Below are 230,686 nucleotides of genomic sequence, written 5' to 3'. Positions count from 1 at the left end.
CATACTTAACCAGGGTACCGCAGGAACCGCAACAGATACTAAGTTTATTGAATCTTTTAAAGGTTTGTATGCCCAGGTTAATAAATCATCTTCTACGGGTGTTGGCGGGATTGCATTCTTTAACTTTTCTGGAACTGATTCTTACCTGCAATTGGTTTGGAAAAAAACAAATACTTCCAATGGCGTGGATACAGCAACTGTAAATTTCCCAATCGGAAAGCTAGTTTCAAATGGTACTAGTTCTGCAATTACGGGAGTAGCTGCGAATATTAAACATGATTACTCCGGCACAGAAATACAAAAACAAATTGTTGTTCCTGTTCCGACAGACCCTGCTCAACAATATAGTGTAACTTATTTACAAGGTTTAGCTGGTGTAAAAACAAAATTAAAGTTTCCTGAATTGACAAACTTTATCAGCACCTACGGAAAAGCAGTTATCAATAAGGCAGAATTAGTTGTAGAGATCGGTGAAACCGCGCCAGCATATCCTTTCAATGCTGCCCAACGGCTTTCTTTATATCGTTGGGACATTGCACAGCAACCCGCAAACATACCTGATTACACAACATTTTCAAGTAGTACTTCTGGCGGTGCAGCACTTTTTGGCGGCTATTTCGATTCCTTAAAGAAACGTTACATCTTTATCATAACCAGCTATGTACAAAGTTTAATTGATAAGAACATGGAAGATTACGGCACATTCCTGGCACCAACGTCCTACACAGACTTTCAGATAGCCCCTAGCGCTACATCCGCCGAAAGATCGGTTATAGGTGCCGGTAGCACAACTGCAAGTAAGATAAAACTAAATATTTATTATACTAAGATTAATTAATGATTTAGTGAAAACAAAAAACTCCTGCCAGTAAACTGGCAGGAGTTTTTTGTTTTCAGTTCGAAAAACGAGCGCATAAAAAAAGCTACCTCTCGTCAGGTAGCTTTTTTTTTAAATTACGTTAAAAAATTAATTAAAACGGAAGATCACCATTTTCATCTGAAGGACCAATGGTAAATTCATCATCAATTTTAGTTTCCGTGTTTTGATGCGTAGGTGCTGCTGGACTTTGTTCAAAATCGCTTTTTCTGCCTAACATGGTAAAGTTTTCGGCAACAATTTCGGTTACATATTTTTTTACCTTTTCTTTATCTTCAAACGATCTTGTTCTCAGCTTACCCTCTATATAAACCAGTTTGCCTTTTTGCAGGTACTTTGAAGCAACTTCGGCCAATCCACGCCATAATACAATATTGTGCCATTCTGTTTGCTCTACTCTCTTGCCGTCTTTGTTGTATGTTTCCGATGTAGCTAATGGAAAGCTGGCTACTGTTACGCCACCGTCTAAATGCCGCACCTCAGGGTCTTTGCCTAAGTGGCCTACTAAAATAACTTTGTTAATCCCAGACATAAATATTTTTGGTTAGTTTTTTCTTTTTTAAATGCGCCAGATAAGAAGGGTTAGTTATTCCATTTTGTCCTTATAAAAATATTCCTGGACAAAGTCATGGATTACTTTTGGCTGCGGCAACTCATCTAATTTACTTAAAGAAACCCAATCAAGTTCCTTTTGTTTATTAAAGTTAAATATATAATTTTTTAATGCAAAAAATTGCACATGGATTATTTGGTGTGTCAAAACGTGTTTTTTAGCACTTATAAGATTAAATTGGGCATGATTTCCAAATACAGATCGCACCTGATCGATAAATAATGAATCGCTTAATTCATACTTTTCAGTCGTTTCTATACTCGGAAAATCATATAAATGCTGCCATACATCTCCTGCCTGCCTCTCCCTGACCAAAACTTTCTCATCTTCGAAACAAATAAAATAATTGATATATCGATGTTTCTGTGCGGCTTTACGGATTTTAATAGGCAATGCATTTACCTGATCGTGATTGAAAGCATAACAATCCTGATTGAGCGGACAAATGCCGCAATTGGGCGATTTTGGTTTACATTGTATGGCCCCAAACTCCATAATAGCCTGGTTGTACAGCGCAGGGTCTTCTTTATATAGCAAATCATTGGCTAAAGCATAAAACTCTTTTTTACCTGCTAGGCTATTTATTGGGGTGGCTAAACCATAAAACCTGGAGAGCACCCTAAACACATTTCCATCTACTACAGCCCGTGCTTCTCCTGATGAAAATGAAGAGATTGCCGCAGCAGTATACTCACCTATTCCTTTCAATTTGATGAGCTCATCATGCAGATTTGGGAAAATTCCATTATAATCTTGCATTACAATCCGGGCCGTTGCATGCATATTTCTTCCTCTGGAATAATATCCCAGCCCCTGCCAAAGCTTTAAAACCTTTGCTTCGGCAGCATTGGCAAAATCGCTAACTGTGGGGAAATTTTCCAGAAACCGATTAAAGTACGGAAGTCCTTGCTCTACTCTTGTTTGTTGTAATATAACCTCTGATAACCAGATGGTATAAGCATCATTGGTGTGTCTCCATGGTAAATCTCTTTTATGGATTAAGTACCAATTGATGAGTTCATTTTGAAATGTCATTACTGCAAATTACGATCTATTTATCCAATTAAAAAAAAACTTGCAATAGCCTGATAAGTCCACCGATAAAAAAATCATCTTTTATTTCCCTATCTCATTAAAAAGCAATACTTTTGCAACCCCAAAACAGTAGTAATATTAAAACATAATATATAATAAATAATAAAATATGACTAAGGCAGATATTATTTCAGAAATATCAACAAAAACCGGAATTGAGAAGGTTGATGTACAGGAAACAGTTGAGGCATTTTTCAAGGTTATCAAAACCAGCATGATTGGCGGTGAAAATGTATACGTTAGAGGCTTCGGGAGCTTTGTTGTTAAAAAGAGAGCGCAAAAAACTGCGAGAAATATCTCCAAAAACACTGCAATAATCATCCCTGAACACTTTGTTCCTAGCTTTAAACCAGCAAAAGTATTTGTTGATAAAGTAAAAAGTAACTCAAAAAAAATTAAAGTAGAAGCCTAAGTCTTAGTTTATGAATAGCAACATCAGATCAAAACAAACCATTGTTATTGGAGCGATTGTATTGCTTGTTGCATTTCTATTTACAAGAGACATTAAAGGCTTAGTTAAACCAACGGAAGAAAATGGAAAAATGCCTTCGAGTGGCCAAATGGCCGGAGCATCTTCTCCATCATCGGTACTAAACCTTGAAACTTCATCCACAGCTGCAAAGAATGTAATCAATAAGAATTTGGCTACAGATATTACAGCGCTAGAGAACAGCTACAAAGGCGCGAATGGTGCAGAAAAGGTTCAACTGGCCAAGCAACTGGCCCAGAAATGGGACGACGTTGAACAGATTACCCCATCTGCCCTTTATTTAGAAGTTGTAGCCGAAGGCGAACCATCAACAAAATCATGGTTAGCTGCCGGAAATCAATTTATAAAAGCTTTTGAAAGCACACAAGACAGCTTAGCGCAGCCTGCTTTATTGCAGAAAGCCAATATGTCTTACAAAAAAGCATTAGAGAAAGACTCTACAAACATTGAGGCTAAAACAGGCTTAGGTGTAACAATAGTAAATGGCTTAGGTGCACCAATGCAAGGTATTGCAATGTTGTTGGAAGTTGTGGCTAAAGAACCTAAAAATGTAAAGGCAAATATGAATTTGGGGTTATTCTCGATAAAATCAGGTCAGTTTGACAAAGCAATTCCCCGTTTTAATACGGTAATTGCTACAGCTCCAACTCCTGAAGCCTATTTTTATTTAGGAACAGCTTTAGAAAATTTAGGCAGAAATAAAGAAGCAGTAGATGCTTACCTATCAAGCAAAAAATTAGCGGCTAACCCAACCTTATCTTCTTTCATTGATAAGAAGGTGGCTGAACTAAAGAATAAAAATTAATTAACAGATTAATAAAAACATTTAAAACTTAAAACTATGCCAAGCGGTAAAAAAAGAAAAAGACATAAAATGGCTACCCACAAACGTAAAAAACGTTTAAGAAAAAACAGACACAAGAAAAAATAGTTTCTTATTTTGATTAAGCCAATTAAACCTCATAGTAAACACTATGAGGTTTAAACAATTATATGATTTTTTAATTGTATATGTTTTCTGGCTATATCACTGTTTTTATTTACTATCCATTTGTTAATAGGCGAAAGCCTTAAATCTGTAGCTGTTGGTAAAAGAATTAATTATCAATTCGACTCCTGCCGGAGTTACCATAGCGTTGATTGAAGACAAACAACTTGTTGAGCTTCACAAAGAACAAATCAATACTAATTATGCCGTAGGCGATATTTATTTAGGCCGCATTAAAAAAATTATGCCTGGTCTGAATGCTGCTTTCGTGGATGTTGGTTATGAAAAAGATGCATTTTTGCATTACTTTGATTTGGGCCCTCAGGTGCAATCTTTAATTAAGCTAACGAAGATCAAGCGTAATGGCTCGGTTACAGGCACATTATTAGATAATTTAAAGCTAGAAGCCGATATTAATAAGGCGGGCAAAATTTCTGATGTGCTCAATAAAAACATGCTCCTACCTGTACAAATTGCCAAAGAGCCAATTTCTACAAAAGGTCCACGTTTAAGTTCCGACATTTCGATCGCCGGCAGGTATGTGGTACTGGTGCCATTCTCCAATACCATATCTGTATCAAAAAAAATTAAAAGTAATACCGAGCGTAATCGTTTAAAAAAGATTATTGAAAGTATTAAACCTCAAAATTTTGGGGTTATTATCAGAACCGTTTCTGAAGGCAGAGGAGTTGCCGAAATGCAAAAGGATCTTTTGGATTTGATTGCTAAATGGGAGAACTTCATAAAAAAAATGCCATCTACCGAACCATCAAAAAGAGTTTGGGGAGAAATGGACAGATCATCAACGTTAATCCGTGATATTCTGAACCCTGATTTTACAAACGTTTATGTTAGTACTCCAGATCTGTACGATGATATCCGTTCTTACGTTCACGATATTTCTCCTGAAATGGAAAAAATCGTTAAACTTTACAAACAAAAAGAACCGATCTTCGACCATTTTGGTATAGAAAAGCAAATTAAAAATGCTTTCGGAAAAACAGTAAACTTACCAGGTGGTGCTTACTTAGTTGTCGAGCACACTGAAGCACTCCACGTAATAGACGTGAACAGTGGAAACCGTACTGCCAGTAAAGAAAATCAAGAAGAAAATGCTTTACAGGTAAATAAAGAGGCGGCTAAAGAAATTGCCCGTCAATTGCGCTTGCGCGATATGGGCGGTATTGTGGTAATCGATTTTATCGATATGCACAAACCAACAAACCGTAAAATACTATTCGATTATTTGCGTGAGCTGATGTTATTGGATAGAGCCAAACACACGATTTTGCCCCCAAGCAAATTTGGTTTGGTACAAATTACCAGACAACGTGTTCGTCCGGAAATGAATATTGTTACGGTAGAAAAATGCCCTACCTGCGATGGGACCGGGGAAATTAAAGCGAGTATCGTTTTAATGGATGATATTGAAAACAACCTTAATTATATTTTGAAAGAGCAGAATGAAAAAGGCGTAACACTCTGTGTACACCCTTACATCGAAGCTTATATTACAAAAGGCATTTTCAACCTTCAACGCCGCTGGTTCTTTAAATACGGCCAGTGGATTAAAGTTAAAGCGCAATCATCGTATCATTTAACTGAGTTTCACTTTATCTCTGCTAAAGACGAAGAGATTAAATTGTAACTTAAAAATTAACTGAGAGCCTGGATCAAATCCAGGCTTTTTGCTTTTTAGGTGTCTGGATTTTTGCTAGTCGGGATTTGTAATCCCGACTTCAGAAAGAATTACTTGTGTGGATTGCAAATCCACAATTCATACGGTCGAGATTACAAATCTCGACCGTATGAAAAACCTTCGGGGTTTATCAGTGAGAAAGGTTAAATTCGTAATCTAAATTTTAATCAATTGGCAAAATCAAAAACCGCATATTTCTGTCAGAGCTGTGGCTACGAATCGGCAAAATGGCTAGGCAAATGTCCTTCCTGTAACCAATGGAATACCTTTGTAGAAGAAATTGTAGAGAAAAGCCCTGCATCAGTTCCTACCTGGAAAAGCGACACTTCCAGCCGCAAACTAAGCAAACCAAGCAAGGTTAATGAAATACAGTCATCAACCGAGCGTAGGATATTAACCGGCGATAAAGAATTGGATCGCGTATTGGGCGGAGGCTTGGTAGAAGGATCATTGGTATTAATCGGTGGTGAACCAGGCATTGGCAAATCGACCCTGATGCTGCAATTGGCATTAAATTTAAAAGGTAAAAAACTACTGTATATTTCTGGTGAAGAAAGCGAACAGCAGATAAAAATGAGGGCAGAGCGGATTCAGGAAAATCCATCTTCTAACTGTTACATTTTGACCGAGACATCGACGCAAAATATCTTTAAACAGATCGAAACTTTAGAACCGGAGATTTTGGTGATTGATTCTATTCAAACACTTCATTCTACTCATATCGATTCTACTCCAGGCAGTGTATCTCAGGTAAGAGAATGTACAGCAGAATTATTGCGCTTTGCAAAAGAAACTGGTGTACCCGTTTTTCTTATCGGCCACATTACGAAAGATGGTGCTATTGCAGGGCCTAAAATACTTGAGCACATGGTTGATACCGTTTTACAATTCGAAGGCGACAGGCACCATGTTTATCGAATTCTGAGGTCGATCAAAAACCGATTTGGTGCAGCTGCAGAATTAGGCATCTATGAAATGCAAGGGAGTGGTTTAAGGGAGGTTTCCAATCCTTCCGAGATTTTGTTATCACAGCGTGATGAAGAGCTAAGCGGAATAGCCATAGCAGCGACATTAGAAGGTGCCAGACCGATGTTAATTGAAACACAAGCTTTAGTAAGTTCGGCAGCATATGGAACTCCGCAACGCTCCGCAACAGGTTTTGATACCAAAAGAATGAATATGCTCTTAGCTGTTTTAGAAAAACGCTGTGGCTTCAGGTTAAGCACACAAGATGTTTTCTTAAATATTGCGGGTGGAATTAGAGTTGAAGATCCGGCAATTGACCTGGCAGTACTGATTGCCATCATCTCTTCTCATCAGGATATTTCCATTTCTTCAAAAAACTGTTTTGCTGCCGAGGTAGGTCTATCGGGAGAAATTAGAGCGGTAACCAGGATCGAACAGCGTATTGCCGAAGCAGATAAATTGGGCTTCGAAATCATTTATATCTCCAAATACAATTTGAAAGGGATTTCAACAGAGAAATATAACCTGGAGATTAAGGCTGTTTCTAAAATAGAAGAGGTATTCAGTTTGGCTTTTGGATAAAATAAACAGCAGTGTGGAAATAACTCAACAACATTCCTCATAAAGGAGATAATTTTCCACATTCTATTACTATGCTAATGAGTGACAAGCACAGATAAAAATCAAATAACTATCTGAATATTAGAATACTATCAAAATTTAAAACAAAAAATGAACTTTTGGTTTTTGGTTTGCCTTAGAAAAATAGATAAGTAAATCATTGCGTTTGATTTACATAATATTAGGGATGATTTTCCTCGCTAACGGATGTTAGCGGGGCTTTTTTTGTTCAACATTTAGAAAAAATTTAGATAACTTTGATTAGGCCATAACCGAAATCAATTATAAAATCATGAAAAAAATTATTCTAAGCTTAAGTTTTTGCTTATTTACAGCGCTGTCATTTGCTCAAACAACATATAACGGTCAAAAATTTGGAGAAGAAGTTAAACCAGGAAATGTAAAACCAGCCGCCAAGATGGAGGCAGCAATGGGCGACAAAAAAGTTGCTGACATGAAAATAGAAGGTAAAGTAGTTGATGTGTGTAAGAAAAAGGGCTGCTGGATAACATTAGAAATGCCAAATGGAGATCCTATGCGGGTAACCTTTAAAGATTACGCTTTCTTTATGCCAATGGACATTGTAGGCAAAAAAGTAGTTTTGGATGGCTTAGCGAAAAAGCAAACGATTTCAGTAGAAACCTTAAGGCATTACGCAGAAGATGCTAAAAAATCTCCTGAAGAAGTAGCTAAAATTACAGATCCTAAAAAAGAACTTGCTTTTGAAGCCAAAGGTGTGGTAATTTTGGATAAGTAATTCCCAGGATTAAACATGATAGTATTCGTCACCCTGAATTTATTTCAGGGTCTTAAAGATGCTGACCACGCAGTAGCTATAAGACAATTGAAAACGCTACTTCTACTTGTAAAATAAATTCAGCATGACGAAACAGGAAAACGAGACAAAAAATAACCCCGGTGCAGAATCTGCATCGGGGTTTTATGTTTAACAGGATTTCAGATTATAAAACCCAGTTCCAGCCAAATTCATCAGGTGCTAAACCGTAGCGGATATCGTTCAGTTTTTTAGCGATGCCATTTGAAATATGTCTTGTAGCAGGATCGGTTAATTTATAGATTTGTCCATTATAACCCATTTCACCTACATGTGTTACGGTAGCTGCAGTTCCGGCAGCAAAAGCTTCGGTTAAGCTTCCGTTCTCTATCCCTTCAATAACCTCTTTAACAGAAACCCTACGTTCTTCAACTTCTACTCCAGCCTCTCTAGCCAACTTAATAATCGTATCACGCGTTACACCATCCAAAACAGTACTGCGCACTGATGGGGTAACCAATTTGCCATTAATTACAAAAAGCAAATTGGCTGTTCCAGCCTCTTCAATAAACTCATGCGTTACCGAGTCGGTCCAGATCAATTGATCGTAACCTTCTTTTTTAGCTTGCTCAAAAGGATATAACGACCGGGCATAATTTCCTGCTGTTTTGGCAAAGCCAACACCCCCTTCGTCTGCGCGTGTAAATTCAGTCTCAACTTTAACTTTTAATGCATTGCTGTAATATGGACCTGTTGGTGTGGTTAACAAAACAAATTTATAGGTATCTGATGCTTTAACACCCAAAAAAGGATCCATCGCAAACATTACCGGACGGATGTATAAAGCGTAATCTTCCTGATTTGGTACCCACTTCTCATCAACATTGATCAGCGCAGCTAAACCCTGCATAAAAATTTCTTCAGGCACGCCTGGCATCGACATTCTTGCTGCCGATTTGTTAAAGCGTTCGAAGTTTTTATCAGCACGAAACACACTAATTTTTCCATTAGGTTGGCGATAAGCCTTCAATCCTTCAAATATTGCCTGTCCGTAATGAAGTGCAGAAATTGCAGGACTCATTGGAATTGGCCCATAAGGGAGAATCTGTAGATTTTTCCATTCGCCATCCTCATAATCGGCAGTAAACATATGATCGGTAAAAACCTTACCGAAAGGTAATTGAGAAAAATCAGTAACCGTTAATCTTGTCTGATCTGTTTTGGTGATTTTTATATCTAATGTCTCAGTCATATTATTGAATTTTGAATGAGTGATTTTTGAATAAGTGAATGATCCGCATTACGCAATCAATCATTCTGTCATTCTCTAATTCAATCATTAATTATTTCGCGCAAATTAAGAAAAAACAGGCTTTTTTAATAGCTTTTTGCAATATTAATCTTTGTTTTTGAGTGTCTTAAGTACACTAAGCACCCAGCTTTTACCCCACTCTTCCATTTGCATATCAGTCCATAAAAACGGATAAAAGATTCGCTTCTGAAAACGTGGAGGCAGATACTTTTGCCAGTTAGTTCCACCAGTTGCCGCAATATCAACCGGGTCCTTTTCCAGGTAACGTACAGCCGATTTATAATGAGATAAAGGCCATTCTATATTGACGTAAAGATCAAGTTTACGTAATTCATCAGCAAGTGAGGAAACATCGGCTCCATTGGCTTGCAGTTTATGGTAAAGTGCTGAAAAATTAGTTGAAGTTCGTTTTTTGGCCAATTGTAAAAATTGGGCTGCATACTTGTTGATAAACTGCTTTAAAGTCAAAGTTTGCTTACCTGAAGCTAATTCGGTTGCCCCGAATTTCCAATAAATATTTTCAAACTGTTCTTCTATTGTTGCGGCGCTTAGTTCCTCCCGTTTGGATTTGTCTACCAATCGGATAAAATCCGTAGCGCAAATTTCGATCATTCTGTACTGACCCGATTGGAATCCACTGGCGGGCAGTAATGACATCCGGAATTTCAGGAACTGTTCTTTTTCCATACCATCTACCATCACCTCAAAAGAAGACGTTAAGGCATTAAAATAAGCATTGATCCGTTTTACCCTGGCTGTAAAAAATTCTACAGTTAAATTTTCATGCTCTGCAATCTGCCGGCACTCGTGTAATGCAAGCTTAAAATAAAGTTCGGTAATCTGGTGGTACATGATGAAAATCTCTTCATCAGGGATTGGTGTTTTTGGGTTTTGCAGACTCAACAAGGTATCCAAATGGATGTAATCCCAATAGGTCAAGAAATCAGCATATAGAAGACCATCAAGATATGAGGCCATATCCTGACCCATTGCCGTATACTTTTCCTGAAGCCGGTGTAGTTTGTCTTTTATTTCGGGTGTAAAATCCATGAATTTAAGTTAGCTTCTACAAAGGTGATAAAGATTTTGCAACAAATTACTAAATTTTATACATTTGAAACAACGGCGATGGGGTACCGCCCAAACAGGCTGATGACTCCTACGATTTTTATTTAAAATTGAATACAAATGCCTGTTAAAAAATTAACAGAAGGATTTCTTCTGTCTATCAAACGTTTTATTAAACTCGACTTCGGATTACTCTTAACAAGTACGATAAAGGGGCTGTTTATTTCTTCTATACTCGGTGTAACTATCGGTTCTGCCTCTGCCCTGTTTTTAGCGACTTTAAACTGGGCAACCAATTATCGTGAGCAACACCTTTGGATGATTGCTTTTTTACCCATCGCCGGCTTGATTATTGGCTTGGCTTACCATTATTGGGGTATGAAGGTTATTAAGGGAAACAATCTTTTGATTGAGGAATTACACTCACCAAAAAATGTAATTCCAATAATTATGGCGCCACTCATTTTTGCGGGTACAATTATCACCCATTTATTTGGCGGATCGGCCGGAAGAGAGGGTACAGCGGTCCAAATTGGAGGAGCCTTTGCCGACCAGTTTACAAAACTGTTTAAACTTAAAACCAGAGACCGCAAAATGATCCTCATCTGCGGGATTAGTGCGGGTTTTGCCTCTGTTTTTGGAACACCACTGGCGGGTGCCGTATTTGGATTGGAGGTTTTTGTGATTGGAACTTTAACCTACAGTTCAATTCTTCCAACATTTGTCACGGCAATTATTGCCGATTATGCCTGCAAAGCCTGGGGTGTTGGACATACCCATTACTCCATAACTGCTGTGCCAGAAATAGATTCGATAAATCTATTGTTATCCTTAGCGGCAGGCATATTATTTGGCCTTACAGCGAGAAGTTTTTCTGCATTAAATCATGTATTATCTCGTCTTTTTGCCAAAATTAAATACCCACCATTACGCCCGTTTATTGGCGGAATGATTTTAGTTGGAATTATTTACCTCATCGGAAATACTCGATATATTGGTTTGGGTATTCCGGTCATTTCAGAAGCCTTTATCAAACAAGAAAGTTATTATACCTTTGCAATTAAGTTATTTTTAACTGCATTTACTTTAAGCGCAGGGTTTAAGGGTGGTGAAGTCACTCCGCTTTTTTTTATAGGGGCCACATTGGGCAGCTTTTTGAGTTTTTTTATTCCCCTACCGCTTAGTCTGCTAGCAGGAATGGGTTTCGTGGCTGTTTTCGCTGGTGCAGCGAATACCCCTTTAGCCTGTATTTTTATGGGAATAGAGTTATTTGGTATATCATCAGGAATTTATATTGCCCTGGCCTGCATTACGGCTTACCTGTTTTCTGGCCATACCGGAATTTATAAATCGCAGGCTATCGGGGCACCAAAGCATTTGTTGCTGAGGAGGAGGTAGCGATAGGCGATTAGCGTAAAGCGTTTTGCATGGTGCATCTGCGGTATTTTCTTAAATCAGCGGGAAACTAAAGTTTAAATGTTTCCTGCTGATTTTGCTGATCAATTATCTATTTCTTTAACTATAATTGCAAAAGCTTCATCATTATCAGTTGTTTTTGCAATAAGTCCTGCTCGAAGAATAAAATTGTCTACTTTCTCATGATCGTACCATTCCTATCAATATTTAATAAATATAGTTAACTTATCTAATACAACACCCTAAACTTTATCGTTTGCTCGATCTTTTTAAGCGATTTAAATAGTTGTTTGTCATATTCTGTATTAATATCGGTAATGGCATAACCGATTTCAGGATTGGTCATTAAAAATTGGCTCACAATATTAATATTGTGTTTGGCAAAAACGGTATTAATTTTTGCCATAATACCCGGAACATTTTTGTGAATATGAATTAAACGGTGTGATTTATCAATTTTCGGCAATTGCAGATTTGGAAAATTAGCACTTAAATAAGTTGCGCCGGTGTTCATAAAATCCGCCACTCTTTTCGGGATAAAACTGCTATTACGAGGGTTATTTTTTGGATCATCAAAAACTACAATACCTTGTTTGGTACACCAATCTAGATCTAATTTGTTTTTTGCATTTCCTAAATACCCAATAGTTTTTAGCTTCGCTGCGTTTTTTAATTGCTCTTTACTTATTTTTTCACCATCCGCTAACACGATAATCCCCACATCTTTTACATATTTATCTTCAAATGAAGCTTTATGCCTAATGGAGAGGCCATCATTTTTAAGAATAGAAATTGTTACGGAATCAACCTCACCAATTACCAGGCAAAGGATTCTATTTTTAGGATAAGAAATGGCACGCGGCAGATCATTTACGTACAGAAACTCGTCGAAACTTGGTGTTACGTGGTCTGCTTTGGAAACAATGCTTTCGCGGGCAATATTTTCGGTAAAAGCAAAAAACTTATTAATGATACCGCTTTCGCGCAATTGAAAATCGGAATAACCATCACCTATACCAAATAATTCGCCTTCTAGTTTTAAATGCTGAAGTAACTTTACCTTACCTCCCTCTTCACTTAGGGGATTGGCATGATCATAATCTATAATTTTGCCATCTCCGGTGGTAACAAAAGTATTGGCGTAAATATTTTCCTTTTTAATGTGGTACTGGCTTACCACAGGGGTAATAAATTCCTTAAAACCTCCGGAAACAATCAGTACGTCATCTGCATGTTTTTTAAAAAATTCGGCATTACGCGAAAAAGAAGTAGATACCTTCTTTTTTAGATGTTTAATGAGCTGTTTTAAATGATCCTCATTGGCTTCAAGCAGTTTAACACGTTGTGCCAAACTTTCGGAAAATGAAAGTTTCCCTTCCATCGCAAAATTGGTATAATCTTCAATTTTTTGAAAAATAGCCTCTTTATCGGGGTGGTTTTTTAGCGAAATTCGGGCAAGTTCGTCAAGGGCTTCTACCTGTGTAAAGGTACTGTCAAAATCAATGATGTAATAAGCTTTTTGTTTGGGCATTATCTTAAATGTTGGGTAATTTCTTTTATGCTTTGGGCAACTGGCTTAAAGGTAATACCTGTTGCTGTTTTCACTTTATGATTATTGTAATAACTCAATGTTAAACTACTTTTTGCAGCATCCTTAGTAATAGACGGCTGCTTACCCGTAAATATGGATACAAATTTTAGCGCCCTCCAGGCTACTCCGAGCATCCATGGCTTTGCTTCTTTGGTTGGTGCTTTCACACCGAATCCTTCAGCAATTTCTTTAAACAGTTTTTTATAATGATAATCATCGGAAGAAATGATATACCGTTCTCCTGAAACTTCTGCCTTCATTAACAGGATCATCGCTTTAGCCACATCTTCAACATCAACAAAACCCGAAGCACCATCAGTGTAAAATGGAAAACCGCCTTTCACCAATTTAAAAATTGCACCACTTCCTTCAAAACCCGCATTTTTACCAATGATTACCGATGGATTAACAATGATGGCATCTAATCCTTCGGTAATGCCCCGCCAAACCTCCATTTCTCCTTCGTATTTAGACAAACCGTAAGCGTGTGCTTTTGCGTCATATTCCCAAAAATCTGTTTCGGTAATTTTATGATCTTTTTTTGCATTGCCCAGGGCGGCAACCGAACTTACATGCAACAGCCTGCAATTATTTTCGGCACAAAGGTTAACCATGTTCGATGTACCTTCAATATTTACGTGGAAAAGCTGTTTTTTATCTTTCGGATTAAAGGATACAAATGCAGCACAATGGTAGACATTGGTAATCCCGATAAATGCATCTTCTAAAGCAGCAGGTTCATTAATATCGGCTTCAAACCACTCAATCAAAGGAATGTTTTCAAGCAACACCGGAATTTTAGATTTCTTCCGCTTAAGCGCCCGAACAGATAAACCACTATCGGTTAACTGCTTAATTAATTCAGATCCTAAAAATCCAGTTCCTCCGGTTACCAGTATCATTTTATTTTTTTCGGGCTACATGTGGAAATACGCATTCAAAAATAGATATTTGAGCCGAGAGTTTTAAATATATGTCACTAACGGATTTCTTTTCCCCCATAAACCCAGATAGTTTTACGCCCAAGCAAGGTTTTTTTACAAGTCAGTTAGGGCTAAAAGCGCAGATTTATACTGAATCGTTTCCCGATTTTGAAGAACAAACCTACGATCTGGCTATTTTTGGGGTACTTGATGGAAGAGGTGCTGTTAACAACGAAGGTTGTGCCCTGGCCCCTGATTATTTCAGAGAGAAATTTTATAAACTAAATGAAGGTGCATTTAGTAGCCGGATTGTTGATTTGGGTAACATTAAACATGGAGCAACCATTGCCGATACGTACATCGCCATCAAGATGGTGGTTTCGGAACTCATTAAAAAAGACATTATCCCCATTATTATTGGCGGTGGACAAGACTTAACCTATGGCCAATACCTGGGTTATGAAGATTTAGAGCAAAAAGTAGATCTGGTGATTGTCGATAACCAATTTGATATTGGCGATGATGAGCATGAAGGGATTGCAACCCGGTCTGACTGTTACCTCAATAAAATTTTCTTACATCAACCTAATTACCTTTTTAATTTCAGCAATTTGGGTTATCAAACTTATTTTGTGAATCAGGAAAGTTTGAGCGTAATGGATAAATTATACTTTGATGTACACCGATTGGGTGAATTTGCCCAGGACATTACCTTAACAGAGCCCATCATCCGCAATGCCAGCATGATCAGTTTCGATATTGGCGCTATCCGTTCTGCTGACGCCGCAGCAAATGCCAATACTACTCCAAACGGTTTTGATGGTGAAGAAGCCTGTCGTATTGCTCGTTATGCTGGTATGAATGACAAGTTAACGTCAATAGGATTTTACGAATTTAATCCTGCTTATGACAATAACGGACAAACAGCTTTCCTACTCGCCCAGATGGTATGGTACTTTATAGATGGGTATTACGCTCGTAAAAAGGATTTCCCGCTTACACCGAAATCGCAGTATATCATCTATCGAACCAGTTTGAAAGACGGTTCAGGAGAAATGACTTTTGTAAAAAGTAAAAAATCAGACCGTTGGTGGATGCAGGTTCCCTATCCATCTGGCCAATCCAAAAACGAGCGTTACCATTTGGTACCCTGCAGATATGATGATTATCAGATTGCGGTTAATGGTGAGATGCCCGATTTGTGGTGGAGAACCTATCAAAAATTAAATTAAAAAATTGTGCAATTTCAAAGTTAAAGTCGTGTAATTTCAAAATGAAACCTGTGTAATTTCAAAGTTAATATTTTTGGCAAGATGGCCATGCTAATGAAGTAGATCTGCGTCAACCAACAGATGAGGGCTTTAGTGTATTTGAAATTAAGGCTACGCAAACCGTTACTCCTAATCTTTTTAGAAATATGAATAAGTTTGAGGTTACTGCAAGCCCTAAAAAAGTGGGAAAAACTTTAATCTATGGAGGATGTGAAAACCAAAACGCAGTCAGTATAGAATATTAAGCTCGCAATCGATAAAGTGAAGTCTTAAGCTATTATAAACAGGCTATCATAATTTTACACAGCTATTTACGTTTTTAATGCATCGATATCCTATATTTGGATTCAATTAGGAAGAACCAATTAACTTATTCATGAAAAAAATATTATTATCAGCAATGGCTTTGTTGCCCATTGTAGCATTGGCGCAGAAGCCATTTACAGTTAACGGCGACATAAAAGGATTAAAAACCGGGGATAAAGTTTACCTTATTTATCAAACAGATGGTAAAAGCATTACCGATTCAGCAATGGTAACAAACGGTGCATTTGCATTTAAAGGGACACTATCCAGCCCTGCGCAAGGAAGTCTGTTTTTAAACAAAAACCCTTATGTAACCCGTCCGGCACAAGGTGAAAAACTAGACGGTTTATCACTTTATGTAGAACCGGGAAATATAAAACTGGCCGCGGCAGATTCTTTAAAGAAAGCGACAATTACAGGATCTCCGGTTAATGATGACGCAAAAAAGTTAAGAACACTAACTCAACCGGTTGCAGATAAACTTGCTGCGATTAATGCTGAATATGCAGGTTATACACCAGAGCAAAAACAAGATAAGGCTGTTATGGAAGCTTTAAGTGCACGTTATGAAAAAGAAGCCGCAGCAATGCCCCCATTATTATTACAGTTTGCCAGTAGCAATCCAAAATCATTTGTAAGCTTAAGTTCAATAAACCAGTTGGCTTCAGACCCTGATCAGGCTCCAGCAGCACAGAAAGCTTTTGAAACACTGTCACCTGAACTTAAGGCAACATTTACTGGCAAAAAAATAGCTCAGATTTTTGAAGCTGAAAAGAAAACAGCGATAGGTGCAATGGCCATGGACTTTACACAGGCCGATACAGCAGGAAAGCCGGTTAAATTATCTGACTTTAAAGGTAAATACGTTTTGGTTGATTTTTGGGCATCATGGTGTGGTCCATGCCGCCAGGAAAACCCAAATGTAGTAACTGCTTACAATAAATTTAAGGATAAGGGTTTTACGGTTTTAGGTGTTTCTTTAGACCGTCCGGGTAAAAAAGATGCCTGGTTAAAAGCAATCGCTGATGACAAATTAACATGGACACATGTTTCTGATTTAAAATTTTGGGATAATGAAGTTGCGCAACTATATGGTATCCGCTCCATTCCAGCCAATTTCTTAATTGACCCAACAGGTAAAATTATCGCTAAGGGCTTAAGAGAACAAGCTTTACAAGATAAACTTCAGGAATTACTAGGAAGTAAATCAAAATAAGGAATATTTGTAAAAGGAGAAAGTCCCAATTAAAAATTGGGACTTTCTCCTTTATATAAAAATATTAACCAATTTGATTAGATTTTTTTAAACATATCTTTTTCATATCAAATCGAATCCGATATCTTCCCTAAAATATTTTCCGTCGAAGTAAATCCTGCCGGCATCGGCAGTCGCCGATTGTAGAGCGGTAAACAAATCCTTTTGTAAACTGGTAATCGCAATTACTCTACCTCCATTTGTTTTTACTACATCATTTTCCAATAGCGTACCTGCATGAAATGCATGAGAATGACGCAGATTTTCGATGCCTGTAATGGTTTTACCTTTCAGGTAATCGCCTGGATAACCCCCGGCAACAATCATCACAGTAGCGGCTGTTTGTTTGGAAATAACCAAATTAACCTGATTTAATTGTTTGCGAGCTGTGGCTAAAAACAGCTCTACTAAATCATTTTCCACTCTAGGAATTACGCTCTCCGTTTCAGGATCGCCCATACGTGCATTGTATTCGATTACAAATGGTTCTTCGCCTACTTTAATCAGTCCGAAAAAGATGAAACCTGTATAATCGATATGATCTTTCTTTAAACCATCAACCGTTGGTTTAATAATGCGTTCTTCTACTTTAGCTAAAAACTCTGGTGTAGCAAAAGGAACGGGGGAAACCGAACCCATACCTCCAGTGTTTAGACCGGTATCGCCCTGCCCAATCCTTTTATAATCTTTAGCTGAAGGTAGCGTAATATAATGTTCACCATCAGTTAAAATAAAAACCGAAAGTTCTATTCCGCTTAAAAACTCTTCAATTACTACCGTTGCACCGGCTGTACCAAATTTACCGCCAAGCATTTGTTTTAATTCTTCCTGGGCTTCGATAGTTTCGGTACAGATTAATACCCCTTTACCTGCTGCTAAGCCATCGGCCTTTAAAACAACCGGCAACGCATGGTTTTGAAGATAAGCTAACCCATCTTCCAAAGTTTCGGATGTGAAAGATTTTGAAGCCGCAGTAGGAATACCGTGGCGCTCCATAAACTGTTTAGAAAAATCTTTACTTCCCTCTAAAATAGCACCTTCTTTTTTAGGTCCTATAACCGGAATGTGTGCAATGGCCTGATCGGCAAGGAAAAAATCATGAATACCATTTACTAAAGGTTCTTCAGGGCCTACAACAACGAGTCCGATATTTTCGGTAAGCACTACTTTTTTGATGGCATCAAAATCATTTACATTGATGTTGATATTTGTACCATAAGCCCCTGTACCACCGTTACCTGGAGCAATAATTAGTTTATCGCAGTGCGAAGACTGGCTCATTTTCCAAGCGAATGCGCTTTCTCTGCCGCCTGAACCTAAAAGTAAGATATTCATACCGGCAAAGATAAATAAAAATGTAAGATGGAAAAGGTAAGATGAATGATGCAATAAGCGATCGCTCTATTCTCCGTTTCACATTATCTACTACACATCTTACCTCACTTCGCGCTTCGCGTCATCTGCTCCAGCATATCCCACATTTCATTCGGAATGGCTTCCAAACCATTCATCTGGCCTGCACCCTGCAACCACTCACCGCCATCAATGGTAATTACTTCACCATTAATATAGCCCGAAAAATCGCTCACCAGAAATGCAGCTAAGTTGGCCAACTCCTGATGATCGCCAACTCTTTTTAGGGGAACACGGTTTTTAAAATCAAATTTTTTGGCTAAATCACCAGGTAACAGACGCTCCCATGCACCTTTAGTAGGAAATGGCCCCGGAGCAATGGCATTGGTACGGATACCATATTTACCCCATTCTACCGCCAAAGATCTTGTTAATGCTAACACACCACCTTTTGCACAGGCTGATGGCACAACATAGGCGGAGCCCGTAAAAGCGTAAGTAGTAACAATATTTAAAACTGTTGCGGCCTGTTTTTCCTTAATCCAATGTTTACCAAAAGTAAGTGTACAGTTAACCGTTCCTTTTAAAACGATATCAATAATGGATGAAAAGGCATTGGCTGATAAGCGTTCTGTAGGAGAAATAAAATTTCCTGCGGCATTGTTCAACAATACATCAACAGCGCCAAACCGCTCTAACGTTTTTGCCAATACATTTTCTACCTGCTCAATTTCTCTTACATCGCAAGCTACCGCCAACACTTTGCCACCTGTTTTTTCCTCCATTTCATCGGCAGTTTTTTGCAGTACATCCTGCTTGCGACTGGTAATGACTAAATTAGCGCCTAACTTCAAAAAATAAACGCCCATTGCTTTCCCAAGTCCTGTTCCGCCACCTGTAATAACGATGGTTTTTCCTTTTAAAGCATCTTCTCTGAGCATTGGTGAATTATAATTGAACATAATTAATTTGGTAATGGGTTAACTGTTTAAATCGGTTAATTACTAAACGGATTAATTTGTTGAAAATGGTAACTGTATTTAGCAGATTCCCAACTGGAAACTGACAATTGTAAACTGAAACTATTTCCGCTGCAGATTAGCTAAAATGGTTTTTAAAATATGGCGTGTTGCAGGCGACCACCATTGTGCCAACATTTTTTCTAAAGTAGCAGATTGATCGGCAGATACCGCAGCAATTAGCTCTTCGCGAATATTGACTTTACTTTGCGCCCAGGTATTGCTTTCGAGTTCCATGTATTTTTTAATCTTGCGCTCGGCTGCTGTTGATAAACTCTCATTTTTAACCAATTCATCTACCAGGCCAACCTTTAATGCTTCTTCAGGATTATACAGCTTGCCAGAGAGTAAACTGCGGGTAGCTTCTGCTTTACCAATCCAAAATGCATATAACTGGAAAATACTATGCGGTACGATAATACCCACCGGAACTTCGTTTAAGCCAATAATATATTGTCCCTCTGCCATTACCCGGTAATCGCATGCTAATGCCATAACGCAACCACCTGCCGGGCTATGTCCACTAATTGCAGCAACCATTGGCTTTTTAAACGAAACCATATTGGCCGTAAAATTCAAAAACAATTGCCAGAAAGATTTAGCCTCGTTTTCATTATAGTTATAAAGTTCTACCAGATCCAATCCAGCAGAAAAGAAAGGTGCTGTCCCGGTTAATATCACACCGCCAATGTTATCATCGGCAGCAATATTTTGAAGCATATCATTTAGCTCTGTAATCAACTCACGGTTTAATGCATTTGATTTCCCTCTGTCTAATGTGATGGTTGCCAGGCGATCTTTTACGCTTACTTTTATTGTATTCATATTTAAATAGTATCAAGATTTAAGAATCCAGTATCAAGACAAATATACCACAGCATAAACTATGCATGCATACTAATTCAAATTTATCTATTTTTCTCTATTTAACATCATAAGTATAAACTTTTCTGGCTAAATGCCCTGCAGCGTCTATTCCTTCTATAACCATTCGATAGGTGCCGGGCTCATCTGCATTATAAAAATCAAATTGTGCTTTTCCATCTTTATCTGTAACCACCTGTGGGTTCCAATAAATAGTTGTTCTTAAATCGGGCTTATTGTCAGGGCTTGCATTATCGTATTTTGGCGAATAAAATTCTCTTGAAACCGTAAATCCTTTAGGATTAAATGTCACAATTCCCGGCGCATATCTATCTACACTTCTACCACCATCACCACGTTTAGTGGTAATAATGATTAAACCTCCACCACCTCGTGAACCATAGATGGCCGTATTACCAATACTTTTTAGCAACTCTATAGATTCTACATCCATAGGTGTAACGTTATCCAGAAAATCGGCCTCCATTTGCATACCATCTACAATAATACCCATCGGTGTATCTTGACTGCGCATCAGGTATGGTATATTTCCCCTAAATATTACTCCAGGTAAACGACCCTGCAAACATTGAGATAGGGTAACGCAAGTAGACAACTGGTCGGCGGTCATTACAAAGTCGGCCCTACCGGCTCCGTTTAGGTTTGATGAATTTTTGGCCGGATTTTTCTTTTCTGTAATGGTCACCTCATCGAGTTTAATGGTTCGCTCCAGCAATCCCAAACGGGTCATCTCATTAAAATAGTTATCACTTTCTTTAATGTACTTCATTAACGTATTGTTTACATTGACATCAACATCGGCTCCATTTTTATTCTTCGTTACAATCTGCCCAGGAACAATATCAAGATTAATGTCTACAAATTTCCGCTCTGTTTTAGTTCTTGCCTGAACTACAAACTTTGTACTGTCGCCAAAACTTAAATTATCGAACACAAATTTACCTTCGGCGTTGGTTACCGTATCTAAAATGTACATGGTTCCTTTTGTGGCCATAAGCATGACTTTGCCACCAGGTACAGGCTTATTGCCTTTCATCACTGTTCCGCTAATGGTAATGGACTCTTCAGGCTTATAGGTTATATTCGGACCAACATTATTGATGATGTTTTTCCAAAGAAACCTTCTCCAGCCCTGGGTAAGCATCAGGTTATCGAGTTCTTTTTGTGTTTGAAGATCATCTTTAAGAAAATAGTGGTTGGGCTGCTCTACATATCCGGTCAGATCGGAAGTGAGTAATAGTGAAGTTAAAATATTCGATTCATTGTTTTCATCAGGAGCAACTTTTGTGGCATTGGTAACGGCTACCGAAAAACTCCCCAAAACAGGTTTATTATCATTATTTGCGTTGAAAGTAAAAGCTGCTTTTCCTCTTTTTGAGCTCGATACGCTAGATGAATTAAGCGATACGTCGATTAACTCTGACCGGTTATTTATAAATACCAAACGTTCTGCTAAAGGCTGATTGCTGTCCGAAAACAAAGTAAACTGAACAATACCTGCTGGCAGGTTCTTTTTTGGAATATTGGCCATCAGCACTTGTTTATCCATTTTGGCTTTAGAGCCATAATATACATTGCCACCTTGCTGGGCAACAACTTTCAATTCAGCCCCATTCGTAAGATCGGCACTGGCCATAATTTTAACTACTACCTTACCCGTATCCAAAGCATTTACTGAAAGTGCATATCCACTCTTAACCGCCACCGGAAGTTTTATCGTCTTTTCGGAACCATCTTTAAACTTAACCTTTGCAGAATATGATCTGCCTGACTGACTATTAAAAACGAAATTTCCCATGCCCAGAAAATCGGTAGAAAAAGTGGTCACTTCATTTCCCGTTTCATCTATAATACTGCCTTTCACATCCTCACCACGGCCATTGGAACCTACGGCTTTAATGGCTACTTTTTGTGGAAGTTCTTCAACAAACGTCCCACCCTCCGGCATAAACTGTACATCCACATCGTTAGAGGTCGAAGTAATCGGTATAGATTTGATCACTTTTTGTTTATTATCAAGCGTTATCGTCGCGATAATTTTTCCGGATTTATTTTGAAAGGGCTGGTTATTGGTAAAATTAATCACGGCATCGCCCGTTAAACTGGTTTTAACTTTGCCTTTGCTAACCGAGCGGTAATCTAATTGAACATCATAACTTACTTCGTTCTGGCTATATGCAATCCCATTTTTATCTTCAAAATGAATGGTAGCAGTAACCTGATCTACATTGTTCTCTTTGGCAAAATTGTAGGCGGTTTTCGTAAAAACCTTATTCGCCCAGCTATTTCCGATCTTAATGGTCTTATCATAAAAGAAATCTGTACCAAAATTACGCATGTAGTTGGTATAAGCCCTAATCCGGTAATTACCCTCAGCAAGTGAATCGGTTAGTTTAAAGTCGCCCCAGGTAATACCACCCATGATGGGCAATTTAACCTGCTTTTTTAGCGAATCTTTTTCATTGATCAGTTCTACATACAGAATTTTGCTGATATCAGAAGGCGCCGAAGTTTTGGTATTTACCACATAGGCTTTGAACCAGATATCATCTCCGATGGCATAATAAGGCTTATCTAAATGAAGGTGGACTTTTTCCTGAGGATATTTACTGGTGTAATCATCCAGTTTCTTTAAAAGCTGACTAAATGGATCATCATCCATTTTAAATGCGCCAAAAACAATAAGCAGAGATAGAAAACTAATGGCGAGAGTAATTTTGAGTTTCATGTGGTTAGGGTACAAATAAATACGTGTCAAGGTACAAAACCTAAGGCATACTTTTATGAAGTAAGCATGAAATTTAGTTAACCTGCTAAATTTTTAGTTAGCCGCGACAGATCTGCTTTATTTATTAAGTGGCAGGGTTATGACTCATACTATAATCTGCACTTCATTTCCATGAAAAGACTATTGCGCGTTCAGTGATTTGGAAATGAGCATACAGTGATTCTCTATCCTCGGTTTGTGTCCTCACAGAACGAAAGAGGAATATTCAAAAGTGGTTAGTGGACATACAGTCCACGGGAAGCTGTATCTTATCGGTTGGTATCTCAATGATAGAAATAGAATTAGGAAAATGATTGGTTTGTGGTTCTTGGCAGCTTTAGCCCCGCTTTCGCTATAGTCCTCGCTACACTCCGGGCTATTCCGCTCTATCGGGTTTAGGAACAGAGGTCTGCGCACCCTGCAACCACACGAATGAAATGTTACATTGTCCATTTAGCCTCCTAGGTGCAGCGATAATCTGCAGCAAGGAGGTACGAGACAGCGAAGCGTATAAACGGAAAACGGAAAGTTAAGAACCTGAAAACAGACTGCGAATCATAAACCCGACAGCAGCGGCGGCTCCCGATTCTTCTATCGGGACCACAGCGAATGGCGGGGCTACAGACCGCCATAGTGCACCGACTTTCATTTCCAAAAAAAAACGAAAACGTATTTGTCGGCGACCAATAGCTTAAACAAATTGTTAAAACTTATTCTTCCACATCATGCTTTCCACCGGCCTGGTGGTTTTATTATTGTACTTTGCATTACCTTTTGCATTGTACATGGTTTCAATCTTACCTTCAACAACAAAATAAATCAATTGCCCGATAGGCATTCCGGCATAAACCTTTACTGGTTGCGCTACAGATATTTCCAATGTCCAGGTATTGCAAAAACCAACATCGCCTTTACCGGCTGTGGCATGAATATCGATACCCAGTCGCCCGGTGCTGCTTTTCCCTTCTAAAAAAGGTACGTGTCCGTGTGTTTCAGTATATTCTACAGTAACACCAAGATATAAGGTACCCGGGTAAAGTACGTAACCATCTTTAGGAATTTCGAAATGTTCGATTTCGTTATGCGCCTTCGCATCGAGTACGCGGCTTTTATAAGTAGCCAGATATTTCCCTAAATGAACATCATATGAGTTGGTTCCTAAACATTCACGTTTAAAAGGCTCAATGATGATTGTTCCCTTCTCCATTTCTTCTAATATCCTGCTATCAGATAATATCATTTTTATACGTATTTTTGGCCTAAATTATCATTTATTTAAGATAATTTTGCATGTAATCTCCAATTTAATCAATGCCAATCATTTACCACAAAAATATTGATCAGCATTCTGTTTTAGCCATTTGGAAAATTGAGGAAACGGAAGCAGAGTTGTTGGCCGGACTGCAGCTTAAGCAGCACGAACATGATATTATTTCATCATTAAACAGTGGCAAAAGGCTATTGCACTGGTTAAGTACGAGGTTGCTTTTACGAACCATGCTCAATACAACCGAGTATATCGATTGCCAGTTTGATGAGCACGGCAAACCTTATCTGGTTAATTTCAATTATCATATTTCGTTAAGCCATTCTTATGATTATGCTGCCGTAATGATTAGCCAAGACCACCCCGTTGGTATTGATATCGAACTCATTAAACACAAAATAAAAAGCATTAAACACAAGTTTTTAAGCGATTTGGAGCTCGCCCAAAAACAGATTGGCGATAATACGGATGGCTTATATGTAGCCTGGTGTGCCAAAGAGGCTGTTTATAAATGGCACGGCAAAAAAGGATTGGAATTTAAGCAGCATATCCATATTAAACCTTTTAAGCTAAAAAACGAAGGCTCATTAAATGCATTGGTAGAACTACCTTCAGGTACGCGTGAGCTAACTATTAATTACTTTAAAACAAAAGATGGATATATGTTGGGCTATGTAGCCGGCAATTCTTAATTTATATGGAGATGAACGAGATAGCGAATAAAGCAATTGTCACAGGCTTAAAACCAACCATTTTCTCAGACTGGGGACTGACAGACTACCAGGAAGCTTGGGATAAACAGGAAGATCTGCTCAATAAAACAGTGGCTATTAAAACTGAAAACCGGGTGAATAACACGAATAAGCCTACACCAAATCACCTTATATTTTGCGAGCATCCACATGTTTATACTTTAGGTAAAAGCGGTCACCCTGAAAATTTATTGTTGGATGAACAAGGTTTAAAAGATAAACAGGCAACCTATTATAAAATAAACCGCGGTGGTGATATTACTTATCACGGGCCAGGACAGATTGTAGGCTATCCAATTCTTGATCTCGATAACTTTTTTACTGATATCCATTTATACCTACGTACCCTGGAGGAGGCAGTTATCCTTACTTTAAAAGACTATGAGATAGAAGCAGGCCGTTATCCCGGTTTTACTGGCGTTTGGTTAGATGCCGAAAATGAAAAGGCACGTAAGATATGTGCAATGGGCGTACGCTGCAGTCGCTGGGTGACCATGCATGGCTTCGCCTTTAATGTAAATGTAGATTTAGATTATTTCAAAAATATTGTTCCCTGCGGTATTGATGATAAAGCGGTAACCTCATTAGCACAGGAATTGGGCTATCAAATGAATATGGAAGAAGTGAAAGGCAAATTGAAAAATTATATTGCCGAACTGTTTAAGATGAAGCTGGTTTAGTAAGCGATAAAACCAAGTTTGAGGTTACTTCGTAAGTCAGGTTATGAAGATTTTATTAAGCGCTGTTTTATTTTGTTTCTTAACTTCGGGCTGTACTAAAAAAGCCCCCATGATTAACGAGCCAACAACCAATCAAGCTACAAATCCTTCAAAAGGAACAGGAAATTTTACTTATTTAGCCCTTGGCGATTCTTATACAATCGGCGAATCAGTCAAACAGGCAGAATCTTTTCCATATCAGCTTCAAGGTCTATTAAAGGCCCAAAACATCACTTTAGCAAATCCCAAAATTATTGCGGTTACAGGCTGGACCACCAACGAGCTTCAGGCGGCCATTAAGAGTGAAAATGTAAATGGCACTTTCAGTTTTGTGACGCTTTTAATTGGCGTAAACAACCAATACAGGGGCTATCCCTTAAGCACCTATAAAAAGGAGTTTTCAGAACTGTTGCAAACGGCAATTACTTATGCGGGCGGTGATAAAACCAGGATTTTTGTGGTTTCCATACCCGATTGGGGCGTTACTCCTTTTGGCAAAAATTCTGGAAGAAGCATGCAAACTATAGCCAATGAGATTGATAGTTTTAACGCCGCAAACCAGGAAATAACGCTAGCTGCAGGCGTAAGTTATACCAACATCACACCTGCATCAAGAAATGCAGCAACCGACCTATCGTTAGTAGCAGATGATGGATTACACCCAAGTGCTAAAATGTACGCCGAATGGGCTACTGCTTTATTAACGAAAGTATCAGCGGTGTTGAAATAATTAAATACTCATTTATTCCATTTTTGAATTAAAAAAATTACTTTAGTTTAACTATTTAAATTAAATAATCATAAAGTTTATACTATGGAAGATCAAAAACCTCAAGAACAAGCTCCTTTCGGGCAACCACCGTTTGGACAACAACCTTTCGGGCAACAACCATTCGGAAATCCTGTCCCAAAAAATTGGCTTGTAGAATCAATCCTTGTTACCTTATTCTGCTGCTTGCCATTCGGAATAGCTGGTATTGTAAATGCTGCAAATGTGAATAGTAAATATGCTGCTGGCGATTACGCCGGGGCTCAAGCTGCATCTGCCGCTGCCGGAAAATGGACAAAAATTGGCTTTTTTGTTGGTATCGGTGTTTATGTTTTGTACATCTTATTTTTCGTAGTACTTGGCTTTGGCGGCGCCATGATGAGCAATTACAGATAGATGAAGTTTCTGTACATCTTAGGCTTGATTGTATTGTTATCTTTCGTGATAATTTATTATCAGTTCAATCCTGAGGTGTATAGTTTCTTTCCAGAATGCCCTTTTCACAAATACCTGCACTTGGATTGCCCTGGTTGTGGCTCTCAGCGGGCAATACATGCCTTGCTTCATCTAAACCTACAGAAAGCAATGGGATATAATCTGCTACTGGTGTTTAGCTTACCCATCCTTGCTTTACAACTATTCTGCAAAATTTACTCTTATTTCACTAAGAAAACCCTACTATTACATTTTTGGTACAGTCCAAATACGCCGAAAATAATCTTTGTTATTGTAATGATATTCTGGATTGCCAGAAATTTGCCGTACCCCCCATTTAATTATCTTGCTGCTTAAACGCCCATATTAGCCGTAAGATGATTGTAATCCTTTAGTACTGTTTCCAGAAACTGTAATTCATTCATTCCGGCGGGAATATTTACCAAAATATGGGCGTTGGTTTTGGCCGCCATGGCATAAATTAAATCGGCATTTCCTGTTTGATAATAACTGGTCAACACTTCATGAATAAGTTCTATATCCCGATCATTTAAATGCAGTACTTCTTTAAATAGCGGTTCATATTCTTCAGGCAGATTAAAACTGAATGCTACATTGGCCAATTCAGTACGGGCTTTGGTTTTAATCAATGTTGTTTTGGCCAGTAAGTCCCCTAATCGCTGGTGGTTTTCAGTGACCGCTACCGAAACCAGCGCAACAACGCCCCAGCCAAAAGGAAAACCAAAATCAACCATCCGGAATAACCACCTAAAAATATACTGCCCGAAAGTTGGCTGTGTACCATCTATGCTGATTACCTTAATTTTTAATACCTTTTTTCCAAAAGTCTGCCCGTCCATAGTGATTTCGCAAACCAGATCGTAAAAAACAAAAACTGCCAGGAAAATAAATAAAATAACCATTGCTGCAATACCAGACATCGCCATTTGAGCTGCTCCCATAACTACCAGGGTAATTATAGCAAGCACTGCAAATCCGGCAAGGTCGATACATCGTGCGGCTATCCGTTCTCCAAGGCCGGCAATTTCGTAATCAATATCAATATTCTGAGCCGTGCTAATTCTGATGCTATCCATATTCAAACATAATTTTTTTTGAGATAATAGGTGCAGGGAAATCTTTATTTTTTAAAACTAATGTTTTATTATATTTTCAACTGAACTATTCAGCTATGTAGATTTGTTTTGAAAGGTTAAAACATCTGAGAATAATTCGGGTTTTATTTCCATAAAATTTAGCTATTTTACCCCAAGATTTGGTAACGCCTATAAATGAGAGAAGCACTATTTGTTAAACAGAATTCGAAGAAGTGGCAGTATTATGATTCGATGCAGCAGCCTAGTCCTGATGAAGTGGCCAATCAGTTTATCGAGATTACCAACGATCTGGCATACTCAAAAACATTTTATCCAAATTCGAAAACTACGGCCTATCTTAACGGCTTAGCTTCCAAATTACACCAATCTGTTTACAAAAACAAAAAGGAAAAATCGAACCGCTTTATTCATTTCTGGAAAACTGAACTTCCCTTAATATTTTTGCAACATCGAAAACAGGTACTCTATGCCCTGGCATTCTTCTTGGTTTCCTGTGCCATTGGCGCTCTATCGGCCAAATACGATGATACTTTTGTTCGTTTGATTATGGGCGACGCTTATGTGAATATGACGAACGAAAATATTGCTAAAGGTGATCCTTTTGGGGTTTATAAGCAAAGTAATGAATTGATGATGTTTATGCAAATTGGGTTTAACAATATTTTTGTTGCACTGTACACCTTTGTTTTAGGCATTATATTTTCTTTCGGGTCCATCGTCTCGTTATTCAGAAACGGTATCATGCTAGGCTCGTTCCAATATTTCTTTTTTAGCAAAGGCCTGGGCTTTCAATCGGTTCTGGTAATCTGGATTCATGGAACATTGGAAATATCGGCAATTGTTTTGGCGGGTGCGGCTGGTTTAGTTTTGGGTAATAGTCTTTTATTCCCTAAAACCTATACCCGAATGGCCTCTGTATTAAGAGGCGCAAAAGATGGATTAAAAATGGTAATAGGCCTGATTCCTATATTTATTGTAGCCGCATTTTTTGAAAGCTTCGTTACCCGACATACTGAAATGCCTTTGTGGTTAAGTGTACTGATTTTGCTGTCTTCTGCAGCTTTTATCATCTGGTATATATTTATTTACCCCATTAAAATCTATCATAACAAGCAACACCAACATGCTAGGGAAAATTGAATTTAAGAAAAGAAGAGATTTCGGACAGGTGATCAATGATACCTTTACCTTCATGCGCCAAAATTTTAAGCCGCTAATCAAAATATACTTTACTTTTTGCGGTTTATTTGTACTGGCCAGCATGTTAACCATGTTAATGCAACAATACAAAATGGTTAACATTATCAATACCATCGGTAACGGTAGAAACAGCAATGGCTTAGGTTTCTCATCATTGCATGGAATAGAATATTTTCTTTCAGTTTTGTTCTCTTTGGCTTCGTATGCCAGCATGACTGTTGCCATACTTTCTTATATAGCCATTTATGTAAAAAAAGGAAATCAAACACCTACTACGGATGAGGTTTGGGGATACTTTAAATATTACTTCTTCAGGATTTTTGGAAGTTCTATTTTACTACTCATTATGTTGGTCATTGCTTTTATGTTTTGCCTTGTGCCAGGCTTTTGGTTATTCCCATACGTAGCGATGATGTTTCCCATAATGGTGATTGAAAATGGTTCGCTGGGCTATTCTTTTGGTAGAAGTTTCAATGTTATTAAAGATAATTTCTGGGTTACCTTTGGTACGCTGATCGTAGTATGGATTATTGTTTATGCCTGTATGAGCATGATTATTCTACCTACGAGCCTGTTTAATATGATTGGGATGTTTACGCATAAAAGCCCCCACATGTCATTAACACTGACCATGATTACAACAGTTCTGCAGTCATTGTGCCAGGTGTTTACCATCATCCCCATTATTACCATTTCACTAGCCTATTTTAGTTTGGTTGAACAAAAAGAAAACACTGGCTTAATGGAAAGGATTTCTAATTTTGGCGATACCGGAAAACCTATTGATACCAGACCTGAAGAATATTAAAATGCAACGCGCACTATTCCGATATCTTCTTGTTTCACTGTTGTTTTTTATCCCGGTAATCAGCAAAGCACAAGCTGTCAAGCCTAAATCTGCTACTAGCGAGATCAGGGTGGATAGTGCTCAAATTACTCCTTTAAAATTCGATAAAGATTCCATCAATAGTTATAAAAAGCAAAAGGAATTTCAATATGATGAAATTGGCGAGCAGCAATTGTCGTGGTGGGATAAATTCTGGATGTGGTTTTGGCGGTTAATCGGTTCCTTAATTCAGGATGCAAGCACTAATTTAATTTCGAGGTATATTTTTATTGGACTAGGCATAGCACTTATTTTGTTTATTGTGATTAAAACCATCGGGGCCGAGAACATATTCAGAAAAAAACCGAAAGCAACAATCCTTCCGTACGATGTAATTACCGAAAATATTCATGAAATTGATTATGAACAGGAGCTGCAAAGGTTGGTTGCCGAAAGAAAATTCCGTCTGGCGGTTAGGCTTTTATATTTAAGGGCATTAAAAAAACTAAGCGATGCAGAAATCATTAATTGGCAGCCCGATAAAACCAATTATAATTATTTAATGGAAATTGATAAACCGGAACTAAGAAATGATTTTAGTAAGCTTACCCTACAGTTTGATTATATCTGGTATGGCGATTTCCCTATTGACGAAGTAAAATTTGAGCCTATCAACCAATTGTTTAACCAGTTTAACAGCCAGATTAAATGAAAGGTTATAAAATATATCTGATCATTGGCGCTATACTAATTATTCTTTATTTAGTTGCCCAGTACAACAAACCCACGCCAACAAACTGGGCACCTACCTATGCGGTAAAAGATAAAATTCCATATGGAACATATATTTTGTACCATCGGATAAAGGATATTTTACCAAAGACAACAATTAAACAATCTAAAACTGCAATCTACAATACATTAAAGGATAAAAACTTAAACAAGACAGCTTATTTAATCATTGCCCAACAAGTAGAAATCAGTAAGACAGATTTCGATCAGCTGATTAAATACATGCAGGTCGGTAATGACGTTTTTATTGCCAGTTACGATCTGGGAAAAATAGAAAAAAGCCTCAAACTACAAGCGCTTATCGCCATGTCGGCAGAAGGCCGCACATTGAACTTCACCAATCCAAACCTAAAAACTGAGGCAAACTACGGTTTTGAAAGAGGAATTGGCAGTCAATATTATTATAAAATCGATACCAATAAGGCTACTGTACTCGGTGTGAACGGAGATGGAAAACCCAACTTTGTGCGTTACAGCTATGGTAAGGGAAATCTATATCTGATTGCTGAACCAGGTTTTTACACTAATTTTAATCTGCTGGATAAATACGGCGCAGAATACGCCGCTAAAACTTTAAGTTATCTACAAGGAACTCAGCAGCTTATTTTTGATGAGTATTTTTCTGCACAAAAAGCCACCACAACCGATATACTCCGGGTATTTTTTAAACACCCTGAACTCAAATACGCTTACTACCTGGCCATATTCAGCTTGATCGTTTTTGTGCTTTACGATATGAAGCGCAGACAAAGAATTATTCCAATTGCTGATCCGCTTACCAATTCTTCATTAGCGTTTGTTCATGTCGTAGGTAGCGTTTATTACCACGAACGCAACAACCTCGATATCGCCTTAAAAAAGATCAACTATTTTTTGGAATATTTGAGAACGAGATATTATTTAAAAACCAATGAAATTGATGGCAACTTTGCCCAGGTACTCATGGAGAAAACTGGCATTAACGAAGCATTGGCCAAAACCATTACCAATCATATTACACAAACACCAACAATGGGCACCTTAAATGATACCCAATTAATTTATTTAAACGAAAGTATAGAACAGTTTTATAAAAATACGCAAAGCAATGGAACAAGAACAGTTTAACCCACGTACCGATTTAAGCGCTTTAAATGAGGCGGTAAATCAGATCAGAAATGTGCTTGGAAATATCATTATCGGACAAAAACAGGTGATTGATTTCTTAATTGTTGGTTTGCTTGCTGATGGCCACATCTTAATTGAGGGCGTACCCGGAGTAGCGAAAACACTTAGTGCAAAATTGCTTGCCAAATCCATAGAAGCGCAATTTTCGAGGGTGCAGTTTACCCCCGATTTAATGCCCTCTGATGTTTTGGGAACCCCAATATTTAATACCAAAACAGGAGATTTTGAATTTAGAAGAGGTCCTATTTTCGGTAATATTATTTTGGTTGATGAGATTAACCGTGCACCGGCCAAAACCCAATCAGCACTTTTCGAAGTGATGGAAGAACGCCAGGTGACTATTGATGGAGAAACCTATATCATGGACGAACCGTTTATGGTGCTGGCCACCCAAAACCCTATTGAGCAAGAAGGTACTTACCGTTTACCTGAAGCGCAATTAGACCGGTTTTTATTTAAAATTGAAGTTAAATATCCTTCGCTAGAGGAAGAAACTGCGATCTTAATGGCGCAACATGGTCTGATTAATAAAACATTGCTGAATGAAGTAAAACCCGTATTGTCCATCCAACAGATACTGGAAGCCAGGAGTGTAATCCGCAGTTTATTTGTAGAACCGAAGTTATTGGAGTTTATCGCCAAAATTGTAAACGAAACCCGCAACAATCCATCGCTATACTTGGGCGCGTCGCCCAGGGCATCATTAGCCATCGTACATAGTGCAAAAGCTTTTGCCGCTATGCAAGGCCGCGATTTTATTACACCAGATGACATTATTGCTGTAGCTATCCCTGTATTGGCACACAGGGTTTTATTGTCGCCTGAAAAGGAAATGGAAGGATTAACCACAAGCGACATCATCCATCAGATTATTAAAAAAATAGAAATACCGAGGTAAGTCGGTTTGCAGTTGCCAGTTTGTAGTTAACCGATTTAAATAATTAAGCAATTAAACAACATTGAAAAAATTCTTTCAGCAATATTACAGCAACCTATTCCTGACCGACCGTTTATTCGCGGCCCTAGGATGCTGCATTCTACTTTTTTTGTTGAAGTTCTTTTTTCCCTGGCTTGGCGATATCCCCGAAATTGCTACAGGTGCGGTCATCTTATTATTTTTTATCGATATTTTTATTCTATACCGTAATCATAATGGGATTGAAGCCAGAAGATTAACTGCTAAACGTTTGAGCAATGGTGATGAAAACCCGATACAGATCGAGATAAAAAATCATTATGGCTTTGGGGTAAATGCAAGGGTAATTGACGAAATACCTTTTCAGTTCCAGATTCGTGATAAAGATTTTAAGCTCCATATAAAACCCGCAGAAATAAAATCAATCCACTATAATTTACGTCCAACCAAACGTGGTGAATATGATTTCGGATTCATTAGAGCTTATATCAGTTCGCCATTAAGTTTAGTTAGTAGGCGTTACAATTTTGATGGCGCCAGGATTTTACCTGTTTTTCCATCGTTCATCAATCTTGGTCAGTACGAACTCATGGCAGCATCGCGCTATTTAACTGAATTTGGGATTAAAAAGATCAGAAAGATCGGACAAAGCAGTGAATTTGACCAGATTAAAAATTATGTTGGCGGCGACGATATTCGTACCATCAACTGGAAAGCCACTGCAAGAAAAGGCAGTTTAATGGTGAACACCTATATAGATGAAAAATCACAGCATATCTATTGTATTATTGATAAATCGCGGGTAATGCGCATGCCTTTTGAAGGATTGAGCTTACTTGATTATGCTATAAATGCAACCGTTGCACTTTCGAAAGTCGCCATGCTTAAAGAAGATAAAGCCGGATTGATTACCTTATCAGAAACGATTGGATCGATAGTACCTGCAGACCGTAAAGCTTCACAGTTGGGCAGCATTATGAATGTGCTTTACAAAGAAAAAACAAGGTATTTGGAAAGTAATCTTGAAGCCCTGTACACTACCGTTCGTACTGTTGTAAAACAACGCGGTCTTTTGGTTTTCTTTACCAATTTTGAGAGTTTATCAGCGCTCCAGCGCCAGTTACCCTTTTTAAAAAGAATTGCCAAATACCATTTACTGTTGGTTGTGTTTTTCGAAAATACCGAGCTAAAAGAATTAAGTACAGAACCTGCTAAAGATGTGGAGGGGATTTATCATAAAACCATTGCAGAGAAATTTATCTACGAGAAAAAATTAATGGTTAAAGAATTAAACAAACATGGTATTTTGGCTATTCTTACACCACCGCAAAAGCTTACGGTAAATGTGATCAATCAGTATTTGGCCTTGAAGGCACACCAAAGAATTTAGTTTGGAGTTAACAGTGGTGAGTTTGGAGGTATTGTTACAACAATATGCCTGGCAACTCTAAGCCCCAAACGCCCAACTCAAAACTCCCTATTCTTCTTCCACCATCCTCGGTCTGTGTCCCCACAGACCGAAACATTACAAAAGATCCCTATAATCGGTTAAAAATCCAAAATTATCTATTCCGGTTTCATAAAATCTGGCAGATGACCAATCATAATCTTCAGGTTTTTCGCATAATTGCCATCTTTCTTGTAAAGGGTTGAGATGGATATAATCGATTTTCTGTTCTAGTTTATTTTGCGAATCCATTAAAACGGCTAAAGGATCCCGCTGCCATAAACGAAAATTTCTTTCTGCATCGGTTACTTTAAAATCTGATAGTCGCTCTGAATGTTGAAGTTTTATATCCTGAAAAATCTGATGAGAGGTAAATTTGTTAAAGCTTGCATGAGGCATTTCTTTCCCATTTAGCTCAATCATTTTCCATACCAAATGCAAGTGATTTGGCATAATTACAAAAGCATAAACAACAATCTTTTTTCTATTAACTAATTCCTTAAGTATCAATTACAACTATTTTATATTTATCGATAGAAAATATCTTCTTCCAATCTTTAACCGTATCCGTCCAAAAGTACACTTCATCCAAAAGCATCTTTGAATTATGATGTTGTATGAAGATTTCATTTTCCATAAATAAAAATAGAAAATTAACCTCAATCTCATTTAATCGAATATAAATTTATTTTGGTTCATGCCCCCTATAGAACCGATAATCGTAAAAATAAGATTGATATCTTTAAAATTGAATGTTTGTTTCGGTCTGTGAGGACACAGACCGAGGAATTAGTATTCTGGCTATTCTTACACTTCCGCAAAAGCTTACCGTTAACGTAATTAATCAATATTTAGCGCTGAAAGCACGGCAGCGGATTTAGTTGGGAGTTAACAGTGATGAGTTTAGAGGTATTGTTACAACAACATGCCTGGCAACTCTAAGCCCCAAACGCCCAACTCAAAACTCCCTACTCTTCTTCCCTAAAATACACTTTATAAAAATTCATCGATTTATCATCGTCATAACCTTTCTCAATCATGTCTTTATTGCCATGGATATAGATGTGGAAATTCTTATCCAATTTTAACACGCTTTTATAAGCCCTGGCCTGTTTTTTAACCGCAGATTCGGCAATTTCAAAATGATCGGCTATCGGACTTTCAAACTCTTCTTCGTAATTTTTCTTATAGTTTTTGAAAGATTCAATCCCGTCGGCATTGCCAATCACCTCATTTCCAAACTCCTCCATATCAAAGGTCTCTTTTTCTTTGAAATACTTCATTGAACGGTTTAAGAGATCAATTTTATCTGCTTTGCTGATTTCATAATCGTCATCAAGCTTCTGCGTGACAAAGTTTTTATAAACGCCTAGAACATTATGGGTCTGGTTATAACTATCATTCCTGATTTTGAGTTTTAAGAATTCATCTTTCCAATAAACGGCAGAGTCGTTACTACTCTTCGATTGATCCAATACCACGACTTTATAACCTTCTTCTCTATCTACATTAAAAATCAGGCAGCCTTTATCTAACTTATTAATGTTAATGGCTTCCTGTTCATAACTTACATTAAAACCATCCTGTTCCGGATAAACTTTTAAATAGGTATCTTTTGTTTCAGATTTAAAAATTCCAACTACATCCAATTGTTCACCTTCTATCTGCACCTTTTCAAAATAGGCAATATACAATTCACCCGATTTAATTTTTGGATGGTTGGCTACATCGTATAGATGTTTGGCCAGTTGTTGCGAATCTTCGTGAAACAGTTCATTATTTTCAAAAATTTCATGAACGAAATGGAATACTTCGTTCAATTCCAAATTATCATTAGGGTGATAAAACCGATAGACTTCATTTACTTTTTCAAAAGGCTTTAAGAAATATTGCAACAGCAGGTTCCCCAACATTTCGTCATCGATTTTTAAAGGCGCATCAGATAATTTGTAGTACTCTTCAAGTAATTTATTGCCAGTATGGTGGATGGAAAGTTGCTTCAGGGAAGCCTCGAAAAATGAAATCATAAGCGCAAAAATAGTAAAATCATTGGTTAACCCTCTAGTCAAAGTTTGCTCATTAACTGTTGCGCTCCCTTCAATTTATATACCACTGAGATGAGCATATGGATTGGTTTTGACGTTGAGTTATTTTACGCTTTTTAACTGATTTAAGAAATCAACAATCTTTTGATCTGCATAATTGGCCACACCCTCATGTTTGAAAGATAATCGCCCCTGCTTATCGAAAATAACAGTTGTGGGTAATGCACCTGTAAATAGCTGCTCGGGGATATTACTTTCTATCTTATAAACTGGCAAGTGATATTCCCGGTCGGACATAAATTGGGCCGATTTGGCAAGGTCGCCGTCAGCATCGGCAAAAATGAAAACTATATTTTGATCATTTTTAAATTGATCGTATAACTTGTTGATCGAAGGTAGCTCGGCTCTGCATGGCGGGCACCAGGTTGCCCAAAAGTTGAGAAAAATAACTTTGCCTTTTAAATCGCCAAGATCAACCAGATTGCCATTGACATCTTTAAACCTGATTCCGTTGAGACCAGCAATATTTTCTTTAGTTGTTTCCACATTGGGTTTATAGAAACCGATCTCCATTAAGCCCCTAATAAAAAATGCTTTTGCACCAGGTACAAAAGCCATTACCAAAAAGATAGCGATCAGTAATGCGTTAAATAGGTTTTTCCTGATAATTTTCATTTAACTATCTATTATCTTTATTGCAAATCATAATGGATTGGATTTGCAATCTACATTTCGGCACTTTATAGCAGATTTATGCAATCCCAGGTTAAACTACCGGTTAAATCTAAAGTCGAAACCACTATAAAAACAAAGTTACTTTGTAAATATATTATAATTGCTGAGGAATTGTTATTTTTGCCCGGTTGAAAAAGCATAGACAAAATATTCATAAATATTTATCAGTATTCCTGCTGATCGTATTTGCTATTGCTTTAACGCCATGGAGTGTACTTCACCACCATAATCCACTTCCGGTTGTTGAAAAGGAAGTTAATTGTAAACATGTTAGTCACGTACAGGCACATGGCGATACCTGTTTGATCTGTAACGCAAGTTTTGAAAAAAACTATGTGCAAATCCACCACATTTACAGAATCTTTTTATCAGCCAGAATTTTTAAGCGCATCGCACCAACATTAAAGAATGCCTTTACCGAGGTAAAACGCACTTGTTTACGTGGTCCCCCTTTGGCCTAATTTCTTCTTTCTCATCGCGCATCTGCGCTAATCAAATTATTTATCCGATAAACTAAAACCAGCTTCTTTTGAGCTATAGTTTTGGTATTTCGTTCATTTTATTTACACACATACATGAAAAAATTACAGCTTATTGGCTTGGTAATTCTATATACATTATTAAGCAATACTGCTTTCGCCGCCATATTAAAGGATATAAAAGGTAAGGTTATTGATGCCAGTACAAAACAGACATTACCAGGTGCTACCATTTTTATTCCTGATTTAAAAGTTTCATCCGTAACCAATAATGATGGAGAATTTACATTAAATAACCTTCCTGCTAAAGGAAGTTACCTAATCGAGGTACATTACGTCGGCTACAAAACCGCTGCGCAAGTAGTCAATTTTGCCAACGCAGCCGGATTGGAATTTGCCTTACAGCCTACTGCCATAGAAACAAAGGAAATTGTAATCACGGGAAGTTTAATCAGTAGCACGAGTAAACGAAATAGTGCCTCATCAGCTATAGTGGGCAAGGATCAGTTATTGCAGCCTTCCACTAACTTAATTGATGCGCTGGCTAAAGTACCTGGTGTATCGCAGATTACTACCGGCCCATCAATTTCTAAACCGGTAATCAGGGGTTTAGGTTATAATAGAATTGTAACCTTAGATGATGGTATTAAACAACAAGGCCAGCAATGGGGTGATGAACACGGCATCGAAATCGACCAATTTAAATCAGATCGTGTAGAGATTTTACGTGGCGCAGCATCGCTAATGTACGGTTCTGATGCACTTGGAGGAGTAATTAATCTATTAGAGCCGAGTACAGCACCTGAAGGACAGGTAAAAGGAGAATTCATTACCAATTACGCTACCAACAACGGACTTACCGCCAACTCATTAATGTTAAATGGTAACGAAAATGGCTTTGTTTGGAGGGCGCGTGGAACCTATAAAAATGCTTATTCTTTTAAAACACCTACCGGTTATTTCCCGAATTCAGGCTTTAACGAAACTGATTTGAGCGGAATGATTGGTTTAAATAAAAGCTGGGGTTATACGCACTTAAATGTGTCTAACTTTCACAATAATATCGGCTTTTACGATCCGCATTTAGATGACAACGGGAATTTTGTAAGAGAAGATGGTAGTGCGTTCACTAACAACGACTTTAAGAGTCGTACCTTAGAATATCCACGTCAGGACATCAGGCACTTTAAAATCGCCTTAAACAACAACTTCATCATCGGTAATGGTAATCTGAAGGCTGATTTTGGTTATCAACAGAATCAGCGCCGCGAACTGGAAGAGGGTCCAGATCCATCATTGTTTTTTGATCTTAAAACTTATAATGCCGATTTAAAATACTACATCCACGAAACAAACGGATGGCAACCTGTATTTGGTGTAAGTGCTGATGCCGGCCAAAGTGAAAACAAAGCAAACGATGAATTTTTGATACCAGATTATGATACCTATGGTATTGGTGTTTTTGCTTATGCCAAGAAAAACTGGGAGAACAGTACCTTTAGTATTGGCGCGCGTTACGATTATAGAAAGAATAACGGAAAACAATTATTTGTGGATAATGAAGAGCAGTTTGCACCTTTTCAGAATAAATTTTCGAACGTTAGCGGGGCATTAGGTTTTACCCATCAATTTAATGAAGCATTAAACTTTAAAGCCAACGCAGGTTCTGCTTTCCGTGCCCCTAACCCGGCAGAGTTAGCTTCAAATGGGGTTCATGAAGGAACTTTCCGCTATGAAATCGGTAATTCCAATTTAAGTCCGGAACGCAGTTACCAGGTAGATGCCGCTTTGGAATACGAAGGCAAAATTGTGAGTGCCAGCGCAAGTGTTTACAATAATTACGTTCACAACTTTATTTACGCTTCAACTAATGGAGAAAGAATAGATGCCGAAGATAGTAATTATCCGGTTTACCGTTATGGCCAGGTAAATGCTAATCTTTATGGTGCTGAAGCCAGTTTAACCATTCATCCGGTTCCGTTTATTCATTTCGAAAATACTTTTGGCTATGTTCATGCACAAAATAATACTTTGGATAGGCCATTAGCTTTCATACCTGCCGGGACATTGAGAAATGAGCTGCGTTTTGAACCCAAACTTAAAGGTGTAAATGATGCATACTTTTCTGTAGGAATTAATTCAGCATTTAAACAAACCCGTGTAGATGAGGTTTTTGAAACGCCAACCAGCGGTTATACCTTATTAAATGCAGGCATAGGGGCAACCTTTAATTTGGGCAAACAACCAGTTAAACTTTCGGTGTCCGCAAATAACTTGTTAGACCATAGGTATTACGATGCATTGAGCAGATTAAAACCTGGCCGTTTAGATTCAGAAAACCTTAATTTAGGTGTTTATAACCCCGGTAGAAACATTACATTCGGATTGTACATTCCTTTTACAGTAGCGAAATAACAACCGAAACCACTGAAAACAAAAAGCGGAGCTGATCGATAAGATTACTCCGCTTTCTGTTTAAGTCTGATCGTCATTGCGAGGAGAAACGACGAAGCCTGCCGGCAACAGGCAGGCTTCGTCGGCTGAAAAGCCTTCTTGCAATGACGATTTAATGAGGAACTCAACAACTGAATTTATCTGTCAATCAAGCTGATTATTATAATAATTACTCCTTACAATAACATTGGCTTGACGATGCATGATTGCACCTCCCACCTACTTCTTAAACTTTTCCCTTTTTGCCCTCACATATTGATTTGGCCATTCCACATCATCGCCAAGCACCTGTGCCGCATGTGTCGGAAAATAAGGATCACGTAATGATTCACGCGCAATAAAAATCAAATCGGCTTTTTCCTGCTCCAAAATTTCTTCAGCCTGGCGGGCTTCAACAATCACACCTACTGCGCCGGTATAAATGCCGATCTCATTCCTGATCTTATCCGCAAAAGGGACCTGGTAATTTGGTCCGGCAGGGATGACAACATCAGGTACATTTCCACCAGATGAGGTATCAATTAAATCCACTCCCCTATCTTTTAATACTGCAGCCAATTGCAAGGAATCATTTTCGTTCCATCCACCTTCCGTCCAGTCGGTTGCCGAAATACGGACGAACAATGGCAGATTATCTGGCCATACCGATTGTACAGCTTCAACTACATCAATGACCAAACGGATTCGGTTTTCGAAACTTCCGCCGTAAACATCTGTACGTTTATTACTCAAAGGACTGAAAAACTGATGCAGTAAATAACCATGCGCAGCATGTATTTCTACTACTTTATAACCTGCATCAAGTGCCCGTTTTGCAGCTGCCCTGAATGCAAAAACAATATCCTGAATTTCTGAAATCGAAAGTTCGTGCGGTTCTACCTGTCCAGGTTTGAAAGAAATTGGCGATGGACCGACCGGTTTCCAGCTATTTTCACCGGATGCAATCTGCTCGCCACCGTCCCATGGTACTTCACAACTGGCTTTTCGGCCGGCATGCGACAATTGAATGCCTGCAATAGCGCCATGATCATGGATAAAAGAAACAATTTGTTTCAGTTTTTCTACATGTTCATCTTTCCAGATGCCTAAATCGGCATATGTTATTCTTCCATCGGCAGTAACTGCTGAAGCTTCCTGGATAATTAAACCTGCACCACCAACGGCACGGCTCCCTAAATGAACCAAATGCCAATCGTTGGCAAAGCCATCAACAGCCGAATATTGGCACATCGGCGAAATCACAATTCTATTTTTTAAGGTTACATCCTTTATCGTAAAAGGAGAAAATAATTTAGACATATCTTTTCAATATTTAAACCACGGAGAGCACACAGAAATACACGGAGTACAACCAATGTTCCTCTCTGTGAAAAACTCCGTGTACGCTATGCTTAATATTACAATTAAAAACCAGCTTTCTTTAATTCTGTATTGATGAACTGAATATCTTCAGCACTTAATGTTACATTTACAGCTTTTGCATTTTGTATAGCTTGTTTTTCATTCCTTGCACCAACCAAAGCGATGGTGATACCTGGACGTTCAATCGTCCAACGTAAAACCAGTTGGGATAAGGTCGCATTTTGCTCATCTGCCAACGGTTTTATTTTAGCTAAAAATGCATTTGTTTTTTCGATACTTTCCGGTGAGAAAAATTTATTTCCCTTTCGGTGGTCGCCCTCTTCAAACTGGTAGTCAGTAGTCATTTTTCCGGTTAATAAACCGCGCTCCATCGGACTATAAGCCAAAACAGATTTATTATTCTCGATGCAGTATGGAACTATTTCTTCCTCAACACCGCGGTTTACCATGCTAAATGGAATCTGGTTGGAAATAATCTCTAAAGTCTGACCGGCCTCTTTTAATTGTGCTACATCATAATTACATACACCTGCATAACGCACCTTACCCTGTTCAATCAACCTGCTCACGGCTTCGAAAGTTTCACTGATCGGCGTAGTGGAGTCTGGCCAATGGATCTGGTAAAGGTCTATATAATCAGTACCCAAGCGTTTTAAAGATTGTTCGCATTCGTAAATTACACTTTCTTTTCCGGCGTATTTATAAATATCAATCTCTTTTCCTTCATTGTTTTTACTCTTAAAGCCAAAATCGCCTTTGGCCAAATCCCAACGCATCCCAAATTTGGTTACCAGTTGTAATTTATCGCGAGAAATGCCTTTTATGGCTTCGCCAACAATTTCTTCACTATCTCCCTGACCGTAAATGGGTGCGGTATCAATCGAAGTAACCCCTAAATCGTAACTGGCTTTTATGGCATTAATGGCATCGTTTCTATCTGTACTGCCCCACATCCAGCCACCAGCGGCCCAGGCGCCAAACGTAATTACTGACAATTCTAAATCTGAATTTCCAATTTTTCTGTATTCCATAATTATTTTTTAATGATTTGATCAACCGCATAACTGTTATACGGTAAGTAAACAAGTAGTACCGATAAAAATGCCACATGAATGAGTTGCGAAGGTAAGGCCTCCCAATTTTCAATGAGTGTGGTTCCGAAGATCAGCATCAATGAAATCGCTCCGGCAAATAATAACCCTTGCCTGGTAAACAAACCCAATATAATCATAAGCCCTGCTATCAATTCTGCAAACGGCAAAACATAACTAAATGGAACAACCAATTCATCAGGCAAATACGATTTCGAAAATTGCCCAACCATCCAATGGCTAAAACCAGTAAGTTTTGGCAAACGAACCAAACCATGTCCGAAAAAACTTAAACCAATTGCTAAGCGGCTAAGCAGATATGCCCATTTTGTATCCATACTACATAGATGTATTACAAACATACAATCTGGGTATGAAGGAAGTTTTATTGAAACAATGATTAAACTGATATTTTACGTTTCCGTGGCCTTTAGCAGAAAGCGAAGAGCGGAAAGCGTTAAGTGTAGGGCGAATAGTGTTGAGATTAAATCCAAATTAATCTCATAGGTACAAAGAAGATAACAAGAGTCTTAACACACATAGCGTTAGAATATAAATCAATTCCATCATCCCTTTTACATATTTCCATATAACAACGCCATCCGCCACACGCTCCACGTCAAACTTTTTCACCAAAAATTTGGAAACAACAAAATAAGATTATACTTTAGTGTATTATTTAACTAATACAGTAGATATGATCAATATTAACAATCTTAATTTTGGCTACAGCAAGCATAAGCCATTATTTAAAAATATGAGCATGCGGTTAAGCAATGGCCATATTTACGGTTTGCTTGGTAAAAACGGCGCCGGCAAATCAACTTTATTAAAAAACCTTGCAGGTTTGGTATATGCTCAGAGTGGTACATTGGAGGTAATGGGTTATGATCCTGCGAAAAGGCAGCCTGCGCTTTTAGAGCAGATCTGTTTTATTCCTGAAGAATTTTATCTGCCTTCGGTAAAAATTGGCACATACCTAAAAGCCAATGCTCCCTTTTATAAAAACTTCGATCATCAATATTTTAATGATTTGATCAAAGAATTTGATATTCCGGTTGAACAGAAACTCATTAACATGAGTTATGGCCAGAAGAAAAAAGTAATTATCGCTTTTGGATTGGCTACGCAGGCCAAATTGATAATTATGGATGAGCCTACTAATGGGTTGGATATCCCATCGAAGGCGCAGTTCAGGAAAATTATGGCTTCGGCCATGACAGATGAGCGTTGCATCATCATTTCTACCCACCAAGTTAGAGACCTGGATAATCTGATTGATACGGTGATCATGTTGGATGAAAATGACATTGCCCTTAAAGCCACAGTACAAGAAATTACTGAAAAACTGACCTTTAAAAAAGTAAAAAAGGTTGACGACAGCATATTTTACGCGGAGCCTTCGCTCTCTGGTTATAATGCCGTCATGCCAAATTACCACCAGGAAGAAAGCAAATTAGATATGGAGTTACTTTTTAATGCCATCCTAGCCGAAAAAATCAAATTTAAACCTTTATTCAGCTAAACCATGAACAACACATTTAACATAAACAGATTTGGATTATTGCTCAAAAGACAATGGCTGGAATTTGGAAAAATTTATTTAATGAGCCTGGTGGTATTAGCGTGCATTTTAATTGCCTTTTATTTTTTTAACACCCCGGATATCAACCGCTCATTTTATAAATGGGATGATCATGGCCGTGTTCAATTGGGTTTCCGGCTACCTACTTTTATTGCTATAGGCTTCCTGTTCCTGACCATTCAAGCCAGCGCTTATTTTAGCGCATTTGGTCAAAAGCCAAAGGCCATTATGGAGTTAATGACACCCGCCTCCGTTGCCGAAAAGTTTATTTGTGCCATTCTTTTTTCTACCATCCTCAGTATCATTAGCTACCTGCTTATTTTTTACGTAGTTGATGCGATTTTTTTAAACTATTTCAATGAGTTATGGCAAGATAGCAAAGCTACAAACTATAATACAGGTAAGCTGACCGTAGTTTCATTTAGCACATTGTTTGATGATCTAACTTCAGAAAAAGAGTTCAAGTTTTTATTTGCAATGCCTTTTTTCTTCTCGGGCATTTTTCTGCTAGGCTCTATCTATTTTAACCGATTTCATTACATCAAAACTGCTTTATCCGTAACAGCATTATTTTCATTCATCATTTTCTTCACCATTAAGTTTGGAAATTGGATAACAGCAGGTAAAAGCCGCATATACACTGTAGATCATGTAGAAAAAGATTTTGTACTTGCCATCTTTTTTTGGTCGTCAGTTGCACTCAGTTTAATTATTTGGCTGATCACTTATGTTCGCCTTAAAGAAAAAGAAGTTTAATTAAAAGGTATAGATATGGAATTTAGAGATAACAAGGCAATATACCTTCAGATAGCAGAATACGTTTGTGAGCACATTTTGCTAGGAAAATGGAAGGCTGATGAGAAGGTTCCTTCGGTAAGGGAATTAGCTGTAGAAATGGAAGTAAACCCCAATACCGTTATGCGTACCTACGAGTTGCTGCAAAATAAAAACATCATCAAAAATAAAAGGGGAATAGGCTTTTTTGTAGATGAAGCTGCAACTGAACACGTAAAAAGCTACCGGAAACAACAGTTCATGGCAGACGAGCTACCTGTAGTGTTCAGGAATATTTACCTGCTTAACATCGGTTTTGATGAGCTGGAAAACCAATACAAAACGTTTGTAAAAGAAAACTTTAACGCTTAAGAGAATGAAAACAAGTAATAAATTATTAATCGCACTTGCAGCACTACTGATTATTATCCCAATCATTGTTGTGGCAGTGAATGTTAAAATAAATTATCGTACGAGAACTGGCCATAATTTTGTAGAAGAGCAAGAGATAAATGAAGAACCTTTTGACAGGATGAGTAAAGACAGGGTTTCCATCCCCATTAAAACACCTTTTTCACTGGTTAATATTCCAGATGCAAAAAGGATATACTTAGAATTACACTTTATAAAAAGTACACAATCAGGTGTAAAAATACCTTACGATGTGAAAAATGACATCGTTTTTAATGTCAATAGGGCCGGAGTATTACAAATTAAGTTTAGTGATAAGCTTAATAGGTCTGGTAACCATTTTGATGGTATTGTGATATTGGTATATGGTCCAAATATTGATAAATTAGACGTTGGTAATGCTTCAAGCATTGTTTTAACAGCTAAAACCGACACTTTAGGTATTAACGTGAAAAATTCGGACCAACTCATGTTCAGTTCACCAGTTACATTTAGTACAGACGGAAAAATTACCAGGGTAATCAACCAAACTGAAATTAAAAATTTGACCATCAATCTGGATAGTACGGCATTCAGCTCAGGAAATAATAATTACAAGAACTTAAATATTATCTGCAAAAATTCATCTGCAAGTATTGAGGGTGAGGAGGGAGAAGAAAATAAAAATATTGAAAACTTAAACGTTAAAACTTTTGAAAAATCGGAAATTAAAATAGACAAATTTAATATCAATAAAATTTCAGGAAGTTTATCAGATGAAACCAAAGTTCAGATGCCTGTAAAATACTTGAAACAGATGTTTAAAGATTAATTCAAATTCATCACGCTTACAAAGCCAGTTATTGATCATGTAAAAAAGGGCATGATTTTTAAGCTAACTAATTGGCAAAAGTATAACTTAGGCCAATTAGTTTAGTTTTTTAGATCACTACCCAATACATGAAGAAGTTTTTCCTATTATTTGCCCTTTTATTCTTCTTTTTCCATCAGCTCAAAGCGCAGCACACAGACACGCTATCAATTACACTTGATAATGTTAAATATCCCTATCCGGTTAAATATTTCCCGATTAATACGGAAGGACAGGATATTAAAATGGCTTATATGGATGTTCAGCCAACAAAAGCTGTCAATGGCAAAACGGCTATCCTTTTTCATGGAAAAAACTTCGGCGGTTACTACTGGACCAACGTAATCAAGGCCCTCACCAATATTGGTTACCGCGTAATTGTTCCCGATCAGATCGGTTTCGGTAAATCATCAAAAGCATTTATCCATTATAGTTTCCACCAAATGGCTACCTGGAATAAAAAGCTTTTAGATACGCTGGGGATTCAAAAAACCGTTGTTTTAGGTCATAGCATGGGCGGCATGTTAGCCACCCGTTTCGCTTTGATGTATCCTGATAAAACAGAAAAGCTCTTACTTGAAAACCCAATCGGATTAGAGGATTATAAAACGTTCATCCCATATATTACTACAGCACAGCAGTACCAAACGGAACTTAAAACCACGCCCGAGAGCGTACGAAAATATTATCAGGGTTCTTATTTTACTTATTGGAAACCCGAATATGAATATTTGGTAGACATTGCGGGAGGCGTTACCAATAGTTCAGATTACCCACGCTGGGCTAAAGTTGCCGCGCTCACTTATACGATGACTTATGAGCAACCTGTAGTATACGAATTTCAAAATTTAAAAGTACCCACTGTTTTATTCATCGGTAAGGAAGATAAAACCATCGTTGGCAAGGCATTGCTTACACCAGATCAACAGGCTTTACATGGGCAATATAAATTTTTAGGGAAACAGACCGCAGCGAAAATTATTGGCGCTAAACTTATCGAATTTGACGCCTGTGGGCATATTCCTCATATCGAGATCCCGACGGAGTTTTTGGTGGCACTAACGGGCAGTTTATAGTTTTTGAAACACCTCACCGGTTTTCGAAACCTGTGAGGTTCAATAAATTAATTAATCTCTTTCCCTGTAATTTTATTAATACCCTGCATTTCGAAATCGATATCCTGCCCCATCGATTTCATTTTTCCGTATAACTCTACACGTAGGTGACTGTTCAGCACAATACCGGTTTTTATATCAATAGACGTTTCACCAGAATTGGTTCCATGTAAATCTGTTTCCATTTTGTTGCCCATTGCTTCAAAATCTCCTTTTGAAACCAATGTCCCTTTTACACTCAATATAGCAATGCCATCCTCTACTTCTTTCAAAGTATATCGCGTAATGGTTTCAATCGGCATACTCATTTGCATTTTGGTATCAACTGTCCAGCTGTCGCCTATTTTAACCGCTTTATCTGGATAAATTTTAAATGACGATTCCATTGTTTGCTTCACAATTTCATTGTTAAATTGTCTACTTAAGGCATTTTTAAGCTGTTTAGCCTGACTGGTATCTTTAGTCATCCTTGTTGCCATTTTATCCAACATCTGATCTATACCAGCAACAGTTTTTATGGCACCGCTTGGGCTGATCGTCATGTAAAAAGATGCACCTTTTAAGCCGCTGAAAGGATTCTTTTTGGTGCTATCCTGATCATCGGAGCTCAATGTCATGGCATTTCCCATTGCATTCGATTTAATAAACAACCTATTGTAAGTTACCTTTAAATCTTTATCGCCATTGTGTCCTTCAGTAATATCAAAAATGTAATCTGTCCCTATGGTTTGCGTGGAGTTTATGCTTCTGCCAGCAATTTTCTGATTGATGATCTGATCGGAAACAAATGAAAAATCATACTTATTCCCTGTCGGATAATTCTGCTTAAGCGAATATGTTTTTTGTGCCCATACACCAAGTGAGGCCAAACTGCAAAGCAATGTGATTATTATTTTCATCTTTTTTGATTAATCAAACTATCCGGCAGGTTGCTGGGCAAAAATGCGACTTAACTGAAAATACAGTTCAGGGTGTTTGTCTTTTAACAGCTCAGGTTTTTCAAAGAAATATTCAGAAACCACGGCAAAAAACTCAGCCTGATTAGTGATGGCATAAGGATTAATATCCGACTTATTCTCTTCAATTTTTTCCATTTCCTCATGCATCATCTTAATCCACGGTAAAGTGTACTCATGTGCCAACAAATTTTCCGGAACACCATCGGTTGCCCCATCAGATTTATCTAAAAGATGTACAAATTCGTGTATGGCTGTATTCTCTTTGCCTGCGCTTTTAGAGAAACCATAGCGCAATGCCGAACGCGATAAAATCATTTGTCCGTTCATATACCCAGTGCCCACCATCCCCATGATATTTCTTTCACCACTATCAAACTGAAAATCCTTATTAAAAGTATCCGGATATAATAAAACGCTGGTGAGGTTCTTGTACTGCCAATCGTCAAAACCAAAAATGGGGATTACCGCACTTGCCGCAATTAGCAATTCATCCAATGTGGTCATTTCCAAACCAACCGGTTCGATTTTAACCGTACTGAAAAATGTAGCCACCTTTTCTTCAAACCTCAATTTATCTGTCGAATCAAGATTGTGGTAATAACTCACATAATCATCGAGTATTTTTTTGTCTACGTCGGTTAAAGGCGTTACTGCCACTTTCTTTTTCTTTAGGATTAAATATAGGGCAATCAAAAAAATTGGAATCAGGTATATAAACGGGAGAGAATTCATGAGATTATGTTGTTACCGGGCTTTCTATAATTTCAATTTGTGTTAAAACGTCTTCTCTTGTTACAGGATAGGGTTTATTATCGATTATCCCCTGATAAACGGCTTCAAAAAGGGGCAAATAACTTCCTACTTCCGACGGAACTTTCTCTTCGGTTTTCTTTCCATCAGCATCAATGGTCGTTAACAAACCATCTTTATTTTCAGGTTCAATGCCATAACTGGGGTCGGTTAATTTCATGCCAGCCAATAACTGTTCTTCCTGAATATCGGTTCTTTGTTTAATAAAGCTGCCGTTTACGCCATGTAAAACAAATCCTGGCTGTGGGTTCACGACTAACATACTCGAAGTAACGAAAACGTGCAGACTATCAGGGTAAGTCAATTGGATGGAAAAGTAATCATCTACCAAAGTACCTTCCCTATTTTTACCCAAAATTTTATGGTAATTTAAGGGCTTGCCAAACAGGCTGATTACCTGATCTAAAAGATGTGGCCCTAAATCATATAGGAGTCCACTGGCTTCTACAGGTGTTTCTTTAAATACTTTTGGTCCAATTACATTGCGGTAACGGTCGTAACGCAAATGAACCTCAACCAATTTACCCAGTCTACCGCTTTCAATAACATTTCGTACAGATGTAAAATCGCTGTCCCAGCGACGGTTCTGGTAAAAGAAAATCTGTTTGCCTACACTATCGGCCAGTTCGAACAGTTCTTTTGCCTTTGCCGTTGTTGCAGTAAAGGGCTTTTCTACCAAAATATGCTTGTGTTTATTTAAAGCTGCTTTGGCATGTTCGTAATGGAGATTGTTTGGGGTATTAATTACGATTAGCTCTATTTCCTCATCATTTAATAACTCATCAACACTATTGTAGCTGATAATATCTGGATAATCATTCACTGCATTCTTATGGTTGCGTTCTACCACAGCCTGTAAATTGAATCCGCTGTGGGCCTGCAAAAAAGGAGCATGAAAAACTTTCCCCGACATGCCGTAGGCTAATAAACCCGCATTAATTTTTTTATTACTATTTGTATCCATAGGTTATAAATGTAACCAAAAATACCGTTACCATTCAAGCGTGGGTGTTAAAAGCCTAAACGTTTTACTTAATGCTTACACGTTTTTGCACTATCTTTGCATTTATGAAGCCGTCGGAGATTAATGCCAAGTGGAAAGTTTTACAGGAAAGGATTTCAACTGAATTTGAATCAGATTTTCCTGATTTAAAGGTCATGCTTTTTTTAATAGGCGTTCAGGAACTGGGCAAAGGCCCGAAAAAATATAGTAAGCGCCAGAAAGAAGAGCTGATGCATATTGCTACCTGCCGTTTATTGAGCGAAATGGGATTTTATGAACTGGAAGGCTTAGACCAGGATGGATGGCCCCATTGGAAATTGATCAAAGCCATTCCACCCTATACCATGTTAGAGCAGGAAATGCTGATGAAATCGCTGGTGGTGAGTTATTTTGAGGATATTTATTCGTAGTGAGCGATGTTAGTCTCTTCCTAACGCGATCGTCATACTGAACTTCCGGCCGGTCGGATGAGTGATACAGCATCTTCCTGCTAGATAGACCCTGAAATCATTTGTGGTGTCGGATGTTCCCATCCGACAATCTATATTTATTTCATAGGGTTTGGAAAGCAAGGCCATTTACATTATTTAACGTCAGTTGGGCTTTTTGCTAAATCTCCGATTCTGATGAAAAATCAGATCGGAGGATGCCGCTTCAATCCCGTTTAAGAACCTTATTCCGGTACAACGATTTAAGTTGCAGAGTAGTTTAGCTTCCGGGCACAACCTAGGTTATCTAAACCCGACAGTAGCGGGCATCCCGACATAAAGTCCTACCGTGTGGACACATCTTTTTATGAATTGTTTAGGCGTTTTGCTAGCCAACTTTAATAATGCACTGATTTTAGCGAAGAACACTGTCAATCCCAAGAGCCAGGGAAATCAAAAAACAGTTGCAGTTAAGTTAAATTAGCACTAACAAACCTGAAACGCAGTGGTTTTGTGTTCATTACAATGATTTGATTTCAAAAGAATATTGAACACAAAACGAAGTGCCACTGTTTTTTTGATGCGTATGGGGTTGTGCAAAAGGCTCATTGCTGGATTGACGAAGCGCTTTGGGTACTTTGGCGCTCCAAAGTACCATGCCTCCGCGGCATAGAGCGGGAGAAAAATATTATAATTAATTGTGTCCACACGGTAGGACATAAAGTCGGAATAAAGCGGATGGCGGGATTACCGGAACCGATAAACACAGGAACCTGCTTTCCAAAAAAGGCGATAAATTTTCACCTTATCACTCAATTAAATTAATGTAGTAGTTTCCTGTTGTTTTGTGGGTAACCAAACCAGCGATAGGCTGACAAAGAGTTGCCAACCTGGATAGCGCGTTGGCAAGAAAGTTAAATAACTCGTAAACGAAAAAAACCCCAGTGCGTGTACACTGGGGTGAGTATATATTGACCTCATAGGTAGAGGGAATTCTTGATATTAACCTTGTTTTTGTGCGGTAGATTTTAAGGCATCATTTGCAACAATTACAATTTCTACACGACGATTTGCCGCACGGCCTGCGTCAGTGCTGTTATCTGCAATTGGCTCAGCAAAACCTTTACCAATGGTAACTAATCTTGAAGATGGAACACCTTGAGAAACGGCATAAGCTTTAACCGCAGCCGCTCTTCTTTCTGAAAGGCCCATATTGTATTGTTCGGTACCACGGCTATCAGTATGGCCAATAATTTTGATATCTGTATCAGGATATTGGTTTAACGAAGAAGCTAAACTCTGAATATTGGTTTTAGCTGCATCTTTCAAAGCAGTTTTATCAAAATCAAATAAAATACCACTATCAAATTTTACAATAATACCTTCACCTTCACGGATTACCTCTGCATTAGGAATAGCCTTTTGAATTTCAGCGGCCTGTCTGTCCATTCTACGGCCAATAAAAGCTCCGGCTGTACCACCTATTGCACCACCAATTAAAGCGCCAACTGCTGTATTACCTGCTTTTTTACCGATTAATGCACCAACTACACCACCAGCTGCTGCGCCAATACCAGCACCTTTTTGTGTTTTTGTTAAACTATCGCAACTTTGGAATGCCATTGATCCTACAGCCAATCCTATGCTTAATGTTGCTATTCTTACTTTTGAAATACTCATGATATGCTAGATTTATAATTACCGAGCAACATATTCAAACACAATGCCAAAAAGCAAGAGCGCTATGTTTTCGCTCTATTTTTATTATAATCCCCAATAAACTGGAATTCTTTTTTCAAAAAAAGAGTCCCGATCAATCAGGACTCTTTGCATAAATTGTATCAATCTTAGTACAAAAAACTAAGCAGAAAAATAACTTTCCAACTCTTTTAAGGTATTTTCGTCTGTTTTAAAATCTTTAATAACCTGTCCCTTTTCAACCAGCACGATCCGGTTACAAACATCGGTAACATGGTTTAAATCGTGACTAGAGATGAAAGTAGTCATGTTGCCTGCCTGTGCCTTTAACAAGTTCTTTAAACGGATTTGCGTGGTTGGATCAAGGTTGGCAAAAGGTTCATCCAAAATCAATATTTCTGGTTTTTGCATTAAAGCAGCAGCAATACCGACCTTTACCTGATTTCCTTTACTAAAATCGCGTATGTACTTCCCACTGTTCAGGATTTCGCCATTAAAAAACTCACCATATTGGTTAAGGTAGACGGAAACATCGGCAACACTTAAATTGTGTAAACTGCCAATAAAAATAAAATACTCTTCCGGTGTTAAATAATCGATCAGGAAACCCTCATCCAAAAAAGATGCGGTATAATTTTTCCAGTTATCGTTTTGCATTACATTTTCCCCTTTGGATAAAACCTCGCCTGAAGTTGGGCGGATCAGATCTAAAAGCATCCTAAAGAAAGTCGTTTTACCTGCACCATTATTTCCTACTAAACCAACGGTTTCACCGGAAGCGATCTGTAGGTCTTCGATATTTACGACGGTTTTATCGCCATAAACTTTTTGTAATTTCTTAACTTCTAAAATCATAATTATTCTCTAAAGCCTTCGGCTATTTTATATCGTTGTTTTTCAAGTCGTTTTGCGATGTAGTTTACCCAAAAGCCTCTTAATAACAGCATGGCTAAACCGAATACACCGACTACTGCCAAACCCCAGTAAGGTTTATTTAATATGCCAAATGGCACATACATGATAATGGGAGTAAGTGCATAAGGAAACATTAAAAGCCATTGGGTAGCACCCGTTCCCTGGTAATTAAAGCTTGCGGCTTTGGTAATGTCCAATCTTTTATAATTTAAAGTAGCCAGGTAAAGTACCACCACAGTTCCAAACCCGATGTTATAGAAATAAGCCGCCAGGTGCAGCAGCAACAATTTTGGACTTAAAAATCCATAAAAACTTGCCAATACGGTAATAACGGTACAACCGATAGTAAAAAGTAAAAATTTAGCCTTGATATAATCTTTAAAATTGATTTTATTGGCCAATATGCCATCAAAGTGGGCACTTTGCCAGGCAAACATAAATTGTCCATAAATAATGATCGAAATACCCGTCATAAATATGGCGCCGAACATCATCTGTCCAAAGGCATCGCTATTAATTGCTTTTTCTTTATAAAAAATAAACCCGTAAAAAAGAAAAAAGAAGCCCATAATTACCGCAGAGCGTGGACGTTTATGGCGGAGGATTAATTTTAATTCCAAAGCAGCCAGTTCGCCAACTTTCCCAAAACGGTTAAGGAAAGCATAATCGGTGCTGCCCTTTTTCTCCTGTTTACTACTTAACTCCTCCACGTAAAGATTTTTACGCAAGAAACCAGAATTGAAATAAAATATAGCAACAGCTGCGAGCGTAAATGCAAAGCCATAGGCAGGTTGTGCGACAATGGCCCTGAATACGAAATCAGAAGCGGCCATAATGGAAATAACCTTATAATATTCTAAAGCAGCAAAAGCAGCAATTACAACCAGTCCGAAAAAAGTGTAAAGGGTATTGGTGATGGATTTACGTTTAATATACAACACCAGGTAATTGTTAAAAACCATCATCGAAAGTATCGAAACGATATACATGATGGTGGTAACCACACCTAAGTTTGGCGCAATTTTAGTAAAGCAGAAAGGCAGAAAAATAAAAAACGGCCAAAGGTTAAAGGCAGAAAATAGCGCTTTAACATTTAAAAAACTGATGATTTTGCTTCTCGAAATCCTTAAATGCAGATAGGGAATGATACTCAGCGTAGGCAGTTCCTGAAACTGTAAACGCATAATAAAATCAAATGCAAAATAATAAAGGATAATGCCATTGAAACTGGAGATTACATCTTTGTTTGGGAAAATTTGTGGCAGAAAATGCGACATTCCAAAACCGATGCCAACAGCAATGGCAAAAAAGTAAAGCATAAAGAAACCCAAAACAATCTGGCCAGCAATACTACTGCCCCGGTTCCGCGAACGCCAGAAAGATTTTCTTTGATGGCTTAAAAAAGTACTCAGCATATTTAGTTTAGTGTTTGATTTTAGTCAGTTTATCTATTAGTAAACTTTCAGTAGAAAATGTTACACTAATATTTGTATTTGTCTTTCCAGTTCTGCCTAAGTTTTTCGCGTAATTTCTCTTCTGCAGGATTTTTACCCGGATCGTAGAGTTTTGTGCCACTTAATTCTTCTGGAAAATATTCTTGTGGTGAGAAATTACCTTCGTAACCGTGTGAATATTGGTAATCTTTCCCATAGCCAATGTTCTTCATCAGTTTGGTGGGTGCATTGCGGATATGCAGCGGTACAGGTAAATTACCGGTTTGCTTAACTAAAGCCTGCGCCTTATTAATGGCTTCGTAAGCGGCATTACTTTTTGGCGAACTGGCCAGATAGGTTACACATTGCGATAAAATAATCCGTGCCTCCGGATAACCGATTACATTTACTGCTGTAAAACAGTTGTTTGCCAATAACAGCGCATTTGGATTGGCATTTCCGATATCTTCTGAAGATAAAGTCAACAACCGGCGGGCAATAAAAAGCGGATCTTCTCCCCCTTCAATCATCCTGGCCAACCAATAAACTGCCGCATTGGGGTCACTGCCACGGATTGATTTAATAAATGCCGAAATGATATCGTAATGTTGTTCTCCGGCTTTATCATAAAGTGCAAGATTTTGCTGCGCATGGGCCAGCACATTCTCATTGGTCAGCACAATTTTATTGCCACCAATGCCATTAATGGCAATTTCGAGCACGTTTAATAATTTCCGTGCATCACCACCAGATAAACGGATTAAAGCCTCGTGTTCTTTAATTGAAATTTCTTTTCCACGAGAGCAGCATCCTTTTTAATGGCCGTTTGCAACAAACTCACCAATTCTTCTTCGCTAAGCGATTTTAAAATGTAAACCTGACAACGGGAGAGCAAAGCGGAAATCACCTCAAAAGATGGATTTTCTGTCGTAGCACCAATCAAAGTAACCAAGCCACGTTCAACAGCTCCTAACAAACTATCTTGCTGCGATTTACTAAAACGATGAATCTCATCAATAAACAAAATGGGCAAACCCAGAAAACTATCCTTTAATTGTGCAGCGCGGTCGATCACATCACGAATATCTTTAACTCCGCTATTGATGGCACTCAAATTAAAAAAAGGCCGGTCTAACGCCTGCGAAATGATATAAGCCAAGGTAGTTTTACCAACTCCAGGAGGTCCCCAGAAAATCATGGATGGTAGCTGCCCACCTTCAATCGCTTTGCGCAATACGGCTCCCTCTCCTACCAAATGCTGCTGACCAACATATTCATCTAGATTTTGAGGGCGCATACGTTCGGCTAAAGGAGGCAGGTTTTGCATAATGGTAAATATATAAAAATTGAATATTTTGTTTGTGGATAATTTACTAACCAAATAGAACCAGCATAAGTTTGTTACGGATGCACGGTTTAAAAGGGGAATTATCGGTAAAATTCTTTTATCGTCCGCGTTTGTAACGCGGATGAATTAGAGTGGCGATTTTATCGCTGCTTTTTTATTTATCTGCATTATAAATGCAGATCTCGATAATCCTCGTTACAAATAAGGACCATTTAAGGTGACGATTGCATATAAAAAAGAGCTAAAGTCTAATCCTCTATCTTCGAATGGTGTTTGGTATCCTTCATAGTCGTGTACAAAACCAGGGAGATTAAAATACATGCGGTTACATACCAGTAGAAATAACTTTCATGACCAATATTTTTAAACCAGAGTGCAAAATATTCTGCCGTTCCACCAAAAATGGCAACGGTTAAAGCATATGGTAAACCCACACCTAAAGCCCTGATTTCGGCAGGAAAAAGTTCGGCCTTTACTACTGCATTAATACTCGTATAACCGCTCACAATAATTAGAGCACCGATCATCAATAAAAATATAATGGTAGTGTTGGTCTCGCCAGCCAGGCCAGTCAAAATTGGATAGGTACATAAGGTACCCAATACTCCAAAACCAATTAACAGGGGCTTCCTGCCAATTTTATCAGATAACAGACCGAATAGCGGCTGTATGATGGCAAAAACCAACAGCGAAATAAATGATAATGTGGTAGAAGTTTCTTTACTCAGGTGAACCGTATTCACCAGAAACTTTTGCATATACGTGCTGAATGTATAAAAAGCGATGGTTCCACCTAATGTTAAACCCACTACGGTAAAAATCTCTTTCGGATACTTAAATAATATGGAAATACCTCCTTTTTTGTCATCTGTATTTTTACTTTTAAAGGCTGCTGTTTCATCGATATGCCTCCGAAGATACAATGCGATAAATGAGAGGACAGCACCTATAAAAAAGGGAATCCGCCAGCCCCAGTCATGTAATTGTGAGGGGCTAAGCAACCAGTTTTGCAGGATCAGCTGAATCCCTAAAGCCAATAACTGTCCGCCGATAAGCGTCACATACTGGAAGCTTGAATAAAATCCCCGATGTTTTGGGGTAGACATTTCACTGAGGTAGGTAGCAGATGTTCCATATTCACCCCCAGTGCTCAAACCCTGGATTAATCTGGCAAAAACGAGCAATAACGGAGCGGCGATACCAATCCTCTTGTAACCCGGGGTTAAGCCAATAATCAGAGACCCGATGGCCATAATCAGCACTGATAATGTCATGGAATGTTTCCTGCCCAGTTTATCGGCAATACTGCCAAACAACCAGCCCCCAATAGGACGCATTAAAAACCCTACGGCAAAAATTCCGGCTGTATTTAATAGTTGCGCAGTTGGATTGCTGTTCGGGAAAAAAGCGGGTGAAAAATATAGTGCGAAAGCAGAGTAAGTGTACCAATCATACCATTCAACCAGATTCCCAACCGAGCCTCCAAATATAGACTTAAGCCGATATGCTTCCTTAACCTCATTTTGCTGTACCGCTTTTTCCATTGTATAGAACTATTGAAGGGAAAATGATTGAATTCCGAAGGTGAAACTTAAATTAACACTGGTTGTTTATCAAAAATATAATAATTTTATCAAGAAAGTGTTCAATTATTCTCAATCAATAACGTCACTTACTTTTTCAACATCTAATCATTGCCACAATGAAAGATAATTTTTCTACCCAATCTGCCGATTACGCCATCTACAGGCCGACCTACCCACAGGAATTATACGACTATTTGCTTGCCCTGGTTAAAAAAAAGGAAACAGCATGGGATTGTGCCACAGGAAATGGCCAGGTTGCACGGGTATTGGCGCAACACTTTAATTCGGTTTATGCTACAGATATTAGCGAAAATCAGCTTAAAAATGCTTTACAGTTACCCAATATTACATACAAAGTAGAACCTGCAGAGCAAACCTGGGTAGGTAATGATAGTTTCGATTTAATTACGGTAGCGCAAGCCATCCATTGGTTCAATTTCGAGGCATTTTATACTGAAGTTAAAAGAACATTAAAACCTGACGGACTTTTCGCAGTGATTGGTTATGGCTTAATGGTTATTGACAAAAAGGTAGATAAAGCTGTACATAAACTTTACGAAGATATTCTGGGCAAATACTGGGATAGTGAACGCCATTATATTGAAGAAGGTTACAAAACCATTCCCTTTCCTTTTGAAGAAATCATTGCACCTCATTTCCGGATCAAAACCACCTGGAATTTTAAACAGTTAATTGGTTATTTGAATACCTGGTCGTCATTGCAACATTATAAAAAAGCCAACGAGCGCAACCCATTAGAATACATGCTTACCGAACTAAAGGAAGCCTGGGGTGATGACTCAGAAAAGGATGTTCATTTCCCTGTTTTACTACGGGTTGGCAGATCGGTTTAAACACAGAGTCAACAGAGAAAAGGCACGGAGCACACCGAATAAATTTTTAAGCAACTGAAGTTGCTCCGTTTACTCTGAGAAAACTTAGTGATCTCTGTGGTTAATAACTTCTATTTCAACAACTCCAGTATACCTAAAACAGTTAGTTTCTTCTGTTCGCCGCTTTGCATATCCTTTAACGTAAGTTCTCCACTGGCCATTTCATCGCCACCAATTAAAATCACATATGGGATATTCTTGGCATCAGCATAAGCCATTTGTTTTTTCAGTTTCGCCGAACTCGGGTATAATTCTGCCGCAATTCCGGCATTTCTAAGTTGCTGAACAATCGGTAGCGCATATTTTTCAGCGGTCGCATCGAAATTGCTGATCAAAACTTTCGTTCCCACTTCTGCGGAAGCAGGGAAAAGGTTCAATTCTTCCAGTACATCATAAATGCGGTCTGCGCCGAAAGAAACCCCCACACCGGTTAGGCCTTTTAAACCGAACATACCGGTTAAGTCATCGTAACGACCACCTCCACCAATGCTGCCCATAGCCACTTCATTGGTTTTAACTTCAAAAATACAGCCGGTATAATAATTTAATCCACGTGCCAATGTAATATCCAGCTCCAATTTGGCGGTTAAAGGTAAACCGTAATCGATCAAGCTTTCTACATAATCAAAAACCTGTTCTATTTCTGCAATACCTTTTAAACCGGTTTCAGATTCAGCTAAAACTTCTTTCAGGCTGGCTAGTTTTTCCTCATTAAAACCTTCTAACAAAATTACCGGCCGAAGTTTTTCTAAGTCCTGTTCGGTAAAACCACGCTCCAACAATTCTTTACTAACACCATCTAAACCGATTTTATCCAGTTTATCAATGGCGACCGTCATATCAATGATCAACTCCGGCTTTCCGATAATTTCGGCAATACCTGATAAAATTTTACGGTTATTAATTTTGATGGTAAAGTCCTTTAACCCCAGCTTACTTAAAGCTTCGTTATAGATTAAAATAAACTCGGCCTCGTTTAATAAACTTTCTGAACCCACCACATCCACATCGCACTGGTAAAACTCACGGTATCTCCCTTTTTGCGGACGATCGGCACGCCAAACTGGCTGGACCTGAAAGCGCTTAAAGGGTAACGTAATTTCATGCTGATGCATCACCACATAACGGGCAAAAGGCACGGTTAGGTCATAACGCAGCGCTTTTTCAGAAATTAAAGGAATCAATTTGTTGCTATTATCCTCTTCGGCAAAATCGAAAGATTTCTTTTTTGGATCTTTAAGATAATCTCCACTGTTCAAAATCTTAAAAATCAGCTTATCGCCTTCATCGCCGTATTTTCCGGTTAGGGTAGAGAGATTTTCGAAACTTGGCGTCTGGATTTCGGCATAACCATATTTTTTAAAAACCGTTTTAACGGTATCGTAAATAAAGTTGCGTTTAACCATTTCAACGGGAGAAAAATCGCGGGTACCTTTTGCTAATGAGGGTTTAATAACTGACATAGCCGCAAAAGTACAAAAATGTAAGGTAATGTCTAAACCTCAAAGGTTTTTGAAACCTATTAGGTTTGAAATGTCATTTCCCTAATACTTCTTTTACCTTTTCCCTATTGGGTTTAGAAACCGGGATTTTATCGCCATTATCCATCAACAGCGTTCCGCCATCTTCTTTTAACCAGCTTTTTACAAATTTTGGATTTACTAGGTGACTTTGGTGCGCTCGAACAAAACCTTGTAGTTTGAGCAGATCGGCATATTCTTTCAATGATTTTGAAATCAAAAGCTGGTCTCCTCCACCTAAAAAGAAGTTGGTATAATTGTTATCCGCTTCGCATCTCATAATTTCATCAATGTTAACGTACCTGATTTCGTTCTGTTGGGGCAAAGCAATCCTGCCATTTATTTTAATGTGTTCTTTCTTATCTGTCTTTTCATCTACCAGTAGATTTTGATATGCTGCTGGGGGAGCGAAATTAATGGCTACCGTATTAGGCGCGACCGGCAATGTGGTACGGCTCTTCCTAATCACAAAATAAATCAACATAAAAATGCCACCAAAAAAGCCAAAAAAGAGTAGACCTACAACCAAAAGCATGATGATTTCGGGTACACCTAAATTAGCTCCATATGCAATATGAATACCATAAGTGAGTATAAAAGTAAATCCAATAGATATTTTATTCTTCATTTCGAGTAGCCTTAGCCTTTTTGATCAAATGTATACATAATAAAACAATGCCGACCATTATAACAATAGTCAAAAATCCAATGACTAGAATAAGAATAATTTCTGGCATACCAATGGCTGCTGCATAAGCAACCTGTAAGCCAAAAGAAATAACAAAAAAGAATAAAAATAATAACTGTTTCATGCTGATTGATTTAAAATGTTTAGCGAAAGTAATTACTCACTATACATTTAAAAACCAATCTTGAGTATCAGATAGGTTTTGATGAGAATTAATCAAGAGGCTTTTAGTATTGGTTATAGAACCTCGGAGGTTTGAAATGTCATTTCCCCAATACTTCTTTTACCATTTCCCTATTGGGTTTGGAAACCGGGATTTTATCGCCATTATCCATCAACAGCGTTCCGCCATCTTCTTTTAACCAGCTTTTTACAAATTTTGGATTCACCAGGTGACTTTGGTGCGCTCGAACAAGACCTTGTGGTTTGAGCAGATCGGCATATTCTTTCAGTGGTTTTGAGATCAAGACCCTGTCGCCATTAGCCAAGAAGAAAAAAGTATAGGTGTTATCGGCTACGCATCGCACAATATCCTCAACCGACACGTACCGGATTTCATGTTGTTGTGGCAGTGCTATTTTTGGAATAATTACTTCACTTTTTTTGATCTGGCTCAGCAAAAAATTAAGCTGCTCGCCATCGATTTTGTTCTTGATTCTGATTTTGGCTTTCTCAACCGCAACTTTGAGTTCTTCGGGATCGACCGGTTTGAGCAGATAATCCAGAGCGGCAAACTTTACCGCCTGTATACCATAATGATCATAAGCGGTTACAAAAACCACCTCGAAAGTTTTTTCCGTAAGCTGCTTCAACAAATCAAAACCTGTTGTTTTTCCCATTTGTATATCCAAAAAAAGCAGATCTGGATGATGCAGGTTAGCCTGTGTAAAAGCCTCTTCTATCGTGGTGGCGCATGCGACTACTTTGATCTCGGGGCAATATGACTAACGTTTGTCAGTCTAAGCGGAGTCGAAGGCTTTTGCAGGGTTCAAACAAAAAAAAGATCTTCGGCTATGCTACCATCGAGAGAATCAAAATGCGGTCGCCATTCTCGCCTATGAGGGAACCACAAAGTGCTCAGTGAAGCTAATTTTAATGCAAGCACTTTAGGATTCCCAATCAAGTTGGGAATGACGATTCTTCGAGCGATATTACCTGATAAAATTTATCTGTCAATCATATTGATTTTTATGTAGTAAATTATCCCTCATGATGACAACTTTTCTGTTATCCCCCGGCCTTTTTCACTTTATAGCCATCCTTTTGCAAAATACCCATCACTTTATCACGTAAATCACCCTGGATCATGATTTCGCCATCCTTAACCGATCCACCTACCCCACATTTGGTCTTTAACATCTTGCCCAGCACTTCTAAATCTTCTGAACGTCCCCTAAAGCCAGTAATTAACGTCACGGCTTTACCTCCACGGTTCTTTTTATCCAGCATTACCCTTAAATCCTGCTGATTATTTGGAGAAGTAACGGTATTATCAACTTCTTCTTCATATTCGAAATCTGGATTGGTAGAGTACATAATTCCCCCAAGATCGCTTAAACTATTTTTCTTTGGTTTCATGGTTATAATGTTATGTGGAAGATGTAATAATGGGTTAACTGGTTAATTGTTTAAATCGGTTAACTGTATGGTTTAATTGCTGAATTGTTATATTGAAACTGTAAACTGCCAATTGAAAACTAATGCTGGTCAATGGTTGATAGTCCGTGGTTTGCAATCGATCATCTCAGCCAACCGCCTCACGCTTAACGCTACACTCAAGGAACGATTACTTTTAACGAGAGTGGATTTACCATAGCCTCAATCTCCACGCCCATTTGCAAAGGCTCCCCATCTACATGCACCGCTCCAGCAGTTTCTCTCGTAACTTTAATATTTTTTCCTTTAATAATTTCGATCATATCAGAGTTTTCAGCCTTACCGTTCATCATGATATAACCCAAAACCGGTAATTTTATTATCGGAAACGGTTTAATAATGCAAACATCCAATAAACCATCTTTTACCGAAGCATTGGGTGCAATGTAAACATCATTTCCATACTGTGATGAATTGGCAATACTAATGGCAAAGGCTTTTCGGGTATAGGCTTTACCATCTATATCCAGCTGATAGGTTTGCGGTTTATAATTAAAAACCTCCTTAAAACCCAATTTTACATAGCCCGATAGTCCACGTTTTTTATCTTTCGAAAAAACAGCACTTAGGTGAGCATCAAATCCCATTCCTGCCAAGTTGAAAAAACATTTTTTATTGAACTCAGCTGTATCAATTTCATCTATCTTAAAATCATTGATGGTGGAAAGTGCATACCTTAGGTTTTTGGAAATATTTAAAAAGCGGGCAAGGCCATTGCCTGACCCCAATGGCAAAATTCCCAGAATTTTCTGGTGCTTTAATACCTTTGTGGCCACTTCATTTATGGTACCATCGCCACCTGCGGCAACAATGACATCGAAGTTTTTGGTAGCTGCTTCGTCTGCCAGTTCGCCGGCATGCCCCACATATTCACTAAAAACAAAATTGGGACTAAACTTTTCCTTATCCAGGTATTTGTCTATAAAATCGGGAATACGCCGTTTCCCCCGCCCACCGGAGATAGGGTTGATGATAAAGAGAATATTGATCTTTGTGTGCAAAGTGTAAGATTGAGTGCACAAAATAATCTATAATTTTTGAAATAAAGAAAATATGCTAATTTTGCGACAGTAAAAAGTGGATTGATTTGCTATCCCGATACCTCGGGACCGGATTGCAACCACTTAAAAAAATTGCTAATGCCTCCTTTCAATCATTTCAACACCTGTTTCCAAGGGGTTTGGCAATTATAAATTTGTTTATTTATCATTAATTATTTAATAAATGTCATATTTATTTACGTCAGAATCTGTTTCTGAAGGTCACCCAGATAAAATCGCCGATCAAATTTCGGATGCATTAATTGACAACTTTTTGGCTTTCGATCCAGAATCAAAAGTAGCTTGCGAAACTTTGGTTACTACAGGTCAGGTTATTTTGGCGGGTGAGGTAAAATCTAAAACATATTTGGATGTACAGCAAATTGCACGTGATGTAATCAAGAAAATTGGTTACACCAAAAGCGAATACATGTTTGAGGCCAACTCTTGCGGAATTTTATCTGCCATACACGAGCAATCGCAAGATATTAATCAAGGTGTAGACAGAAGCAGCAAAGAAGAACAAGGTGCGGGCGATCAGGGTATGATGTTTGGTTATGCAACTAACGAAACTGAAGATTATATGCCTTTGGCATTAAACCTTTCTCATAAATTACTACAGGAACTTGCTGTTTTACGCCGTGAGAATAAAGAAATTACCTATTTACGCCCGGATGCAAAAAGCCAGGTGACTTTAGAGTACGATGATAACAACAAACCTGTTCGCATTGATGCCATTGTAATTTCTACGCAACATGATGATTTCGATGAAGAGGCAACCATGCTGGCTAAAATCAAAACTGATCTGGTTAACATTTTAATCCCTCGCATCATCAAAAACAATCCGCAATATGCGCACTTGTTTAATGATCAAATCGAATATCATATCAATCCAACCGGTAAATTTGTAATCGGTGGTCCGCATGGCGATACGGGTTTAACCGGCAGAAAAATCATCGTGGATACTTACGGAGGTAAAGGCGCTCACGGAGGTGGGGCTTTTTCTGGTAAAGATCCAAGTAAAGTAGATAGAAGTGCAGCTTATGCTACTCGTCATATCGCGAAGAATTTAGTGGCTGCTGGTATTGCTGATGAAATTTTGGTTCAGGTTTCTTATGCAATCGGTGTAGCTAAACCAATGGGTATTTACATCAATACTTACGGAACAGGTAAGGTAGGTAAAACAGATGGCGAAATTGCTAAAATTGTTGAGTCGATTTTTGATATGCGCCCTTATTTTATTGAGCAACGTTTAAAATTAAGAAACCCGATTTACAGTGAAACTGCTGCTTACGGACACATGGGCCGTACACCAGAAACGGTTACCAAAACTTTTAGAACACCAAACGGTGAAGAAAAAACGGTTTCAGTTGATTTATTTACCTGGGAGAAATTAGATTATCTAGATCAGGTTAAAGCTGCTTTCGGCATTTAATTTTCTAATAAATCATAAAAATAGGCATTTTGCAACATGGCAGAACGCCTATTTTATTTCGTCAACTTATAGCTAAATTTTCCCAGCTGTAAGTTTAGTGGTTTACAAACCGCAGTAAAACTGTTTTTTTTGAAAAGCAGGGTTCCTCATGCTTTGGTTCCGACAGCCCCGCCATCCGCTTTACTTCGCTGCGCTCCGTGTTCGCTCCTGTCAGGTTTATTTAAGTTAGCCAGGTGGTTCTTAGGAAGAAAATCTCCCCTCAAAAGCAGATACTTGAAGCACTGTTATTTTCCGGCAATAGGAGCAACAACATCACCTATCTAAACCCCCGCCTGTACGGGCAGGTGATTGACGCGAAAATCCTTTTTTGCTACCCTAAATGAACATTTACCGCAGTTAAAGTGAAGGCAAAAAAGATTGAAGCAAAAAGCAGGACAGGCATTAAAAAAAGCTACTGCATTTGTTTTCCAGAAACAATAAATAATATTTAACTTTTTTCTTTACCTATTTCTGATTTTGTGTCGGACGATGCCGTTCAATAGTCACCCCATATAGTTGTCGTCCTTTGGTCTCTCGAAGTGTGTCGGATGGTAACATCTAACACCATAAGTAAAATCATTATTTGCTGTACTAAAGATCATTAGTTTTCATAAACGACAATTCTTTTTCGGCGAAATGATTATCATCTATGCTATAGGACTTAATATCTGCAATCTTCATTTCGTCAACCACATCCACAAAATTTTGAAACAGGGCCATTTTACCGGGTTTAATGATTACGATCATATGCTTTGCTGGATTATGCTGATGGGTAGCTGCAACCAATAGTTTATTAGCCAAAATTTCTTTTTGGAGGTCTGCCACAGGCATCACTTTCATATTGGCCTTTTCGATAGTACCCATATAAGAAACAGCCTTATTATTATTACCCAGTACAATGGTCATGGTACGCGATTCGGGAAAAGGAGCAAAATCATCAATATCAGGCTTAATTGGCTTTGCAATGTCTGCAGCATTTAACTGACTCAGCGTTGTAGTGAGCATAAAGAATGTAGTTAACAGAAACATAAGGTCTACCATTGCGGTAAGATCCACCCTTGGTGTTGTTTTTTTGGTTCTTCCTTTTGCAGCCTTGCCGCTTTGAGATTCGTTTAGCGTTGCCATAATGATCCAGGTTCTTTTAATGATGATGACAGGCCTCACCGAATTGCATAAAAAAAGCGGCTAAAAATTAACCGCTTAAGAAAGGTCGTCATCAACGACGATTATGCATGTAATCACTTCACTGCTTCAATCACACCACAGCCTACTCGAGGCCCTGAATTACCCGTAGGTTGCGTAGTATAATCATCCGTACCGCCGTGTACAATAATTCCCCTGCCGATAATATTTTTAATGTCTCCATCTTTAACATTCCACCTATCAGTAGTAACCGAAAGTGTAGCATGTCCTTTACCATCTAACTTGATGTTGCCAATATCGCCACTATGGTAGGCTGCCGATCCCCATTTACCATGGGCTTCTTTAATTGGGTTCCAGTGGCCGTGAGTATTTTCGCCCATATTTCCACAATCGCCATGTTCATGAAAATGTACTGCTACATTGCTATCTGCACGTGCTGCAAAATTCATTTCAATATCCATTTTAATTTTTCCATCGCTCAATTCATAAAACTTTGCCGTTCCAATGGTTTTCGAATTATCAGCCGTTTCGGTTAAAGTAGCCTGCGCAACTTCTTTATCAGTTTTGGTACAAGCACTTACAAGCGACACACCTGCAATCATTAGGCTTAAAAGATATTTTTTCATTTGATTAAAATTTAGTTTAAACAAGAACACATTGGCAATCATTTAGTTTGCTTTAAAAAGAATGCTGGCAAAACCATTTTGCATGCCACTTGTTTCATTAATATAAAATAGTACAACTATGGAACAGCCAAATGAAATGAACACTTTAAGTCAAATTTTGGAGAAATTGAGGCTGAAAGGAAAAGATAACGAATTAAAAATGTCTGATCACGGCAAGATGCAAAGTAAATCGCTCGGAAAAATTTATAAACCCGAAGATTTGACCATTGTTAAAACTTATCGTTTCGAAGGAGATTCTGATCCCGCAGACAATTCAGTATTATATCTGATAGAAGATCAAGAAAAAAATATTGGGTATGTATTAGATGCTTACGGAACATACTCTGACAATGAAGGTCCGGCATTTGATGATTTCTTGAAGAAAATCCCAACAGAAAACAGGGATGAACAGGAACTGTTCTGTTGATAAACTCAGCATATGATAAAAGGAGAAGCAGCGTAATCTGATTCTCCTTTTTTTATTTTAAACTTCCGGCAGTTTATAATTCCTTAATTTTGCGCCTCATCTACCTAATCCCTGAATGAAGAGCAAAATCAATATCCCGCCCATAGCTGCTGTTTTACTGTCTATTATCAGTGTGCAATGTGGGGCGGCAATTGCCAAAGGTCTTTTTCCGCAAATTGGGGCCGCTGCAACCGCATCTTTACGTATTGGTTTATCAGCCGTAATCTTACTCATCGCCTTTAGACCAAACTTATATAAATTAAATGCCAAACAATGGAAATACGTAATCCTATATGGTGTTTGTTTAGGGGTAATGAATATGGTTTTTTATATGGCCATAGCGCGAATCCCGATCGGTTTAGGCGTAACCTTAGAATTTGTTGGCCCACTTGGGGTTGCCATATTTGGTTCAAAAAAACCTATCGATTTTCTTTGGGTGATACTTGCTGCTACCGGCATTGTATTAATTACCCCCTGGACGGGAACCGGACTCAATTTAAACGGTGTACTGCTGGCGCTTTTGGCCGGTGTTTTTTGGGCGGGTTATATCATCTTAGGTGGTAGAATTTCCAAAATCATGAAAGGAGGCGATGCTGTTGCTATCGGGATGTTATTTGCTACAATGGTTATATTACCTTTTGGCATTTTTGGTGGTGGTTTGAGCACGTTAAATCCTAAATTAATAGGATTAGGAACAGCACTTGCACTACTATCAAGTGCCATACCCTTTACCCTGGAAATGAAAGCATTCAAACAGCTTCCGCCGCGTACCTTTAGTATTTTGATGAGCCTGGAACCTGCTATGGCCTCATTAGCAGCACTTGTTTTTTTGCAGGAATACCTCAGCTTAAAAGAGTGTTTTGCTGTGGCTTTTGTTGTCGTGGCTTCCACAGGCTCCTCCTTAACCACCAAGTATACCAAACAATAATCAGGCTATCTTTTCTGTTTTATAGATCACAATCTCATCAGTTAACCGACCAGCATGCGCCACAAAATTTAAAAGGTATGGCTGCTTGTTATGCAGATCCAAGCCTGCCTGATCTTTCCACTCCTCCTGAAAAATAAAAGTATGATCGCTTGCCGACTCATGCAAATCATACTGAACACAGGCTTCCTCCGTACGCGAATTTGCAACCATATCCAGTAACATCTTTCTTAATTCTGATGTGGTTTCTTGCTTGCTTTTAATTATTGCTGTTAAATAAATGCTCATGTATTGCTGTATTTAAAAAATTTTGAGTTAAATGTTCCTGGTACAATTTAAGTGCAGTTCTAATATCTGCATTCTTTTCTACATCATGAAAATGAATTCCTGGTATTTGTTCCATTCCGGTGAAGGCATTCATTCTATGGAAACCGAACAAGACACCATCATCCACGCTGGTTTCCCTAAAAAATTCTCCTGGCAAGGTAAATGCCTCTTTGGGCGCATTCCATGATGATGTAACCATGTATTTCCGACCGTGCAACATGCCTCCGGTTCCATAATTCCGGGTTGGATTATCAGCTTTGCGCCCGTCGCTAACGTAAATTCCATTTTTATGCCCTTCGGTAAATACCACGTCAATGTATTTTTTAAATCCATGTGGCAACTGGAACCACCAGATTGGGGTGTGGTAAATGATAATATCTGCCCAAACGTACTTCGCTACTTCTTCTTTCGGTACATATTCCTGATTAATATTGGTTGTTTTTATCTCGAATCCTTCTTGTGAAGAGAAGAAATCAAGTGTAGCTTGAGCTACTGTTTGGTTGAATCTGCCGCCGGAATGACCAAATTTTTGTCCTCCGTTGATGATGAATATTTTTGCCATTTTGTTTTTTGCTATTTGTAACACAAAATTATAGCCATATGAGGCATCATTAAAATAAGTTAATTCATAGCTTTGCATCATAATTATAATAGTTAGCTCGTGGTTAATTTAGAGTGGTACAGAAGTTTTAAGGCGGTTTATAAAACCGGAACTTTAACTGGTGCGGCAGAAAATCTTTTCATATCGCAGCCTGGGGTAAGTTTGCATTTAAGTTCTTTAGAAAGTTATGTGGGTTATAAATTGTTCGAGCGAACGGGCAGAAAAATGATTCCTACTGAAAAAGGAAAAGTATTGTACAATTTCATTGTAGAACCTTTGACCAAACTGGAGGATGCAGAAAAACATTTCCAGAAAAGTACGGAGAAGCATACCCCAACCATTAGCGTAGGTATGTGTTTTGAAACTTTTCAGATTACTCTTGAGCAATATATCTCTACATTACCCTTTAATGTTATTATCCGTTTTGGCGAATATCCGGAAATGTTGGATCAATTGGATAAAGGCATTTTAGACCTCATTATTACTCCTCAAAAAGGCAATTCGGCAAATGTAGAACATGAAGCTTTTTCTTCGGAAACCATTGTTTTAGTAGGTGGAATAGAAACTGATGTACAAGCTTTTGATACCCTGGTTAAAAAGAAAGATCTGTCAGGAATGGAGGACTGGTTAAAACAGCAAAAGTGGTATGGCACCGCTGGTGATATGGAGCATTTGTTACGTTTTTGGCAGCTTAACTTTGGCAAACATGCCGATTTCCGTCCAAACTATATTGTACCTAACCTCAATTCTATTGTCCGCTGCTTATCGGGAGGAAAAGGCCTGGCGATTATCCCCGATTTTCTCTGCAAAAAAGAAGTTGAAGAGGAGAAAATAAAGGTAATATGGGAAGGAACCTCAAAGCTCACCAACACGTTGTACTTTGGCTGTAGAAAAAATACGCAATATGCATCAGAAATTCACCTAATCAAAAACCTTTTTAAAGAGGTTATGGTTAGTATATAGTTTATATTGAAGAAAATCCTACTTAGGCCTTTTTTATTTTGAAACTTAAGTATAATAATTATTTTAGATCACGCCGTAAAAATCCAGAATGAGCCTGTCCAGTCCTTTTTTAAGTAATGATCAATTAATAGAAGTTTTTAACTATACCCATACCGCAACCGCAATTCATATTGGAGAAACAGCCATCATACAGACTGCAAATGATGCGATGCTTAGAATTTGGGGTAAAGATAGGAGTGTAATTGGAAAATCACTTGAAGATGCCCTACCAGAATTAAAAGGACAGCCGTTTATTGAGATGTTCAGGAAGGTTTGGCTGGAAGGCCTGGTGATTTCGGGAAAGGATACTGCTGCCGACCTGATCATTGACGGGGAGTTAAAAACCTTTTATTTCGATTTTGAATATCGTGCCATCAAAAACGACGAAGGCAAAACCATCTGTATTTTACATACCGCGGTTGATGTAAGTGAGCGCGTATTGATACGTGAGGCCGTAGAAAGGGAGCATAAGAAGGAAGAAGCATTACAGCGGGAACAGATACTAAATGAGGAGCTTGCAGCCACAGTTGAAGAACTTGCGGCAACCAATGAAGAACTGGTAGCCACAAATGAAGAATTACAGGAGACACAAGAAACTTTACATGTTTTAAATAACGAACTTGAGTTAAGGGTTTTGGAACGGTTTAACCAATTGTCTGAAAGCGAAAAACGTTTCAAAACCATGGCAGAGGGAACTGATATTTTCATCACCGTTGGAGACGAGTTTGGAAATGCGATTTATTTTAATAAACCATGGACAAACTTAACGGGTAGATCGATGGAGGCGTTGCTTGCCTTTGGCTGGGCTGACCTGATCCACCCTGAAGACCGTGACCGGTATTTAGATATTTATCTTTCAGCCCTACGGGATAAAAAGCCGTTTACAGGAGAATTTAGAATCCTGACCCAAAAAGGCGATTACCGATGGCTACTTGCTAGTGGTCCGCCACGTTTCCATGCCGATGGTTCTTTCGCTGGCTATATCAGTTCGTGTATTGATATTACGGAAAGAAAATTAATCGAATTGGAGCGCTTAAATTTAAATAAACTTATCGAAGCCAGTTCGGAATTTATTGCTTTGGTTGGTTTGGATATGTCTATTCAATATTTAAACCCTGCTGGATTAAGCAAGTTGGGCTGGGCAAATATTACGAACAGAAATATACTGGAGGTTATTTTTCCTGCAGACAGATCCCTTGCTGAAAAACTTCTACCTGGCGTTTTGCAGGGCATCAATTTCAAACAAGAAATCCGATTCTGGAATGAACAAACAGGAAACCCATTTTGGATTGAATGGAATGGTTTTGCTATAAAAGATCAGGAAACAGATGAAATAACTGCGATTGCTACGGTAAGTCCGGATATTACGGAACGAAAAATATATCAGGAAGAACTTCAGGACATCAATGTCGAGATGGCTGCGGCAAATGAGGAATTGGCTGCGACCAACGAGGAACTCGCCCAAACACATGAAGACCTTATTCAGTATACAAAAAAATTAGCGGATAGTGAGGAGAGGCTACTTCAGGCCATTGATACAGGGAAAATGGGTACCTGGAGCATCGACCCTAAAACGCTCGAAATTACGGTATCGGGATTTGTTAAAAATTTACTCGGTTTACCACTTGAAGAGCCTGCCAAAATGGATAATATCATGACCGCAGTACATTCCGACTATCATGATATCTTGAAAAAGTCCTTTGTAAATGCATTAAATAGTCATTCTTCAAGTGACGATGAATATCCAGTAACCAATTTAATTACAGGCGAAGACAAATGGGTGAGGACAACGGGAAGGGTATTTGTGGATCAGCATGGCCATATTACAGAATATTCCGGTCTCTTTATCGATATTACGGAGCAAAAATTAGACGAGCTCCGCAAAAATGATTTCATCGGGATGGTTAGTCACGAATTAAAAACGCCATTAACAGCCATTAACGGTTTTGTACAGGTTTTGCAGCGCAAGGCAAAAAAAGATAATGACAATTATGAAATAATCGCGTTGGAAAAAACAAACAGCCAGATCAGAAAAATGACTACCATGATTAATGGTTTCTTGAATGTATCACGTTTGGAATCCAGCAAACTGCTGATTGAAAAAACAAACTTTAATTTGGATGACCTGCTGAAAGAAACCATTGAAGAAACTTATATTTCGCAATCTTCCCATCAAATTATATTACACCCAACCTGTGGGGTCAACATTTATGCAGATCGGGATAAAATCGGCAATGTAATTTCTAACCTGATCAGTAACGGAATAAAATATTCAGACAATGGAACCTCTATCGAAATAAGCTGTAAATTAAGTGATACCGAGGTTGAAGTACAGATCAAAGATGAGGGCATCGGTATAAAACCTGAAGATATCGAGAAGCTTTTTGAACGTTATTACCGGGTACAGGGCAACCATACCATCTCGGGTTTCGGTATTGGGCTTTACCTAAGTGCAGAAATTATAGAGCGGCATGGTGGCAGAATATGGGCGGAAAGTGAAGAAAGTAAGGGTTCGGTTTTTCATTTCACTTTGCCTTTGAATTAATTTACCATACAGCTTTCACCGCAATGATCCTTAAGGTATTCACCGGGTAAGTATTAGCTGGAAAAAATAGTCGTTGCATAACTTAAACGACCTATATTTAGTTTGTCATTCTGAGTGAAACGACGAATCTTTCTCTCTAAAAAGATTCGTCACTGCGTTTAGAATGACATGGTGTATTTCCCGCCAATAAAAATTTAACAGATTTATAATCCTTGTAAAACCTTTTCACCAACTAAATTTGGGAGCGTAATCCGAAGCTGTCACGCTGAGCGGAGTCGAAGTACCTTGATAAGATTCTTCACTGCGTTCAGAATGACAACAAAAGCTATTTGATTTGAAAACTACACTATATCAAATCATTCAACAGTCCATCATCAACTAAATTCGGTAGTGTAACCTTCAAATTAGCTGTTCGCGCCATTTCACGTTCTATAGCAAAGCGCGCTTCCTTATTACGCGCCCAGCTCCTTCGGGCAATTCCATTGTTTACGTCATAAAAAAGCATATTCTGTAATTTTTCTGCAGCTTGTTCAGTTCCATCCAGTACCAATCCAAAACCACCATTTATTACTTCGCCCCAGCCTACGCCGCCACCATTATGGATTGAAACCCAGGTTGCTCCCCTGAAGCTATCGCCAATCACATTATGAATGGCCATATCAGCCGTAAACCTGCTACCATCATAAATATTACTGGTTTCTCTAAAAGGCGAATCTGTTCCGCTTACGTCGTGATGATCCCTGCCCAAGATAACCGGCGCTGATAATTCGCCAGTTTTAATGGCTTCATTAAATCTAAAGGCGATTTTTGACCTTCCTTCAGCATCGGCGTATAAAATCCGGGCTTTCGAACCGACCACTAACCTGTTTGCCTTTGCGGCACTAATCCAATTGATATTATCCTGCAATTGCTGTTGTATCTCTGCCGGAGCATTTCGCTTTAGCTCTTCCATCACTTCTTTAGCCATTCGATCAGTTAAATCAAGGTCATGTTCATTTCCTGAGGTACAAACCCATCTAAATGGACCAAATCCATAATCGAAACATAACGGACCTAAAATATCTTGCACATAGGATGGATACCTAAAATCTTTACCATTTGGTACCATAACATCAGCTCCCGCCCTGCTACATTCCAACAAGAAGGCATTTCCATAGTCAAAAAAATAAGTTCCCTTCACTGTATGATTGTTAATGCTTTTTGCTTGCCTTTTTAACGATTCCTGTACATAAACTTTAAACTGATCTGGCGCTTCGGCCATCATTTCATTGGCTTCAACAAAACTTAAACCTACGGGATAATAGCCCCCAGCATATGGATTATGCAGCGAAGTTTGGTCTGAACCGATTGTTACTTCAATATCTTCCTGATCAAAACGTTCCCAAACATCCACTACGTTACCAATGTAGGCCAATGAAACCCTTTGTGTTTCATTTTGCGCTATTAAAACCCTCTGTACCAGCTCATCCAAATCCTCAATCAGCTCATCTACCCAACCTTGCTCATGCCTTTTAATTGCGGCTTTTGGATTTACTTCAGCACATACCGTAATACAGCCAACTGTATTCCCAGCTTTGGATTGGGCTCCACTCATGCCGCCCAATCCAGCCGTTAAAAAGATTTTACCCGCCACATCTTTTCCAAAAATTCCTTTTCTACGGAAAGCATTCATCAAAGTAATGGCGGTTCCGTGTACAATTCCCTGAGGACCAATATACATATACGAACCCGCTGTCATTTGCCCGTACTGTGTTACCCCTAAGGCATTAAACTTTTCAAGATCTTCGGACGAAGAATAATTAGGAATCATCATGCCATTGGTAACCACAACACGTGGCGCCGCTGCACTTGAGGGGAATAATCCCTGCGGATGTCCACTGTAGATATTCAGCGTTTGCTGATTGGTCATAGTAGCAAGGTACTGCATGGTGAGTAAGTATTGTGCCCAATTCTGAAACACACTGCCATTACCACCATAAGTAATCAACTCCTCGGGATGTTGCGCTATAGCAGGATCCAGATTGTTCTGAATCATGAGCATAATCGCCGCCGCATGGGGTGTAAAACAAGGGTATTCGTTTATAGGCCTTGCATAAATGGCATAGTCGGGCATAAAACGGTACATGTAAATATGTCCGTAATTTTCCAGTTCAGCCAAAAATTCTTTCGCCAGTTCCGTATGCCATGCTTGTGGGAAATAACGTAAAGCATTTTTGATGCTCAGTTTTTTCTCTTCTACATTTAATACCGATCTCCTTACCGGAGCGTGGTTTAACATGGGATTTCTTTCCCTTTTTGCCGGCAACGTTAAAGGAATGCCTGCCCGTACTTGTGCTTTAAAATCCATAATCTGAAAATTAAATTCTTAATTTAATTTCAACGCTGCTTTGCTGGCAATGGCTACAATTTTACCTTCCTGCACCATTTCGATAGCATTATTCATCTTATCGTACATGATCTGGTCTTCTTCAAAATGATCAATTTCAGTACGCACGAAATCATGTACCGCAGCCAATATTCTACCAGGCTTCAATGGATGATGGTAGTCAACAGCCTGTGTAGCGCAGAATAGTTCTATACCCAAGATCTTCTCTACATTCTCTATCACCTGAAGCGCTTTACGCCCACTGATCGAACCCATACTCACATGATCTTCCTGGCCTAAAGAAGTGGGGATGCTATCGGCACTAGCCGGAAAACAAAGACCTTTATTTTCGCTGGCCAGCGCTGCTGATGTATATTGTACGATCATGAAACCCGAATTTAGTCCGGTTTCTTTCATCAGCAATTTCGGCACACCAGGGGTATTTCCCTCAAGCGAGAGATAAATTCTCCGATCGCTGATATTCCCGATTTCAGCAGCCGCCAAACAAGCATAATCAAGTGGCAAAGCTAATGGCTGACCGTGAAAATTGCCTCCGCTAACGGTTAAATCATCATTAAATATCACCGGGTTATCAGTTACTGAATTCAGTTCTATTTCTAAAGTTTCTTTTAAATGCAGCCAGGCTGTTCTGGAAGCGCCATGCACCTGCGGAATACATCTTAAGGAATACGGATCCTGTACTTTGGCGCAATCGGCATGCGATTTCATAATCTCCGAACCCTCCAATAGTTTACGCACCTGCTCTGCCACGGTAATATTTGCAGGATATGGCCGCAACTGGTGGAGCGCTGCATGAAAAGGTTTTTCTGATCCTTTTAAGCCCTCAATCATCATTGCCGCAACAATATCTGCCGACTCCAGCACATTCTCTAAACGTTGCACCACCATAACAGCATGGGCAGCAATAAACTGTGTCCCGTTAATAAGCGCTAAACCCTCTTTAGGCCCCAATTGTAAAGGTTGCATCTGGTGTTCTTCCAACAGTTCAGCTGTGGTGATAACGTTGCCATGATAATGAACCTTACCCAAGCCAATTAAGGGCAAAAAAAGATGAGAAAGTGGAGCGAGATCGCCAGAAGCACCAACAGAACCTTGTTTGGGAACTACAGGCGTCGCACCAGTTTCTAAAAACCAGATCATTCGGTCGAGCGTTTCGATTTTGATGCCTGAAAATCCCTTTGCTAATGCTTGTAATTTTAACACCAGCATCAGTTTTGATATTTCACTATCAATCGGTTCACCAACACCAACAGCGTGGCTCTTTAAAATATTTTCCTGCAGTTTACGGGTATCAACAGCCGAAATCATGGAAGTACAAAGCGGGCCGAATCCGGTATTGATTCCATAAATGGCCTTACCTGAAACCGCAATCCGTTCCACTATCTTGCTGCTTTCAAGTATTTTCTCTCTGGTGCTTCCATTTAATATCCCTTTCACTTCGCCATTACTAATGGATAAAGCCAATTTAGCAGTTAAATGATCAGTTCCATAGTTGAAAATATGCTTTGCACTCATACGATGAAGTTTTTAAACAAAAATAAGCCCTATATTTGATACCTATAAATACCAATTACATCATCAGTTAATAATCATGGGTTATCAGATAGAGCTTAGGCATTTAAAATACTTTCAGGTTTTGGCAGAGGAACTGAAGTTTAGAAAGGCTGCAGACCGCTTATTTATTTCGCAACCTGGACTAAGCCGGCAGATTAAGCAAATGGAGGAAATTTTTAATGCACCTCTATTTGACCGGAATAAAAAAAAAGTAACACTTACACAAGCTGGCCTCTACCTTAAAGGTGAAGTAGATTTTCTGTTCAGCCATCTCGAAAATATCAAAAAACAGATCAGCAATATTAATGAAGGTAAACAGGGCGAACTCCACATCGGCTTTCTAGGTTCAGCAGCACAAAAAATTGTACCGGAAGTAATTTTCAAACTAAATAAAGATTTTCCAGAGATCAGCACCAATCTGGATGAAATGCCCAATAAGTTGCAGGTTGAATTACTAGAAAAAGATATGCTTGATATCGGTTTTGTGAGAATGCAACAGTTTAAATCAGGCATTTCTAAACACATGATCCATCAGGATACCTTCTCGCTGGTATTGCCTAAAAGTCACCCAATGAAAAAGGCCAGTTATGAAGCGGTAAAAAAACTGGGCAATGAACCTTTTATCTTTTTCTCGAGTGATGATAGCCCCTTCTATTATGACCTGATGATGAGCATTTGCGAGGATCATGGGTTTAAGCCCAAAACCTATCATAAATCGGTTAATGCGCTTACCATTTTTAAATTGGTAGAGGAAGGTTTGGGGATTGCCATTGTACCAACCGGCTTACAATATGGCTACCAGGAAAACGTAAAATTTGTAGAACTTACCCATATTCCGCAGCGAACAGAACTGTACATGATCTGGAAAGAATCTAACCGGAATCCTGCACTAAAAAATGTGATTAAATTGTTGTTGAGAGATAAGGTTTGATATAACCAAAAATACAATAGTCTTTTTAGGCTAAAGTTTTAGATTTTGAAACGGATTGAAATCTAAATTTTAATGCCAAAGTGTTATTTTCTTTGTTTCCAGAAACCTAATAATGTAAGATACAGAAAAGAAAGGTTAAAGGCCAAACAGATTATGATTAATGCGTCGGCTTTTTTCTGTAATACAATTGAAATAAGGTACAAAAAAGCTGAAATCGGAACAGTTAACATAAACGCAAACAAAGACCTGAAAAACTGAGTCTTGGCATGATCAAACGCATTTACGAAATCGTAGTAAAAGCCCATCAGATTTAATCCAATAAAAATAACGGCCATTACCAATAAACCAAAGCTTTCAATAATATACTGGTTGGCTACCGTAACTATTTCAAATACACCAGCTATTGAATCTTTTAATATTAATAAAGGTATTCCAAAAACGGCCAGTAGCATACCAATATAGACAATCCAGAAAAAAGATTTTTTTGAGGTTGTTTCATTTCCATTCTGTTTATAGCTTTTAGCAATCGTTTTTTTAAAACGCGACGGCCTGAAACTATATAAAATAATAAGAAAAAAATAAAATTCGAGTTGAAAAATGGTCAGCTGATAACCATCGTTGGTATTCCTTATTAGGCTTTTGTTAGGTGCCTGTATAATGAAGGAATAGAATAATGAGCAAACAGCATAAAACCTAAAAAGTATGAAATAGCAGAATAAGACAACTGAAATTTTTTTGGCGATCATACTTTTTAATATAAAAAATTATTTAAATAAGTATTTTTTTGGAAGTATAGGCTGAGAAACATTAGCTACTACCAAACCTTAAGGACCTCAGAGCCTTTTGGCATGTATAAAAAAATTGGATCTCCTGCTTCAAATAACTTCGCTTCTGAGCCTTCTTTAGAGGAAGCGACTTCACCTTTTAAATGTAAAATAGGGGAATGGTTTTTTTGCCATAAAGCTACTATTTTTCCGCTTGCATAATACTGAACCGAGTAGTTCTGGATGGGAGTAAAAGATCTTTTCTTTACCTGCGGATCAACAAGGGCAAGCAAATCACCAGAAGTTTCCTTTTCTGCGATATGCTCCTTACTAGTGTATGTTGTATTGTAAACCAAGGCCGAAGAGTGCACCAGATATTTATTGTACGCCAATGAATCAAGGTTCTCACAAGCACTGCGTATCTCATTATATTTTTTTACTACTTTTTGTTCAATGTTGGGAACAGTTTTCAGGTCTTTTGCTTCGGCCAACTCATTACTGTAATCAAAAGGTACTGTGGCTGCAAACTGGATCTTGGTTTCGTAATAGGGAAGTTTTTTTTCCTCCAATCCGGAAGGAAGTTCAAATTCTGTTATTTTTTTATAATCAGACAACCTGCTGTTTTTATTGGGTGCGTGATAAAAAGTTAATTTAACATGTGCATATTTGGATATAAATTCTTCTCCATCTTTTGGATAAATTTTAACAATGGCCGTTTGTGGACCGCTCTTTGTAATCATTGCATTAAGCGGCAACATCATACTTTCGCCATTGTTCTCCACCATCCTATAATCTACGTTATCCTGCATTTCCAGCACCATTTTGCAACCTTGTTTATTCATCTGAACAGTATAAACTGGTGTCTCGCTATATGTTTTTACCTGGGATTTGATATCGCTAATAATTTGTTCCATTGTTTTTTTATCGTTTTGTGCCTGACATCCAATATTCAAGAATTGAATTAAAATGGAGATGCCGAGTATAATTTTTCTACCCATTTATTTGTTTTTAATATAGTAATAACGTCCTTTAAGCATATCTGGTTTAGGCTCTACCAATTCGTGTGCTTCATTGTCCACCCCAACTTTTGCCCTCCATATTTTTGCTTTTGCAGTTACATAAACCAATAGCCCTCCAAATCCTATGCCAGCTTCAATATACATTCCTTCGTTGCTTGCACCGGTTTTACCAGAAAAGATAAGTGAGGTTTCACCCCTTGCAGATGCTTCGAATTCGACGCCAAAACCTTCGTCCGAAGGACGTGAGTTAAAACTGATCTTTGGAACATCAGCTGCCGCTTTGATCCCTAATTCAGCTCCGATACCCACAGTAGTACCCGCCTCTAAGGGTTCTATACCATACTCTTGTCCCAATGTTATATTTGCCTTTAAATCTATCTGTCCGAACGCAAGAAGGTTAAACCAAATTTCTATTCCAGCAACATCGGCAGCGGTACGTATTGCTTTGATTACCTGCCCGGCAGCAGGAATAAATTCGGCACAGGCAATTAGATCAAGTTTACCTGTTCCTTTTATCAATGGGGTAAAACCAAGGGATATGGTCCCTGTTCTCCTTACATTATATATTTTTTCCTTGTCCGGTTCAAGTTTCCAGGTTCCAGCAATCGAAATTACCGGATAATCCATCTGGAAAGTAATGGGCAACATTTTTATCGGCAGTTTTGAAGCCAGTTTCGCCGCCATTCCATTTCTGGCTTTGGTGACACCGGTTATATCATCCAATGTTTCTTTTACCTTGATTAATGCCCTTAAAAAAGGCTCTATTTTTGCCGCATATCCGCCTGATATCTCCCTAGTAAAATCACCTGATTTTGCCTTAATAGCGAGATCGAATGATACTTCACCATTTAAAAACCTGCGGTTGTTAGAAGCGGCCAAAGTTTTTATCCTGTTCTGCCTTGAAGTAACACCGGCAGGCATATTTGTGTGCGAATAAACCTCTGGTGTATCGGAAGATAGCTTTAAACTAAACTCCCATTCCATATCTGGATATACCTTTATTTTGGCAATTTGGTTCGGGTATCTGCAAGTGCTAACTGGGAGATAATAACTTTGCGCCAATGAATCGCTTAACCAGAAATAGTTGAACATCCACATAAATTCAGAAGCTGCGTTATCCCCCAAGCTCCTTTCGAGCCAAACTTTATTGTAAATGTAATTGAGCTTTAAAACAATCTGGTTATCACCTTTAAATTCACTTTGAAGAACCTGTACTTCTGATACGTCCTCAGAAGGAGCCTTGTTTTTATCCGGAATTACATCAGTATCGTTCTCTTGCGTAGGATCTTTAATAGTAGTGTAGCCTTTGTCTGTTTTTTCTGCCGCAATGGCCCTATCCAATAAGAATACATGGTCAGGGGAATCATGTTTTTGTCCGCTTGGAAGTAATAGGCCATTACACGGTACATTTTTATTATGCAAATTTTCTACCGTAATGGATACGTCTTTTCTCCTTTCTCCGGCAATGATGGAAAACGGCTGACCAGTTTTGTCACCCCCTGTGGTTAAAAGGTCTTCATCAAAGCAGGTAAAAGCACTTCTTTCTTTATCTCCATCATCTTTGATCACGATTTTTGAATAACCGCAGGGATCAAATTCCTTTTTGGTATACCTGATATCACCAATGTACTGGATCTGATTTACTTTTTTTGCTTCAATCCTGTCCAAAAAGTCGGTCATCAACTCTTCAGATACGATAAAGCGGCTTGAAATAGATGATTTATTGTCGATATCCTTTAATCCTAATACTTTAGCATCATAAGTAACCAGATCAGTCGTAGGCTCATCGGCAAAGTTCCGAAAAACTACCCGTTCTTCTTTTTCATTTGTGCCGTATATTAATCCAGGTTCGGTATGATATTTATATATTTCGAGTACTACTGTAAAGTTTTTCTTTGCTTTTTGATCCTTTTTCCAAGCGATTTCTATCGGAAAAGAAGTTTTATAATAGCTATTGCAATTGCTTGAACTTCCAGCATCCCTAGATATGGTAAAAACCTTTGGTTCTTTCCACAGATTATTTTTTTTAAAATCATCTGTACCGGTTAAACCTTTCGCCTTATCTTCTTCCAATAGGTATACTTTTCCGCGATATTTGTTTTTCTTATCTAAGTTATAACCGTGCAGCATGATTTCAAGGTTTGCAAAATCGCCATAACGCTTTACATCTTCACTTTTATTAAAGTAGGCATAACAGATGTTCGATTTGGTTACAGGTATCACATAAAAATAAAAGCCGGTACCCGGACTTTCGCTGAAAAGTTCTACTCTTTGTTTAAAGCCGTAATAGTAGCTATAACCCGAAGGATTAAATAAAAAAGTGCTACCAACTTTATATTTAAGACCCAATCCGTATTTACTTACCGGGATTGTTCCACCGCTTAATGGTCCCCAGAGATTATCGGTGACCTCGCCAGGCTTTGCTTTTTCTAGGCTTTGAAAAAACACATCATATATGAATGCCCATCTCGCATTTTCAATGGTGTGCTTAGGATTGGTGGTTTTTCTGCCTACACATCTTTCATCAACTACAAATTCGTTTTTATTTTCGGCGTTTAGGTAAATTCCCATCCCTTTATTAAGTGAATAAAGCTTGCCATTTTCCCTCCAGAAACAGCTTTGCAATCCTCTTGTATCTTCTATTTTATCTGGCATGACTATTCAGCATTTAAAAATTCATAAAAATCAGCATTATCAAGCTCTTTCATATTCACCAATGGATTAATCTGCGATTGTTGCTCTTCATCAGCATTATCAATATTCTGCTGAGAAGGCTGCCCTTTCTGCCCAGTTTTTGCAAAAAATATACATGGTGAACCACTGATGGTGCAAACACCTTTACTATCTTCTACCAAAACTTGTCCACTGTTAATTAACACCATGTCTTTATACATGCCCTTCCATTCGGTTAATGCTGGCACACAGGGTTTAAAACCACCCGGAGTTGGCTGAAGTTTACATTGGCCAAAGGTGTTTTTTTCAAAAGTCATTCCGATATCTACGTGAGACGCAATTAATTTTTGTGCACCATCTTTATCGTTCACATAATGCTTTTGCTGAGTTAGCACTTTCAATTTATCGGTAGTGGTACCAAACTGGCATTGGCAGGTGGCATCTTGTACAATGATTTCTTTCTGTGACATTTCTCTTCTCTTTTATTTAACCCATACCCTTGCCCAAAATCCTTTTTTCTTTTCAACAGGAAAACTGCTATTTCCCTCTTCAATTAACAATTGCTGATCTATTACCGGAACGTTGCTTTCGATTTCATAGGCAGAAAATGCTATACGTTTAATGCTTATCTCTTTGCCATTTTCTTTATTATATAAGTCCCAATCTACACGCGCGTGTTTAAGCAAAGCTCCATTCTGATCTAAATCAAAGGCCGCATTTAATTTCATTTTTAAAGGCCCTTCCTGCCTCATTTGTGTTTTTTGCTCTTCACGTAGTTCACTTTCTGAGTGAAAATTCACTTTAAATGTCCCATAATTGGTATAATCAGGCTCAACAGACTGAACACCTTCAAAAGCCATATTCCTATAGGCTATAACAGGGAAAAATAATGTACTCTGTTGAGATAAGTTACCATCGTATTTTAGATACTGGGGATGAAAAAACACGTTCCAGAACATATCTGCCATTAATGCATATTCAAGCTCGAACCTATCTAGTATCTTTTTCTCCATCTTTTCTAAATATAGTTCCGCATATTTGCCTTCATACTTATCGGAGATCTTTTGGGCTACCTGTTTCCAGCGGTCTAAAATCTCATTATGGTTAACAATTCCCCTGAATATTTCATTTTTCGAATTTACATCAACTTTTAAGGGATAAATGGCGCTCATGGCCATACTGGCTAACTGTTCGCCCACAAAATCGGGTTCGTGCCGATCTATGAAAAGTTCTGTTTTATCAAAACATAACTGCCAAACTTTATTTTCATCCCTAAATTGGTTAACCTTGAGATGTATCTGGTAATCTAATCTTTTTGTCGCTTCTTGATTGCCTTCTTCATAATATTTAATGGTAATACCATAGGTCCTTGTAGAACGTGGCCTGGGAGCAAAATCAATCGCATGATCGATATTGAGCTTAATTTTACCCTGAGCTGCAGAATTTGAAAGGCTACTTACTTTTTCCATAACCGAGCGTATTAATAAGTAACCCTGTTACCATCGGCATTTGGGGCCATAGGTTGTATGACGCCGTAAGTACTTTTTCGATCTGCAGACCAGTGCAAATACTGGTTTCTTAATATCCGAAGGTCTTCCTGCTGTTGCCTCCGTACAGGATCCTTGGGTAATTCTGCTGAAAAAACATATGGCGTTCCGTTAGCCATTACATAATCTCTAAGCGTAGCTTTGACTCTAAGTAACAGGGGATTGCCATTAATGGTATATTTTGTTTCGGTTTTACTTTTAGCGAGTGGCAAATTATGATTTTGACTATACTCTGCCATATACTGTAGGGGAATATAACTATACTCTTTGTAAATAAACCTTGTCCCTTCTAGAGCCCAGTACATATTACCTCCGGTAACTTTCAACTGTTTTTCCTTATACCAGCCCTCTTTTATAAGTTTTACTTTAAAGGTGTCTAAATTGCCTTTAAGCGTCCATGAGGTAGCCAATTCCGATACTACTTCTGTGTCTGTTTCGTAACTTCCTCCAATATCACTGTGTACACCAGGAAAAACCCGTTCCCTACCAACATGTGTATGTGTTAAAGAAAAATTCTTACGGTGTTCATTTTCAGCTACAAAATGGACAACATTTTGTGCACGGCCAATTTGATTGAGGTGTAATTCTTCAACATCGTTGAAATTAGGGGATACACTAAAATATTTTGAATACGACGATACGGTATCAAAAATACCCAAAAACCTTACTTTAATCTGGTTGGGAGATATTTTCAGTCCGGCAGCGCTAAACATTTTGCCTAAATGCCCACAAGCTGGCATTACCTCTAAACTTGTTGCTTCCCCGTCTGAGTCAAATCTTGACGTTATCCCAGTGTGGGGGTCTGTGATGGTACTTGACCGATATTCGTTTTTACCAATCTCGTAAACAAAATTTCTTGCTGCTGCAGCACCCCTGCTGAAACCAAATACATCGAAAGTAATGCTTCTTAATTTCTTTTTTCCATTGCTTTTTATCGGGCCTTTCAGTTTATCTGTAAAAATCTTTTCACATGCCTTTCTCACTTTACCCCTTATCCCAGTGCTTCCAGTACCGAAAGCATAGCCCATTTGACTATCCTTTTGCCTATCTTCAGTACCAATACCTTCTAAATAAATACTTTTACTCTTATCATAAATATCCCAAAGTCTGGCTACGTTCGACCAATCATTCTGGTAACTGCTATCGCTATCTGTGCCGTTACGCTGGTAAGTAGGTGTATTGGCTCTACGCTCTTGAGAATTATTCATATTGTTTTTTGTTCCATCAAAAAACACTCCTACAAAAAGATCTAAATACTCTACTCTATCGTTTTTCGGCACATAATTGCCCAATTTAACGCTCGTCATACTAATCTACTTTACTAATATCGATTTTCGCCCTGTTGAGCTGAATTTCTTCTGTATTATTTTTTAGCGATATTTTTGCTCCTTTACCGTCTGCACTTAGTGCTACAATCAGGTCTATCTCACCAGAGTTTCCCAATTTCTCAAAAGCAGCCATTGTTTCTTTTTCATCAAAAGGTTTTATTTCAAGCCCATATTTCGTTCCGTCTTCCTTCTTCCAAACCAACGTCATATACTTCGGAACAGCCCTTAAAAGGTACGGATTAGTAACCAGGTCTTCTCCAAACCGATTTTCTTCTTCACCGTTAAGGAAGTTGTAATAGCATAATATCAATTGATCTCCAACAGATAAATAAACTTTTGGATGCCAAGGGTATTTTTTGCGGTAAAGTTCATAAATAGCTGGATCTGGCATGCCTTCAGTTTTAATACGTTCTAAAATTTCCGGCTTCATAATCATTTTATCTTCCAGTGTAAGTGTGATAAAATCTGGCTCCAGCATGTACTTAGCATTGGGATAAGCCTGTTCTTTTGAAATCGTCGTTTCATTGGCCTCAAAAGCACCCACTTCCGTCTGGAAACCTGGGCCACTAAGCCATACAATTACCTTACCTTTTGGCGCCAGGCCAATTTTTATCAACGTGTAGTTATCTTTTTTATTGGTCAGGTTATCCTTAAATCCGTCATGGAATAACTTTGCAATGCGGGCCTTATCTAATTTCCATTTACCGGTATAAAATTTCTTTTCCATTAGCGATAGCCAGGTAAAACTTAACGAATCCGGTGCTTCCATTTGCTTTGTAGAAACACTCATAATACCCCCATCGTTGCCCCACCCTGTATTTTGCGTTCCCCAAATGGCATCAAAACTATAGGTAAAATCATTGGCTATTATGACTCCTTTATAAACTTCAACCGGGTATTCTTCCGGAGCAGAAACCGTACCTGTCCACTCAAATTTTTCTTCCATTTTTTGTCCTTTGCAACTTGTTATCGCGAATAAAATAAACGACAACAATAAATACCTGTTTTTTTTAAAACTCATGATTTGTTACCGCTTGATACAATTTTTTTGCTACTGGCTAATGATAAATTTTGCGAAGTGGCTTCAACATTCATTACCTGAGCAATCTTTTCTAGTTTTATGCCAACACGCAATTCGTATTTTTGAATCACCTCTATCGTAATATTCTTTGCCTGTTTTATGATTGCCATCGTTAAAAAAGATTAGATTTTTCTGCACTGTTAAGCTCTACAATTTTACCACTTTGCATAGTCATGTTTTCTTTTGCACTAAACATGCTAATCTCTGAAGCAATTTCGTTTGACGTATCTGCGGTTCTTTTAAAATCTTTTGTTGCCAGCTCCGTCCTGTTGTTTGATGTTTCAGAAACATCGCCAACAGCACTTAAAGAATAATTATTTCCTGCAGTAGTGGCAATATCCTTACCAGCATTGGTCGATTGATTTTGTCCAACCTGTACATCCATATTCTCCTGAACATTAATCTGCATATTTTTGCAGTTCAGCGTCATGTTCTCCAATGCAGTAATGGTAATATTATTACCTTTGGTATCGATATGAATAATGTTGTTATGAATATCGGTAATTTTTATCCCCTGTGTTCCGGCATCATCGTCGAACTCAACCAGGTGACCGCTCCGGGTAATGATACTTTTTAGGTGGTTTTTAATCAAAGGACTACTGTCTACGCTGGAACTATGGTAAACACTTCCCATTACTACCGGACGCGCAATATTACCTTCTTCGAAAGCGATCATTACCTGATCATCTATTTCAGGGATGGCAAAATAACCCCGGTTATTGCCCCTCTCGCCAATACCTGCGCTTGGCGTAACTACCCGTAGCCACTCGGTAACATCATTGGTCAGGCACTCCCATTTAAATTTAACTTTAATCCGGCCCTGGCCCTGTGGATCATTATTATCGATCACATCCGCCAGCTGCATATCCGGCTGCGGTTTTTCGAAGTTCTTTACCAGTATACGTTCGGTAGTGGATATTCTTCCCTCAAAATTGTTGTGGTACTTACCGTTTTCGTCGATATGATGTTTAATACTGGTAATTAAAAATTTGCCTAAACTTTCGGTGGTAAAGGCCATTTCTTTTCTCAAACTCATCGTAATTTCTGCAATACTTCCAATGCTTAATCCTGCATTATCCCCTCGCGCCATAACTTTTAAAAGTTCACTGGTATTGGCCTTTTCTTCATTTTCAACCAGATTTTTGATGTCGTTGCTATTGTCAACCCTGATTAAAGCAGGTTGATTAAAAGTTTTGCTAAAGGTCAAGTTAGAAGCTTTAACGGCATGTGATAAATCTGGAGTTCCTTCTATCTTACCCGTACTCTCGCTCTGCAGCATTTCGTTCTGCTTCGGGTTGTATGAAAACCGTTTATTTTTGATCGGTGCAATTTCCATGGCATATTGCATTTCCTGCACATCTCTGCCATAAAACAACGATATTTCTTTCTGTATGTTGGGTTTGCCGAAATTAAGCTGTTTACCATCGTAGAAAAACCACTCATGGTATTCAGCCGAAAGACGGTTCAAAAAAGCAAAATCGCTTTCTCTGTATTGAATGATATAATCAATAGATGTACTTCTGGCAGCATTGGCCACTACCTTTAAATCATTTGCTGGCGTATCTTTCGTGGCCAGTTTTACAATCTCATTCAGCTCTTTATCTAAATAAGAACCCAAATCGGGTCCACGATCAATTAAAATAGTGGGGCTATAACCGCTTACGATTAAAACACCATGGTAACCATGATTTTGTGATAGCTCGACTTTAGAAACCAGACCTATAAAATTCTGCATACTTTCTGGCGAATGCCCGAAAGATGCGGTTAAAGTTTTACCTACAAAATCGCGACTATCATCCAAAGTGATGAGCCCGGGCGCACCCATTTGATCATGGTTAAAACGCAGCTCAAAATAATGGTGTTCATTAAAAGCCTGTGTAAGACTAAAGGAAGCAAAATGGGTAATTTCCTTATCCTCTATATTGATTTCTGCAATGAGTTTTTTTTCCATATTGATTAATCTTGATCACAAAATTACCCTAAGCTAAATCCAGTTGCCGAGTTTAATGCATAAATTTCCAGTAAAAATGATTCCATTTTTACATGAGGACTGTTCAGATGATTTTTGTGTGCGGATGCCGAACCAAACATTTCACCAGGATGGTAAATGTTTTCTATTGCAATATATTTGCTTTGGCCAGACATCATTGAGCTTTAATGTAAAAATAGCTGACGGGATAAACCCACAACCTTGCGATGATAATTTAGATCTATTATAGTAATTGAAGCGCTTTGAACTAAATACGCCCCGACAAAATCGGGGCGCATCAATTTAATTGATATACATAAAATGATTAAGCCTTTGGCCAATCATTTTCGTGTTCGGCGTTGCCAAGTTTTAGTTTACGTGCCGATACCACAAAACTTAAAGTCATCGGCGTATTATCGTTAACTGCAATACCTTCGTTATACTGGATAATGTAACCATCTTCGAAAGACAGTTCTTTCATTTTTGCATCTTCTTCGCCTTTCTTGAAAATGATGTTGCCTGAAAGCGGCTTGTACTGGTTGTTTACCATCGATTCGATCACTGAAGTATCTTCAGTCGATTCGATTTCGATGTGGATCGTACCACCATAAACACCTGACGATGGACGACCTTTTGCGTCAACATCTCTATTTAATGAAAAGCTGCACTGTAGTACATCAAATTCTTTTGATCCTAAGTTTAAACGGGTTTTGAATGCCATTGTAGTAAGTTTTAAATGTTTTGAAATGAATGAATCCTTAAGAGCATGGGGTTTGGCGCATGGCGTTAAGCGTTTAAAAACCCTAAACCTCACACCCTAAACCTTTCCTTAGGCCTTCGGCCAATCGTTAAGGTGCTCTGCGTTTCCTAATTTTAGCTTCCTGGCTGAAATCTGGAATTTAAGCGTCATCGGGTGATCGCCCACAATGTTTATCCCTTCGGAATATTTAACAATGTAGCCATCTTCGAAGTGAACTTCTTTCATCTTGGCATCTTCCTCTGTTTTCTTGATCAGAAGGGTTCCTGTAATAGGTTTGTACTGGTTGTTTACCATCGCCTCGATAATTGAGGTGTCTTCGGTTGATTCGATCTCAATGTCGATGGTACCGCCATAAACTCCGGAAGAAGGTCTTCCTTTTGCATCTACATCACGGTTTAACGCATAGGCACAGTGAAGCACATCGTACTCCTTGCCCGAAAAATTTAATCTAGCTTTGAAAGCCATAGTTTTAAAATTTAAAGGTTAAAAATTTGATTATCAGTAGCCTCCGCTACTAAAAATCTTTAACCAAAGATCAGGCCAAACCTGTATTTATTTCTCATCGCAGGTAATGATAAAGTCTACAGAAAAAACTTAAATGCTCGTTTGAACAGCCTAAAATGCATTTTGGGGATGAATATGTGTAGAAAATACCCAAATATATCTTTCATGTTACAAATACATATTATATAACTCAATGATACAAAACTGTAGCGATTATATACAAAGTGTGGCATTTTTGGACAATTTGTTACCAATATTCTACAAAATGGCATTAATTAGAAATAGGATAAGTACTTAAATCAATTGTGATCCAAATTTTTCCATCTTAGCCAACCACTTCTGGCTATAATGATTTTCAAGAGAATGTAATTCGCCAATAGTATTGGTGAGTACCGGGCTCATTCTGCATTTTTCGAAAACTACTTTTTTGATAGAAAGGTAAGTTGTTTTTTTATTTGCCTTCCATTCCTTAAAGGTTGCCTCATCTAAAATGGAAACAATTCGTGCCGAGCGGCCACTAAAATCATTATTTACATTTTGCTGCTGGGTAGCAAAAATCTGATCGGGCATAAACAAACGATCAAAAAAGCCTTTAATCTTCGCCGGGATATGATCTACATATACCGGACAAAAAAGCACAACATGGTTACTTTGCCTAATTGCCGTTAAGGCTTTCTGCAAATCAGGTTCTAACTCGGCAATCTGTCTATTGTTAAATAGCTTGTTCGAATTAAAAATCAGATCGATGATGGCCAACTCTCTTACCGTAGCGCCAACACTTTCTGCACCTTGCTTATAGGCGTTAATCAGGAAATTTGTAGATGCGTTTTTTTCGATATCCCCATTCAGGATAAGTACTTGCTTCATTTTTTTTGATTAATCTGATTGGGCCGATGCGTTACAAAATTATAAAGAATTTGTTAAGTGTGATGCATAAGCCCATAAAAAAACCCAACGCTAGGGTTGGGTTTTTATTTTCAGCCATCAAAAACTATTGCTGATTATATTCTGAACTCCAGGTGGTACTTTCATCCTCACCTTTATGTCCGTCTAGTTTTACCACAAAACTTTTAGCTGGAAAATACGGCGTAATGTGGATATCAAGGTGAATTCTGTCTTTTTGTTGCTCGTCTCTTTCAAAACGCATAATCTTAAAACGCTCAATTAAACGGTCAGCTCCCTGGATGCCATCCAAAAATTTAACAATCTGCCCGCGAAGGTCCTGCTCGGTTTTAGATGTCCAGTTTTCGAAAGCCCTTCTGTTCAAGAAATCGAACAATACTTTGGTAATATAATCGAATACACGTACTACAGAGTAGGTTTGCAAACCGATATTATCGCCATTAAACAGTGTCTTAGCAGAGAAAGCCATTACTTTACCATACTCATTAACCATCGGCACTAAACCTACGCGCTCTAAATGAGAGATTTCACTTTTCTTTAAATCGAATTTTACACCATCTACTTCGTTTATTGCCCCATGTTTTTTACCTGCCGTTACCTGCGACATCAGGGTGTAATACATTTTACCTGCTAAAGCTGCTGATCCTGGTACGGTCAGATCATCTTCCTCACCAACCTCTGCTACTTTACCGCGACCAACCAACCAGTTACAGGTCATGATTACGTTCGATCTGAATGCATCGCCTCCGGTGAAGTTTGCTGCGGTAAATAAATCCAATACATCATCCGGTTGATCTAAATCGGCAAAATCAGTTACCAGCATCGCCTTATTATTGTGCGCGATTTTTCCCCATCTTTCCAGTACTTTATTAGAACCCATATACCCCGGAACAACCATCAATGAATAGTTATTGCGGAGATCCAGACGATCGTAATTCTGTTTTAACTCATCATCCACATATTCGATAAAACGCGGATTGTCAAGGTCTTTGATCTGATCCATTGATGCATTTAAGAGCACCACATTTTTCAGTTTGTCTGACTCGGTATTTTTGTAGAATAAATGCACCGAGCGGTAAGCCTGCTCTAATTCTCTGGTACTTTCCAGTGCTGTAGCGATATTTTTATTTAAGTTTTCTTCTGCAGCATTCAGTTTTTCGGTACTTTTTTCAACCATATCGGCCACAGAATTTGAAGACTCAAGCACATCTATCCAAAGCTGAATTTTCTTTTTCAACTCTTCGCGTTCTTTCTTCTTTTCGTCGCCTGTTAAAAAAATCTGCTTCCGTGCTTTTCTTTCAGGGTTTAAATTCTGAAGGCCATCAACTGTTGCTTCTAACAAATCGAAACCACCAACCCTGGCCAGTTTTTCTAAGTTATCTTTAAGTGATGTTTTTTCAATGGTTTTACCCTCTGCTGGTTTAAAACCTGCTTCGGATATATTTTGGTCTGCTTTTAATTCTTGAGGATTTGACATGTTTTTCAGCGTTTAGATTATTTATTTTGCTCCAATTCATCAACAAAGTTCTTTAAAGCATTGATGAAGGCTGATTTGGTTTCTTCATCATCTAATGTAGCTTTTAAGGTTTTGTTTGATTTTAACTGTTTAATTACATTAAGCGACATCTCCCGCTCAATGTTCACATTGGTTAGGTAATTACTTTGATTGATGATATTTTTTACGCCAAAATCCCCCAGATCATTAAAGTTTAAAGTTTCGCCAATAGTAGATCCATCCTGCTTTTCAAAAGCTACTTTTACATTCGGTTTGTAATGTTCAAATACTTCCTTTACGGTTTTTAATCCTTCAACCTTTTCTGGTTTTATGGGTTCGTTATCGGTAAGTTTTTGTACAAAAAGTGTTTTGTTATGGGCAATCTCTGCGAAGGCTTCTGATGTATCAATTTTTCGCTCGTTACCTCCAATTTCATAGTTAAACATAATATGTTGATTTAGATTTACGATTAATTTTTTCTAATAATATAATAGTTAACGTTTTAACTCAATTTTTGTTCCAATATTTAAGCCTAAGGATGAATAATATTCCATTCTAACCTATCCTCTTCTGCATGTTTGCTTACTGTAATCTTCGATCCTTTTTTCAGCTCGCCAGAAATAATGTATTTGGAAATCGGCCTTCGTAAGAGATTTCTGATTACTGCCGATAGCTGTCTTGCACCATATTTAGGTGTAAAACCGTCTAAAGCAATCATTTTTTTTGCATCTTCTGCAATTTCAAATTCGATACCCATTTTGTTCAGTGACTGTATCAAACTGTTCAGCTGAATTTCAAAGATGCGTACCACATTGCTTTCGTTAATCGGTGCAAATGGAACAATTTCAGAAATCCGCGCTAAAAATTCAGGGCGGAAATGTCCTGCCATAACCTCCATTAATTGGTTTGAAGCGGGAATAACACCCTTCCCTATCTGTTCTGCTATCCATTCGCTGCCAATATTTGAGGTAAAAAGAATAAGCGAATTGCTGAAATCGCCTTCTTTTCCTAAACGGTCATGCATATGGCCTTCATCCAAAATCTGCAAAAAAGTATCGAAAACAGAAGGGTGTGCTTTTTCAATTTCATCGAATAACAATACCGAATACGGCTGCTGCCTGATTTTATTGACCAATAAGCCACCTTCTTCGTAACCCACATATCCTGGAGGTGCACCATAAAGCAGGGCGGCACTATGCTCTTCTTTAAATTCTGACATATCAAACCTGATCATTGCCTTTTCATCGTTAAATAAAAACTCGGCAATTGATTTGGCCAATTCTGTTTTACCGGTACCAGTTGGCCCTAGTAAAAAGAAAGATCCAATTGGCTGTCCTTTTTTATTTAAGCCGCTGCGCGATTCCAAAATAGCATCTGAAACCGCTTTTAAAGCCTGATCCTGCCCAACTACACGTTTTTTGAGGTATTGCTCCATGTTGAGCAGTTTTTCCTTTTCACCAGCCTGCAGTTTTCCCATTGGGATGCCTGTTTTATAGGCCACTATTGAAGCAATATCCTGTTTGCTGATGCGGTCGCTTTTTTCGGCAGCATATTTTTTTAATTCCTGTAAACTGCTGCTGATGTAACCTCGGTATTCATCAGCGGTTTCGAAAGCATCAGTCTGTGTTTCATCAGTTAAACGGCCCAATAAAACCGGACTTAATTTATTTTGAAGTAATGAATAAAGCCATTTATAATCTGCAAATTGATCGGCTTCTGATTGCGCTGTATTTGCACCCAGAGTCTCCAGCTCCGTTTCCAAACTATCGATGGCCTGATCAGAGGTATCGTTCATCATTTTCATGGCCGCCATGGTCCTATCTAAGAGATCAAAAGCTGAATCAGGCAACCTTCTGTCTTTCATATAACGCTTGGCCAAACGTACACACTCGCCCAAAGCATCTGGCTCAATAGTTAGCGTATGGTGCTCTTCGTATTTTACAGCCAGTTTCTGCAACATTTTAATGGTGCTCTCTTCGTTTGGTTCATTTACCTGAAGTACTTCAAAACGCCTGCTAAAAGCCTGCTCTGGCTCAATAATCTTGCGGTACTCATCTACAGTGGTCGCTCCGATTACGGTTATCTCGCCACGGGCCAGTTCTGGTTTCAATAAATTGCCTATACCAGCACCCAAAGGACCTTTACTATCTAATAAGGTATGGATTTCATCGATAAAGAGTACCGCTTTTTCGAACTGTTTTATTTCTTTGATGATGTTTTTTAAACGGTCTTCGATTTCTCCTTTGTAAGATGCACCTGCAATTAACGAACCTAAATCCAATTCAAAAAGCTGAACGGGTTTTAAACGATCGGGAACGTTCTGGTTTACAATATCGATAGCAAAACCATCTACCAAAGCTGTTTTACCTACACCGGCATCGCCGGTTAAAATTACATTGGGCTTAGTTCTGCGGCAAAGGATTTCCATCATCTGCCGGGTCTCTTTATCACGGCCAATTATGTCGTCAGTTTTACCATCCCTAACCATTTCCAAGCGATCCAAACAATATTTATACAGCGCGTTTCCTGTACTTTTATTTTCGGCACCAGCGGTTGTTTTATCGGGCGAAACTACCTTCGAAATCTCCTCATCCTTTACATAAAGATCCAAAATTTCGCGTTCTTTGATCGGAAATGATTTTAACTGATCAGGCTGGAAACCGATGCCAGGTTTTGCCAGCGCAGTTAATACACAAACGGGTGTAATCAAGTCGAGTCCGAGTTTAATACGCACATTATCTGCTTCTTCAAAAATCACTGCAATTTCTGGCGCACCGCTAACGGTATCGCTAAGGCTGGCCGATTTTGCCTGCTCATCTATCCGAACTTCAGCCCACTCACTGATATACTCCTCATCTTTACCGATGGATGCGATAAACGATCTTAAACCAACATCTTTATGCATTAACCCTTTTAGCAAATGAGGTGCAGAAAACACTTCGTTCCTGTATTCTTTTGCCAGAGACTGTGCAATATGCAGCGCCGTTTTTACCGATTCGCTTAAGTTTGTAACTGCCATAGCCTTTAGTTGGTTGTAGGCAATACTGCCGGGTTAAAATTATTTTCAGTAATGTAATAGTAAATCTTGCCGTTCGAAATAAACTGCTGTTCAATCTGCGTAGCTCTTTTGATCTGCTGAACCGACTGATCCAATAATTTGATATAGGTTTCAAACTGATCAAGCGGCATTCTGGAAGTGTTCTTTAAATCGCTCACTTTGTATTTCGATAAAAACTCATTGTTTAAAGGCAAACCTGTAACCAACTTCATGTAATTTGTTAAGGTCATGGCTTTAATATCACCCGAGGATATCTTCATGCCCAATAATTGTTTAGGCATTTTTACATAATTTTTAACCAGCTTACTTCTGAAAGAAGATTGATCTGCCTGCAGGTTTTGTCCTAACATGATCGTAAAAACATCCAAAATCTGTTTATACTCCATATTGTTCAATACAATGGCATATTGTAAAGTGGTCGGATTATTTTTTACCACATCGGCAGATATATTAGCAGTAGTATAGTATTTAAAAGCATTGTGCGGCATACGATCGGCCACTTCCATACCAACAGGTTGAGGCAGTAAAGCTTCAACCTCGGCTGATAGGTTTTTACGTGAAACACCGGTTAGTCGGAAAGCACTATCTAAAGAACTGATCTGATTGAAGATATCCATGTTGGTTTCTTTTATAAACCGGCGCAAAGCAATCGTCATGCTCTGGTTGGAATTTACAGATCCCTTAGTCGGGAAAACCACTCCACCTTGTATCAAACTGTTCTTAGGGTAATCCAGGTAGTAAGAAATAGAGTCTTGCAGACTAGTGTTATATGGTTGGAAGCTTTTTAAGCCTTCACCCTTAACCATTGTACTTTTTCTGTACTCGGCCGCACGGATGGCTGATTCTGAAACCAGTTTACGTGATTGAATAACAAAATCGTTGAATGACTGGTTAAAATCGCTATACACCTGTAAAGCCAAAATACGGGCATCGGCAAGCGCAACCTGCTCACTCAACTCATTAATTAGGTAATTGTTGGTACCGCCTGTATTTCCAGTACTGCCCACCAAGATGATTAAATTGGTTTCGTTCTTTTTTCCCTTAAATAAATTTATTCCTGCTTTTAAAGCGCTAAAAACCGGGCTTTCTGTAATTTCCCCATTACACCTCATGGTGTTTTTTGCCTGGTTTGATAGGAAGTTCATGAATTTCCTGTAATCATCCTGAATCGGGCTCACAAAAATACCCTGCTGCCCACAGCCAGTTTCACCCCGGTACACTACGCCACCATAGTTTACCTTTGTACCTTTACCAAAATCGCCCATAAGGTTTTCAAATGAACCAATGGTATTGGTCATTCCAGAAAGATACTTGGTCATTGGGCTTCCGCCATCCACTACAAAAACAACATTTACCTTTGTTCTATTTTTACGCAAACTCAAGTAGTCCTGATAGGAAAGGGATGAGCCATTAATGGTTAATAACTTGTTTTCTTTTTTATTGTAAACGTCGGTGGCGATACCAACTGTGTTTGTACCTTCATCATTTGAAACAACAGGCACACTACGAAGGATCATGTTTTCCCTTGGCAATAAGGGATCAATTACAAAATTGGTTCCGTTATTGATTCCGTTTTTAACGGCCATTGAGGTTGAATCGTCCTTGTCATAATCGCCAGGTTTAGTGGAAGTGATGTACAAACGATCGCCCCAGTGATGCATTGCCTCAGCAGAAACCCATCCGTAAACACTTTTCAGCGCACTATCCGCAACCAGCTGATCGTCAGAGCCGATGAGGTATTTTTTTCCATCTTCCGACTTTTTATAGATGTATGCAATTTCATGCAACCTCACTTTGGCCCTTCTATCTTTCAGCTCGGGCGTATTGTAAACCAAAATAGAATCGGTAGTATCGAAATAAAATTTCGGTTCGGTTAAGGCATTTTTTCCATTTACAATACCAATGGCTTTTTCGGCATAACCTGTTTTTTGGTTAGAAAATGCACGTTGCCATAAAAGCAATTTAGATTTTGCTATCCATCCATAGCTGATGGCACTTTTTTTATCATTGATTTTCCTGCCCCTGATCATGCCAGCTTTATATTTGATCAGTTTTAGGTAGCCGTTCTCTTCTTTGGAAACGTAAAAAGGCTCCATAAAGCTAATTTTTTTCATGATAAGGCTTCCACCCGGAGCCGTAGTGGTATAATTATCCTCACGGTCAGAAAAAACAATCCATGGCAAGCTGCTTCTGCCAGAATTATCATTGATATCTATAGTTTCGGCCGGTTTCTCGTAAGATTTAGGCATATATTTCACTTTTTTGCCAAAGGATGCCGGTGATTGTGCGTAGGCAAACGATATTCCTAGAAACAGGATGGTTAAGGCATACAATTTTTTCATATTTTTAGTAGATGAGCTTAAAATTAGGTTAAGAGGTTAATCTATTTCGTTTTTGCAGGTGTAGCATCAGTAGTTGCCGTTGCTGCAGGCTGGGCTGTTGCTGAATGTTGCTTAATATTTAATAAACTGGCACAGGTAGAGTTTGGCTTGATGGTTAATTGTGCCTCGTCTACTGCAATCTCGCCCCCAAATGTTAAGCCCATACAGTACGAGTAAATGTCAGTCTGTTTTCTCTTGCCGTTCATTTCTACATTTACTGTTACTTTTTCATTGTTGCACATGTATTTGTTAATGAGGTAATAATAATTGGAATTAAAATCCGCACCATTGGCTATGGCTTGTAAGCGGGCCCTGATATCATCAATGGTTTTACGTTCTCCATCACCAGGGGCAACTAAATCCTCTACTATTTCGGCATTGGGATCAGTAATTAAAACCGTTAAAAAGGCAGGTTTACGGGCTTTATCTGACCGAAGACGAACTACATACTTTCCAGGGGTACGGTAAGTATATAAGGCGGTTTTCCCTTTAACGTCAACGCGGCCTGTTTCGCCGAAAGACCATTCAAAATCTTTTCCCGGGCCATCACCTTCGAGCCTGATTTCTTCGTTAACCAAACCAGCTGTTGGGCCACTAATGGTGAGTACACTATCCACAACGGCTGTATGCACGGTATCCCGCACGGTAACAGGGAATTCCTGACGGAGTTCGCCGTCAACAGTCAAACGTACAATATAGGTGTCGGGCTTGGTGTAATGATAAGTTCCTGTTTTTGTGGTGGCTTTTTCGCCATTACCAAATTCCCATAACCACTTGGAGGCCTTTGGAGTATTATCGGTAAAAACCAGGTCTTCATTTAAATAAATTTCATCCTTAAGGATTCTCGCATCAATTGCCCTCTTTTCGAACAATGAACTTTTAAATAAGAAAATCAGGCCTGTTAAGAGCAGTACAGCCAACAGGATGTAAAGAATAACATAGCCCTGCGAATTTGAATTAACTTGCTTGGTGTTTGTTTCAGACATAGGTAGCGTTTTTATAGGTTGTTTTTGGTAATGTTTATCTTGCAGATATCGTTTGCTGTAATTGACGCCTGTTAGTAATACAATCATCTAATTGCTTTTTATGCAGTTCGATATCTGAGATATTTCTGTTTTGTTCTTGTCTATCGTAAAATAATCTATCGTATAATTGTGCGGTTTGCACAAAGATTTTATAGCGCGAATCCGATGCTTTGCGGTCAAATGCAGCCTTAATTGAGCCTAATGAAAGCTGGATATCGTTTTTTAAGAAAACGGCCTGCACGTTGGGATTATAACGGGTAATCTGTTTAAAAGTGGTGTCAATGGTGGGCATGGTCTCTTTAACCATATTTTCGAATGCTTCGTTCTCATTAATCTTCACTTCGAGCTCTTCTTTAGAAATTTCGTACCGCGATTTATCGCTATAAAAAATTCCAAAGCTCAAAAGCCCAACAGTGAAAACAAACAATGCCATAAAAAACAAGAATTGTTCGCGCCTTTCTTTTATACTTAATTTTATCATCGTTTTAAAATTACCTCCCGTATCTACCGCTCCTGATTTTTTGTGCTGCTGATTGGTTTGCCTTCTGGCATTCATTTATCCGTTCTTTATAACGCTGTATATCACTTCTTGATTGGAAAAGCGAATCTTGTAAATCAGCCATCGCACCGACATTCTTGTTTAGTTTTTCGTACAGATTAAAACTCGGACTAGGTTCGTTTTTTTTAGAAATCAATTCTTTGATCCTGTTATTAGCGCTCTGAATATCACTGAGCAGAATACTCTGCTTGCTCATTTCGTTTGCATTATAGTCACGATATTGGGCAAGCTCTTTGAAACGGACCTGAATAAGATCAAAATTTGTATTGATATCTTTTCTGAGGTAAGACAATTTATCAGTCTCTTTTACTTTTTTATCAAGCAGGCTGTACTCATAATCGGAAGCTGCAAAAAAAAGATAAATACATAAAATGGAGAATAATGCAAGCAGCACAAAGTCTAAGATAAACTTGGTATAAGCGCTCCTAATTTCGACGGCGTTAATGGGTTTCATAGAGGGTTAACGGTTTCGCATAACAATAGCCTAATGATTAATCTGACATCAATTTCCACCTAAAATCACACATTTCTCTTCAAATTATCACCGTACTATAACAATTTTCAATATTTGTTGTTTGGTAATAAAAACGATTTTATTTCTTTTATTTTTAACAAACTTTAAGCCAAAACCGTTTATGTCTGAAAACTTTTATCATAAACCCTTCAGATTTAAGTCCATTTTTTCAGGTAACGGTCTTCAGCCAACTGACCTGGGTAAATCGATTTCTAACCACATAGAGCTAATTATTTTTACACGTTTTGGAGAACATCGGTTCCATAACGATTTTGGTTGCGAGATTTGGGACCTTGATTTTGAATTAATTGTAAGTGAAAGTATCTGGGAGGAAAAATTTCGCAAATCCCTGTTAAAATCGATTACCGACTATGAGTTTAGGATATATAATACTTCAGTGGAGGTGCACATTACTGAGGTTGAAAACGTATATCCGCTACGTAAGATAACCGAGATCAAAAAAAAAGTAGATATTAGTGTGAGGGCACTAATAAAAACCACAGGGGAAAAATACTTTTTTAATACCTCTTTATTTCTTAGTCCATTATCAACCTAAAATTAAAACGCTCAATATAATCTACACATGAAACCAGTTTTTTATTCATCAAAAGATGAAATCAGGAATAGAATTCTAAAAAATGCCGAAGATTTTTGGAATGTTAAAGATAGCAACGATTTTGATCCGCTTGTAAAGCTGATAATAGATGCACTAAGCAACGAACTTTTTAACGTGTCCAATGATGTAAAAAATCTGGAGAATAGGATCTTCGACAAAATTAGCCGCATCCTGGCACCCGATCATTTAACTTCTTCGCTACCTGCCCACGCCATTATCCATGCCAGGGCTATTGAAGAGGAGGACTATCTTTCGCCATATACCCAATTTGCTTTTAAGAAAAATATCCTGCAGGAAAATGATAAAGCCAAAAAAACAGATATTTTCTTTAGCCCTTTGCACACCGTAAAGGTTAAAAATGCAGCGATAAAATATATTGCCACCGGAACTACACTCTTTCATGTAGAGCAAATGAGTAAACAGGCAGCGCTCAATACATTGCCTGGTTTTTCGCTAGAGAAGAACACCTTGTACATCGGCTTTACAGGTATAAAGAACTGGATGGATTTTAATAAACTGAACTTATTTTTTGATTGGAAAAATTATTCGGTCCCTGAAAACACTTACGACCTGCTATCGTTGGGTAAATGGTTTTACAAAGACAATGAAATTACAGCTTATACCGAAAGGTTTATGGATGAGCCTTTAACCGGTAAAATAGAAGCTCCATTCCATCACAAGCAGTTACTCAACCTAATTAAAGCCGATGTATTACAGTTTTACAGCAACAGGTTTATTACGCTTGGCGATCTTAATGATTTTAATATTGACGATAGCCAGGAATTACCAGCTGCTTTCCAAAACATCTTTCAACCAAATGCTTTAAACCAGATTGATCCAAAAGTGAAATGGTTAAAGGTGGTTTTCCCCGCAGCCATAAATCAGGAAATGCTGAATGAGCTCCATATCTATATTAATGCTTTTCCGGTAGTGAATAAAAAGCTAAGCCAGATTAAACACCGGCTTAAAACCATGAACAATATCATCCCGATCAAAACGGAAGCGATGGATCAAATGCTGGCGGTTGAAAATCTGAAAGATAATAAAGGCAAAAGCTATAACGAAATTCCTTACACGAATGAGAACGACAAAGGTGATGGTTCCTTTTCCATCAGATATGGAGGAACTGAACGTTTCGATACCAGAAATGCAAAAGAACTGGTCGATTATCTGTTTGAACTGCTTAGGGATGAGAAAGCTTCATTCTCGGCCTATGGTCCCGATTTTTTAAGTACTATTCTTAAAAATTTAGAACAAAATATAGCACTTATTGAACAAAAGAGCCGTTCGGCATTAAAAGATATCAAAGAACTACCCAGCTATATTGTACTAAAACCTATTGACGATGCTGATATTCTATTCTTAGATATCTGGGTTACGCAGGCGGAAGAGGCCAACCACATTAATGCAGGCAGCCGGTTAGCGCTATACGATAATAATAAGGTAAATGCTGAAAGTATCTTTTTGTTGAGCCAGACAAAAGGAGGCCGATCGAAATTAAATGCCACAAACAGCGTACAGGCCTATAAATATGGGTTGACCACGGCAGATCGGATTATCACCAAAGCGGATGTGATTAATTTTTGCCGTTATGAACTGGGCAATAATTTAAAAGGTATTACGCTGGCTAAAGGCATTATTATGGATAACAAGCCAAATGCAGGTTTTATTAAAACGACGGATATTATCATCGAACCTGCAGATAATCTTCCACTCAGTACACAGGATTGGGACGAGCTTTTGAATCTTACCCTGGCGAAATTAAATTTGAGAAGCACCATGAATGTGCATTATCGCTTACTGTTAAAGCCAGCGTTATATAAGATAGTCTAAAGCAGGCTCATCATTAAAATGAACTAATTAAAATATCATTATCTCGATTTGATAAAAATCGGATGAAAATCAAGGGGATGAGCAATCCGCCTGCATAGATTTTCAGTTAGCTTGATACTTAGCTCGATGTGATGGCATTACCTCGAAATGGCTATTCTTCAGCGCCATTGGAATTTTTTAAAGATAAACTGTATAACCTAAATAGGCACGTTCACCATCTGCACTTAATACCGTTTCTTGCAAATCGGGTGCGGTAAAGAGTTCAACATTAACATCAGCATCTACAGGCAATAAATAGCTGATAGCCATATCCAAAATGTCCCTGTTTTTTTGCCCTGGAATAAAATTGACCAACTCTTGAGGAGAAGTTGGGCCAATATTAATATTGAACGATTCGTTTTCAGGTGTAAAACTATCTCCGATAATGGTATCAATACCCAGTGCGCCTGAACCCAACTGTACCTGTAGATCATCTGCAATTTTTATTGGCCTAACATGAGCAGTAGCATTTACAATGGCAACTGGCAAATTAAACAATGCCGTAAGCACCTTAGAAACAAAATTGATGTCATTCCTTTTTTGTTGGATCTCAGGCAAAAGGTGCATCCAAATAATACTCTGTTCCTTATTCAGGAGATTAAATTCATCCCATCCAAATTCGAATATCCTGCTTAAATTAGAGTAGGTTGTTTTTTTATCGAGCATATTTTCATACAGCTCGGTCATGATTCTTATATGATTAATTTCGGCATCAAACGGGGTAAAAAATAACCTGGCCTGCTTTTCTTCTTCTCTACGCTCTCTAATATCCTTAATCATCGATTCTTCATCCATACCTGCACTACCTGTTGGCGGACGGTGGAAAAGCCCCTCGGGCAGCATATCGTATAAACCCTCCCTATTGGTGTTAATACGGATACGGTCGTGCCTTCTTTTTTCAGAATAATAAACACTGGTACTTTCGATATCTTTTGCAAATGCCCGTTTATCAGGACCTAGCGGGATAATTTCGATACGATCTGCTGCGATAACATCACGTTCTATCAAATCGGCAGCATGGACAACGGCTTTGTAATCTGTAAAGAGTTCGTTATTAATAAAAGTTTCGTTTTTCATGTAAACTTTAAGCTTGCAGTTTTGTTATAGGATTAAATTTTTATTATCGAAAAAAATAAGAATCATATCAAATACTAAAGATACTATATTTGTAGTACATCACATCTATAAAAATTAATGGACGTTAAATCATTTTTTATTCGCTTTCTCCTGTTTCCGCTGATCTTTATGGTATCAACGGCAGTGCTCTCTATCATCAACAAAAAGAACCAGTTTCTTAATAACAAAAAACTCATTGTAAGTGTTCTGATCATCGGCATTATTTTAGCCATTCCAGGTTTTTTGGGTTTTCTCAATTTTAATTTTATGCCCTGGGGATACATTATGTGCTGTATCTTTTACGTTCTGATGGGCATTGTATTTGTTTACTTACTAACCAAGTATTACCCAAAAGATTTACTGGAGCGTAAAGTATTTATTTTTTTCGCCACTTTAGTTGCGGCCATTTTATCAGTTTATTTATATCAACTTGCCTTTAATTGGTTAAGTTCGGTAAATTTTGGCTGGTTTGGCGCGGGCAGCATTGCCTGCTTTTTTGTTCCGCTTCTATTTTGGTGGGCTTATGTTTCACTGTTAAGCATTCCTTCAGAAATTTACAAAATATGGAAGTATCCTGACACGCCATTGGACATTAATATGGATCATGTAGATTTCAACAGGCTTTTAGTATTGGAGTTAGAACTCTATAAAAGAAGCACAGACCCTGAACCGTTGAAAGTTAAGGTAAAAGCGGTAGAAAACATGAACTTTGGTATCTGGTTTCATAAGTTTATTGACGATTACAACCTGAAATTTGCCAAAAGCCCTGTAGAATTTAGAAGTGAAGACCAGGAGAATTATAAATGGATTTTCTTTATTAAAACTTCTTTTTTTAAACGCAATATCTTCATAGATCCCGATTTGGATATCATTGAAAATGGCATTACGGAAAAAATGACCATTTACGCAAAACGCGTATCAGAAAACATAAATAAGCCTAACGAAGTTGGAGAAAGTGCTATCTTTATCTAATCTATAAAAACATTTACCATGATAAAGCCGCTGAAATATAAATCCATCAACTGGATTAATGGCATGAAGCTGTCTAGTGATCATTTTACGGTAAGCGATCTCTATTTGCAGGATTTTGTGAGAGATGCCGTATCACTACAGCTCAATAACAGCAATTACGGATTTTTGCCTCCATTTGCAGGATATAAAAGTTCGCACGATATTGAAATTATCGAAAAAGCTACCAATCATATCGAAATCAGGGTAAGGTATTGTAATGCCGTTACGCCTGAAGGTTGCCATATCGATATTACTCAATCTGACAATATGGATACACTGGTTCATAACCATTATTTTGGCCAGTCAGAACCGCGCAACTATGTAATCCTGTTGGTTGTGAGTCCGTTTAACCGCGTACCCACAGGCACACCTAACCCTGAGGAAAGTCCAATCCGCTATCCTGAACTGACTAAAAGTTATTCCATCACTGTTTTGCCAGAAAGCGAAGTGCGTTCGCAAACCGCAGACAGTTATTTTTTAACGATCGGTCAGGTTTATTATGAGAACGGAAGATTATCCATCAACAATAATTATATCCCGCCAAGCTCAACCATAACCAGCCATCCGGCATTAATTAGATACTACGAATCGTTCAGTGTTTTATTAAATGATTTGCAGCTGGCCGCGTTTAAAATTATTGATAAAACAGGAGGACGTGATAATATTACGCCGTTAGGCAAGAATATCCGTTTGATTTCTGAAAAAATTGTGGATTACATTGCCGGCTTATTTTATGAATACAGAAACATTGCACACCGCGAATCGCCTGTTGTTTTAACCGGCTATTTTTCTAGTCTCGCACATATCTTTTTTACAGCCATCAAACTGATTGATCCACGTGAACGGGAAGAATTGCTCAAATATTTTTACGAGTGGAAAGATGTTACGCCAGGAAATTTTGAAGAGCTTTTAGCCAAAACCATTGAGCTGGTGTATGATCATAAACAGATTAACAACAGCATGGTAATGGTTAGCGAATTTATGAATGTATTGGTCGCCCTTTGGAATAAACTTAGTGGATTAGAATACATCGGCCAGCGCAAAGAAAATATCGTAGTTGCCGAACAGCAGATTGTACAACAGGTACAAGCCAGAAAAACCTGGACCTTACTGGATTAGAATTATTTCTCGGAGTAAATTTTATAATGGAGCTGTACCAACTAAAAATGGGTACAGCTTTTTTGTTGATTTAAAATTAAGGGTAACTTATCTGGATTTTGCATAGTAACCTGAATTCGACTAAAAATCCAGTTTCAAATGGCCCCTGTAAGATAGTTTCAATTCAAAGTCGTCACCCTGAACCGAGCCTTAGCGAGCTCACCGAAGGTAATTTATTTCAGGGTCTTTCATGCTAAAAAGATGCTGACCACGCAGTAACTACAAGGCAATTGAAAACACTAGTGCTACTTGTAAAATAATTCGGCATGAAGAATAGAGCGAAATCAATCGCCTTTAAAGCACTATTTTAACAAGTAATTGTCAAATACAGGTGAGTATTGAAATGCCAGATCAAGTTTAAGGTTGGTTCTTCAACAGGCCACCCATTGACAGACTTTAAAAAAGGCATCATTGCTAGAAGAAACAACGCCCTCTCGCAATGATGCTCGGAGATGTATTTTAGTTAGAAAATACCGTTAATCATATTAATTGAAAGCAACTTGATCTGGCCCAGAGATTTTAACTACATGACATGCACATTTACCACCACTTACCTTAACAACAACAGACCTGGTTTGCTGGTTATCTACAGAGGTACCCGTAATTTTCAAATCATCCCCCTGTTCTGATAAGTTAAGTTTATTTTGGTCATCAACAACAATAAATACGCCTTTGGCAGTACTGGTGTAAACACTTGAATTAGCCGTTACCCGCTCTCCTGTTCTTTGGTTGATTACATTGAAATCCTTTACTTCAGCACCAATACCTTTATTATCTACAAATTTGATCATTACGGAAGCAAATTCCTCGGTGCAGACTTTATCCCCACACTCAGAAGCAGTTTTATTTTTTTTACAGGTTAATAGGGCAGTACCCATCAACAATGCAAGCGTTATTTTTTTCATTTTCAATTTATTTTAATCAAAAACGAGAATACTTGTTAAAACGCTACAGGGAAAGTTATGAATGAGCCATACTAACAAAGAATCAAGAATAGTAATGATTATTAGTTTATAATCTGCCATTTAATGTTTATAAATAAAAGTCTGGCATACAGACTATTAAAACATTTTGAATTTAGATTTTTATTGAGCTACATTGCTTTGAAATTGGAGAGAGAATCTCAATACGTATCCTTGTCTTATCCTTAAATACTGTTAAATCAACAAGCGGCTTTGATATCATTTGCTAATGCTTTTATTAACAACAACAATTGGGGAGAAATAAGATAAACTACAACAATGAAAAACTAAGAATACAAATAGAGTATGAACATTTGTATAACAAATTTACTGATTATTAGCTATCTATCGAACCTCAATGCGTTTATTTTGCTTCCCTAACCAATATATATTTCATTATGAAAAAACAAAACTCACTAACAAGTGTAGCCAGGAGCGTTACTTTTGTTGTAGCCACCTCCTTAGTGTTTGCAGGCGTTACAGCTTTAACAGGCTGTAAAAAAGATGAAAAAATGGAGCCAGAAACTGCTCTACCTCCTTCTAACAAAGCTGTTGCCACGGTAGAATCTTATCAATCAGGCACAAATAACGGCTTCTTCTGGTCGCTTTGGAAGAGTGATGGCGCAACCGGCACCGTTAATTATGCCAATGGTAGCGGTGGAAATTATAGTGTGAACTGGAATGGATTTAACGGTAATTTTACTTGTGGCAAAGGTTATTCGGTAGGGTCGCCAACTTATAAAATCGGATATAACCTGGGTACTTATTCAAATTCCGGCGGTGGTACTTTCGGTTGGTATGGATGGAGCAGAAGTCCTTATTTTGAGTATTATGTGAATGAAACCTGGGGTTCAGTTTCACCGCATACCGGTACTTACCTGGGCACATTTGAAACCGATGGTGCTGGTTATAATGTTTGGACCAGGTGGATGACAGGCAAAAACATCGATGGAGGCGACGGTTTTAGACAAATTTATAGCTCGAGGGTTACAAAAACATCTACCGGACAAAATCATACCATTACTTTTGCCAACCACTACAACAAATGGCAAAGTTTCGGATATACCCTTGGCCAGTTAAATATTCCTGCAATTATGGTTTCGGAAACATGGGGTTCGAATACAAACGGTAATATTAACTGTTCCATTTGGGCACAATAACAACTGTTTACTACACAACGTACTGCCCGACCTTAAGTTGGGCAGTATATTCTACAGCTACTTTCTGACCCACTTATCTGAATGGAAAATTCTTTAACATTTTTTATAAAATTGATTACCATGAGAATTATACTTTATTTTTTTGTTGTTTGTATCTTAACCCTTTATGCCTGTAATTCGCCAAAACCTAACAATATTAATAGTAATAAAAAATCAATGATCGGAAAATGGCATCGGTTTTCCACAGCAAATGGCTACAGCGAATTTGACATTGATTCTCAATATGTAGTTTTCTATAACCAGAAAGTTGGCCGGTTCAAGCTTCCTTATCAAATAGAAAATGATTCCTTAAAATACATCACTAAAGATTATGGAGCAAAGATTAGAAATTATGGTGACTCTGTTCTTTTAGAAGGAAACGATGGCACGCAAGCCGTTTTGCATCGATTTAAAGAACCGAACATTCCTTTTAAAGCCATCCCTGAAGAAAAGGATTCGTTATCGTTTGCATCATACATCGCAGATTTCGATAAAAGATCAGTTGTTGAGTTTGAGAAAGCCGGCATAAAGATTTCTAATGCTATGGAAAAACAGGAGAGCGCAGCATACGAAAAACTGTTAAAAAAGAAAGTAGCAAGTAAGTGAAAGATGTTTGACGGTCTTGCATTACGTAACATGCAGTATTTGCCAAATTTCTAATAATCGTTTTTAGCAAGTAGATTATTTTGGATTTTCACCGCCTGCATCCTTTATTGAATGAATTAACAATGTTTAAGGATTTTATATGACTGATCAAATCGATCGCCCACGGCCTCACGATCTAAGTGGCGGCTAAATTTCTCCTAATACTATACTGGGTTCATCATTGATCACCAAATTTACATCAACCATGCCTTTTTTATTAAGTTGTGTTGTACCAGATGAAGGTTGCAGTTCTGAAAATAACGCAGGTGGTTGTTGCTTCTTTTCGAAAGCTTGCTCAACTTCGGATAATCGGTCTTTAGCAACTTTAATATAGTCTATACTATTTTCCTTGAATAAATGCACCTCTTCATTCTTTTCAATTCCGATAAATCGACGTTGCTCCAATGCTGCTGCAACTAAAAAGCTGCCGCTACCAAATGCATTATCAAGCACTACATCCCCTTCTTTAGTAAACATCCGGATCAAATACCTCCCTAGTGCTACAGGCTTCTGAGTAGGATGCCACACCCGGCCACCCGCCTCGCTTTCAGCAGTTTTGCAGTATAAAGTATCAGTAGGGAAACGTTCGCCATCACTCTTGACCTGAACCGGCTTGAAATCACCATAACTTCCAGTGAATTGCGCCTTTCTTAACCCCTTGTTATACGGCTCACCAGGAGACATTACCGGATAATAGCTGGGTTGACTTCCATAAAACACACAAATGTCTTCATGCTGCCTTAGTGGTTGTCGACGAGCGTTTAAAAAATTTGTTGGCTTGCTTTTAATCCAAACAAATTTATACTTGAACCATGCCTCATTACTTAAGATGAGTTTGGCTGTAAAAATGCCCTGTGATGAAAGTACGATAACACCCTTTGGTTTTATTATCCTCCGGTATTCTTTCCAGAGTTCAGCAAGTGGTATCACACTATCCCACTTATTCCGGGTAGTGCCATAAGGCAAATCGCATAGAATCATATCGACAGAAGCACTGTCAATTTGTTTCATTACATCAAGACAATCTCCTTTATATATATCACCTCCTCGGTACTTCATCCTCTGTTCTACTGGTGTTTTAATAATTTAATATAGATCACTTAGACTAAACTTGATGATCGCTAAAATTACCCGCAAATTAACGCTTTTTGCTACACTTAATCTATTTACGAAAAAACATTTACTAAACTTCGATAGATTATAGCGTTATCTACTGAGTGCTATAAATTTTGGGATCAGATTTGCCATTCTTTCAAACTCGGCACTTGATTTATCAATAGGTAATTTAAACTTTCCACTTGCTTTTACAGTAAGTTTTCCTGGTGTGCCATCAACTAGTTCCACACGACCATATTCTCCTTTTGAACTGGAAGGATAATACAAGATGAGCATTGGAACATTACATCCGGATTTTTCTAAAATATATTCTCTGAAAACAGCTAATCTGTCATATTTCCTACCATCTTTGTGGGGATAATAATTAGAAAGTGTTTGGGTAGAAACATCATTGGAAAGGGTATGCTTCTTGAATTCGAAAATCGCAACAGGATCGGCATCCTCATTTAGTAATAGCATATCCATATCGCCAGGATAGGCACTATCTGTCTTAGAAAGCTCGCATTCGAGATTCGTGGTTCCATAAATAAGCCCTTTACTTCCTACATAGACTCGACCGCCGGAATATGTCTGTATCGCTGCTTTAAAATTGCCGATTGATAATAATTGGGCATTAAAACTAAAATCCTCATTGACATCGACTATACATACCTTCGAACCAGCATTGCTCCAATCCTGGTGGTCATCTAATATGATAAAAGATGATTTCAATGAAAAGTTCATCGAGAACTTCAACAGTGATTTTATAAAACCTGCTCCAAACCGATCTATTAAATTTTGCTTTACATTATCTAAAAAATCAGGATAACCTTTATCAACTGATAAAACTTGCTTTATCCAGATTGGCGATGATAAAGTATTAGGACTGGAAAACCAATTAACAAAGAAGTCAAAATTTATTCCTAGCAGGCCATGGGCAGATAATAAGTGATTACTGAACCACTCTTCAGGGGAGCCACTTTTTTCATTATTCTTTGGCAAGACATTTCTATTCTCGCAAAGAGCAAGCAGAGGATTGTTCAACATCGAATATAGAGGTATTTGATTTGTACAATATACAAATAAAGCCATACATTATCGCAACCTTTTAACGGCCAACGTTCTCTGAAAATGTATTTTCAGGAAAACCTGTCAAATCGTTTCAGGTGAATTTATAAGAAGTGACAGAATTAACAATTTTGTTTCACTTTATGCTTAAGCCATAATCAGTAAGCATTCATGTGGATTAATGTTATCGATTTGCTCATTATTTTCTTGCGGTAAAATGAACAATTTGGTATTTTCAGAAAACGAAAAAGCCTGTAAACATTTAATTTACAGGCTTTAGCTAAATTTAAAACTATTTTCGCGGACTGGGCGGGGTCAAGCTCGAACCTTTAATACCACTTTTAACATTTTTTGACAGCCTATCTATTTGATTTTCTCAAGATAAAAGATTGTGCTGGCATCAATTTGTTGATCAAATTTATTGTCAACAAATTCTTATCACCCAGTATTTATGTAACCTTTACCCAAAAATGATGGATGGTCAACTGTGTACCATCTGCCCTCAAATGCTCTGAGATAAATTTAGCAGTGTCGTTAATGTAGCTTTGCTGCAATTCCTCCGATGCATCCCAGGCAACTCGTTTAATCCAGCCATTTATCGTTATAAGCCAGCTGCTAAAGTCGCTATCCTTGACATAGGCAATCATTCCATTTATCGGTAAGGGCTCCATGGCATTATTCAGTCCGTGATTACCCGCTTTAAAGCGTTCCAGTCCTGCCCCACGGTGTCCGGGCTGTGAAAATACATATTCACTTTCAGATCGCGGGTTGGCTTTTGTGCCTTTTGGTGTAGGCAGAACCTTTGCTTCTATCGTGAAAATAAGTTCATCCGTGGCACGTTCGTAAACTCCAATATCAATTGTAAAAGATCCCTTTTGTCCAGTTTCGTTCATAAAGGTAAACTTATCCTGATCTTTCATCATAAAAAGGATAAATGCGGTTGAATGCTGGGTCTCATTTTTTTTAGTGACCAGAATTTTCTCAAATGAGTTCGAGCTGGTGAAAAGGGGAAGGCGGGTTTCGACAAGGGACACGAGATCGTCAACAGCCGGGCTTGGCTGTAGCACTTTAAAACCTTTGATCCCCTGTGTAGCACCAGTCATCAGAACCCCTCTTTTTTAAGGTCTACAATAGTTTCATCCGCATCCCTGATTGCAATGGAGTTGAGCCAATACCGAACTTTTGAGGGCTTGATGATGAAGATGCAATCAAATCCGTTGATATGCTGATAAATCCTGGTTATTCTTGTAAATACCGCACCCTTATTGGATTGGTTATCCTGGACTATGGCTGATAAGTCAACTTCTGCCAACGAGGCAGCATTTTCCGAAAGCATCTGTTGAGGCCCAAACCCAAATTGATAAATAATATTTGTTCCATTGTTCTCAATTTTACCTTGCTGCCACTTTTGACCGTCTCTGGCGTAGGATTCATTTAAGTTTTCACAGAAGAGCTGACCAAATTTTGCCAATTGGGATTTAGTTACTGCCTCCTCGAAAATCCTTCCGCCCGCATTTTTACTTATGGCTTTACCTAGTTGCACCTGATAGTTTAACACATCGTCTAAGATGAGTTGTTCATTTTTCGACATCTTTAAAAACGATTTCTCCTCTGGAAAAGGAAGCATATCCAGATCACGCTTATTGATTTCGGTCTCGGTGAGCACCAGACAGCTTCCGCTCAAAACCGTAGTATAAAACAGGTAAAGCTGGTTATAATTTTGCTTGATGGCGCTGTAAACCTCTACCAGGTATGAGCTGTCTTCAACAGGCGCGTGAATACCCACAAAATCCCGACTGAAGTAGGCGAATTTCGCTGAGGTAAACTTGTCAATATAGGTCAACGGAATATTCTTCTTGCCCAGCCTTTGATCGATGACCAGCATCGGCGGAGTATATATCCTCTCATGTGGTGAATATTCCAGCATGTCGGTTTTTTCTCCTACAACAGCTACAGTGTAAGATCCGTTTTCATCAATAGCGTCAATCTTTTTTCCCTGATTGATGAAGTCATACTGCGTCTTTTCAGTATTACCACCTACCTTATAGCCTGAACTGTAAATCCATTCCGAATTTTCTATTGCCCTTTTTTGGATGTAATCTTTGAGTGTCGGTAGTAAACTTAACCGGTAAATGAAATGGAAAAGCCTTCCACCTCCTAAAAGGTTAGCTTTCCAGATAAAGAATTTTGCTTCATCTACGGCCCAGTCCCAACGTACCAGATGTTTATCATACGAATCGATCTCAAATCCAATTTTCTTCTCTGAGGCAAGCATTCGTTTTACTACCGTGTGAGATATCGCCTTGCGTTCACTTTCTTTATTCTCGGCAATGATTGCTACAACTGGAGTATCTGCTGTTTTGTGGAACAAGTCTCGGCGCAAATGCGTGAAATCGAATATCCGCGATACATTGAATTTAGTAAACAAACGAGTACGATATGCAGCTGAACTGCGGCTGTAAAGCAAAACTGCTGCTGGTATTATCATACATACGTTCTTTCCCAGAAATAAAGAGCCTTCAAAAAACTTCAATGCAAAGTTGTTTCCAGGGACAGTTGTATTTTTGATACCAAACTTGGCCAGCTGCTGATCAGTGACTGCATCTTTCTTACTTAATCCCGCTATTGGATTAAATGGTGGATTCCCGATGACCAGGTCAAACGAACTATGATCGAGGTTGTTGGTGAGGTACCAGTCAAAAAAACTATCGGACTGGATGTTTCTGTTGCTGAGGTCACTGAATTTTAAATTATTCCATAACTCTTTTGGCGTCAGTGTATCAATCAATGCTGTAGTTAGCCCAAAAATACTTACCAATGTCGCTGTCTCCTTAATGTCAACGCCGAAAATATTATCCTCAAGTATTTTTAGGGCTTGCACACTGGTTGGATATACGATTTCCCCATCACGACTGTTATTAATGATCCACCATTGTAACAATCTTTTATAAGCAGCCACCAAAAAAACGCCCGAGCCACATGCAGGATCCAGAATTTTGAAAATTCCGTCTGCGAACAGTTCGCGCGACTTGTCAAGCGGCATCACCTCATCAATCAAAAAATTGACCAGGTGGATGGGGGTATACACAATCCCCTTTTCGGTCTTTCCCGATTGCCTTTGAGCATCAGCCTGTATAAAATTCTCATATATGGCACTGATCACCTCAGCAGGCAGGTATTTGAAATTATACTGATCCCATAAAAATAATTGCCTGGTACTTACATCGAGATTACCCTGTAGGAAACCCGATAAAAGGGACAATTCGGTAGTCAGGAAACTGGATTTTTCTTCCTCGGTAAACTTATCAAAGATCTTTCCATTAAATTCAGAAGATAGATCCGCAAGCACCTTGAGAAATAAGCCGTCTTTCAAAGCATTTGAGAAATTATCAATTTGATATTTCTCATAAATATTTTTGAGCGTGTGTTTACCTTCGTCATCATCCCTTTCTTCCAAAAACTTAATCAAGATACAGGTAACCAGCAATTTATCGATAGCGGCTGGTGTCAGATGCAAGCTGTCGCTTTTCAGCAGGCCATTCCTTGTTTTAAGCAGATAGTCAAGCAGTAGAATGTAAGGACTTTTATTGGCATCAAGCTTTTCCTGAAATCCACGCTGCTCCCAGAAAGTTCCGGAATTGAATAAATTTGCCGCGAACCTTGCATGGTCATAATCCTTCAAGGCTTGGTTGACCAGGCATATCGACTTTACACTAAGTTCATTTTTTTCGTTCGGTTCGGCCGGTAGGCGACTATTGATTACAAATATCTTAGTCTGACCTTTGATGATGTATATTTCGTTGTTACCCGCGCTCCATAATGTTGCATGTAACCTGATATGCTCGGCACTGTCAAAAAACGAATCATCACGATTGAAAATACATACTGCGGGCTCTGAGCGATAAGGTTTGTCGCCTTCTGTTCGGAAAAAGCGACGAAAAAGTACTGCGTCTATTCCAATTTTGATGGCTTCGTGAATATATAACACTTCCGCCTCGTTCTTTGCCATGCTGATCTGATGACAAAGGACAAGCCCGTTATATTCCGAATAATCAAAAAAAGTCAATTCCATAATATGCTTTCGCTCTTCAAAATTACTAATATTATTAGCATTATACTAAAAAATATCCATAAATCTAAACAGCTAAGCTATCGAATTATATCCAATGGACCTTTTAATTGTGATAATTTAGAAGCTATGTTAATAAAAAATGCCGAAAACTCTATTAGTGTAAGGTCATAGGGTTTTGGCTACGAATTCTACAGTGACTACTTAAGAAGCCTCAATTCGCTTATTGCATAAGATTTTACTTTTTTTATTGAGCCTACATCTGTCATGTTGCATTAATCCTAATCAATTTAGATCATGAAAAAAAGAAAAGCAAAAAGAATCAGAACAGCAAATGAGGTTAATCAAGAAAGCGCTAACGAACGGGAATTTAGCGATGCAGAATTAGCTTTCCTGAATTTAATCGCAAGAATAATAGTCGATATTTCTATAAGACAGGCTAATGAACAAAACAGGGAGCGTGATAACGAAGCCCAATAAACGTGGCTCGAACCCGTAATTACCAGCAATACAATACTTTACAGACTTACTGGCAATAAAAAACACAGAAGAAAGAAAACTTTAAACAAAACAACCTGCTAAAAATCAATAATTTAGCAGGTTGCATTTTGTGTTCTTGCGGAATGGACGGGACTCGAACCCGCGACCTCCTGCGTGACAGGCAGGCATTCTAACCAGCTGAACTACCACTCCTTCTGCTCTTCTTTAAAGTTCGAACCTCTTTCCCTTTTCGGGATTGCAAATATAGACACTATATTCAGTTTATCACCATAATACCCAAATTTTCTGAGCAATAAGCTTGTAACACCCTGAACCTCATTACATATATTTAATTGTACCTGCTACAAAAACAAAAAGCCTTAACTTTCTTTCATAACAGCTCACTTAATCATTAAGTACGTAATCATTTTTCAATTTGATAAGATGTGGCCCTTATCACTATTACTAAGCATAGTATACGCATTCAGCTACTTGTCTAATAATTCCAGTAGTTTTGGATACAAATCGTCGATCTTGTTATCAGGAGCTGCCATTCTTGCCTGCTCTAAACACGATATAAATAACTCCATTTTCATGAAGCCACGTGCAGTCATCAAACTGATCACATTACTACGGGTTTCGGCATAAATTGCTTTATTATAATTATCCTGGCAATAGATCAAAAAAGCACCAAAGGTCATGTACTCGTTGAAGACCTTGATAGGATTCGGATAAGCATAAATACCATCGGCTTTCTCATTCACCCAGGTTGCCCTTTTCTTAAATACACTATCTATAGCGGTCTTATTGGCATCTGATGGCGCACTAACATAGTTATGGTCTATTTCCGAAAACATTACCCTTGTATTAAAAAGCTCATTTTGAATAACCGAAAGTTTAGGGTCATGATCAAGCATAGGAAGCACCATAACGATCTGCCTAAAGCCATTATCTTTAAATTCAGTAGTGTAATTAAGCCCGTTAATGAGAGGCGAGCACAGGATCAGGTAGCTATTGATGCTGGTTTTAAAGTTCTTTTCGAGCCATTTCCACTGTTTTTCCAGGTCTGCGCCAGACTTATAATCTTCAATTATCTGGGTATAATATGGCTTGTGCTGACTATAAAAGTTCGAGAATCGCGATTTGTTCGCGAACGCTTCTATATCTTTTCTGTAGGTATCCAGCGGATTGGTTTCGATCACCATGTTAGCTACGCCCCTCGCCGGAAAAATATAGTTCGGGTTGCGTTTTAATTTAGCTCCCGAAAAATCATAAGACATCGCATTCCCAGAGATGAAAATATAATTGTATAGCGAAACATTTAGCAATGAATCAAAGGTTTTTATGATGGGCTCGTTTGCATACGGCTTAAAATGTTTAAGTACATCCTGATAATAGGTGCCACTTTGATTCACCATATCATCATTGTTAAGCCCAGTTTTGGTAATGGCCAGCATAATATGCAGCAGCTCTTTAAGAGGAGGTATCTCTATGCGAGATTTACCGTTATTTGCCTTTTGAAAAGCTTTGTCAAAGCTTGCTTTCTCCTGCGCATTGGCGCGAAATAATCCTATTATAAGTAGCAGAAGTAGAACAGTATTTTTTTTCACTAGTTTTTATGGCGTAATTGTGATTGATATGCAAATATAAAAAATCGGCCCCTAAAGTTGAGGTATCTGCACTTTCTTACCTTTTAGCTTTTTTTCGCCGGAATGAACGGAACACAACCCCATTCATTACATACACACTATGCAATTTATAGCTATGACATTAATCATTATAAAATGAAAAGGTCAGACTGAGCTTAAATGGAATAAGCCAAGTTGAATACTCAGTGCATAACTTAAGTAATTAATAAGTTTTTTTAACTCTTTGAGCGCAGCCAGGTGTTTGGACTTTCTGTTTAATCAAGCAGTATGATTTAGACATAAATCAAATTAGTTCAAAGGTATTATCCGGCATGATCTGGCACGTTTAGATATTGATTCAAAACAGCATGCCGTGCAGCTGTTATCAGATCTTATTACCGATTCTTCACCGCTGATAGACTTAAGTTAGCGAGTTTTCCGTTTTGCAAACTGAAAAACCCGCTAACTTAAGTTTTTACTTCCTGAATAGGTTATTATTAGTATTCGTTTTTACAATCACTAAATCTAGCACACCATTTGCCATCATAATAGTAATCTACCAATGGACATCCGTTTTCATCTTTAAGATTAGAAACGATATACTTAGGCCCCCCAGCTAAACCACCTAATACAGCCTTAGAACTTTCTGAACTTAACTTCTTGTTTTCCAACGAGGACAAGCTTTTTTGCATCCCTTTTAACTTTATCATTTTCTTTAAAGTTTAATATTTGATTAATAAGCGCCAACTTACCCTGGCGTTTAGGTTTAGGTGCCATTATAAAAACATCAGTTTATACGTCTACAAAAAGTATTAATATAAATAGCTAAACACTATGGTATAAATTTAATTTGCTAGTACTACCATAATAATTTATTTTAAAGTTGAATATAAACTTCTGGTAGCACAAGGCACGTTTGATATTTGTTGGGTTTCAATAAATATTCGTAACGTTTACCAATAAATATGCTAAGGATACGACAAAACATCAAGAACAGATGATAAAGTGGAATGTACAGTTTGCGATACCACAAGCGTAAAAACGAAAAAGCCTCAACTTTTTCAAGTTAAGGCTTTTTTGCGGAATGGACGGGACTCGAACCCGCGACCTCCTGCGTGACAGGCAGGCATTCTAACCAGCTGAACTACCACTCCTTTTGTTCTTCTTTAAAGTCAGAACCTCTTATCTCTTTCGAGGTTGCAAATATAGAGACTATATCTTAATTCGCAAATTTTTTTTTCAAAAATATTTAACTCATTAACCAACAGCACCTTCCTGCATCTTCTCTGCATTTTCTGCAAATTGAAGTGCATCAATAATTTCCTGTATGTCGCCATCCATAATCGCTGGCAGGTTATACATGGTTAAGCCAATACGGTGTTCGGTAACACGGCCCTGAGGATAATTATAAGTTCTGATCTTGGCCGAACGATCTCCGGTTGACACCATTGTTTTACGTTTAGCAGCAATATCACCATTCTTTTTTTGCAATTCAATATCGTAAAGCTTACTCCGTAACATCTCCATCGCAATAATACGGTTACCCAATTGCGAACGCTCACGTTGGCAAACTACTACAATACCTGATGGTTTATGCGTTAACTGCACCTTGGTTTCCACCTTATTTACATTCTGCCCACCAGCACCACCTGAGCGCGAGGTCTGCAATTCGATATCGGCAGGATTAATATAAAGGTCAATTTCTTCTGCTTCCGGTAAAACGGCTACTGATGCAGCTGATGTATGCACACGGCCCTGGGTCTCCGTATCAGGCACACGTTGCACGCGGTGTACACCACTTTCGTATTTTAACTGACCATAAACATCTTCACCGCTCACCTTTAAAATGACCTCTTTGTAACCCCCGGCAGTACCTTCTGTTACATCAACCACCTCAACATTCCAGCCTTTTGTTTCAAAATAACGGGTATACATTCGGTACAAATCGCCTGCAAATAAAGCTGCTTCATCGCCACCCGTACCACCACGGATCTCAAAAACCGCATTTTTAGCATCTTCCGGATCTTTAGGAATTAACATCAAACGGATATTACTTTCCATTTCTTCCTGTTGTTTCAACAGCAGATCAAGTTCCTCTTTTGCCATTTCGCGCATTTCAGGATCTTTTTCAGTAGCTAATATCTCTTTATTGGCATCAATATTACTCATCACATTCTTGTAGATTTTATATTCATCTACAATCTTGCCCAAGTCTTTATATTCTTTATTTAAAGCCGCAAAACGTTTCATATCCTGAATCACATCCGGATTGCTCAACGATTCTTCCACATCTTCCCAACGCAGCTTTATAGCTTCTAATTTATCTAACATATTTATTCTTGTTGAAATTCCTGATGGTTGGCAAAGGCCAAAAAATTCAGGAAACGCAAAAATAAGGAAAAAAGATGAATTAGTTTGTTTGGAGAGAATGGTTAATTGGTTAACTGTTCAAATAGGTTAATTGTGAAGGCATGAAGCCAAGTAATGAACAAAAAGGAAAATTGTTTTATTATCAAAGGGTTTTGGAAATGAGCAGTTCCACTCCTATGGCTGCCAGCGGCCCCGCTATCTCTTCAAGTCCTCGCTGCGCTCCGGGCTTTCCGTTTTATCGCCTGCCCGTTGCAGCTACTATTAGGACACATCTTAAGTTTTAAATGCCGCAAGTTTCCAGCCTTGATAGATATCTTCAAATTTATCCAATCCTCTTTTTATTATAATGGGTCCTGCTGGTTGGGATCTAACATTTCCTTTCCATCCCCCAAGTCTTGCGATAATCCAACTTGCCCAGGAGAGTTTGTCTTTTCGGTATGGATTAATCGTTTTCGGTGTTTTTGGCAGATGATTTTTCTCAATAGCTTCCAGACAATCAATTTCCTGTTGATCAAACACTTCCTTAAGCTCTTGACAGTCCTCTTTGCCATAGGCCAGATAAAGCTGCATCACCCTCAGTGCTGCATTTAATACCATCAAAAATAGTTTTCTAATTGCCCATCCTGTTTCCAACTGGCTCTCTTCTATCTGAAAACCTTGTTTTTTTAGTATGCGGAACAGTTGCTCGATATACCATCGCTGTGTATACCGACAAACTATCTTCAGGGCTTCCTCTAAGCTTAAGGTGGGCTGGTCTGTGAGCAGCCTCCAGCACACGCCATCTTTGGTGTCATTATTCTTTTCCCTTGCTTCTATAGCATATAGTTCTTTTTCTTCAGCTATCTCTTTGCCAACTCCGTTCCTTGGCTTTTTGATACTTACCTTTTGACACCTTACCTCCATTTCCACGACTCTTTTGGTTTTATCTTTGCGCAGGTCGGCCGGTAAGGTTAGTAGGTATCCGCCCAGAACTGGGGCGTTCCTCAATACCGAATGTAATTTGGAACCATCAGCCAGTCTTCGGTTATCCCTGCTCCGGATGATCAAACTGGTACGGGAATCTGGAACTAAACAGAACTGCTCATAGATATCGCCCTCTCTATCCTGGATAATGGTAACATGGGCTGCCTGTGATAAAACATCTTTGGTTTTCTTGCCCGCTTTAATCCATTTATAAGATTCCTTTTCTTCAATCGCTTCTGTTTTGTAAACCTTGGTGGTATTATTCGACTTGTCCCTGGTTCTGTGCCATAACTGGAGGTCGCAATAGCCCAATATGTCTTCACTACCGGCATCAAGTACCAAACTCACATGGGAAAGAAATCCTAAACCTGTTTTATTTCCAACCAAACCAAGTCCACTTCCAGGTTTAATGTTATTGGCATTTTTGCTTAGCCCGAAGGAACTGGTATCCTGAATTACCAATACATCTTTACCCATTGTGTTTTTAACACACCGCTGTATCATCTCTTTAATCAAAACGGACTCATTAACAGCCTCATTGCCCAGAAAACGATAAAAACCTCTCTGTTCTGCTTCATTTTTTGTAGCTGAATGAATGCTGGAGCTCCTGCTTTGAAGTAGGGATGAAGATATCAGCTCTGCTCGACGCTCTAATCGTTTATCTCCCAAAAGCCCATCAAAATCTGGTTTATGTCCTATGCGATCCATTCTGCAAAGATATTTTTTATTTGTGTCCTAATAGTAGCCGTTGCAGGCGGGGGTTTAGGAACAAAAGATAGTGCATTTTGGAAATAATAAAACCTTAAATATCAGTGCTGACCTACTAAACAGGATTATTAATAGCTCAAGATTTTCATCCTACTTTGTAGACACATTTTTTTTACAATAGTTTAGGCGCTTTGCTAACTAGCTTTAATAAAGCAAGGATTTTAACTAAGAACGCTGTCAATCCCAAGAGCCAGGGAAATCAAAAAAACAGTTGCAGTTCAGGTAAATTAGCACCAACAAACCTGAAACGCAGTGGTTTTGTGTTCATAAAGATGATTAAACTTTTTTAAAAAAATATTGAACACAAAACTAGTGCAGCTGTTTTTTGATGCGCTTTGGATTGTGCAAAAGGCTCATTGTCGGATTGACGAAGCGCTTTGGGTACTTTGGCGCGACAAAGTACCATGCCACCGCGGCATAGAGCGGTAAAATATTATCATTAATTGTCTCCGTAGGATTTTTCATCGCGACTATAACGAAAAGCCCGACGAGCATTAAAAAAAGTTACAGACATTGCTTTCCGAAAAAACAGACATGAAATATAGTTAAACAATAGATTTACTTTTAGGAAAGGATTTGGAAATGAGCAGTTCCACTACTATGGCGGCCAGCAGCCCCGCTATCCCTTCAAGTCCTCGCTGCGCTCCGGGCTTTCCGTTCTATCGGTTTTAGGAACAGCGGGTGGTGCTTTTCTAGGATAAAAAGCGTAAAAAACAATAAAAAACAGACTTCGCTCTCTTGAAAATTTTATGGTTTTGGCTTATAGTATTCCAGTTTTAAATCTACCCCATCAAAAACCCCATAAGAATTATAATTGAGCCACTCGCCGATATTTACGTATCGGCTTCCCTTACCTAAATCGATATCGAGCGGCAGATGCCTGTGTCCGAAAATAAAATAATCGAAATGCGTTTTTTGCAGTTGCTCTTTGGCATAAATGGCTAACCATTCCTTATCCTGCCCTAAAAACACCTCTTTTTCAGTTTGTGCTGCCCTACTGCCTTGACTCCACCCATTTGCAATACCAATACCTAAATTTGGGTGCAAACGTGCAAACAACCACTGGCAGACTTTACTTCTAAAAATCTTCCTCAAAAATTTGTATTTATGATCTCCCGGACCTAAGCCATCTCCATGGTGAAGATAAAATTTCTTCCCACCCCGCTCAATCACCAGTTCATCGCTGATGATTTCCATGCCGATTTCCTGTGTGAAATAATCGCGTACCCACATATCATGATTGCCTTTAAAAAAATAGATTTTTATTCCCGCATCGGCCATGGCGGCCAATTTACCTTGTAAACGGATAAATCCTTTTGGAATAACCTTTGCGTATTCAAACCAGAAATCGAAAATATCGCCCATCAAAAATAACTCCCCACAATTTGGTTCAATAAAATTCAGCCAATCTACAATCCATGCTTCACGGACACGGCTTTCAGTATAATTGGGTGTACCTAAATGGAAATCAGAAGCGAAGTAAATATTTTTTGCCATGGATTCCTCAAAGTTAAGGAGAAAAAGAATAAAGCAAAAAGATCAAAGACTAATAAAAACGAGGCGCGATTTTTAACTGCCTGATTGATTTTTTCTATTTACAACCTTTGGGAATCCACTAATAAATTCGAGTCCTAAACATCCTGTCTTAATTTTGATCCTTAACAGATCCCCTTCTTCTACATTTCTAAACTTAAGGTACCAATAAAGGAATCCAGAAGTTTCCAGCATTTCCATTCCGTTTAATTGTAACCTATATCGAATATGTCGCTATGCAAGTTCAGCCGTTTGTTTCCTAAAGGTACATTCTATTTCAGCTACCGATTTTACCTTTAGCCGGTTTATAAGCAGCATGATTACATCGCCTACCCACATTTTGCCAATAAGTGTAGATATCACAATACCGATGAATATACACCAAACTCTAAAAGCCAGCGAGCTATCTTTAAACAGAAAAGGAGCAAAAGAAACAAATTGCAAAGTAAATGGCAGACTTAAAAGATATGGTAAATATTTCTTCCACCCTTTCCATGCCATATCTGTCGGCAGCCCGTGCACATCGATAACCAACAAACACAAAACCGGGCAAAAAAGTATATGATAAGACCAATTGGCGTGATTGAGTAATAGATATGCACTAAATGGTAAAAATGCGGCGGCCAACTGCCAGGATTGAGCCATCAGGATAAAAACCACTGTCCAAATCCCCAATAAAAACAAAGCTAAACCAAAATATTCATTCATCATAACTAGCTTAATCAATGCCAATTCCCTAAATTAGTATTTATCTCCAGTCAACAACCATGAAAAAACAATTAGTATTAGGTTTATTTGCACTAAGTCTGTTTGCCTGTAACCAGGGCAAAAAGCCTGCAGCCAAAATAACATTGATGAAATACCCAGAGACAAAAAAAGACAGCACAAAAGATAATTATTTTGGAACCACTATTGCGGACCCTTACAGGTGGTTAGAGAATGATACCTCGGCAGAAACAAAGACTTGGGTGGTGGCCGAAAACAAAGTCACCCAGAATTACCTTGAGCAAATTCCTTACCGTGCCGACATTAAAAAGCGTTTAACAGAATTATGGAACTATCCTAAAGAAAGTGCGCCCTTCAAAGTAGGTGAATATTATTTTTTCACCAAAAATGATGGCCTTCAGAACCAGAGTATCTGGTTTATTAAAAAAGGACTAGATGGCAAAGAAGAAGTTTTTCTTGATCCCAATACACTCACCAAAGATGGAACAGCGGCCGTTTCACTGCTCGGTTTCTCGCACGATAAAAAATACCTGGCCTATTCGGTTGCACAGGCCGGATCAGACTGGAGCAATATTTATGTAATGGATATTGCAACCAAAACCAAATTAGCCGATGAGCTAAAATGGACAAAATTCTCTGGTGCAGCCTGGAAAGGCAACGGTTTTTACTATAGTAAATTTGATGAACCTGCCAAAGGAACAGATCTATCTGCAGCCAACAAATCCCAAAAAGTGTATTTCCACAAATTGGGCAATCAACAGGAGCATGACCAATTAGTTTTTGAAGACAAAACCAATCCGAATTTATATTTGGGGGCCACCGTTACAGAAGATGAACACTTTTTGGTGGTTTATGCAAGCGCTGGTACTTCAGGCAATGCGCTATATTATCAGGATTTAAAAATACCGGGCAGTAAAATCGACTTATTGATCAAAGGCTTTGAAAACAACCACAGTGTGATTGATAATGTAGGCGATAAATTATTGGTAAATACCGATCTAGGTGCCGAGAACAAACAAGTGGTTTTGGTGGATCCCAAAAATGCAGATCCGAAAAACTGGCAAAAAATTATCCCTGAATCTAAATTGGCTTTAGAAGGTGTTGGAACTGGAGGAGGATTTCTTTGGGCTACCTATTTAAAAGATGCCAGCACCAGTATTATTCAGTTTGATTTAAGCGGTAAGAAAATTGGCGAGGTAAAATTACCGGCAATTGGAACCGTTGGCGGTTTTGGAGGTTACAAAGAGGATAAAGAATTTTTTTATACTTTTTCTAATTTTACTACTCCTGGCACCATTTACCGGTACAATGTAGACAAGGCCGAGTCGGGTTTGTATAAAAAATCAGAATTAAAGCTCAATACAGACGATTACGAAACCAAACAGGTCTTTTATCCATCAAACGACGGCACAAAAGTACCCATGTTTATCGTACACAAAAAAGGCATCAAACTGGATGGTAACAACCCGGTTTACCTTTATGCATATGGTGGTTTCCAGGTGAGTTTAACGCCCGGATTCAGTCTTTCCAGGATGTTATTTCTGGAACGCGGAGGCATCTACGTTCAACCAAGCTTACGTGGCGGAAGTGAATATGGCGAAGCCTGGCACAAAGGTGGTATGTTAGCCAAAAAACAAAATGTTTTCGATGATTTTATTGGCGCAGCGGAGTACCTGGTGAAAGAAAAATATACCAACCCTGCTAAAATTGCGATTTCGGGCGGCTCAAATGGCGGTTTACTGGTTGGGGCCTGCATGACACAACGGCCCGATCTATTTAAAGTGGCTTTACCTGCTGTAGGTGTTTTAGATATGCTCCGCTATCACAAATTTACTGTTGGCTGGGGCTGGGCAGTTGAATACGGCACCAGCGATAAAAAAGAAGACTTCGATTACCTGATCAAATATTCGCCGCTGCATAATATAAAAAGCGGTGTGGATTATCCGGCAACACTAATCACGACCGCCGATCATGATGACCGCGTAGTACCGGCACATTCATTTAAATTTGCAGCGACGCTACAGGAAAAATACAAAGGTGAAAACCCGGTTTTAATCCGAATAGAAACCAATGCAGGGCATGGGGCAGGTAAACCCACCACGAAACTGATTGAAGAAGCAACTGATGTTTGGAGTTTTGTATTTCAGAATTTAGGGATGAATTGGTAGAACTTGCAAGCCGTTATCCCGAGTTTATTTCAGGGTCTCGATAGTAGATAGTTGCTAACCACGAAGTAGCTGCAAGGCAATTGAAAACATCATATCTACTTAATAAATTCGATTGCCATCGGATCAGCATGAGAATTTATTCTGGACACCACAAAGACCACTAAACCTATAGACCAATTATAATTTGTTTTAAACCACTAAAACTTATCACTTTTTTTTTCAATTTAACTGAAAGCATATAAAATACTGAATATAACAGGATTGCAAAATTATCTAGAATATTTCTAAATAGCTGATTTAGTAAGACATTATTTCGTAACTTTGCGTCAAATTTTTCTTTAATGATCACTACTGATATAGCCGTTATAGGCGCTGGTCCGGTTGGTTTATTTGCCATTTTTGAAGCCGGTTTATTAAAAATGCGTTGTCACTTAATTGATTACCTTCCTCAGGTTGGTGGTCAGCTGTCTGAAATTTACCCTAAAAAACCGATTTACGATATTCCTGGTTATCCTTCTGTATTGGCTCAGGAACTTATCGATAACTTAATGGAGCAGGCCAAACCTTTCCATCCAACGTTTACTTTGGGCGAGCGTATTGAAGGTTTAGAAAAGCGCGGTGAAGCCGATTTTGTGTTAACTACCAATATGGGTACCGTTATCGAAGCTAAAGTTGTGGTTATTGCAGGTGGTTTAGGCTGTTTTGAGCCCCGTAAACCAGCTGTAGAAAATCTGGAAAACTTTGAAAACGGTAAAGGTGTGAACTACATGATCCTTGATCCGGAGAAATACCGCGACCAGAAAATGGTGATTGCCGGTGGTGGTGACTCTGCTTTAGACTGGACCATTTATCTGGCAGAAGTTTGTTCTGAACTAACTTTGGTGCATAGAAGCGAAAGTTTCCGTGGTGCCCCTGATTCGGTTGCAAAAGTAATGGCATTGGCTGAAAGCGGAAAAATCAATTTGATTTTAAACAGCAATCTCCAGGCCGTTCACGGAACTGATAAGTTAGAGCAAGTTGAGATTGTTCAGAACCGCACCATGGAAAAAACAGTTGTTGAAGCCGATCATTTAATTCCTTTGTTTGGTTTGAGTCCTAAATTAGGTCCGATTGAAGATTGGAACTTAAACATCAGCAAAAGTGCAATTGAAGTAAATGTTGATGATTACTCAACCAATATCCCAGGTATTTATGCTATTGGTGATATCAATACTTATACCAACAAGCTGAAATTGATTCTTTGTGGTTTCCACGAGGCTGCATTAATGAGCCATAGCGCTTATTCTTACATGAACCCTGGTGTGAAATATACTATGAAATATACAACTGTAAACGGAGTTTCAGAATTTTAAGCTTTCTGTTATATTTGCGATAATTAAGAGAGCAAAATGGAAAACAACATTAATATATATATGCAGGAGCCGGATGGCTCGGTTACGGAACATGTAGCACCAACCGATATGGGTTTAAGCCTGATGGAGTTTTTAAAAGCATCAGAGTACGATATTCTGGCTACTTGCGGCGGAATGGCTCTATGTGCTACCTGCTGTGTTGATGTGCTGGAAGGCGAAGAAAAACTTAACGAAATGACGGATGATGAGTATGCCATGCTGGATACTTTACCTGATCTGTTACCAAATTCGCGTTTAGCCTGCCAATTGCAATTAAACAACAATATGGACGGACTAAAAGTAAAATTACACGGCGTAAGTTAGTCTGTAAAAACATAAACAAAAAATGGCGATATCAAAAGTATCGCCATTTTTTGTTGTTTAAAATCAGAATTTGGAGCAGCGGCCCTTGTTATTAAACCTGATAAAGCGAAAAGACCGGAGCGAGGAACGAGTGAGGACTTGAAGCGATAGCAGGGCTACCATCCGCCATTGAAACAGAACCCATCATTTCCAAAAAACAAATTACAAATTTTTAATTAGCTTTTAAGATTGCTTCGTGCCTCGCAATGATGGCTTTTTATTATTGAATATCTATTTTCTGCTTTTCCACATTCCAGCCATATACCTCTACCGCCAAATTACTTTGTTTTCCGGTATATTCTACAATTATTGTTTTACTTTCACCAGGTAAAATGCTCACATAGTTATCATCATAAAAAGCCGGGAGTATACGTTCGCCAGTATCGCCGTTTACTAAAGCAATCCGATTAAAAAACGCTACCGGATTTCCTGCGGCATTACTTAAGGTTACCGCTACTTTTCCATTTTTCCGATCGTTAGCCGCAATTTTTAATGACGTCTTTTTGATGTTTTTCAAGCCCGAATATTCACCGTCTTTTCCAGCCAGCCAATAAAGGTTTTCACTTAAAATATTTTGTTTTTGATCTAGAATTCTCAATGATACAAATATCCCTTCTTTTTTATCCAGTTTGGCTAAGAACTCGTTTATAGGAAAAAGTCGCCTCACCGAAGATGGACCAACCGAATTGAAGACCTGAGAATAAAAATAATCTTTGCCCTCCATGTCATAAGCTTTTGCCTGTACCATCAGGTTATTTTTCGTAGTAAAACCATTGTTCACAATTGTGACCATACTATCTAAAGGATTCATCATCACATGCAAAGGCTCGCTTCCTTTCCTCAGGCCATATAAACAGGCATTTGGATCAAGATAATAATCATACATCTGTCCGCGCATGGCTGTCCAGGGGTTTTGCGTTTTCCAGATGATAGAGCCCGAGTACCAATCCCACATTTTGTTAGAGAAACCTTCCATCAAAGCCCGGTACTGATCGTAATTGGCCAGTTGCGCCTTCATCGCAAAATCTTCTGTATTTTTTGGTTTACCATATGGATTCAGGTATTGCTCATAAGAGATGTATTTATGGTAATCCCATACCGAATCGGGTTTGGCTTTGTATTGTGGCGCAATCAGGTTCTCCTTCGGAATAAAACGAAGCAATGAAGCATAATCACCTACCCCTACCGATCCCACTTCCGAGTTGTAAGGAAATGTTCTGGTACCCCAAAAAGTTCTAATATCTTGAATGCCATACGGACCATCGCCGTTCCCGCCAATGGAATTATACGACATTTCATCACTGTTAGAAAAATCGAAAAACTTCCTGGTTCCATCTAAGCGTGGTAGAATATCGTTCTTCAAAGGCTCCAAAATATCTTCTGGTGGAGTAATTTCATTTCCTCCGCACCAAAAAGCAAGTGAGGCATGATTTCGGATCATTTTGATCTGATCTTCAATAGCAGATAAGGTTAAATTATGGTCATCAGGATAATTTCTGCGCGTCCATTGGTCTTCCTTTTTCATCGGGTCTACCCAACGGCCGTTACAATCGCCACTAAACCAGAAATCCTGAAAAACAAGCAATCCATACTTATCACAGGCATTGTAAAACTCAGGCCTTTCGAGGATCGCCCCACCCCAGATCCTGATCAGGTTGAGGTTCATATCTTTATGATAACGTACTTCTGCGTCATATCGGGCATCGCTAAAACGGAGCATGGCATCACTGATGATCCAGTTGCCACCCTTAATAAAAATTTTTTGTCCGTTTACAAAAGCGCCCATACTTTTGGTTTGCTCATTCCAGATATTGTCAATCTGGCGAACCCCCACTTTTAGCTGCTCCTGATCCAATATCTGATTAGCCGCTATAAATTCGATTTTTACCCCATATAGGTTTTGTGCACCGTATCCGCTCGGCCACCATAATTTAGGGTTCTCCAGCTGTAAATCAGAAAATTTAACCATAGTCGTTTTATTTGCGGCAATGGTGGTTGTTTGTTTAATCAACTTCCCGGCAATCTGATATTGTAAAGTACCTGAAACGGGCTGATTGGTCGGATTTTCTACTTCGACCGAAACTTTAACCGTAGCAGGATTCTGCTTACCTTCGGGCAAACGTTTACCTGGTACCAGAGTGATCACTTGTGGATTTTGAATGTTGATGCTCTTGGTTTTCTCGATGGTTACTTTATCCCAGATACCCGTGTTGCGGTCGCGGGTGGGTTGGATCCAATCCCAACCCGCGGTATATTGGGTAGTTAAACCCTTAGCTATCGTTCCATCGCCGCCCTGCCCCCCATTCGGGTTGCCCGGAAAATCAGGTGGATAAACGATTACGGCAAGCCTGTTTTTTCCATTGGGAGATAATAATTTGGTAATGTTATACTGCGCCCGAAGATGCATACCCACCTGCGTTTTTGGATTAACCTTTTTCCCGTTTAAATAAATTTCGGCTTTATAATTTATCCCCCTAAACTGTAGCCAAACCTGTTCGTTACCCTTCGCCTGCTCCTGAAAATCTTTTACAAACCAATAAGTATAATAATCATTGCCTATTTTATACACATCAGGGATTTTTTCGTTATTCATTCCATAAAATGGATCGGGAACTTTTTTATTGTTCAATAAAGTAGTTAAAACCGTTCCAGGAACCGTTGCAGGCATCCAGCTATTAAGCGAAAAACTGGTTTTTGAAATTTCTGTACCATTAGCTTGAGCATTTTTGATATTGGTACAAACCCAACCCGAGTTTAACTCGTATCGTTGCTGTGCATTGACGATGATCGCCGAAAAGCATAACAAAAAGAGTAAGATTTTCTTCATGACTATTGAATGAGTGAGTTATTGAATGACTGAATGGTTAAAAACAGAATGTTAAAGATTTTCTTGAACTGCATGATACTGATAATTTCTTACGATAAATTAGATAGCTAAAAGAAAAACGTATTACATTTATTCCACTTAAAGGGACGAAAGTGGCTGAAATTAAGCAAAAGCATTGAATTTTGCCAATATGCAAGAACCAGACTACTAATTGCATTCGACTTCAATTGAAAAATCATCGATTCGAAATTATAAATAGTCGCATTTTACCACATAAAAAAATCAAGACATTTAAGCTCGTGTAATTTAAATGCCTTATATAGTTAAAAACTAAGGTAAAATAAAAGATCCTTCACGATGTTACCATTGACAGATCCTATAGAAGAATCGCCATTCGACTGAAGCGTGCCGATTTTTCATCGGTAGCGAAGTGCCCGCCTGTGCGGACAGGCCTGCCCGTACAGGCGGGGAGAAATCTATCTCGATAGATTTCTCGACTGCGTTGCACTCCGCTCGAAAAACGACTCAGAAGAGGGCTGTCAATCATATTGATTTTTATAAAATAAATTATTCCTCAGGGTGACAAAGTTTTAATTCGTCATCGAGGCAGGACCTCACTATACTAGCTTATCGGATCAGGGTTGATGATACAAATAAAAAATATATAACAATCGCAGCGCTTAAACTGACTACCACTATCAAAGTTCCAAAACAATTACCTGATCCGCCGCTGAAGTGACAGGCACCTTGGCAATTGATAGTTTCGCTTTTTTAAGGGTAAAATTTATCGGGCTTTTATCTTCTAGTAAATATGCCTTTTTAATGGTCTTTACCGGAACATTTTCCAGCTCGAGAGATGCCGTTTCCCCATCAACAATATGGATATAAATTTTATTGTCGTTTTGCGTAATGCTTCCCCAATTTTGTGGTTTAACAAATCCTGCCTTTGTACCATAAATGCTTTCGCCGTAAATTTTAAGCCAGGTGCCCAAACCCGCCAAATGATCTTGAAACTCCGGCTGGATTTTACCACTCGGCATAGGACCAATGTTCAGTAAGAGATTAGAACCTAAGCTTGATGCTTTAACCAACATATGTACCAGTTCTTTATCCGATTTGTAGTAGGTATCGCTCAAATTATATCCCCACGAGTTGGAAATGGTTTCGCAAGTTTCCAATGGAAGCTTATCTGATGCCTTTTGAAAACTTAGTCCTGATTTATTTTCTCCCGGAAGATCGCGTTCAAACATCTGGAAATCCTCACCTGGAAATGGTGTTAGGTGGTGATTATTTCCGATCATACACTGTGGCTGAAGTTTGTGAATTAAACCGTAAATCTCATCGTATTTCCAATTAATCCGCGAGGTTCTGTCTTTTGATCCTTCCGGTTCGGTTTGATCCCAATGTCCATCGAACCAGATTCCGCCGATTTCACCATAATTAGTCAACAGTTCGGTTAATTGATTTTTCATAAACTGCAAATAACTGGCATAGTCGCCTTTACCGGTCCGCCCGGAATGTTGTCCTGTACGACCAGTTTCATGTGGATAATCTTCCCTGCGCCAATCTAACAATGAATAATATAAGTATAATGGTATCCCCTGTTTATGGCATTCATCAGCCATCATTTTTACAATATCTTTTTTATAAGGGGTATTCATGATGTTGAAATCAGAATATTTCGTGTCCCACATGCTAAAACCATCATGGTGCCTGGTAATTAGCGTGATGTATTTCATCCCGGCATTTTTTGCCACACTCACCCATTGTTCAGCATTAAATTCAACAGGATTAAAAAAATCTTTAAGGTTGGTATAATTATGAACCGTCAGTTTTCTATCGTTCATTACCCACTCGCCACTTCCAGGTATACTGAAAGGGCCCCAGTGTATAAATAAGCCAAACCGTGAATCACTAAACCACGCTCTTTGTTTTAAATTAGCAGCTGTAGGTGTGTAATTCTGCGCCATTGACTGTAAAGCAATGAATAGCACCAGGCCTAACAAGGTCAATTTCTTCATCATGATGAATATAGGTTGTTTAGGATTAATCTATTGATGCAGTTGCTTTGGTTGGTTTTCCGATCACCTTATAATTCCCATCACCCTTTAAAATGGCTAACATTTGTGATTGGTTGGCAAAAAGACTTTTAGCCGCAGCCAACTCTCTATCGTATTGAAAGCTCTGCTCAATCCTTCCTTTTTCGTAAAAATAACGGCTTACGATCTGTGTTTCCAAAACCCGCTTAATTTCCGCTTTATGGTTAACCAAGTCAGTTTTTTTGGAAGAAGTAAGTTTATATTTAAGATTTTCGAGATCGGTTTTTACTTCTGCAGATTTATTTTCCTTTTCGGCCTCTGCACGCAAATCAGAAAGTAACCTTTCGGTACGGCTTTGATAGGACAGGTCTTTATCGGCAAGGCTATTGGAGAATGTGGCATAATCTGCATCCGAAAGCTGGAAAGCTTTGGCCGAAGCTAATGTTGGTTTTTCTTTCCTGTATTGATTGGCATAATTAAAGAATAGGTTCTTATTGATCATCGAAATGGTAATCGGGCTTAATTTGGCTGCATCCACCACAATATCTGGGTAAACGCCGTTGCCGCTGTATACATTCCGGCCTGCTTTGGTTGGATACATCACCATGGTTGAATCGGCAAAACGCTCGGCTACACCGTCAGCATTTTTATGGGCATAATCCAGCTTTTGGATGCACCTGCCAGAAGGCGTATAATATTTAGCAACAGTTACTTTAACCAAGCTGTTGTAAGGCAGATTGAAAGTTTGCTGAACCAAGCCCTTACCATAGCTCCTCTGACCAATTACAATGGCACGGTCTAAATCCTGCAAGGCACCAGCCACAATTTCTGAAGCCGAGGCCGAATTTCCATTTACAAGCACTACCAACGGAACAGAAGTAGAAACCGGAGTTGAAAGTGTTTTATAGGCAATGGTTTTCTCTGCATTTTTGCCTTTTTGGGTTACAATAAGCTGATCTTTATCCACAAAAAGGTTCACAATTTTAACGGCTTCCTGCAAAATACCTCCACCGTTATTCCTTAAATCTAAAACGACTCCTTTTGGATTTTCTTTTTGTATGGCCAATAAAGCGTCTTTAACCTCCTGTCCAGAGTTTTCTAAAAATTTATCGAGTTTGATATAACCGATCCCATCGCCCACCATTCCTGAATAAGAAACGTTAGGCTGTTTGATTTCATCTCTTAACAGTTTTTTGGTTATTTCCCTACCCTCTCTAACTACCAGCAAATCTACCGGTGTGCCTTTTGGGCCACGTAGCAGCTGACTAATTTCCTGCCGATTTTTTCCCTTCACCGCAATTCCGTTAATGCTCACCACCTGGTCGCCTGCTTTGATCTCACTTTTATTGGCTGGGTAACCTTCACTCACATCGTTAATAAACAGTTTTCCATCAATAAAAACAGTGCTGGCCCCAATACCGCCATATTGTGTGCTCACATATTTCAACTTATAATCTTCAATTTCAGATTCGGGAACATATTCGGTATAGGGATCCAAACTATCTAACATGGCATCAATACCGGTTTTCATCAATTGAGGAGCATTGGTATCATCAACGTAGTTGATGTTGATTTCTTTGTAGAGCGACGCAAAGATATCGAGGTTTTTAGATACCAGGAATAAATCTTCTTTAAACGAAAAAGATAAAACAGCCACCCCAAATCCAACTGCTAAAAGACCGTATTTTAGTTTCTTCATTCCCCTTTTGTTTTAATTTCAATGTTGCAGATAAACAGATTAACGCCTTTTTGAAAGATTATTTAGTAATTGTAGACCATGTAAATGTACAAAAAGCGATAAATATAAAAAACGGCTTGAGGAAGTAGTGCGTAAATTGAGCGTTACGCAATAAAAGGGTTAATACAAACTTCGCCGAGCGGTATATTTTTTTTTATGCTGCGAAAACAACCAGGCTGGTATTTGATGCGAAAGCAATAACGGAATGGTAATGAGATTATGATCTAGTTTATTGTAAGTAGTAAACAATAGATTATGATTACCTTTTGACGCACGATATAAATACTCGCTTCCCTCGTAAGGATTATCGTGATCCTGCCGGCCATGAATTAACCAGATCGGTTTTTGACTGAGCGCTTTTATATTAACAAAATCAGGAATGGCAGCAATAGAGACCATGGCAGCAAAGGTTTTAGGAGCCATATTCATCAGGTTTTGTGCCGTAGATGCACCCATAGAATAACCGACCAGATAAATGCGGTTTGTATCTATCTGGGGATACCTACTTTTTACCTCTCGGATCAAATCGAATAATAGATATACATCTTCAGACGGTTTTGAGATTAAGCAATGTTGTACTGAATCGGGATAATAATTTGATGAACGTGTTTGAAACTGTGGTGCAATGACAAATGCCCGGTACTTCTGGCGTATATCTTGGCGTAGCCAAATCCTGGCTAAGGGCTCCAATTGCCTTTCATTATCTGTACCTAGCCTTGTTGAGTTATGAAATGTAATAACCAGCGGATACTTTTTCTGATTCCTTTGTGCAACTGGCAATAGCAATCTATAATTAACCGATCGGTCTCCTTTACTGAAAGTTTGCTTAAGGTAGTCATTGACAGATAAATCATTTAACTGTTTTCGAACCTGTACTGAAATCAAACTATCCGGGGAAGTATCATTAAATACCCGGCGTTGTGCCGTTGCTGAAAGTGCAACTAACCAAAGTAGAAATGCGGATATAAAAGTATTACGTTGGATAACAAAGGCAAAATACATGGAACGGCTTACGTACTTAAATTGCCAACATAAAGTTTGAACAAAAATGATATGCTAAAAAATATTAAAGCCTATTTCCCTTAGTATCGGCAAGTGCTTTTTGGATCGTAAATTCGATGTAGGTACGGTCACGTTTTACCAAACGCATTAAATCTTCAACCAACTGATCTTCTTTGCCAGGTGTAAATTCCAAAGGCTCATTCGCCAAATCGCGGTATTTCCTTAAAAATTTAGTTTTTACCTTAAATGCGGTTTCGGAAGTAAGTTGAAAATTAGCCATGGCATATTTATTTGATGCAAAAGTAAAAAATATTTGCGAGGTTGATACCTTTTTATGTAATGGAATAAAAAAAGTAAATATTCGCTAAAAAATTTGCACGATAATTGTGTTAAAAGCGCGTTATAAAACCAGATCCCAGAACAGAAGACCGCGGGAGATATTAAAAGAAACCATGAGAACAGAAACACACATCAAATTCTCTTGCGCGCTGTTTTGGTATCACAACCAAAAAACAAATTAAACAACATGAAAAAAATCATTTTCTCTATTGTTTTCCTGACCCTGGGTTGGGCGACATCAAATGCACAAACTTTTAACCTGGGGGTTAAGGCAGGTGTAAATTTGGCCAAGTTAAATGCAGATTTTGCAAGTGAAGAAAACCGATTGGGTTATCAGATTGGTGCATGGGCACGTATCGGTGGCAGCAGTTTTTATGTACAGCCCGAGGCTTATATTGGTAGTAAGGGTAATAAATTTATCAGCATTCAACAAGATAATGGCAACGAAGTGTCTGCAGAAGGAAAAGTAAAATTCACCACTTTGGATATTCCAGTTTTATTGGGAACAAAATTTGGCGCTAAAAATTTGAACTTCCGCTTAATGGCCGGTCCGGTTATTTCATTTGTTTTGGATGAAAATTCTTCTTTTAGTTCTGCTTATCAACAAGCAACAGATTTTAGCAATTACAAAAACCAGGCATTGGGCTTACAAGCTGGCGCAGGTGTAGATGTGGGTAGCATTTCGGTCGATTTACGCTACGAAGCTGGTTTATCAAACATCAGCAAAAGCGAAAAGTATACGCAAAAGCCTAACTTGTTTCAATTAAGTTTAGGATTTAAGATTTTGTAAGCTAAAATAAGCGCCAGATTATTTTTTCTCTGGCGCTTATTTTAGATCAAAGCCACTTAAGCTATTCCTGATTGATAAAGATTTATCTTTTCCAAATCGAAATTTTATCCCACAGAAAAGGTTGCTTTTTTGTTTTTTTACCTATTTGGCGTATTATCAATAAAAGGCCGATTAACTGCAGTACCTGTATAAGGCAATGTGATATCTCCTCTCAAACTGAAACTATAAGTATTGGATTTGGTAACACTTACGCCAGTTCTAACTACAATATTTGTTGTTGTACCCGTATACCTTAGTATTAAATCGTAAACACCTTGTGGGACCTTGGCAAAATTTGAAGCGCTTTTATAAGCTACATTTGTGGCTACTGTTGTTTCAACTGAAGTTGTTGTATTTTTCAGTACCAAATCGAAGGGATTTGCATTATAAGAGGCATGAACAAAACGCACATAAGCACCTGATGTATCTATAGCCGGTAATACATCATCAACCACAAAAACATCTGTTTTCTTAGTTGTAGTGTTATAAAGGCCAGATAAATAAATCGAATAATTCTTACCATCTGCTACTTGTTTGTTTAACGTTGCAATTACCAGGCTAGGATCTACGGTTGCAGTGCTCGGACGCTGGGCGGTGAAATCGTAAGTACCCGGGGCAAGAATTGTATACGAATTTGTTGATGGGTAAACACTTGCAAATGCTACACCTCCAGTTCCACTTTCTACACCAGTTGTAGAACTTGCAGCAGTAACTTTTGTATTTCCAGCATAAAAGTTCACTACGGGCGAATTGAGTGCAAAATTAAAATACTTCAATTGAGCACCACTTATTGGTACTGAAATTTCCTGGACAGCGTTTTTCTTGCATGAAAAAATTATAGCTGATAGCAGTAGTACTGCCAATATGATATATTTTCTATTCATAATTTAATTATTGGGGTGTTGTTATCCACATTTCTTTAGTTTGATAATCGGTTGCAAGGCCGCCTATTGCATTAAGCCCTTCCCTATTCCAAACATATTCCGAATTAAACCTTGGGCGCATTCGCTGCACTACCTTGGTTTGGTTATCTGGAAAAAGCACGGTAGGAATAGTAAACCCTATAAAAACCTGATTTGCAGTAACAGGATCTTTATCTGTATAGTGGTATCTTCTTAAATCTGTCCATTGTTCTAAATGGCCCCAAGCCCATTGCGCAATGTATTTCTGACACATAATCTGTGAAAGGGTTAAATCGTTTGGATTTACAGGTATAATCAGCGGCGAAGCAAGGTAGTTACTTTTTTCTGTTGCAGTTATTTGCGTTGGTGTTTGCCCGTCATCGGTATTTCTTGCATTTACAAAATCGAAATGAGCTGAAACAGCATTTTTATATGCCGCTAATGCTGTTGCTTTATCTCCTTTTTTATATGCTGCTTCAGCTTTGATAAACTGTAATTGAGCATAAGTAATGACAGGAAATTTATTTTTACGGGCGAATAAATACCTTGCCGGGGTAGTTGCCGAAGCGTTGGCTGCTGCCTGAGAAGCATAACCCCAAAGGTTTAATGGTTGTTGAGTTGTAGTTAATGCACCCACGCCTAAGGTGGGTTCTAAACCTCTATATGAACCATCCGGAGATGGCGCTAGCATTCTGCTCATCCTTGGATCAACAACACTTGTAAAAACGGTACCATCCATTAATGATAAGATAAATTTGGTCTGCCTAAGGGTACCTATGTTATTTCTGGTTGCAGATAAAAAGTTAGCATCGTCGTTGGCTGTTCCTGCATATGGAATTAAAGCATCATCAGCATTTCCTACAAAAGAGGCATCAACCGCAGCAATAACATCGTCTGGTTTATAAAGCGATGTTTTATTAGAGTAATGGTTTAAAACAATCGCTTTGAAACCGTATGCAAATTTTATCCATGAAGCACGTTTTCCCCTATAAATAAAATCAGTCTTACCTAAATAAGCCTCATTTACCGCACCATCCGTTCTATTCAAATTGGCAATTGCAGCATCTATTAACCTTAACGTTTCTTGATAAGCGAATTCTTGCGAATCATACCTGAAAGAGGTCTTATTTGGGTCGAATGCTTCCTTAATAATAATTTCGCCATTGCAATCTGTAGCAGTAAGCCAACCCCAGGCTTTCAGAATCTGTGCCACTCCTAATAAATCCCAACGCTGCTGGCTTTCGGCTTTACTGGTCATGTCGATTAAATTCTGTCCAAAATCAAAATATGTTGTTCTCCATATTTGGCCACCTTGATCGGGAGCCGTACCACCCTGGTTATTACCATGTCTTTCCCACAGATCCTGAGTGGCTGTAGAAGCCAGGTTTTGCGTGTAACGGCCAATATAAATTCCATCAAACTGTGGTGCCGAAGCCATCCAATGTAACATTGGCGACAAATACAAGTTAGCCTCCACCGACTGTGGTGCATTTGGATTTGTATTTACATCCAAGAATTTCTTACATCCACTTGTAGAAATAAGACTCCCTAATATTAATAGTATATATATCTTTTTCATTTGTTATTTCTCCTTATTATAAGCCAATTTTAATACCAAAGTTTAATCCTATTGGTACCGGAAAATTACCGTAATCTATTCCAGCGGAACCAGAACCACCAACCGCTGCTGTATTTCCATTAACAACCGGATCTAATCCTGAATAATTAGTAATCAAAAATAAATCGGTACCTGTTACAAAAACACTGGCACTTCTAAAGAAATTTTGTTTGCTAAAAATAGTTTGTGGTAACCTGTACTGCAGGGTTACATCTTTCAACCTAATCCAGTTTATGTCTTTTTCGATAAAAAGCTCTTCACTTAAATTAGTATAGTAGGTATTTTGATAAAACGGAGTTACTGAAATATTATTGATAGTAGGATTTGCACTATTTTCTTTACCATCCTGGATAACACCCGTTACAATTCTAGGCGTTAACCTATCCAGTGTCATGGTGCTTAAACCTCTTTGTGTAAGAAAACTTTGCGTAGCATTAAGCACATCGCCACCTTTTCTGATATCTAATAAGAATGATAGTGCAAAGTTTTTATAAGTAAAAGTATTGGTAATACCAATGGAGAAATCAGGCTGCCTGTCATATCCCTTCCCAGGCCCTTGAATAACTACTGACGACCTAACCGGTAATCCAGATACCGGATTAATTAAAATGTCTCCCCTATCATTCCTTAAGTAGAAAGTTCCGGTTAACGATCTTGTTGAATAACCTGGTGTTGCGCCATTTCTAATGGTGCCATACACATTGGTATCAGAAACATAAGATTCCGGAAGTTCATTTGGCAAACTTAAAACCTTTGCTCTCGCACTTTCGAAGTTTACCAGTGCATTCCAGCTAAAATCTTTTGTTTTAATCGGTGTTCCACGCAGCGTTACTTCAATACCTTCACTTCTGGTTTTAGCACCATTTAAATTAAATAGTACATATCCGGTAGCGTAACTTCCTCTGATATCGTTAACAATCTGATCGGAGGTTTCTTTGCGGTAAGTAGTAAAATCCAGTCCCAATCTATCTTTAAAGAAAGCCAATTCTGTTCCTACCTCATACGAACTTGCAAATTCAGGTCGTAGGGCCAAATTTGGTCCTGTAAAACCATAACCAAATCCTCCACCAACGGTGGTTTTACTTTCTAATGATGGAATATAACTGTAAGGCCTGGCATCTTTACCCACATTCGCAAATGCAGCTCTTAACTTACCTGAGGTAAATACTGCACTTAATGCTTCTTTAAAAGCCGGGACTTCTGTAAATACAAAGCTACCAGACACAGAAGGATAAAAGAATGAATTTGCTCCGATAGGAATAGTTGATGTCCAGTCATTTCTGCCTGTAGCGGTGATGTAGAGATAATCTTTATAATTTAAAGTTGCGCGGGCAAACAAACTAAATAATCTTCTTTGCGAAATGGACGACTTTGCGTTCCTCAGTGTTGTAGTGGTATTATTGATTGAAATAAAGTTTGGATCTAAAAAGCCTTCGCCGTATTGGGCGTCAATATTAGATCTTAAATCTTGTATGGCATTACCTAATGTCGCATCAATAGATAAATCAGAGGTGATTTTCTGTTTCGTTAAATTTAGTAAGTTCTGAATGTTAACATTTCGGGTATTGTCATTGGCAACATCCATAATACCCTGTTTATTAAATCCCCTTGAACTTTCCGGATGACTCAACAGTAAATTTTTGTTTGAGTATACGTCGAAACCGATATTCGATTTTAAATTAAGCCATTTAGCTGGTGTAATGGTAAAGCCAAAGTTAGAGGTTATTCTATTTTGGACAGAATTAATTTTGTTCTTGTTTACGTTAAAATAAGGATTTTCAATTTCAGATGTTAAATCCGTAGCCGTTGTAAATCTCCTTCTTGTACCGGCGGCGGTAAGATAATTTCTGGCATCATCTTCCTGTGGCCACAAAAGCAATCCAATTAACGGACCACCAGATCCTTTAAAAGGCTGATTATTTAAGGCATAAGTATAGGTCATGGATAAATCCACCTTCATCCAATCGTTTAATTTGCCATTTGTTGATCCATTTAAGGTAAACCGATCATAATTAGAGTTGGGTACAACCCCATTTTGTGCTGTATAAGATGTAGAAATCCTATAGCTCATATCCTGGCCACCACCATCAAAAGATAGATTATGCTTTTGAGTGAGCGCAGTTTGAAAGAAACCGTCAATATTATCGTATAAAACGGTGCCAGGAGCATAGGCAGGTCCAAAATATTGTAGCGTTCCTGGCCCGGCAATACCATTTGTACCCAAGCCATAAACACCTTGTATTTCAGGTTTGGCGCGTGTTTTTTCTAAGCGAAAGCTATTGCTATAGTTGATTGATCCTTTACCCGATTTACCGCGCTTGGTGGTGATTACAATTGCTCCATTTGCTGCGTCAATTCCATACAATGCCGCAGCCTCAGGACCTTTCAAAACCACGAGACTCTCAATATCTTCGGGATTGATATCAGCTGCCCGGTTGGTGAAATCGACTCCTCTATTAGAAAATGCAGTAGTTGAGCTATTATCAGAATAAAATGCACTCGTATTTAACGTCTTATTATCAATAGGCAAACCATCTACCACAAACAACGGCTGGTTACTTCCACTAATAGAACTTACTCCCCTAATAGTGATAGATGAAGATGCGCCCGGAACCCCAGATGAACTTGTGACTTCAACACCTGCAACACGCCCTTGTAAGGCATTAACAAAATTCTCACGTTGGGTATCGGCTAAATCCTGGCCTTTAACTTGTTGTTGAGCAGTTCCAAGCGCTTTCCTGGAAACTTGTTGTCCTAAAGCCGTAACTACAACTTCATTAAGGGAATTCACGTTACCCTGAAGTATTACATTTAAAGAAGTATTGTTTCCTACTGTTCTTTCAACTGTAGCGTAACCAATGTAAGTAAAAGTAAGTACATCGGTTTTTAAGGCTTTGATGGAATAATTTCCATCTGCATTGGTTTGTGCAACCACAGTGCTTCCTTTCACCCGGATAGAAACACCTGGAATAGGGCCATCGGCCGACGTAACCTTACCGGTAACGGTTATTTGTTGTGCAAAGGCATGGGCCAGCAACAAAAACGTACCAATAAAAATTAGTAGTAATTTTTTTTTCATAAACTGCCTGTTAAGAAAATGATTGTTTTGTTAGTTGTAGTTAGTTAATAGTAGTTTGCCAAAACACGCATAATAACGCATTTTAATGCTAATATCATAAATGTTTTGGAATAAAAAAACAATTTAACAAACTATTTACCAGCAACTAACAAGACTAAACCGCATCAACACGCAGAAACGCGCAATATTTAAAAAATATAAAAAACTTTTATACTTTCGTTGAAACCAAAACATCTACTATGCTCAAAAAAGAACGCCATGACTTTATCATGCGACAGATTAATTTGCACAACCGCGTATTAACATCTGATCTGGTTCAATTGCTCAATGTATCTGAAGATACCATTAGAAGAGATTTACAGGAACTTGTTGATGAAAATCTCCTCTATAAGGTCCATGGAGGTGCTTTATCCAAATCCTATCATAGTTCTTTTGACGATAGTACGGTATATGCCCGCGACAGTAAAATTGCCATTGGGAAAAAGGCTGTTCAGTTGATTAAAGATGGTATGGTAATTTTAACCGGTGGCGGAACAACGATTTTAGAGTTTGTAAAACTGCTTCCACAGGGCTTATCGGCTACTTTTTTTACCATTAGTCCGCTGGTGGCAGTAGAACTAGCCAAATACAATAACATTGAAGTGATTTTGATTGGTGGCCTGTTTTCAAAAAATTCGCAGATTACTTATGGTGGACAGGTGATTACACAATTATCGGAGATTAAGCCCGATTTATGCTTAATGGGAACGAGTGCTATTCATCCCGATGAAGGCTTAACTGATACTTATTGGGAAATTAACCAGCTCAAAAAAGCCATGCTGGCCTGTGCAAAAAAAAACCGCGGTTCTTTGCATTTCCGAAAAATTGAATATTGCTTTACGGTTAAGGGTTTGCCCGATAGAAAGCATTAGTTACCTGATTACCGAACTGGATGTAGATCATGAATCACTTTCGCTCTACCGTGAAAAGGAACTAAATATTTTATAAAATTCAATTCACATCTTTTTAGATCTGCCGTATGTTGAAATAATTAAATTGAAATATACGAAGGGTCTCAAGAACAATTCAACTCTGTGTTCTTAGCTTTCGCTAAGATACTTAAACGCTAAATTCAGCTACAAACTATTTCGGCAAACTGATTTTACCCATACAAACCGATGGCACTCCTTGCCGGTTGCCAAAATTTATTGGCTCACCACATAGCGTTTCATTGGCTAAAACAGCAAATAAAACAGCTTCTTTTGCATCTGGATTAATATTTAAATCTGATGTACTTAGGAACTTGCAAAAAGGCAGCCTTGATTGTAGAAGCTGAACAAGCAGCGGGTTGTGCATTCCACCACCACTCATAAACACATGTACTTGGGCATCCTGACCAAAACACCGCCTTATCGCGTTGGCAATGGCCTCTGCAGAAAAATGGCACAAGGTGGCCATTACGTCCTGTTTGCTTAGATTAGTTGTTGAAGATTGTTCCTGTGCCCTTAACAAATATTCAAGGTTAAATAATTCAGGCCCTGTGGTTTTAGGAAAATCCAACGTAAGAAAATCACAGTCAAGCAGTGCTGCCAATAGTTTGGAGTTTAAATGACCACTTAGCCCAACAGTTGCATTTTTATCATAAAATTGATTAAAATGTTGCTGCATGTACTGATCCATTAAGGTATTACCAGGCCCAACATCCGTCGAAAAAATTTCGCTGGCATCTGTACTGCCCGGCAAGTAAGTGAAATTTGCTATACCGCCAATATTCAACATTACGCGATCTTCGCCCGCTTTTGAAAACATTAAATAATCTCCATACACGGCAAGAGGAGCGCCTTCGCCTCCCGCAGCCAAATGTTTTTGTCGAAAATCAGAAAGGGTGATGATTCCAGTCTTAGTGGCGATGTGGTCACCATCGCCAATCTGTAGTGTGCCATTGGGATAATCGGCCAGTTGGTGTAACGATTTTGGTGAATGAAAAATAGTTTGTCCGTGGCTGGCAATAAAATCGATATCCTCGTTTTTATACCTCCATTCATTTAAAGCTTCATTGATCAATTGTGCATGAATGTCTGCAATGTGTTCGTTCATCAGGCAAACCAGCTGCAAATCGACTTCCTTTTTAGAAAATATTGCTTTTATTTTAGCCCTGAAATCAGCTGTATAATCGCTGGTTTTAAATTCTAAAAGCTTTATATCGGTTTCAGCGCCGCTTTTTTTAACCAAACAAAGGGCAATGTCCAGTCCATCCATAGACGTTCCACTCATCAAACCAATAATCAACCGCTCGTGCTTGCCTGCTTTTGAATATAACTTTTGGATTTGCCTGTTCATATTAATTTTATCTTGAAGGGATCAAACGTTTGTTTGCCCTTTAATTGAATTTTATATAAAATACTTGCAATAAATGTAAATAACCTTTGTTAGAAATTGAGCATAACTCTCTATATTTACTGCTCCGTACATTAAAATCCATATAAAAAAAATGGCTAGATTAAATCTACTGGAGGAGACACGTTTCGAGAAATTACCCGTAAGCGTATTCGAAAATCCAAAAATTGCTTCAATTAATGTAGCACATCGCATTGCCGAGCTCATTAAATCAAAACAAGCAAACAACGCACCTGCAGTACTGGGCTTAGCAACAGGTGTTACCCCAATTGCAGTTTATGCCGAACTGGTTAGGCTGCACAAAGAAGAGGGCTTGAGTTTTAAAAACGTAATTACTTTTAACCTGGATGAATATTATCCAATGGCGCCAACTGCGGCACAGAGTTATGTTACGTTTATGAACGAAAACCTTTTCAATCATATCGATATTGACAAAAAAAATGTCCACATCCCTGATGGTACGCTTGCACTGGAAGATATTCCGGCTTTCTGCGTGGAATATGAAAAGAAAATAGGCGATCTGGGTGGTCTTGACATCCAGATTTTAGGAATTGGCCGTACTGGTCACATCGGGTTCAATGAGCCGGGCTCTGCACCAAATTCTGGTACCCGTTTAGTTACTTTAGACGATTTGACCCGCCGTGATGCGGCACGCGATTTCGGTGGGAAAACTTTTGTACCAACAAAGGCCATTACCATGGGTATAGGCACCATTTTTAAAGCAAGAGAAATTATATTAATGGCCTGGAGCCGTAAAAAAGCTTCCATTATCAAAAAAGCAGTTGAAGGCGAAATTTCAGGCGAGGTCCCGGCAACATATCTTCAACTTTCTGATCATGTAGAATTTATCCTTGATGCACCGGCAGCCTCAGAACTGACCCGTTTTGATACACCATGGCTGGTTAAAGACTGCGTCTGGACAGATGCCTTGATCCGCAAGGCTGTAATCTGGTTGGCTAACACCTTAAAAAAACCAATCTTAAAATTAACAGAAGATGATTACAACAATAATGGTATGGCACAACTGGCTACTGAAAAAGGACCAGTTTACAATATCAACATCCATATCTTTAACAAGTTACAACATACCATAACCGGTTGGCCGGGTGGCAAACCAAATGCTGACGATTCTCAACGTCCGGAAAGGGCTGTTCCGTCCCGGAAAAATGTGATTATCTTTTCTCCTCACCCAGATGATGATGTGATCTCGATGGGAGGCACTTTTCTACGGCTGGTTGATCAGGGACATAATGTACATGTAGCTTACCAAACCTCGGGTAATACCGCAGTTTGGGATGACGACGCCCTTCGTTTTGTGGAATTTAACGTAGATTTTACAGAGAAAATGGGCATGGATAATACGCACCTAAAGGATCTTTATGATAAAATGAGAGCCTTTATTGAGCAGAAAAAACCAAACCAGATTGATACACCAGAAATCCAGACGGTTAAAGGGCTTATCAGAAAAGGTGAAGCTATTGCTGGTGCAAGATATTGCGGTCTGGAAGATGACCATATCCACTTTCAGGCACTTCCATTTTACGAAAGCGGCAAGGTTCAGAAAAACCCGGTAACTGATGCCGATATTGAACTTACAATAGCCCTATTACAGCAAGTAAAACCTCAACAGGTTTATGCTGCCGGCGATTTTGAAGATCCTCATGGAACGCATATTGTTTGTTTCAAAATTGTTTTGGAAGCACTGAAACGCTTACGTAAAACCGAAGCTTGGGCACAAGATTGTTGGTTATGGATGTACCGCGGCGCATGGCACGAATTTGAAACTTATGAAATCGAAATGGCGGTGCCAATTTCTCCGCAAGAACTGGAACGCAAGAGAAATGCCATCTTTAAACACCAAAGTCAAAAAGACAGGGCTGTTTTTCCCGGTGATGATGCACGGGAATTCTGGCAAAGGGCTGAAGACCGTAACCGTGATACCGCGAAAGCTTATGATGAGCTTGGGCTTGCAGAATACGAAGCGATGGAAGCCTTTGTACGCTGGAAATTTGAAGACTAATTTAAAATATACTCGCAACCTGCTTTGTTAGCTCAAAGCAGGTTTTTTTTCTTCCTCCGAAGTCTTAAAAGCCCTTGAACGCTGAAAGCAGCCTTTAATGATGATTTAATATAAGAAAAACACACTCTCCAAAAGATCCTTCACTCCGTTCAGGATGACATCACCTGTAGATTGATGTCAGTGAGTACGTTACCTACTTGTCATGCTGAGCGCAGCGAAGCATCTCTTAACAAGAACAAATAATCACAAACTAACATCTGGCAAAAGATCCTTCACCTTGTCCAGAACGATACATCATCTCCTATTACTTTTATTATTTCTCATTCTAAAAAAATAGCCTACATTAGTTTGTAAAACCCAAACCAGCTAATCATGACCGAACCTAACCAACGCTTGTTATCTCTTGATTTTTTTAGAGGATTAACCGTAGCCGCGATGATCTTAGTAAACAATCCGGGCAGTTGGGGGCATATTTATGCGCCTCTGGAGCATGCAGAATGGAACGGCTGCACACCCACAGATTTGATTTTTCCATTCTTTTTATGGATTGTAGGCGTTTCTATAGCTTTTGCCATGAGTAGCAGTAAAGCGAATCCATCTACACATCAAAAAACAATTATTAAAGCCATTAAACGCGGCATTATACTTTATTTACTTGGCTTCTTTCTGGCTATTTTTGGGAAGATCATTAGTGCATTAACAACTGATAATACCATCATAGAAGCTTTTCAGACAGTTAGATTGCTAGGCGTTTTACAAAGAATAGGCATTGTTTTCGTGATCAGCAGTATCATTTTTATCAAGTTTTCTAACAAAACTATATTTAAAACATTAATTGTAATCCTCGCCCTTTACTGGGCACTCATGACGTTTATTCCAGTACCAGGAATTGGATACCCGAATTTGGAAAAGGAAACCAATTTAGCAGCCTGGATTGATCGTGGAATTTTAACAGAGGCGCACACCTGGGCTTCATCAAAAACCTGGGACCCTGAGGGCGTTTTAAGCACCTTACCAGCAATCGGCACCTGTTTATTTGGTATTCTGATTGGCGTTTGGATGCGCAGAAAAGATGTAAACAATCCAACCAAAGTAGCCTGGTTATTTACTACAGGCATTACATCAGTTATTTTAGGCCTGTTGTGGGACCTGCAGTTCCCGATTAACAAATCCTTGTGGACAAGTTCTTTTGTGTTATATACGGGTGGCCTGGCCTCCATAGGATTGGCACTCTGCTACTGGATCATTGATGTGCAGGGCTATAAAAAGTTTACTACTCCTTTTGTTGTGTATGGTGTAAATGCCATTACGGTTTTCTTCCTGGCGGGATTAATGCCAAGAGTGTTAAACCTCATTCAGATTACCAAAGCTGATGGCAACAAAACAGGCATTTTGGTCTGGTTATATGAGACTTGTTATACGCCCTTTTTCAGTCCAATAAATGCTTCATTGGTTTGGGCCATAACCTATGTACTTGGTTTTTACGTATTGTTATATTTTATGTACAAAAAAAACATTATCATTAAGGTTTAGTAAAAAAATGCTATAATTGATTGTACCTCTTCAACCCATTTGAAAAAGAAAACTACCATATACGATATTGCCAAGGCGCTCGACATTACGGTATCGACTGTTTCCAGGGCCCTTAGTGGCTTTCCGGCAATAAGTGACACCACCAGAAAGGCTGTTGTTGAAATGGCTAAAAAGTTAAACTATAGCCCAAATAAACTCGCATCAGCATTAAAATCGGGTAAAACCCATATCATTGGTGTAATTGTGCCCAGTGTACAGGCACATTTTTTTGCATCTATTATTCACTGCATAGAAGATGGCCTGAAAGATAGTGGCTACCGTGTGATTATTTACCAGTCTAACGAATCGGTTGAGAATGAAATTAATGGCGTAAGAACCCTGTTGGAAGCACAGGTAGACGGCATTATGGCTTCAATGTCTTTAGAAACGGAAGATACCTCTCACTTTAGCGAAATTATTAAGCAAAATAAGCCGTTGATTTTATTCGACCGTGTAAATATAGATTTAAAAGTCCCGACCATTACTCTCGATGATTTTAAGGCCGGTTATATCGCTACCAAACACTTGATTGATAAAGGTTACCAAAAAATTGCATTTGTAACAACTGTTCACCAGATTAAAATATTTAACGATCGGTTAGAAGGTTACAAAGCAGCTTTGGCAGATCATCACCTTCCGGTAGTAAATGATCACGTTATTTTTGGCGGCTTATCTATCAAAGACGGCCGATTTGGCGCTGGTAAATTAATGCGCAGCATTGATAAGCCAGATGCGATTATTGCCGGTGATGATTTTACGGCATTAGGCGTAATTAAAAAATTAAAAGAGATAAACGAAACACCACCTAAAATAGGTGTGATTGGTTTCGCGAACGAGGCTTTCTCCGCTTACATTACGCCGAATCTATCCACAATTGATCAGCATGCCTCGCAAATGGGACAGGAATGTGCTAAAATGTTCCTGAAAATGATTAATCAGGAGAACCCATATGCCAACATGGAACATATTATACTGGATCCGGGTGTTGTAGAAAGAGAATCAACCAATAAGAAAAGTTAAAAAACATTATTCCTTTGCTAAAGGTACTTCTACACCAACAGGCCCGCTGGGTTCACTTTCATTTTTTAACCGATCCAATGCCGTTACGAGATAGCTGTATCGCTTTCCACTCTCTACACTAGTATCAATGAATGAAAGATAATCTTCAAAGCTTATCTTAACAATGTTCTTCGGATCAAGTATTGAAATTTTCTCACCTTCATCAAATCGGTAAATCACAAATCCCGAAGCTGTTTCTCCATCCTTTGCTTTTAACGGAAACTGCCATTTTAAATGCACACCATCTTTTAGTGCATCAGCAGTTAATGCCTGAGGTTCATTGGGCGGCACCTCATCCAACCATGGCATTTGCGGTGGTAAAGCAGGGTATTTGTAAAGATCGTTCTTTAGCGAATCACCAACTGCTTTAGCAACCGTACTTAATGATTTGGAACTAAAAAATACACTGCCCTGAATCCTGTTATTATCCCTGAGGTACCGAATCTGTCTGGGTATCTCGCTGAGATTTTTCCAGGCGGCTTCCGCCCTTGAGTTTACCAGGTAAGCGCCCTGCCCAATATAAACATGTCTACCAAAAGTATTATTGCTCCACCAATCAACTAAAATGCCATATGGCGCTACTCTTCTCGTAAACGTAAAATAAATCTGAGGATTGATGTAATCTACCCAGCCTTCTCTAACCCATTTACGGCTATCAGCAAAAAGTTCTGCATAATTAGATAAGCCACTGGTTGCGGAACCTTCAGGATCTTCATTTTTATTCTTCCAGATACCAAAGGGGCTGATACCAAACTTAACCCATTTTTTATAGTGGTGGATGCTATCATCAAGCTGTTTGATGAGGAGATCAACGTTATTTCGCCTCCAATCTCTTATGTCTGAAAAATTATTAGGGTATTTGCTAAAAGTATTACTATCATTAATGGTTTGCCCTTCTAATTTATAAGGATAGAAATAATCATCGAAGTGAATCCCGTCAACATCATAGCCTTTTACCACATCCAAAATTACCTGAACAATATATTCCCTTACTTCCGGGATGCCGGGATCAAACTGCTTTTTACCGCCATAGATAAAAAACCAATCGGGGTGTTTACGATAAGCATGGCTTTCGCTTAACACGGCTGAACTGCTCATGCTTGCTCTATAAGGATTAAACCAGGCATGCAACTCCATTCCTCTGAAATGGGCCTCTTTAATGGCAAAGGCCAGAGGATCATAACCCGCTGCTGGTGCCAAGCCCTGCCTGCCCATTAACCACTGGCTCCATGGTTCCCTGGATTTTGCGTAAAATGCATCTGCTGCAGGCCTAACCTGCAAAATAATGGCATTCATTCCTTGGCTTTTGTGTCTTTCCAAAATACCAATCAGTTCCTGCTTTTGCTGATCAATGCTCAAACCCGGCCTTGATGGCCAATCTATATTGGTAACAGTTGCCACCCAAACACCCCTAAACTCCCTTTTTGGTGCAATTTTTGATGAAGGTTGTGCATTTAATATATAAGGTATTACAGTTAGCGATAAAAGTGCGTATAGGAAGTTTTTAAGCATTATTTCTTGTCTTATTTTTATTCAGGTTGTGTGTTTGTGTAGTTTTGCGTACAAATCGAACATTAGCAAGTAAACGATTTTTTTTAAAAACTCTTATAAGTTTATTAAAAATTTTAATTTGCGCCCTGCTAAAAATTAATTGTGTACCCCATTTACCTATGGAGAACAAAAGTATATTAATTTATAGAAGATACAGTGTTATTAAATGGAACCACAAAAGATTAATAAGGGTGATAGAAACAAAATTTACTTCCTGGTCATCGTTATTGCGGCTTTAATTGGCACAAATGCCTATTTGTTTTTTAAAGATCGAAAGCAAAGCGAAAGATTTGTTACCATTAGTACAGAGAAAGACAAACTACGGCTTGAAGTAGAAAAGATTGAAGTTGAACTGGATAAGGTTAATGCGTTGAACCTCGATTTAAATGAGAAACTTGTTGAGGAGCAGAAGCTTGCGCGTACAAAAATAGAAGAACTAAAAAAAGCCTTAGAAAAGAACCAGATTACCCAGGCGGAAATCGATAGGGCCAATACCAAGATTAATGAACTGAAAACATTCGTAAAAAACTACAATGATCAGATTATTCAGTTACAGAAAGATAACATCCTTTTAAAAAACAGCCGCGATAGTCTACAAAATACGCTCAGAAACATGAGCAATAAGGCGTCGGACTTAGAGAATGAAAATTCCAATCTGAATGCGAAAGTTAAAACCGCTGCAGCATTAAGATTACAATCGGCCGAAATTATCGCTTTCAGGACAAAATCAAGCGGCAAAAAAATTGAAGTGACCAAATCATCTACTGCCGAAAAGTTAAGTGTACGTTTTACCATTGTACCTAATCAACTGGCAGAAAAAGGACATCATAACATTTACCTTCGGGTATTCGATCCGGCAGGCAACCTGCTTGCTAACGAAGGAAACCATTTTGAGGCTGAGGGTCAGGATATGCAGTTTAGCCATTCTATTTTCATCAATTACAATAATGATGAGAGCACTTACGTTATCGATTGGACAAATCCAAAGCCATTTATTAAGGGCATATATACCGTGATTTTATATGCAGATGGCAATACCATGGGTAAGGCACAAGTGGAACTTAGGTAATCCACATCGACGAGATCATCCATTTATTCTACTTTTGATTTAAACCAACGGGAAATTGAGGTAGAATGTTGTTCCTAAGCCGTTTATTGAGGTAAATTTAACCGAACCACCAGCATTTTCTACCGCCTGCTTAACAAAAGCCAGCCCCAACCCTGTACCCGATGTTTTGGTCGTGAAATTTGGCACAAATATTTTATCTTGCAGGGACGGCGGTATGCCTTTTCCATTATCTTTTATTTCTATATATGCATTTTTCACATCTGCATATACAACTATAGTAATACAACATAGCGATTCCTCATCTATAGCTTCTATAGCATTTTTTAGTAGGTTATTGAATGTTCTTAACAGCTGATCGTGGTCTGCCAGGATTGTAATATCTTTTTCGCTCCTGTTTAGCACATCAATAGTCACGTTTTCAGTACTTTTGAACACCTCTCTTGCCTGCTCGATAATTGGAAGCAAAGAAAGTCGCTCCAGATTGGTATCAGGCATTTTAGCGAAATTAGAAAATTCAGAAGCAATTTTAGAAAGGCTATCAATCTGTTCAATAAATGATTTACTAAACTTATTAAACTTCAGTTCGAAATTAGGATCTTTCTCTTTCCATGATTTTTCTAGTAACTGAACGCCTAACTTTAATGGTGTTAGCGGGTTCTTGATTTCGTGAGCCACTTGTTTTGCCATTTCGCGCCAGGCGCTCTCCCGTTCTGATCTGGCCAGCTTAATTGCACTCTCCTCCAAAGCAGCAATCATATGGTTGTATTCCTTAATCAAAGAGCCGATCTCATCATGCCTTCGCCATACGATAGGTTCGTTTTTTTGCCCTATTTTAGTTTTACTGATACTTTCCTGAATAAAAGTTAAGGGGCTTGTAATCTGATTGGCCAAAAATACAGCCAACACGCCAATAGCCACAAATACCAGTGCGTAAAGATTAATCAGATTACTTACAAAAAGTGCAAGTTTATCGCTATACTCCTCTTCGTTAGAGTAGTTAGGCAAACCTATATAAGCAATCGTTTTATTTTGGGCATTTCTGATCGGGGCATAAGCAGCAGCATAAATTAAACTTCCAATGTTCTCTTTAAGGTTAATGTATTCTGATCGGTGTAAGCCACTTAATGAAAAGAAAGCTTTAGGCCCCATTTTTTTACCTATAATTTTATAGTTATAGAGTTTGGGATAGGTCGTCATGATCAGGTTCCCGTTCAGGTCGTACAAGTTTAAATCAGCATTGTTGATATCGGCAAAGTTGTTAAAATCAGCGGCGGCATTCTCATCATTTTCAATAATGCCATTACTGAAAACCTGCTTTTCAAAATTCTGCTGAACTTTTCTTACTTTATCTTTTAATATCGCATCTTGCTGTCCGCGGTATTCGTAGTTCATATAATAATAAGTTCCCCAACCTACAATAATCAGTGTAGCTACCACCACCAATACAATAGATACCTGGATCCGCGTTTTATACAAAATCTTATTGGCATTGATCATTAAAGACCTATTGATACTGAACCAGCCTACCTTGTCATCATCTAGGTTTTTGATCAACCATATCAACCCATAAAGTACCAGGGAGAAAATGATAAATATCAGAAAGAAAAAGGATAGTGCAGCCAGGCGTTCTACATAACCCACTTTTTCTTTACTGATTACAACCATTTTACTGTCAGTAGGTTTGTAGATTAAATGACTGTAATGAAGTTGATCATCATTACTGGTTATGAAATCATCCTTCTTACCCTTAAACATGCTACCATCTAAAGGATAAGTATAATTTCCAGACTGATTGAGCAATTTATTATTACTATAAAAAGCGATAGAATAACCCTTAAAATCTTCATCTTTGATCAATTTCTGATCACCCAGAAGATCAGGCAACCGATTGTTATAATTATATGGCTTAGATCGGAGTTCAAGAACCAATGTACCAAGTAAACTGCCCTTGCCTACTACCGAAATAATCCCAAAGTAATCCTGATAACCAAATGTATTGTTTACCTGATAAAAAAAGTTAGATCCATCTATTTTAACAGAGCCAGCTTCAACCAGATTTTTGTACTTAATAATTGGCGGTGTATCACTATTTTCTATTGCTAGGCCGGTTTTATCATAGGGATAAATTTGATAATCATATCGGCTTAAATACCCATCCAAGTAGTCTTTAATGTGATTTTTGAGCACCGCATAACTACCTTTCCGGTTTTGACTAAAATAGCTTGTCAGAAATCTATCTTTAACAATTTCATCGCCTAAAGCTCCTAAGGCAACAATGGCATTAGGATCTTCTGACGATTGCACTTTTCTTGCTAAAGGTTCGCGTAAACTTCTCTCTTTGATATCTTTATACTTAGTATATTTAATAGATGTATTAAAAGCCAAACAGAAAAATACGATGGCAAACATGCCGATTGAAAAGTTTTTTTCCTTTAAATAAACTGCCCGGGCTACTATAAACAATACCAGCGCAAAAACAATAAAAAATGCATTAAAACCTACCGCCAACTTGTAGATAAAAACACCAGCAAAGCCAATCAGGAATATAATTAGCCGTTCTTTATTGCTTATGTTTAACTGGCTGCTTACCGTTGCCGAGATAACAGTAATCAGATACATCTGGAACCAGGCCAAACATAAAATTACAATGCCTACCCAACTTGTTCCGCTAAGTTTAAGAATATTAACAATATCGAAATTAATTTTCGAGTTGAAGATTAGGCCGAAGAAGATATCATCTGTATCCCACACAATCCGGCCTATCAACACCATTAATCCAGCCTGAATAACAATACCGATTACTTTGCTCCGCTTAATCCATTCCGGAAACTTATATTGTTCCTTGTGGTTATACATAAACAAGAGCAACCAGGTAAGTGCAATTACGTTCAACAGAAAATCGCCTAAAGAAGGCATCAGAAAATTATCTGCATATATCCTTGGATCAAACAGATCTAAGGTAAACCTGTGGTTAAACCAACCATAATAGAGATCTGTCAACCGAAACGCCAAAAAGAAAAACAACAGTAAAAAAGTACCCCAGGCAATATGTCCACGCCTGGCAATAAAAGAACTTAAAGAGTTAAAAAACATGCAGATGCACAACATGCCAGCCACAAACAGCCACAGTTGCGTACCCGAATAGTGAGCTTCTGCATATCCAGGTTTTACTTTTAGCCCAAATAAAAATTTATTTTCGAGGTTCTTGATAACATAAACGTCTTTATCTGTAAAAGATGCAAAGGTTAGTAGGTTTGTTTTGGATAAAATAGGATCAATATCATTCTTAAAGTACTTTGTTTCTTTAAAAGGATATTGAGATTGAATGGAGATCAGAAAAACAAGGCTGAAATTACCCTGCGTACTTTTAATTACCTCGTACCAGCCGTTATAAAAGAACAGGACCGAACTGCCTTCTTTTATGGTAGTCGGATCTATTTCAGAAACCTTATAAGTGCTCCAATACTTAAGCTGATTATTTTCAAAGGTTAATAGGTTTATTCCATTACTCTCGCGATAGGTGGCAATAAAATCAATGGCATCTTTAGGGTTTAGATGAAACTGCTTGGCTTTGGCTACTTCTTGCTTATTGGCCAAAAATGTTTGAACGGCTTTTTCTTTGAGCAAAAGATTCTGCTGGATTTCTGCCGCATCATGTTCTAAAAGTTCACTTTTAGTAGTGAATCTACTCAGCGAAATAGAAGTTGCAATAAGGCAACAGCCCAAAACAAGCAATAGAAATCTTATTTTTATACCAAAGCTCATTTTCATCTACGGATAAAGATATTAAATATTGATAAAAAACAACGCCATAAACTTTCAGCTTATGGCGTTGTCATTACCTATTCTGTTTGAATAGATTAAGCTATAACAGCACTACTTGTCAGTACCTCTCGGCTAACTTTTTTAACCAATCCCTGCAATACATTGCCTGGACCAACCTCTACAAATTCAGTTGCGCCATCGGCAAGCATGTTTCCTACTGTCTGTGTCCAACGCACGGCACCGGTTAATTGTTTAATTAAATTGGCTTTTATTTCAGCTGGATCTGTATATGGCTTAGCATCAACATTTTGATAAACAGGGCAAATTGGCGATTCGATATTGATGGCTTCAATAGCAGCCTGTAATTCAATTTTTGCCGGCTCCATTAAAGGGGAGTGAAATGCACCACCTACATTTAATTTTAAGGCTCGTTTTGCTCCTGCTTCGGTTAATTTGGCACAAGCCAGCTCAATGCCATCTATACTTCCCGAAATAACCAATTGGCCCGGACAGTTATAATTTGCAGGCACTACTACGGCATCAATTTCTGCACAAACTTTTTCAACCACTTCGTCAGCTAAACCTAAAATAGCGGCCATGGTTGATGGTTGTGCCTCACATGCTTTTTGCATGGCATTTGCACGGGCAATAACCAGTTTTAATCCATCTTCGAAACTTAATGCATTTGCAGCCACTAGCGCCGAAAATTCACCTAAAGAATGGCCTGCAACCATATCCGGTTTAAAATCATCGCCTAAAACTTTCGCTAAAATAACCGAATGCAAAAAAATTGCCGGTTGGGTTACGTTGGTTTGTTTCAGTTCTTCATCTGTTCCGCTAAACATAATATCGCTAATGCGGAAACCGATAATTTCGTTGGCTTGTTCAAATAGTGCAGCAGCTTTGGGGTTTTCATAAAGATCTTTACCCATACCTACAAATTGTGCTCCCTGTCCGGGAAAAATATATGCTTTCATACCCTTTAATCCCCTAAAGGGGAAATTAAATATTTTATTAGTTGTTATTTTAAATGTCCCCATTCAGGGGGTCTGGGGGTTAATCTAAACTCGCAGTGATTAACCTCAAAAACTCAGCTCTTGTTTTATCGTTACTTAAAAAAGTTCCTGTAAAGGCTGATGTTGTGGTTACCGAGTTTTGTTTCTGCACCCCCCGCATAGACATGCATAAATGCCTGCACTCCATCACTACCGCTACGCCCATTGGACTAAGGGTATTTTGGATACAATCCCTGATTTCGTTCGTTAAGCGTTCCTGTACCTGTAAACGACGGGCAAAAGCATCAACCACCCTTGGAATTTTACTTAAACCTACAATGTGTCCATTAGGAATATAAGCAATATGTGCTTTACCGAAAAATGGCAGCATGTGGTGCTCGCACATCGAATATACTTCGATATCCTTAACTACAACCATTTGACTGTAATCCTCTTCAAACATGGCTGACCTTAGGATTTCATCTGGTTTTAAATCATAGCCATGTGTTAAATATTGCAATGCTTTAGCCACACGTTCAGGTGTTTTTAGTAAACCTTCGCGCGCTGGATTTTCGCCCAGCTGACTAAGAATATCTTTATAATGTGCCGCTACAGCTTCAATTTTATTCTCATTGTAACGGTCAATTTTTACATAGCCATCTCTTGATTCGCCTTTTAATACGTCTTTACTGCTCATTAATTTAGGTGTTTAACCAAAGTATTCAACAAAATTATTTTCGGTTTCGTAGATTTTTACGCAATGCAAAACCGCGCCACTCTCTGCAATAGGAGTCCAAAGCTGTTTCCAGATTTCAATGGCCAGGTTTTCGGTCGAAGCCAGCTTGCCCTTCATAAAATCTACGTCAAGATTTAAGTTTTTATGATCAACCTTGTCCACCACGTAGTCATTCATCACGTCTTTGAGCCATTTTAAATCAACCAGAAAACCTGTTTCTGGATTTACCTCGCCTTTAACGGTGACATATAACCAATAGTTATGGCCATGCCAGTTGGGGTTGGCACATTTGCCATAAACTTCATTATTTTTATCATCATCCCAGTCAGTACGCGCCAATTTGTGCGCCGCATTAAATGATGCTTTTCTTGTTATGTAAATCATTACTATAAAATAAATTGCAAATATACGGATAAAATGGATGATGGAAGAGGGATAATGGACGATGTATGCCTCAATCCATATTTCATCTTACATCAGATTGCTCCTTGCTTCATCATAGATTATACTGGCCTTGCTTCCCTTGTTCATATTCCATCTTACATTCCGCCTATTTCCTTAACTTTACTTAATGAAAACTTTAGTTGTTGCGGCTACAAAAGCTGAACTCACCTTCTTCTACCAGCACTTTAATTTACCAGAAAGTGATTTCGTTGAAAGTAAAAATTTCGACCTGCTCATTACCGGTGTTGGGATGGTAGCCACAGCCTTTGCCCTGGGCAAACATCTTTCGTCTAAGTATAACCTCGTAATAAATTTGGGTATTGCCGGAAGTTTTGATCGGGATATAGCCTTAGGCACTGTACTGAATATTACCGAAGATACTTTTGCTGAATTAGGCGCCGAAAATGAAGACGAATTTTTGACCATCGTAGATTTAGGTTTTGGGGATAACCGCTATACTTCAACAATAATTAAAAACGTTAACCTGCCCACTGTTAGTGGTATTACCGTAAATTGTGTAACAGGAAGCGAGAAAAGCATCAAAAATTTAATCAGCAGGTTAAATCCAATTACTGAAAGCATGGAAGGTGCCGCTGTTTTTTATGCATGTAAACAATTAAATATACCGAGTTTGCAGATCAGAAGTATTTCTAACTATGTAGAACCTAGAAATAAAGACAATTGGAAAATTGGCCTGGCCATTAAAAACTTAAACGATTGGGCCATCTCGTTTATTGGAGAAATGAACTGATTATGACCAATTAGTTTACAGCAGTACTTAATTTTGGTTTATGAAACTTACCCTTGGATTTTCTCCTTGTCCTAACGACACATTTATTTTCGACGCACTTATTCACCATAAAATTGATACGGAAGGATTAACATTTGAGGTTTCCTACGATGATGTAGAAACCTTAAACCAAAAGGCACTTAGGGGCGAATTAGATATTACCAAGTTAAGTTTTCATGCATTTGCGTATGTAGCCAACCAATATGCATTATTGGATGCAGGTAGTGCCCTGGGCTTTGGTGTTGGCCCGTTATTGATCAGCAAAAATCATTTTGAAGGTGCAGCCGACCCTCAACTCCAGACCCCAAACAATACCCTCAAAATTGGGATACCCGGAAAATATACTACGGCCAATTTCTTATTGGGAATTGCTTATCCACATTTACAAAACAAACAAGAACTTGTGTTTTCCGAAATTGAATCAGCTTTACTTAATGAGGAGATTGACTTAGGCCTGATCATTCACGAAAACAGGTTTACCTATCAAGACAAAGGTTTAACCAAGATTGTTGATTTAGGCGATTATTGGGAAAAACTCACCGGTTGTGCCATTCCATTGGGCGGCATTGTAATTAACCGCAAGTTGGACCGAGAGGTACAGTTAAAAGTAAATCGCCTCATCCGCCAATCTGTTGAATTTGCTTTTGCCCATCCAAAATCGGGTATCGATTTTATCCGCAAACATGCGCAGGCCATGGAAGAAAGCGTGATGTATAAACACATTGAACTGTATGTAAATAAATATAGCATCAACCTTGGCGAAGAAGGCCGTAAATCAGTTGATACTTTATTTAAACTGGCCCAGGAACGTGGCATTATTCCTGCTATTCAAGAGGATTTGTATATTTAATTTGTCCCGTTATCTCGACCGTAGCGCCTGCCCGTACAGGCGGGGAGATATCAAATCTCGCTTGAATACCCTGAAATAAGTTCTGGGTGATGATGCACTGGAAAGGCCCATTTAATAGATTTCTCGACTGCGTTGCTCTTCGCTCGAAATGGCGATAGTCCGGAACATTTTAACTTTACAACATTCCAACTTTTAACACCAGATCTAACTCACCAACAACTTATAACCTTTTCCGTGTACATTAATAATTTCTACTGAAGAATCGGCCTTAAGATACTTACGTAGTTTGCTTAAAAATACATCCATGCTTCTTCCATTAAAGTAATTGTCATCATGCCAAATGCTTAACAGGGCTTCCTCACGGGTTAAAACCGTATTCTTTTTCAAACACAAAAGTCGTAAAAGCTCAGCTTCTTTGGTAGAGAGTTTCTGCTGATGATCGTTATCGGTAATAATCTGAGTGGTGTAATCAAAATGATAGCGACCAATAGAAAACTGGGTTTCGGCAACCTCATCATTGTTATCTGTTTTATTTGCTATCCGCTTAAACATCGCATTGATCCGCAACAAAAGCTCCTCTATGCGAAAAGGCTTGGTGATATAATCATCCCCGCCTAAATCATAGGCAGCAGATTTATCTTCTAACATCGTTTTAGCCGTTGCAAAAATAATGGGCACCTGGGTGTTTACCTTCCTAATATCTTTACCCAAGGTAAAGCCATCTTTTTTGGGCATCATTACATCTAAAATACATAAATCAAAATTTTGCTTATTAAATGCTTTCAAACCATCGTCCCCATCAGTGCAAAGCACTACATCAAACTTACCTTTCAGCTGCAGATAGTCTTGTAACAATAAACCTAAATTTGGGTCATCTTCTACCAGTAGTATTTTTTTCATTTTCTTATTTATTCGATACGCGCCTTAGCCACATTAGCTTTGATGATAAATATGCGTAATTATTTAATTTAAACTAAAAATTAATACGACAATATATTAGAGCTCTCTAATATTGATGCAGCTAGATTTTGTAACAATTTTCCTGTTTTACAACGGTAAAGAGATCTCGAATGTTGTTCCTTTATCTTTTTCGCTACTCACTTTAATTGTACCATTCAGTATTTTAATAATATCCTGTACATAATTTAAACCCAGGCCAAAGCCTTTAACATCATGTAAATTCCCGGTTGGCACCCGATAAAACTGATCAAAAATCCTTTTTGATTGCTCTTTGGTCATGCCAATGCCCTTATCCGCTATTTCAATAACTAAATTCTTACCAACATTACGGGTGGTAATGGTAATCTCAGGCGTATCATTACTGTATTTATTCGCATTGTCAATGAGGTTATAAATTACATTAGATAGATGCAGCTCATCACCATATACAACAGCATTCTCTGCATCGGTATGCACATTAATAATGGCATTCCTTTTTTGCAGCTGTAACTCCATGCTATCCAGCACAATCACAATCAAGTCGTTCACATCCACTTCTGCGTTTTCCATTTTAAGCTCTCCCTTTTCTAAGCGGGCAATACTTAAAACACGCTCAATGTGGCTCCCCAGTCGAACATTTTCATCGTAAATAATTCCAGCCAAACGTTTCAACCGGGCTTTATCTTCTGTCACCTCCGGATCTTTTAAAGCCTCACTCGCAATCATGATCGTGGCTACAGGCGTTTTAAACTCGTGTGTCATGTTATTGATGAAATCCGTTTTCATTTCCGACAGTTTTTTCTGCTTCAAAATTGCATAAAGGGTATAAGAGAAGATGAAAACAAGTACCAGCAACAAGCCAATTGACGATGCAAGTGTAGCACTCAGATTGGCTATAATAGCTGAGTTTTTATTCGGAAAACTAACGAAGAGCATTCCAGGATCTCGAAAAATATCATTTCCGAATAAGGGCGTTTTATAGGTGTTTTCTGGCAAAAATGCTCCTTTAACCTGAGATGCCATCATGAAAATAGTCGAATCTTTCCTGGCCAGCGAAATCCGGTAAGAAGGCACTAAGGTAATGTTATTGGCCAGCAGCTCTTGTTTTAATAAACGGCCCAAGGAACTAAAATTAATACGTTTATAAATGGGCACATTTGTTTCCTGCAGTTCTTTAGATACATCCTCCACTACACTTGAGCGGGTATAGGAAAAAGTATCCTTGCCCAGTGCTGCAATTTTTAAGGCTAATTTTTTACGTTCAATCTCATCCTCGCGTTGAAATTTTTTCTGTAAATCGTTCGGAATCTTTGGAACGTTTGCAAAACCCGGACTGCCATCCCGCGGATCAAAAACCAGATATCTCAATGTATCAGGCAAACTCTGCAGGCTTTTAAACTCGAATGTTTTGGGTGGTGCGGTAAAGGGTTTGGTGCGCATGCTATAACCTTTTAAAATAAGGCTTTTAACATCAATAATCGCATCCATCTGCAAATCCAGCTTATCACCATTTTCTGAACTAAGCGAAGTATATTCCCTTTCAGAAATTACATTTGGTGCACGGTAAGATACCCGGATAATACTATCCTGTTGGTTTAGGTAGCTTTCAATCTGATTTTCACGCTCTGCCTGCCTCAGCTCAGCTTCCTGTGCATATTGTTGCCGTAAATCTTTAATATCCAATGCCCGCTGTCTGGAATCCTGCAATTGCCTCAACTTATTTTCAGCATCTTTGCGGTTTAAGTGATCGGCAACATTTCTACGCTGTAGTTTATTCACTACCGACGTTAGCGTTTGATTTACCTGTTCATCAAAAAGCTGTGATTTGAGTTTATACGATTCCCTTATATAATACAATTGCATTACAAATACACCAAGCAGCGCAACTGTCATTAAAACCGTAATTAACCAAAAACTTCTTTTCTTCATAAACCAGGACCAGATCGGTTTCAAAACAAAAAAAACCGGACATAATCTTCTTAAATCTAAACAGATATCAAAAATACTGATTAGCTAAGCGATGTGTTTGTTTTTAACATATTTTAACAGCGGGAAGATTTCTGAAGTTTATCCAGTCTGGGGCATAGAGACTTCGGAAGTCTGGCGGGTCAAAAAAAATGCCGAGGCTAAGCCTCGGCATGGTTCAAAATTGTTTGCTTAAAAAAGATTCTTTATTTAGAAAGGCAAATCATCATCTTCACCTGGCGCATTGCTTACATCAACCGGAGCCGCATAAGCTGGTGTAGCTGCTGGAGCACCTGCTGCAACGGCATTGATACGCCAAACAACCAAGCTGTTAAAATATGATGTTTTACCCGTTTTATCTGTCCAAGGGCGACCACGTAAATTAAAGAAAACCTCAACCTCATCGCCTGCTTTAAATGAATCTAATAATGCAGTTTTATCTTGTAAAGCCTCAAAACGGATATATTCAGGGTATGTTGGATTTTCTGCGTATTCTACTATTAAATCACGTTTTTTAAACGTTTCACTTACTTGTTGCGTGGCACCTACTTCGTGTACTTTTCCTTTAATTTCCATAACTAATACTACTTAATGTACTATAAACATCAAATCTCTATAATTTTATTGATAACTTCGCATATATTATGATGCAAGTTTTCCACAATAAAAGCAAGGTAATTATTACCTGCAATAAGCGCCTTTCGCCATACTTACAAGAAGAAGTTACCGCTTTAGGCTACACCATTGAGCGGTCATTTGCCACGGGTGTTGAACTCCATATTACCCTTACAGAGTGTATTAAGCTAAACCTCAACTTACGCTGTGCCAGTCAGATTCTATATGCTATAAAAAGTTTCAAAGCCATTACACCAGATGACCTGTATAAAGAAATTGCAGCCATTGAGTGGGAAGAACTGATTGATTTTTCGGGTTATTTCTCTGTAACCTCAAATGTGGATAACCCCAATATTACTACACCGCTTTTTGCAAACTTAAAGGTTAAGGATGCGATTGTAGACCGAATGAAAGCGAAAAAAGGCATCCGCCCTAATTCCGGATCGGACGCCAATAAAACGGTGGTGCATTTATATTGGAAAGATGCTGACGCCGATGTCTTTATGGATACTTCCGGCGAAACCCTCGCCAAACATGGCTACCGTAAAATACCAGGAAAGGCTCCTATGTTAGAGGCATTGGCTGCGGGAGTTATTTTAGCAACCAAATGGGATAAGAAATCAGCATTTATCAACCCCATGTGCGGATCGGGAACCTTAGCTATTGAAGCCGCCCTGTTGGCTACTAACCGCGCTCCTGGATTGTACCGCATGAATTATGGGTTTATGCATATTTTGGGTTATAATGAAGAAGTTTTTTTCGCGGAGCGCAGAATTTTAAAAGATCAGGTAATTAAAAATATTGATTTTAAAATTGTCGCTTCCGATCTTTCGGAGGATGCAGTTGAAGTAACACGTCGAAATGCTAAAACGGCGGGTGTTGATACTTTAATTGAATTTGAGGTTTGCGATTTTGAATTAACACCAGTCCCCGACGATGGAAAAGGTGTTGTTGTTTTCAACCCCGAATACGGAGAACGTTTAGGGGTACACAGCAAGCTTGAATTTACCTATAAACGCATGGGTGATTTTATGAAAACGAAATGCAAGGGCTATGCTGGTTATATTTTCACCGGAAATCCTGATCTTGCAAAAAAAATCGGATTAAAAGCTGCCAAGAAAATCGAATTTTATAATGGTAAATTAGATTGTCGTTTATTGGAATACGAATTATATGAGGGTTCACGCAGGGCCCCATTAGTTGATGCATAGTCTTTTTCATAAGAAATTGATATATTACACGCTATTACCTACCGCAACGTAGAAATTTGACAAGTATGGAATTTGATGACATGGATCATATGCCCGAATGGGAGCATTTTAGCCGATTTGGTCGGGATGATGAGGCTGAAGAAAATCTTTCAAGCGTTGATGCCGAGAAGGTTAGACTCAAGGTAACCAGAGCTAAAAGCCTTTACAACCAGGCAAGAGCCGTATACAAATATGCTGCCCTATTCTGTGAAACGCTGGAAGGAGAAATGGCAGAAATGACCGCTAACTTAATTATGCAAAATGCCCTGATGTTATGCCCTAAAATTGTTGGTGCAGAAGGAGCGGATATGTATATTTTAAGAATGGAAAATGCTTCTATCATCAGAACCAACTGCAGAGAACTAGAAACCCAGGTAAGAGCGGCAGATATGTTCGAAATATGTACGCCAGAATATAGAGATATCGTATTAGGCGAAATTGAAAAATTTCGCCTACTCTTCATCGAATGGGTTAAACATTTCGAAAAAGATGAGTTTGAAGATGATTGGGGCTTATACTGATTCTACATACCCTTTTATCATTTCATTACCGTTTACCAATTAAATCCTCTTATTTCTACACCATATATCGTTTAAAAATTTCCTACTGCTAGCTAAAAACAAAAACCTGACCATGGGCTAAAATAGCTAAACATTTTTGCTTATCTTTTTGTTATCATATAAATCATCATCCCGTTTTCGTGTAATTCTTAATGTATTAAATTAATACTCTAAAATCTGTAGGAGTGAAAGTTTCGTACATAATAAAAAATATCAAAAATTATCCGTTTTATGGAAGATGTATTAGCTTTAAAGACAAAGAATGTAGCCGGGAATATTAGAAAAATTAGAGAATACAGAGATTACACTCAGGATTATCTGGCGGCAAAACTAAAAATATCCCAAAATGCTTACAGCAAAATCGAGCTTGGTTATAGTAAATTAACTATTGACCGTTTATTTCATATTGCGGCAATTTTGGAAGTTGAGGTAACACATTTATTAACTTTAAATCATGGTGATTTGATCAAAATCATTGCTGATGATGAAAAAAGAACGGCAACGGCAAGCTAAGCCGTTGCTGTTGATATCATTTCTTGTGCCCTGCAAATAATTCCGATACCTTTGGAGCAAATTCAAAAATATGCAGGCCTCCATTCAAAAAACTATCGATTTTGTTCAGAAAACACTAGCCAATGCTGAAGCAGGACACGATTGGTTTCATATAGAGCGTGTTTTTAAAACTGCACAAACCATTAATCAACAAGAAAATGGCGATGAACTTATAGTGGCTTTCGCCGCCTTGCTACATGATATTGCTGATCCTAAATTCAATAATGGTGATGAAGAACTAGGGCCGAACATGGCTGCATCATTTTTGTCATCGATTGATATTGATCCTAACATTATTTCGCATGTTAAATTGATTATTCAGAACATGTCGTTCAAAAACAGTTTTGATAGTACAGGTTTTACGTCAAAAGAAATGCAGATTGTACAGGATGCAGACCGACTTGATGCTATAGGTGCTATTGGTATTGCCAGGGCATTTACCTATGGAGGATTCAAAAACAGGGTGCTTTACGATCCCACTATTTTACCACAAGTACACCTCAATAAAGAAAGCTACAAAAACACCACAGCACCTACTATTAACCATTTTTACGAAAAACTGCTATTACTAAAAAATATGATGAATACTGAAGCAGGGAAAGCTATGGCTACAGAGCGGCACAATTTTATGCTCCTCTATCTTGAACACTTTTATAAAGAATGGGAAGGCAAATAACATTCAATTTCATACGATTATTCCTTATCCGAGTAGCTTAAACGAATCTTTTTACTAATATTTTTAGTTATTAAACTATCTTTGTTAGCAAAATACTTCCTATGTTTGATCGTATCCGTGAAAAATTAAACATTCTTGCCGATGCCGCTAAATATGATGTTTCTTGTTCATCAAGCGGCGGTACGAGAAAGAACGATAATAAAGGACTTGGCAATAGCCATACCTCTGGCATTTGCCATACCTATACAGAAGATGGTAGATGCGTTTCTTTATTAAAAATCTTGCTCACCAACCATTGCATTTACGATTGTTTATTTTGTGTTTCACGCAAAAGTAACGATATAAAACGTGCCGCCTTTACCGTAGACGAAGTGGTAGAATTGACCATGAACTTTTATCGCCGCAATTATATAGAGGGTTTGTTTTTAAGTTCAGGGATTTTTAAAAATGCTGATTTTACGATGGAAAGGCTGTTACTGGTGGTAAAAAAATTGCGTTTAGAACAAAATTACAATGGCTACATCCATTTAAAAACCATTCCTGGTGCAAGCGATGAATTAATTAAGGAAGCAGGTCTGTATGCCGACCGGATGAGCATTAACCTGGAAATGCCTACCGAGGCCGGATTAAAACTCTTGGCACCGGAAAAAAATCATGCCGACGTAATTAAGCCACTCGACTTCGTGCAAAAACAGATTACTCAGTTTTCAGCAGATAAAAAATTAATCAAACATATCCCGAAATTTGTACCGGCAGGGCAAAGCACTCAAATGGTTATTGGTGCCACGCCCGAGAGTGATAAAGACATTATGTATACCGCTAATGCCTTTTATAAAAATTTTTCTCTAAAGAGAGTATACTATTCTGGTTACGTACCCATTAGTAATGATACCAGAATGCCCATACTGGGCACACAACCACCATTGTTACGGGAAAACCGCTTGTATCAAACCGATTGGTTGATGCGTTTTTACGGCTTTAAGGTTCAGGAAATTCTAAATGACGCTAACCCTAACCTTGATATTGATATTGATCCAAAATTAAGCTGGGCAATTAGAAACATGCAACATTTCCCTGTTGATATCAATACTGCTGATTATAAAATGATCTTGAGAATACCTGGAATCGGGGTAATGTCGGCAAAAAAGATTGTGCAGGCCCGTAAGTTTGGTAAACTCAGGATTGACCAGCTTAAGAAAATAGGTATAGCCTATAATAAAGCGAAACACTTTATTATCTGTTCCGACAGCCCTTATCAGTTAAAAGATTATCAGGGTACACAGATCAAGGCTTTTATTCTGGCTGAAAGCAAGAGTAAGTACTTAAAAACAGATAGCAACCAGATGATTTTGTTTTAAACCAGTAACCGTCGATCAGAGTACAACGGAGTTGAGAACCACAGTGCTCAGCGAAGCTAAATCTATCTAGTTAGATCTAACAAACAACCCATGACCTACATTTTTGATGGTTCGCTACAAGGGCTTTTAACAGCCGTTTTTGAATGGTTTGAGCGCAAGCCTGGCAAAGTAGTGCTTAAATCAACCGAAATGTTCCAGCCGGAAGCCTTTGCAGAAAGCTTTATGGTGATCACTGACGCAACAAAGGCCGACCGCGTTTGGGCCGGGCTTCAGAAAAAACTGAAGAAAGAATGGCTCCGTAAATTTTATTGCAGTTATTTATCCGAAATCCCGGAAGCTTACAATCATCTCTTCCAATTTTCGATTTACATTTTTAAACATGCTGCCGGTGCAGAAGGGAACTATGGCAATGAGCACGTAATTGCCCTTTCTAAATATGCTAAAAGCGTAGAACGTGAAAAACACCGTATGGAAGCATTTATCCGCTTTCAGAAAACCGGAGATGGGATATTTTATTCAGGTATCGATCCTGATTTTAATGTACTTCCTTTGATATCCAATCATTTCAAAAACCGATATGCTGATCAACAATGGGTGATTTATGATTTAAAAAGGAAATATGGTCTGCACTATAATTTAACCTCCGTTGAAGAAATTACGATCAGTTTTACCAATGGGATAAATAAACAAAATCCGGCGTCAATTTTAATGGATGAAAGTGAAAATTTATATGCAACGCTATGGAAAGATTATTTTAAAAGCGCAAATATCGTAGCCCGCAAAAACACAAAACTGCATGTGCAGCATGTGCCCAAACGGTATTGGAAATATTTAACAGAAAAGGAAATATAAATAACTGAACACTAGGCAGCTTACCATTCGCTGTATGATGCCATTATTGACAGATTTAAATAAAAAGCTTCGTCAAGCAATCATGACTCCATCGGGAGGACCCATAAAACCGAATTTAATCCTCATTTATATTGACTTTCGTTCAATAAATTATCCTCACAATGAAGACCCCTAATTTATTTAAGAACTAGACATACTGCCATGCTGACATCCTTACAAGCTATTAGCACGAAAAGATTGACAGTTTGGTGAAAATTTGTCCCTCAAAATCACTTGGCATAAAAAGTGTTAATTGTAAGCTTAGTTAAAAATTTAAATCAAAATAATAAAAGTTATGGCGTTAAACCTTAAACCAATTGCTGGCAGTTCGAACAGAGTAATCGTTGAACCGGCTGCAGCAGAAGAGAAAACTGCATCAGGTTTGTATATCCCTGATACTGCAAAAGAAAAACCATCTAAAGGAACAGTAGTTTCTGTTTCTGAAGAAGATTCTGAAGGTAAAAAAGCAAGTGTAAAAGTTGGCGATGTTGTAATTTATGGTAAATACGGCGGTACTGAATTTCCTTATGAAGGTAAAGATTACCTGATTATGCGTGAAACTGATATTTACGCTGTTGTTGGGTAAAAATTGAAATGTTGTAACGTTATAACGTTGTAATGTTATATAAATCGGAAGAGTGAAATATTTCAACCTTCCAACATTAAAACTTTAAAATATTTTTAAAAATGTCAAAACAAGTAAAATATAACGTAGAAGCACGCGACGCCCTGAAAAGAGGAGTTGATATTCTTGCAAATGCAGTAAAAGTAACTTTAGGTCCAAAAGGACGTAACGTAATTATCGATAAAAAATTCGGTTCTCCAGCCATTACCAAAGATGGTGTTACGGTAGCTAAAGAAATCGAATTGAAAGACGCGGTTGAGAACATGGGTGCTCAAATGGTTAAAGAAGTAGCATCAAAAACAGCCGATATTGCTGGTGATGGTACTACTACTGCCACTGTGTTGGCTCAGGCGATCATCACTACAGGTATTAAAAACGTAGCTGCCGGTGCAAACCCAATGGATTTAAAACGTGGTATCGATAAAGCGGTTGCAGCTGTGGTAGAAAACTTAAAAACACAATCGCAAACTGTTGGAGAAGACAACAACAAAATCAAACAAGTTGCCTCTATTTCTGCTAACAATGATGAAGTAATCGGTGCATTAATTGCGGAAGCAATGGGTAAAGTTGGTAAAGATGGTGTAATTACTGTTGAGGAAGCAAAAGGTACTGAAACTGAAGTTAAAACAGTAGAAGGTATGCAGTTTGACAGAGGTTACTTATCTCCATACTTTGTTACCAATGCAGATAAAATGGAAGCTGAATTAGACAGCCCTTACATTTTAATCTACGACAAAAAAATCAGCAACATGAAAGAATTGTTGCCGGTTTTAGAAAAAACAGTGCAAACTGGTAAGCCGTTAGTAATCATTTCTGAAGATTTAGATGGCGAAGCTTTAGCTACTTTAGTGGTTAACAAAATCCGTGGTTCATTAAAAGTTGTGGCTGTTAAAGCGCCAGGATTCGGTGACAGAAGAAAAGCCATGTTAGAAGACATCGCGATCTTAACCGGTGGTACTGTTATTTCGGAAGAAAGAGGCTACAAATTAGAAAATGCTGATTTAACCTATTTAGGTTCTGCCGAGAAAGTAGTTGTTGATAAAGACAATACAACCGTGATTAACGGCTCAGGCAATACAGATGATATTAAAGCACGTGTTAACCAGATTAAAGCGCAAATTGAAACTACCACTTCTGACTACGATAAAGAAAAACTACAAGAGCGTTTAGCTAAATTAGCAGGTGGTGTTGCGGTGCTTTATGTTGGTGCAGCTAGTGAGGTTGAAATGAAAGAGAAAAAAGATCGTGTTGATGATGCTTTACACGCAACCCGTGCGGCTGTTGAAGAAGGTATTGTTGCAGGTGGTGGTGTAGCTTTCATCCGCGCAGTAGCATCTATTGCTGATTTAAAAGGTGTTAACGAAGATGAAAATACAGGTATCCAGATTATTCGTCGCGCAATAGAGGAACCACTACGTCAAATTTGCGAAAACGCAGGTATTGAAGGTTCTATCGTAGTACAAAAAGTTAAAGAAGGTACAGCAGATTTCGGTTATAACGCACGTACTGGTGCTTACGAAAACTTAATCGGTGCTGGTGTTATTGATCCAACTAAAGTTAGTCGTGTAGCTTTAGAAAATGCAGCATCAATTGCAGCCATGTTATTAACTACAGAAGTTGTTTTAGCAGATGAGCCTGAAGAAGGTGGTGCTCCAATGCCTCCAATGGGCGGCGGCGGCATGGGTGGTATGATGTAATATCACGCTGTCATAGCGAAATGATTTCGTGTAAAAAAACCCTCAAGGCATAATATCTTGAGGGTTTTTTTATGCGCTATACTGCCAGAAAAAGCCTTATCAAGTCTATAGCTTATTTATTTGGTAGTTTTGGTGTAAAGTTTTGCAGACGTAACACAAAAACTACGTAATTTATACCAAATATTTATTGACGTGTCTTAGGCTTAGTACTCATTTATGATATTGATTAAATCGATCATTAAAAAAAGTCACCGGAACGCGATAAAGTCAATCCCTCTTATTAAATGTGTATGAAAATTCGTTGTAAAAGGAAATGGTTTTCTTTTGTCCTATTTTTTTGGACATTTTTACTCACGTCAAACGTTTTTGCCCAAGTAACCATTGGCCTTGTAGATTCCGGACCATATACACCTGGTAGTACCATCGCTGTTCCTTTTAAAGTACCAGCAAACTGTATATCACAAGGCAATCAATTTCAGCTCTATTTATCTGATCAGAATGGAAATTTCGCAACAGAGACCCTTATCGGTACTTATGCTGGCTTTTATAGTACTTACATCAATGGATTACTTCCTGCCGGCCTTACACCTGGTACAGGTTACCGTGTTAGGGTTAAAACGACAATTCCTGTAACAGAGAGCGCCTCTTCAACCCCTTTTGAGGTGAGAGCAGGAGCTGCTGTTGAAGCGAAGTTAACCTCCACATTGTTAAATACATCAAATAACGAGACCTTTGGCACTTGTAGCAGCCGACCTGATAACTCATTCGTTCTTGAAAATGAATCGACCGCCACAAGTGAAGTGACCGCAGAAATAACTGACGAAATTAATCTTGGGACTCCCCAAACATTGGTTTTTACCAATCCTCTTCAAAATTTTACCGCCAAACAAGTACATTATACTATTATGGTAAAGGCCAAAATGCCTAACGGAGATGTTGCCACCAAAGCCTATCTGTTGATTAATAACAAAGCCATAACAGCTTTTGCCAGCACAGGAAATCCAGTATTATGTCTACCAGCTGCGGAATTTACATTCAATGTTGATGTAACATCAGTTTCAGGTATTCAAAATAACTTTCCAGGAGATGTTTATTCCATAACATGGGGAGACCAGACTGCAACTACCTACACCCTTTGTGAAATTATAGCAAATAATGGGCAAATTAAACATACTTATACAAGATCATCTTGCGGAAGTGTTTCAACGTCAAGTGCGGGCACAATTTATAACGCTTTTGACGTTTCTATTAATGTATTAAATGATTTTTGCGGTAAAATTGGAACTCCGGTCTCCTCATCTGCCAAAGTGGTTGAAAAACCTCAAAATGACTTTAGCTTTAATCCTATTGGCTGTACCAATGCTGATATCCCTTTTGTAAACACATCTACGTTAGGTGAAAATCCAGAAACCAACACTGCGGCCTGTACTCCAAACAATGTGACTTTTAACTGGTATGTTGACGGGGTACTTATCAAGGCGAACCAACCAAAATCATACATTTTTGTACATAAATTTTTGATTCATGGAAATCATGAAATAGCGCTAGAGTCCAAAAGCACGGGGCCTTGTCCAGCTGAAACTGTAAAATACACGATCTGTATCCAGGATCCTCCAAAACCAGATTTCAGCTTACCATCAAATACAATTTGTGCCGGAACAACACTAAAAGCAACTGATCTTTCAGTTTTCGATAATATCTGCGATGCCGGTAATACCTATTTATGGTCAGTCAGTCCAGCGGTTGATTTTGTAGAAGGCACGAGTGCCACAAGCAAAGAACCAGTATTCAGCTTTTCTACAGCGGGTAAATATACCATAACCTTAGGCATCACCACCGCATCTTGCGGCATAACCACCAGCCGGCCACAAACCGTAGTGGTAAATGAAATTCCAAAAGCCACACTTTCGCCTGACATCACACTTTGCAATCTTGCAACCTACGATTTTAACAATACCACAACGGGACCAACCCAAACGTTAATTACCGGTACCACAGAAGATTTGCCAGACACTTATACCTGGACAGTTGTTCCGTCGGGAGCAGGAACTTATAGCTTTACTGGCAGTACAACTGCTAATTCAAAATACCCATCGATAAAATTCGATAGCTATGATACTTATACAGTAAAGGTTGTCCATAAAAATAACTGTGGCACGGCCGAAGATACCCAGGTCCTCACATTTAGTACTGCTCCGGTAGTTAATGCAGGCCCCGACCAAAGCATTTGCTTTAACGATCCAAGTTTTACCTTGAGTGGCACGATAAGTGGAACGACAACCACTCAGACATGGATTGGAGGCGAGGGAAGTTTTACACCTAGCAGAAACGATTTAAATGCAACCTACACCCCTACCGCAGCCGAAAAAACAGCTGGAATGGTTACTCTAACATTAAGAGTCACTACAGCATTGGCTGCTCCATGCAACCAGATTGATGATGAGGTCATACTAAAAATTAAACCCGATATCAGCTTAACAAGTGATGCAACTAAGACCATCTGTACAGGTAACCGAGTGGCTTATACCCCAACCTCTGCAGTTCCGGATGTTACCTATACCTGGACCGCCACAGGAACAGCGTCTGCTACTGGCTACAGCGCAACCGGAACTGGTGATATTAACGACGTACTCATCAATAACGATCTCAATGCAGATGCCAATGTTACCTATACCATTACCCCTCATTTAGAAGGATGCGATGGCACACCTTTTTTACTACTTGTTGTGATTAAGCCAAATCCTATTGCAACCGCAATGGCCGCAAAATCAACAATTTGTAATGGTACTTCATCTGCTATCACCTTATCAGCAAATCTAGCAGATATAAATTATACCTATACCAGTTCGGTAACAGGCGCAATTACTGGCAATAGCAATAGAACGGTAGCTTCGGCAGACACTCAGATTAATGATATTTTAACCAATTCAGGTACCACATCAGGCACCGTAACTTATACCATCAACCCCATATCAACAAACGGCTGTCCAGGTACACCAACAACCATTACCATTACTGTTTTGCCCAATGCAACACTGGCTAATGCGGGGCCAGATGAGGCAGTCTGCAATGCTACATCTTATACATTGAAAGGAAACAGTCCGGTGGTAGGAATGGGCAAATGGACCATCGTTTCTGCGCCAACAACTGTAACTTTTGCTGATGATACGCAGAGCAATACAACCATCTCAGGCTTACAGGCAGGAAATACCTATACTTTAAGATGGACCATTAGCGATGCCAATTGTTCAACATCAAACGATGATGTTCAGATTACCAGTAACCCAATCAGTATTGGCGGCACAACAACAGGCGACGTAAATGTATGTGCGGGTGCAAATGGCGGAAACATCAGTTTAACAGGGCAGGTTGGAAACATTATCCGCTGGGAAAGCTCCATAGATAATGGTGCAAATTGGTCTGTCATTCCCTCAAATGCAAATCCTTATGTATTTTCTAACCTCTCCACTACTACGCAGTATCGTGCGGTAGTACAAAGTGGTAGTTGTTCAGAAGCTATATCGACTGTAACAACAATCACAGTTAATCCAGGCACAGTTGCAGCAAATGCAGGCTCAGATCAAAGCCTATGCAGCGGCAATGGGGTTACATTAAATGGCAATGACCCTTTGCCCAACAATGGGATGTGGACATTAGTATCAGTACAAACTGGCGTCACCATAACTGAACCCACACTTAGAAATACCACTGTCACAGGCCTTGTTCCTGGTCAAACCTACACTTTCAGATGGACAATTACAGGTTCTGGCGGTTGCCCTCCTTCCGCCGATGATGTGACCATCACTTATTATTCGCCAGTTACCAATAACATCTCCGCATCTGCAGCTCCGGTTTGTGCGGCACAAACCATCACTATTGTGGGGGATACGCCAACTGGAGGTACAGGAACATACGCCTACCAATGGCAAAGCAGTGCCGATGGTAATACATGGGCCAACATAACATCGGCCACTAATAAGGATTTAACCGCAACAGCTACAGTTTCTACCTATTTCAGGAGATTGGTAAATAGCACCATTTGTACATCAATTAGCAACTCGGTACAGATTACTGTTTTACCAGGGATAACCAACAATACCATTTCTGCCGATCAAAACATTTGCGCAGGCATAGCTGCCGCAACTTTGACAGGCACTACACCAAGCGGCGGTAGCGGCACTTACACCTATCAATGGCAATCAAGCTTAAATGGAACCGATTGGAGTGATGTGCAAGGTGCAAACAGCGTAAACTTTACTCCTCCAATACCAACTGTAAGCATTTATTACCGTAGATCGGTAGCCAGCGGGGTTTGTAACAACATTTTAAGCAACGAAATTAAGATAACGGTAAACCCTAATGCAAAAGCCGAAATAACTTATAATACCAAAACGGGTTGTGCTCCTTTTAAACTCGATGCTAACAATATTGCTGCAACCTTACATCCTGATAGAAATAATACTTATACCTGGTTTGCCAACAATGTACAAATCGGAGTGGGACCAACTTTTCCAGGTTATACCATCACAAATGGTAACGAAACTGTAACTATAAAACTTGTTGTAACCAGTAGCCTGGGTTGTAATTCAGATGAAAAAAGCGAGGTTTTCAGCACTTTCCCTATCGTTACCCCTGGATTTACACAAAGCGTAACAGAAGGTTGTGGCCCGCTTAGTGTTACTTTCACCAATACTACTAATCCGCTCAATGGTGCAAGTTATGTTTGGGATTTTGGTAACGGACAATCTTCCACCCTCACACAGCCTGCAGCAATAACTTTTATAGCTGATCCAACCGGAAAAGACAAAATCTATAAAATTACGCTAACCACAACCTTACCTTGTGGCCCAGCTGTTGTTACCTCTGCAACAGTTATTGTACATGCCAAACCTGTCGCCATATTTTCACCTGATAAAACAACAGGATGCGCTGATCTCTTGGTAACCTTTGTAAATAACAGTCCGGAGAGTGCAGGCACAATATATACCTATGATTTTGGTGATGGCACTTCATCAGGACCGCTAACTGATAGAAGAACAATAAGTCATACCTTCAAAACGCTGGTAGTAAAGGATTTTACGGTAACCATGACGGCTAAAAGTAGCTGTGGGGAGGCAAATGCAATTCCGGTTATCATTAGGGTTTCACCCAACACAATTACCCCTGGACTAGTAGTAAATGGCAACGAAAAAGTGGGTTGCGTGCCGTTTACTGTTAACTTGATCAATAATACAACCGGCGCAAGCAATTTTACTTACACTTTTACCAATGATGACACGGGCGAAATCAGCACCGCGTATTCCAATACTACAGGTGTTTTCCCAAAAACTTTTGACAAGCCAGGGAAATATACCATTAAACTGGATGCAGAAAATGACTGTTCAAAAAGCTCGATAAGCGAAACTGTAACGATCTTGCCACAACCAACCGCTGGTTTTACAGCTGATAAAACAATTAGTTGTTCTAATCTTACCGTTAAATTTAAAAATACAAGTGTTGGAGCAGTTGCCTATGTATGGGATTTTGGTGACGGTTCGCCAACTTCAACGGATTTTGAACCCCAGCATACCTACACGGGTTCAGGCGTAAACTATAAAGTTACCCTTACGGCCATAAACAGCCAGCGCTGCCAAAACACCTTAAGCTTACCAGATTATATTCAACTTGTGGCTCCGCCTAATGCTTCGTTCATGGTAACTCCTGGTAACGAGCTCTCTGTTCCTAACTACAGCTTTGGCTTTAAAGATACCAGTACAGGAGCAGTAAGCTGGGAATGGTCTTTTGGCGATGGCACTAAATCTACTTTGCAAAATCCTAACCATACTTATGCCAACGAAGGTGCGTATACTGTAACCTTAAAAGTATTAAATAAGGAAGATTGCTCAGCTAACACATTCCAATCAGTGAGAATTATTAGTGTACCTGGTAATTTAAGTATTCCTAACTCTTTCATGCCGGCAAGTGCGAAAAATGAGGTTAAAACTTTTAAGGCGAAAGGTAGGGGGATAAAAGAATGGAACATGTCTATTTTTAACAAATGGGGTCAGTTAATCTGGGAAACAAACAAACTGGATGACGGCGCTCCGGCAGAAGGTTGGGATGGAACTTATAAAGGTCAGGATCAGCCTCAAGGCATCTACTACTGGAAAGTAGATGTGAAATTTATTAATGGAAGCGATTGGAGAGGTATAACCTACGACTCGTCTCCTCCAAAAAAAACAGGTGTAATATATTTAATCAGATAGATAATGAGGAGAAGGATAATTTCAGTTTTATTAGGGTTGCTACCTATGATTTCATGGGCACAAGACCACATTTACTCACAGTTTTACAATGCGCCAATTTACTTGAATCCGGCACTTACCGGCCAGTTTGAAGGCGACATCAGGTTTAATGCACTTTATCGTAACCAATGGACAGGCTTGTCCAGTGATTATTCATATATGACTGCTTCCGGAGATCTCAACCTGAGTAGACTGAATAGCGGCGTTGGGATTATTTTTAACCGCAGCAGCGAAGGCACAGCCTATCTGGTCAAGAACAATATTGCCTTAAGCTATTCCTATATCATCGGAGGAGACGATTTTGCCTTATCATTTGGATTGCAAGCAGGAATTACCAACCAAAAGCTAAATTGGGATAAACTCGTGTTTGGTGATCAGATCGATGTGATTGGTTATATCCCAGGCAGTATTTCGGGTGCAGAAAGGCCGAATGTAGATAGCCGGTATTATTTCGATTCAAATGCTGGCGCCAACCTGGTGGTCGGAAAATTTATGATGGGATTAGCAGTGCATCACCTTAATCGTCCGGATGAATCCTTGTCTGGCTTTCAGGCCAAATTACCAATGCGCATATCGGGCAATTTAAGCTACAAATTAACCTTGGTACCAGATGAGTACGACCGTGACGGAAATTACCTCATCCCCTCCATAATTGCATATAAACAAGGCAATATAAAATCGTTTAGTGCGGGCATGCAATATAAGTATGCGAGTATAAATGCGGGGATCTGGTACCGCAATGATGGTAATTCTAACGGGAACGACGCTATTGTATTTTCGGTAATCTTCGATATTTTTAACCGCAGAACCAATGGTGAAAAATTTCGGTTGGGCATCAGTCACGATGCTACAACTTCAAAGATTAATTATAGCAATACAGGTGGAACATCCGAAATTGGTGTAGGTTACGAAAAATATTTTCCAAATAGTTCAAACGGTGGCCGCGCAAATGGACTAAGATGTTATGATTTTTATTAATTTGCCCTTGATAATTAAAGGCGATGAACGAAATTATAGAACAAAACCATTTCATTACACAAAGTGAAATCAATAAATTTTTATTGGCGACTTTACTTTGCGGTATAATCGGAGCCGAACGAGAATACAGAAGTAAATCTGCCGGATTAAAAACCATGATGATGATTGGTTTGGGCGCGACCCTGTTTACTATTTTGTCTATCAAAATAGGGCCTACCAGTCAAGATCGTATCGCCTCGAATATTGTAACCGGCATTGGTTTTTTAGGGGCTGGAGTAATTTTTAAAGAAGAAAACCGCGTTAAGGGCCTAACCACGGCCTGCATCATCTGGATTGTAGCAGCCATTGGCATGGCAGTAGGTTCTGGTTATTACGAACAGGCCATCGGTGTAACTGCAGTGGTGATGCTGGCCTTGATTATCTTCCCTTTTTTAGAAGAAATTGGCGACCGACGTTTTACCAAACGGATCTATCGTATTGTTAAAAAACAACATGTGCATGGCGATTTAGAAAGTTACGAAGAAGTTTTTAGAGAAAGCAAACTGAAACCTCAACGTGGCAAACATCAGCTGGTAAACAATATCATTACCGGAAACTGGACGGCAACAGGCACGCCACAAAATCACCAGAAGTTTGTAGAACGAATGCTAAAAGATAAGGATATTATTGAATTTGATTTTTAGCCAAATAAATTAATTCCACATTTTTCTAAATCATTTTGCTTTCCACGTGAAACAGGCTAAAAATAGCGATCGGACGAGATTTCCTCAGAAGTTAAACGTAGATTAAAGCGAATCTTATTCTGGCATCTAAAATCATATGTCCAATTTTAAGTATTGCACCTCTCTACCATTTTTTGGAGTAACTTTAGATGAAATTGGCACATTTAAGCCTGTAATCACCAAAAATAAATTTAGCCGAAATCATAAAACAATCATAGATTTGTATAACTAACTTTCATAATGATCAAGGAACAAATTTCGGTTTTCGATATTTTTAAAATAGGTATCGGCCCATCCAGTTCACATACTTTAGGTCCATGGCGGGCTGCCCAGCAATTTACGGCTTCCCTTACACAGCACGACCTGATTAACAATGTTGAGGGCATCAAAATATTGTTGTATGGCTCTCTTGCCAAAACAGGTAAAGGCCATGGAACTGATGTAGCCATTCTATTGGGTTTAACAGGTGCCGATCCGGTAACTTTTGATGTGGATGCGGTTACCCCCACTTTTGAAAGCATTCAAAGAGATAAAAAGTTAAATCTTGCTGATCAATTCATTCTTGATTTTGATTACGACAATGACCTGCTTTTCCTATTTGCAGAAAGTTTACCTTTTCACCCCAATGCTGTTACTTTTCAGGCATTTTTAAAGGATGGGAAAGCTTTTTCCGAAACCTATTATTCTATTGGAGGCGGCTTTGTGGTAAAAGAGGGCGAAGACAGTAGCAAAAAAGCACAGGTAGACCTTCCCTTTCCGGTAGACAAAGCCAAAGATCTTTTACACTGGTGTTTATCTACTGGTTTAAAGGTGAGCGAAGTCGTAATGGAGAATGAACTGGCCTGGCGTACTGAGGCAGAGACAAAAAAAGGCATTTTACAGCATTTCGCTGTGATGCGTGACTGTATTTACCGCGGCTGCCATACTACGGGTTTTTTACCGGGAGGCTTAAATGTGGCAAGGAGAGCATTTCTGCTGAATAAGCGGTTAATAGGTAGAAATGAATATTTAGATTATACCGGTTGGGTAGAAGCAATCAGAAAAGGTGGAAACGGCTTTAACTATATTTTAGACTGGGTAAGTTGTTTTGCACTAGCCGTTAATGAAGAAAATGCATCATTTGGTCGTGTGGTAACCGCCCCTACCAATGGTGCTGCGGGTGTAATCCCTGCCGTATTACAATATTTCATCACCTTTTGCGATGGCTATAGCGAAGATAAAATCATCCAATTTGTTGCCTGTGCATCAGAAATCGGCAGCATTTTCAAAAAAGGAGCAACTATTTCAGCCGCCATGGGCGGATGCCAGGCTGAAATCGGCGTTTCTTCTGCCATGGCTGCAGCAGCTTTAACAGAATGTTTAGGCGGTTCGCAAAGACAGGTTTTAATGGCAGCAGAAATTGCCATGGAACATCACCTGGGCTTAACCTGCGATCCGATTGGTGGTCTGGTACAGATTCCATGCATCGAGAGAAACACCATGGGCGCTATCAAAGCCATTACCGCCAGCCAATTGGCGCTACAAAGTAATCCTGATAAGGCAAAAGTAAGCCTTGATGCTGTGGTAAATACCATGTGGGAAACTGCACTCGATATGAATGCCAAGTACAAAGAAACATCAGATGGTGGATTGGCAACCAATATTCCTATCAGTTTACCAGAATGTTAATTCAACATTGTTGCAATAAAATGACCGATGTTATCGATTTATTACAAAATTTTTTGAGGTCAAATCAACAAGTATTTTTACATTCGTTGAATTATTAATTATTCATAAAAATGATCAACTACACCAAAATCAGTGTGATTGGTTTGGCATTGTCGTTATCTATATCAGCGACTTATGCACAAGACAATCTCGTTAATTCTTTAAAAAACAACCAAAGCGAAAACAGTGCAGCTTCTTTCAAATTTACCGAAGTAATTAACCTGGCCAATACCCCGGTTCAGAACCAGGGATCTTCAGGTACCTGCTGGAGCTATTCTACCAACTCATTTTTAGAATCAGAAATGATTAAAGCCGGCAAACAGCCTGTAGCTTTATCTCCGCTTTTTTCGGCCCGTAATGCTTACGTAGAAAAAGGTAAAAATTATGTGCGTATGCATGGTGCGGTTTCATTAGGTGATGGTGGTGCTTTGCATGATGTAATCAATATGTACAGAAAATATGGTGCAGTTCCACAAGAGGTATACACCGGACTAAACTATGGTACCAAAATCAATAAAACTGCAGAACTTGGTGATATTGAAAAAGGCGTTTTAGAAGCTGTTGTAAAAAACTCAAATGGCGAGTTAACACCAAACTGGCTAAAAGCTTATACAGGTGTAATTGATGCTTATTTAGGCTCAGTACCAGAAAATTTCACTTATAATGGGAAAAAATACACTCCAAAAACTTTTGCACAGGAAATGGTGGGTTTAAATCCAGATAACTATGTAGAACTTTCCTCATTCAATGATCATCCTTTCTATAGCAAATTTACTCTATTGGTACCTGATAACTGGTCATTCGATCAAGTTTATAACGTAAAAGTAAATGAGTTAACAGATATTATTGATAATGCTTTAAAAGGTGGCTATACGGTGGCATGGGCTACAGATGTTAGCGAAAAAAACTTCAGCTGGAAAAATGGCGTAGCCTTTGTACCGCAAACACCTTTTGCTGAAATGACCGCAAAACAAAAAGCAGAAATGTTTAACGGCCCGCAGCCAGAGATGGAAATTACGCAGGAAAACCGTCAGCTTGCATTTGATAACTATCAAACAACTGATGATCACGGCATGCACATTGTTGGTTTAGCCAAAGATCAAACCGGTAAAGAATATTATATCGTTAAGAACTCCTGGGGGGCAAGCAACGATTACAAAGGATATTTATATGTTACTAAAAACTACGTTAAATATAAAACAACAGCAATTTTGTTAAACAAAGCAGGCATTCCGTCTGCAATTGCCAAGAAATTAGCTTTGTAATTAAATTTATTCGAAAAGCCGCAGGAGAAATTCTGCGGCTTTTTTGTTTGGGTTTAACCGCGAAGGTTTCCGCAAAACCTAATGGTCGTCACCCTGAATTTATTTCAGGGTCTATCCTAGCAAGAAAGATGCTGAAACGAGTTCAGCATGACGATCGTGTTAAGAACTGTGTTAAAATTCGTCCCTACGAATAAATGTTAATAGAATCTAAGCACATTAAGACTCTCTCTGCGCCTTCTCTTTGCATACTCTGCGGTTAAGAGCCGCGATAATTTAAACCAGTCCTGAATAAGTCAGTAACAACCACCAAAAACCTGTGGTGATAAAAGACAATAAAATTCCGATTCCAACCACCAGATTAGAAAGTTTTGGATTAAGATTATACTGATCGGCCACTACGCCCGCGGTTAGCAAAGTTGGCATCGCCATTTCGAAAATTGTTATCTTGGTAATGGTACCGCTCATTCCTAAAGCAATTGCGAATAACATCACAACCAAAGGGGCCAAAATCAACTTGTACACCAGGGCTACACTAATGTGCCTGAGTTCACTGAACCATCCACCAAATCTGAGCTGTAAGCCGATCGAAAACAGCGCCAGCGGACCAACCGTGCCAGCCAGCTTATCGAATAATGGATTAAGTGAAGAAACGTTTATAAAGTGAGGTACCGTTAAGGCCAGCACGCAACCAATTAAGGGCGGGAAGGTTAATACTTTTTTCATCACTAATTTTGTACTTAATTTCTGGTTCTGCGACGAGCGTATGGCTACAACAATACCAATGGTTGACAGAAGTGTAAAAGTAACCTGATCGCAGATAATGGCGATTGCCAGTTCCTTTTCACTAAAATAAGCAACAATTAAAGGGAAACCCACAAATGAAGTATTGCTTAAAGAACTGGTTAGTTTTAATCCGCCCGAGCTTGCTTTGCTGATGTTCCGGATACGGCTATAAACCGTAATGAATAACCATCCGAATAGCCAGATACAAACCGGGGCCAAAGCAGGAAAGAGCAAGTCTTTGGTCCAGGTAATGTGCGGCAGGTATTTAAACGAAACGGCCGGCAATGCAATATAGATAATCCATGCATTAATGCCCTTGTGTGCATCTTTAGGTAATGATTTGCTCTTCCTGAAAAGAATGCCCGCCAAAATGCATAAACCGATAAGAATGAAATTTGCCATCTAATTAGTGCAAAGATAATCTGTAAAATAAAAACGCCAATAAGAACAGTCTTATGGCGTTTCAAATATTTAAGCAGAAGGTTTCGGTTTTTTCTTTTTATGCCAAACCTTTTTCTTTCCTTTATGAGGTGTCTTTTTTTCCTCTACATGCGTAATTTCTATTGCAGCAACACTATCAGGTAAAGGTATACGCGGAACCGCTTTTTCAATCAATTTTTCTATGTTTTCAAACTTGCGTTTGTCCCTTCCGTTCACTAAAGTAATGGCGGTCCCTTTGGTCGCCGCTCTTGCTGTACGTCCAATGCGGTGCACATAATCAGCCGGATCTCCAGGAACATCATAATTGATCACCAAATCGATGCCTTCTACATCAATTCCGCGGGATAATACATCTGTTCCGATTAGAATGGGTAATCTACGGTTCTTAAAGGACAATAGAATATCTTCGCGTTCCTTCTGCCCCAAATCAGAGTGGAAAGCTTCTGCTTTAATACCTAAACCTTTAAAAGCTTTGTATAATGCCTTTACTTTTTCTTTTGTAGAAGCAAAAATAATACTGCTTTTGTATCGGTCGCTTTTAAAAATTTCCGTTAATAAAGTCTGTTTTTGCTGATCGTGAATGTTATAGGCTTGTTGATCAATTCCCTCGGCAGGTTTAGCAATTGAAATGGTAATCTGTTTCGGTTCATGTAAGATCTTGCCGGCCATCGTTCTTATTTTCGGTGCCATCGTAGCAGAGAATAAAAGCGTTTGCCTTTTCTTGGGCAGGTAACTGATAATGCGGATAATATCGTCATAAAAGCCCATATCCAACATTCTATCTGCTTCATCTAAAATCAAATGCTGTAAATGTTCCAGTTTTAACACTCCTGAAGATAAATGTGCCATCAACCTGCCCGGAGTGGCGATAATAATATCTACACCTTCGCGCATCGAACGTTTCTGCTGTTCGTAGGCGATACCATCTCCCCCACCGTAAACTGCCAAAGAACTGATATTGGTAAAATAAGCAAGCGCTTCCACCTGTAAATCAATCTGTTGCGCAAGCTCTCTCGTTGGCGCCAAAATTAACGTATTGTTATGCCTGTCAGTAGCTTTGCTAATTTTATCCATTACGGGCAAAAGGTAGCTTGCTGTTTTTCCTGTACCGGTTTGAGCGCAGGCGATCAGATCATGACTATCTAAAATTACCGGAATAGCCTGTTCTTGTATTGGAGTAGCGCTTTTATACCCCATAGCCATTAGGCCTTCGTATAAATCGGGGTTAAAATTAAAGTCGTTAAAATTCAATCTATTGTGTTTATGTCTTTTAGCAAAAGTACCTTAAAATACCGCGAATAACAAACCCACACTTAATTTCTGCTTTCTTAATTACGACTAAGCATTATCCCTAAATTTCTTATCTCCTCTTCATCAAAAAAAAATAGCCCCAACTGTTTAAACAATCGGGGCTTGGAAATTATAATAGACGAAACTTAGTGAACCAGAATATCTTTTTCTGGTGTATTCGTTTCGGGGTTTTTAGGTAGCGTAATCTTTAAAATTCCATTCTTGTAATTGGCCAAAATATTTTCTACCAATACTTTTCCATTTAAGCCAAAAGCCCTTTCGAAATTCCCGTTACTATATTCTCTACGGCTATATTTTTTACTGGAATCAGCATCTTCTTTGGGTTGGTAAGAAATAGTTAATATGTCATCCTTAGTCACTACTTTTAAGTTCTCTTTAATCAAAGCAGGCGCAAAAAGTTCAATAATAAAATTACTTTCTGTTTCCTCTATGTTGGCTGGCACCTTTCTAAAACCCTCGTTAAACATGGCATGTTTATGGCGACCAAAGGCCCCACCAAAGTGTCCGCTAAATTTTCCAGTTCCTCGACCAAAATGGCCATGCATCTTGCCCTGACGGCATCTATGTTCGTTGTACATTTATTTTATTTTAATTGTTATTTATTCTGTTAATTCTTCGGCCTAAGCCATGTTAATGGTAACCCACCTGTTCCGTTTTAGGAATATCCAACAGCTGTGTAATGATATTTGCATAGGGATATGACGGTGTGAAAACGGCGTAATCGAATTTCAAACCCCTCAGCTGAACCAAAATATCATCAATAAATTTCATCGGCTCCAGCAAGGCACTAATCAATCCGGATTTAGGTTGTTCTTCTTCATTTTTAGTCTTTTCCGCCTGAAAAATATTCAATTCCTGATTATAGGCTTTAAAGTCTGCACCGATTTGTTCTATAGGCGCTTTAAACTCATCCGAACTAAAGAAAGTGACTTGCTCTCCCCTGGTAATCATCTCGTTTGCCATGCCCAAAATAGGACTAACATCAGCTTGAAATGGATCGCTTAAAAAAAGTACTTTTGACATCTGGTTATCTACTTACTTTGTTTATACTATCTGTTGAGATAATGCCGTTGGAAACCGGCGTACGATGATGACTGAAGCCATGATTTCTAAATTGCACTTGATCACAATCATCATGGTAATGCCTGTTTTTAAAATCTAGCCGATCATGGTATCCATATTGAATAGCCAGTACATTTAAACTGTAAAAAGTTCCCGCAGCTACAGCTAATGCCAATAATATTCTCAATGTCCTCATGGCCGTTAATCGTTTATATTGATACGGTTAACTATTCCACTACCTTGTACACCAGGCCTGTACCACTGGTTATTGATCGGTACAATTGGATTGTAATGATTCCCGAAATCGTTATAGCGGTTATAAAAATAACGGCGACGGCTACCAGTAAAAATCCTCAACGTTAAACCGATCAATGCAATGGCCAATATAAATTTAAACACAAATGGAATGAAGAAAGCAACTGCTCCAAGTACCATCCCGAATCCTATCGTTTTTAATATTTTTATCATTTCTGTATGTTTTATAAGCAGCGTAATCAACTCACTGTAAGTTTTTTAAATTAACGACGCTGTTTTTTGTTATTTATATAGGAAGACGGAGTAAGTTTATTTTTACTTTAAATAATTTTGATTTTTTATTCTGAAGAGATTTCCATAATTGTGTCAATCCTGAACACAGTGAAGGATCTTTTTAATAGACTAACTCTTCGGTCGGCGAGACACCAGACGATAGAATAAGTAGAAAGTCGTTCAAAAAATCGACCGTCGACTGAAGCGTAGTCCCGAACGTTCGGAAGAGAAATCTGTCTTGATAGATCTCTCCCCTCCCACACCTATCGCGTGGATACATCTCTGTTAGCGTTCATTTATTCTTTATCACGTATTTCTAAGGCAATCGTCATGCTGAATTTATTTTACAGGTAAAACCTGTAATCTATTAAAGCAAGCTAGCAAAGCGTATAAAAACAAACAAACCAAAAGATGTGTCCATACGATAGCTCCTACACGGGATAGGCCTGTCTGCACAGGCGGGCACTCTGCGTTGCCGCGATCGTGGACGCTTCGTGGAGAGGCTCTCAAAATATTAAGAATAACAGAAACAAAAAAGCCCCGATTAATCGAGGCTTCAAAACTATTCTTTATTGCGGTAGTGGCCCCATCCGCCACATCTTCGCTTGTATTCTTCCTTAAATTTCGCACGCTCCTCGTCGTCCATCGAATCCCATTTAGCACGCATTTTCTGGGCACGTTCACGGAAGCCGCCACGACCATGTCCTCCTTTATTGAAATTTCCGAACAGTATCCTGCAAAGCACCAGCAAACCAAGGGCCTGCCAATAATTGAGTCGCCCTGTATGGGCAACTTCAGGCAAAATCCGGTTCCATAAACACATAACTACATAGCCCAGCACCGCTGCAATAAGCAACGCTACGGGAAAAAAGAACATGAATTTCTTACCGCGATTAAAATTTCTATTCATCATGTCTGTAAATTTAATAGTTAATAAACTCCTGATATAAATTTTGTAACCGGTTACGCAGATGTTTTACCGCATAACCTTTTCTTGATATTAATGTTTTGATATTTTCCCCGCTTTCATCGGCCAGTTCCTGAAAAGTGCGCTCTTCCAATTCATTCTGAACAAATACATAGCATTGATTTTCGGGCAGTTCTTGAAGTGCTAAAAATAATTGATCCCAGAACAGCTTCTTTAAACTTTCTTCCTCTGGTGAGTATGTCTCCGCAAGTAAAATTTCTTTAAAATTAATTTCTCCATCTTCGCCTTCAAAGGTGAAGTCTTCCAGCGATTCTTCCTTTTGTTTACGGTATTTATCAGTAATCTTATTTCTCGCTACCCGGTATAGCCAACCGCTAATCTGCTCAATGGCTCCAACTTCCGGCTGATTGCTCAGCTGAAACCAAACATCCTGTAAAATATCTTCAGCATCCTCATCCGTATTCACCCGGCCTCGGATGAAACTGAACAGGCGTTTACCATAATTGGCAACCGTTGAAATGATATTTTGAGGTTCGTTTGTCGGCACTAAATTTCGCTTGATAACCCAGTAAACGGATGAACATCAATATTACTTTAAATTTCTTTAATTTTTTTGTGCAACCATTTAAGTGTGGTATTGGAGATGCATAGGGCAAAATCAATAGGCTAAAAAAACTGCAAGTACAGAAAATAAATTATATGTTTTTTTGAAAAGAAACAAAGGAAGCTCTTGGCTGCCAGCAGCCCCGCTTTTCATTTCAAGCCTGCACTCGTTCCTCGTTTACGGGCTTTTCATTTACAATCGGGTTTAGGCACAAAGCGGGGTGCTCATTGCAACCTTTAAAATCCTAATCAGAGGCTAGAACTAAATCCGCCCCGGTTTGTGTCCCCACGAAACATACTTAACTAAACCTTCTTCCCCCACGCCATGATTCGTGTCCTGACGAAACACACAAGACTAACTCTTTTTCCTGTCCGCGTACCCAAATACTTTTTGCAATAGCGTTGTGCTTCTTGAGCTTAGGTTACCCCTGATTTTTAATTCTTCTTTGGCTATTTCAACAAATAAACCATCTATTGCTTTTTGTGTAACATATTCCGTCAAGTTGGTATTTACAGGTTTTACCAGAGGCAAACGGTTATATTGTGTAGTTAAATCGCTGTAATATTTAGTAGCATTAACTTTATTTAAGCTTGCAGTTACAATCGGGCTAAATTTCTGCATCAATTGTGTAGTCGTTACTCGTTTGAAATATGCTGTAGCCGCATCGTTGGTACCTAACAAAATATTTGTCGCGTCGGTCAAGGTCATCTGCTTAATGGCGGATATAAAAATAGGCTTTGCTTCAGCAGCAGCATCCTCGGCAGCACGGTTCAAACTAACAATCACATTATCGCAAAGTTTGTTCAAGCCTATGCTACGCAATGTTCTTTCCACCTTTTGCGCTTCAGGGGGCATCAGGATCTTAACAGCCAAATTGCCTAAAAAGCCGTCTTTAACCGAAAGCCTGTCTGCGCCAGCAGAAACACCAATCTGTAGCGCTTCTTTAATTCCCTGTGCTATTTCAAAAGTGGATGGTGTTCCGGTAGCAGCTGTTGCGGAGCCCTGTTTCTCCGTTACTTTTTTAAAGATATCGCTCAGTTTAATCTGTGCGCTAACATTTAGGCTTGTTAATAAGACTAATGCCAGGAATGCAGATACAACATTAATTTTTTTCATTCATTATGAGTTTATCTTTTATGCTTAGCAAATCTTTGGCCATTAATTTTGCCGATTTTACGATGCTTAAAAATTCCGAGCGATAACCCTCTTTGTCTTTACCTTTTGCCCTTTCGGCCAAAGAGATAACCTGCTCAAAGTTAGCATTTTGTTTAAATGCCGAATGTTTTAAAATCATACCAAATTCGGCAACTGCTGCTGCAAATCTGAAATTATCACTGGTTGAATTAATGCTTAAATCACTATCGGTTACCATTTTAACCAATAATTTACTTATATTACCTTCAGGCTCTTTATAACGGAGTTTAATGGTCAGCAGCTCGTCTGTATTGCTGGAATTTAATGGCTTTGTTTGTTGGTATTTCAAATCATCTACACTTACTGTAAAGCTATCTTTAACACCTGTCGGAATAATTTCGTAGAGTGCAGTAACACTATGGCCTGAACCTATTTCTCCGGCATCCTTTTCATCGTTATTAAAATCTTCTTTAGTAAGGAGCCTGTTTTCATATCCAATTAAACGGTAAGACTGAACATGAGCAGGATTAAATTCAATTTGCAATTTAACATCTTTAGCTACCGTAAATAAGGTTCCGCCAAACTCATTTACCAATACTTTCCGTGCCTCAGTTAAATTATCAATATAGGCATAATTACCATTTCCTTTATCGGCAAGTATCTCCATTTTGCTATCTTTATAGTTACCCATACCGAAACCCAAAACGGTCAAAAACACACCAGTTTTTCTTTTGTTCTCAATCAGTTTTTCCATGTCCGAATCACTGCTTGCCCCAACATTAAAGTCGCCATCGGTAGCTAAAATTACGCGGTTGTTGCCCCCTTTAATAAAATTTTCTGAAGCAATTTTATAGGCAAGCTCAATACCCTGTCCGCCAGCGGTAGAGCCACCAGCACTTAATTTATCAAGCGCATCTTTAATCCGGATCTTTTCATCCCCAGGGGTTGCCGGTAAAACCACGCCAGAATTTCCGGCATAAACAACAATTGCAACTTTGTCTTTTTCTCTAAGTTGATCGGTTAATAATTTGAATGATGAAACCAATAAGGGAAGTTTATTAGCTGCATTCATTGAACCGGAAACATCGATCAGAAAAACTAAATTGGATGCCGGTAGCTTTTCAGTTGCAATAGTTTTAGCTTGTAAACCAATTTGCACCAGTTTGTGTGTGTTGTTCCACGGCGCAGGGGCCATTTCGGTGATTATATTAACAGGCTCTTTGCCTTTTGGCTGCCCATAGTTGTAATCAAAATAGTTGATCATCTCCTCAATTCTAACGGCATCCGTTTCGGGCAGATTGCCTCCATTGATAAACCGCCTAACATTGCTATACGATGCCGCGTCAACGTCAATTGAAAAGGTAGACAATGGGTCGCTTTTTACTTTATGAAAAGTATTTTCGCTAGTACCTGTATAACTGTCTTCGTTGCTGTACGCCATTCCGACATGCTTTTGTCCCTTCGAAACAGATACGCCGGCAACTCTTCCGGCTAAATACCGATTGGAAACGATAGCAGCCGATGCCGTCATCATACTTTTTTGTTGCGTTCCATAACCAACTATCACTACCTCTTTTAAAGGAGTTGTATCTGCAACCATGGTGATGTTTATAATTTTGCTTTTACCAATTTTTATTGTTTGTGCATTATAGCCCATAACTATGATCTTGAGCTCTGTATCCTTATCGGTTATTTGTATGCTGTATCTGCCTTTCAAATCGGAAGTAACCACCCGTTTACTATAGTTTGTAACAATTGATGCCCCTGGTAAAACTGAGGTCGCGTCCGAAATTACACCGGTAATTGTTCGGCTGTCAAATTGTTTGAAACTCATCAGCAAAAAAATTGCGATTAAAGATGATAGAAGCTTTTTCATAGTCTTAAATTTTAAGGATGATGTAGTTCTTCAGGTTTTTCCATATCGATACTCAGAAATATTTTTTATACTTGAAGATAATTCGAAATAGCAACCATTTTTTGAGGTTTATAAAAAACACAGCTGGAAACACCCAGCAAGACGATGCCAAATTGATTGCCGGGTATAAAAACACAGGCGATTTGGACGCGTTGGGTATGCTTTACAATAAATACATGCACTTGGTGTTCGGGGTTTGCTTAAACTACTTCAAAGATGAAGAGCAAAGCAAAGATGCAGTGATGCAGATTTTTGAAGAACTGGTAACAAAGCTAAAAATACATGAGGTACAGAACTTTAAAAGCTGGCTTCACGTTTTAACACGGAACCATTGTTTAATGGCATTAAGGAAATCGGCGAAGCAAAATAATGTCTCCATAGATGATACTTTTGTGGAAAATAGCGAGTTTGTGCATCTGGATATAGACAACACAAAAGAAACGCAGCTTACCATCATGGAAAAGTGTATGGAAACTTTGCCTGAAGAACAGCGAAAAAGCGTAGATTTATTTTATTTACAAGAAAAATGCTATAAAGAAGTGGCTGATATTACGGGTTACGATATGCTTAAAGTGAAGAGTTACATCCAAAATGGCAAGCGGAATTTAAAGATTTGTATAGAGAAGAACAGTAGTGAATAACGATTGGTTAGATATTGATGTACTGGAAGATTACCTGGATGGTAAACTTGATACTAAAGCTATGCATTTCGTAGAAAAGCAAGCTTTGGATGATCCTTTTGTTGCCGAAGCGCTGGAAGGACTAAAGCAATCTCCAAAACGCAGGCAGACCCTTTCTATTTTACAAAAACAACTCTATGATCGTATATCAGAAAAACCTGTAAAGCGCAAACTTTGGGGCATTACCACCCAAAGGTTAAGTATTGCAGCAACCGCAACGGTGGCTTTTATTGCAGTTAGTATTTTATTTTTTATGCGCGAAACCAACCGCAGGAATGCAGAAATTGCTGCGCATAAAAAGGAAGGTGTATTGGTTCGCTTAGACAGTTCAACGAGTATTGCTTCGACCCAAACAAAAGCTAAAGAAGAAATCGTTACGCAAAATACGACTAAAGCAACTTTGATTGATAAAGCAATAACGGCCTCAAAAAAAGGCGATCTTGCAAAAAACACTAAAACAAACACTATTGTAGTACCTGCAGCGAATCAGGTTGCCGAGGTAAAAGCGGCAAAAATTGCATCCGATAATAGTCGCGCGAAAGCAATGAGCCGTGTAAGTATTAGCGATCAAAAACCTAACGAAGCAGCCTTAAGAGAGGCCACCGTTGCAGCAGAACCTGCGATAGGCTCGAACAAAATTGCCTTTAGCGGCAATGTGGTAAACCAAAGCAATGGCCTGCCTGTTAAGGGAGCTGTAGTAAAGTTAGCTGGCTCGAAAAATGTAACAGCCACTGATGCCAAAGGTTATTTCTATTTACCTGCAGATAGTAATGCCAAGGATAAAGACCTATTAATTAATGCTATTGGCTTTAAAGAATTACCTGTGGCTGGTTTGCAAGATCCTAACGCCATTAGAAATGCATTGAGTGGCGATAAATCGTTAAACGAAATTGCATTGATTACAGGTTCGAACGGACGTAAAAAAGAAAATATTGCTGCACCAAAAATTACACTACGTGCAGAACAAAACCTGGATGGAAAATCGGCGAATGAGATTACGAAACCTATTCCGGTTTCTACCGTTAACTATAGCCAGTATTTAGCGCATAACAATAAGCTTTATAACCCTAAAGGACCTGAACAATTTGTGATTTTAAGTTTCAAAGTTAAAAGCAACGGACGGCCCACCAACATTTCCGTTATAAAATCGCTGAACAAAAAAGCCGATGCTGAAGCTAAACGGTTAATACAGGAAGGTCCGGATTGGGTGTTACCTAAAAACGGCAACAATGTTGTTGAGCTGAGTGTTAAGTTTTAAGTTTTCTTATTTGTAGTTTAACTGCGAAGCATGTAATATTACTGTCATTCTGAAACGCAGTGAAGAATCTTTTAAATGAATAATAAAGTACAGTTAAAAGATCTTTCATTGCACTACTATTGACATACCCTCGGGAATGCGTCATTGCTGTAAAGGCTTTTTCAGCCGACGAAGGAATCTTTACAGCAAGAATTACCAGCATGAAAGATTGCTTTGTCGTTCCTTCTCGCAATGACGATTCTTCGAGTAAATCAATGCCGTTGGGCTTTCTGTCATCCATATTGATTTTTATACAATAAATTATCCCTCAAGGATGATATTCGAAGTTATTCAATAATTGAATCAGAGCTAAAATAATGAGAAACTCTGCTCTTATTCTCCTATTAACCTGAATTCGATTAATAATGGGCTTTAATTTGGGTTATTTAGTACCTTGCATGAACGGTCGTCACCCTGAACTTGTTTCAGGGTCTTATAGCAAGGAGTTTTAACAGGAAAGATGCTGAAATAAATTCAGCATGACGATATCATTATTAGAAACACCTAAAAATTAATGATTTATGTTTAGTGAATAATCGAACTCCGGTTATCACCTTACGCTTTGCGCTCTCTTCGAAAAACTTCGCGTTCTTTGCGGTTAAACAAAAAAGACCAAAGCTAATGCCCTGGTCTCTTATAATATTAAAGGATTTTGTTTTTACTTTAAATAATAAATTGCGGCGTAAATAATGGCTGCAAGCGTTGCCGATACCGGAATGGTTAAAATCCAGGCCCAGATTAAGTTGATGGTTACCCCCCAACGTACAGCAGAAACACTTTTTACTACGCCTACCCCTACAATCGATCCGGTAATGGTATGTGTAGTAGAAACCGGAATACCGAAATGTTCAGTTATTCCCAGAGTTACTGCACCGGCACCTTCGGCAGCAACACCTTCAAGTGCCGTTACCTTGGTAATTTTAGATCCCATTGTTTTAACAATTTTCCAACCACCGCTCATGGTGCCTAATGATATTGCCGAATAACAGGCAATTGGCACCCAGGCAGGCATTGATTCGAAATCGGGAATTACTTTAGAGGCGATTAAAGCTGTAGCAATAATCCCCATTACTTTTTGAGCGTCGTTACCACCATGGAAAAAACTCAATGCCGCAGAAGATAACAATTGCAGACGTTTAAACCATTTCTCGGCAGTTGCAGGCTTGGCATAACGACAGATATTAATAATAATAAGTGTTAATATCACCGAAATTACCATACCGATTATTGGTGCCAATACAATGAAAGAAACGATTTTAATTACATAGCCCATGTTTACAGCATCAAGCGGACTAGCGCCTGTAAGTAAAGCATGTGTCATACCTGCACCGGCAAAACCACCGATTAAAGTATGTGACGAACTTGAGGGAATACCATACCACCAGGTTAACAGGTTCCAGATAATCGCTGCAACTAAACCCGCCAGAATAACTTCTAAAGTGATATAATTTTCGATTACCGTTTTAGCAACCGTGTTGGCCACTTTGTGGTCGGTAAAATAAAAATAGGCAGCAAAATTGAACAATGCAGCCCATAAAACCGCCTGAAAAGGCGTAAGAACTTTTGTAGAAACAACTGTTGCAATCGAGTTGGCGGCATCGTGGAAGCCGTTAATATAATCGAAAGCAATAGCCAGAATTACAACAACAACCAATAAGGTAGTTACCATGTTTGTTTTTTATTAAGCGTTTTTAACCAAGATCGTTTCAAGCACATTCGCCACATCCTCACATTTATCTGTCGCTTTTTCTATTGTTTGTAAAACCTCTTTTTGTTTGATTAATTCAATCGCGTTGGTTTCATATTCGAATAAACGTGCTACCGCTAATGTAAATACATAATCGGCCTGGTTTTCGCCACTGTTAATACGGATACAAGCATCAGCAATTACACGGATGTTTTTAAAACTGCGCAACTCTTTAATGGCTTTGTCAATATCAGTACACATTTCTACCAAAAGCTCAGCAATTTTAACAATCGGCTCATTAATGGCAATCATATTATACATCTGCATGCGGTTTGCAGTACCATAAATATAATCGGCAACATCATCTACTGCAGTAGCCAGTGCATGAATGTCTTCTCTATCAAATGGTGTAATAAAGTTCCTGCTCAATTCAAGAAAAATAGAATGGGTAATATCATCACCTACATGCTCTAAGCGCTCAATTTCTTTAAAAATTGTTTTTCTGCTTTCCGCATCACCCGTGCTAACCATTTCTAAAAGGGTTTCGGCAATTTTCAGTGCATTGCTACCAGCTTGTTCGAAAAGCGGATGAAACTTTTTGTCTTGAGGTGTAAAGAACTTAAAAATATTGTTCATGTTAATTTTTAATATGTTGCAAAGCTACAAGCTCAATGTTAAGTTAATGTTAATTTATTAATTATATTAACGAATTGTTCGTTTATCCGATCGACTGCATGTTTTTTATATTTTTCAGGTAACTGACAATGAAACAAATGGATTTTTAAAAATAGTAGCAACAAGTTCTTCGGTTACGATAATAGCGCCAAACGCCTTATCCGGATGAAACCTATGCAAAATAATATGCACACCATAAACAATAGAGATAATTGGTCAAATCGGGATGTCCGCTAACATCGGGTCTATCAATTAGGTAAATTATTTTTCTGAACAAAATCAGATGTCATATTTCCGTGTGTTTCATGTTTCTGTGGCAAAAATTTTAGAATAATTGTCAAGACACTAAGGCTATCCGCCTTTCTGTAACGTAAAAGCAAAGGTCGTTCCGATACCTGGTGTACTTCTTACCGAAATAGTTTGCTGGTGCGCCTCTAAGATATGTTTCACAATGGCTAAACCCAAACCGGTGCCACCAACTTCTCTTGCCCGGTGGGTATCAATGCGGTAAAAACGTTCAAACAGGCGCGACAGGTGTTTTTCTTCTATGCCGATACCATTATCAGTAACTTCTATCAAAACCTGATCATGCAGCTCGAAAATTTTAATGGCGGTTTCACCTCCATCAATGCCGTACTTAATGCTATTAACTATTAAATTAATTAATACCTGCCTAATCTTCTCGCGATCGGCAGAAACAGGAGTGATGGCTGTATACTTTTCTTTAAAAAACAGTTTGATGTTTTTAGCTTTTGCCCGGTCTTCAAGGTTTTCCATGACCTCTTTCGCCAATTGTACAAAATCAAATTTTTGATAGTTAATGGGCGATTCTCCCGTCTCCAGCTTTGAGATAACGTCTAAATCCTTAATCAGATAACTCAACCGCTCTACGTTGTTTTCTGCTTTTTTTAGAAATAAAACAGCCTGATCGGGATCATCTACCAGGCAATCCTGTAAAGTTTCGATATAACCCTGAATGGCAAAAAGAGGGGTTTTAAATTCGTGCGAAACGTTCGAAAGAAACTCTCTTCTAAACTGCTCTTGTTTTTTTAATAAATCGATTTCTTTTTTCTTTGCGCCCGCCCATTCCTTTACTTCCTGTTCTACATCGTTAATCGGATCGGAACTCACATACTCGCCAAGTGCATCTTTTAAATCTTTGCCCAATTTAAGGTTATGGATCAGTTTGTAGATGAGTTTAATTTTGGTGTAGATATATTTCTCAAGCAGGTAATAAAAAACTAAAAAACTACATAGAAAAGATACACCAAAAGAAATGGCCATATAATAAAGGCTATGCTGAAAATAAAAATTAACCATACCGATGGAAAGACCAACGGCAAGAGCAGTAAATAAAACCAGCACACTTAATTTCATGCTGCAATTTAAAGCTTTTTATGTTAAATGTGTGTTAAGTCAAAGCTTTAACCTAATGCCTACAGTTAAGCAGACTTTACATATGCATCCTGTACTCTTTAGAAAATGGACGTTCAGTTTTCCATAGCTGCTACAGTCCCGCCATCGTTGATAGTCCTCGCTACGCTCCAGGCTATTCCACTCTGTCGGGTTTGGCTGGCAAATACCTGTTGTTCAAAGCAGTACAAAAAAAGCTTTCCCTTTTGAGGAAAGCCTTTTAAAATATGGGTAAGTATTACTTATTTCTTTGTTGAATCGGTTTTAGCCGGAGTTGAAGTTGCCGGTTGAGTGCTGTTTAAATTGCCACCGATTGGAGATGGCGAAGGTGTTTTATTTAAACGCTCCTGAATAGCTGAGTTTCCAACTGCAGCACTACCACCGCTCGTTTTAGCAATTGTAGTAACGGCAAGGGTTAACACCACTATTAATGTTAACAATACCCACGATCCTTTTTCTAAAACATCGCCAGTACGTTGTACACCAAACATGTTACTGGTGCCACCGCCTGTAGCTAAACCGCCCCCTTTAGGGTTTTGTACCAAAACAAATAAGCCTAAGGCTACACACGCAATAATTAATAAAATGATTAAAAAGGTTACCATGGTAATATTATATTTTAAAATTTCTTTTCTATAGATTGGATAAGGTCGGCAAAGTAACGGCTTTTTTCCGGATATTTCAAACTTAATTTTTTATAAGTATCTATGGCTTTGTGATAAAGCATTTGCTCGATATAAATTTTAGCTAAAGTTTCTGAAACCAAGTCGTAATTATCTTCTGCACTTCTCTTGGCCTTGTTTTCATTGTCGATCTGTTCGGGTTTAGGTGGTTTGATGGTTGGATCTTCTTTTAAGAATTTCTCGATAATTTTGGCACCCTTTGCATCTTTGATTTCAGCTACAGGGTATTCAGCCAAATGATCGGCTACTTCAAAAGGGGTTTGGATGTGAAAAATATGCTCCACATACTGTTGTTGAAATTCAGCGCTTTCTGATTGTGGGTGCTTTTGCGGCAGTGGTTTGTTTTGATTAGCATTAGGGTGCGCATAAGGCTGAAAAATCTGCTCATGCTCTTTACGGGTTTTAGCTAACCACCATAAAAAAGTATATGGAAGCTTATCATCATTATATTGCGAAACAAAATTCTTTTCCGGCTCATCTGGTACTACGGTTTCAATTTCTGGCACAGCGCCAACCACATCGATGCTTAACTGCTGTTCAAAGGCAAAAAAATCAGTAGCAGCCACACTTTCAATAAAAGAATCATTAACAGCAGGCAAATCCATCAAATGCCTATCTACACCTGGCAGGTTGTTTGGTGTCTCTATGCCTATCTCATCATCGGTAGCGGACGTACTATCATCAGTAAATTCAGCCATTTGTACTAAAACTTCCGGTTCAAGTTGCATGGATTCGGTAAACGGTACATTTATATTAACCTCCTCTTCCTGTTTTGCCTCGTCAACCGGAACCATATTAAGCACATGGAACAATACATGCCCCTGGCCATATAATGCAGCTTTCGGAATAAACGAAGCATTGGCCTTGGCCAATAGTAAATGGATGGGCTGTGCATATGGAAATTGCCTAACCATTTCCTGCAACATGGATGCATGCTCTGGCCTGACCTTTCCAGGTTGCGCGAGTAACTCTGCCAGTAGCTTGTTGTTATCCATTATCAAGGGTTTGCCGCTAAGTTAAAAAAATGTAAATGGGTTTTGAAAAATTTATCTTTTTAGCGTGCTGCTTTACTTACCACTGTGCAAATGCTCGGTTAAAAATATCTTCTGACAATTGTTTGTTGATATTTTCGATAGCACCCGGCAATAAGGTTTGAATCGGAGCCCCATTAACCGGGAAATCAAAATATTTGGTAAAGCTCTCTTCAAAACTCTCCTTTTCGTGCTCTTTTATATTATTTTTATATTTTACCGACACCGTAATGGTTAATCTGTTTGCACCTGCAGTAGGCGTGGCACTATTTTGAAGGGCAACCGGTTTGATATCGTAACCTGTTATTCTCCCTTCAAATGAGGCATCTCCTTCACCTGTTGGAGAAATAATCAATTTGGTTTGGTTACGGATCCGGCTTTTTAATGATTCCGTTATCTGGTTACTTAAAGTTGGCACCACTAAAGGGGCATTATTTTCAAATACCCGAACAACCACCGTTTTTAATCCTGTGGTAGATGCTCCGCTGAATTTATACGAGCAGGCACTAAAAACCGAAGTCATCAGGATTAATGCAAATATTTTAATTTTCATCATTATCGAAAAGGCTGTCAAATTTTTGAGAAACGTGCTTAGAATGAATTTATACGAGCAATTAATTTACAGATTTAATTCTTTAATTTTCCTATACAAGGTCCGTTCTGAAATACCCAATTCCTGTGCAGCAAACTTACGCTTACCTTTATGTTTTTTTAATGCTTTTTTAATCAGGTCTGATTCTTTATCCACCAGCGACAAAGATTCTTCTACTTCTTCGGCTTCGTGTGCAAAATAATCAGCATTGTTATTGTTGTTTACATTGTTATTGTTTGGTGCAGGGTGCTGAATGGTAAAAGCATGCTCTTGCCCAGCAGGCAATTCTACATCACGGTATAGCTGATTGATATACTGCGGGTTATCTGCCAATACCGTAGCAGTGTTTCCGCCATGCTGAATAATTTCGGCTACTAGTTTTTTAAGCTCAACCATATCCTTTTTCATATCAAAAAGAACCTTATACAAAATATCTCTTTCCGTAAAATCTTCCTTCGACTGCGCGTTGATCGCCATTGGCAAGTTACTTCCGGCCTCGTTCGGGATATAGTTTAAAATAGCCTGACCACTTACGTTCCGGTCTTTTTCTAATACGCAGATTTGTTCGGCAATATTTTTCAACTGACGAACATTACCCGGCCAGCTGTAATTGGTTAAGATCTGAATGGCATCTGGCTCCAGATGTAACGCGGGACTGCGGTATTTATCGCTAAAATCAGCAGCAAATTTTCTGAATAATAAATAAATATCCTCCTTACGCTCTTGCAAAGCAGGTATACGCAATGGAACTGTATTTAACCTGTAGTATAAATCCTCACGGAATTTTCCATTTTTAACTCGATTATAAACATCCACGTTGGTGGCAGCAATGATGCGAACATCCGTTTTCTGCACTTTAGAAGAACCCACACGTAAGTATTCGCCGCTTTCTAAAATACGGAGTAAACGGGCCTGTGTACCTAAAGGTAATTCAGCAACCTCGTCTAAAAAGATGGTACCGCCATTGGCCACCTCAAAATATCCCTTACGGGCTTCGTGTGCACCGGTAAATGATCCTTTTTCATGACCAAAAAGTTCAGAATCTATCGTTCCTTCGGGGATGGCACCGCAGTTTACCGCGATAAAAGTACCATGCTTACGGGCACTCATTTGATGGATAATCTGCGAGAACACCTCTTTACCACTACCACTTTCGCCGGTTATTAGTACCGACATATCAGTTGGTGCTACCTGGCTTGCAATATCTATGGCACGGTTTAGTAAAGGCGAATTGCCAATAATACCGAAACGCTGTTTAATATTTTGTGTATCCATTCTTCAATTCTCAGTTGGCTGTTCTCAGTTTGCAGTTTTAAAATTCCACAACTTAAGATCATCTAAGTTTTGTATCGGGTTTAAGAGCTTATGCCTTAAACCTTCCACCCTTCACCTTTTTTAAACTATTTTACCAATTAACGTAGCAGATGTACATTTCTCGATATACACATTTGCATACTGACCTGGTTTAACGCCATCAATAGCAGGAAAAATGGCCATTGCTCCGCTATCTCCTCTTCCGCAATAATCAAGATCAGATTTTTTTGAAGTACCTTCAATCAAAACCCGAATGGTTTTTCCTACCCATTCTTGCAAACGCATTAAAGAATGTGCCTGTTGTTTGGCTAAAATTTCAGCCAGACGGCGTTTTTTCACCTCTTCTGGAATATCATCTTCCAGTTTACGGGCGGCTAAAGTCCCGGGTCTTTCAGAGTAGGTAAAATTATAGGCAAAATCATATTGAACATAATCCATCATGCTCAAGGTGTCTTCATGCTCTTCTTCTGTTTCTGTACAGAAACCAGCAATAATATCGGTAGAAATTGCACAACCTGGAATAATATTACGGATGGCGTCAATGCGATTGATGTACCATTCGCGGGTGTAAGTCCTGTTCATGAGCTCCAAAATGCGCGTATTACCAGATTGAACAGGCAAGTGGATATAATTACAGATGTTATCGTATTTAGCAATGGTATGTAAAACTTCGTCGGTAATATCTTTTGGATGCGAAGTTGAAAAACGTACCCTTAAATCTGGACTAACTAACGCTGTTTGCTCCAAAAGCTGCGCAAAATTAACCGTTTCTGTACCATCTTCCGACGCCCAGGTGTACGAATCTACGTTTTGACCTAAAAGTGTAACCTCCCGGTAACCAGCTTCAAACAAGGCTTTTGCTTCTTCGATAATGGAATGTGCATCGCGGCTACGTTCTCTTCCACGGGTAAAAGGCACCACGCAGAAAGAACACATGTTATTACAACCACGGGTAATGGAAATAAAAGCAGTTATTCCGTTGCTGTTTAACCGAACCGGACTGATATCTGCATAAGTTTCTTCGCGCGATAATAAAACGTTAACGGCTTTATGTCCACTTTCAACCTGCTCAATTAAGTTCGGCAGATCACGGTAAGCATCTGGTCCAACCACTACATCAACCAAACGTTCTTCTTCCAAAAATTTAGATTTTAAACGCTCTGCCATGCAGCCTAAAACCCCAACAATTAATTTTGGGTTACGGCGTTTTTCGACGCCGAACTGCGATAGCCGATTTCTTACCCTGGTTTCAGCATTTTCGCGGATGGAGCAGGTATTAATGAAAATGACATCAGCCTGGTGATAATCCCCTGTGGTTTCAAATCCAGTTTCTGATAAAATAGAGGCGACAATTTCACTATCGGCAAAATTCATGGCACAACCATAACTTTCGATATATAATTTACGGGCATCGGCCTTAACTGGTGTATCTAAAATTAAAGCTTCACCTTGCCTGGCTTCATCGTGTGTCTTATCCTGTATTTGTAAATCAATCATTATTTAAAAACATTTTGGGGATTGCAAAAATACATAAATAAAATTAAAAGTGACAATTTGACATATTTAGTTTAAATGTTTACAGTATGATTATGATAAATGTGATTAGCATATGGTTTCCTGGGCATGGTGACGATTTATTATCTTTTGGAGGCGGGGCTGGTCGGGATTTGTAATCCCGACCTATTGTACTTTGGATTTTTAATCCAATATTAAAAGATTGAAAATCATTGATTCAGAAGACGGGATTGCAAATCCCGACTAACGGATTCCTGCTCCTATTAAGGATTCAACACACTGCCCTAACCCATCTAGCCCTTGGCGAAGCGGTACCCTTCAGGCCAGGAGGTACGATGGCCGAAGCGTACAAGCGCAGCAAAGGAACAAACACTGTTACTTACACTGCACCTGCGCTCCTAAAAATAATTTTAACAATAAAACTTTCAACAATATTCGTCTTTCTGCTTTAGTCTTTTAGCTTTTTACCAAAAAACCTTTCACGCTCCCATCTGTTAGGTATCAATAAGCCATAATAAATGACAGCGCGGAAGAAAAATAAAATTTGGGCCTGGATAGGAAGTATATTCGGCATATTGATTTTAATTTTAGCATTTGGTGCTATGTTTTTAAGTGCCCGATGGAAGCCTATATTGACCGAAAAAATCAAAGCTGGTGTTTACAATGGCTCTCACCATTTATATCGGATAGATTTTAAAAGCATCAACTTAAATGTAATTACAGGTAGCATGGCCCTGCGTGATGTTACCCTTACTCCTGATACGGCTATTTTTGATAGCTTGAAGAAAAAACAACTGGCGCCCGCCCATATTTTCGAACTTAGGTTAAAGAAACTCCAGATTAGCCGTGTTGGCATACTAACCGCCTACTTTAAAAAGCGGATAGCTGTAAATGAAATCCTTTTACAAAAGCCATCTATCAATGTATTTTTTAATAAGGTACCCAAGAAAGCTGACAGTATAAAAGATGAAAAATCACTTTATGAACAGCTTTCTAAAAACTTCAAATCCGTACATGTAAAGAGCATTAAAATTGTAGATGCAGATTTCGATTACATCAATAAAACCGCTTCGAAAAAAATTAAAAATTCGATCAAACACCTGGATATAAACATCAATGATTTTTTATTGGATTCGCTTTCAGGTAACGACACCACACGGTTTTACTATACAAAAGATGTATCGTTCCAGATTGCAGGTTATAAGTCAGTAACAAAGGACAAAATGTACAGCATGAAAGTAGATACCGTTAAAGGCTCTACCTCATCAAAAAAGATAACGGTTAAAGGATTCAAACTAACACCATTATACAACGAACTCACTTTTGCAAGAAAATACAAGATTCAGAAAGACAGGTATAATTTAAGTTTTGACCAGGTAGAATTCAATGGTGTAGATTTTATTGGTTTAAATACCGACCAAAAATTATATGCAAAATCACTGAGAATTGGTCCAGCAAATGTCGAAGTATTTATGAGCCGCGAATCGCCACCGCCGCCAGGTCTTGATAAAGGCCGGAACTATCCACATATGGCGCTGAAAAGATTAAATATGCCGATATTGATTGATACCGTAAAGCTGAAAAGCATTAATGTCAAATATGCTGAATTTAACCCCGCGAGTAAAAAAACTGGGACGGTTACCTTTAAAGCGCTAAACGGAAACATTTCAAATGTGACCAATGATAGCTTGCAATTAAGCAAAAAGAGCCATGCACTGGCGGATTTAAATACACTTTTGATGGGTGCAGGAAAGTTGAATGTTAACATCGATTTCAACTTGACCGATAACAATGGCGCTTTTGCCTATAGTGGCAGTTTGGGTAAATTTGATATGAAAAATTTAAATCCATTATCCAAAGCACTGGGCTTGGTGGAAATAGAAAGTGGTAACATACAACATGTAGATTTTAAGGCTCAGGGAAATTTAAGATCGGCAACAGGCACCCTGAACATGCTGTATACCAACCTGAAAGTAAAACTCTTATCAGACAATATTGATGGGGAGGGCATCAAGGAAAAAGGCTTTCTGTCTTTCCTGGCTAATGCCATTTTGGTTAAAGATGAAAATCCAAAAAAAGGCGAAGCTCCGAGAACAGCCAGCATGACGAATACCAGGATCAACTCTGCCTCCTTTTTTAACCTGATGTGGAAAACCGTTTTTGTGGGCATCAAAGATATTGTAGGTGTTGGCATCGTACCTGAAAAGGATCCAGTAAAACAGCAAAAAGTAATCGCCAAAAAAATAAGGGAACAAAAAAGGGCAGATAGAAAAGCTGCACGGAAGGCCCGCAGGGAAAAAAATTGATCTTACGTTTTTCAAATATATGTTTATACCGTATATTGCTAATAAAACACCATCTCTCTTGTTTTAATGCCTGATACTAAAAGATACCGTTACAAAGTTTTTAAATGGATAGCGTGTACACTATTCGGTATTTTTATCGTACTTGCAGGCATAGCCTGGTTGTTAAACGTAAAGTCCCGCCCTATTTTAACGGATAGGATTAAAACATTGCTTTATAAATCAACAGATAGTTTATATACCATCAGCTTTACCAAGGTATCTACTAACGTTTTTACAGGAAATGCCACATTACAGAACGTAAAAATAACGCCCGATACCAATCGGTTCAGGCAACTTATTGCCTTAAAAAGAGCGCCTAACAATTTATATACGGTTTCTTTAAAAAAGCTGGTGGTAAAGCGCTTCCACCCGTTAACCTTATACCGCGAAAAAAAACTACAGCTGGAAGAGATTATTTTTGATAAGCCTGAAGTAATGATGGTTAATCAGCAATTTGCTTTTAATGAAGGACGTGCGCCGAGGCCAATTAAATCACCTTACGACATCATTTCTAAAAACCTGAAGGAATTTAGCATCAAAACCATCCGTTTTAAAGATGCAAGCTTCAAATATGTGAATAAAAATGTACCTCATTCGGTGCCCTTTAATATTGATGACCTCAACATTACGCTAACCGATCTGTTGGTTGACTCTACCTCTACTGATGACCCGAGCAGGTTTTACCTGCTAAAAGATATTGTGATCAACTTAAATAACTATGTATATCGCACACCTGATAAAATGTATGACATTAAGCTTGATCAACTTGATTTTAGGGCTACAACGGGTAAACTAAGGATAAATAGTTTTGCATTGGTTCCTTTATATGATGAAATGAAATTTGGCAAAGTTGCCGGTTATGCCAGGGAACGTTTTGACATTGGCATGCGCGACATTATGCTTAACGGAATAGACTTGCCGCTTTACATCAGCAAACAGGAACTTTGGGCAAAAGAAATGGCCATCGCCAATGGTTTTATATCTGTTTTTAACCAAAATGGCCTTCCGTCAAAGCCGCAGGAAAATAAGATTGGTAAATTTCCACATCAACTTTTGCAGCTTGTGAAGGCGCCTATTCTGGTGCAGAAAATCCAGTTGAAAGATGTGAACATCAACTATTCTGTTTTTAATAGCGAAAGTAACCAAAGAGGCCGCATCAGTTTTGAAAACACCTCGGGAATTATAAAAAATGCCACTAACCTTGATAATATTAAGGCCATAAACCCAATGATGGAGGTTAACTTAAATACTTATCTATTTGGACAGGGTAAGCTGGACGTGAATTTTCTGTTTAATCTTACTGCAAAAGATGGTGCATTTTCTTATCATGGCGTTTTACACAATTTTAATGCACGGATCTTAAACCAGATTACTAAACCCCTTGGCCTGGTACGCATTAACCGCGGTAGTGTCGATAAATTGAAATTCGATTTTAAAGCAAACGATTTGGGCACAAAAGGAACGGTAGCATTCTCTTACTACGACCTTTCTGTTGCCCTGATGAAAAACGATCCTGAAAAGGATCATCTGGTTACGCGGGGTTTCCTTTCTTTCTTAGCCAATGCCCTGATTATTAAATCTGAAAACCCGGGTGCAGACGGCAAGCTGGTACCTGTAACCGTAAATTACAGCCGGCCATCCAATACTTCGTTCTTTAACATGATCTGGAAAGGCCTTTTTACCGGTATAAAATACAGTATAGGCATTACTGAAGAAAAGCAAAATGAGGTACGTGAACATATTGCAAATTTTAAGGCTATGCGCGCCAATCATTTAAAAAGGAAACAAAAGCGGTTAGAACGCCGGATAAAACGGGAGCACGAACGAAATGAGAAGCGATAACATGTTGTAACCTTTTCTTATCTTTATGATCTAAACCTTAAACTAAAATTATGATTATTGCCCTCATTATTATCGGATTTATCTTTCTCATTGGAATTTTCTTTTACAACTCGCTTATCGGGAAGAAAAACCAGGTAACAAATGCTTTCTCGGCCATTGATGTAATGCTTAAAAAACGATTCGACCTTATTCCAAACCTGGTTGAAGTGGTAAAACAATACACCACTTATGAGCAGGGAACCTTGACCAAAATAGTTGAACTGCGATCAAAAGCTGGCGCACCAAATATTAGTACAGCCGAAAAAGCAGATTTAGATGCACAATTAAGCAGCAATGTTAGAGGTTTAATGGTGACCCTTGAAAATTACCCTGATTTAAAAGCCAATACCAATTTTATTAACCTGCAAACCACCTGGACGGAGAGTGAAGAACAGATTGCCGCTGCCAGAAGAACCTATAACGCTTCGGTAACCGATTATAACAATTCGATTATGATGTTTCCGGGCAGTTTATTTGCGGGGATGTTAAACTTCCATCCTATTTCTGTTTTAGAAACCGCAGCTGAAGAACGCAAAAACATTAGTGCTAAAGAACTCTTTAATCATTAATGCTGTTCGACATTGCAAATAATGTAGCCTTGCAACAAGTGTTGGCTACTATGGAGGTAACCCGTAAAAGAATTGCCTCGATCCAAACCAAAGGTTATATTTTTATTGCTGCAGGTATTCTGATTTGTATTTTAGGTTTCATATTGGGCTTTCCCGCTGCTGGTGTAATTGTTGGCTTAATCCCATTAATATACGGTAGTGTTCTATTATTTAAAATCAACAATTCTTTAACGGCTTACCGAATTGACTATAAAACCAATGTAATTGGTGCTGCACTTAAATTTTTGGACGAAAGTTTATCAATTAATCCTTGCCAAGGAATTGCGGATTCGGAGTTTATGTACACACAATTATTTACCCAAGAGCCTGATCGTTATAAAACAGAAGATCTCGTAACTGGATGTGCAGATAAAACCCGTTTTTATTTTGCCGAGGTACATGCCGAATATAAAACGGTAACCCAGACTAAAAACGGAACGCGAACAGAATGGCATGACATTTTTAGAGGAATAATATTTGCTGCTGATTTTAACAAAAACTTCAATGGCATAACCATAGTACGGCCTAAGGGTTTTGCCAATGCACTAGGGGCCTGGTTTTCAAAAAATGTATTCTCTTTTGGCGGGAATGACGTGATAAAACTGGAAAATCCTGATTTTGACAAGACTTTTATCACATATGGTTCTGACCAGGTAGAGGCACGTTACATTTTAACCCCGGCATTAATGGCGCGTATTTTAAACCTCAATCATCAAACCAAGTATGACATTAGTTTGTCCTTCATTGAATCGAGGATGTATATCGCTTTCCCTTTGAACCGCAATTACTTTGAAGCCCCGATATTTAAATCATTAATTAATGCTGAGGCCCTGAATGATGATATTACCACCATAAAATTTATGTATGACATTGTTAGAGAGCTAGATCTGAATACCAGGATTTGGGGGAAGGCTTAAATATGTTTTAACCGCAAAGATCGCTTAGTTTTTACGCAGAGGACGCTAAGCATTATAAAAACAAATTACTTAGCGTCCTTTGCGATTTTCTTTTGCAGCCTTTGCGATTAACAAGGCTTAACTCAAATGTTTTTTTACAATCTCTTCAAGCGCAGCAATATCAAAAGGTTTCGAAAGGTAACTATCTGCACCAGCTTCATCAGCCAATGAAGATATATCGTTATTGGCAGAAAAGTAAATTACCGGAATATGTTTTAAATCAGGATGGTTTTTTAAAGCTCTGGTGGCCTGTATCCCGCCAAGATCGGGTAACCAGTTATCCATGAAAATTAGATCGGGCATATAAGCCGCCACTTGTTCCTCGATATTATTGGCACTTTCGGATGTTTTTATCTCGTACCCGGCATCTTCCAAAATAAATGTACAGAGATCAAGGATGTCCCTATTATCATCAAAAACAAATACTTTTTTCGCAACTATCATATTAACCTCCGAAAGTTATTAATCATTTAATTTATTTATATAATCAGCCATATCATGGCTATCTAATATTACATGGGGCTTCACATGCAGCTCCGCCTGCTGTGGCATATATGGCATTATGGCCGTGCTTGGATTCTGTATAACCGCTTTACCTCCAAAGCTATTTACGCATTTTAGTCCCTCTACGCCATCTGCATTTGAGCCTGAAAGTAAAATACAGACCAATTTTTCCTTAAAAACCTCAGCTGCCGATTGAAAGGTAACGTCAATTGATGGTCGGGAATAATTTATCTTTTCCGAATAATCTAAAGATATGCTCCTATCTTCTTCTACCAACATATGATAATCCGCAGGGGCAATAAAAACTCTACCGGGGGTTAACATCTCCTTTTCTTCTGCTTCGCCAACGGTCAACGTAGTACGCGATTTTAATAAATCGGTTAAAAGAGATTCGTTACTTGGCTTACGGTGAACCACCAATACAATAGGAAAACCAATATCTTTCCGTAAGGCTGGAAAAATTTCGAGTAAAACATCTAAACTACCGGCTGAGCCACCGATAATTAATGCCTCACAAGATGTAGAACCTATAGTTTGCGCCATATTTTCTCCATTTTAATCCTTTTATACTCTCTCGCCTTTGGCCAAAACTCCAAACTTTCTTTACTTCCCAGGGCAAGATAGCCCAATTTCTCGATACTGCTATCAAATAGGTTAAAAACTTTATGTTGTAGACTCTTATCGAAATAAATTAATACATTCCTACATAAAATCAATTGAAACTCATTAAAAGAATGATCTGACACCAGGTTATGTGTAGAAAAAATCATCTTACTGTTTAAACTTTCGTCAAATTTTGCCAAAGAGTAGTTTGCGGTATAATAAGCCGAGAATTCTTTAGCTCCTCCAGATTGTAGATAGTTTTCAGAATACTGTTTTAAATAACTTAAAGGAAACATGCCTTTTTTCGCCTTTTCTAAAACGGATGGATTAATATCTGTTGCATAAATAAGCGATTTATGCAGTAAGTTAAGTTCTTTCAAAACAATGGCAAGCGAATAAGCTTCTTCTCCGGTAGAGCAGCCTGCCACCCATATCCGGATAAATGGATAAGTGCCCAGCACCGGCAGTACATCATTACGCAAAGATTTGTAAAAAGAAGGATCGCGAAACATTTCGGTAACGTTAACTGTAATTTCCTCTAAGAAGCGCTTAAAATATTGCTTATCAGTCCTAATCGTATAACGGAATTCGGCAAAACTCACAAAATTATCCAGTCCGTAAAGGCGTATAATCCTTCTTTTTATTGATGCAGGAGAATATTCCAGAAAATCGTAACCGTGATTTTCTAAAACATCATTCAACAGGATTTCTACCTGTTCGTTATCTATCACATCACTTATCACCTTTTATTTCGTAAAATTTTCTATTTGCATCAACAACTCATCTACGTTTATGGGTTTGGAAACATAACCTGATGCACCTGCGCTCAGGCAGCGTTCCTTATCGCCTACCATGGCCTGGGCTGTTACTGCCAATACAGGTATGTTCTTCATTTTATCTGATTTTTTCATGGCTGCAATCGCCTGATAACCGTCCATATCCGGCATCATCATATCCATTAAGACAACGTCTACATGATCATGCTTTTCTAAAACAGAAAAACCATCTTGTGCACTTATAGCAGATAAACATTCAAAACCTTTGGCCTTTAAAACAGCTTTTAAAGCAAAAATGTTTCGGTTATCATCATCAATGATGAGAATTAATTTTTGATGCATATTTACAATGGTTTTATGATGTATGATGATTTTCGTATAACCAAACCCTTAATAACGATATCAGCTGATCCATGTCTACTGGTTTGCTGATGTAATCGGATGCACCGGCAGCAATGCATTTTTCACGATCGCCCATCATTGCTTTTGCGGTAACGGCCAAAATTGGCAGGTTGCGGTATTTGATATTCTGCCTGATGGCTGTTGTTGTCTCGTAACCATCTAGTTCAGGCATCATCATATCCATTAAAACCACGTCAATCTCGGGGTTTTCATTTAAAAGTTTAAGGGCTTCCTTACCATCGGTAGCCGCTATAACTTTCATCTGGTGTTGCTCTAACATTTTGGTTAAGGAGAAGATATTACGCACATCATCATCCGCAATCAGAACGGTTTTACCAACCAATACATCCTGCAGTTCAGAAAACTTTTTAGGTGTATTATTTTTGTCTTTACTTTTTTCTTCTACCAGATGAAGGAATAGGCCAGCCTCATCCAAAATACGCTGGTAAGAATGCGCTGTTTTTACCACGATCGAATCTGCATATTGTTTGATCCGGTTTTCCTCACCTTTTGAAAGGTTTTTACCCGTAAAAATGATGATCGGCAAATTTTCCAGGCCAGGTGTTTGCTTCACCACTTCAAGTGTTTCATAAGCATGTTTATCCGGAATGCCCATATCCAGAATCACACAGTTAACCTCTGGCTTATGCAAGGCAGAAACCCCTTCATTTACCTGGTTAACTATTTCTGTTTGGATATTAAAATTGCTTAAAAAATAACTTAGCGCCTTCGCATGCTGTTCATTTTCTTCTACAATCAGCACTTTTTTAGGATGACGGCTTAACGCATGCTCAAGTTTTGAAAATATCTCTTGCATATGCTCAAAGGCAAAAGGTTTATTGATAAAATCTACTGCACCTTTCAATAAACTTTCTTTTTTAACCTGCAAAGAAGACATGATATGTACTGGAATTGGACGTGTATCAGGATCCGATTTCAGCTCCTCCATTACCTGCCAGCCATCCTTAACAGGCAGCTGGATATCAAGTAAAATGGCCAGCGGTTTAAATGTTTTCGCCATTTCAATGCCCACGTCGCCACGAACAGCAACCAAACCTTTATAGTTTCTTTTCCTTGTAAAATCTAGAAGTGTTTTAGCAAAAGGGGTATCGTCTTCCACAATCAAAATTACTTTATCATCAGGCCCGATGTCATTACGGTCATCCTCGATCTCTTGTGGAATATTTCCAACCGTTAAATGGCTTATTTTTTTTACCGGAGTTTCGAAAGCCATTACAGGTTTCTCTGTTTGGGGTACTACACCTTCAAAGCCTTTATTTTTATCAATTGGCAGGGTAAGTGTAAAAACACTTCCTTCGCCTTCTGCACTTTTTAAATCGATGTATCCACCCAACAGTTTGGCTAGTTCTCTGCTTATAGAAAGTCCAAGTCCAGTACCACCAAACTTACGGCGCGTAGAGCCATCGGCCTGCTGAAAAGCCTCGAATATCATGCCCTGCTTTTCGGGTGCAATACCCACACCTGTATCAGTTACCTTAAATACCAGTGCGCCTAGTTTATCATTTGTATTGATATCTAGAGTTACCGAGCCTACCGTAGTAAATTTAATGGCGTTTGATAATAGGTTTTTAATGATTTGCTCTAAGCGCATTTTATCGGTATGAAAAAATTCAGGAACTGCAGCAGATTTTTCAATAACGAAGTTTAGGTTCTTTTCTCTGGCCAAAGGATTAAACAATGCACGCATACTGGAAGCGATATCGTCAACCTTAACATTTGTACGATCAAGTTCCATTTTGCCTGCCTCAATTTTAGAAAGGTCTAAAATTTCGTCGATTAAACTTAATAATCCTTGACCGGAACTTTGAATAACCTCTGCGTATTCCTGGTGTTCAGGATCCATAGTTTCGTTTTCGGCCATCAATCGTGATAACAACAATATCGAGTTGAGTGGCGTTCTTAACTCGTGCGACATGTTGGCCAAAAACTCTGATTTATACCTTGTACTCAGTTCTAAAGCTTCTGCCTTTTGCTGGATCTCAATGTTCCGTTCCTCGATCAATTCATTTTTTTCCTCTAGTAAGCTGCTTCGCTCTTCAAGCTCCTGGTTACTTTGTAACAGTTCTTCCTGTTGCACACGTAATTCTTCTTCGCTGGCCTGAAGTTTCTGCGCCTGTGCTTCGAGTTCGGCATTTAAACCTTCGAGTTCACTATGCTGCACCTGCAACTCTTCTGATTGTGCCTGCGTTTCTTCTAATAATTGTTGTAATTTAAATCTGTTCTGTGCCCCCAGTAAAGCAGTACCAATATCAGATAAAATCAAATTCAGGAAGTGCAGTTGTAACTCACTGTATTGACCGATGGTACCCAGTTCTAATCCACCTATCGAAATTTCGTTTCTAATGATAGGCAGTACAATGAGCTGCGCAGGTTTGATCTTTCCAGTCGCATGCGTAATCGTTAATTCGTTTTGTGGAACATCATTCAACAATATTGGCTTGCCCGATTTAACTGCCTGGCCTATTAAACCTTGACCAAGTTCAAGGGTTTGGGCCAAATTTTGTCCCTGTAGTGCATAATGTCCTTTTAAATGCAGGTATCCATCATCTTTAAATAAATAAATAGCGCCGATCTGGCTATTGGTATAATTGGCCAGAAACGCTACAATGTCTTCTGCCAAATGGAAAACGTCTTTTTCTCCAACCATTTTCACGTTTAGGCTAGCAACCCCAGTCTGTAACCATTCATTTTCTTCTAAAGCATCGAAAGATTTTTTTAACGACAATGACATGGTATTTAATGATTCGGAAAGTTCGCCAATATCATCCTGGCTTTGGCTATCGAACTTTACGCCATAATTACCATTCGAAATTTGAACCGCAATTTCCTTAATCGCGGCTATGCGTTTCTCCATTTCGTATTTTTTATCCTCAATTTCCTGTTGAAGTTTAACACGTTCATCAAAGTCGATTGATACCCTACGATAAAAAAATAAGGTGATCAAAATAGCAAGAAGTGCAGCAATTAAAATCAGGATGGGTGTATAAGAAGTAAGTTTGTTCAGTTCGTTGGTTCTTTCTTCCAGTAATCGTTTTTCTTCAGCAACCATTTTGCTTACAATGGCCCTGGCATCATCCATATAAAATTTGCCCTGAAACAAAACCGTTGGATCAATAGCACCACCTAAAGTTTTAATCTCTATAGTCGATTTAATGATCCCCATTCGCTTAAGAAGGATATTTCTCAGGGCTGCTACGTTCTTTTGCTGAATGCGATTGTCTCTGGTGACGAATTCAACTTTTTTTAAGAGTGTAGCGGCCGAATCGCTTGCGCCATAATAGGGTGTCAAAAAAACCTTATTTCCAGTTAATAAAAAGCCCCGTTGGCCGGTTTCGGCATCTTTTAAATAAGATATAATACTTTCAGCATTTAAAATTACCTCATCACTGCGTTTAACCAGTTCGGTACTTTTAATCAGGTTACTAATACTGATGTAAGAGGCCAGGGAACTGATAAAGAGAATAATCAACGATAAGCCGAGGCCTAAACGCAAATTACTTTTAAGAGTTGTTTTCATTAATATGGATTAAGGATGATTAGATTTGATTTTTAAGGATTTCTTCTTCTGTTGTCGGAATGATAAAATAAAATTCAGAACCTTCATCTTGCACACTGTTTACGCCTATTGTTCCACCATGGCGGTTGATGATTTCTGAACAGATGTATAAACCTATACCCAGGCCATTAAACCGGTTACTGTTTTCTTCTACCCGATAAAATTTGTCGAAAATTTTGTGCTGTTGTTCTTTTGGAATACCGATACCGAAATCTTTTACCGCCAGATAAAGTTTCTCGTCTTTAATGTTTACCGTTACATTGACCTGATTAGTACCGGGAGCATATTTAATGGCATTGGTAATAAAGTTGATCACCACTTGTTCTAAACGCATTTCATCACCGAAAATCATTTCGTGCGTTTTGCCCAGTTTAGTGATTTTAAAATCGGGGTTAGATTGCTGCAACATCTCAATGGCATTGTTTACCATGTTATCAGCACAAAAAGTTTTCATATTAAACTTCATCTTTCCGCTTTCAATTTTCGAGATATCGAGCAGATCGACAATTAATTCGTTCAGTTTTTCAAGCTGGACACTGGCTTTTTCGAGATGGTTTTGAGCAATGGCCTTATCATCCCTGTTAAGGCTCCGTTGAAGCAGCTGGAGATAACCTTTTACACTAGTTAGGGGTGTTTTTAATTCGTGACTGGCAATGCTGATGAATTCGTCTTTTTTATGCTCGGCCTGCTTCCTGAATTCAATTTCTTCAAGCAATTTCTCCTGCACCTCGTTAAGCTTTCTATTCTGTTCGTAAATGCGGTAAAACGTTTTTATTTTAAGAAGCAGGACATTAATATCTACTGGTTTGGTAATGTAATCCAATCCACCGCTAAGGTATCCCTTGGTGATAAATTTTAATTCCGTATTTACAGCAGATAGAAATATGATGGCTGTATCTTTCGCCTTACTAAAACCAGAAATGGCTTCTGCTACCTCGAAGCCGTCCATATCCGGCATCTGCACATCGAGAATAATCAGGACATAGTTGTTTTTTAAAACTTTTTTCAGCGCTTCTTCGCCAGATGATGCGGTATCAACCTCAAAATTGTGTGCCTGGAGTACTTTCTGTAAGGAGATCAGGTTTTCTGGCCTGTCATCAACTATAAGGATCATTTTGATTAAAACAAATAAGAAGCCGGGATAATTATGTTTGGTTTAGAGCTAAAATCTCATTAACTGTAAACAAACAACCAGGTTTTAAAAAAGTTTTGATTTTTTACAAATTATTTGAATTAAAGGTATCCCCCTGCTTTATGTCTCCCGTTTCGAAACCTTTTTTAAACCAATACATCCGTTGTGCAGAGGTGCCATGGGTAAAAGAATCAGGTTTCACTTCGCCGGTAGCCTGTTTCTGCAATTTATCATCACCAATGGCATTGGCAGCTGTTAAGGCTTCTTCTATATCACCTTCTTCCAATTTGAAATCCTTTAGGTTTTGTGCGTTATGCGCCCAAAGTCCAGCAAAAAAATCGGCCTGCAATTCTAATTTCACTGATAAGCGGTTATATTCTTTTTCGCTAACCTGACCGCGAGCCTGGTCTAATTTTTCCGAAATTCCCAATAAATTCTGAACATGATGGCCAACTTCGTGTGCAATTACATAAGCCTTTGCGAAATCTCCTGCTGCACCAAAACGGTTCTTCAAATCATCGTAAAAAGATAAATCGATATATACCTTATGATCGCCCGGGCAGTAAAAAGGGCCAACGTTAGCACTGGCATTTCCGCAAGCAGTTTGCACGGCATCTCTAAACAGCCTAAGCTTAGGGTATTCATACTGCCTGCCCATTGCCTGAAACTCCTTATCCCATACTTGTTCTGTTGATTCTAATACTCCCGCAACAAACTGTGCCTGTGGATCGTTTGCTGGTACACCCTGCTTTACCTCTTCGGTACCCGTGGTAGCCGGAATCTGACCAACCAGGCCAGTTAAATCTTTGCCGAAAATTAAGCCCAGTACCACAATTATGATACCTACGCCACCGCCAAGGATGGTTTTTCCACCACCGCCACTTCTACCGTCTTCTACATTATTACTGCCTTTACCAAACCATTGCATAATTTCTCTTTTAGTTTTATGAGTAAACCTCAATTATGGACGAATTGTTATACTAATGTAGAAAATATTTTTATTGATTTATTCTTAAGGGTTGCGGCAATAAAAAAAGCCTGGTATCTAGATTGTGTACTATACACTATAAATGGTTATTAGCTTATAGGCATCTTCATAAAAAAATAAGTCAAGCTTCTGAAAGCTTGACTTATTTTAATATACGTAAACAATATTATGAGTTAAAAACAGCTATTGCTTTAGCTATTCTCGCTTGAGTTTCAGTAACGCCCAACAATACAGCAATATCAAAAACACCTGGACCAAATTTACCACCAACCAGCATAATCCGGAATGGCAGCATCAATTCGCCTGGTTTAAAGCCTCTTTCTTCTGCTAGTGCTTTAAAGGCTGCTTCTGCAGAAACGGCGTCAGTTAATGCTAAACCGGCAGCAAAACTATTGAAAAAATCAGCTTTTTCAGCTGTCCATTTCGGTTTTACCGAATTCACATCGTATTCTGCAGGCGAGGTAAAAAAGTAACGGCTCTGGGCCACAAAATCAGGCAATAAAGTGCAACGATCTTTAATCAGATCAATAACGGTGTTTAAAAAAGCATCATCTTTAATTTCGATACCCCCCTTTTCTAGCTCAGTTTTTACGCTTGGTACCAAACGCTCAGCGCTCTCCGCTTTAATCCATTCATGGTTATACCATTTGGCTTTTTCGAAATCGAATTTGGCACCTGCTTTACTAATTCTTTCTATTGAGAATTTTTCTTCCAGTTCCTTCAACGAGAATAATTCCTGATCTGTACCATCATTCCAGCCTAAAAGCGCCAGCATATTAATAAAAGCTTCGGGCATAAAACCCATTTCTTTAAATCCCTTGGTTACATCGCCGGTTTTGGGATCAGTCCAGTTCATGGCATAAACAGGGAAACCTAGCCTATCTCCATCGCGTTTGCTCAATTTTCCATGCCCATCTGGCTTTAGGATTAAAGGCAAATGCGCCCATGCCGGCATATCGGTTTCCCAACCCAAATACTTCCAAAGTAAAATATGTACCGGTGCGGAAGGCAACCATTCTTCTCCCCTAAAAGCATGACTAATTTCCATCGCCTTGTCATCAACCACAACGGCTAAGTGATAGGTTGGCATTCCATCAGCTTTTAACAAAACTTTATCATCAACCAAAGCGGTTTCAAAACTTACGTCACCACGGATTAAATCATTAAAATGTACAATTTCATCACCTGGCACTTTAATGCGGATAACATGTGGTGTTTTAGCTGCCAATAACTCTTCTACTTCACTTACAGTAAAGGTTAAAGAATTGCGCATTTGCATGCGTGTAGCCTGCCCATACTGGAAATTTGGAATTTCTTTACGTTTGGCATCCAATTCTTCCGGCGTATCGAAGGCATAATAAGCATAACCATCACTAATGAGTTGTTCGGCAAATTTGCGGTAGCTGGCTTTGCGTTCGCTCTGGCGGTACGGTCCATAAACTCCTGGGTTATCAGGACTTTCATCTGGTGTAATGCCACACCAATTTAAACAGTTCACAATATATTGTTCAGCGCCTTCTACAAAGCGGTTTTGATCGGTATCTTCTACACGAAGCACAAAAGTTCCATTATTTTTTTTAGCAAATAAATAATTGAACAGGGCAGTGCGCACACCACCTAAGTGCAAACCTCCGGTTGGGCTTGGGGCAAATCTTACTCTAACTTTTTTATCCATGGTTGTATTGTTAAGTGGTTGGCGTTGGGCGCATGGCGCTATGAACGCCGATCGCTATACGCAAAGCGCAAGACCTTGCAAAGATATATTTTTCATCCATTTTATTGAGTTTTAGTCTGCAATGAAGCCATTAAGTATTCAATATGATTACTTGAAGGTTTTGAAAAAGCATAATGGTTTTATGTTTTTTTCGTTTTGTTATTGTAATTTGGCTAGCTAAAGCATGAATCCTTATCAAAAGAAACGCCGCTGGAAGTTTTTCCTCCTCATTTTTGCCATTTTAATTGGCATTGCTTCCGTATTTTACACCGATTCTTTTGTAAAAAAAATGGAACGCGAAGAGGCAAACCAATTTCACCTTTGGGTAAAAATCCAGGAACGGGCCATGTTCCTTTATGATAACGATGATTACCGCGACGTAGTAGAAACCGTAAGAAAAAACACGAAAACCCCGGTAATCCTGATCGATTCATCAGGAACAATTACTTCTTTTTTTGGCTTAGACAGTACTAAAACCAATTATCCTGTTGCAGATACTAAACTTACTTATGATAGTTTATATTTTGTACGACAGTTAAGACAAATGAAAGCACAGCATCAGCCTGACGAAATGAATTTTTTAGGCAAAAAATTCAAGGCGTACTATCGCGATTCTTTTATTTTAACGCAATTGAGGTATTTCCCTTACATCCAAATGGGGGTTATTTTTCTTTTCCTGTTAACAGCCTATGCAGCATTTAGCTCGGCCAGAAGAGATGAACAAGACCATGTTTGGGTAGGTTTAGCTAAAGAAACAGCACACCAATTAGGTACTCCGATATCATCGCTGATGGCCTGGACAGAACTGATGAAGTCTAAATTTGATGCTGAAGATGATCCGCTGATTGCCGAAATGGAAAACGACATTAAGCGATTGGAAATTATTACCGACCGTTTCTCTAAAATTGGCTCAAAACCTATTTTGGAAGATCATACGGTTTATATTGTAATCAGCGACTTTATCCGTTATTTTAAAGTGCGTACATCTGATAAGGTTAAATTTAGCATTACCGGCGATGAACAGGTAAGAGCGATGCTAAACGTTCCATTATTTGATTGGGTGATTGAAAATCTACTAAAAAATGCGGCAAATGCCATTGAAAACGAGGGCTCGATCTCCATCAACATTGTAGAAAATTTAGCAAAAGAGCAAGTGTTTATTGATGTAAGCGATACCGGAAAGGGTATACCAAGGTCTAAGTTCGATGCCGTGTTTCAACCTGGATATACCACGCGTAAACGTGGCTGGGGCTTGGGTTTATCGCTTACCAAACGGATTGTAGAAAATTATCATAGCGGCGAAATCTTTGTAAAGGAATCTGAACTGGGCAAAGGCACCACTTTTAGAATAATATTAAAAAGCAGTTTAAGATATGAACCGACCACAGCCTAATGAATACCCAGCTTGGGGTGAAACCTACATCAGTAAAGTTAACGGAGATGTTTTCGAGATTTTAAACGATCAAACCCAAAGTCTCCCTGCTTTGTTTAGGGCAAATGCCGATAAAGCTGATTACGCATACGCGGAAGGGAAATGGACACTGAAAGAAATGTTAGGCCATATTATTGATGCTGAACGTGTGTTTGCTTACCGCATTACCTGCTTTGCCCGAAATGATCAGCAACCCTTACCAGGTTTCGAGGAAAACGACTATGTATTAAATGCCCGTTTTGCCCAACGTGACCTGGAAGATCTGATCGAAGAATTTATCGCATTACGTAAAGCAAACTTATATCTTTTTAAATCTTTGAATGAAGAAGAATTGAATAGAAACGGTATTGCCTCGGGCAGGGAAATTAATGTGAAATCTATTTTATTTATTGCTGCTGGACATATTATTCACCATATTTCTATATTAAAAGAACGTTACCATGTGGTTTAAAAACTTTACGGTGGATGAACTGAACAGCCGCCCTAAAAATCATTTAGGCGGGCTGCTCGATATCCGCTTTACCGAAATTGGTGAAGACTTTATTACCGGGACCATGCCTGTTGATGAACGAACGCACCAACCTGCAGGCATTTTACATGGTGGGGCCTCGGTGGTTTTAGCAGAAACGCTGGGCAGTATTGCCTCTTATATGTGCATTAACCCAGACAAATACGTTGCTGTTGGCTTAGAGGTAAACGCCAACCATTTGCGGCCAGTAAAAAGTGGCCTGGTTAAAGGCATCTGCAAACCCCTACATATCGGCGCCAAAACCCACGTTTGGGAAATAAAAATTTACGATGAGCGTGGCAAGATGAACTGCATTAGCCGCTTAACTGTAGCAATTATTAATAAACCGCAATAAGAAGGCGGCTAAATTTTGCCAAGTGCTCTTGTGTTATTGGCTATTTATTTTCTAATTAAACGCCTTATCACCAGGCGGGCTATATTTTCAGTAAGTAAGGTTGGCGAATTGCAATCACAGTTGGTGAGCCCAATTACGTAAATGTCTTCGCCAGGCACATAAATGCCCATGCTTTTAAACCCGAATATACTGCCACCGTGTGCGGTTACCGGTAAACCTTCCAACTCCTTGAGGTGCCAGCCATAACCATAATTAAATAATGTACCGTTGTTTAATTTGTATTTCGAAAATGCTTTGTTGGTTTCCGAGGTATTTAATAATTTATTTTGCCTCAGTGCATGTTGCCATTTCAACAAATCAGCAATAGTTGACATTAAAGAACCCGAAGCAAAGGGTATGCTAAAATTAATTGCCGTTTTGTTTACATAAGCATTTTCTTTCTTCTGGTATCCATAAGCACGATTTTTGATGATCTGCCTATCATTAGCGTAATAAGAATGACTCATATCAAGCTGATCAAAAATATTATGTTGAATAAAATCTGCATACCGCTCCCCAGATATGAGTTCGATCAGGTAACCTAGCAAGACATAACCCGAGTTGTTATATTCAAAATGTTCCCCTGGAGCAAAGTCAACCGGCTCATCTTTAAAAAAATCGACCATCATTTTAGGCGTCATCTCCTTCTGGGCAATACCGGCAAGTGACTTCATTTTGGTGAAATCTTTAATTCCCGAAGTATGGGTAAGCAAGTGGTGTATGGTAATTTTATTACCAGCTGGGTAATCAGGAATGTACTTTGAAATGGAGTCGCTTACTTTTAATTTACCTTTTTGCTCCAAAAGCAGCACCGATACAGCAGTAAACTGTTTGGTCATAGAGCCCAGCTGGAAAACATTTTCAGGAGTTAGATCTACCCCGAGCTCTATATTGGCTTTGCCAAAAGCTTTTTGGTAAATCACTTTCCCTTTTTGGGCAACCATAAACACCCCCCCAGGGCCTTGCTGATCGGTTATTACCATTTTGATCAAATGATCAATCTGACCGTTTAGTTTTTGGGCATTTACGAATGCCGGCAAGAATATGAAGGAGCTTAGTACAGATAAAAAGCCGAACAGTCCCCTGGTCTTTTTTCGTTTCATGCTTAAAAATCGGTCAGAACTTATCTTTCTCAATCGCTTTCTTCTCTACCACGAAGGAAATAATCAAACCTAAGCCGCCAAAAACGCCCAGGCAGCCAAAATAAACTGCCACAGCTTGAGAGGTCTCCGTTTCTGTCATTTCGCCGCCAAACATATTCCTGACTACCGTAAGAGCCACAAGCAAGCCAATGCCTAAACCTACAAGCAACAAACCAAACTTTAAACTTAAATAAGGTTTGGGAGCCGATTTACCTACCCCTGGATTGATCCCTCGCTCAATCATGGCCATTTTTTCTTTATTTGATAAATAACGGATTCCAAATACCATGGCAAATCCGCCTAAAAAAAGTGAGATGGGAACTAATATACCGCTCATAATGATAATTTTTTAATGTGTTAATACGCTATTACTTAAATTGAACTGTGTTCTGTGTATTATGACTACATGCTTTTTAATCAGGTTACACGATAGGTATAAAAATATTCAACCAGCAAATCTTTATAAAAAAACAAGACCTAAACAAGCAAGCTAAAAAACATTTCTATTTTTGTCATAAACCTTCCTATTTTGATTGAACAACTCAGAGATACCCTACTTTTTAGTGGCTTAAGTGATGATTCGTGGCTTGAGCTCAGCCATTACATGGCTTGCGTTCAATATCCAAAAGGAACCACAATCATTCATGCAGATAAAGTGGAACCCTATTTTTATATTCTTCAAAGTGGCATTGCCCGGGCTTACAGCGATGGTGAAAACCAGCAGATTACCTTTTGGTTTGGCGAAAGTGGTGCGGTTCTTTTTTCGTTCAATAGTTATATCAATAACAGCCCTGGTTATGAGAATATCGAACTGTTAACGAACAGTACACTGATCAGGATTAAACTGACCAATCTGTTTCTGCTTTACAAGCAAAATATCGAAATAGCCAATTGGGGCCGGAAAATTGCCGAACTGGAACTTATTGCTACTGAAAGGAGATTGATTGATCGGGCGTTCAAAGGAGCGGCTGCACGTTATCATGAATTTGCAGCACAATCTCCAGAACTGATTAAACGTGTAGCCTTAAAACATATTGCTTCCTATCTGGGTGTAACGCAGGTTACGTTGAGCAGAATAAGGGCAGCACATCAGTAAAATGATTTTTTAACATTTGTAAAATGTTGCCTGTTAAACGTGCTGTACATTTGCAGAAACACATTGATCATGAACTGGATAATTCTCATTATTGCCGGCCTTTTTGAGGTTGGCTTTACGACCTGCCTTAAATTATCGAACAATTTTTCAAATATAAAATGGAGTGCAGCTTTTTTTGTCTGTATTATTTTAAGTTTTTTATTGCTCAACAAAGCCAGCCAAACTTTACCCATGGGAACAGCCTATGCGGTTTGGACAGGCATAGGTGCCGTAGGAACGGTGATTATCGGAATCACCTATTTTAATGAGCCGGCAACTTTCTGGCGGATATTTTTTATCTGCACACTTATTGGATCAATTGCCGGATTAAAGTTTTTCGCCTCGCATTAGCAACCGCCAACTTCCGAAGTTCACCAAGGGGCGCGTCGGCAGAACTTCGGAAGTTTTGCCACGGCCCCACCAATCTATTTAAAACACCTGTGTTTTCTTTCTTTTGACGCCCAATGCCTCTGCAACCAACAAAATTGGCTCCCGTGTTGCGCTTGTAAGCTTGGGGCATCGCTGTACCCAAGCAAAATTGCCAAAGACAGTATTCATTTTAAGGGTTTGCAGTGTGCACAAACGCTGTTCATAAACCTGATGGCAGCGGCAGCCCCAAAGAATGAGGGCTACAGCGAACAGCAGGGCTGCACACCCCGATGAAATATGGTCCTTTCGTTTCCAAAAAACCTGATCATTCCTTTATGCACTTCGCGAATGACAAAAAATCTATTTTATCATGTTTCCTGTGTAACCTACTTATCTATGATGTAGTCTTAAGCTAAACATGGAGCAAAACATTACAGATTTAGCGCTGATCCAAAAAATATTGAACGGTGAAACCGATCAGTATGCTTTATTGGTGAAACGCCATCAGCGATTTGTATTTACACTTGCTTTAAGGTTTTCGAAAAACAGGGAAGATGCCGAAGAAATTGCACAGGATTGCTTTGTAAAAGCATACAAAGCTTTAGGAACGTTTAAGCAAACAGCTAAGTTTAGCACCTGGCTATATACAATTACTTACACTACGGCCATGACGTTTTTAAGGAGAAAACGTTTAGACACCTCTTCTATAGATGATGAAAGTACCGTTCTACAACTCGAAAATCAGACCTCCGATTTTAATGCGGATGGATACGAGAAGCAAGACAGCCATGCTTTTCTAAACCTGGCTATTACACAGCTTTTACCAGATGATGCTGCCATTATCACGCTGTTTTATAAGGGCGAACAGAGTTTGGAAGAGATTGGCGAAACATTGCACATGGAGCCGAACACTATTAAAGTTAAATTGCATAGGGCCAGGCAACGACTTAGAGAAAAATTACAATATTTGTTAAAAGATGAAGTAAAGGAGTTACTATGAATACGATAGAACAACAGCTTTGGGATTATATTGATGGAAATCTTAATGAGTCTTCGAAAAAAGCCATTGAAGAAAAAATTGAGTCCACTGCCGAAATTAAAGCGCAGTACGAGGAGCTATTAAAACTTAATTCGGTTTTTAATGCACTCGAACTAGATGAACCTTCCATGTCTTTTACCAGAAATGTTATGGAAAGTATCGCTTTAGCGCCTGCACCGGTTGCGATGAAAACCAAAGTGGATAAAAAGATTATCTACAGTATTGGTGGTTTTTTCATCCTCTCACTGCTATCGTTGTTTGGTTATGTACTTTATAACTCAAACTTGACTATGCCTAAATTGGAACTTAATACCAACCTGAACTTTAAATTAGATCAATATATCACGCCTACTGTTCTATATAGTTTCTTATTTTTTGACCTGGTGATTGGACTGGTATTTCTTGATCAGTTTTTAAGGAAGAGGATATATAAATAGCATCAATTCGCCGCTATATCGTTATTTAGATTTATCAACCAAGTTTTTTCAAAATTTCCAATCCCATCGGCCACTCTCCAAATCCCGAGGCTGCATTAATATGCCCGGCATTACCGATATTAATGAATTCACTTTCCCAATTTTCGGCAAAAAACCTGGCCCTTTCCAATGTTACCCATTCATCATTTGAACTGGCCACAACGATAGTTTTAAAATTAATTTTATCTAAAGGTACATGCTCAAAGCCAACCGTATCGAAAGTATAACGCGGAGCCTCCAAATCGCTGGGGGCAACTAACAATGCACCTTTTATCTTCTTTTGGTATTCTTTTGCCCAATTTGCAATAGCGGTACAGCCTAAACTATGGCCAATTAGAATTACATCTGCCAAATCATAACCATTAAGGCTCTGGTCAATCGTTTCAATCCAATCCTTACTGGTTGGCTGATCCCATTCCAGTTGATTGATACGGATAAAATGATCTCCAGATTTTTCAAAATGTGTTTGCCAATGATCGGGGCCTGAATTACCCAAACCAGGAATAATAAAGTAATAACTCATAAGTGGCAATATGAATCCAATTAGAAAATAAAAAAGGCCGCCATCGCAAGAAAGCAGCCTCATGTGTGAATATGATAAATAACTTAAATTACTTTCACATTAACGGCATTTAAGCCTTTTTTACCGTTAGCAACTTCGTATTGTACTTTGTCGTTTTCACGGATTTCGTCGATAAGACCTGTTGAATGAACAAAAATTTCGCTATCGCCATTCGCAGGGATGATAAAGCCAAAACCTTTAGTTACATTGAAGAATTTTACTGTGCCTTCTTGCATTGTATTAAATATTAAAATTAAGTATGCAAGGTAAGTTTTAATTTTCAAAATCAAAATAAAAAGTTAACATTTTTTAACATTAAATTTTTGTAAACAACAGATTATTAGGGCTTTTTATTTTGCTTTCCCAATCATTGTCAACGTAATTTCACTATTATGTGGTATCTCCAATGTTGTTCCCGGGGCCACATCAAAAAGGTTTCTAACATAGATATCGGCTATTCCCTGAGCTACCTTTTTTTTGGCTTCAGCGTTTTCAGGAAGTACATTATAAACCGTTTTCACATGTATGCCTCCCTGAAAATCAACAATAGCTGAAACCTGGTAAGCAAAATCCTTATAAGCCCGATCTATCCGGATAATATACTGTGGAAACATGTAATCGTAAGCCTCGGTCCTATTATTCGTCCGGTCTACCGTACTGATTTTTTCGACTCTAACGATTTTACTTTTAGGAATAAACTGAACCGGGCTTGTAGCAGCAAAAGCGCTATCGCTATTGGCGTTAACTTGAGCAGAACGTTTCTCGATAAAAGCAGTGTCGGCTTTGGTTGGTTTTTGCAATTCTTCAGCTTTCGCTTTTAGCTTGTTTTTTATATAATCCTGTGCGTAAAAAGTCATGTTTACATCCGAACGGACATCCGAGGCAATCACCTTTCCATCAACCTGAATTCTTTGAAAAACCAAACTGTCTTTACTGATGTGTTTCACTTTAAAAAACTCTGCTGCGAAATTATATACATTGGCATGGTCGTATTGCAGGTAAAAATTCTGCATCCTGTTTTTCTGCGGGCTCCATGCCGCCATAGTGTCTTCTTTTACCACTTCGATAATCCATGATGGCTTCTGCATAAAACCTTCCCGATTAAAAGAATATCCATCTTTAAACCGCCGCTTCACTTCCACATAACGGATGCCCTTTACAGGTTCAAAGGTAAAATCCCTTAACGTTGGATTGCTGGTTTTCGCACCATAATTACAGGCAGAAAGCATCAATACTAAAAAGAGAAGGTATATGGTATTTTTGATCATTTCAATAAAATATGGGGCTAAAATAAGTTTTTTTAACCACAGGCAAATATCGTTCTTATGGACTTGTCTTTATTTATTAACTTGTTTTTTTAACTAATATAACATTGGCAACCTTACGTTGTCCTTCGTGGTCCCATTTTTTATTATCACTTGGATAGTTGATCACGCCATGATCGGGCATTCCACTTACCCACAATGTGGTAGAACCCCCGCCATCAAAATTTATGGCACTGACACAACCTAACCAGCGCATCAATTTTGTTAATTCGAACAAGCTCATTCCGGCAGCATTTTCATTTCTTCCATCAACGGTCAGTAAAATCACCCTACCATTTGGCTTTATACCAAGGCAGGTACGTGGATGTCGCAAACGGTTAAAACTGGTCGTATCTAAGATTTCGTCAATGTGATTTATAGTCAATAAAGGTCCGTTTAACAGTACATTCTGAGCGGTGAGTTTCGTTTCCCAATCCGTTGCACCATCCCATTTTTTGATCGAAATCTTTCCGTTTTCAATTACAACTGCTGCCTCCTGATGCCGGGCCCTGTTCCCGTTTTTATCCAGGCGGTTTGTATTGATGGTTTTTCCGTTAACCCGAACAAAATCTACTGCACCTCCGTTTTTTACATCAAAAAAATTACCATTTATTGCTGCAATTGCCGTATCCCGTAATCCAAAATTACTGGTGGTAAGCAATTCTTTTTCTTCTGCTCCGATAGCAAAAAGTACCTTACGACCAGTATTTTTTATTTCTAAAAACGAAATATTTTGGTTTGCCGAAAAAAGATTTTTCTGATCAAAATGATGCCTTAATAAAATCACCTGCCGGGCAATGCGTTTTTTATGCCATTTAGCTTTTACCAGGGTGATGGAATCGGGATTTTGGCCAAAGGCTGAGAAACCGGAGACAAATAATGCAAGTACAAAGAATATTTTTTTAAGCATAATCTTGTTTTGGTATAAAATTAAAAACTCATAGGTGGTTTATGTTAAAGCATCAAGAATTATACAAAGAGCGATTTAATAGCGCCGTCATTTCGAAAGGAGTGAAACGGGGTCGAGAACCCGAAGGCTCAGGGAAGCTAAATCTATCAGGATAGATCTCTACCCGTCTGTATGGGCAGGCCTGTCTGCACAGGCGGGCATTCCACTGCGTTTCAGTCGAGAGGACGAATCGCGAGGTTGTAAATAAAAAGCGGAGCAATCAATTTAATGATTTACTCCGCCTTTTTGAATTTCGAATGAGTGAATGCACAATTGCTGTTGATCATTCTTTCATTTTTATTCTTTTATAATTTAATCACTATTTACTTTTTCGGATCTAAAATATCTTTAATTCTGATATTTAAATCTTCGTAATGTGCTTTAGTAATAGCGTCACCAGCAGCTGCCCTGGCTTTTGTTGTCGCCAACAGGGTTTTTAACTCTGCCCTAACCAATGGCCTGATATCAGATAAACCAACATTGATTGGGGTTAAACCATAACTTGCAGCATAATCTACCGGGAAACCAACCGGAAGTTCATTTTCTTTAGTCATTAAATCCTGTAAACGATCTACATAGGCACGTTGTAAATTACGCTTAAAGGCATCTGCCCTTCCTGCAACAAAAACTGAAGAACGTAAGTCGGTAAATAATTCAGGTAAGGTATATGCTTTTGCTGTGCCATTTTTAGTCTCATTATCCAACAAACGCGCAATACGGGATGCTGATAGCAAATTACCTAAAGTATTTGTTTGAACACCTTTAATACGGTTTAGCAATACACCATTATCAAATTTACTTAATTGATCATTGCTGATTAACCAAAGTGGTGAGCTGAATAATTGCTGATTGAAAAAAGTAACGGCTTCTCTTTGTTTTGCCTTAGGCAAATAAGCATAAACGGGTCCTTTTTGATCGTAAGTTTTAAAGTTCTCGCTTAAGCCACCAACATTGGTTGCCACATGACCCATGTAACGGTTAAACTGGCCAACAATTTCTGTATAAATTTCCTTTAAATCGCTGTAATCTTTTCCTTTCTGATAGGTCCATTTCTCTACGTTTGGAAGGATGCGTTTTAAATTGGCAATACCGTAAGTACTGGCTTTCATGGCATTGTCGCCCAAATCTTCGCTTTGCAAACGCGGATCTAATGAGGTTCCCTGACGGCCGTAGAAATATAACGGATTGCCGGCATTTTTTAATGTCCATTGGTCTAAAATCTCCTTTTCCTGCTCTGCAGTTTTATTTCCTGGGATCCATGAATAGCCCCATTTCACTGCCCATTTATCGTATTCTCCAATTTGCGGGTGAAGTTTGGTTACGCCATCACCCGGTTGAGCGATATAGTTAAAACGTGCGTAATCCATAATTGAGGGGGCCGTACCATGTTTATCTGTAAACTTTTTTGAACGTAAGGAATCAACCGGGTAAGCATAACTTGAGCCAAAGTTATGTGGCAAACCTAAGGTATGGCCAATTTCGTGTGATGATACAAAACGGATCAGCTCGCCCATCTGTGCATCGGTAAATTGTGCTTTACGCACATCAGGATTAATGGCTGCTGTCTGTACGAAATACCAGTTACGCAACAGATTCATTACGTTATGGTACCAACCAATATGCGTTTCTAAAATTTGTCCGGTTCGGGGATCACTAATGTGCGGGCCGTAAGCATTTGCAATATCTGATGCAAAATAGCGGACTACTGAATATCTAGAGTCTTCTACACTAAACTGAGGGTCTTGTTGTGGTGTTGGTGCTTCTTTACCAATAATGGCGTTTTTGAAACCGGCAGCTTCGAATGCTACTTGCCAATCGTTAATTCCCTGAATTAAAAACGGTACCCATTTTTTAGGCGTTGCAGGATCGATATAAATGACAATAGGTTTTACCGGTTCAACCAATTCGCCACGTTTATAAGCATTTGTATCTTTTGGAACCAAATTCCAGCGGTGAATGTAGGCTGTACGCTCTGCTTTTTGCGCGTTGCTTCCATAATCGATTTGAGATTGACCAAAAAAACCAACCCTACTGTCCATTATCCTGGCTTTTACAGGTGTTTTTGGCAATAATAACATTGACGTATTAAACTCGAAAGTAACGGCTCCATTACTGCTATCAGTTGGAGATTCTGCTGCACGATAAGTTTTAGCTGTTTTTACTTCCACATTGATCGGAAAGGTTTTTATCGTATCAATGTAAGACCTTGAACCATCGTATGCCATTACCTTATATGCTTTACGGATTTGATCGGTAGCGCCAATGGCCATAATATCACCGTTATAAAAGTCAGTAACATCGATCACAACACCTGTAGTATCTTTATTATAAGCTTTAATTTCAAAACTGGCCAAAATCTGCGCAAGATTTGAATTTTGCACTGATTCGTACATATCACTGTTCTGATCGGCTTTGGTTGAATAGCTTGGCACGCGAATGTAAACCTGTTTACCTCTACGCTCCCATTTCCATACCTGCTCGTTTAATTCTTCACCACCATATTGCTGATTACCTACTTTTACACCTGCAGGTGCTTTTGCCAAACGGGTAACCACAAGCATTTCACGATTGATCACCGAATCTGGTATCTCAAAATACCATTTATCGTCTACTTTATGTGTTTTAAATAAACCATTTGTTGTTCTCGCCTTTGCAGTAATGACTTCGGCAAATGGTTTAATGCCTTCTTTTTTTTGTGCTGCCGCCGGAGCTGCAGTTGGCGTTGTTGGAGTACTTCCTTTGCTTGTTTTAGATTTTTTCTGGGCATATACCGAACTTGTTCCGGCTACACCAAGTGCTACGATACCTGCAAGTGCAAATACCTTAAGGTTTTTATTCATGTGTATATAAAGTTAGTTTGCTTGGCAATAAGAGGTTAAAGTTAAAGCCTTGTTACATGACAAATGGTTTGTAACTGGAAAATTACGCTCTTTAGACCCTTTTTTCGAGTTTAACAACTTTAAAATAGACCTGATTATCTCTAAAGATTTCGAGAATAATAGTCCTGTCTACTTTCGATTTAAATATTTCGGTAAGGTCGTTTAACGAATAGGCATTAATGCCTTTAAAGTTTACCCCGATAATTTCATCGTTAGGCTGTAAACCAGCCCTTTCTGCCGGACTATTCTCCTCTATTTCTCCAATCAATACCCTTTTATATGTTTTCTGATCAAGATATAACACCATACCCACCATATCATGTTCGAAAGGGGTTTTCCTGAATCCATTAGGTTTAACATAAATAAATCCATTCTGATAGTTCAACTGAATGTTAAATTTCCGGAGTAAATCGGCGCCTAAATTGCCATTTCTTTTTGATAGATCAATTTTACCTGCAATGTTCTTAAAATCAGGGAATCCTGCAACAACGTCCTTAAAAACATAACTCCCAATATTAAACCTTGCTACACGACCAACATATCCCTTAATCTGCCCACTTAAACTTATTCCTAAATTAGCCTTGATTTTTTTTTCAGGCAAAGGGAATTCTGCTGCATTTAGCATTTCTAGTGATAAGGCATGGCTGGCCCCGGTATCCATTAAAAACCTGGCTTCAACTGTTTTTCCATTGGGCGCATCAATTTCGGCTAAGATGTAAGGCTTCTGGTTTTCAATTTCGATAGGTATCTTTTTTCCGCGGTATTTAATCCTGGCACCTCTATCATAAATAATCAGCCTGTTTTCACTGTACCTGATATCAACAATAAAGCTGTTAAAAAAGCTGAAACCTAACAGGCCGTATATTTTCAGGCCTAAATGTCCTGACAGGTTAAACAAGTCTTCTTTTAAGATAGCAGTTGGTATATACTTAATGCTGGCACTGCCTACTTTAACATCAAGACTTTGAGAAACATAAGCATCCACGCTTTCAATTCCCATACCAGAAACTTTAATCTTACGGAGCTTACCAAAATTTAAAGAATCTATAATAGATGGGTCCGTAATAATCATAGGGCCAACACCGGTATCAAGCACAAAATCATATGGGCCTCTTCCATTTACATATACCGGAATAACCATCAGATTTTTAATACACTTAAAAGGAATTGACTGTTTTTGGCGGTTTCTTTTAAAGAGGAATTCTTGTGCAAACCCAGGAAAAGTGAGCAATACGAGCCCCAGGTAAATGCTTAGTTTACGTAAACAGATTATTACACCGGGTTTATATTTGGCCAACATTAAACTAAATTCAATAAATTAGTTAATCTTTATGTTTCCTAAATTTAGCATATGTTCCCTTTAAAAAATCATAATTTTATTTTTTTCACATTTGTTCTGTCCCTTAGCTTGTTAGCAGGCTGTTCCACGAATAAAATCGTTTCAAAAAAAGTAGCCAGAGCATTTAAAAATTCCGAGGTGATTAAACAATACCAGGTTGGCTTTGCGCTTTATAACCCAATAGATAAAAAAATGATTTTTCAGAAAGATGCAGATCAATATTTTACCCCGGCATCTAACACTAAATTGTATACGTTTTTTGCGAGCCTAAAAATGCTGCCCGATTTAATGCCTGCTTTGAAATATACCGAGCGGAATGATTCATTGATTTTTTGGGGAACGGGAGATCCTGCTTTTTTGCAGTTTGCAGTAAAAGACAAATCGGCATACAATTTTCTCCTGGCCTCAAATAAAAAACTATTCTTTTCTCCTGGTCGATATTCCGGCAATTTCTTTGGCGATGGCTGGGCCTGGGATGATTACGATTATTATTACCAGCCAGAAATTACCGAAATGCCCATTATGGATAACATGGTTACCTCTACCTATGCCTCACCCAATAAAATTAATATTGAGCCAAAGGTTTTTGCCCCCTGTTTTGAAATAGATTCGACCCAGAAAACAGGCAATTTCCAGATAAAAAGAGATTTTTTAACTAACCGCTTTCATTATCCGGCAGTTGATGTAAAGCCAGGTTATAATCAGCAAAACCCATATAAAACCAGCGCACAGGTTACTGTTGAGATACTGGCAGATACTTTACACAAACCCGTTGGCATTGTAAAGCTAAAAATACCGAAGGATGCTAAAACCTTACCTGGCGCAAAGCGCGATTCGGTTCTAAAGCACATGATGTTACCCAGCGATAATTTTATTGCAGAACATTTGTTATTGGTTTGCGCTAATCAGATTGGCGATACATTAAGCACCACCAGGGCCATTGATTACATTACAAAAAATTACCTTTCTTTTCTGCCTGATAAAGTAAAATGGGTTGATGGATCCGGGCTTTCCCGACAGAATTTATTTACACCACGTGATAATGTCTATCTACTTGATTCTATTTACAGGCTGGTAAACAATCCGGAAAAGCTTTTTGAATTATTTCCTGCAGGAGGCAAAAGCGGTACTTTAAAGAATGCTTATCCCAAAACCAATGAGCCTTTTGTTTTTGGTAAAACGGGTTCGCTCGGGGGTGTTCATAATCAAAGTGGCTACGTACTCACCAAAAAAGGCAAAACATATATTTTTTCTTTCATGAACAACAACTTTGTAAATCCAACCTCAGAAGTACGTGCAGAAATGGTGAGGATCATGACTTACATACACAATCATTTTTAGCATATGCAATATTAAACACTAACCTATGAAAAAAATCTACCTGTTAATCGGCATTTCTACATTGCTTATCATATCATCCTGCAAAAAGAATGATTCCGTAACAGCTCCTCCTGAAAGCACTATTCCTGCTACACCGTACGTGTCAGACAATAGCTTTAAGATTGTCAGTTATTTCCCGAGTTACCGGGATCCTGCCGGTGTTGCAGACTCGAAATTTAAAATGATTACGCACCTGTTTTATGCGTTCCTGAACCCTAACACAGACGGAAGTTTAGTGGAATTAGCACAACCCGGCAGATTTACAACCGTAATCCAGAAAGCAAAGGCAAATGGCGTAAAAACAGGCATTTCAATATCAGGTACAAAAAGTATTTTTGTCACCATGGCTGCATCTGCACCTGCCAGAAATCTGTTTGTAAAAAATGTGCTTACTTTTGCCAAAACAAATAATTTGGACGGCATAGATATGGATTGGGAATATCCCAGCACCAGCGATGGATCGGCAGATAATTATGTACTGCTAATGAAGGAACTTTCAGATTCACTACATAAATACCATAAATTTTTAAGTGCAGCCATAACCCCGGGCGTATATGCCGGCAGTATTCGTGACGGATTAAAATCTGAAGTTTTCCCTGCTGTAGATTTCTTTAATATAATGGTTTATGATGGGATTGG

200 protein-coding genes, 2 tRNA genes, 2 pseudogenes and 1 riboswitch (1 of these 205 cut by a window edge) are annotated in these 230,686 nt (G+C 38.6%); of the genes and pseudogenes, 81 read left to right on the top strand and 123 right to left on the bottom strand.

The genetic code is table 11. The features are described 5' to 3' along the window. Window positions 1-838 carry the 3' portion of a DUF4270 domain-containing protein gene (locus PGN18_RS08205; RefSeq protein ID WP_335318965.1) on the top strand. Its footprint begins 596 nt before the window's first position, so the window shows 838 of its 1,434 coding nt (coding positions 597-1,434); its start codon lies off the left edge, out of view; its stop codon occupies window positions 836-838. A 133-nt stretch (window positions 839-971) separates the two neighbouring features. Here PGN18_RS08205 and PGN18_RS08200 read toward each other — a convergent pair whose 3' ends face one another. Together PGN18_RS08200 and mutY are read right to left on the bottom strand one after the other, a co-directional pair. Further along, a complete protein-coding gene (locus PGN18_RS08200) occupies window positions 972-1,409 on the bottom strand; it encodes a single-stranded DNA-binding protein (RefSeq protein ID WP_335318964.1) in 438 nt (145 codons plus the stop codon). A gap of 54 nt (window positions 1,410-1,463) precedes the next feature. Further along, entirely contained in the window at window positions 1,464-2,525 is a 1,062-nt protein-coding gene (mutY, locus tag PGN18_RS08195) for an A/G-specific adenine glycosylase (RefSeq protein ID WP_335318963.1), read from the bottom strand. A 169-nt stretch (window positions 2,526-2,694) separates the two neighbouring features. Here mutY and PGN18_RS08190 point away from each other — a divergent pair, with 169 nt between their 5' ends. The 5 genes from PGN18_RS08190 to PGN18_RS08170 all read left to right on the top strand — a co-directional run bounded on the left by PGN18_RS08190 (window position 2,695) and on the right by PGN18_RS08170 (window position 8,106). Then, entirely contained in the window at window positions 2,695-2,997 is a 303-nt protein-coding gene (locus tag PGN18_RS08190) for an HU family DNA-binding protein (RefSeq protein WP_055909222.1), read from the top strand. Window positions 2,998-3,007: 10 nt separating this feature from the next. Then, window positions 3,008-3,880, top strand: coding sequence for a tetratricopeptide repeat protein (locus PGN18_RS08185; protein WP_335318962.1), 873 nt, complete (start codon window positions 3,008-3,010; stop codon window positions 3,878-3,880). 280 nt (window positions 3,881-4,160) lie between these two features. Next, window positions 4,161-5,711 (top strand): Rne/Rng family ribonuclease, encoded by a 1,551-nt coding sequence (locus PGN18_RS08180; RefSeq protein ID WP_335318961.1) that lies wholly within the window; start codon window positions 4,161-4,163, stop codon window positions 5,709-5,711. A 222-nt stretch (window positions 5,712-5,933) separates the two neighbouring features. Next, entirely contained in the window at window positions 5,934-7,310 is a 1,377-nt protein-coding gene (gene radA, locus PGN18_RS08175) for a DNA repair protein RadA (protein WP_335318960.1), read from the top strand. Window positions 7,311-7,641: 331 nt separating this feature from the next. Next, on the top strand, window positions 7,642-8,106 hold the full coding sequence (locus tag PGN18_RS08170) for a DUF4920 domain-containing protein (protein WP_335318959.1): 465 nt from the start codon (window positions 7,642-7,644) through the stop codon (window positions 8,104-8,106). A gap of 205 nt (window positions 8,107-8,311) precedes the next feature. Here the strand turns inward: PGN18_RS08170 and PGN18_RS08165 are convergent, their stop codons facing one another. Further along, on the bottom strand, window positions 8,312-9,376 hold the full coding sequence (locus PGN18_RS08165) for a branched-chain amino acid aminotransferase (RefSeq protein ID WP_335318958.1): 1,065 nt from the start codon (window positions 9,374-9,376) through the stop codon (window positions 8,312-8,314). Between the two features lie 144 nt (window positions 9,377-9,520). Beyond that, on the bottom strand, window positions 9,521-10,486 hold the full coding sequence (locus PGN18_RS08160; RefSeq protein ID WP_335318957.1) for a tryptophan 2,3-dioxygenase family protein: 966 nt from the start codon (window positions 10,484-10,486) through the stop codon (window positions 9,521-9,523). A 65-nt stretch (window positions 10,487-10,551) separates the two neighbouring features. Then, window positions 10,552-10,605, top strand: a riboswitch (Fluoride riboswitch). A gap of 19 nt (window positions 10,606-10,624) precedes the next feature. On the opposite strand from PGN18_RS08160, the gene PGN18_RS08155 reads away from it, so the two are divergent. Beyond that, a complete protein-coding gene (locus tag PGN18_RS08155; RefSeq protein WP_335318956.1) occupies window positions 10,625-11,902 on the top strand; it encodes a voltage-gated chloride channel family protein in 1,278 nt (425 codons plus the stop codon). A 247-nt stretch (window positions 11,903-12,149) separates the two neighbouring features. On the opposite strand, the gene PGN18_RS08150 is transcribed toward PGN18_RS08155, so the two are convergent. Both PGN18_RS08150 and PGN18_RS08145 read right to left on the bottom strand, forming a co-directional pair. Then, the gene (locus PGN18_RS08150) at window positions 12,150-13,451 is read right to left on the bottom strand and encodes an HAD-IB family phosphatase (protein WP_335318955.1); all 1,302 of its coding nucleotides are present in this window, start codon (window positions 13,449-13,451) and stop codon (window positions 12,150-12,152) included. Continuing rightward, window positions 13,451-14,413: an NAD-dependent epimerase/dehydratase family protein gene (locus PGN18_RS08145; protein WP_335318954.1), complete on the bottom strand. Its 963-nt coding sequence runs from the start codon at window positions 14,411-14,413 to the stop codon at window positions 13,451-13,453. The genes PGN18_RS08150 and PGN18_RS08145 overlap by 1 nt, the downstream gene beginning before the upstream one ends. A gap of 71 nt (window positions 14,414-14,484) precedes the next feature. Between PGN18_RS08145 and PGN18_RS08140 the strand changes: the two genes are divergently transcribed. Together PGN18_RS08140 and PGN18_RS08135 are read left to right on the top strand one after the other, a co-directional pair. Further along, on the top strand, window positions 14,485-15,666 hold the full coding sequence (locus tag PGN18_RS08140; RefSeq protein ID WP_335318953.1) for a formimidoylglutamase: 1,182 nt from the start codon (window positions 14,485-14,487) through the stop codon (window positions 15,664-15,666). A gap of 415 nt (window positions 15,667-16,081) precedes the next feature. Continuing rightward, window positions 16,082-17,227 (top strand): AhpC/TSA family protein, encoded by a 1,146-nt coding sequence (locus tag PGN18_RS08135; protein WP_335318951.1) that lies wholly within the window; start codon window positions 16,082-16,084, stop codon window positions 17,225-17,227. Window positions 17,228-17,329: 102 nt separating this feature from the next. Here the strand turns inward: PGN18_RS08135 and purD are convergent, their stop codons facing one another. From purD to dcd, 5 genes are all read right to left on the bottom strand, one after another. Continuing rightward, window positions 17,330-18,601 carry a phosphoribosylamine--glycine ligase gene (purD, locus tag PGN18_RS08130; RefSeq protein WP_335318950.1) on the bottom strand — a complete coding sequence of 424 codons (1,272 nt, stop codon included), beginning with the start codon at window positions 18,599-18,601 and terminating at the stop codon, window positions 17,330-17,332. Window positions 18,602-18,705: 104 nt separating this feature from the next. Then, window positions 18,706-19,581, bottom strand: coding sequence for an SDR family oxidoreductase (locus PGN18_RS08125; protein ID WP_265852652.1), 876 nt, complete (start codon window positions 19,579-19,581; stop codon window positions 18,706-18,708). A 120-nt stretch (window positions 19,582-19,701) separates the two neighbouring features. Further along, entirely contained in the window at window positions 19,702-20,463 is a 762-nt protein-coding gene (locus PGN18_RS08120; protein WP_335318948.1) for an enoyl-CoA hydratase/isomerase family protein, read from the bottom strand. A gap of 97 nt (window positions 20,464-20,560) precedes the next feature. Continuing rightward, window positions 20,561-23,251, bottom strand: a complete 2,691-nt coding sequence (locus PGN18_RS08115) for a carboxypeptidase-like regulatory domain-containing protein (RefSeq protein WP_335318947.1) — start codon at window positions 23,249-23,251, stop codon at window positions 20,561-20,563. 742 nt (window positions 23,252-23,993) lie between these two features. Further along, window positions 23,994-24,530, bottom strand: a complete 537-nt coding sequence (dcd, locus tag PGN18_RS08110; protein ID WP_335318946.1) for a dCTP deaminase — start codon at window positions 24,528-24,530, stop codon at window positions 23,994-23,996. 71 nt (window positions 24,531-24,601) lie between these two features. Here dcd and PGN18_RS08105 point away from each other — a divergent pair, with 71 nt between their 5' ends. From PGN18_RS08105 to PGN18_RS22360, 5 genes are all read left to right on the top strand, one after another. Continuing rightward, the gene (locus tag PGN18_RS08105) at window positions 24,602-25,249 is read left to right on the top strand and encodes a 4'-phosphopantetheinyl transferase family protein (RefSeq protein ID WP_335318945.1); all 648 of its coding nucleotides are present in this window, start codon (window positions 24,602-24,604) and stop codon (window positions 25,247-25,249) included. 11 nt (window positions 25,250-25,260) lie between these two features. Then, complete coding sequence (gene lipB / locus PGN18_RS08100) at window positions 25,261-25,989, top strand: lipoyl(octanoyl) transferase LipB (protein WP_335318944.1); 729 nt, start codon at window positions 25,261-25,263, stop codon at window positions 25,987-25,989. 43 nt (window positions 25,990-26,032) lie between these two features. Next, window positions 26,033-26,758, top strand: coding sequence for an SGNH/GDSL hydrolase family protein (locus PGN18_RS08095; protein ID WP_335318942.1), 726 nt, complete (start codon window positions 26,033-26,035; stop codon window positions 26,756-26,758). Between the two features lie 84 nt (window positions 26,759-26,842). Beyond that, window positions 26,843-27,193 carry a CD225/dispanin family protein gene (locus tag PGN18_RS08090; RefSeq protein ID WP_335318941.1) on the top strand — a complete coding sequence of 117 codons (351 nt, stop codon included), beginning with the start codon at window positions 26,843-26,845 and terminating at the stop codon, window positions 27,191-27,193. Then, window positions 27,194-27,589: a DUF2752 domain-containing protein gene (locus tag PGN18_RS22360; RefSeq protein WP_442955341.1), complete on the top strand. Its 396-nt coding sequence runs from the start codon at window positions 27,194-27,196 to the stop codon at window positions 27,587-27,589. On the opposite strand, the gene PGN18_RS08085 is transcribed toward PGN18_RS22360, so the two are convergent. After that, window positions 27,586-28,329: an RDD family protein gene (locus PGN18_RS08085; protein WP_335318940.1), complete on the bottom strand. Its 744-nt coding sequence runs from the start codon at window positions 28,327-28,329 to the stop codon at window positions 27,586-27,588. The genes PGN18_RS22360 and PGN18_RS08085 overlap by 4 nt on opposite strands. Window positions 28,330-28,524: 195 nt before the next feature. Here PGN18_RS08085 and PGN18_RS08080 point away from each other — a divergent pair, with 195 nt between their 5' ends. From PGN18_RS08080 to PGN18_RS08055, 6 genes are all read left to right on the top strand, one after another. Beyond that, complete coding sequence (locus tag PGN18_RS08080) at window positions 28,525-29,490, top strand: stage II sporulation protein M (RefSeq protein WP_335318939.1); 966 nt, start codon at window positions 28,525-28,527, stop codon at window positions 29,488-29,490. Continuing rightward, complete coding sequence (locus PGN18_RS08075) at window positions 29,474-30,358, top strand: hypothetical protein (RefSeq protein ID WP_335318938.1); 885 nt, start codon at window positions 29,474-29,476, stop codon at window positions 30,356-30,358. Before PGN18_RS08080 ends, PGN18_RS08075 begins: the two co-directional genes overlap by 17 nt. 1 nt (window position 30,359) lies before the next feature. Beyond that, window positions 30,360-31,088, top strand: a complete 729-nt coding sequence (locus PGN18_RS08070) for a DUF4129 domain-containing protein (RefSeq protein WP_335318937.1) — start codon at window positions 30,360-30,362, stop codon at window positions 31,086-31,088. Further along, window positions 31,085-32,275 (top strand): DUF4350 domain-containing protein, encoded by a 1,191-nt coding sequence (locus PGN18_RS08065; RefSeq protein ID WP_335318936.1) that lies wholly within the window; start codon window positions 31,085-31,087, stop codon window positions 32,273-32,275. Before PGN18_RS08070 ends, PGN18_RS08065 begins: the two co-directional genes overlap by 4 nt. Further along, window positions 32,256-33,233 carry an AAA family ATPase gene (locus tag PGN18_RS08060; RefSeq protein ID WP_335318935.1) on the top strand — a complete coding sequence of 326 codons (978 nt, stop codon included), beginning with the start codon at window positions 32,256-32,258 and terminating at the stop codon, window positions 33,231-33,233. The genes PGN18_RS08065 and PGN18_RS08060 overlap by 20 nt, the downstream gene beginning before the upstream one ends. Before the next feature lie 61 nt (window positions 33,234-33,294). Next, entirely contained in the window at window positions 33,295-34,641 is a 1,347-nt protein-coding gene (locus PGN18_RS08055; protein ID WP_335318934.1) for a DUF58 domain-containing protein, read from the top strand. A gap of 135 nt (window positions 34,642-34,776) precedes the next feature. On the opposite strand, the gene PGN18_RS08050 is transcribed toward PGN18_RS08055, so the two are convergent. From PGN18_RS08050 to PGN18_RS08040, 3 genes are all read right to left on the bottom strand, one after another. Continuing rightward, a complete protein-coding gene (locus PGN18_RS08050; protein WP_335318933.1) occupies window positions 34,777-35,208 on the bottom strand; it encodes a transposase in 432 nt (143 codons plus the stop codon). A 458-nt stretch (window positions 35,209-35,666) separates the two neighbouring features. After that, window positions 35,667-36,725, bottom strand: coding sequence for a nucleoid-associated protein (locus tag PGN18_RS08045; protein WP_335318932.1), 1,059 nt, complete (start codon window positions 36,723-36,725; stop codon window positions 35,667-35,669). 120 nt (window positions 36,726-36,845) lie between these two features. Beyond that, on the bottom strand, window positions 36,846-37,418 hold the full coding sequence (locus PGN18_RS08040) for a TlpA family protein disulfide reductase (RefSeq protein ID WP_335318931.1): 573 nt from the start codon (window positions 37,416-37,418) through the stop codon (window positions 36,846-36,848). A 188-nt stretch (window positions 37,419-37,606) separates the two neighbouring features. On the opposite strand from PGN18_RS08040, the gene PGN18_RS08035 reads away from it, so the two are divergent. After that, window positions 37,607-37,939 carry a hypothetical protein gene (locus PGN18_RS08035; protein ID WP_335318930.1) on the top strand — a complete coding sequence of 111 codons (333 nt, stop codon included), beginning with the start codon at window positions 37,607-37,609 and terminating at the stop codon, window positions 37,937-37,939. Window positions 37,940-38,053: 114 nt separating this feature from the next. Continuing rightward, window positions 38,054-40,372, top strand: coding sequence for a TonB-dependent receptor (locus PGN18_RS08030; RefSeq protein ID WP_335318929.1), 2,319 nt, complete (start codon window positions 38,054-38,056; stop codon window positions 40,370-40,372). Between the two features lie 258 nt (window positions 40,373-40,630). Here PGN18_RS08030 and namA read toward each other — a convergent pair whose 3' ends face one another. The 3 genes from namA to PGN18_RS08015 form a co-directional block, all read right to left on the bottom strand. Continuing rightward, window positions 40,631-41,710, bottom strand: coding sequence for an NADPH dehydrogenase NamA (gene namA, locus PGN18_RS08025; protein WP_335318928.1), 1,080 nt, complete (start codon window positions 41,708-41,710; stop codon window positions 40,631-40,633). Between the two features lie 104 nt (window positions 41,711-41,814). Continuing rightward, window positions 41,815-42,804 (bottom strand): aldo/keto reductase, encoded by a 990-nt coding sequence (locus tag PGN18_RS08020; RefSeq protein WP_335318927.1) that lies wholly within the window; start codon window positions 42,802-42,804, stop codon window positions 41,815-41,817. A 2-nt stretch (window positions 42,805-42,806) separates the two neighbouring features. Then, window positions 42,807-43,202, bottom strand: a complete 396-nt coding sequence (locus PGN18_RS08015) for a DoxX family protein (RefSeq protein ID WP_335318926.1) — start codon at window positions 43,200-43,202, stop codon at window positions 42,807-42,809. A 359-nt stretch (window positions 43,203-43,561) separates the two neighbouring features. Between PGN18_RS08015 and PGN18_RS08010 the strand changes: the two genes are divergently transcribed. The 5 genes from PGN18_RS08010 (at window position 43,562) to PGN18_RS07990 (ending at window position 47,560) form a co-directional block, all read left to right on the top strand. After that, window positions 43,562-44,389, top strand: coding sequence for an ABC transporter ATP-binding protein (locus tag PGN18_RS08010; RefSeq protein ID WP_335318925.1), 828 nt, complete (start codon window positions 43,562-43,564; stop codon window positions 44,387-44,389). Window positions 44,390-44,392: 3 nt separating this feature from the next. Beyond that, the gene (locus PGN18_RS08005; RefSeq protein ID WP_335318924.1) at window positions 44,393-45,205 is read left to right on the top strand and encodes a hypothetical protein; all 813 of its coding nucleotides are present in this window, start codon (window positions 44,393-44,395) and stop codon (window positions 45,203-45,205) included. A 15-nt stretch (window positions 45,206-45,220) separates the two neighbouring features. Beyond that, entirely contained in the window at window positions 45,221-45,595 is a 375-nt protein-coding gene (locus PGN18_RS08000) for a GntR family transcriptional regulator (RefSeq protein ID WP_335318923.1), read from the top strand. Window positions 45,596-45,599: 4 nt separating this feature from the next. Further along, on the top strand, window positions 45,600-46,445 hold the full coding sequence (locus PGN18_RS07995; RefSeq protein WP_335318922.1) for a hypothetical protein: 846 nt from the start codon (window positions 45,600-45,602) through the stop codon (window positions 46,443-46,445). Between the two features lie 128 nt (window positions 46,446-46,573). Then, the gene (locus PGN18_RS07990; RefSeq protein WP_335318921.1) at window positions 46,574-47,560 is read left to right on the top strand and encodes an alpha/beta fold hydrolase; all 987 of its coding nucleotides are present in this window, start codon (window positions 46,574-46,576) and stop codon (window positions 47,558-47,560) included. A gap of 47 nt (window positions 47,561-47,607) precedes the next feature. Here the strand turns inward: PGN18_RS07990 and PGN18_RS07985 are convergent, their stop codons facing one another. From PGN18_RS07985 to PGN18_RS07975, 3 genes are read right to left on the bottom strand one after another with little or no spacing between them, the layout of a single operon-like run. Next, on the bottom strand, window positions 47,608-48,498 hold the full coding sequence (locus PGN18_RS07985; protein ID WP_335318920.1) for a DUF6263 family protein: 891 nt from the start codon (window positions 48,496-48,498) through the stop codon (window positions 47,608-47,610). Window positions 48,499-48,516: 18 nt separating this feature from the next. Continuing rightward, the gene (locus PGN18_RS07980; RefSeq protein WP_335318919.1) at window positions 48,517-49,290 is read right to left on the bottom strand and encodes a zinc-dependent peptidase; all 774 of its coding nucleotides are present in this window, start codon (window positions 49,288-49,290) and stop codon (window positions 48,517-48,519) included. A 4-nt stretch (window positions 49,291-49,294) separates the two neighbouring features. After that, a complete protein-coding gene (locus PGN18_RS07975) occupies window positions 49,295-50,332 on the bottom strand; it encodes a Gfo/Idh/MocA family oxidoreductase (protein ID WP_335318918.1) in 1,038 nt (345 codons plus the stop codon). Between the two features lie 104 nt (window positions 50,333-50,436). Here PGN18_RS07975 and PGN18_RS07970 point away from each other — a divergent pair, with 104 nt between their 5' ends. Further along, window positions 50,437-50,781, top strand: coding sequence for a hypothetical protein (locus tag PGN18_RS07970; protein ID WP_335318916.1), 345 nt, complete (start codon window positions 50,437-50,439; stop codon window positions 50,779-50,781). Between the two features lie 1,020 nt (window positions 50,782-51,801). Here PGN18_RS07970 and PGN18_RS07965 read toward each other — a convergent pair. The 5 genes and pseudogenes from PGN18_RS07965 to PGN18_RS07945 form a co-directional block, all read right to left on the bottom strand. Then, window positions 51,802-52,479: an OmpA family protein gene (locus PGN18_RS07965; protein WP_335318915.1), complete on the bottom strand. Its 678-nt coding sequence runs from the start codon at window positions 52,477-52,479 to the stop codon at window positions 51,802-51,804. 180 nt (window positions 52,480-52,659) lie between these two features. After that, on the bottom strand, window positions 52,660-53,352 hold the full coding sequence (locus tag PGN18_RS07960) for an ABC transporter ATP-binding protein (RefSeq protein ID WP_335318914.1): 693 nt from the start codon (window positions 53,350-53,352) through the stop codon (window positions 52,660-52,662). Window positions 53,353-53,354: 2 nt separating this feature from the next. After that, window positions 53,355-54,827: a DUF5687 family protein gene (locus PGN18_RS07955; RefSeq protein WP_335318913.1), complete on the bottom strand. Its 1,473-nt coding sequence runs from the start codon at window positions 54,825-54,827 to the stop codon at window positions 53,355-53,357. Between the two features lie 65 nt (window positions 54,828-54,892). Further along, window positions 54,893-56,172 (bottom strand): annotated as a pseudogene (locus tag PGN18_RS07950) (replication-associated recombination protein A). 269 nt (window positions 56,173-56,441) lie between these two features. Continuing rightward, entirely contained in the window at window positions 56,442-57,737 is a 1,296-nt protein-coding gene (locus PGN18_RS07945) for an MFS transporter (RefSeq protein ID WP_335318912.1), read from the bottom strand. A gap of 158 nt (window positions 57,738-57,895) precedes the next feature. On the opposite strand from PGN18_RS07945, the gene PGN18_RS07940 reads away from it, so the two are divergent. Continuing rightward, the gene (locus PGN18_RS07940; protein WP_335318911.1) at window positions 57,896-58,633 is read left to right on the top strand and encodes a class I SAM-dependent methyltransferase; all 738 of its coding nucleotides are present in this window, start codon (window positions 57,896-57,898) and stop codon (window positions 58,631-58,633) included. Window positions 58,634-58,743: 110 nt separating this feature from the next. Here PGN18_RS07940 and hisS read toward each other — a convergent pair whose 3' ends face one another. From hisS to PGN18_RS07910, 6 genes are all read right to left on the bottom strand, one after another. Next, window positions 58,744-60,135 carry a histidine--tRNA ligase gene (hisS, locus tag PGN18_RS07935; RefSeq protein ID WP_335318909.1) on the bottom strand — a complete coding sequence of 464 codons (1,392 nt, stop codon included), beginning with the start codon at window positions 60,133-60,135 and terminating at the stop codon, window positions 58,744-58,746. 73 nt (window positions 60,136-60,208) lie between these two features. After that, window positions 60,209-60,820 carry a LytR/AlgR family response regulator transcription factor gene (locus PGN18_RS07930; protein WP_335318908.1) on the bottom strand — a complete coding sequence of 204 codons (612 nt, stop codon included), beginning with the start codon at window positions 60,818-60,820 and terminating at the stop codon, window positions 60,209-60,211. Next, window positions 60,810-61,004, bottom strand: coding sequence for a hypothetical protein (locus tag PGN18_RS07925; RefSeq protein ID WP_335318907.1), 195 nt, complete (start codon window positions 61,002-61,004; stop codon window positions 60,810-60,812). The genes PGN18_RS07930 and PGN18_RS07925 overlap by 11 nt, the downstream gene beginning before the upstream one ends. Before the next feature lie 139 nt (window positions 61,005-61,143). Continuing rightward, window positions 61,144-61,809 carry a LytR/AlgR family response regulator transcription factor gene (locus tag PGN18_RS07920; protein WP_335319129.1) on the bottom strand — a complete coding sequence of 222 codons (666 nt, stop codon included), beginning with the start codon at window positions 61,807-61,809 and terminating at the stop codon, window positions 61,144-61,146. Between the two features lie 298 nt (window positions 61,810-62,107). Next, window positions 62,108-62,458 (bottom strand): translation initiation factor, encoded by a 351-nt coding sequence (locus tag PGN18_RS07915; protein WP_335318906.1) that lies wholly within the window; start codon window positions 62,456-62,458, stop codon window positions 62,108-62,110. 197 nt (window positions 62,459-62,655) lie between these two features. Further along, a complete protein-coding gene (locus tag PGN18_RS07910) occupies window positions 62,656-63,537 on the bottom strand; it encodes a diacylglycerol/lipid kinase family protein (protein WP_335318905.1) in 882 nt (293 codons plus the stop codon). Between the two features lie 223 nt (window positions 63,538-63,760). Between PGN18_RS07910 and metK the strand changes: the two genes are divergently transcribed. Beyond that, entirely contained in the window at window positions 63,761-65,011 is a 1,251-nt protein-coding gene (gene metK, locus PGN18_RS07905) for a methionine adenosyltransferase (protein ID WP_335318904.1), read from the top strand. Window positions 65,012-65,641: 630 nt separating this feature from the next. Here metK and PGN18_RS07900 read toward each other — a convergent pair. Both PGN18_RS07900 and PGN18_RS07895 read right to left on the bottom strand, forming a co-directional pair. After that, the gene (locus PGN18_RS07900) at window positions 65,642-66,175 is read right to left on the bottom strand and encodes a biopolymer transporter ExbD (protein ID WP_335318903.1); all 534 of its coding nucleotides are present in this window, start codon (window positions 66,173-66,175) and stop codon (window positions 65,642-65,644) included. A 113-nt stretch (window positions 66,176-66,288) separates the two neighbouring features. Continuing rightward, window positions 66,289-66,819, bottom strand: coding sequence for a superoxide dismutase family protein (locus PGN18_RS07895; RefSeq protein ID WP_335318902.1), 531 nt, complete (start codon window positions 66,817-66,819; stop codon window positions 66,289-66,291). Window positions 66,820-66,937: 118 nt separating this feature from the next. Here PGN18_RS07895 and PGN18_RS07890 point away from each other — a divergent pair, with 118 nt between their 5' ends. Together PGN18_RS07890 and PGN18_RS07885 are read left to right on the top strand one after the other, a co-directional pair. Next, window positions 66,938-67,285: a hypothetical protein gene (locus PGN18_RS07890; protein WP_335318901.1), complete on the top strand. Its 348-nt coding sequence runs from the start codon at window positions 66,938-66,940 to the stop codon at window positions 67,283-67,285. Window positions 67,286-67,400: 115 nt separating this feature from the next. After that, window positions 67,401-68,252, top strand: coding sequence for an EamA family transporter (locus PGN18_RS07885; RefSeq protein ID WP_335318900.1), 852 nt, complete (start codon window positions 67,401-67,403; stop codon window positions 68,250-68,252). Here the strand turns inward: PGN18_RS07885 and PGN18_RS07880 are convergent, their stop codons facing one another. Both PGN18_RS07880 and PGN18_RS07875 read right to left on the bottom strand, forming a co-directional pair. After that, a complete protein-coding gene (locus PGN18_RS07880) occupies window positions 68,253-68,537 on the bottom strand; it encodes a putative quinol monooxygenase (protein WP_335318899.1) in 285 nt (94 codons plus the stop codon). Next, entirely contained in the window at window positions 68,509-69,219 is a 711-nt protein-coding gene (locus tag PGN18_RS07875) for an NAD(P)H-dependent oxidoreductase (RefSeq protein WP_335318898.1), read from the bottom strand. Before PGN18_RS07875 ends, PGN18_RS07880 begins: the two co-directional genes overlap by 29 nt. Window positions 69,220-69,237: 18 nt before the next feature. Here PGN18_RS07875 and PGN18_RS07870 point away from each other — a divergent pair, with 18 nt between their 5' ends. Then, on the top strand, window positions 69,238-70,140 hold the full coding sequence (locus PGN18_RS07870) for a LysR family transcriptional regulator (protein WP_335318896.1): 903 nt from the start codon (window positions 69,238-69,240) through the stop codon (window positions 70,138-70,140). 88 nt (window positions 70,141-70,228) lie between these two features. Beyond that, window positions 70,229-72,724 (top strand): PAS domain S-box protein, encoded by a 2,496-nt coding sequence (locus PGN18_RS07865; protein ID WP_335318895.1) that lies wholly within the window; start codon window positions 70,229-70,231, stop codon window positions 72,722-72,724. Window positions 72,725-73,070: 346 nt separating this feature from the next. Here the strand turns inward: PGN18_RS07865 and PGN18_RS07860 are convergent, their stop codons facing one another. Together PGN18_RS07860 and hutH are read right to left on the bottom strand one after the other, a co-directional pair. After that, the gene (locus PGN18_RS07860; protein WP_335318894.1) at window positions 73,071-75,071 is read right to left on the bottom strand and encodes a urocanate hydratase; all 2,001 of its coding nucleotides are present in this window, start codon (window positions 75,069-75,071) and stop codon (window positions 73,071-73,073) included. An 18-nt stretch (window positions 75,072-75,089) separates the two neighbouring features. Further along, on the bottom strand, window positions 75,090-76,625 hold the full coding sequence (gene hutH, locus PGN18_RS07855) for a histidine ammonia-lyase (RefSeq protein WP_335318893.1): 1,536 nt from the start codon (window positions 76,623-76,625) through the stop codon (window positions 75,090-75,092). Window positions 76,626-76,701: 76 nt separating this feature from the next. Between hutH and PGN18_RS07850 the strand changes: the two genes are divergently transcribed. Continuing rightward, window positions 76,702-77,595 carry a LysR family transcriptional regulator gene (locus tag PGN18_RS07850; RefSeq protein WP_335318892.1) on the top strand — a complete coding sequence of 298 codons (894 nt, stop codon included), beginning with the start codon at window positions 76,702-76,704 and terminating at the stop codon, window positions 77,593-77,595. Between the two features lie 83 nt (window positions 77,596-77,678). Here PGN18_RS07850 and PGN18_RS07845 read toward each other — a convergent pair whose 3' ends face one another. From PGN18_RS07845 to tssO, 19 genes are all read right to left on the bottom strand, one after another. After that, window positions 77,679-78,341 (bottom strand): hypothetical protein, encoded by a 663-nt coding sequence (locus PGN18_RS07845; RefSeq protein ID WP_335318891.1) that lies wholly within the window; start codon window positions 78,339-78,341, stop codon window positions 77,679-77,681. Between the two features lie 68 nt (window positions 78,342-78,409). Beyond that, the gene (locus PGN18_RS07840; RefSeq protein ID WP_335318890.1) at window positions 78,410-79,273 is read right to left on the bottom strand and encodes a hypothetical protein; all 864 of its coding nucleotides are present in this window, start codon (window positions 79,271-79,273) and stop codon (window positions 78,410-78,412) included. An 84-nt stretch (window positions 79,274-79,357) separates the two neighbouring features. Beyond that, window positions 79,358-82,033, bottom strand: a complete 2,676-nt coding sequence (locus PGN18_RS07835; protein ID WP_335318889.1) for a hypothetical protein — start codon at window positions 82,031-82,033, stop codon at window positions 79,358-79,360. Window positions 82,034-82,035: 2 nt separating this feature from the next. Then, complete coding sequence (locus PGN18_RS07830; RefSeq protein WP_335318888.1) at window positions 82,036-82,521, bottom strand: PAAR-like protein; 486 nt, start codon at window positions 82,519-82,521, stop codon at window positions 82,036-82,038. Between the two features lie 12 nt (window positions 82,522-82,533). Beyond that, entirely contained in the window at window positions 82,534-83,520 is a 987-nt protein-coding gene (locus PGN18_RS07825) for a hypothetical protein (protein WP_335318887.1), read from the bottom strand. An 11-nt stretch (window positions 83,521-83,531) separates the two neighbouring features. Continuing rightward, window positions 83,532-84,905 carry a T6SS phospholipase effector Tle1-like catalytic domain-containing protein gene (locus tag PGN18_RS07820; protein ID WP_335318886.1) on the bottom strand — a complete coding sequence of 458 codons (1,374 nt, stop codon included), beginning with the start codon at window positions 84,903-84,905 and terminating at the stop codon, window positions 83,532-83,534. Between the two features lies 1 nt (window position 84,906). Further along, window positions 84,907-85,872 carry a DUF2931 family protein gene (locus PGN18_RS07815; RefSeq protein WP_335318885.1) on the bottom strand — a complete coding sequence of 322 codons (966 nt, stop codon included), beginning with the start codon at window positions 85,870-85,872 and terminating at the stop codon, window positions 84,907-84,909. Window positions 85,873-85,943: 71 nt separating this feature from the next. Next, the gene (locus tag PGN18_RS07810; RefSeq protein WP_293783892.1) at window positions 85,944-86,117 is read right to left on the bottom strand and encodes a hypothetical protein; all 174 of its coding nucleotides are present in this window, start codon (window positions 86,115-86,117) and stop codon (window positions 85,944-85,946) included. 2 nt (window positions 86,118-86,119) lie between these two features. Then, entirely contained in the window at window positions 86,120-87,958 is a 1,839-nt protein-coding gene (locus PGN18_RS07805; RefSeq protein ID WP_335318884.1) for a type VI secretion system Vgr family protein, read from the bottom strand. Between the two features lie 343 nt (window positions 87,959-88,301). After that, window positions 88,302-88,697 (bottom strand): type VI secretion system tube protein TssD, encoded by a 396-nt coding sequence (gene tssD, locus PGN18_RS07800; RefSeq protein ID WP_090983662.1) that lies wholly within the window; start codon window positions 88,695-88,697, stop codon window positions 88,302-88,304. A 108-nt stretch (window positions 88,698-88,805) separates the two neighbouring features. Then, on the bottom strand, window positions 88,806-89,201 hold the full coding sequence (gene tssD, locus PGN18_RS07795; protein WP_090496868.1) for a type VI secretion system tube protein TssD: 396 nt from the start codon (window positions 89,199-89,201) through the stop codon (window positions 88,806-88,808). 333 nt (window positions 89,202-89,534) lie between these two features. Continuing rightward, window positions 89,535-90,107 carry an NAD(P)H-dependent oxidoreductase gene (locus PGN18_RS07790; RefSeq protein WP_335318881.1) on the bottom strand — a complete coding sequence of 191 codons (573 nt, stop codon included), beginning with the start codon at window positions 90,105-90,107 and terminating at the stop codon, window positions 89,535-89,537. A gap of 124 nt (window positions 90,108-90,231) precedes the next feature. After that, complete coding sequence (locus PGN18_RS07785; RefSeq protein ID WP_335318880.1) at window positions 90,232-91,620, bottom strand: DUF5458 family protein; 1,389 nt, start codon at window positions 91,618-91,620, stop codon at window positions 90,232-90,234. Window positions 91,621-91,637: 17 nt separating this feature from the next. After that, complete coding sequence (locus tag PGN18_RS07780) at window positions 91,638-92,084, bottom strand: hypothetical protein (protein ID WP_335318879.1); 447 nt, start codon at window positions 92,082-92,084, stop codon at window positions 91,638-91,640. 86 nt (window positions 92,085-92,170) lie between these two features. Then, the gene (locus PGN18_RS07775; RefSeq protein WP_335318878.1) at window positions 92,171-94,657 is read right to left on the bottom strand and encodes an ATP-dependent Clp protease ATP-binding subunit; all 2,487 of its coding nucleotides are present in this window, start codon (window positions 94,655-94,657) and stop codon (window positions 92,171-92,173) included. Window positions 94,658-94,662: 5 nt separating this feature from the next. Next, a complete protein-coding gene (tssR, locus tag PGN18_RS07770) occupies window positions 94,663-97,038 on the bottom strand; it encodes a type VI secretion system protein TssR domain-containing protein (protein ID WP_335318877.1) in 2,376 nt (791 codons plus the stop codon). A gap of 41 nt (window positions 97,039-97,079) precedes the next feature. Further along, window positions 97,080-98,063 carry a PKD domain-containing protein gene (locus PGN18_RS07765; RefSeq protein WP_335318876.1) on the bottom strand — a complete coding sequence of 328 codons (984 nt, stop codon included), beginning with the start codon at window positions 98,061-98,063 and terminating at the stop codon, window positions 97,080-97,082. 34 nt (window positions 98,064-98,097) lie between these two features. Further along, window positions 98,098-98,658, bottom strand: coding sequence for a type VI secretion system transmembrane protein TssO (locus PGN18_RS07760; protein ID WP_335318875.1), 561 nt, complete (start codon window positions 98,656-98,658; stop codon window positions 98,098-98,100). Then, entirely contained in the window at window positions 98,594-99,115 is a 522-nt protein-coding gene (tssO, locus tag PGN18_RS07755) for a type VI secretion system TssO (RefSeq protein WP_335318874.1), read from the bottom strand. The genes PGN18_RS07760 and tssO overlap by 65 nt, the downstream gene beginning before the upstream one ends. A 181-nt stretch (window positions 99,116-99,296) precedes the next feature. On the opposite strand from tssO, the gene PGN18_RS07750 reads away from it, so the two are divergent. Next, window positions 99,297-99,731 carry a GPW/gp25 family protein gene (locus PGN18_RS07750; protein ID WP_335318873.1) on the top strand — a complete coding sequence of 145 codons (435 nt, stop codon included), beginning with the start codon at window positions 99,297-99,299 and terminating at the stop codon, window positions 99,729-99,731. Between the two features lie 27 nt (window positions 99,732-99,758). Then, window positions 99,759-101,624 (top strand): hypothetical protein, encoded by a 1,866-nt coding sequence (locus PGN18_RS07745; RefSeq protein ID WP_335318871.1) that lies wholly within the window; start codon window positions 99,759-99,761, stop codon window positions 101,622-101,624. A gap of 177 nt (window positions 101,625-101,801) precedes the next feature. On the opposite strand, the gene PGN18_RS07740 is transcribed toward PGN18_RS07745, so the two are convergent. Next, on the bottom strand, window positions 101,802-102,740 hold the full coding sequence (locus PGN18_RS07740; RefSeq protein WP_335318870.1) for a type VI secretion system baseplate subunit TssG: 939 nt from the start codon (window positions 102,738-102,740) through the stop codon (window positions 101,802-101,804). A gap of 117 nt (window positions 102,741-102,857) precedes the next feature. On the opposite strand from PGN18_RS07740, the gene PGN18_RS07735 reads away from it, so the two are divergent. Next, window positions 102,858-103,751 (top strand): TssN family type VI secretion system protein, encoded by an 894-nt coding sequence (locus PGN18_RS07735; RefSeq protein WP_335318868.1) that lies wholly within the window; start codon window positions 102,858-102,860, stop codon window positions 103,749-103,751. 18 nt (window positions 103,752-103,769) lie between these two features. Then, the gene (locus PGN18_RS07730; RefSeq protein ID WP_335318867.1) at window positions 103,770-104,909 is read left to right on the top strand and encodes a hypothetical protein; all 1,140 of its coding nucleotides are present in this window, start codon (window positions 103,770-103,772) and stop codon (window positions 104,907-104,909) included. 524 nt (window positions 104,910-105,433) lie between these two features. Here the strand turns inward: PGN18_RS07730 and PGN18_RS07725 are convergent. Beyond that, the gene (locus tag PGN18_RS07725) at window positions 105,434-105,853 is read right to left on the bottom strand and encodes a hypothetical protein (protein WP_335318866.1); all 420 of its coding nucleotides are present in this window, start codon (window positions 105,851-105,853) and stop codon (window positions 105,434-105,436) included. Between the two features lie 455 nt (window positions 105,854-106,308). On the opposite strand from PGN18_RS07725, the gene PGN18_RS07720 reads away from it, so the two are divergent. Together PGN18_RS07720 and PGN18_RS07715 are read left to right on the top strand one after the other, a co-directional pair. After that, window positions 106,309-107,070 (top strand): glycoside hydrolase family 11 protein, encoded by a 762-nt coding sequence (locus PGN18_RS07720; protein WP_335318864.1) that lies wholly within the window; start codon window positions 106,309-106,311, stop codon window positions 107,068-107,070. Window positions 107,071-107,190: 120 nt separating this feature from the next. Next, window positions 107,191-107,715, top strand: coding sequence for a hypothetical protein (locus PGN18_RS07715; RefSeq protein ID WP_335318863.1), 525 nt, complete (start codon window positions 107,191-107,193; stop codon window positions 107,713-107,715). 186 nt (window positions 107,716-107,901) lie between these two features. Here PGN18_RS07715 and PGN18_RS07710 read toward each other — a convergent pair whose 3' ends face one another. The 4 genes from PGN18_RS07710 to PGN18_RS07695 all read right to left on the bottom strand — a co-directional run bounded on the left by PGN18_RS07710 (window position 107,902) and on the right by PGN18_RS07695 (window position 113,926). Further along, window positions 107,902-108,765 (bottom strand): DNA-methyltransferase, encoded by an 864-nt coding sequence (locus tag PGN18_RS07710; protein ID WP_335318862.1) that lies wholly within the window; start codon window positions 108,763-108,765, stop codon window positions 107,902-107,904. 195 nt (window positions 108,766-108,960) lie between these two features. After that, on the bottom strand, window positions 108,961-109,941 hold the full coding sequence (locus PGN18_RS07705; RefSeq protein WP_335318861.1) for a hypothetical protein: 981 nt from the start codon (window positions 109,939-109,941) through the stop codon (window positions 108,961-108,963). A gap of 425 nt (window positions 109,942-110,366) precedes the next feature. Further along, window positions 110,367-111,020, bottom strand: coding sequence for a hypothetical protein (locus PGN18_RS07700; protein WP_335318860.1), 654 nt, complete (start codon window positions 111,018-111,020; stop codon window positions 110,367-110,369). Then, window positions 111,020-113,926 carry an HsdM family class I SAM-dependent methyltransferase gene (locus PGN18_RS07695; RefSeq protein ID WP_335318859.1) on the bottom strand — a complete coding sequence of 969 codons (2,907 nt, stop codon included), beginning with the start codon at window positions 113,924-113,926 and terminating at the stop codon, window positions 111,020-111,022. The genes PGN18_RS07700 and PGN18_RS07695 overlap by 1 nt, the downstream gene beginning before the upstream one ends. Before the next feature lie 357 nt (window positions 113,927-114,283). Between PGN18_RS07695 and PGN18_RS07690 the strand changes: the two genes are divergently transcribed. Then, entirely contained in the window at window positions 114,284-114,466 is a 183-nt protein-coding gene (locus PGN18_RS07690; RefSeq protein WP_335318858.1) for a hypothetical protein, read from the top strand. Window positions 114,467-114,605: 139 nt separating this feature from the next. Here PGN18_RS07690 and PGN18_RS07685 read toward each other — a convergent pair. The 8 genes from PGN18_RS07685 to PGN18_RS07650 form a co-directional block, all read right to left on the bottom strand. Beyond that, window positions 114,606-114,679 (bottom strand) — tRNA-Asp (locus tag PGN18_RS07685). A gap of 275 nt (window positions 114,680-114,954) precedes the next feature. Then, window positions 114,955-116,076: a DUF4932 domain-containing protein gene (locus tag PGN18_RS07680; protein ID WP_335318857.1), complete on the bottom strand. Its 1,122-nt coding sequence runs from the start codon at window positions 116,074-116,076 to the stop codon at window positions 114,955-114,957. 515 nt (window positions 116,077-116,591) lie between these two features. After that, on the bottom strand, window positions 116,592-116,804 hold the full coding sequence (locus PGN18_RS07675) for a TIGR04139 family peptide modification target (RefSeq protein ID WP_335318856.1): 213 nt from the start codon (window positions 116,802-116,804) through the stop codon (window positions 116,592-116,594). Window positions 116,805-117,174: 370 nt separating this feature from the next. Beyond that, a tRNA-Asp gene (locus PGN18_RS07670) sits at window positions 117,175-117,248 on the bottom strand. Between the two features lie 103 nt (window positions 117,249-117,351). Continuing rightward, entirely contained in the window at window positions 117,352-118,425 is a 1,074-nt protein-coding gene (prfA, locus tag PGN18_RS07665; RefSeq protein ID WP_335318855.1) for a peptide chain release factor 1, read from the bottom strand. A 312-nt stretch (window positions 118,426-118,737) separates the two neighbouring features. Further along, window positions 118,738-120,135: an IS4 family transposase gene (locus PGN18_RS07660; protein WP_335318695.1), complete on the bottom strand. Its 1,398-nt coding sequence runs from the start codon at window positions 120,133-120,135 to the stop codon at window positions 118,738-118,740. An 807-nt stretch (window positions 120,136-120,942) separates the two neighbouring features. Next, window positions 120,943-121,692 (bottom strand): UDP-2,3-diacylglucosamine diphosphatase, encoded by a 750-nt coding sequence (locus PGN18_RS07655; protein WP_335318854.1) that lies wholly within the window; start codon window positions 121,690-121,692, stop codon window positions 120,943-120,945. Window positions 121,693-121,962: 270 nt separating this feature from the next. Continuing rightward, the gene (locus tag PGN18_RS07650; RefSeq protein ID WP_335318853.1) at window positions 121,963-122,439 is read right to left on the bottom strand and encodes a hypothetical protein; all 477 of its coding nucleotides are present in this window, start codon (window positions 122,437-122,439) and stop codon (window positions 121,963-121,965) included. Window positions 122,440-122,495: 56 nt separating this feature from the next. On the opposite strand from PGN18_RS07650, the gene PGN18_RS07645 reads away from it, so the two are divergent. The 3 genes from PGN18_RS07645 to PGN18_RS07635 all read left to right on the top strand — a co-directional run bounded on the left by PGN18_RS07645 (window position 122,496) and on the right by PGN18_RS07635 (window position 126,337). Then, a complete protein-coding gene (locus PGN18_RS07645; protein ID WP_335318851.1) occupies window positions 122,496-124,622 on the top strand; it encodes a prolyl oligopeptidase family serine peptidase in 2,127 nt (708 codons plus the stop codon). A 341-nt stretch (window positions 124,623-124,963) separates the two neighbouring features. Next, entirely contained in the window at window positions 124,964-125,974 is a 1,011-nt protein-coding gene (locus PGN18_RS07640; RefSeq protein ID WP_113951684.1) for an NAD(P)/FAD-dependent oxidoreductase, read from the top strand. Between the two features lie 36 nt (window positions 125,975-126,010). Then, entirely contained in the window at window positions 126,011-126,337 is a 327-nt protein-coding gene (locus tag PGN18_RS07635; protein ID WP_025141835.1) for a 2Fe-2S iron-sulfur cluster-binding protein, read from the top strand. A gap of 259 nt (window positions 126,338-126,596) precedes the next feature. On the opposite strand, the gene PGN18_RS07630 is transcribed toward PGN18_RS07635, so the two are convergent. The 5 genes from PGN18_RS07630 to PGN18_RS07610 form a co-directional block, all read right to left on the bottom strand. Beyond that, on the bottom strand, window positions 126,597-129,203 hold the full coding sequence (locus tag PGN18_RS07630; protein WP_335318848.1) for a glycoside hydrolase family 2 protein: 2,607 nt from the start codon (window positions 129,201-129,203) through the stop codon (window positions 126,597-126,599). A gap of 698 nt (window positions 129,204-129,901) precedes the next feature. Continuing rightward, entirely contained in the window at window positions 129,902-131,227 is a 1,326-nt protein-coding gene (locus tag PGN18_RS07625) for an alpha-L-fucosidase (RefSeq protein WP_335318847.1), read from the bottom strand. 22 nt (window positions 131,228-131,249) lie between these two features. After that, window positions 131,250-132,941: a S41 family peptidase gene (locus PGN18_RS07620; RefSeq protein WP_335318846.1), complete on the bottom strand. Its 1,692-nt coding sequence runs from the start codon at window positions 132,939-132,941 to the stop codon at window positions 131,250-131,252. A 159-nt stretch (window positions 132,942-133,100) separates the two neighbouring features. After that, the gene (locus PGN18_RS07615) at window positions 133,101-133,982 is read right to left on the bottom strand and encodes a prolyl oligopeptidase family serine peptidase (protein ID WP_335318845.1); all 882 of its coding nucleotides are present in this window, start codon (window positions 133,980-133,982) and stop codon (window positions 133,101-133,103) included. Window positions 133,983-134,046: 64 nt separating this feature from the next. After that, window positions 134,047-134,262 (bottom strand): hypothetical protein, encoded by a 216-nt coding sequence (locus tag PGN18_RS07610; RefSeq protein WP_010599278.1) that lies wholly within the window; start codon window positions 134,260-134,262, stop codon window positions 134,047-134,049. Window positions 134,263-134,508: 246 nt separating this feature from the next. On the opposite strand from PGN18_RS07610, the gene PGN18_RS07605 reads away from it, so the two are divergent. Further along, the gene (locus tag PGN18_RS07605; RefSeq protein WP_335318844.1) at window positions 134,509-135,111 is read left to right on the top strand and encodes a porin family protein; all 603 of its coding nucleotides are present in this window, start codon (window positions 134,509-134,511) and stop codon (window positions 135,109-135,111) included. A gap of 137 nt (window positions 135,112-135,248) precedes the next feature. Here PGN18_RS07605 and PGN18_RS07600 read toward each other — a convergent pair whose 3' ends face one another. From PGN18_RS07600 to PGN18_RS07590, 3 genes are read right to left on the bottom strand one after another with little or no spacing between them, the layout of a single operon-like run. Further along, window positions 135,249-136,034, bottom strand: coding sequence for a DUF4397 domain-containing protein (locus PGN18_RS07600; RefSeq protein WP_335318843.1), 786 nt, complete (start codon window positions 136,032-136,034; stop codon window positions 135,249-135,251). Between the two features lie 7 nt (window positions 136,035-136,041). Continuing rightward, window positions 136,042-137,631: a RagB/SusD family nutrient uptake outer membrane protein gene (locus PGN18_RS07595; protein WP_335318842.1), complete on the bottom strand. Its 1,590-nt coding sequence runs from the start codon at window positions 137,629-137,631 to the stop codon at window positions 136,042-136,044. Window positions 137,632-137,647: 16 nt separating this feature from the next. Then, the gene (locus tag PGN18_RS07590) at window positions 137,648-140,749 is read right to left on the bottom strand and encodes a SusC/RagA family TonB-linked outer membrane protein (RefSeq protein WP_335318841.1); all 3,102 of its coding nucleotides are present in this window, start codon (window positions 140,747-140,749) and stop codon (window positions 137,648-137,650) included. Window positions 140,750-140,988: 239 nt separating this feature from the next. Here PGN18_RS07590 and PGN18_RS07585 point away from each other — a divergent pair. After that, window positions 140,989-141,736 (top strand): annotated as a pseudogene (locus PGN18_RS07585) (DeoR/GlpR family DNA-binding transcription regulator). A gap of 135 nt (window positions 141,737-141,871) precedes the next feature. Here PGN18_RS07585 and PGN18_RS07580 read toward each other — a convergent pair. Then, on the bottom strand, window positions 141,872-143,068 hold the full coding sequence (locus tag PGN18_RS07580) for an anhydro-N-acetylmuramic acid kinase (RefSeq protein WP_335318840.1): 1,197 nt from the start codon (window positions 143,066-143,068) through the stop codon (window positions 141,872-141,874). A 151-nt stretch (window positions 143,069-143,219) separates the two neighbouring features. On the opposite strand from PGN18_RS07580, the gene nagB reads away from it, so the two are divergent. The 3 genes from nagB to PGN18_RS07565 all read left to right on the top strand — a co-directional run bounded on the left by nagB (window position 143,220) and on the right by PGN18_RS07565 (window position 147,737). Next, complete coding sequence (gene nagB / locus PGN18_RS07575) at window positions 143,220-145,145, top strand: glucosamine-6-phosphate deaminase (RefSeq protein ID WP_335318839.1); 1,926 nt, start codon at window positions 143,220-143,222, stop codon at window positions 145,143-145,145. A gap of 372 nt (window positions 145,146-145,517) precedes the next feature. Next, complete coding sequence (locus tag PGN18_RS07570; RefSeq protein ID WP_335318838.1) at window positions 145,518-146,678, top strand: acyltransferase family protein; 1,161 nt, start codon at window positions 145,518-145,520, stop codon at window positions 146,676-146,678. A 39-nt stretch (window positions 146,679-146,717) separates the two neighbouring features. Continuing rightward, the gene (locus PGN18_RS07565) at window positions 146,718-147,737 is read left to right on the top strand and encodes a LacI family DNA-binding transcriptional regulator (RefSeq protein ID WP_335318837.1); all 1,020 of its coding nucleotides are present in this window, start codon (window positions 146,718-146,720) and stop codon (window positions 147,735-147,737) included. 6 nt (window positions 147,738-147,743) lie between these two features. Here the strand turns inward: PGN18_RS07565 and PGN18_RS07560 are convergent, their stop codons facing one another. Beyond that, window positions 147,744-149,288: a glycoside hydrolase family 10 protein gene (locus PGN18_RS07560; RefSeq protein WP_335318836.1), complete on the bottom strand. Its 1,545-nt coding sequence runs from the start codon at window positions 149,286-149,288 to the stop codon at window positions 147,744-147,746. A gap of 205 nt (window positions 149,289-149,493) precedes the next feature. On the opposite strand from PGN18_RS07560, the gene PGN18_RS07555 reads away from it, so the two are divergent. Further along, on the top strand, window positions 149,494-150,396 hold the full coding sequence (locus PGN18_RS07555) for a coiled-coil domain-containing protein (RefSeq protein ID WP_335318835.1): 903 nt from the start codon (window positions 149,494-149,496) through the stop codon (window positions 150,394-150,396). Window positions 150,397-150,435: 39 nt separating this feature from the next. On the opposite strand, the gene PGN18_RS07550 is transcribed toward PGN18_RS07555, so the two are convergent. The 4 genes from PGN18_RS07550 to PGN18_RS07535 all read right to left on the bottom strand — a co-directional run bounded on the left by PGN18_RS07550 (window position 150,436) and on the right by PGN18_RS07535 (window position 156,276). Further along, window positions 150,436-154,167 carry a sensor histidine kinase gene (locus PGN18_RS07550; RefSeq protein WP_335318834.1) on the bottom strand — a complete coding sequence of 1,244 codons (3,732 nt, stop codon included), beginning with the start codon at window positions 154,165-154,167 and terminating at the stop codon, window positions 150,436-150,438. Window positions 154,168-154,256: 89 nt separating this feature from the next. Beyond that, complete coding sequence (gene fabD, locus PGN18_RS07545) at window positions 154,257-155,138, bottom strand: ACP S-malonyltransferase (protein ID WP_335318832.1); 882 nt, start codon at window positions 155,136-155,138, stop codon at window positions 154,257-154,259. A 79-nt stretch (window positions 155,139-155,217) separates the two neighbouring features. Beyond that, window positions 155,218-155,853 (bottom strand): GTP cyclohydrolase I FolE, encoded by a 636-nt coding sequence (gene folE / locus PGN18_RS07540; protein WP_335318831.1) that lies wholly within the window; start codon window positions 155,851-155,853, stop codon window positions 155,218-155,220. A 12-nt stretch (window positions 155,854-155,865) separates the two neighbouring features. Beyond that, a complete protein-coding gene (locus PGN18_RS07535; RefSeq protein ID WP_335318830.1) occupies window positions 155,866-156,276 on the bottom strand; it encodes a 6-pyruvoyl trahydropterin synthase family protein in 411 nt (136 codons plus the stop codon). Window positions 156,277-156,463: 187 nt separating this feature from the next. Between PGN18_RS07535 and mqnB the strand changes: the two genes are divergently transcribed. Together mqnB and PGN18_RS07525 are read left to right on the top strand one after the other, a co-directional pair. After that, the gene (gene mqnB, locus PGN18_RS07530; protein ID WP_335318829.1) at window positions 156,464-157,087 is read left to right on the top strand and encodes a futalosine hydrolase; all 624 of its coding nucleotides are present in this window, start codon (window positions 156,464-156,466) and stop codon (window positions 157,085-157,087) included. Window positions 157,088-157,127: 40 nt separating this feature from the next. After that, window positions 157,128-157,976 carry a menaquinone biosynthesis family protein gene (locus PGN18_RS07525; protein ID WP_335318828.1) on the top strand — a complete coding sequence of 283 codons (849 nt, stop codon included), beginning with the start codon at window positions 157,128-157,130 and terminating at the stop codon, window positions 157,974-157,976. Between the two features lie 204 nt (window positions 157,977-158,180). Here PGN18_RS07525 and PGN18_RS07520 read toward each other — a convergent pair whose 3' ends face one another. The 3 genes from PGN18_RS07520 to PGN18_RS07510 form a co-directional block, all read right to left on the bottom strand. Then, on the bottom strand, window positions 158,181-158,876 hold the full coding sequence (locus PGN18_RS07520; RefSeq protein WP_335318827.1) for a response regulator transcription factor: 696 nt from the start codon (window positions 158,874-158,876) through the stop codon (window positions 158,181-158,183). Between the two features lie 147 nt (window positions 158,877-159,023). Beyond that, a complete protein-coding gene (locus PGN18_RS07515) occupies window positions 159,024-160,844 on the bottom strand; it encodes a sensor histidine kinase (protein WP_335318826.1) in 1,821 nt (606 codons plus the stop codon). 246 nt (window positions 160,845-161,090) lie between these two features. Continuing rightward, complete coding sequence (locus tag PGN18_RS07510) at window positions 161,091-161,456, bottom strand: DUF3127 domain-containing protein (protein ID WP_335318824.1); 366 nt, start codon at window positions 161,454-161,456, stop codon at window positions 161,091-161,093. Window positions 161,457-161,527: 71 nt separating this feature from the next. Here PGN18_RS07510 and PGN18_RS07505 point away from each other — a divergent pair, with 71 nt between their 5' ends. From PGN18_RS07505 to PGN18_RS07445, 13 genes are all read left to right on the top strand, one after another. Next, the gene (locus tag PGN18_RS07505; protein ID WP_335319128.1) at window positions 161,528-162,706 is read left to right on the top strand and encodes a THUMP domain-containing class I SAM-dependent RNA methyltransferase; all 1,179 of its coding nucleotides are present in this window, start codon (window positions 161,528-161,530) and stop codon (window positions 162,704-162,706) included. 65 nt (window positions 162,707-162,771) lie between these two features. Beyond that, on the top strand, window positions 162,772-163,266 hold the full coding sequence (locus tag PGN18_RS07500; RefSeq protein WP_335318823.1) for a hypothetical protein: 495 nt from the start codon (window positions 162,772-162,774) through the stop codon (window positions 163,264-163,266). A 270-nt stretch (window positions 163,267-163,536) separates the two neighbouring features. Continuing rightward, a complete protein-coding gene (locus PGN18_RS07495) occupies window positions 163,537-163,818 on the top strand; it encodes a helix-turn-helix domain-containing protein (RefSeq protein WP_335318822.1) in 282 nt (93 codons plus the stop codon). A 70-nt stretch (window positions 163,819-163,888) separates the two neighbouring features. Then, entirely contained in the window at window positions 163,889-164,533 is a 645-nt protein-coding gene (locus PGN18_RS07490) for an HD domain-containing protein (RefSeq protein WP_335318821.1), read from the top strand. Between the two features lie 101 nt (window positions 164,534-164,634). Further along, window positions 164,635-165,891 carry a putative DNA modification/repair radical SAM protein gene (locus PGN18_RS07485; RefSeq protein WP_335318820.1) on the top strand — a complete coding sequence of 419 codons (1,257 nt, stop codon included), beginning with the start codon at window positions 164,635-164,637 and terminating at the stop codon, window positions 165,889-165,891. 90 nt (window positions 165,892-165,981) lie between these two features. Next, a complete protein-coding gene (locus PGN18_RS07480) occupies window positions 165,982-166,743 on the top strand; it encodes a TIGR03915 family putative DNA repair protein (protein ID WP_335318819.1) in 762 nt (253 codons plus the stop codon). Window positions 166,744-167,077: 334 nt separating this feature from the next. Then, complete coding sequence (locus PGN18_RS07475; protein WP_025141798.1) at window positions 167,078-167,368, top strand: co-chaperone GroES; 291 nt, start codon at window positions 167,078-167,080, stop codon at window positions 167,366-167,368. 101 nt (window positions 167,369-167,469) lie between these two features. Continuing rightward, window positions 167,470-169,104 (top strand): chaperonin GroEL, encoded by a 1,635-nt coding sequence (gene groL / locus PGN18_RS07470; protein WP_090983555.1) that lies wholly within the window; start codon window positions 167,470-167,472, stop codon window positions 169,102-169,104. 290 nt (window positions 169,105-169,394) lie between these two features. Continuing rightward, window positions 169,395-175,349 carry a PKD domain-containing protein gene (locus PGN18_RS07465; protein WP_335318814.1) on the top strand — a complete coding sequence of 1,985 codons (5,955 nt, stop codon included), beginning with the start codon at window positions 169,395-169,397 and terminating at the stop codon, window positions 175,347-175,349. A gap of 3 nt (window positions 175,350-175,352) precedes the next feature. Then, the gene (locus PGN18_RS07460) at window positions 175,353-176,366 is read left to right on the top strand and encodes a PorP/SprF family type IX secretion system membrane protein (RefSeq protein WP_335318813.1); all 1,014 of its coding nucleotides are present in this window, start codon (window positions 175,353-175,355) and stop codon (window positions 176,364-176,366) included. A 23-nt stretch (window positions 176,367-176,389) separates the two neighbouring features. Further along, window positions 176,390-177,049 (top strand): MgtC/SapB family protein, encoded by a 660-nt coding sequence (locus PGN18_RS07455; RefSeq protein WP_335318812.1) that lies wholly within the window; start codon window positions 176,390-176,392, stop codon window positions 177,047-177,049. Between the two features lie 279 nt (window positions 177,050-177,328). Beyond that, window positions 177,329-178,756 carry an L-serine ammonia-lyase gene (locus PGN18_RS07450; protein WP_335318810.1) on the top strand — a complete coding sequence of 476 codons (1,428 nt, stop codon included), beginning with the start codon at window positions 177,329-177,331 and terminating at the stop codon, window positions 178,754-178,756. Window positions 178,757-178,866: 110 nt separating this feature from the next. After that, on the top strand, window positions 178,867-180,060 hold the full coding sequence (locus tag PGN18_RS07445; protein WP_335318809.1) for an aminopeptidase C: 1,194 nt from the start codon (window positions 178,867-178,869) through the stop codon (window positions 180,058-180,060). 273 nt (window positions 180,061-180,333) lie between these two features. Here PGN18_RS07445 and PGN18_RS07440 read toward each other — a convergent pair whose 3' ends face one another. The 10 genes from PGN18_RS07440 to PGN18_RS07395 form a co-directional block, all read right to left on the bottom strand. Then, window positions 180,334-181,245: an AEC family transporter gene (locus PGN18_RS07440; RefSeq protein ID WP_335318808.1), complete on the bottom strand. Its 912-nt coding sequence runs from the start codon at window positions 181,243-181,245 to the stop codon at window positions 180,334-180,336. Window positions 181,246-181,314: 69 nt separating this feature from the next. Beyond that, complete coding sequence (locus PGN18_RS07435) at window positions 181,315-182,535, bottom strand: DEAD/DEAH box helicase (protein WP_335318807.1); 1,221 nt, start codon at window positions 182,533-182,535, stop codon at window positions 181,315-181,317. A 185-nt stretch (window positions 182,536-182,720) separates the two neighbouring features. Next, complete coding sequence (locus PGN18_RS07430) at window positions 182,721-183,173, bottom strand: Hsp20/alpha crystallin family protein (RefSeq protein WP_335318806.1); 453 nt, start codon at window positions 183,171-183,173, stop codon at window positions 182,721-182,723. A 52-nt stretch (window positions 183,174-183,225) separates the two neighbouring features. Further along, window positions 183,226-183,618, bottom strand: a complete 393-nt coding sequence (locus tag PGN18_RS07425) for a hypothetical protein (protein WP_335318805.1) — start codon at window positions 183,616-183,618, stop codon at window positions 183,226-183,228. Between the two features lie 4 nt (window positions 183,619-183,622). After that, window positions 183,623-183,853 (bottom strand): hypothetical protein, encoded by a 231-nt coding sequence (locus PGN18_RS07420; protein ID WP_335318804.1) that lies wholly within the window; start codon window positions 183,851-183,853, stop codon window positions 183,623-183,625. 5 nt (window positions 183,854-183,858) lie between these two features. Beyond that, on the bottom strand, window positions 183,859-184,125 hold the full coding sequence (locus tag PGN18_RS07415) for a hypothetical protein (protein WP_335318802.1): 267 nt from the start codon (window positions 184,123-184,125) through the stop codon (window positions 183,859-183,861). A gap of 622 nt (window positions 184,126-184,747) precedes the next feature. Continuing rightward, entirely contained in the window at window positions 184,748-185,098 is a 351-nt protein-coding gene (locus PGN18_RS07410; RefSeq protein WP_335318800.1) for an HMG-box domain-containing protein, read from the bottom strand. 10 nt (window positions 185,099-185,108) lie between these two features. After that, entirely contained in the window at window positions 185,109-185,660 is a 552-nt protein-coding gene (locus PGN18_RS07405) for an RNA polymerase sigma factor (protein WP_335318799.1), read from the bottom strand. A 411-nt stretch (window positions 185,661-186,071) separates the two neighbouring features. Beyond that, a complete protein-coding gene (locus PGN18_RS07400; protein ID WP_335318798.1) occupies window positions 186,072-186,833 on the bottom strand; it encodes a DUF4197 domain-containing protein in 762 nt (253 codons plus the stop codon). Then, window positions 186,820-188,727: a vWA domain-containing protein gene (locus PGN18_RS07395; RefSeq protein WP_335318797.1), complete on the bottom strand. Its 1,908-nt coding sequence runs from the start codon at window positions 188,725-188,727 to the stop codon at window positions 186,820-186,822. Before PGN18_RS07395 ends, PGN18_RS07400 begins: the two co-directional genes overlap by 14 nt. 101 nt (window positions 188,728-188,828) lie before the next feature. On the opposite strand from PGN18_RS07395, the gene PGN18_RS07390 reads away from it, so the two are divergent. Both PGN18_RS07390 and PGN18_RS07385 read left to right on the top strand, forming a co-directional pair. Beyond that, window positions 188,829-189,407, top strand: coding sequence for an RNA polymerase sigma factor (locus PGN18_RS07390; protein WP_335318796.1), 579 nt, complete (start codon window positions 188,829-188,831; stop codon window positions 189,405-189,407). Next, window positions 189,400-190,704 carry a carboxypeptidase-like regulatory domain-containing protein gene (locus PGN18_RS07385; RefSeq protein WP_335318795.1) on the top strand — a complete coding sequence of 435 codons (1,305 nt, stop codon included), beginning with the start codon at window positions 189,400-189,402 and terminating at the stop codon, window positions 190,702-190,704. Before PGN18_RS07390 ends, PGN18_RS07385 begins: the two co-directional genes overlap by 8 nt. On the opposite strand, the gene PGN18_RS07380 is transcribed toward PGN18_RS07385, so the two are convergent. The 9 genes from PGN18_RS07380 to miaB form a co-directional block, all read right to left on the bottom strand. Beyond that, a complete protein-coding gene (locus tag PGN18_RS07380; RefSeq protein ID WP_335318794.1) occupies window positions 190,694-190,984 on the bottom strand; it encodes a hypothetical protein in 291 nt (96 codons plus the stop codon). The two genes, PGN18_RS07385 and PGN18_RS07380, sit on opposite strands and share 11 nt — an antisense overlap. Window positions 190,985-191,401: 417 nt before the next feature. Continuing rightward, a complete protein-coding gene (locus PGN18_RS07375; RefSeq protein WP_335318793.1) occupies window positions 191,402-192,412 on the bottom strand; it encodes an inorganic phosphate transporter in 1,011 nt (336 codons plus the stop codon). 12 nt (window positions 192,413-192,424) lie between these two features. Further along, window positions 192,425-193,066, bottom strand: a complete 642-nt coding sequence (locus PGN18_RS07370) for a DUF47 domain-containing protein (RefSeq protein ID WP_186462304.1) — start codon at window positions 193,064-193,066, stop codon at window positions 192,425-192,427. Window positions 193,067-193,456: 390 nt separating this feature from the next. After that, window positions 193,457-194,482, bottom strand: coding sequence for a sensor histidine kinase (locus tag PGN18_RS07365; protein ID WP_335318791.1), 1,026 nt, complete (start codon window positions 194,480-194,482; stop codon window positions 193,457-193,459). A 278-nt stretch (window positions 194,483-194,760) separates the two neighbouring features. Beyond that, window positions 194,761-195,123 (bottom strand): preprotein translocase subunit SecG, encoded by a 363-nt coding sequence (gene secG, locus PGN18_RS07360; RefSeq protein ID WP_335318789.1) that lies wholly within the window; start codon window positions 195,121-195,123, stop codon window positions 194,761-194,763. A gap of 14 nt (window positions 195,124-195,137) precedes the next feature. Then, window positions 195,138-196,196: a hypothetical protein gene (locus PGN18_RS07355; RefSeq protein WP_335318788.1), complete on the bottom strand. Its 1,059-nt coding sequence runs from the start codon at window positions 196,194-196,196 to the stop codon at window positions 195,138-195,140. Between the two features lie 76 nt (window positions 196,197-196,272). Beyond that, window positions 196,273-196,788, bottom strand: a complete 516-nt coding sequence (locus PGN18_RS07350; RefSeq protein WP_335318786.1) for an LptE family protein — start codon at window positions 196,786-196,788, stop codon at window positions 196,273-196,275. Window positions 196,789-196,851: 63 nt separating this feature from the next. Further along, window positions 196,852-198,099 carry a sigma 54-interacting transcriptional regulator gene (locus PGN18_RS07345; RefSeq protein ID WP_335318785.1) on the bottom strand — a complete coding sequence of 416 codons (1,248 nt, stop codon included), beginning with the start codon at window positions 198,097-198,099 and terminating at the stop codon, window positions 196,852-196,854. Window positions 198,100-198,219: 120 nt separating this feature from the next. Further along, window positions 198,220-199,635, bottom strand: coding sequence for a tRNA (N6-isopentenyl adenosine(37)-C2)-methylthiotransferase MiaB (miaB, locus tag PGN18_RS07340; protein ID WP_335318784.1), 1,416 nt, complete (start codon window positions 199,633-199,635; stop codon window positions 198,220-198,222). A gap of 536 nt (window positions 199,636-200,171) precedes the next feature. Here miaB and PGN18_RS07335 point away from each other — a divergent pair. From PGN18_RS07335 to PGN18_RS07320, 4 genes are all read left to right on the top strand, one after another. Next, complete coding sequence (locus tag PGN18_RS07335) at window positions 200,172-201,959, top strand: hypothetical protein (RefSeq protein ID WP_335318782.1); 1,788 nt, start codon at window positions 200,172-200,174, stop codon at window positions 201,957-201,959. Window positions 201,960-202,025: 66 nt separating this feature from the next. Continuing rightward, window positions 202,026-203,840 (top strand): hypothetical protein, encoded by a 1,815-nt coding sequence (locus PGN18_RS07330; RefSeq protein ID WP_335318781.1) that lies wholly within the window; start codon window positions 202,026-202,028, stop codon window positions 203,838-203,840. 50 nt (window positions 203,841-203,890) lie between these two features. Then, window positions 203,891-204,448, top strand: coding sequence for a LemA family protein (locus tag PGN18_RS07325; protein ID WP_335318780.1), 558 nt, complete (start codon window positions 203,891-203,893; stop codon window positions 204,446-204,448). Beyond that, the gene (locus PGN18_RS07320; protein ID WP_335318779.1) at window positions 204,448-205,404 is read left to right on the top strand and encodes a DUF3137 domain-containing protein; all 957 of its coding nucleotides are present in this window, start codon (window positions 204,448-204,450) and stop codon (window positions 205,402-205,404) included. Before PGN18_RS07325 ends, PGN18_RS07320 begins: the two co-directional genes overlap by 1 nt. Before the next feature lie 117 nt (window positions 205,405-205,521). Here PGN18_RS07320 and PGN18_RS07315 read toward each other — a convergent pair whose 3' ends face one another. The 8 genes from PGN18_RS07315 to gltX all read right to left on the bottom strand — a co-directional run bounded on the left by PGN18_RS07315 (window position 205,522) and on the right by gltX (window position 215,100). After that, complete coding sequence (locus tag PGN18_RS07315; protein ID WP_335318778.1) at window positions 205,522-205,887, bottom strand: response regulator; 366 nt, start codon at window positions 205,885-205,887, stop codon at window positions 205,522-205,524. A gap of 18 nt (window positions 205,888-205,905) precedes the next feature. Beyond that, a complete protein-coding gene (locus PGN18_RS07310; RefSeq protein WP_335318777.1) occupies window positions 205,906-206,490 on the bottom strand; it encodes a chemotaxis protein CheB in 585 nt (194 codons plus the stop codon). Continuing rightward, the gene (locus tag PGN18_RS07305; protein ID WP_335319127.1) at window positions 206,475-207,290 is read right to left on the bottom strand and encodes a CheR family methyltransferase; all 816 of its coding nucleotides are present in this window, start codon (window positions 207,288-207,290) and stop codon (window positions 206,475-206,477) included. Before PGN18_RS07305 ends, PGN18_RS07310 begins: the two co-directional genes overlap by 16 nt. A 6-nt stretch (window positions 207,291-207,296) precedes the next feature. After that, window positions 207,297-207,668 carry a response regulator gene (locus PGN18_RS07300; protein WP_335318776.1) on the bottom strand — a complete coding sequence of 124 codons (372 nt, stop codon included), beginning with the start codon at window positions 207,666-207,668 and terminating at the stop codon, window positions 207,297-207,299. Between the two features lie 13 nt (window positions 207,669-207,681). Beyond that, entirely contained in the window at window positions 207,682-211,266 is a 3,585-nt protein-coding gene (locus tag PGN18_RS07295; RefSeq protein WP_335318775.1) for a response regulator, read from the bottom strand. A 19-nt stretch (window positions 211,267-211,285) separates the two neighbouring features. Beyond that, window positions 211,286-212,419 (bottom strand): sensor histidine kinase, encoded by a 1,134-nt coding sequence (locus PGN18_RS07290; RefSeq protein WP_335318774.1) that lies wholly within the window; start codon window positions 212,417-212,419, stop codon window positions 211,286-211,288. 103 nt (window positions 212,420-212,522) lie between these two features. Next, entirely contained in the window at window positions 212,523-213,365 is an 843-nt protein-coding gene (ypfJ, locus tag PGN18_RS07285; RefSeq protein WP_335318772.1) for a KPN_02809 family neutral zinc metallopeptidase, read from the bottom strand. 226 nt (window positions 213,366-213,591) lie between these two features. Further along, window positions 213,592-215,100 (bottom strand): glutamate--tRNA ligase, encoded by a 1,509-nt coding sequence (gene gltX, locus PGN18_RS07280; RefSeq protein ID WP_335318771.1) that lies wholly within the window; start codon window positions 215,098-215,100, stop codon window positions 213,592-213,594. 223 nt (window positions 215,101-215,323) lie between these two features. Between gltX and PGN18_RS07275 the strand changes: the two genes are divergently transcribed. The 3 genes from PGN18_RS07275 to PGN18_RS07265 are packed head-to-tail and all read left to right on the top strand — an operon-like array spanning window position 215,324 to window position 217,434. After that, on the top strand, window positions 215,324-216,532 hold the full coding sequence (locus PGN18_RS07275) for a sensor histidine kinase (RefSeq protein WP_335318769.1): 1,209 nt from the start codon (window positions 215,324-215,326) through the stop codon (window positions 216,530-216,532). Next, complete coding sequence (locus PGN18_RS07270) at window positions 216,513-217,022, top strand: DinB family protein (RefSeq protein ID WP_335318768.1); 510 nt, start codon at window positions 216,513-216,515, stop codon at window positions 217,020-217,022. Before PGN18_RS07275 ends, PGN18_RS07270 begins: the two co-directional genes overlap by 20 nt. Continuing rightward, window positions 217,012-217,434, top strand: coding sequence for a hotdog fold thioesterase (locus PGN18_RS07265; RefSeq protein WP_335318767.1), 423 nt, complete (start codon window positions 217,012-217,014; stop codon window positions 217,432-217,434). Before PGN18_RS07270 ends, PGN18_RS07265 begins: the two co-directional genes overlap by 11 nt. A gap of 44 nt (window positions 217,435-217,478) precedes the next feature. On the opposite strand, the gene PGN18_RS07260 is transcribed toward PGN18_RS07265, so the two are convergent. Further along, the gene (locus PGN18_RS07260; protein WP_335318766.1) at window positions 217,479-218,576 is read right to left on the bottom strand and encodes a serine hydrolase domain-containing protein; all 1,098 of its coding nucleotides are present in this window, start codon (window positions 218,574-218,576) and stop codon (window positions 217,479-217,481) included. 13 nt (window positions 218,577-218,589) lie between these two features. Then, the gene (locus PGN18_RS07255) at window positions 218,590-218,952 is read right to left on the bottom strand and encodes a DUF6249 domain-containing protein (protein ID WP_335318765.1); all 363 of its coding nucleotides are present in this window, start codon (window positions 218,950-218,952) and stop codon (window positions 218,590-218,592) included. A 192-nt stretch (window positions 218,953-219,144) separates the two neighbouring features. On the opposite strand from PGN18_RS07255, the gene PGN18_RS07250 reads away from it, so the two are divergent. The 4 genes from PGN18_RS07250 (at window position 219,145) to PGN18_RS07235 (ending at window position 221,595) form a co-directional block, all read left to right on the top strand. Continuing rightward, on the top strand, window positions 219,145-219,711 hold the full coding sequence (locus PGN18_RS07250; RefSeq protein WP_335318764.1) for a Crp/Fnr family transcriptional regulator: 567 nt from the start codon (window positions 219,145-219,147) through the stop codon (window positions 219,709-219,711). Between the two features lie 69 nt (window positions 219,712-219,780). Next, window positions 219,781-220,101, top strand: a complete 321-nt coding sequence (locus PGN18_RS07245; RefSeq protein WP_335318763.1) for a DMT family transporter — start codon at window positions 219,781-219,783, stop codon at window positions 220,099-220,101. Between the two features lie 436 nt (window positions 220,102-220,537). Beyond that, window positions 220,538-221,119: an RNA polymerase sigma factor gene (locus PGN18_RS07240; RefSeq protein WP_335318762.1), complete on the top strand. Its 582-nt coding sequence runs from the start codon at window positions 220,538-220,540 to the stop codon at window positions 221,117-221,119. Continuing rightward, window positions 221,116-221,595, top strand: coding sequence for a hypothetical protein (locus tag PGN18_RS07235; protein WP_335318761.1), 480 nt, complete (start codon window positions 221,116-221,118; stop codon window positions 221,593-221,595). Before PGN18_RS07240 ends, PGN18_RS07235 begins: the two co-directional genes overlap by 4 nt. Before the next feature lie 34 nt (window positions 221,596-221,629). Here PGN18_RS07235 and PGN18_RS07230 read toward each other — a convergent pair whose 3' ends face one another. The 6 genes from PGN18_RS07230 to PGN18_RS07205 all read right to left on the bottom strand — a co-directional run bounded on the left by PGN18_RS07230 (window position 221,630) and on the right by PGN18_RS07205 (window position 228,628). Beyond that, window positions 221,630-222,157 (bottom strand): RBBP9/YdeN family alpha/beta hydrolase, encoded by a 528-nt coding sequence (locus PGN18_RS07230; RefSeq protein ID WP_335318760.1) that lies wholly within the window; start codon window positions 222,155-222,157, stop codon window positions 221,630-221,632. A gap of 83 nt (window positions 222,158-222,240) precedes the next feature. After that, window positions 222,241-222,432 carry a cold-shock protein gene (locus PGN18_RS07225; RefSeq protein WP_010599196.1) on the bottom strand — a complete coding sequence of 64 codons (192 nt, stop codon included), beginning with the start codon at window positions 222,430-222,432 and terminating at the stop codon, window positions 222,241-222,243. Window positions 222,433-222,546: 114 nt separating this feature from the next. Continuing rightward, complete coding sequence (locus PGN18_RS07220) at window positions 222,547-223,464, bottom strand: hypothetical protein (RefSeq protein WP_335318756.1); 918 nt, start codon at window positions 223,462-223,464, stop codon at window positions 222,547-222,549. Window positions 223,465-223,540: 76 nt separating this feature from the next. Continuing rightward, a complete protein-coding gene (locus tag PGN18_RS07215) occupies window positions 223,541-224,410 on the bottom strand; it encodes a phosphodiester glycosidase family protein (RefSeq protein WP_335318755.1) in 870 nt (289 codons plus the stop codon). 362 nt (window positions 224,411-224,772) lie between these two features. Beyond that, window positions 224,773-227,289: a zinc-dependent metalloprotease gene (locus PGN18_RS07210; RefSeq protein WP_335318754.1), complete on the bottom strand. Its 2,517-nt coding sequence runs from the start codon at window positions 227,287-227,289 to the stop codon at window positions 224,773-224,775. 91 nt (window positions 227,290-227,380) lie between these two features. Further along, the gene (locus PGN18_RS07205; protein ID WP_335318752.1) at window positions 227,381-228,628 is read right to left on the bottom strand and encodes an aspartyl protease family protein; all 1,248 of its coding nucleotides are present in this window, start codon (window positions 228,626-228,628) and stop codon (window positions 227,381-227,383) included. 51 nt (window positions 228,629-228,679) lie between these two features. On the opposite strand from PGN18_RS07205, the gene PGN18_RS07200 reads away from it, so the two are divergent. Next, on the top strand, window positions 228,680-230,008 hold the full coding sequence (locus PGN18_RS07200; protein ID WP_335318751.1) for a D-alanyl-D-alanine carboxypeptidase/D-alanyl-D-alanine-endopeptidase: 1,329 nt from the start codon (window positions 228,680-228,682) through the stop codon (window positions 230,006-230,008). A 25-nt stretch (window positions 230,009-230,033) separates the two neighbouring features. Continuing rightward, the coding region (locus tag PGN18_RS07195) for a glycoside hydrolase family 18 protein (RefSeq protein WP_335318750.1) at window positions 230,034-230,686 on the top strand (653 nt) is incomplete at its 3' end.

The organism is Pedobacter terrae (genome assembly GCF_036946585.1).
GTDB lineage: Bacteria > Bacteroidota > Bacteroidia > Sphingobacteriales > Sphingobacteriaceae > Pedobacter > Pedobacter terrae_C.
Note: the sequence above shows the minus strand (reverse complement) of the source record. Positions and strands in the feature narration are given on the sequence as shown.

Bases quoted from the DNA above. Each gene is read 5' to 3' on its own strand.
- PGN18_RS07810 (WP_293783892.1), bottom strand. From the start codon at position 86,117: ATGGCAATCATAAAACAGGCAAAGAATATTACGATAGAGGTGATTCAA.
- PGN18_RS07925 (WP_335318907.1), bottom strand. From the start codon at position 61,004: ATGAAACAGTTATTATTTTTATTCTTTTTTGTTATTTCTTTTGGCTTA.
- PGN18_RS07395 (WP_335318797.1), bottom strand. From the start codon at position 188,727: ATGAAAAAGCTTCTATCATCTTTAATCGCAATTTTTTTGCTGATGAGT.
- secG (WP_335318789.1), bottom strand. From the start codon at position 195,123: ATGGTAACCTTTTTAATCATTTTATTAATTATTGCGTGTGTAGCCTTA.
- PGN18_RS07785 (WP_335318880.1), bottom strand. From the start codon at position 91,620: ATGTCAAATCCTCAAGAATTAAAAGCAGACCAAAATATATCCGAAGCA.
- PGN18_RS07375 (WP_335318793.1), bottom strand. From the start codon at position 192,412: ATGGTAACTACCTTATTGGTTGTTGTTGTAATTCTGGCTATTGCTTTC.
- tssD (WP_090983662.1), bottom strand. From the start codon at position 88,697: ATGGCATTCAAAACCCGTTTAAACTTAGGATCAAAAGAATTTGATGTA.
- PGN18_RS07260 (WP_335318766.1), bottom strand. From the start codon at position 218,576: ATGAAACGAAAAAAGACCAGGGGACTGTTCGGCTTTTTATCTGTACTA.
- PGN18_RS07210 (WP_335318754.1), bottom strand. From the start codon at position 227,289: ATGAATAAAAACCTTAAGGTATTTGCACTTGCAGGTATCGTAGCACTT.
- PGN18_RS07560 (WP_335318836.1), bottom strand. From the start codon at position 149,288: ATGCTTAAAAACTTCCTATACGCACTTTTATCGCTAACTGTAATACCT.
- PGN18_RS07580 (WP_335318840.1), bottom strand. From the start codon at position 143,068: ATGAACAGGCAAATCCAAAAGTTATATTCAAAAGCAGGCAAGCACGAG.
- purD (WP_335318950.1), bottom strand. From the start codon at position 18,601: ATGAATATCTTACTTTTAGGTTCAGGCGGCAGAGAAAGCGCATTCGCT.
- nagB (WP_335318839.1), top strand. From the start codon at position 143,220: ATGGCTAGATTAAATCTACTGGAGGAGACACGTTTCGAGAAATTACCC.
- PGN18_RS07415 (WP_335318802.1), bottom strand. From the start codon at position 184,125: ATGATAAAAATATTAAAAACGATAGGATTCGGGATGGTACTTGGAGCA.
- PGN18_RS07895 (WP_335318902.1), bottom strand. From the start codon at position 66,819: ATGAAAAAATATCTTTTAAGCCTAATGATTGCAGGTGTGTCGCTTGTA.
- PGN18_RS08105 (WP_335318945.1), top strand. From the start codon at position 24,602: ATGCCAATCATTTACCACAAAAATATTGATCAGCATTCTGTTTTAGCC.
- PGN18_RS07365 (WP_335318791.1), bottom strand. From the start codon at position 194,482: ATGAAATTAAGTGTGCTGGTTTTATTTACTGCTCTTGCCGTTGGTCTT.
- mqnB (WP_335318829.1), top strand. From the start codon at position 156,464: ATGAAAACTTTAGTTGTTGCGGCTACAAAAGCTGAACTCACCTTCTTC.
- PGN18_RS07790 (WP_335318881.1), bottom strand. From the start codon at position 90,107: ATGAAGCAAGTACTTATCCTGAATGGGGATATCGAAAAAAACGCATCT.
- PGN18_RS07370 (WP_186462304.1), bottom strand. From the start codon at position 193,066: ATGAACAATATTTTTAAGTTCTTTACACCTCAAGACAAAAAGTTTCAT.
- tssO (WP_335318874.1), bottom strand. From the start codon at position 99,115: ATGAAACCCATTAACGCCGTCGAAATTAGGAGCGCTTATACCAAGTTT.
- PGN18_RS07555 (WP_335318835.1), top strand. From the start codon at position 149,494: ATGGAACCACAAAAGATTAATAAGGGTGATAGAAACAAAATTTACTTC.
- PGN18_RS07710 (WP_335318862.1), bottom strand. From the start codon at position 108,765: ATGAAACAAATTGACAGTGCTTCTGTCGATATGATTCTATGCGATTTG.
- PGN18_RS07510 (WP_335318824.1), bottom strand. From the start codon at position 161,456: ATGGAAATTAAAGGAAAAGTACACGAAGTAGGTGCCACGCAACAAGTA.
- PGN18_RS08140 (WP_335318953.1), top strand. From the start codon at position 14,485: ATGTCACTAACGGATTTCTTTTCCCCCATAAACCCAGATAGTTTTACG.
- PGN18_RS07890 (WP_335318901.1), top strand. From the start codon at position 66,938: ATGGAACAGCCAAATGAAATGAACACTTTAAGTCAAATTTTGGAGAAA.
- PGN18_RS07335 (WP_335318782.1), top strand. From the start codon at position 200,172: ATGACAGCGCGGAAGAAAAATAAAATTTGGGCCTGGATAGGAAGTATA.
- PGN18_RS07485 (WP_335318820.1), top strand. From the start codon at position 164,635: ATGTTTGATCGTATCCGTGAAAAATTAAACATTCTTGCCGATGCCGCT.
- PGN18_RS07595 (WP_335318842.1), bottom strand. From the start codon at position 137,631: ATGAAAAAGATATATATACTATTAATATTAGGGAGTCTTATTTCTACA.
- PGN18_RS08090 (WP_335318941.1), top strand. From the start codon at position 26,843: ATGGAAGATCAAAAACCTCAAGAACAAGCTCCTTTCGGGCAACCACCG.
- PGN18_RS07705 (WP_335318861.1), bottom strand. From the start codon at position 109,941: ATGGCTTTATTTGTATATTGTACAAATCAAATACCTCTATATTCGATG.
- PGN18_RS07275 (WP_335318769.1), top strand. From the start codon at position 215,324: ATGAATCCTTATCAAAAGAAACGCCGCTGGAAGTTTTTCCTCCTCATT.
- PGN18_RS07290 (WP_335318774.1), bottom strand. From the start codon at position 212,419: ATGATCCTTATAGTTGATGACAGGCCAGAAAACCTGATCTCCTTACAG.
- groL (WP_090983555.1), top strand. From the start codon at position 167,470: ATGTCAAAACAAGTAAAATATAACGTAGAAGCACGCGACGCCCTGAAA.
- PGN18_RS07630 (WP_335318848.1), bottom strand. From the start codon at position 129,203: ATGAAGAAAATCTTACTCTTTTTGTTATGCTTTTCGGCGATCATCGTC.
- PGN18_RS07970 (WP_335318916.1), top strand. From the start codon at position 50,437: ATGAAGCCGTCGGAGATTAATGCCAAGTGGAAAGTTTTACAGGAAAGG.
- namA (WP_335318928.1), bottom strand. From the start codon at position 41,710: ATGTCTAAATTATTTTCTCCTTTTACGATAAAGGATGTAACCTTAAAA.
- PGN18_RS07735 (WP_335318868.1), top strand. From the start codon at position 102,858: ATGGACGTTAAATCATTTTTTATTCGCTTTCTCCTGTTTCCGCTGATC.
- PGN18_RS08170 (WP_335318959.1), top strand. From the start codon at position 7,642: ATGAAAAAAATTATTCTAAGCTTAAGTTTTTGCTTATTTACAGCGCTG.
- PGN18_RS07725 (WP_335318866.1), bottom strand. From the start codon at position 105,853: ATGAAAAAAATAACGCTTGCATTGTTGATGGGTACTGCCCTATTAACC.
- PGN18_RS07940 (WP_335318911.1), top strand. From the start codon at position 57,896: ATGAAAGATAATTTTTCTACCCAATCTGCCGATTACGCCATCTACAGG.
- PGN18_RS07270 (WP_335318768.1), top strand. From the start codon at position 216,513: ATGAACCGACCACAGCCTAATGAATACCCAGCTTGGGGTGAAACCTAC.
- folE (WP_335318831.1), bottom strand. From the start codon at position 155,853: ATGAGCAGTAAAGACGTATTAAAAGGCGAATCAAGAGATGGCTATGTA.
- PGN18_RS07835 (WP_335318889.1), bottom strand. From the start codon at position 82,033: ATGCCAGATAAAATAGAAGATACAAGAGGATTGCAAAGCTGTTTCTGG.
- PGN18_RS08160 (WP_335318957.1), bottom strand. From the start codon at position 10,486: ATGGATTTTACACCCGAAATAAAAGACAAACTACACCGGCTTCAGGAA.
- PGN18_RS08070 (WP_335318937.1), top strand. From the start codon at position 30,360: ATGCAACGCGCACTATTCCGATATCTTCTTGTTTCACTGTTGTTTTTT.
- PGN18_RS07900 (WP_335318903.1), bottom strand. From the start codon at position 66,175: ATGGCAACGCTAAACGAATCTCAAAGCGGCAAGGCTGCAAAAGGAAGA.
- metK (WP_335318904.1), top strand. From the start codon at position 63,761: ATGTCATATTTATTTACGTCAGAATCTGTTTCTGAAGGTCACCCAGAT.
- prfA (WP_335318855.1), bottom strand. From the start codon at position 118,425: ATGTTAGATAAATTAGAAGCTATAAAGCTGCGTTGGGAAGATGTGGAA.
- PGN18_RS08135 (WP_335318951.1), top strand. From the start codon at position 16,082: ATGAAAAAAATATTATTATCAGCAATGGCTTTGTTGCCCATTGTAGCA.
- ypfJ (WP_335318772.1), bottom strand. From the start codon at position 213,365: ATGCAATGGTTTGGTAAAGGCAGTAATAATGTAGAAGACGGTAGAAGT.
- PGN18_RS07255 (WP_335318765.1), bottom strand. From the start codon at position 218,952: ATGAGCGGTATATTAGTTCCCATCTCACTTTTTTTAGGCGGATTTGCC.
- tssR (WP_335318877.1), bottom strand. From the start codon at position 97,038: ATGAAAAAATTGTATGCCTTAACCATCCTGTTTCTAGGAATATCGTTT.
- PGN18_RS07600 (WP_335318843.1), bottom strand. From the start codon at position 136,034: ATGAATAGAAAATATATCATATTGGCAGTACTACTGCTATCAGCTATA.
- PGN18_RS07235 (WP_335318761.1), top strand. From the start codon at position 221,116: ATGAATACGATAGAACAACAGCTTTGGGATTATATTGATGGAAATCTT.
- PGN18_RS08095 (WP_335318942.1), top strand. From the start codon at position 26,033: ATGAAGATTTTATTAAGCGCTGTTTTATTTTGTTTCTTAACTTCGGGC.
- PGN18_RS07865 (WP_335318895.1), top strand. From the start codon at position 70,229: ATGAGCCTGTCCAGTCCTTTTTTAAGTAATGATCAATTAATAGAAGTT.
- PGN18_RS07450 (WP_335318810.1), top strand. From the start codon at position 177,329: ATGATCAAGGAACAAATTTCGGTTTTCGATATTTTTAAAATAGGTATC.
- PGN18_RS08145 (WP_335318954.1), bottom strand. From the start codon at position 14,413: ATGATACTGGTAACCGGAGGAACTGGATTTTTAGGATCTGAATTAATT.
- PGN18_RS07720 (WP_335318864.1), top strand. From the start codon at position 106,309: ATGAAAAAACAAAACTCACTAACAAGTGTAGCCAGGAGCGTTACTTTT.
- PGN18_RS07960 (WP_335318914.1), bottom strand. From the start codon at position 53,352: ATGATTTTAGAAGTTAAGAAATTACAAAAAGTTTATGGCGATAAAACC.
- PGN18_RS07695 (WP_335318859.1), bottom strand. From the start codon at position 113,926: ATGGCAAAGAACGAGGCGGAAGTGTTATATATTCACGAAGCCATCAAA.
- PGN18_RS07350 (WP_335318786.1), bottom strand. From the start codon at position 196,788: ATGATGAAAATTAAAATATTTGCATTAATCCTGATGACTTCGGTTTTT.
- PGN18_RS07355 (WP_335318788.1), bottom strand. From the start codon at position 196,196: ATGGATAACAACAAGCTACTGGCAGAGTTACTCGCGCAACCTGGAAAG.
- PGN18_RS07955 (WP_335318913.1), bottom strand. From the start codon at position 54,827: ATGCTGAGTACTTTTTTAAGCCATCAAAGAAAATCTTTCTGGCGTTCG.
- PGN18_RS08085 (WP_335318940.1), bottom strand. From the start codon at position 28,329: ATGGATAGCATCAGAATTAGCACGGCTCAGAATATTGATATTGATTAC.
- PGN18_RS08015 (WP_335318926.1), bottom strand. From the start codon at position 43,202: ATGGATACAAAATGGGCATATCTGCTTAGCCGCTTAGCAATTGGTTTA.
- PGN18_RS07730 (WP_335318867.1), top strand. From the start codon at position 103,770: ATGATAAAGCCGCTGAAATATAAATCCATCAACTGGATTAATGGCATG.
- PGN18_RS08115 (WP_335318947.1), bottom strand. From the start codon at position 23,251: ATGAAACTCAAAATTACTCTCGCCATTAGTTTTCTATCTCTGCTTATT.
- PGN18_RS08200 (WP_335318964.1), bottom strand. From the start codon at position 1,409: ATGTCTGGGATTAACAAAGTTATTTTAGTAGGCCACTTAGGCAAAGAC.
- PGN18_RS07805 (WP_335318884.1), bottom strand. From the start codon at position 87,958: ATGGAAAAAAAACTCATTGCAGAAATCAATATAGAGGATAAGGAAATT.
- hutH (WP_335318893.1), bottom strand. From the start codon at position 76,625: ATGAGTGCAAAGCATATTTTCAACTATGGAACTGATCATTTAACTGCT.
- PGN18_RS07295 (WP_335318775.1), bottom strand. From the start codon at position 211,266: ATGAAAACAACTCTTAAAAGTAATTTGCGTTTAGGCCTCGGCTTATCG.
- PGN18_RS08075 (WP_335318938.1), top strand. From the start codon at position 29,474: ATGCTAGGGAAAATTGAATTTAAGAAAAGAAGAGATTTCGGACAGGTG.
- PGN18_RS07445 (WP_335318809.1), top strand. From the start codon at position 178,867: ATGATCAACTACACCAAAATCAGTGTGATTGGTTTGGCATTGTCGTTA.
- PGN18_RS07535 (WP_335318830.1), bottom strand. From the start codon at position 156,276: ATGATTTACATAACAAGAAAAGCATCATTTAATGCGGCGCACAAATTG.
- PGN18_RS07315 (WP_335318778.1), bottom strand. From the start codon at position 205,887: ATGATAGTTGCGAAAAAAGTATTTGTTTTTGATGATAATAGGGACATC.
- PGN18_RS07410 (WP_335318800.1), bottom strand. From the start codon at position 185,098: ATGATGAATAGAAATTTTAATCGCGGTAAGAAATTCATGTTCTTTTTT.
- PGN18_RS07815 (WP_335318885.1), bottom strand. From the start codon at position 85,872: ATGGAAGAAAAATTTGAGTGGACAGGTACGGTTTCTGCTCCGGAAGAA.
- PGN18_RS07845 (WP_335318891.1), bottom strand. From the start codon at position 78,341: ATGATCGCCAAAAAAATTTCAGTTGTCTTATTCTGCTATTTCATACTT.
- PGN18_RS07620 (WP_335318846.1), bottom strand. From the start codon at position 132,941: ATGAAGAAACTAAAATACGGTCTTTTAGCAGTTGGATTTGGGGTGGCT.
- PGN18_RS07330 (WP_335318781.1), top strand. From the start codon at position 202,026: ATGCCTGATACTAAAAGATACCGTTACAAAGTTTTTAAATGGATAGCG.
- PGN18_RS07625 (WP_335318847.1), bottom strand. From the start codon at position 131,227: ATGATGAAGAAATTGACCTTGTTAGGCCTGGTGCTATTCATTGCTTTA.
- PGN18_RS07325 (WP_335318780.1), top strand. From the start codon at position 203,891: ATGATTATTGCCCTCATTATTATCGGATTTATCTTTCTCATTGGAATT.
- dcd (WP_335318946.1), bottom strand. From the start codon at position 24,530: ATGATATTATCTGATAGCAGGATATTAGAAGAAATGGAGAAGGGAACA.
- PGN18_RS07640 (WP_113951684.1), top strand. From the start codon at position 124,964: ATGATCACTACTGATATAGCCGTTATAGGCGCTGGTCCGGTTGGTTTA.
- PGN18_RS08005 (WP_335318924.1), top strand. From the start codon at position 44,393: ATGAACAACACATTTAACATAAACAGATTTGGATTATTGCTCAAAAGA.
- PGN18_RS08010 (WP_335318925.1), top strand. From the start codon at position 43,562: ATGATCAATATTAACAATCTTAATTTTGGCTACAGCAAGCATAAGCCA.
- PGN18_RS07345 (WP_335318785.1), bottom strand. From the start codon at position 198,099: ATGGATACACAAAATATTAAACAGCGTTTCGGTATTATTGGCAATTCG.
- PGN18_RS08120 (WP_335318948.1), bottom strand. From the start codon at position 20,463: ATGAATACAATAAAAGTAAGCGTAAAAGATCGCCTGGCAACCATCACA.
- PGN18_RS08060 (WP_335318935.1), top strand. From the start codon at position 32,256: ATGGAACAAGAACAGTTTAACCCACGTACCGATTTAAGCGCTTTAAAT.
- PGN18_RS07465 (WP_335318814.1), top strand. From the start codon at position 169,395: ATGAAAATTCGTTGTAAAAGGAAATGGTTTTCTTTTGTCCTATTTTTT.
- PGN18_RS08125 (WP_265852652.1), bottom strand. From the start codon at position 19,581: ATGTTCAATTATAATTCACCAATGCTCAGAGAAGATGCTTTAAAAGGA.
- PGN18_RS07715 (WP_335318863.1), top strand. From the start codon at position 107,191: ATGAGAATTATACTTTATTTTTTTGTTGTTTGTATCTTAACCCTTTAT.
- PGN18_RS07460 (WP_335318813.1), top strand. From the start codon at position 175,353: ATGAGGAGAAGGATAATTTCAGTTTTATTAGGGTTGCTACCTATGATT.
- PGN18_RS07610 (WP_010599278.1), bottom strand. From the start codon at position 134,262: ATGGCTAATTTTCAACTTACTTCCGAAACCGCATTTAAGGTAAAAACT.
- PGN18_RS08150 (WP_335318955.1), bottom strand. From the start codon at position 13,451: ATGCCCAAACAAAAAGCTTATTACATCATTGATTTTGACAGTACCTTT.
- PGN18_RS07615 (WP_335318845.1), bottom strand. From the start codon at position 133,982: ATGTATTTTGCCTTTGTTATCCAACGTAATACTTTTATATCCGCATTT.
- PGN18_RS07690 (WP_335318858.1), top strand. From the start codon at position 114,284: ATGAAAAAAAGAAAAGCAAAAAGAATCAGAACAGCAAATGAGGTTAAT.
- PGN18_RS07490 (WP_335318821.1), top strand. From the start codon at position 163,889: ATGCAGGCCTCCATTCAAAAAACTATCGATTTTGTTCAGAAAACACTA.
- PGN18_RS07660 (WP_335318695.1), bottom strand. From the start codon at position 120,135: ATGGATCGCATAGGACATAAACCAGATTTTGATGGGCTTTTGGGAGAT.
- PGN18_RS07300 (WP_335318776.1), bottom strand. From the start codon at position 207,668: ATGCATCAAAAATTAATTCTCATCATTGATGATGATAACCGAAACATT.
- mutY (WP_335318963.1), bottom strand. From the start codon at position 2,525: ATGACATTTCAAAATGAACTCATCAATTGGTACTTAATCCATAAAAGA.
- PGN18_RS08190 (WP_055909222.1), top strand. From the start codon at position 2,695: ATGACTAAGGCAGATATTATTTCAGAAATATCAACAAAAACCGGAATT.
- PGN18_RS07515 (WP_335318826.1), bottom strand. From the start codon at position 160,844: ATGAAGAAAAGAAGTTTTTGGTTAATTACGGTTTTAATGACAGTTGCG.
- PGN18_RS07885 (WP_335318900.1), top strand. From the start codon at position 67,401: ATGAAGAGCAAAATCAATATCCCGCCCATAGCTGCTGTTTTACTGTCT.
- PGN18_RS07605 (WP_335318844.1), top strand. From the start codon at position 134,509: ATGAAAAAAATCATTTTCTCTATTGTTTTCCTGACCCTGGGTTGGGCG.
- PGN18_RS07520 (WP_335318827.1), bottom strand. From the start codon at position 158,876: ATGAAAAAAATACTACTGGTAGAAGATGACCCAAATTTAGGTTTATTG.
- PGN18_RS07230 (WP_335318760.1), bottom strand. From the start codon at position 222,157: ATGAGTTATTACTTTATTATTCCTGGTTTGGGTAATTCAGGCCCCGAT.
- PGN18_RS07500 (WP_335318823.1), top strand. From the start codon at position 162,772: ATGGAATTTGATGACATGGATCATATGCCCGAATGGGAGCATTTTAGC.
- PGN18_RS07550 (WP_335318834.1), bottom strand. From the start codon at position 154,167: ATGAAAATGAGCTTTGGTATAAAAATAAGATTTCTATTGCTTGTTTTG.
- PGN18_RS07380 (WP_335318794.1), bottom strand. From the start codon at position 190,984: ATGGATGACAGAAAGCCCAACGGCATTGATTTACTCGAAGAATCGTCA.
- PGN18_RS07750 (WP_335318873.1), top strand. From the start codon at position 99,297: ATGTCTGAAAACTTTTATCATAAACCCTTCAGATTTAAGTCCATTTTT.
- PGN18_RS07775 (WP_335318878.1), bottom strand. From the start codon at position 94,657: ATGGCAGTTACAAACTTAAGCGAATCGGTAAAAACGGCGCTGCATATT.
- PGN18_RS07980 (WP_335318919.1), bottom strand. From the start codon at position 49,290: ATGAATTCTCTCCCGTTTATATACCTGATTCCAATTTTTTTGATTGCC.
- PGN18_RS08030 (WP_335318929.1), top strand. From the start codon at position 38,054: ATGAAAAAATTACAGCTTATTGGCTTGGTAATTCTATATACATTATTA.
- PGN18_RS07480 (WP_335318819.1), top strand. From the start codon at position 165,982: ATGACCTACATTTTTGATGGTTCGCTACAAGGGCTTTTAACAGCCGTT.
- PGN18_RS07860 (WP_335318894.1), bottom strand. From the start codon at position 75,071: ATGGATTTTAAAGCACAAGTACGGGCAGGCATTCCTTTAACGTTGCCG.
- hisS (WP_335318909.1), bottom strand. From the start codon at position 60,135: ATGTCAGTTATTAAACCCTCATTAGCAAAAGGTACCCGCGATTTTTCT.
- PGN18_RS07425 (WP_335318805.1), bottom strand. From the start codon at position 183,618: ATGTCAAAAGTACTTTTTTTAAGCGATCCATTTCAAGCTGATGTTAGT.
- PGN18_RS07760 (WP_335318875.1), bottom strand. From the start codon at position 98,658: ATGAATGCCAGAAGGCAAACCAATCAGCAGCACAAAAAATCAGGAGCG.
- PGN18_RS08045 (WP_335318932.1), bottom strand. From the start codon at position 36,725: ATGATTTCATTTTTCGAGGCTTCCCTGAAGCAACTTTCCATCCACCAT.
- tssD (WP_090496868.1), bottom strand. From the start codon at position 89,201: ATGGCTTTCAAAGCTAGATTAAATTTTTCGGGCAAGGAGTACGATGTG.
- PGN18_RS07265 (WP_335318767.1), top strand. From the start codon at position 217,012: ATGTGGTTTAAAAACTTTACGGTGGATGAACTGAACAGCCGCCCTAAA.
- PGN18_RS07825 (WP_335318887.1), bottom strand. From the start codon at position 83,520: ATGGAAAAAGTAAGTAGCCTTTCAAATTCTGCAGCTCAGGGTAAAATT.
- PGN18_RS08065 (WP_335318936.1), top strand. From the start codon at position 31,085: ATGAAAGGTTATAAAATATATCTGATCATTGGCGCTATACTAATTATT.
- PGN18_RS07765 (WP_335318876.1), bottom strand. From the start codon at position 98,063: ATGTCTGAAACAAACACCAAGCAAGTTAATTCAAATTCGCAGGGCTAT.
- PGN18_RS07675 (WP_335318856.1), bottom strand. From the start codon at position 116,804: ATGATAAAGTTAAAAGGGATGCAAAAAAGCTTGTCCTCGTTGGAAAAC.
- PGN18_RS08165 (WP_335318958.1), bottom strand. From the start codon at position 9,376: ATGACTGAGACATTAGATATAAAAATCACCAAAACAGATCAGACAAGA.
- fabD (WP_335318832.1), bottom strand. From the start codon at position 155,138: ATGAAAGCATATATTTTTCCCGGACAGGGAGCACAATTTGTAGGTATG.
- gltX (WP_335318771.1), bottom strand. From the start codon at position 215,100: ATGGATAAAAAAGTTAGAGTAAGATTTGCCCCAAGCCCAACCGGAGGT.
- PGN18_RS07745 (WP_335318871.1), top strand. From the start codon at position 99,759: ATGAAACCAGTTTTTTATTCATCAAAAGATGAAATCAGGAATAGAATT.
- PGN18_RS07505 (WP_335319128.1), top strand. From the start codon at position 161,528: ATGCAAGTTTTCCACAATAAAAGCAAGGTAATTATTACCTGCAATAAG.
- PGN18_RS07320 (WP_335318779.1), top strand. From the start codon at position 204,448: ATGCTGTTCGACATTGCAAATAATGTAGCCTTGCAACAAGTGTTGGCT.
- PGN18_RS07455 (WP_335318812.1), top strand. From the start codon at position 176,390: ATGAACGAAATTATAGAACAAAACCATTTCATTACACAAAGTGAAATC.
- PGN18_RS07945 (WP_335318912.1), bottom strand. From the start codon at position 57,737: ATGGAAAAAGCGGTACAGCAAAATGAGGTTAAGGAAGCATATCGGCTT.
- PGN18_RS07740 (WP_335318870.1), bottom strand. From the start codon at position 102,740: ATGAAAAACGAAACTTTTATTAATAACGAACTCTTTACAGATTACAAA.
- lipB (WP_335318944.1), top strand. From the start codon at position 25,261: ATGAACGAGATAGCGAATAAAGCAATTGTCACAGGCTTAAAACCAACC.
- PGN18_RS07215 (WP_335318755.1), bottom strand. From the start codon at position 224,410: ATGCTTAAAAAAATATTCTTTGTACTTGCATTATTTGTCTCCGGTTTC.
- PGN18_RS07875 (WP_335318898.1), bottom strand. From the start codon at position 69,219: ATGATGCAAAGCTATGAATTAACTTATTTTAATGATGCCTCATATGGC.
- PGN18_RS07245 (WP_335318763.1), top strand. From the start codon at position 219,781: ATGAACTGGATAATTCTCATTATTGCCGGCCTTTTTGAGGTTGGCTTT.
- PGN18_RS07975 (WP_335318918.1), bottom strand. From the start codon at position 50,332: ATGGATACAAATAGTAATAAAAAAATTAATGCGGGTTTATTAGCCTAC.
- PGN18_RS07525 (WP_335318828.1), top strand. From the start codon at position 157,128: ATGAAACTTACCCTTGGATTTTCTCCTTGTCCTAACGACACATTTATT.
- PGN18_RS07780 (WP_335318879.1), bottom strand. From the start codon at position 92,084: ATGTTTAACTATGAAATTGGAGGTAACGAGCGAAAAATTGATACATCA.
- PGN18_RS07590 (WP_335318841.1), bottom strand. From the start codon at position 140,749: ATGAAAAAAAAATTACTACTAATTTTTATTGGTACGTTTTTGTTGCTG.
- PGN18_RS07995 (WP_335318922.1), top strand. From the start codon at position 45,600: ATGAAAACAAGTAATAAATTATTAATCGCACTTGCAGCACTACTGATT.
- PGN18_RS07440 (WP_335318808.1), bottom strand. From the start codon at position 181,245: ATGGCAAATTTCATTCTTATCGGTTTATGCATTTTGGCGGGCATTCTT.
- PGN18_RS07650 (WP_335318853.1), bottom strand. From the start codon at position 122,439: ATGATGAATGAATATTTTGGTTTAGCTTTGTTTTTATTGGGGATTTGG.
- PGN18_RS07240 (WP_335318762.1), top strand. From the start codon at position 220,538: ATGGAGCAAAACATTACAGATTTAGCGCTGATCCAAAAAATATTGAAC.
- PGN18_RS08000 (WP_335318923.1), top strand. From the start codon at position 45,221: ATGGAATTTAGAGATAACAAGGCAATATACCTTCAGATAGCAGAATAC.
- PGN18_RS07830 (WP_335318888.1), bottom strand. From the start codon at position 82,521: ATGTCACAGAAAGAAATCATTGTACAAGATGCCACCTGCCAATGCCAG.
- PGN18_RS07475 (WP_025141798.1), top strand. From the start codon at position 167,078: ATGGCGTTAAACCTTAAACCAATTGCTGGCAGTTCGAACAGAGTAATC.
- PGN18_RS08020 (WP_335318927.1), bottom strand. From the start codon at position 42,804: ATGGAATACAGAAAAATTGGAAATTCAGATTTAGAATTGTCAGTAATT.
- PGN18_RS07570 (WP_335318838.1), top strand. From the start codon at position 145,518: ATGACCGAACCTAACCAACGCTTGTTATCTCTTGATTTTTTTAGAGGA.
- PGN18_RS07930 (WP_335318908.1), bottom strand. From the start codon at position 60,820: ATGAAGAATAAAATATCTATTGGATTTACTTTTATACTCACTTATGGT.
- PGN18_RS22360 (WP_442955341.1), top strand. From the start codon at position 27,194: ATGAAGTTTCTGTACATCTTAGGCTTGATTGTATTGTTATCTTTCGTG.
- PGN18_RS07225 (WP_010599196.1), bottom strand. From the start codon at position 222,432: ATGCAAGAAGGCACAGTAAAATTCTTCAATGTAACTAAAGGTTTTGGC.
- miaB (WP_335318784.1), bottom strand. From the start codon at position 199,635: ATGATTGATTTACAAATACAGGATAAGACACACGATGAAGCCAGGCAA.
- PGN18_RS07990 (WP_335318921.1), top strand. From the start codon at position 46,574: ATGAAGAAGTTTTTCCTATTATTTGCCCTTTTATTCTTCTTTTTCCAT.
- PGN18_RS07850 (WP_335318892.1), top strand. From the start codon at position 76,702: ATGGGTTATCAGATAGAGCTTAGGCATTTAAAATACTTTCAGGTTTTG.
- PGN18_RS07840 (WP_335318890.1), bottom strand. From the start codon at position 79,273: ATGGAACAAATTATTAGCGATATCAAATCCCAGGTAAAAACATATAGC.
- PGN18_RS08185 (WP_335318962.1), top strand. From the start codon at position 3,008: ATGAATAGCAACATCAGATCAAAACAAACCATTGTTATTGGAGCGATT.
- PGN18_RS08080 (WP_335318939.1), top strand. From the start codon at position 28,525: ATGAGAGAAGCACTATTTGTTAAACAGAATTCGAAGAAGTGGCAGTAT.
- PGN18_RS07985 (WP_335318920.1), bottom strand. From the start codon at position 48,498: ATGAAAATAATAATCACATTGCTTTGCAGTTTGGCCTCACTTGGTGTA.
- PGN18_RS07965 (WP_335318915.1), bottom strand. From the start codon at position 52,479: ATGAGTATTTCAAAAGTAAGAATAGCAACATTAAGCATAGGATTGGCT.
- PGN18_RS07205 (WP_335318752.1), bottom strand. From the start codon at position 228,628: ATGTTGGCCAAATATAAACCCGGTGTAATAATCTGTTTACGTAAACTA.
- PGN18_RS07915 (WP_335318906.1), bottom strand. From the start codon at position 62,458: ATGAAACCAAAGAAAAATAGTTTAAGCGATCTTGGGGGAATTATGTAC.
- PGN18_RS07820 (WP_335318886.1), bottom strand. From the start codon at position 84,905: ATGACGAGCGTTAAATTGGGCAATTATGTGCCGAAAAACGATAGAGTA.
- PGN18_RS07400 (WP_335318798.1), bottom strand. From the start codon at position 186,833: ATGAAAAAAATTAATGTTGTATCTGCATTCCTGGCATTAGTCTTATTA.
- PGN18_RS07420 (WP_335318804.1), bottom strand. From the start codon at position 183,853: ATGAGGACATTGAGAATATTATTGGCATTAGCTGTAGCTGCGGGAACT.
- PGN18_RS08040 (WP_335318931.1), bottom strand. From the start codon at position 37,418: ATGAAAATTATCAGGAAAAACCTATTTAACGCATTACTGATCGCTATC.
- PGN18_RS07200 (WP_335318751.1), top strand. From the start codon at position 228,680: ATGTTCCCTTTAAAAAATCATAATTTTATTTTTTTCACATTTGTTCTG.
- PGN18_RS07700 (WP_335318860.1), bottom strand. From the start codon at position 111,020: ATGACTGGTGCTACACAGGGGATCAAAGGTTTTAAAGTGCTACAGCCA.
- PGN18_RS07635 (WP_025141835.1), top strand. From the start codon at position 126,011: ATGGAAAACAACATTAATATATATATGCAGGAGCCGGATGGCTCGGTT.
- PGN18_RS07495 (WP_335318822.1), top strand. From the start codon at position 163,537: ATGGAAGATGTATTAGCTTTAAAGACAAAGAATGTAGCCGGGAATATT.
- PGN18_RS07310 (WP_335318777.1), bottom strand. From the start codon at position 206,490: ATGGCGCAAACTATAGGTTCTACATCTTGTGAGGCATTAATTATCGGT.
- PGN18_RS08155 (WP_335318956.1), top strand. From the start codon at position 10,625: ATGCCTGTTAAAAAATTAACAGAAGGATTTCTTCTGTCTATCAAACGT.
- PGN18_RS07430 (WP_335318806.1), bottom strand. From the start codon at position 183,173: ATGTACAACGAACATAGATGCCGTCAGGGCAAGATGCATGGCCATTTT.
- PGN18_RS07880 (WP_335318899.1), bottom strand. From the start codon at position 68,537: ATGAGCATTTATTTAACAGCAATAATTAAAAGCAAGCAAGAAACCACA.
- PGN18_RS07220 (WP_335318756.1), bottom strand. From the start codon at position 223,464: ATGATCAAAAATACCATATACCTTCTCTTTTTAGTATTGATGCTTTCT.
- PGN18_RS07645 (WP_335318851.1), top strand. From the start codon at position 122,496: ATGAAAAAACAATTAGTATTAGGTTTATTTGCACTAAGTCTGTTTGCC.
- PGN18_RS07655 (WP_335318854.1), bottom strand. From the start codon at position 121,692: ATGGCAAAAAATATTTACTTCGCTTCTGATTTCCATTTAGGTACACCC.